Source organism: Lysinibacillus sp. FSL K6-1151, assembly GCF_038630755.1.
Taxonomy (GTDB): Bacteria; Bacillota; Bacilli; order Bacillales_A; family Planococcaceae; genus Lysinibacillus; species Lysinibacillus fusiformis_D.
Window position 1 is genome coordinate 2,542,203 of sequence record NZ_CP152040.1, and the last position, 230,686, is coordinate 2,772,888.

Sequence of the window (230,686 nt, forward strand, 5' to 3'; positions counted from 1 at the left end):
GATTCGCTAGGTACGGACCTTGATAAAATCTACCGCCGTTTTTCCAGGCAAATTGTAGCTGGTACACCGTTTCGATATCTTCAAATAAAAGATTGGCACCAATTTTATAGGCAAGGCTACCAATAGCGGAAATCATGTCCGATTGAGCTGACCAAGAATCATAATTTAAATCACGTGTATTAACCTTTAAAATATGAGGTGCCAATAAAGCAATATGCTCTAAATGACTTTCTGCTCCAACTTCCTGCACAGCGGTTTTCACCCCAAAAGTCGTAAAATAACGCAGGGCGTGGTGTAATTTATTTATATCTCCTAAAAAACGGTGCTCTGATACAACCAGTACGATACGGCGTAAATCCTCTTCAGCTATATATTGTTGGATAATATTAAAATGACTTTCACCAAAATCTTGCATTAGTAAATTTGGATTACTTGGAATGTAAATATCTATATCAGATGCAATCTCATCAATTTTGGCTAATGCCGCATGTAAAATTTTATGCTCCATATCAATTCGATATTCTTCTGGAATATCTTCATTATTGACGAAATCCTTTAAATTAATTTGTTGCCCTTCAATTTGGAGATGTCCGGAAATTTCGTAGGCAATCACCGTATGCGCGTCTGCGCTAAATATCGGTTGATAATACCCATGTATTTGATCTAAATTTGTTAACACTTCAATTGCGTCCATCATCGAAACCTCCATTATGAATAACTTTTTATTGTTATTCAAAAATAACATTATATAGTGCATTAATAGCTTAAAAAATGCTCTCTGACTGTATAATAAGTGGTTTAAAGTAAAATCGCAACTTCACTTATCATAATTAATGGAAAATCTAACCTAAATTTTTGCCTTTTCTTCGCTTTAACCAGTGTTTGATTTTCACCATTTCTAACGACTTTCAGACAGAATAGGTTGCTTTCTCTACTATCTGATCATTTTTAAACCAGTAAAACATTTTTTCAAGGCTGTACTCTCACTATAACGTATGCAGCATACCGCGGAAACAGCCATGACAATACATGATAATAACCCTATCTATACTAAATAAATCAGTCATTTACCCAGCAATTCAGGACAATTTTATGTTATTTCAACCTTCAATACTTATTGTAAAAAAATCTATGTCCAATAGCCCATCTGCTCGAAAAATCTAAACAGTCTGTCGCCCAGAAGTCAGGGATGAAAAAAAGCAGCATTCCAAATTGGAGTGCTGCTCATCATTATTCAGACAGGAAGAAATACCAAATGATTGCTAGTACCATTAACGATAACAGAACAGCTATGGTTACGCGAAGTGGTGAAATTGGCGCATTGCCGCCTACTCGCCCCGTTTGTCCGTTCACCATAAAGCGATAAATCTTTTCCTTATAGCGGAAGGAAGATAGCCAAATCGGTAACATTAAATATTTGTATGTAATATCATCATGATTTGTGGAAAAGCGTAAATTTGATACTACATCCGCACGATTTTCCCAACGAATTTTGGACGTAATTTGTGCATGGAGATGATCATGGATTTCATTTTTTGCTTGGCTCCATCCATCCTGCAAGCCGATACTGTAACGCTCTGATAAAAATCCAGCTACATATTCTGGTTTATAGGCTTTATTATTTAAAAGATTAAAAGGTTCAATCTTGCGCATCATGTCGCGATCATATCGGGTCGTTGCACTGACTAAGTGATCATCGATAAACTCCTGATAAAAGCCACTTGTTGAATACCAATCGGTTTCCGTGTGCGTTTTCCCATCTTTATCAGTAACCGTTCGATGACGTCCATATCTAGCAGAATATCTAGAGCTTGTTTTGGAGTCAAATGTCCAATATGGAAGATATACTCCTTTAAAAGCATCGGGTCTTGCACTAGTTTTAGCAGCTTTCGGTGTAAACCATCTGCCTTTAATCCATTTTTGAAAATGTTCTCCTGCTTGCTTATCTGTTACTTCAAAAGCACATACCCCATTCGGTGCAAGTGTATTTTCAGCGCTAGCCTCCATAACCTGATTGGAACCACAGTAAGGGCAACTATCTGCAACCTGCAGAGCATCATATATCGTTTCAGCAGCACAGGCTTTACAAATGACCGTTTTTTTCTCCACGCCCCAATTGAAATTCCCACGTTCTTCTGCGTTGAAGAAGTCCATTTCCTGGGCAACTTTTTGTTCCTCCTGATCAGGCGTTGCTATTCCAGTCTCAAAGCCACAATACGGACAAGTCAGTTTACCCGTGGAAGGATTAAATTCAATTGATGCGCTACATGACGGACATTCCGCATCAAAGTCAAGCTGCACTTGTTTGACATTTTCAACATCTTGCGTTGACATCAGTCTTCATCTCCTTACTTGACGTCATTCTCATCAAAAACATCGCCACATTCTGGACAGAATTTAGGCGGATTCACTGGGTCCTCTGGTGTCCATCCACATTTATCACATACATAAAGTAAAGCGCCAGCTGGTTTTTTTGCCCCACACTCACTACAGAATTTACCTTTATTGACCGCACCACAAGTACATGCCCAGCCCTCTTCCAATGGTTTTGCCGCACCACACTCTGAACAGAATTTCCCCGTGTTTTCATGACCACATGCACAAGTCCATGTATCAGTTGCTTTCGTTGCTTGATTTTGCATCGCAGCTTGCTTATTTTGCTCATTTATTTGATAAAGCTGACTAGCATTGACGCCACCAGCTTGTGCGGCCATATTCATGCCCATAAATCCTGCCATCGCACCGCCCTCATTGTTAGCAGCTGCTATCATAGCCTCTGCCTGCGCACCCGTTAAATGGGCAGCTGCCATGCCTGGATCACGCATAACGGCACTACGTTGTAGCTGTTTAATCATGGCTTCATCTTCATCAGAAGCCTTGAGCGTACTGATACCAAATGACACAACAGCCAAGCCACGTGTTGCAAGCCATTTTTCTGATAATACCTTATTGAGTGCATCTGCTAAAGCAACTGTATGAGCAGGTATTTCACTATAACGAACGCCACTTGCTGAAATTTGCGCGAAAGCAGGCTGTAATGCTGTCATTAATTCCGATTTTAACTGGCTATCAATTGCTACTCTTGTGAATTCATGCTCTACATTGCCACAAACATTTGTATAGAATAATAATGGATCAATAATTTTATATGAATATTCCCCGTGACAGCGAATTGCAATGTCAATATCTAAACCAATATTGCGATCGATGACACGGAATGGAATGGGTGCAGGTGTTCCATATTTGTTCCCTACAATTTCCTTCTTATTAAAATAGTAAACTCGCTGATCTTTCGCAGGCTCTCCTCCAAAAGTGAAACGCTTGCCTATTTGCTTAAACGTTTCCAGAATACCTTGCGACAAATCTGAATCAAACATTATCGATGGTTCTGTTGACGTATCATAAACATATTCTCCAGCCTCTGAAGAAAATTCAACAACTTTCCCCTGCTCAACAATCATCATACATTGCCCTTCATTGATGGCAATAATCGAGCCATTGCTAATGATATTGTCATTGCCTTTATTTGAACCTCGTTTAGAAGTACGTTTCACACCCTTTGTTACAAGAACATCTGCAGATAATGCCTCACAATAGAAATACTCACGCCATTGATCCTCTAAGACGCCTGTTAATGCCCCAACTCCTGCTTTTAATAAACCCATAATTTTTCCCACCTTCATATTAATGTTTAGCTTATTTTATCATCTATCAATACTATGTAATACGCAAAATCAGACAAATTGTTTCATTTTCTTCGTATAATTAAAAAAACGAGCAGCCTCTATGAAATGAATCATAAGAGCTGTCTCGTTACATTTTCTTTATTAGGATAAGGCAGCTATTATAACAAGCACCCATGCGACGATAAATAACATTCCGCCAATTGGTGTAATCGCCCCTAGCTTTTTCACACCTGTCACGGCAAGCACATATAAGCTACCAGAAAAGAAAACAATCCCTGTAAACATCAAATATCCTGCCCAAGAAAGCAGACTAGAGCTTCCTAAAAGTGCCTCATTAGAGAGAATACCTAGCCCCATAATCCCTAAAGCATGATACATCTGATATTGCACAGCCGTTTCCCAAATCGCTGCATAATGCGGTGAAGCAAACTTATCCTTCAGTGCATGTGCCCCGAAAGCACCTAAAATAACACCAAGACCTGCCAAAATCGCACCTAACACTAAAAACATTTCCATCTGTTGCTCTCCTATTTTGCCTCAACAGCAATTTCTTTATATTTGGCATCCCAAGCAGGATCAATTTTACTTAAAGAGACCGGGCGCAATGTATCCTTATGCGCAAGAATATGTACGGATTGAGCTGTGGCTGCCACCGTGCCATCCTCATGTAAAATTTCATAGCCATAGGTTGTTCGTAAACGATCATGCTTCTCCAACCAAGTACGCACTGTCGCTACTTGTCCATAATGCATGGCGGCCTTATACGAAATCGATAAATCCATTACTGGCGAAACATAGCCATCTTTTTCTAAAGCAGCATACTCAAAACCTACATCATTTACCAGCTGCGAACGCCCAATCTCCATCCAAATGATATAGTTTGCATGGTACACCACGCCCATTTGGTCGGTCTCCGCATATCGAATCTCAATCTGTTTTTCACTCACAAACATTTTCTTCACCTCGTCCTACATTATAGCGTAAAAGTGTTGGTTTGGCGGGGTTTTTGCTCAATGGAAATTGGAACGTTGAAAAATAGAGGGAAGCATTTCTTAAATATCTAAAATAAATATAGATTTTTCTAATATGAAATATAATTCATATAAACACTGCGGTACCTCTTTATGATTTATAAATAAACATGCACGAGCAGGTACACTAATCTGTATTTACACACAGTGTGTCACTCATTTCATTCAAATAAGTGACCTATTTATTATTTATAACGTACTGACAACACCAAACAGGGTTGATATAGTTTTCTTATATTACCAACATTCTATATGGAAGGACGAAGTTAATTTGAATATACAAGAACAAATAAGAGTTTATTTATAGCCAGCTGGTAAACAGGTTATTTCGTTTGTTGAAGAAGATATAAATATTTTGTCAACTCTTATTGAGCATGATGAACAGATAATATCTGCGACAACCGGTTCAAAAAAGTTAACTTATTTTTTATTCTTGTTAACTACTAAAAGATTGCTTACATTGGAAAAAGATAAAAAAGGAAAATTATTTGTTTCTTACGATGTAATTGCTATTAGTAACTAAATCGTCAACAGAAAAATATTAGCTGTAGAAGTTGATTTCACCTATTTAAAGAATGAGATTAAACTCAAACTAACTAATGATAATGCAACCAAACCTTTCGCGAATGAATTTGAAAATATCTTCGGCATTCCAGAAAAAACAATACCTCAAAAGAAAGAAAAAGCACCTAAAGCAATCAAACTAAACATGACCATCCTGAATGGAAAAGAACAGATAAAAGAAAGTTGTTTTAATACAAACCAAACAAGGCTATGTAAATATTGCTGTCGACTACAAAGAACCAGAAACCTTCAAGTTAATTAAATGGGAACGTGTAGAAAATGTCCAAAAGAGTACTTCAAGTATAGTTGGCTGGACAGTAATCGGAAGTAAATTCGGTAATGCGGGAGCTATAGCTGGAGCAATGGGAGCTAATATCGGGAAAGATAAATCGGTAGCTACCCTATTTTTAAAACGAGAAAACGGAGAGAAAGTGCCTTTAGAGATGGTGATGGATTAGCTTGTGATAAATAACAAAAGAAAGTCACTCATTATTTTAAATGGGTGACTTCTTATCTTGTTTATATAAAACTGTTCTGTTCTTGGCTACTTTAGTTTCAGTTCCATGATACTTTTAAACTCTTATCCCCTGTTTGTGAAACAGTTAAATTAAAATCAGTATTTCCTTTATTAATTGCCATAAATAATTTCCTCCTTGTGTTGTTTAATTGGTACATCTTAATAATAGACTTCCCACAATGTTCAAAATTATGTAAAATATACATAATTATTCTAGTTAATATCTATCAAAACTCTATATAAACAAATAAAAAACCAGGTACTCTGTTGAGCACCTGGCTATTTCTTTGAGTGATTTACTAAGCTTGAACCATATTCTAGTATAATAAGTTTACATAACATGGTAATATTGATATAATTTAATAGTACTAACAACATATACAAAGGAGACTATTTTACATGAAAAAACCTTTCTACAAAAAATGGTGGTTTATTTTAATTGTTGCCATCATTGTAATCGGCGCCATTGGTAATATGGCAGGAGGCAATGATACAACAAAGGAGAAGGATTCTAAAGATAAAGTTGAGACTTCTGCAAAAGCGCCAGAAAATAAAGATTCATCAAAAGATGATGAAAAAGCTAAAGAAAAAGAAGAGATTGCCGTAATTGATACTCCTTTAGAAGTTGGAGATGCAGTGTTTACTCTAAATGGAGTTAGTTTAACAGATCAAGTAGGGCCTTCTGTATTACCTACAAAAGCAAGTGGTACATATGTTGTGTTAGATGTTACTTACAAAAACAATGGAAATAAAGCTGTAACAATTGATGCTAGTTTCTTCAAATTAAAACGTGGTGAAAAAACATATGAATCCGATAGTGTTGCTAGCATGTCAGCAAACCAAGGTGAAGATGGTAACATTCAAAATAGCTTCTTCTTACAAGAAGTAAATCCTGACATGGAGATTAAAGGTAAAGTTGTATTTGACCTTGCTCCAGAAGTAGCAGAAGCAACTGATTTACAACTGCAAGTACAAACGGGTATTTTCGGTACTGAAACAGGTATGATTAATCTAAGACATTATTAAAGTCACTCAAATGAGTGACTTTTTTTAGTTCATATTTAGCTTTTATCTACAATTCTTCCACTAGCAGTCCATTCGTACTCACCTTCACCAGACATTATATGTCGTAATTTTAATAATTGTTCAATTACTATATCTAAACTCTCAACTTTATTAAAACCAAGTATAACAGGAGCATCATTTAAATTTAATATTTTAGTAGCTTCTAATTTCGTTCAAACAGGTTCTAGGTCAATTTTAGTAAACTGAATAGCTCCAGAATCTCTCTCCTTAACCCTCAAACAAGAGTGCTTTTCTATAAAAATTATAGAATATCTTTTGATATTATTACGCGATTACCTTACAATATTTTTTGTTTACTTCTGAAATTCAGTTAACATTAAATAGTCCATTAATTATATCTGTAATACTATAAAAATAATTGCAGACATAGTTAAAGAGCAGAGCATAACATATTGGATATTGGTGGGTTCATAAGTTGATAAAAAATACCTGCTACCAATCATTGATTATTGGCTAACCACACATCGGCGTATTGTTCTAGCTCTTGTATGTTGTTTAATGCCATCTTTCCTCATCCTTTCGAATACATAATCAGAACCACCAGTATAACTGGTGGTTTGCTCTGCGCGTGAAACGCTGGGGTACTGGCCCATGTCTAAAGACATTCCGAATGGTCTGCCAACCGCACTCCGTTTTCACACAAACCGCTAAAGCGGCTTACTTATTTTTTCTTTCTCTTGATTTCTTCTCCTGTGAATGGATCAATGAATTCTTTCATCGTCATTTGATCTTGCAGGATATCTTCTTGTAATTGATTTTTTATATACTCTTGTATCTTTTTCTTATTTCGGCCGACTGTGTCCACATAGTATCCTCGACACCAGAATTGACGATTACCGTATTTATACTTTAAATTCGCATGTCGGTCGAAAATCATTAGACTACTCTTCCCTTTTAAATAACCCATGAACGCAGATACACTCAATTTCGGTGGAATACTTACCAACATATGAATGTGGTCAGGACAGGCTGTTGCCTCTATGATTTCTACATCTTTTCTTTCACATAATTGGCGCAATATTCTTCCAACATCTGCTTTAATTTGACCATAAATAATCTGCCTTCTATACTTTGGCGCAAAGACGATATGATACTTACAATTCCACGTTGTATGTGCTAAACTTTTATTATCCATTTATGGTGGCTCCTTTCGTACGAAGTCGGTTGACTAGACCTGACTTTATTGTACGTTTGGAGTTTTTTTATTGTCCATAGCTAAAAGCTTTCCGGAACCCCCTGCATAGCAGGGGGTTTTCAAAGCACACAATAAAAAGCCTCCATCCTAAGATGAAAGCTTTGACATTGTGATAACCCTATTGTCGGGAGCTCATTTGCGACTCGTGGTAGAACACACCACATTATTTTGTAGCAAATTGTATTTGGTGCTTTTCCGGGCATTTTGTTGCTGTAGTAAGTTTAACTGAAATAAATGGAAAGTGGAGGAAGTTCATTTATAAACCATTCCTTTATTTATCTCCATATGAAACTTTGAATTGATGCATATGTTGAAAAGAAAAATACTCCTATTAGAAACAAACCATAAGCTTTTCTCTTACTTTGAAATTCTCTAATTCCTAAGGTTAACATAGATAAACCCAAAAAGAATATCATTAGGAAATTCAGCTGGTAATCACGTGTAATAAGTCCATAAGTAGAAAGAGATATTGCTATGATAGCAAAGGCAATTGGTAAAATTTTCAGCATAACCTTCTACACCTCTTTAAATTTCATATTTATTTATCATACTACAAAAAAGAGTAAATGCAAATAAATGTAAATTAATTACCTTTTATATTAATTAATAAACCTAATCTCTTAAAAATATAGATCGACCGTGTATGTCATGCCCCGACAAGTTTGCTCAGCGCTGATCGGTCCTCTATCTGTTTTTCCCTAATATTTAGGTTTTGATAAATACCAAGGGAGGAAAACCTTACCTCACTGACCTACCTCCGATTGTACATTATTATTTTCAACTCCCCTAATATCGAGGAGATTTATGGAAATAAAAAAAGACTAGGTACTCATGTGAGCGCCTGAACTTGATTAATAACTTGCTGTTGATAATTATGTTGGTTATTTGATGGGTATTAATTCAAATCATTTTAAGAGATTAGAATATAATACTAAACAAACTATAAAGGAGGAATCTAGAAATGTTTAGTAGGCATACACAAACGAGCTGTTGTCAAAGTGAAGCGAACTACTTCCCTAAAATTGTTGCTACTCCTGGCCCCGTTGCACCTGTCACTCCTGGCGTATTAGGTTATGGGTCCCTGCGAGGAGACACATTAGATTTTTTATCGCCTGTATCGACACCCGTTACATTTGAGCAAGTGGGCCCTTTATCTAATGTAACTGTCAGCCCATCTGGAAATGAATTAGTAGTGCAAAACAATGGCGTATATCAAATTACTATTTCAATAAATGCGCAAGCAACAGCATTACCTGATCCAGATCAACCGTATTTCACTGTCAGCATTACCGTAAATGGACTACCTATTTTTTTAGAAGGAATAGCTATTTTTAATGTACTAAATAGAAGTAGTTCAAGCTACATTGTCCAAGCTACTTTATCTGCCGGAGACTTAGTAGGAGTAAGTGCCTCGTCGGATTCTCTAGTCGCTGGTTACGCCAGTCGTTCGTTAACCGTTATTCAAATAGGTGGTTAAAAAGCATTAAGGTAATTGACCTTTGCTGTTAAACACTACGATGTGCAATGATAATTCCCTTCAAAATCACTGCTGGTAAGTGTACCAACATCGAATTTATCTAGATGTGATTTATCAATGGGCTTTATATCTACTGCTTGTTTGAGATAATCACATACTGCGATTTTAGTTGGCTTGTTTGTGAATTTCATTAATGACATCATCCTTTTCTGTTGGTATTTCAGATTTCTGCTGGCTTCATCGATGCCTTAATTCATTTCAAAAAACGATTCCAACGATCTTCATTTAAAATTCATTGCGGACAATACGTGCCGTTCCAACCCTGGTGCTTCTTCACTTACTTAATACCCCAACCGAATTGTTTTAAATGCTTCGCAATGTGTTGAACAGCGTTTTCCTCTGCAACTCGATAACGTAATCCACTACTTTTGCTGTGACAAATTTTGATATCAATAGAAAGCCAGTTTCCTTTCTTTATCGCATTAGGATCAGTACTACCCCCACAATGCCAAACATTTCGATTAAAAGGTATAGCCTGAATGCTTTCTTTATCATCCACAGTAACATGATAAGACACCTGATTGTTGTTGCTAATCCTATATGAAATCTCATTAGCTGTGTGGCCTTGTTGCGTATAGTGATAAATTGAGGCGCCATTGTGTATGGTGCCTTGATTGGATATTTGTTTATTGGTAGCAAGGACTGCTTAAAGCATATGTCATTTCGCTTTTTTCTTCTTTGTATTGAATATCTCTAATGCTCTCTTAACTGGTACATACATATTCACACCGAGTTTTGCTGAAATTTCGCCTAAGCTAACTAGTTCGTTTAAGATAAACGTTACTACAACAGCATCTGGAATAATCTGTCCAATTGTAAATCCTTGATCTTGCAGTACTAAATAGATGAGATTAGCTACGATTCAAACCAACTTCATGCTTTTTTTGATGATGCCTTGATACCGACGCTTACTGTTAATCGTTCCCCAGTTAGCTGCCATTCCAGATAAAATCGATTGCATTTAAAATAAAATGTACTGTCATAAACCTCAGCCGCCTACTGTGCTAAGTAAACTTAAATGTTTGTTCCATTTATCTACAATCTTTGCCCTTTTTGAAAGTAAAAAGCCTTGAGGCAAATCGAGAATATTGTGTACCGTTGCCCATCTCCATTAATAATCATAGCGCATAATAAAAGCCCTCCATGTTTGTGGAAGGCTAAAGAATATCCATACCGCCTGTTACTAATCAATATGTACAAAAGAACATCACTTCTTTTTCAAAAATATTTAAAGGTTAATCTTCTTCCATTTACGAATTTTGGTTCTAAAGTTTGTAAATGGAGCAACTGAATTAATGTGAACCCATTTCCAAACAGGCCAATTAGCTTGTGTTTTTGCCCATCGCCTTTGATCAACTTCAAATAATTCCTTCTCAGATAGAATATTTAACCACTCACATAAATTAGTGACCGCTTCATCAAGCATTGATTGTTGTTCTTTCAAAGAGTACGCTCCATATTGTTCATAAAAAGAATTGTACAATCCACCTAGATTATTCCACTTATAGCCTTCTGCTGGCGTGTGTACTTCTTCTCCCTGTTGTTCTTTTTGCTCCCAGTGAAGCAAAAGATTTATCCATCCAAGTTGATAAGAAAGGTTTTCAGATGGAGTTTTATCCACTTCCTCAATCCGTTTGTTTTTCAAGACTTCTGGTATATCATTAAATTCTGCAATATATTTTTTATACTTGTCGTTAATCGTACTAATCAATTCTTCCTTGTTTGCATACTGCCTCACTTTACTCCCCTCTCTTCCATTTATTAGTTCAGCAAAATTGAATGATTTCCTTCTAAAAAATGAAATTTAAAATAATGCTTACCTATCTGTTTGAGTGGCAGATAATGACAGTACACTCAATTATGTTGTGTTTATTCAATGATAGCCCCACTATATTCACAAAATTAGTGATCATTGGTCTACAATCTATAATTGCTAATTCGCTCTTTAAAGACTTGTAAATCTTCTTTCGTTATTGGAGAGATTGTAATAATTTGAATTAAATAAATTTGCATTAGGTTCATTCGTGACTTCCATAGATATATATTTTATTTCACCATTCTTTTCATAAGCAAAAATTAAATACCTCTCTATGATTGTGCTCGTTTTTTCCTTTGCCTCTCCACCAATTATAGCACCTAATGAACCAAAAAGATTATTCCCTGCTATAGCTTTACCAGCATCACTTACCCAACTTTTTTGAATTTCAACATCTGTTTTTATTAGAATATCAATCACTTTATTTATATTTAATTCAATTGTGGCTTGACTTCTTTCAAACACGATTTTATCTTTGCATCTGTAAACAAATATCTCAGCACCTTCGGCAACTGGTAATCCAGCCATATGTTTTACTTTAATACATAGATCTGCATTGAATAGCTGTTGTCGAGATTTAGAACCAAGTACTTTACTCTCTGCCTCGAACTGTTGTTTCTTTTTCGCAGCTTCTCTTTGTTTACGTGCTTCTATAGCTTCAGCGCTATAGGCTCGTTTATAAAGTTTAATTAGAAATCCCTCAAATAAAACAATAAGTACCAATAAAATGATAGAAACTAGATAGTCAGCACCTTCATATCCTTTGCTATTTAAAAACATGTTAGTTAAGCCGTACAAGAAATAAAATCCAACTAATGTAATAGCTATTAGATGAAGAACTTTTTTCACCAATATCCCTCCTCCTATATAAATATACATATATAATGAATGGGATTCTATTACAATTTTTAAATTGCTACTTTTATCGACTCATGCACCGTATTATCATGGCTAAAGCTTTTCAGTGCCAATAGCTTTTGACTATAAACTTGTGGTATGTGGTGGTGTGAGAATCATAGATATTTTAATAAAGAAACTCATCTTAGGTTCAAACTATTTAATACTAGAATGCTTAGGCCAACCTGGCTAGGCTCTTAGATTTCTTATTAACTTCTAAAATATTTTTTCGATGCAGTCATGTTGCCCATGTTGAATGCCAAAAACTTTAAGAAAGCTTAGTTTATTGATTTGACCCTCCCCTTACAGGATGCTTTATATTTAAAGTAATTTATAAGGAGGTGATTGTTATGCTGACCATTGGTGAATTTTCGAAAATATCTCATCTTACACTGAAAACGCTTCGCTACTACGATGAAATCGGACTTTTAAAGCCTGCTTTTGTTGATGCTAGAAATAACTATCGTTATTACAATGTTCCTCAATTAGAAACTGCTTTATCCATCTCGCGATTGAAAAACTATTTATTTTCTTTAGAAGAAATCAAATTTATTTTAACTAATTGGGATGATACCGAACTTCTTAGTTCTAAATTGAAAACAAAACAAGAAATTCTTACACAACAACTTACATTTTATGCTTCATTGTTAAATGAATTAAAACTTGATATTCATGAGCTTGATAAAAAGGGAAGTATCATGGGCTATTTAAATGAGATTGAGATTAAACTTGTGGATCACTTACCATATGATATCTTATCTCAGCGAAAGACAATAAATACCGATGATTTTCTAAAACACTTTAATGAGTTGTTTAGTAAAATTATGTTCAATAATTTATTACCTAGTGCAAAACCACTTGCTATTTTCCATAGTGCCGAATATGAACCTGATAATTATGATGTAGAAATGGCCATACCACTTACAACCGCCACGAATGAAACAAGATTATTTAATCCTGGTCTTTGTGCAATGGCTACGCTTATTGGTTCTTATGATAAACTACCTTCCATCCATACAAAACTACATGTTTGGATAACCGAACATAACTATAAACTAAATGGTGCACCGTTCGAAGTTTATCAAACAGATCCCTATAGTACACAAGAGGATAATAATATCACAGACGTATTTTTTCCTATTAAATATAAATAACAAAGGAGTGTCTTACTTTGTACGGTATAAATAATTCTACGATAAAAGAAAAAATCTTCATTTTAGTTGCTGAGATTATCTATTTAGTTATTGCATATTATTTACTTTTCAATACATATGGAAAATCTGCCATTTCTCTAGGGCTTTATATTGCTTTAATTATCACAGCTTTGCGATTAACAGCTATGATGTTTATTTGGTTACCTAGAGGTATTGCAATGCAGGAAGCTATCATGAACAGTATAGCCTTTGGGATTTATTATTTGGGCTTTCCCATTTTAATGATTACGAGCAAACAGGATCCAAACATAACAATGCTAATTGTAGGCTGGCTATTATTTTTAGGAGGAAGTATATTAAACACAGTTTCAGAATTACTTAGAAAACCTTTCAAAGACAATCCTGAAAACAAAGGTAAGCTCTATACGGGAGGTTTATTTAAATATGCGATTCATATTAATTACCTCGGAGACTGCCTTTGGGTACTAGGCTTAGCACTAATCTCTAACAATATTTATAGTTTGCTTATCCCTCTTAGTTTATTCTTCGTATTTGTTTTTGGCTATATCCCAAAATCAGATAATTACTTACAAAATAAGTACGGAGAACAATTTACAATATATAAACAAAAAACTAAAAAGCTAATCCCTTTCATTTGGTAAATAAAAAACATCAGGTTCACCTATTATAGGGTGATCTCAGACTGTCGACTTAAGGAATCGAAAAGTTCACCCTCGATTCCTTTTATCTTCTTTCATTATGTTTAAATATGATAATATACCACCCAATAAAACAGACTCTTCAAGCAAAAGAACTCTTTTAAACAACTTGCCTAGCCAATTTCTTTAAATTCATGGCAGCAAAAATAAGCATCGCCTACCTGGACAATTTATTAAGACCTCTTAAGCTTGTCCATCATATTCCACACTTTTCCTTTGCATCCACAAAGACACGCTCAATACTTTCTTTATTGGATGTCATAGGAAAAGGGCGTACATTTCGAACATGTGGTTGAGCGATAAAATAAATGGCTTGATCACAAACTTAGCATTAACTTCTCGTGCTATAAATTTGTAATAAACCTTAATATGAGAACAATAAAGAGCGTGTTTTGAAAATAAAAACTGTCCAAAACACGCTCTTACTATATGTAGAAGTTTGAAGCCCTTGTTGTACTAAAGCACCTATTAGTTGAGCAAGTAATCTATCTATAATCTTTAATGCCATCTTCAAAAGCCTGTCTATCTCCATTCTCAATTCCGTGCAATGCCTCTTGTAAAGCAAATGTACTTTTATAAAATTTAACCCGTTCAAATATTTCATCACCGTTAGGATATAGGTTAATACACATATCCAAAAAATCCTCGCCATAGCTAGAGAGTATTCCAGCAAAGTCATACGCTGGATCTCCTAAACCCGAACCACCAAAGTCTATTATCCCTGAAATCATACTTGTTTCTGGATTCCATAATATGTTAGATGCTCCGAAATCTCCGTGTATAAGTGTTATATCTAAATTAGAGAATGCCTTCTCTTTTAGAAACGTTTCAAAAGATTGTGAAATTTCCTTTTGAGCGTCGCTTCTGATAAAAGGAAATACATTATTTTGAATCTTATCATACAGGCTATACATCTCTTCACGTGGGTTACGAACCTTTAGTTTCAAATCTCGACTTGCTTTTTCCCCTGAAATAGAGTGGAGTTCTACAAGAAAAGAAACAAGTTGTTTGGCCAACCCCTTAACCAATTCAACACTATTAACACCTGTTAAGCTCTCCTTCCACAAAGGAACACCATCTATTAGGTTATAGCCGGTGAAGACTTTACTTGGTTTTAACTCTTCAAAAGACTGATAAATTGGATTCGGAATAGGGGTTGAGATGATACCTTTAATGTATTTTAAAATTTCCGTCTCTTTTCTTAATTGATTGATTCCATTTTTATATTTTGGAAATCTAAAAACCAAAGATTTGTTTACAATGAACACATCATTATTCTGTCCAATTTCATTAGGATAAAAGTCTTCAATGGAAAGGTCAGAATAAAGCGACTGAATGGTTTCAATAAAGTTATTATTCATTTAGTAATCCCCCTTTCGATCACTTTCTATTGTGTTGATCCCCAAATGCTTGTTGAACTAATTACCCGTTTGTTTAAGTACATGAAGCGTTCCTAAATGTAATTACCAATACTCATTGTTTTTATGATTTTTTAAATAAACATATTCTTCATTTTTACTTATCAATCACACAATTCCCACCTATCAATCGATTTTTCATCATAATTTATATGGTTTATTTTACCATGTTTTTAATTTTTACACAAAGCCAATTTAGCATACATACTCAACAACAAGATCACCTCTAAGAAAAACTAACGAGATGATTTTATCAGCTTTATTTCGAAAGCCTTAATTAATTTTTTATATAATACTTATAATTCCTATCAGCATTAATATAATTATATAGAATCACTACCATAGACACAGGATGCTACAAATAACCTATTCTCTAATTTACGATTTAGGAAAAAATACTTTTTAATCCAATCTTTACAAAACAATATATAGAAATATTATAAATGAATGGATATAATTTTTTTAGTAATCCTTTTACTATAAAGAATTACTAAAATTCATTTATTAGACGAGCTAAAATGTCTAATATTAACCACTCTATAAATAGTAGAGATTAATAAAGAGGTGTAGCAATTGGAAAATTACTCAATGAGAATAATACCAAGAATTTTTCTTCGCTATTATGAATTAATAGAAGATGAAATGATTTCTCAAGATGAAAAACAGCTAATTAAATTGGCTTTTACTTTATTAAATAAAAGAATAGAAAAAAATATTAGCCAAGATGAAATGGCTGAGAGAACTGGTCTATCCAAAAGTGTTATTTCGAGAATGGAAACCTTTAGCTCTATTCCATCCTCTTTAACCTTAACTAAATATGCAAGTGAATTAGGTATGGAATTAGTCCTTGTTGATAGAGAGCTTTATAAAATGTGGAATACAAAAAATAAATCGATAATGGAAAAGTGAGTTAATGTTAACCTTTTAAATAGTGAGCACTCCGCAAGTCCCTTACAGAAAGGTTGCAATTTTACTGATTACCATTATTCCTTATAAAATCAATACATCATTAAACATGCCCAGGTACTCATTTAAACTATCCTCAATTGCTAGACACTACCTAAACAATTACGGTACGTTAACTGAATATCTGGGCTTTATAATTTATTCTGATGAACTTAATAAAATTGTGAGCACAGTACCCCACAAGAAAATCACACCATAATAAAGTCTTTGTAATAGACCTGCTGGCAATGGAAAGAAAAACAAAAGAATGATAAAGAAAAGAAGAGTTATAAGAACAATTACATTTAAATAGGTCCACCTCTTACCTTTAGTCAATGATTTTGCATAAATCCACAGTCCAAACAAAACAGTAAACATACCTATTTGTGATAATATGGAATGCCAAAATAAATGAACATCTGCAGGTATAAAACCAGATACAATATTTCCTATAGCAAATATAAGAATAAATACTGTTCCTAATTTATTTATTCCATTTCTTTCTAGATACTGAGAAAGATACAACACTCCAACCGAAAATGTTAAACCGTTTACTATAAACAATACATTCATCCAAAAATGATAAGGTGAACAAATTTCATGAGGTGCAATTGAATATGTATACTTCCCACATGATGTTACTCCTAGATCACTCATAGCTTGTTGCATAAAATTATAGGGTACAAGTGCAGTCATAATAAAAATAGGCTCTATCACAAAATATAAAATGGTCACAACCCAACTTACTATTCCTATTTTTTTAGATATATGTAACAATATTTTTCCTCCTTTCTCTATTTATATATTTGATTTCAAAATAAATTACTTCTTTAAACGATAATGAGTTTTAATCCTGCAAAATCTCCATGTATCATTATTCCAAAAGCAAATCTTTCTATTCATTTCTCATATTTAGCTCCTGCATTTGCTGCTCAATGTTACTGGGTAGATAAAGCATAGACATGTGATTGCTTAATAATAAAATTATATTTTGCTTTATCTCCCTACGCCAATATACTAATTGCTTTGCAAAATAAAAGGACATCCCTCTGTGTAAGGAATGTCTAAGTATTTATCTATACAAATCCAACAGATTTAACAGATATCTTTCTAATTCATTGATTGCAAACAATACTTCCTTATGAAGTCTATCTTCAACTACGCTATTATCAGTAAAAACCTCTAAATATTTATTTACTTCTACAAAGAATTTTTCATATTTCTCTAAAAACTCATCAATTGTTTGATCACCAGGTGTTACAGATAAGTAAATAGTTTTGAATAAATTAAAGTCACTATATGCATTACTTAAAAAATAGATTGCCAGTGTTCTATCGCTATTAATATACAATTTTACAAAAGATAGGTTTTGTTTTATTTTATTCAATGCATTGATAAGATTTGTCGTCTGTTTAAGCATATTTGCCGTATTACTATACATTTCATACTCACCTCCATCATAAGCAGCAAATCGGTACATTTCAATATTTTTCCATAATCCCAGAAACACAGCAACTCTGGGTCGGCCATGTTGTCATTTCTTCGCTGAAAGTTTACCTATGTAGACAATCGTCTGTCTTTCCCTACTATTAAAGTCATGAAAAATATCAAAGGAGGGAAATCTTTTCGCAAACTTTAAAAAATTTAATCCTCAAATATAAAATCAGCTCTAGTGACGATTTTATTTGTGATCTAACTTTATTTTATTAATTGTCTCATGATGATTTCTTCGCCGATTCGTCCTATTAGTCTCTCATTTGTATCTTCAAATCCTACTTTAAAATATAGTTTTTGTGCTGGTATATTATCTTTGTCTACAACTAAAACAATTTCATCGCAATTAGGGAATTCTGCTTTCACAAACTCAACAAGTAAGGTCATTCCTTGTTTTGCGTAACCTTTTCCTTGCTCTGTATGGTTAATTGATAATGCAGTTAATAACATAGCATTCAAATTAGTAGAGTATTTCTTTACTCTTTCATTTGCATTGAGAAGGAAGAAACCCACTGGTGTATTATCACTTAAAATGACAATACGATACTGTCCTTCATTAATTTCTCCAAATTTGCTTGGAAGAGCAGAAAATTGTTTTTGTTCTTCTGTAAGTACAAAAGAGTTCAATTCTTTCATATATTCACTTGAAAAATGCTTTAATTCAACCCTTTTCCATTTTTCCATAAGATCATTCTCCATTCATTTTTCTATACTTTACCACTTAATTAGGTTTTGGTCATTCATTTATTTGAAATTTCCGAAATATAATAACGACGTAAAAATTTTCTTATTTAACAGTGGATTGTTTCGCCTGCTGGATTCTGTGATGGGACACGTCTCAGAATATGATATTGCTTAATTTAGAGAAGGTTCAGTACTGGAGAAATGCGAGTATTGTAACATGTTTAAAGAAAACGGCATTGTACGAGATATGAGTACTAATTCAAGACATCGATTCAACCTGAAAAAAAGACGATTTTCCATTTTTATTTCATTAATTATTTATTTTATTCTTTTGTTAATTGTCCTGAATTCATAAACTTTTAAGAATTTGTGTGTTTCAACTTTAGAAGAAATAGCGAAATTACATAAAAAGGAATTTTTGATTGAAGAGGTGTATTTAGCAGAGGTAAGATAGTTGATAAAAGATAGCTGCTTCACGATTTTAGTTTCGTTTATAAAAAAGACTGCTGACAAACATCAAATTTGAGTTTGTCAGCAGTCTGATACTACTCAATTAAGAGTGGTATGTTTCATTAAAAATTAAAGTTTTACGATGTTAGCAGCTTGTGGTCCGCGTTGACCTTCTTCTACTGTGAATTCAACTTTTTGACCTTCTTCAAGTGATTTGAAACCTTCACCTTGAATAGCTGAGAAGTGAGCGAATACGTCTTGTCCGCCTTCAACTTCGATGAAACCAAAACCTTTTTCTGCGTTAAACCATTTTACTGTACCTTGTGTCATGTAAATGACCTCCATTAATCAAATTAAATAAAATCACATTCATAAAAAAACACATATCACAAAAAGCATCTATCAAAACACGATTACTTTTTGTAATATGTGAATTCATTGCATCTTTTTTTTCGGATGATTCTATTGAATACAATATACCATGTAAAATCACCTTTGTCTAGTCCTAAACTGTTTAAATTTTGGAATATCCATTTTTTCTTGAGGTTAGGCATGAAAAGCAATGTTTTTTCCCCTTATCGGAACTTCACAGTATTATTGCGTTTTATAAACGAAAATCATCAGAAACATTTATTATCCAGCTGCTATCAGTGGAAGCCAGAAACGTTACTGCATCGGCAATATCCTCTATTCGCCCTATTCGATTGCAAATAGAAGATTAACTCCCGCTACAATGCTTTCTGAGCAACAGGCGATCATCAAGCATTCAAATCCGTTATTGCAGGAATAGTAATTTCCTTTACACATGAAACAGGTGATAAATGGATGACACATTGCACAATTGATACAATATCTTGTACAGGAATACGAGTCCCTTCATATAAATGAATTGCTTTCTCTGCCCCTTCTTCATAAGGTACTTCTGCTGCTAGCTCCCCTGGGTTAATACATGTGACAGAAATTTTATCCTTTCTTAAATGTTCACGAAGGGCATTGGTAATGCCACGTAAGCCGAATTTAGATGTAACAAATGAAACTTGTGCATTGTTCGTGTGATCTAAGCCCGCTGTTGAGCCAATTAAAATCACTTTTCCATTTTCCGCTTGTCTTAAATTTGGTAAAAGCGCTTGGATATATGTAATTGTAGAAGTTAAATTTATATTGATTATGTTTGAAATATCTACGACCTCATCCAAATCAAATGTATAGTCATCCTCGAATCCACGCTTTTCCCATACGCCAACATTGTAAATTAATACATCGAAAGGAATGTCTTTTACCTTCTCTTTTAAAGTTGGAATTGATTGCTGATTGGACAAATCAATAGCGAGCCAATGACGATTGACACCATCGTTGAGATTTAAGCTTTTAGGTCGAGAACGTGACACGATCCATACAGAGTCTCCCATGACGGGTAAACCTTTGACAAATGCATCACCCAGTCCTTGACTCGCTCCAAATATAATGAAATTCTTACTCATTCCACCATCTCCTTACCAGTTATTGCTATTCATTATAATAATTACAGAGTTATACAGCAATGAAAGTGGTTTATTGCTATGACAAACGTAATTTGACTTCTGCCTTTTTTGCTCTTATATTAACGACGCCACACTAGGGGATTAAAATCAGCACCCTAAGCCTGTATAGCTGATGCAAAATCTTAAGAAATCTTCATAAATATTCTCAATAATTATTAATAATTTCCATTTACAATAAGGAAAGTCGACAATATTACATCAAGAAAAGCTAAATCATCAGTTAGGAGCGTTTTAAATTGGGCGTAACAGAAATTATCAATAACATTCAATCTTTAATGCTGCCAGTAATGATTATTATTGGTGTTGAGTTTTTACTCATTGCATTCTATTATTTCTTTTATAATAAAAAGGAACCATCCGTTCGGAAACGAAACCACGTAAAAAAACTTATGCTTGGAGCACTCTTCATCGGCTATATTGTTTTTGTTTGTGAGTTAACAATTATTGGCCGAGGCTCTTCTCATTTTCTGCAGATGAATCTCCAACCATTTAGTGGTTATATCGATGCATGGAAAAAATATTCGTTACGAGATCTTCAAAATTGTATTTTTAATATTTTAATGTTTGTACCATTAGGCGTTTTCTTGCCCCTGCTTTTCCCTAAATTTAAACTATTCAAGTGGCTTTTTCTCGTAGTCGTCAGTGCTACATTATCCATTGAAACATATCAAACACTTACAGGAGCGGGAATTTTCGAGCTTGATGACTTAATCAACAACTCAATTGGTGGGATTATCGGATACCAGTTATATAGACTTGTGGCTTCCATTGTTCAGCATAAAAAAGTAAAAATAAAAAGTCTAATTGGCAATCTGGCCATCCCACTCATAATGGGTTTGATTTTTGTTGGGATGATGATTGTCTACAACCAACAAGAGTTTGGTCATCTTGCAATAAATGCCTATACAAAATCGAATATGTCAGGTGTTGATGTCTCCACTTCATTGGACTTAAGTACAGCACCCACAGTTGCCCCCGTGTATAAGAAAATAATGAAGAATGACGAAGTTGAAACCTTGCTGCAAAAAAAACTAGGTTTATCCGTAACGAGTACAACGGAAAATAGAGGGGATCGCGAAATTTTATTGGCAGACAACACAGGTAATCCTTATACATTATTTATCAGTTCACAGGGCAATTGGTCATTAACAGAGAATCTGTATACACCTGACCAAACTACAGCAGCAGGACAAGATTCTGTTAACAAGGCGAAGGCAATAATGGACGAACTTGCTCTCCTCCCTCAAGAGGCAGAGTTTACTGTATGGGAGAATGGTGAATTAGAATGGACACTTCCAGATCGCGCTAATATCAACAAAGATTATTGGCTTGGGGAAGTAAGTCTTGGGCTGAAACCAGATGGCGATGTATATTCCTTATCATCTAATCTACGTAACCATCAATTTATAACGGAAGTAAACATTTTGTCCCCTACAGAAGTGTATGAACGTATTAAGAATGGCGAATTTCCGCAAATAAAATATAATGCACTCGTAACAGACGAAGAACTTACAATAAAAAAAGGCGATCAACTGTCTATAGAATTAATAGAGCTTACGCATATGTATGATACAAAAGGTTTCTATCAGCCTGTTTACAATGTTTCCGGAACATTGAATGGCAAAAGCTGGTTCACCTTGATTCAGGCAAGAAAATAGCTTTTTATATTCTCCAAACATGAGAAAAGCCCAGGCTCGAATATGAGTAACTGGGCTTTAGGTGTTCGTCCAATTACTGAATTAAGTGTCGAATATACTACCTTTAGTAAATAAAAAGGAGGGTAGTTAATGTCTTATAAACATATAAATATGGGCTGTTGTCAAAAAGAAACAAACTCTTTCCCCAAAATTATTGCTATTCCTGGTCCTGTTCCCACACCCAATATTGGTGTCTTAAGTTATGGATCCATAAGAGGTGACACCTTAGAAATTATATCCCCTATTGCGGCACCTATTCCATTTCAGCAAGTGGGCCCTTTATCTAATGTAACAGTAAGTCCATCTGGAAATGAATTAGTAGTGCAAAGCAATGGCGTCTATCAAATTGCGATATCGATAAATGCTCAAACGACAGTAGAACCTGATCCATTACAATCCTATTTTACAGTTAGTATTACCGTCAACGGACAACCCATTTTTCTAGATGGTCTCGCTATTTTTAATGTGTTAAATAGAAGCAGTTCTACCTATGTTGTTCAAGCTTCATTATCCGCAGGCGATCTAGTAGGAGTAAGTGCCTCATCGGCCAATCCAATCGCTAACTACGCGAATCGTTCCTTGTCCATTATTCAATTGAGTTAATTGGAGCGTTCATAATATCTATTGAATTTTTCAAATAGCCATAACTTAACTGGGTTACAACAGCTGCGATACCATAGGAATTTAGCTCTCATATCTACCTTTTTAGAGATGGGAGCTATTTTTAGGGAGGCTTAACTTTTTATACTTTGAGTTTTATGTATACTATGTTTGTAGTGTATAAAAAATTTGTACTAGCTGAGAATCTTTCTGAAAAATGCTGCAAAAAGTTCAGGAAAAACGAATGTTCCTCTGTGATAATGTGTCGTGAAGTTACCGAAAATATCATCTTACACTGTCCATGCATTCCACTGCTTACTTCAGACAGTATTAATAATCAGTTTCATGGAAGAACCAGAGGACATACTAATATATTCTTGCAATGTAAGATAAACTAATGGAGACCCATGTTTTTAATCATATTAATAGAGAATAAATAAGTAAACGATGTGTGTTAATGCGACTTACATTAACACATTCTCTTATATTGTACCACGCTATAAGTTATTTACTCCGTTCGTGAGTATTTCACTCCTCTCCGCGAGTATTTCACCCCTCTTCGCGAGTATTTCACCCCTCTTCGCGAGTATTTCACCCCTCTCCGCGAGTATTTCACTCCTCTTCGCGAGTATTTCACTCCTCTCCGCGAGTATTTCACTCCTCTTCACGAGTATTTCACCCCTCTTCGCGAGTATTTCACTCCTCTTCGCGAGTATTTCACTCCTCTCCGCGAGTATTTCACTTCTCTTCGCGAATATTCATATCCTTCATAGCCTATTCTCTATTCAACATTCATACTTATAAATCTTTATATTTTTGTCAAAACTATTTGATAACTAACCAAATATAAAAGTAGGGACATGATGACAAAAAAACATATCGTATTTCTCCTATTCATTTTAACGTCTGCCTTTTTTATGACCGGTTGTTGGGATGTGACGGAGCCTCAAAGAATGTATTATGTCAATGCCGTTGGGGTAGATTATGAGGATAATCAGTACAAGGTTTATTTACAAATTATTAATTTTGCTGATGTAGCGAAATCCGATCAGCCTAGTGGCAATGTTGCACCTGCTGAAGTAGGCTTTGCTGAAGGTAAAACCGTGGAAGAAGCAATTTATAAATTGTATCGTTCCTCTGACCAGGAGATCTTTTGGGGGCATATGAGGTATTTGCTCTTTACAGAACGAGCCATGGAAAATGAACGAAGTATCCCTGTGATTGATACGTTCATTCGTTTTCGAGAGACTCGTTATCATATTTGGGTCTACAGTACAACGGACCCCATTAAAGATGTCATGCTTATCACACCGATTTTAAGAAATTCTCTGACTTCTTCAAAATTAAGTAATCCTGTCAATACAACGCAACAAGAATCCTTTATTGAGCCTCAAAACTTAAGAAATTTAATTATTGGTTTAAATGAACCGAGCCATGAGGTCAGTATCCCCTACGTGTCCATCATGAAAGATTGGGAAACGATGGATGAAGAAGTTGAAGAAACAACGTTCTCAGGTGTAGGAATTCTCTCAAAGGATGGCTTTAAAGGCTTTATTAAGAATTCTGCAGCAAAAGGCAATCAATGGATGCATAATGAAACTAGTCGCGGAGAGGTCACCTTTAAATTAGAAGGTGGCGAAAGAGATTATCTAACCGCTGATTTAGATAAATTAGATGTCAAAGTGAAGCCTGTCATTAAGAATAACCAAGTGACATTTGATATTACGATTCATTTGCGTGCTACCTTGAATGGATTTAAGGGAAAAATAAACTCTGATGAGGTGAGAGCCAATATTATAAAAGAAGTAAAAAAACAAATATTGACAACCTATGAGGAAGGTTTAAAGTTGGACGTTGATATTTATCGTTTTTCAGAGTATCTCTATCGCTCCAACGTCAAGACGTGGAAAAAGTTAGAGAAAGATGGAAAAATCCCTTTAACAAAGGATTCCATTGGGGACATAACGATCCAAGTAACAAAAATAAACCCGGGTCGTAAAACGTATGAAGAGACCATTGAAGAATAAGACCCCTATAGCTGCCAGCATGATGGAAAGCTGTATAGCCTGCTTTAGAATGATCGGAGGCATCATATTTTCTGACGGATTGATTTGTTGTCTGTATGCTACTACAAATTAAAAATATCAGCTAATATGAATAGTTGACCGCTAAAACAAAAAACCAGGTGCTCATCTTTGAGGAGCATCTGGTTTTATTGTGAAAGTGAATCTTACTAATTTGCTTAGTTTTGATTCGTTATAATACTACGATAAGTTGGAGCACTGAACAAGTTAAAATATTTTCCAATAAACTTTTAAGGGGATTTAATGGTTTTTCGAGAAAATAAATTGCCCTTTCAAATTTTATAGTGTTTATTCTATAAAATACTTTGCAGAGCAAGTAAACAAAAGGACCAGTCACTCTCCATGAGCGCTGGTCCTCTCATATTGTTGAAAAAGATGCTATTTTACTAAAATTCTATTGCTTGTTTTGTTTTTCAACACTATGAAAATCTTCTTGATCACTATACAAATATACAAAAAGGACTAGATCCCTACATCCTCATGTGGGTCCTAGCCTTTTTAGTGAAAGTGAATCTTACTAATTTTGCTTAGCTTTTGATTCAATTAAGAATACGTCTAAATTCCATAAAGGTTTCATTTTTTCGTTAAAAATCGATAATGCTACACAAAAAGACCAGGAAAACACGAAAAATGTGCTCCTGGTCCCTTTGTGAAAAGTGAATGTTACTAGTTTGCTTTAGTTTTTGTATTCTACTAATGAGTTAGACGAGTGATGTTTTAAAAAAGTTACATCTATTTTAAAAAGTTTTTATTCCACCAATTTTACAACAAAATCAAACATGCCCTCCGCACCATCTATCGTAATAATGGACATAGAATACATTCCTTCTGGCATAGTATAGCTTCCTTTTTCCAGTATTGCCGTATGTGCTTTTCCAGCTGCTAATGTCCCTTGAGCCCATAGCTTGCCATCTGAGTCAATCATTTTCCAACTAAATTGTTGTGTGCCTTTATTTTTCACACTGTATTGAATGCCTAGCTTGTCTGGTGAATGGTTACTATAAAAGGTGTCATGAAACTCACCATTTCCAGTTGTTCCATCACATAATTTATAGAAAGCCTATGGTACACTGCTACTTCCTTTTTTTGGGGTTGAACAGCATTTTTCATAATTCTCAATTTTCTCTCTATTTCCCAGGCAATTAACTACTTCAATATAGAGAATCAGTATACTATAGTAGTGTAAAGCTAATTAGCCTTACACCTCCAAGACTTGTTACTAGGGTCACTGTTCATGCAGTGACCCGCTTATGATTGATAAACCCCTAAAGGATTTCCATCTTTTGTTTTTCCCTCCCCTCCTAGAGCATTGACTTTCACATCATGATCCACTAAAAATTGATAGGTCTCTTCAATATTGCGCGACATGTAATTAAAATTACCAACCCAAAATATTTCTCTGGAAAACATCATGGCTGATGTTCCTTTGCTTTTACTAAGCAAGTGACGGTTGGACATTGTTTAGCGATTATCATGACAGCTGCCCCGTCCTATATAGAAGCTTAAAAGCAATATGTCCTCATACCATTTTGCCGATAATTTGGGTTCGAGATAAAAATAGCTTCTACACCTATTACTATTTCCTTCATTGCCATTTCCTCCATTTCCTCGCTTTTATACATACAGGTTCCCTTTCCATACTTTACTTTCCTCCAAAAAGAATCTCGTCGATATCGATTATTTTGCATGGCTTTTGCTTATCCTTAATAGTATCGGAAATGACTTAGCCCTTTTCCTAGAGGAGGTGCCCATCATCAAACACACACTATTTTTCATCCTACTGCTTAGCGTGATTCTCTTGCTAGGTGGCTGTTGGAATAAACGAGAGTTAAACGAATTAGCCATTGTTACGGCTGTTGGGGTCGATAAATCAGACGAGCTTGTTGAAATCTCCGTTCAAATCGTTAACCCTAGTCAAGTAGCCTCGAACAAAGCAACCAGCTTTCAAGTTCCTGTTTTCACCTATCACGCAAAGGGAAAATCCTTATTTGATGCCATTCGAAAATTAACAACGCTAACGCCAAGGAAGCCTTATTATGCACATGCTCAGATCATTATTATTGGAGAGGAAATGGCTAAAGAAGGAATGAATAGCATTTTGGATTTATTTCAAAGAGATGCTGAGGGTCGGAGCGAATTTAACATTATCGTTACCCAAGAATCGACTGCACAAGAAATTTTAAGTGTTTTAACACCGCTAGAGGATGTTCCTGCCAGTAAAATGTTTAAATCCTTAAAGGTTTCAGAAGCTGCATGGGGAACGACAGAATCTGTAATTTTAGATGATTTAGTCCAATCTTTAGGTGGTATTGATCATAGTGCCGTATTACCTTCTATTCAAATACTCGGAGATGCGGATATTGGAAAATCTATTAGCAATATAGAAAAAATTGAGAGCCCTGTACAATTACAATATGGTGGAATGGCCGTTTTTAAAAATTATAAGCTAATTGGCTTTTTAACCGAACAAGAAAGCAGAGATTATAATTTTTTAAACAATCATATAAAAAGCACGTTTGAAAATATTGCCTGCCCTGAGCAAGGAAAAATATCGACAGAAATTATCAATTCTTCAACAAAAGTGACGGGCCATTTTCAAAATGACAGCCCTTCCATTACGATTCAACTTGATATTGACCAAAACATAGCTGAGGTAGGTTGTCATCTGGATTTAACGAAACCTGAAACTATCGATGCATTAAATAAAGAGACGAGTAGACAAATTAAAGAGAGCTTAGAACGCACGCTTCATACGATCCAACAAACCTATCAAGCCGACATTTTAAAATTTAGTGAAGTGCTACACCGAGAGGACTACCATGCATGGAATCGAATAAAAAAAGACTGGCCAACCCTTTATCCCGAGCTAATCGTTCGTATTAAGGTCGATGTTCATACAAAAGGAATCGGGACTGCTACAAAATTAAAACTAAATTAAGCAACCAAAAATGACCAGACTCTTTTTCAGAGTGCTGGTCATTTCCATTAACAGCCGCTTCAAATGTAATGAGTGACGTTTCTTGATTAGGTTGTTTTAAGATACGTGTAATTCGCTGAACATATTATGCCAAAGAAAAATGGGAACATAGAGCTAACTATCATTATCTTGTAAATTTGAATTGAACGTTTAATTCAATATTTCTATTGATTTCATGTTGATGACCATTTAATGTACAAATTAGCACAAATTATCAAAAAATACTTTCGCTGAAACAGTACTATTAAGTCGAGAAAGGATGATGGTATGGATTATTTTGAAAGAATACAAAACGCCATAGAGTTTATTGAGGACAATCTACAGGAAAAGTTAACGATCACAGCTATTTCTTCCCAATCTTACTTTTCTGCATTTCATTTCCAACGACTTTTTCAAGCTATTACAGGATTTTCGGTACAGCAGTATATTCGCAACAGAAGGCTTTCTGAAGCGGCCTCTCTATTAGTAACTACTCCCAAGAACATACTGGAAATTGCGATCAACTTTCAATATGGTTCTCAAGAGGCGTTTACACGAGCATTCGTTCAATATTTTGGCGTCACACCTGCTAAGTACCGAAAAGGAGCCAACTCCATACCACTTCTAACCAAAATGAACTTTTTGGATTATAAACTGGAAGGAGAACTCCCTATGCAGCGACCAGAAATACTTCAATTACCTAAAAAATGTATCACTGGCTATGAATACAAAACGTCCTTACAAAACGATCAGTATTATGCAGACATCCCAAGCTTTTATTTAGATTTTGGCCAACAGCAGTATTATGAGCGAATCTCACATAAGGTAGCCCCTAATATGGCATATGGCATTTCTACAGGTTTTCAAGAGGATGGTCAATTTTCCTTTATTGTAGGAGAGGAAGTTCATTGCTTTGAGGAGCAATTAGAGAAAGGCTTCGTTCACCTTGAAATTCCTGCTGGTAAATATGCGGAATTCACATTGAATAGCACTGCGGAAGGAATTCAAAATACAAGACGTTACATTTACGGAGTATGGCTACCAAACTCTAATTATGAGCGAGATGCAGGCCCTGATTTTGAAATAACCGATGTCATGCAATCTATCTATCCACATGATATGAAGATGACAATATACATTCCCATTAAAGAATAAAAAGGAGCAACATCAATGATTATTGAAAAAGTATTTAAACAATTCCCAATCTTACATTCAACAACTTTGGAATTAAAAAAAATAGAAGAATCCCATTTACAAGAATTATTTGCCATTTATGATAATGACAAAGTATTTGAGTACTGCGGAATCATCCCAAAACACAACTTACAAACTGTTCAAAAAATGATTGCTCATTTTGAACGAGATTATTCGAAGAAAAGCAGAATTAAATGGGGTATTTTCGAAAAATCACAAAGTGAAAAACTAGTAGGTATTATCGAAGCAATGGACTTTAATCAAAAAGTAGATATGGTAACAATTGGTTACTATTTAGCTGAGACATCTTGGGGCAAAGGCATCGCTACAGAGGCAGTCGAAATCATTGTGAAATTTTTATTAGAGGATGTAAATGTTAATCGAATTCAAGCTGAGGTCATGCCGTTAAATGAGCCTTCGAAAAAAGTCCTGCTAAAAAATGGCTTTTTAAAAGAGGGTCTATTGAGACAAGCTTCATTATGGTCTGGTAAAGGAGTTGTCGATTTAGAAATATATAGTTTATTGCAAGGCGATTGCAAACATGATCTGCAAAGCTAGACTCTACTTGTGAGTCTAGTCTTTTCTTTTATTCTACAAACAATTGGACATTTTACCATCTCCCAAATGCTCTTTGACATAGATTAGAAATAGGTGCCTCGTGCTAGCAAGACATTCAAACCATAAAGGAGCGTTTAAGGAATGGATGAAAACAGATCTTTAAAACGAATGAATTGGGAGTTTAATAATTATCATAAGTTTGCTAAATGCTATTGTGCCTCAAAGAATTTTTGCTCAGGTTACTATTCTGACATCGATCATCATGTGGATGAGGAAGAGTCATATACAATCAAATACTATAATAGCCCCCAATATGAAAAAACATATAAGAAGAAGGAGCAAGCCAAAAAGCAGTGTGACAGTTGTATTTGCCATCATTTAGAATATTTTAAACCTGGAACTTTAGTCGATGTATACCTCTCGAACGGCTGTCAATTTTTAAGTATTTACTTTATCTATCTTGATTCGCAAAGTTGCTGTGGGTATTTCCTTCAAATAGATGATCAAGCCGTTCCTGTGATGATTGACTGTCGACAAATTGATGCGATACGCAAAGCTTGTTCTGCAAGCTAATACTTTGGCTCTTCCCTTTTGGGAGTAGCCTTTTTTATGGTTAAAGAAAGGAAAAAGGCTGGTTATTTGCTATAAAAGCATCACCAGCCAAAAATAACTATCCTTCGTTTATCCATGCAATTAATTGTTCATCAAAATATTCAGGTTCTTCCAGCATAGGATTATGACCACTTTTTTCAAAAATAACTTTCTTTACATGAGGAGTACACTCCATTGCATCCCATAATGATACAGGCGCAACTAAATAATCATACCTACCTAGACCGACAAAAATCGGCATGTTTAAGTGATGTATTTGCTGTAAAAGGTTCTGCTCAGCAAAAGCTACACCCCAAAGATAATCAATGATTTCCATATTCGGATACACGCCATCCCATGTAGAGGTAGCGTTGAATGTGTAATCATAAAAGCTATGTGCACCCATCCGAATACACATATGAACAAAACGTCGTTCAGGTTCTCTCTTTAGATCCTGTTCCAATAAAGCAATATCCTGCTGAAATTGATGTTTACGCTTCGCACTTGCATATGCCTCAAAATAAGACAAACTTTGTTGCTGTCTCTTTTGGCTGTTCGTTGTTGCTGTATTTAATAGGATCATTTTTTGAACATGCTGAGGGTAGGCTTTGGCATACGCCACCGCCATAAATGCATGCCCCGAATGCCCTGCAATAATTAAGTCATCTAGCTTTAGGATTTGTCTTGCATGCTCTATATCCTCCACTATTTTATCCAATGTATAATCAGCTTGTTTAAATGCACGAGTTGGCTTGCCAAATCCTCGATGATCTAAAAAAATAAGCTGAAAATGTTGGGAAAAGTTTTCAGAGAACAAACGCGGATAATAAACACTGCTACCCACCACCAAAATCGGCTGACCTTGCCCTTTTATACAATAATTTAATTCAAATCCATCACAAATTATTTTTTGATAAGTCATCATCTTAATCCTCTTTTCTTGTTTTGTTTAATCACTTCCTTTCCTCTTGATGTTCCCGTGTTTTTTCCATTGAACGCTCTAGCATTCTATCACCTCATGAATGTTACTATGACATAAACAATACCATTCCTACAGGTTTCTAGCAATTCGAGATCATGTATAATAAACAAAAGGATCAGCATTCCTTAGTAGGCACTCCAGCTAGCCAAGAAGATCAGCAGCAACCTCATGTACAATTTCATGCTGATTATGTAACATTCATTGAAATATTTGGGGGTGCCTATGCTGGAATAGCAGTTCATGCTTTTTCTAATGGCTCTAGTATTGGAAACGAAACCGTTGTCGATTTAACTAACCCTGGATTTTCGTCACCAATACAAAGATGTTCTATCTCCAAACATTCTAGACACTAGCTATGTCTTTTCAATGGATGGTGAGGGCAATCCCATTTTTATCGATTCATCAGGTAAGGTTTTCATTTGTTATCATGATTCGGGAGAAATGAGGCTATTAGTAGATTCATTCGAATTGTTGATTGAAGATTATTTTCGCGAATGGTAATTTATTATAAAATATAACGAGAGGGTTAATAATATGGATAAACAAATAGCACATCTTATCACATTGAGAAAAAACGGACAGCTTGAGGAAGCAAATCAATTGATGGTGGGACTAGTCAAGGAACATCCTGAAAATGCTTACTATCAATTTCAATGTGCCTGGACCTTTGATTCTTTAGGAAAAGAAAAGGAGGCAGTCCCCCATTATGAAAAAGCGATTAAATTAGGACTGGAACCAGATGTTTTAATAGATGCTTATCTTGGTTTAGGTAGCACTTATCGGACATTAGGGCAATATGAGCAAGCCGAACAAATCTTTATACAAGCCATTCACGAATTCCCTGAAGCCGAGCATGTCAAGGTCTTCTATGCCATGACACTTTACAATCTTGGCAACCATGTAAAATCGATGGAGACATTACTTCAGACATTATTACGTACAACCAATCATCAGGGCATTCAAGATTATAAAAAAGCTATTCACTATTACAGCGATAAACTTGATCAAATATGGTCGTAAAAAAACAGGCTCCTATTTAGGGCCTGTTTTAGCATTATTTTGCGACATTCATATTTTTTATTTTTGAAAAAAGGGCCATAAATAAGAATGTCAGTATGCCACTAAAGAAAAATAGATAGCTTAATGGAATGAAAAAGAAATTCTTCTCCACGATCGTTCCATCCGCTAATATTTCATCACCAATAATCCCCTTTATAAATAAACATAAAACCCCAAGTACCATTGGAATTGTAGCTAGTAAATATTTTTTCATTGTTGCTTCCTCCATCTATTTGTTTAAATTTGTATTTGATCAATTATCAAACACCTATTCACTATTGTTATAATAGCTTTATACACATTCTAAGTCAACAATTATTTATCGATAAACAATAAAATATTGTTGTTTTATATAAAATCCTTTTTTTCGCAAAAAGAAGGCATATGTGATAAAATAAGAACATACATTCCATCTCTCTTAATTTTTTTACGTGTGTTGTTTTGGCTATTAAGAAGGGTTGGTGCGAGTAGCTATAAATAATTATATTTTATAATGTCGGATAATCTGTTATTGAGAGCAATAAAAAAACAGTTACTTAGTAAAAAGTAACCGTTTTTTAGAATTTATATCGATTTAGAAGCCTGTTGTATGAGTGCAGCGACCATTTTATCCAACTGAGCAAAGCGGTCGTCCTGTGTTTGCCCCTTAGCATAACGATAATAAATTTGCTGACAAATAACGGCTAATTTGAAATAAGCAAATGTACAGTAATAATGAATAGTCGAAACATCTCGCCCACTTTTCTCCGCATATCGTTCAATAAACTGTTGTCGCGTATAAAAGCCTGGTAAAATGGTTACTGGTGGTTCTCCCAGTGCATATAACAACATTTTCGGGTCATCCGCATGCATCCAGTAGCTCATTGCTACACCGACATCGGCTAATGGGTCCCCTACCGTCGTCATTTCCCAATCAAAAAGGCCAATCATTTCGGCATAGTCCTCAGAAAACATCGCATTATTTAATTTATAGTCATAATGAATAATGGTTGCCTCATTATTGGAAGGAATATGATTTTTTAACCACTCTGTCAAAATAGCTACTTCCGCATGCTCTGCTGTTTTGGCCTTTTCATAGCGCTCTATCCAGCCATGAACTTGTCGTTCCATAAATCCATCAGGCTTCACCATATCCTTTAACGCTGTGTCTTGGTAGGGAATGGCATGAAGCGCCACTAAAGAGTCTACCATCATTTCGGACAACTGACGGGCTAGCTCCTCTGTTGGCTCTGTCCCATTTGGAAAATGCGTATCGAGAACAATACCTTTTTTGCGCTCCATTAAAAAGAAGTCGCTACCAATAACATCTCGATCCTCTACATAGACATATGGCTTTGGAACCGCTGTTAAAAACGGATGCAATGCTGATAAAATTGTAAATTCACGCTTCATATCATGTGCTTTCTTGGCTACTGGTCCAAGCGGTGGACGACGAAGAACGACTTCGAAATCAGCTATTTTTAAACAATACGTTAAATTGGAATGCCCTGCACTAAATTGCGAAATTTCAAGTTCACCCTGTGGTAGCTCAGGAAAATAGCTTGCCAAAAAGGCATGTAATTTGTCCACATCTAAACGCTCACTTGCCCTTACTTGCATCGTATCCATTTTATTCCCTCCCTAAATGATAGAGCTCATGCCCCCATCTACAACAATGACATCACCTGTTACATAGTCTGAAGCTGGTGCTGCTAAAAATAACGCCACACCTTTCAAATCATTTTCTGAGCCTAAACGTTTTAACGGTGTAACGTCCATCAAATAGTCCTGTCCTCGTTCAATTAAAACATTGGACATTTTCGTTGGGAAAAATCCAGGTGCTATCGCATTGACATTGACACCGTGTGGTCCCCATTTAACAGCTAAATCCTTCGTTAAGGTTATAACGGCCCCTTTACTCGCATTATAGGCAATGGTATCCATAAAGGCGGGAAGTGTGCCCCCAAGTCCTGCGATGGAAGCAATATTAATAATTTTGCCGCTTTTCTGCTCCAGCATAATTTTGCCCACTGCTTGGCTCATCAAAAAGGTCCCGTTGACATTGACATCAAATACTTTTTGCCAGGCTTCGTAGGGCATATCAATGGCAGGTGTCCCCCATGAAGCACCACTATTATTGACTAAAATATCTATTTTACCGAATGTAGTAATCGTTTTAGCCACCACATTAGCAATATCCTCTGGTTTTGTGACATCACAGGCTAGTGCTAATGTTTGAACACCTAGCTTTTCAAGTGCTATGGCAATCTCCTCACACGCTTCCACTTTTCTTGAGCATAAGACGACATTGGCCCCAGCCTCTGCAAATCCTTGAGCAATTTGCGCTCCGAGTCCCCGTCCCCCACCTGTCACTATCGCTGTTTTACCTTTTAAGCTAAATAACTCTAGGACCGTCATTTCATCAGCTCCTCTTGTTTTTTCGCATGCTTTTTCAATTCTAATTTAGCAATGGTATTACGATGTACTTCATCAGGACCATCTGCTAAACGTAATGTTCGTGAGTTTGCCCATTGTGCAGCAAGCGTCGTATCTGGCCCAACACCAGCCGCACCAAATGCTTGGATGGCTCGGTCAATAACCCTTAGTGCCATATTTGGTGCCACTACCTTAATCATAGCAATTTCAGCTTTAGCCTCTTTATTGCCTACTGTGTCCATCATATAGGCCGCTTTCAATGTTAAAAGTCTTGCTTGCTCAATATCCATACGAGATTCAGCAATACGCTCACGCATTACTCCTTGATCTGCCAACGGTCGATGAAACGCCTGTCGCTCCTGAACACGCACACACATTTCCTCCAATGCGCGCTCCGCAGCACCGATGAGACGCATACAGTGATGAATTCTTCCCGGTCCTAGTCGACCTTGAGCAATGGCAAACCCTTTTCCTTCTCCCCATAAAATATTGTCCACTGGTACACGTACATTGGTAAAGGTAACTTCACCATGACCCTCTGGTGCATGATCGTAGCCAAAAGCAGTCAGCATACGCTCTACTTTTACCCCTGGTGTATCCATCGGTACGAGAATCATAGACTGTTGCTCATGGATAGGGGCATTTGTATCCTTATGTTTACCCATAAAAATGGCCACTTTACAGCGAGGATCCCCAGCACCTGTCGTCCACCATTTATGGCCATTTAAAATGTATTCATCGCCATCTCGCTCAATGCTCGCCTCTATATTGGTAGCATCACTAGATGCAACAGCGGGCTCCGTCATCGCAAAGCATGACCGTATTTCTCCTCGTAACAATGGTTCAAGCCATTGCTTTTTTTGTTGTGCTGAGCCATAACGTACAAGCACTTCCATATTTCCAGTATCTGGTGCATTACAATTAAACACTTCTGGTGCCAGTAGTGAACGTCCCATAATTTCACATAAAGGGGCGTATTCTAAATTGCTTAATCCTGCTCCATATTCACTATCTGGCAAAAATAAATTCCACAATCCCGCCTGTTGTGCCTTCTGTTTCAATTCCTCCATAATGGGTGGAATCGCTCCCCAACGATCCTTCATAGCCTCTACCTGCGCTGCATAAACAGCCTCATTTGGATAAATGTATTGCTCCATAAAATTCGTTAGCTTGTCCTGTAACTTCACAACTTTTTCACTATAAGAAAAATTCATTGGAAGATACCCCCTTTGCTTGAACTTTAAAAATGAATGAAAATTCATTTTCATCGTGTTGAAAAACAAAACCATCCATAGCATTTTTGTGAAAGGTGAAAATGGATTTCCGTTGCAGGCTACTTGCTTTCCTGTCGGCGAGCGCCGAGCCGCTTCCGCTCCGTTTAGAGGCTCGCCTGTCTCACTATCCCCCTTCCACTCCAATTCATATAAATGTTTCTTTTTAGCAAGGTTTTCAACTAAAGTGAAGTTATTCACTACCCTTTATGGAGATGTGTTGTCACTTACCACTTCTTCACATTGAAAATAAAGGGCTATTTTGTTCACTACGGCTCGTATGAAAGAGAAGGAAAAGACACTTTTACCACATGGTTGATTGGAGTGGAGTGGAGCTAGCGTCACTAACGTCACAGGTGAGACCCTAGAGAGAACGCAGTGAGTGAAGCGGCTCATCGGACGCCCCCCTGGAAAGGACGCTGGCGGAACGGAAATCACCCCCTCGCCTTGCCAAAAAGTCTTTTTCTGCTATTGCCATGATCTTATTTCAACAACATAAAATGAATGAATATTCATTTTCATTCTTACATTAAATGTTACCGCTATTTTTCTAGTAAAGCAATGTTCTATTATGAATTTTCTAATAAAACAGAAAAAACATGACTTAAGGATTGCTTGCAAGTTATAGCATCTTATTTTCAAAAGAATGCAAAATATCTTTCAATAATTGTCGGATAGCCAATGGTAAATGACGATTTTTTAAAGATACTAAATAAACATTGCGACTTAAATTTGCACCTTCAATCTCTTTTTTTACAATGGTTTTGGCTGTTGGTCCTTGCAAATAGTTTTCAGGTAATATCGTTATCCCTAACTGTTCACGCACTAGTGAGACAGCCGTTTCAAAACGTTCGATTTCAAATTGTATGTTGATGTTTTTCCCAGCCTTTTCAAACATCGTTAAAATATCGTGTCTTGTTTGAAAGCCCTCGGTACTAATAATAAATGGCTCTTCACTAATATCCGAGATGGTTAAAGTCTCTTTCCTGGCTAACGGATGGTGTAAGGGTAACACTGCAACCAACCTCTCTTCATATAAGGTTTGGACTTCCAACTCTGGATCATCCATTAACTGATTCGTTATGATTAAATGGGTTTTATAGCTTTTTAACGATTTCTTCACACGTTTACTGCCTAAAATATCGACTAAATGAATCTTCATTTGTGGATAATCCTTTTTATAGTTAGCGATTACTTTAGGCAACCAATGCTTGATGGATTCCATAACACCAATGGTGATGTCCCTCGTGCCATGAACAATGACTTCATCCATTTCAATTTTCAATACTTCCATATTTTTCACAATAACTTTTGCCCGTTCAAAAAGTAGCTCTCCAGCTTCTGTTAATTGCAGATTTCTAGTATTTCTCTCCAATAAGGGGGAACCAATCTCTTGTTCTAATTTTTTGATAGCATTACTTAAGGAAGGCTGCGAAATATGCAGTCTTTCTGCGGCTTTCGAGAAATTCCTTTGTTCTGAAACAGCAATAAAATAGTGTAGTTGTTTAATATCCACTTATATAATCCTCCTTCATTTATAGTTAAAAGCTATAAGTTAATATTAATTATATATTAGTAATTATAATTATGTGAATATATAATGAATTACAACAATACTTTTTCTACAATAATTTTAGCAATGGGGTGAATAGGATTATGTACACACTAACAGATCAAAAACAATGGAAAGGCCGTATAGATTCAACGACAAATACAAGCAGTTTTCGTTTACATCAACAAGTAAAAAGATTGGCGATTAATGATGTAAGCGCTTCAGATAAGAAAAGGGCTGCACTCGTTGGTTTTATTTGCGATGAAGGGGTACGTCGAAATCAGGGTCGTTTAGGAGCAGCCAATGGACCGAACGCACTACGGGAAGGACTAGCTAGTTTACCGTGGACATTTGAGGATGATCAACAAATCATTGATGTTGGCAACATCGTTTGTCTTAATCATGATTTAGAGGAAGCGCAGCGTGAGCTTGGTGAAATTGTCGGAACAGTATTGCAAAAAAAATGTCAATGTATTGTGCTTGGGGGCGGTCATGAAACACTTTATGGCCATTATTTAGGTGTTCGTTCGGCATTATCAAAGGATGCTAAAATCGGCATTATTAATATAGATGCTCATTTTGATTTACGACCATACGATGAACAACCTTCTTCTGGTACTATGTTCCGTCAAATTTTAGAACAGGATCCATATGCTGATTATTTTGTTGTCGGTATTCAACGCTATGGCAATACAAGAGAACTGTTCGAAAAAGCGGATGAATTACAGGTAAAGTATGTGTTTGAAGATCACATGACAGTAGCCAACCAACAGCAATTATTGGATGAGCTACAACACTATATGGATCAACATGATTATGTTCTTTTAACCTTATGTATGGATGTCTTGAATGCAGCGTTTGCTCCAGGTGTAAGTGCACCTTCACCGTTTGGACTTGACCCATCAACTGTACGCACGATCCTACAAAAAGTCACTGCACATCCTCATACACATTCATTTGATGTTTGTGAGGTCAATCCGTTATTAGATGAAAATGGACGAACGGTTAAATTAGGTGCTTATTTTGTGTATGAAGCACTGAACAACTTACTTAGGGGGCAAGGCTCATGATCGAAATTAATCAAATAACAACGGTGTTTTTAGCCGTCGCACTCTTTGCATTGGGAAGCTTTCTTATTAATAAAATTGGATTTTTAAAGCGATTTTGTATTCCAGCTCCAGTGGTAGGTGGTTTATTGTTCGCTGCTCTCGCTACCATCTTAAAAACAACTGGTGTTCTAGAAATATCGCTCGATACGTCCTTGCAAAGCTTATTTATGATTACGTTCTTCACAACGATAGGCTTAGGGGCAAGCTTTAAATTAGTGAGACTCGGAGGAAAATTATTAGTTATTTATTGGCTAGCCTGTGGCTTCCTTGCTTTAATGCAAAATGTCATTGGGGTATCACTTGCCTCCCTCATGGGGATTCATCCTTTAATCGGAATGATGGCTGGTGCTGTTTCCATGGAAGGTGGTCATGGGGCTGCTGCCGCATTTGGACAAACATTAGAAGATTTGGGCATTTCCTCAGCCATGACGATTGGGGCTGCTGCCGCAACTTGTGGTCTAGTTGCTGGTGGATTAATTGGTGGTCCGATTGTCAAATATTTAGTCGGTAAATACAATTTAACACCTGATGAACAAGAAGCTGAAGCAGTCGAATATGAAAATAAACACGAACAAATTACATCTGACTCGTTCTTTACACAAGTCTTATTGATTACGTTCAGCATGGCTGTCGGCACATATGTTGGGACATTATTCTCAGAAGCAACAGGCTTCGTCCTACCAGGCTATGTAGGCGCAATGTTTGTGGCTGTATTAGTACGTAATATTATGGATAAAGTTAAACCTCAAGCAATTAATATGAAAAGCATTTCATTAATTGGGGATGTAACATTAGGCGTGTTCCTTTCAATGGCATTAATGAGTATCAAATTATGGGAAATTGCTGATTTAGCGCTACCATTATTCATCATCGTTTTTGTGCAAGTATTCTTTATTGTCGTATTTAGTATCTTCGTTTTGTTTAAGCTACTCGGCAAAAACTACGATGCAGCTGTGATGGTAGCTGGTTTTGCAGGACATGGTTTAGGGGCAACGCCAAATGCTATGGCAAATATGTCAGCTGTTGTGCAACGCTTCGGACCTTCTCAAAAAGCCTTTCTTGTTGTACCAATTGTCGGCGCCTTTTTAATCGACGTGTTTGGGATTCCTATTATTATTACAACCATTAATTTATTTAAATAAAAGGAGCTGTGCAGTGGTCTCTAGAAGACAATTGCACAGCTTTTCTATTATTTATTGTAATATCTCACTCACTGTAACAAATTCATAGCCTTGTTTCTGTAAATAAAGAATGACATTTTCTAAACCATTCGCTGTCGTTTGATGAATATCATGCATTAAAATGATACTGCCATCTTTTACAGAGGCTTTCACATACGCTAAAATTTTATCCGCATTATGATGTTTCCAATCTAGTGTATCAATCGACCATAAAATCGAAGGGATCGTCATGAACGAGCGCACTTGATCATTTGTCGCCCCATACGGTGGACGGAAAACGGTTGGGTATTGGCCAATGGCTGTATAAATCGCATTACTTGTGCCATTGACTTCTTGTTTAACCTCCGCTATGGATAAAGCCGTTAATTTTTTGTGATTCAAGGTATGGTTGCCAATTTCATGCCCAGCCTCATAGACTTGCTTGACGATAGCAGCATTTCTTGACACATTTTTCCCTACCATAAAGAATGTAGCCTTCGCATCGTATTTATTTAAAGTCGCCAATATTTGCGGTGTTACCTTGGCGTTAGGCCCATCATCAAATGTTAAAGCTACACGTTTTTTAGCACCCTTCACTACTGGCACACCTTTATTATACACTTTATTATCGGTTAGCTGAATATTGGCTAGCTCAGAAGCTTTGACATACCCTTTTTGGTCGCCCGCTTCTACATAGGCCCAGCCTGCAAGCGTTATGTAATACTGGACAGCTGTATTATTGGCAAGTGTACCAAGAACTTCTCCATGTGGGCTAGCAGTTAAACGTAATTCAGCACCAGCCACAGCGTTGATTCGTTTCTTCGTTGGAACAGGTTTTTTTAAAGCATTTGTTGCCACATATCCTATATCCTGCCCATATTGGACGAAAGACCAGCCTCCAGGTGCTGTGCCATACACATAAATCATGCGTCCTTCATAAAGCGATCCTGCCTGCTGTGCATTTTGGCTTGGCGCAGTAAATAGCGTCGCACCACCCTTTTGAATGACTAAATAGCCGACAGACTTCAACTTGACTAAAACATCAGATGGCACAAAGCCTGCCTGCTCTGGCGTTTGAATATGTGTCCACCCTTTGCTTGCTTGCGTCACTGTGACAAAATGTCCCTTCGCCAATTCCCCCATCTCATTGCTAGTTTTGGAAGGCTTTTCATAAATGACCGTATCCTTCATCACTTTTTGAATTACCACTGGCCCTTCAGCACTTGCTGACAATTGCCCAGCAAATAAACACATCATCAATGTCAACACGATTGCATAGGGTAAAAATTTTGTCATTGTTCTTCACCGTCCTTAGATGTCTTCCCATGTCGTTTGCTAAAAAAATGCTAAGAATTAACTATCATTATAGAGTAACCATTCAGACCAGAAAATAGTAGTAATCGACTAGATTCCATCTTCCAAGAGCCTTCACATCTGTATAATATTAACCTTACTACATTTCTCCTTCCCTTTTTTCTATAAAACTATGCGTAGATTATGATAATGACATGTTGAGCCCTCCTTTTTGTGGAGTGATTGAGTGGCTCGCTCCTATTTTGGAGCGAATTCCCCAGAGCTTCCCCAACCATGAGGGCATCTTCCCCGCATCAATAAGCAAAGGGCTACAAAAAGTAATCGTTTTGCTTGATCCAGGAGAGACTTCCCTCAAAAATGGATTATCTAGCACCATCGCAAAACAAGAAATGTCTTCCTTTCAAATAAGACGTTGGAAACGATGAAAAAGTTGAGATGTTTTCATCTTTTTTCCACTTACAGGGCATCATAGGCAGTTAAAGCATCTTCGATATGAGGGGGTGGCGTCCAAACATAGGTCGGGGCATTGGTTGTAATGAAAAGAAATGATTTTCCTTCTTTTTCGATAATGGACGCCAGACAGAGCCCTGCTTCTGGTGTATATCCTGTTTTCCCTCCTAGTATGGGGCCATCTACACTAGGCACTTTTGTAAACAACGAGTTTGTGATAATTAATTCATTAGGCACATGGGTTGTATAGCTTTTCGAGGTAAATATTTGATAAAAGATAGGGTTTTCTAACGCATAGCGTAGAAGCTTACTGATATCCCGCACGCTAGATACATGTGCCTCATCATGTAGGCCACTGGTATTAACAAAATATGTATCATGCATGCCTAATTCCTGCGCCTTGTTATTCATCAAAGTGACGAATTTGTCCTCACTGCCTGCGATAGCATCTGCAAGAGTTCCTGTTGCATCGGCACCTGAGGCAAGGAGTGTGCCATATAATAAATCCTCCATTGTAACAAAGTCTCCTGCTTGAAAGCCTGCCATCGAAGCATTTTGGGCCGTATAGTTGGCAATCGTTTGAGGTTCTACAATTGTTTGTCTTTGTAAATCCTCTGTCATCTCTATGGCAACGATGGCTGTCATAATCTTGGTTAAGGAAGCTGGATAAATAATAGCATCTGCATTTTTTTCGTATAATACTTCGCCTTGTTCATTGAGCAATAAAGCATTATGACTATGTAATGATGGCAGTTCTAGCTGAGCGCGTTCATATATTTTGTTTGTATAATAAAATAAGAAAACCACGATACAAATACAACAACATAACATCCATTTTTTCATAAAAAAACGCCTCCTACACATTATAATAGGTGGCATTTCTGAATATTCCTTGAGAACAATGTGATGAACTCAAATATCTTTATATGTACTAATCATCTTCGATATTAGAACAAATTCTTGAGATTTCTTTATTGGTTGACTTGAATAATACATCTTGAGTGCCTTTTTTTATTAAGTCCTGCATAGACACCCTGTAAAATTCGCCCAGTCAGACCATGCGAGACAATAATCACTTTTGGGAATTGTTGAATCCCGTCAAGCCAAGATGTTAGTCTGCGCACAACAGTCTCATAACTTTCTCCATCCGGTGCACGAAAATACCAATTAAAGGCATCCGTGTTCGTTAACGATAGCGTATATTTTGTATTATATTACCATATCAAGCATAACTCATTAACTTTTATTGTTTTTATGGACATTTATATGATTATTTACTGTAACATGAATCGTTATTATCCGTGGTAAAATACAAGCACACACTAAAATAATGGCAAACCATTTTTTCATTCGTCTACTCCTTATCTTAAAAAGTGTTATCAAAAAGCTTTTCTGATAGGCCCTGTAAAATATCTTGCTCCTCAAAAGTCATCAATTCTTCTTTCGAGATTGTTGCCTGTTGAATCAATCGGTTTGATTGGATCGTCACCAATTTTTCAAACAGGTTTCGAATATAGCGACCATTCGAGAAATTAGGAATTGTTTCAATTGGCATTTGGCGTAGCTGCACTTTCATATGTTGGGCAAATGCTTCTCCGAATTGATAATCATTCGTTTGACAAAGCATAGCAAAAATAGCAAAGAGTTCATCGGTGCTAAAATTATCGAACTGGACAAAATGATTAAAGCGAGATTTAAAGCCTGGATTAGCTTGTAAAAACTCCTCCATAAGCTCTGTATACCCAGCAACGATAATTACTAAGTCATCACGTAGATCCTCCATTGCTTTTAATAAACTGTCAATCGCTTCCTTACCAAATGCATCCTGTTTATCATGAATTAATGAGTAGGCTTCATCAATAAAGAGAACCCCCCCTTTGCTTTGTTAACAACTTCCTGAACCTTGAGTGCTGTTTGCCCTACATATCCAGCGACCAATCCTGCGCGATCTGTTTCAACAAAATGTCCGCTTGATAACACGCCAAGATGCTTGTAGATTTGGCCAATAATGCGTGCCACTGTTGTTTTACCTGTCCCTGGATTGCCTGAGAAAACAAGATGATACGTAATTGGAAAGCTTGTTAATCCATGATCGACACGCAGGCTTTGGATTTTAATGAAGTTTATTAAATTATGTAATTCTTTTTTTGCGTTCGGCAATCCTACAAGACTGTCCAATTGCTTTTGTAGTTTAGTAATCTCCTGTTCGATTTCAGGTGTAATGCGCAATCGTTCATCATTGATAAATTCACCACTGTAAATAATTTTGCCATCTTCATTAAAATAATCGCCTCGTCCATGCTTTTTGCCATGAACCAATTCCCCTCTATAGGAAGCCTGTCCATTGGCATAATAAAGCGTTCCATGCCCTGTCATCTTATCTTCTTTAAACTGTCCTTCCGCTTCCAGCATACCCTGCCTAGAAAAAACTTTCCCTTTGCCATGTTTCAGATCTTCAAAGAAATGACCCTCATAGTGGCATGTTGTGACACCACGGGCAAGCTCTTCAGCCGTTGGTGATTCTGTCGGATAATAGAGCTTACCAGCCCCTTGCATATGATGCCAAATAAAATCACCCTCATATTGTAAAAACCCATTTGGATAATACTGCTTGCCTTTTCCTTTTTTCATGCCATGTACAAAATCACCCTCATACTGTGGCTGATTTAAATGAGGATATTGTGCCCGCAATGCTTGATAAGGAGCCGTCACATCCTCTTCATAATATAAGATGCCATAGCCATCCATTAAATCATTGCGAAAATGACCCTCATAATGCTTTTGACCATCCTTATATAAAATGCCATGACCCTGTTTTTTATTTTGAATGAATTCTCCCTGATAAATAAGTTGCCCTTTTAAATACATGATGCCATTGCCTTGCTTCATATGATTGACGAATTCCCCCTCGAATAAGAGCTCGCCATCTTGATCAAAAAGCATGCCTTTCCCATCATAGATATCATGGCCAAAATCATTTTTTTTGACGCCGCCTCGATACATAATAGTTCTATCTGGATAAAATAGTTCTTTTTCTGCATAATTATATGTCATTTTATTGCCTTCCTTTATCATTTCAGTATATGCTCAATTATAGCGTGGAAAAGAATACATATGTGCGAATTTTTAGAATTTAAGGAGACGAGTATGAAAAAAAGATACAAACTACTTCTAGGCATTTTACTACCATTACTTATTCTGTATATCTCAACAATGCTACTAACAAGGGACACCGATTTTACAACAGAGGTAACAGAGCGTCTCGATTTGAAGGAAATTCATGAAATTGAAGTCATTCGTTCTTCGGATGAAAAAACGATCATGCTTACAAATAAAGCAGAAATCGACCAAATAATGCAGCCATTAAAAGACCTGCCATTAAAAAAAGTATGGTTTGCTAAATCCGATTTTAAAGAAGCTTATTGGCTGACGTTATCGATCAATGATGACAGGGAAATCGGCTTACGTATAGATGATAATCACCATTTATTCGTTTATTTATATGAAGAAAATTATATGAAAGATTACAAGCTCAATCATGATGTCGATTTGACATTCATTGAACAACTTTTTCAGTAATAGTAAAACCCGTGCTTAAAATTGCGCGGGTTTTTAAATACAATGATAATTTTGCTGCATTGCCTGTATAGTTTCTATCATCTCTTCTCTCAGCTCGATTGGCTCCAATATCTCTAGATCTGCTCCCTGACTTAAAAACCACCTATTGATGTCGTTTCCAAACACATTTGCTTCAAATAAGTAGGCATGATCATTTTGCGATACGAGCTTGGCTGTCGGAAATCGATTGAAAACAGTTTGGGGGTACTTTCCTCTATAGAGAAATCGTATAGGCTCACTAACATCAATCAATGGCTGATCCTTGTGGAGCTCACCTATTTGAAATGTTTTATCCTGTTCACGAAGATGCTGAATACGATCCATTCGGTAAACAGTTGGACTATCTTGATTATCTGCTAGAACATAAAAATAGGGTGCTGAAAAGATCACAGCTAGAGGCTTTACCATCTTTTCGGTGGAGATACATTCTCCCTCAGCTACATAATCAATTGTCATGACCTTGTTCTTTTGAATGGCTGCTGAAATGCTCCAAATGAATGGTACTAAGGATTGGTTATGTTGTACATCTACCTCTACCGATTTTTCCTTTAATAGTATTTGAGCATCCTGATCTGCTGCCACAATAGAAATAAGCTTCTCCAACAGTTCATTCATCTCAGTCTTACTAAATGCTCTTGATTGAATTAGTATTTTAATAATAACTAATACTTGTTCTTTAGATAAACGATTATGATCTGTTTGTATTAGTTTATATACTTTTTCTGTACGAACATATTGTAAGCGGCAATTAAGTTTAGCCTTTCTCAGATATGTACGAATTTCGTCGATATCCCGTTGTATGGTTTTTTCACCAACCTGATGTGTCAATGCTTCCTGCTTCTTGTTGATTCCTTGGCCATCCATCAATCGATCAAATATCGAAAGAACACGATAGCCTTTGCTTTGTTGTGAATCTACCATATATCCCACTCTTTCTTCTATCATGCCCAACAGATTCTAAGTTGGGCATCATTAACCTTTACTACCATAACCATTATACCTTATCTGCATAATAGGTATTATACGCATCTTATGATAAAACATCATTAAAGCAGCACAATAGACTGTATTTTTAACATAATTAACTAAAATTTTACAATAAATTCGATAAACGCAGCATTTTCGCAATAAAATAAAGTAAAGCCGTTGATTTCCGCTACAGGCGCAGTCAAGCTATTTCCCTCCGCTTCGCTTTCACACAGAAAACGTCCTCTCAGTCCAGAATCTCAACTTCCGCTTCTCCCGCAGGAGTCAGCGCTCTTCATTCCATCAGCTTCTACATAAAGAACTCCAACTACATATGTTGATGAAAAGCAAGCGTTTGAGGTGACCAAGCCTACCAAAATGTACAGAAAGTAAGAACTCATTCAACTTCCTATTTGGGGATTCTATGTGAAGGAAGCTGAACATTTACGATAGTTCAATAACATCAAACAAATCAAAGAAACCATTAAGCATGGTTTTACGGATGCGATGGGTAACTTTAAGAAGTCTAAAAAAATGTCCATGCAAGCGCTCTTTTGGTAATAGTTTACCAAATGTTGAATATGAAAGAGAGAAAAAAATGACAAAAGCCATCGAGAGCATATCAAACTTCTCGATGGCTTCTATCCCCCAGTCTGAAACTGTTATTTAAATCTCACAGCCGTTCCATATACCAACACTTCTGATGTGCCATCCATTACAGATGAAGTCGCATAACGGACACCTACAATGGCATCTGCTCCCATTTGTTGGGCTTCCTCTATCATTGCCTGTGTGGCGATTTCGCGAGAACGCACAAGCATCTCAGCATACTCTTTCATCTCGCCACCCACAATATTACGAAGACCAGCTATCATGTCTCGACCGATGTTTCTTGATTGAACAGAATTTCCTCGCACTAGTCCTAAAGTGTCGATAATGTCTTTTCCTGCTATCACGTCTGATGTAGCTAACAGCATGATTATGCCTCCTCGTTGTTCAATTTTTGTACGGCTTCCACAGCCTCTTCAATGGAAGACGTTATAACGCCATTACGTTTAATTAACCCCACAACAAATAGATTACGGTAAACGAACTGATTCTCTAGCCCATCTCGGATTAGCGCCTCTATTTTTTGCATATTGTCTCGTCCTTGCTGACGAACATCTGTCAGTACACCAATAATAGGACGATTCAGCATAGAGAACGCACCAATTTCAGCGGCCACACCTGAATCAATTTCAACCCCATCCAATACAGCTATCAATACATCACTATTTTGCAGCATTTCTAAATCTGCTTGAGCAATGGCTAAGCTATCTGCATAGGCTGATTTATCATTGATAGCATCGTTTTCCTGTGGTACGTATAAAGCGATGTCTGGCACGGCCTCCCGAATAGCTGCTGCCAATTGCTCATTGACGAAGCGATCTCCTAAAGAAAATAATCCGTTTGCTAAATATGCTTTCATGTTTAAAACTCCTTAATCGAATGTTTTTTCAAATATAATTTTATGTCTTCCTTTTTCATCAAGAAATGTTGAAACGATATCAAAGCCATGTTTGAGATTGGTAATGAGCATGGCTTTGCGTGTATTTCTACCATATGTACGAACTTTTTGAAATCCTACTTCCTGAATAGCCGCATGCTGCGCCTTCATTAATTGACTAGCAATACCTCGCCCCCGCATTGTCACATGAACACCACCCAACCAACTATAAAAAACACCATCTGGATGTGGATAGCCCAGTTTAAAGCCGAATAGCGCCTCATCTTCAACTGCCAATAAACAAAGAAGACCTTCTTTCTTTTCTAGCTTTTCGACTGGCAGTTTGGCACCGTCAAAGACGTGAGCATGAATTTCCTGTAATGGCTCAAGCCAAGCATAGGGTATGCCTTCAATCGTCAAAATATGCATGTTCATCACCTCTGTCTGTCATTATAACAGTTCTATAGCCTGATGAAAAAGGCGGCCTTCTGCTCCGAAAGCAATCGTTGCTATCACATAAAAGCAACTATTTTAACCATTTTTCACCCATCCTATTTTCGTCATCCGTCAAATTCAGTATACTTGACCCACATAACAAACATACGTAAGGAGGAAGTCTTATTGACATTATTTACTAGTTGGCTAACAAATTCACTACGCCCTTATTTCGGTCTACATATGCTAGAAAATCATTGGGACACACATCAAATTCGAGAAGATTACTTTATTTGCTTCGAGGGGGATGTGATTAAAAAAAGAATTTTCGTTAATGAGCATAGCTACCAGGAAGCTGATGTGGACATTTTAACACGTAATCGTGAAATGATTGTCCCACAAACCGCACGTGGAAAGGAAAAGAAATTAAATTACACAACGATTTCTGCCGTGAAAGCAACAGGTGTTATTTTTTCTGCTGGTCTAGGCAATGAACACCAGCCATCAAGCTATATTACAGCTCGCAATGCAAAAACATATTATCAGCTTCCGCTTACAGGTTTTGAGCATTTAACGACTAAGTCGGCGATCATGGATTGGCTACTGCAATTTCCGACTCAGCTTCCTACAGATTACGCAGACAAGCTAAAAAAGCTGACAAAGATGAAAAGTTTACGTTATAAGGCTATACCAGGCGATATTTTTCGTGTAGAGATTGATCTATTCGTCAACGGCTATGTGCTGGTTATTGGCGATTTACGGCAAATGCAAAAAGATCAGTTATTTGCAGAAGATAGTATTTGGCATAATGTGATGACTATGCCTTTATTTATTCGTCCTTATCTGTTGACCACGACAGAGCGTTTGCCTTCTCTTGAGGAAATTACCGCTGCTCCATTAGCTTCCCAAACACAAATCGTCATGGACGACTATTTTATGAGGGGCTGCTATGAAAAGCTTGGTCATAAAACGTTAACAGAAGACGATATTTTATTCCCTCTAGGTTACGGACAGACTCTCCACTATGGGAAGGAGCCTCGTTACCGTCTTTCATGGGGCACAGGAACGATTAGCAAGCCAGCATCTATCACTACATTTCAAACAGGCAATCGTTTTACAAACCACGGTGTCTCTGCAGGCGTTGCAACTGATTGGTTGAAATCAGAGGAAGAAAATGCATCTAGATCACTGGCTCATCCGTACTATCATAAAGAACATCAACAGGCATTCGCTGAATTTGGCTTACCAGCAGATATTACTTATGATGAATTTAATCGTCAAACTGGCGGATTAACGCGTCATGAATATCTTCATTATCTCCATAAATCCGAAAATCGCTCACACAAAAAATAGAGGGAGTATCGTCAGGCTCCCTCTTGTCATTTTGTCGATGGTTGATTTCGCCCAATTATGACTTATAATATAAAGATATCATCAACCACTCCATCACTAGAGGTGCATTTTGTATGTATTTTGGCATTATTCCACTCATTCTTTTTGTCATTTTTCTCATTTCTTATTTAAAAGACCCAAGAAAAATGATCAATGGACTATTATTTAATCTATTTATTTGTTCTTTTCTGTTATTCTGCGTCATCGCATCTTTAGCATCTGACCATTACTTTTTAAGGCTCATTGTTATTATCCCTTTTATTGCCCTATTTATCTTGATTCCTTTTGGCATTCTTGCCTTAATGTTTGGTTTATTTTTAAATGCGAGAGTATTGATAAAGCGAGAAGGTCGACGTTTGGCCAATTCTTTAACATTACTGGTCGCCATAGGCATATTGCTATTTATCCTCTTACCGATTATCTATCCAGCGAGTGTGTTTTCAATCCACCTCCAACCGATCTTTGGTGGGATCTCGCTGATCACGTTTTATTTCTTTATCCATTTATCTAATTTTTTGTCCGCCTATTTTCTTTATCAATTCAATCGACCAAAGCTGAATCAAGATTTTATCATCGTGCTAGGAAGTGGCTTGATCAATGACAAAGTACCGCCGCTGTTAGCTAGTAGAATTCAAAAAGCAATGGACTTCTACCATAAGCAAGCGGCTGTTACTACGCCACCAACCATTATTTTCTCTGGTGGACAAGGTCCTGACGAGAATCTACCTGAAGCTGAAGCAATGCAACGATATGCGATTGAAAAAGGCATTCCAATTGAGCATACTTTACAGGAGAACCGCTCTGTCAATACCTATCAAAATATGTTATTTTCTAAACAACTGATGGATGATCGGAAACAAGGTAAGGACTATAGCAGTATTTTTACGACGAATAACTTCCACCTATTTCGCGCTGGTATTTATGCAAGACTTGCGGGCTTGAATAGTCAAGGCATAGGATCAAAGACAGCCTTTTATTATTGGCCAAATGCCATGATTCGTGAGTATGTGGCGATTGTTGTGATGGGACGAAAACGACATATGAAAATGATTGGACCTATTGTTGGCATTTCCATCATCTTATCTTTATTTAGTTTTTTCTTTGTATAATGTCTTTCATATGGATTCGCGCACTTTCTATAGGAAGTGTCACGAATCCTTTTATGATTGGTCACACCATATAGTTCTTCATTTTTTGCTCAAATACCGTCTCGTAGTAGTATTTACGAGGATAGCTTTGTTCCTGCAGTACCTGATAGAGAATAGATTGACCTTCCTCGTAGCGAATGCCCTCATCACAATTGTCAAATAGTTTCCGAGATAACTGTCTTACTAGACAAACATCCTTCGCTGCCACCCTCCAGCCAAATCGAATTAAATCCTGCTGATCTAGTGGATCACGATAAGTATCAAGTACAATACAGGCATGCGGCAGATGCTTATTAGCAAATACTAAAACATGCCCTGTATGAATGGACTGATCAAAAAAACGTTCGTAAATTTCTTTTATTGGCACTTGGATATTAAGCACATCCATAATGGCTTGCAATGTTGGCTGAGGAATATAATGATCATTTTCCTCATCTGGATAGTCAAGCAATTCCATGATGGAAGCCATTATCCAAAAATCATAGGTCACTTCCAATGACCTCCCTTTTTTATTGCTGCAAACAGCTGATTTCTTGTTCAATCCTTTGTATAAGATAGGCTAGATTCGACTGCCATTCTAGCCAACTCTCGGACTCTCTCCATAGTTCTGTCATTTCTCTCCCTCCATGCTGATCAGGCTTTTCATCTTGAATGTCCTTTAGATACTGTAAAATAAATGTCAAAGAGTCTTCATTTGCTGTCCAGTGCACTTGTACATTCTTACTTTCGTAACCATAGATTTGACCTGTATCAAGATATTGGCAATAAAGCTCTGCCAGTGCCATAGCGCTAATATCGTAGAAAAAATCGATATCCTCAAAGTTGTCTCCAAAAAAGCCTTTATTTTTCATCATCTGGACAATGCTCCACAAGGTAATCTGACTCGATTCTTTGTGATGCTTCATAAAATCTTGTAAAAAGCCCACTACATCTAAACCTTCGTCACTTTCCAATGCTTTGTATCCCCATGCACCCATTTCCCTACACTTCTCCCTTCATCTATCTAATTAAAGCTTTTCGCAACCATTTGTATTTAAAATTAGCACACCATCAGCGCACATTACTAGGGGGCGTCTCCCAATGAACATGTCAACAGCAAACGATCAAATTAGAAGCATGCTAGAGCTCATTCCATATGGTTGCGCTATCAGGATTGTCTAACAGAATATTGTCTTATGAGTTGGCGTAGCTAGTCCAAATTTACAGATAGGAGCCAAAGTAAAACTGCATCTTATCTTGCGAATAGCCATCTTGTCCTCTCCAGGTAGCCATTGACATAAAATCCGTTCCACGTCCACGCTCCTTGCGATAATCATCCTGTGATACTAGTAAACCAGCATAGCCCCAGATTTCCATCACAGCATCTCGTTCATATTGATTGGACTTAAAAACATCCTTCCAGCGCTTCTCCAGCTGTCTAGCTGCATCCGTCTCATTACAGGATTCTATTGCCGCGATCATCTGTTTTACTATCATTATATCTTCCTCACACACCGTAAACGTCTCTTGTTCTTTCACTAAACATTCTAAATCTAGCAAACAATATAAGAGCCAATTGAGACGAACACCTCCCCACTTCATTCGTTCAAAATTAAGCACATTTAAATCTTCATTTACATATTCTTCATTTGACATGATTTTCTGCTCATTACAGTACCCACAGCCACTATAGGATACTAATGTAACAGGTCGCTCATGATACGTGTGGATTAGTAGGTCATGGGTAAGAGCCCAGCTGGATAAGGCACTGCGCAAATATACTTTACGCGTCGATAAGCTATGCAAAAATGCTGTCACCACAAGCTCCTTTGTTACACCTTCTTCATGAAGATGTCGTAACCTCTGTACACATTCATCATGAGTAATGGTTAATCGGTCAAACATCAAGCCCTTACTTTTGGCATACTGAAAATCTTCTTCTGTATAAGTATATCCGCCTGACCGCCATCTACCTGATTGCCAATAGGTTTGCATTAAAATTTTTTTTGCTTTCTGATCCATTGCACATTCCTCACTATCTATCACAGAATTTCAACTTTTCCTGTAGTATTTCTGCCATCTCTTTCCATGGTCGTTTCCAATAGGAGCTCGCTAGTTCTTCTTCTGTTTGTTCTAGCCAATACTCGCCTTCCATCAGTTCAAACATGTCCATCATGGTTATAGGTGCACATACTGGATTGGCTAACGCTGCAAGCATGGGCTCTGGTCCATCATCCCAATTATAGCCATTCACAATGGCATGCAAAATGACAGCTGATGACACCTTACTTATTTCATGGCACATTGTATTAAGGGATTCCTCATATAAAATGGACTCCACTTGCAGCTGTTCTGCTGCCTGCAAGGTCAGTCGAATGGCTCCAGGCGTATCCAGCAATAAATCCGCAATCCCTCTATGGTCTCTTGCTGCATACCAAGCTGTAGCGGTAATCCCCTCAGGCGCCTGTAAATCTACACCTTCAGCAAGTAGTAATGAAAGTACCTCTGCTTGCTTAAATTTTACAGCCTTTTTAAGCGCCGTATCACCTAGCTTATCTCGTACCTCTAAATCAATATTTTGTGCCAATAGCAGCTTGATTGCTTCAAGTGGCATTCGATTTGTTAGGAAAAGCATTAACGGCGTTCTCCCACGTACATCCCGCTCATTGACATCCAGCTTGCTTACCGCCTCTCGCACGCGCTCAATATCCTTAGTTTTACACACCTTCGCCCATTCCATTTAACTGCCCTCCTTTCATAAATCCATCCATTGCAATAATTTCTGCAGCTCATTTTTCATCGGTGCTTCTTCTTGCTTTAGACGTTGTGCGATCTTCTTGGAACTACCAAATATTCGATATAAAATAAATGCACGCTGGTAGTCTTCTTTTTTCTCCAGTTCTTGCACAAGTGCCGTAAGTAAGTCTAACCCCTTGATGTCCATGCCCTTTAATGGCTTAGCCGATTCACTCCCACCTAATAGAATAGCTACGAACACAGGCATCACCTCCACTGCTAGGCCATGTACCTCCTGAAAAGCCTCGGCATAAGCATCCTGCACAGATTGATGCTCTGTATCCACTAGTGCCATATAATGTTCAACGAGCGGGAAATAAGCCTTACTATAGAGACCTAAACCAAAGACCGCATAGGTGCCAGGCATCGCTGATTTTTCGCTCGGCTCGACATCTTGATACCATGCAAATTCCTCCATAGCAATCTGTGCATAATTCGCTACTAACGGAAAAAGGCTAGGATATTCAAGGCAATTGGCAAAAAACTGATGGAGCTTTGACTTGGCTAACTTTTTAACAGGAAGGTAATTTTTCACTTTACTCTTGAAGGTTAGCTTATAGCCCTTTGGAAAACCTTCCTGCAACAGTTGAATGATATAATGAAGCGCTTCACGATAAGCCGCTTCCTCTTCAACTATTACTCGTATATCAATTGTCTGTAAAACATCATTTGCTTGCCCTTGGAACATCTCACGCTTCCGCATGCTTTCAAAACGACCGCTTCCTTTTTGCAAATAATCAACAGCTTGCTGTGAGCCCAACTGTTTGGCAAGCTCGAGATACTCTAAACGGGTAGCTGGCTCTTTTTGACCAATTTTCAATGCTACATAAAGAAAGAAATTTAGCTTTTCCTGCTCCAGTTGCTGTGCCATATCCTCAGTTTTCAGCACCCACTCTTGGATGTAATCCCCTGTTTGTTCAAAATAGTACGGTAAAAAATATTTCTCTGCCCAGTGCTTAAACGCCATTGTATAATAATAAACCCATTGGTCTAGACGCTCTTTATTGGCACAATGTTTTACTTCTAGTTGACAAATAAGTGGTTCGATTTCACTGGCTGACTGATGAAAAAAATGCGGATTGACTAAATACTGTGCAAAGAAAAATTCATCATGATCACTTGGTCGTATAGGTAGCTCAGCCATTACCTTTGTTTCAATAAATGTGGCCAGCTGCTCTTTCACTAACGCTAGCTTATGATCATGGAGAAGCTTTTTCTGATAGCTAAGCATCGTCCCGTCATGCTCAAATTCAAGGACTACTTGAAAATGGTAATCAAAAAATCGGAAACCATATTGCTCGGATTGAAACAACGTCTCCATTTTTGTACAGAGAGCCGAAAAAAGCTCCTCTATCTGATTTACTTTGGTAAACTCCTGTATGTATGGACCTGCTTCTACCCTATAGGCACTATCACTCCAACTAAATGGCTCATAGACATCAATAAAGATATTGCCATTAGGACTTTTCCCTTTTTTCCAGGCAACTTTTAAATAATGAAAGACACCTGCTTGTAATTTACTTTGTTCTTTTAAGTCCATTATCCGTTTACTTTCTTGTTGATAAACAGCTGTGAGTTGTTCCCACACAGCTGCTAGAAAATGTTCTACACACTGTTGCAATGTCTCACCCTCCCTTTCTACTTTTAGAGAAAAATCTCCCGCTAAAAAGCCTTAGCGAGAGATCAATCTTATCCGATTGTTTTCACAACCGCTCCTTCTTGATTTTTAATATGTGTTTTCAAAATTTGAAAGCTTACACCTGCTAAAGAAGACACAGTGAATTGGCTTTCTTGTGGCACTAGCTTTTGACTTAATTCTTCTACCGCTGCCCTGTTCAATGAAATGGTAATTTCCTGTCCATCCTCACGATAGCCAACTTGGGAATCCGCTTTAAATTGGATTGTTATTTGTTGTCCGACTAAGCTTAGGTTTTTATCTTTTAAAATACGCCCACGTAGTAATTTACTAATGACCTCTGCCTGTTTCGCCCCGAGTTGAATAACATTGGAGTGTTTGTTAAACCAACCTTTTTTCCCAATCTCCCAAGCGAGCTGGTCTACAAAAAGAAAACCCGTATTGGAGCCATCTTCCTCCATTCCGTGCTCAACTGCTGCGACAACTTCTTGATTTTGCAGGAGAGAATTACGTGTTAAATCCGTAATATAGCTTGGTATTTGCTCAATACCAGCCTCTAGCACCCCAAGTGTATTCCACGTCTGCATCGCTTCTAGCTCGTCCTCTGAAATACCAACCATTTGAATAAACTCCATTTTTCCATTTGGTGTATTTATTTCAGCAAGCTGTGGATCATATGTGAAGGCGAGTGCGGTTAATTGCGTGTCAGCATCAAGACAGATGGGTCCATTTGCATCTAAATAATCCCCTGCTCTAAAAACATTGCCACTATTAAAGACATATCTGCCCATATTTTGCAGTAAATTTAAAGCCCAAGCAGGTGGCTCCTCTTCATTCTCGTTGCGTACTAAGCGAAATGTCAGCTCAAATCCATACCCACTATATTCTTGATTGTCAAATTCTTTTTCATATAATTCCGAGAAACCATATGTAACAAAATGCCAATGCGGAATCGGGGTTTCACTTTTATAGGCACTTATCCCATCTAAAGGATCTTGTCCTCCTAGCGAGTAGGGAATCATGGTTCCGTAATGCATTGGCTCCTGCTCACTATACACCTGTCTTAATGCCTGATCAATCGCATCCCAACCAACTGCTGTTAGTTCTTCACTCATCTATATATCCTCCTTGCTGATGATTCAATCGTTACACATACGTACCTAGTATTTATGATAGCAATTTTATGGTAGTACTTTAACAGGAATAGGACTTATTTTCAGCTTTCCAGCAATTAGGTGTATGGTCATCCTATATGAGGTAAATATTACTAATAAAAAATCAGCAGGCAATCTTCTATTTTACGAAAAAATAAAATGGAAGATTGCCTACCTGATTCAATATATTGATATTAATACGTAATGAAAGGCATTTATAGATTGGAGTATGTCTTCGTTAGCCATACAGCATAACTGGCTCACGAGTAGCTTGTAAATAGTCTGCTAGTTTTCCAGCAAACACTTTTTCTAAATATGGTAATTGTGCTAGGCAATGAGGCGTCATTAATGCTGGATTTTGATAGATTTTTAGACCACCCACTTTTAATAGCGTCGCTACAAATTGGGAACAAAAATAAGCACGCTCACGTCTCACTTCCTTTTGCATCACTACACCAAAAAGACCGATAAAATTATATTTATAGCGATCCCTATTCCAATACATATAGCGCACAATTTTCATCATCTCTAAATATTGATAATGGGATATCCGACAACGATAAATGACACAATCGGCAGACTCAAATAGGCCTCTTTCTGCATCCTCTCGTAAAAAGCCCCCACTTAACGGATTGTTTAATTGCCTTCGACCAAAGCTATACATCTCAGAAAGCCCCTCATCAAAGGCTATGGATGCATGATTCATCTCTTTGCCCGTATACATGCCTATCGCTTTCGATAGTAATGTCCCTGTTTTAGTTAATACTATGTAAATCGCATGTGCCATATCTTCACCTACTCCAATATTCTCTCTCCTACTACCAATACGTTTTAAATCTTCAAATGGTTTCGTGAATTTCCTTTTTTTAATAAGTATACACAACGAATCTTAAATATTTCCTTAGTAGAACCTGAAGTTTTTCTTAAGATTTAGTTTTATGGGGGTGTATTTAGAATTGAATAGGTACGTTGAAATCAAGATTTCTATGATTTTTTTACTACCTTTATTTATATGAATTTAATTGTATTCTTATGTGGGGTATATTTGGAATCCGGAGACTTAATGCGGTTGCGATTTCCTCTAAGTTGAGTTCATCTCCCTTACATAGAATGTTCGTTCGCACATACATTAGAATAAGTATTAGCAAGATAAAATTTATGGAATTAATTAAACCAGGTACTCAATTTAACGAGAACCTGGTTTTTTAATATTTTCATATTTAAATTTAAAATACATATGTAGAATAACAGAAATTATTAATCCTGCTCCGCAAACTATGTAATTGAATGTAGATGATAATGAAAAGATTTTTGAAACTATAAAAAAAACTACAAAATATAGTAATATAAAAATTGAAGCTATTTGCCTACCAGTACTCATAAAAATCCCTTCCTAAAATTAATATCGTTCAAATTTCTAAATTAAAATTGAAATTTTTTTTCGTAAAATGACTATTCTTATCTTTTCCATAGTTAATTTTATAGATTTTGTATAAAACGGCTTTTGAATCTATTATTTTATTTTGATGAATCAGTTGAAAGGTCCAGGTACCTTCTAATAAATTAGGCGTAATTTTTAATCCTGCATAATAAATTCGTTCACCATTTTTTTATTCCTCATTAAGCACTCACAGTCCACAAAATGCAATTTTCCTTCTGGGTTAATTATTTGAAAAATAACCGCAGAGTCCTCGGTTATATTTTTTAAGTTTGCCGTATAACAAATTGCTGAATCTAAGTTTGAAAATACTTTTGTTTTATTTACTACTTCAAAAGTATTATTATTCAAATCTTTTCCTGTACTTGAATTGTTTACAACCACCACTTTATTTATTTGCTGGGTTAATAAGTCTTCAATATACGAAAAATTCATCTCATCAATAACATGAATACGATAGCAGTTAGGATCACAAACCCAAAATTGATCATTAATAATAAAAGAAAAGTATTCAACCTTACTTAATATTGAATTTTGATATGTAGGAATTAACCAAAGTAGACCATTTTCACTAACTAATTCTATTTTATTTCTACCCATATCCTTATCCAAATAAACTAATAACACAGAATCCAATTTAGTTAGACTATTATAAATGATATTATACATTTTTATCCTCATTAACAATAAAATTATAAAAGTAGAAGCTGGGACAAAAGTGTTTAATCTAACAAAAATACCGAACTATTATTGAAACGCTAATGAAGTGTTTCAATAATAGTTCGGTTTTTCTAATTATCGTGTTAGTTAATTTAGAGATTATTCGGCTTTATGAAGGAATCATTTAGTTATGTCCTATCCTCTACCTCTCTAGAACTATTTAGAACCACGAATTACATCATTATAAATATTATTTACAGATCTAACTCCAAATTCTAAAAGCATACCAGTTCCGCCGCCTTTTCAGGCACCTTTAGCACCTGCTTTTGCAGCATTATTAATAGCTTTACCTGCTTTTGTATTATTTAATGCTTCTCCCATACTTCTACCAGTATTATAAGCATCTGAACGAACTGTTGCCATTTAAAAATCATCCTTTATTTTTAATTTAATACTATTAACTAACTATTTTTTTAAAACAAAATTATCAACAAATATTTATATTAGTAAAACATTACAGAACAGGTACATACTAATATGACATAAATAATTTTTTTCTAGCTATAGCTAAACTTAACTCGAGTAAACATTATCCTATCATCACCAACAACACCATTTAAAGGATGAATTGACGCCAAATTTCTGGCGTTCATAGTCTCATTTTATGGCGTGCATATACATTACACGCCAATTAAAGGAGGTGAAATTGGCGTGAATTGGCGTTTGTTTATTCCTTCATATGACAAAAGAAACAATTTTACTTAACCACAAGTAAACACTTGATTTTTTTACTTTTATAATTCTCATTTTAAAATGATATTTTCACAAAACTGTAATACTTTATTTCAGGATAGCTACTTCGCTGTTTTATAATAATTTTCAACCTTTCAAAGTCACCACCTGCCATAATGCCATTATCGAATTTATCCAACTGCTTCTTTAGTTATTGAATTTGTAAATTTTATAATGTCATCATTCTTTTTAATTAGTTCATTACGGTTACTCATAGTCATAGCATGGCTAATGCTTTGCAAGAAACTATTCCAACGATCTGCACTTAAAATTCGGGGAGCACAGTATTTACCGTTCCAGTTCTGATGCTTTTTCACTCGCTCAATACCCTATTGGAGTACTTAGTGTACAAAAAACTGGACTGGACAACTAGAAAATAATAGCTATTAAAAGTCACTCAGATACAGTGAACCATAAAGTTGAACTATAACTACAATGAATTTCTTCATTTTATTTTAGTTGACTGCACTACATCCAAGTTTCACTAGGCATAGCTACGGTCAAATCGCTAATATCACCCTTATTATTAACTGATTAACTATTAAATCACCTCGTTAAATATACCTGTTGACATAAATAAAAATAAAATATAAAATTTAAATCGTTAACCAGTTAACTAAAATAAAATAAGGCTAGGTGACACAAATGGAGAAAAAAAATGATGTTATAGAAGCTTTGCAACGATTAATTACAGAAAGAGAATCGGCTGACAGAAGAAGAAAAGGAATGAAAGTCAGTCAGGAGGAAGCAATTGTTTCAGATTGGACATTGACACAATTACACATTGTTGCAGCAATTAAAGAGAAAGGAAAGGCGAATAACATCACACTCTCAGAAACTTTAAATGTTTCGAAACCAGCGATTACAAAAGCAGTAAAAAAGCTATTAGAGCATAATATCCTTGAAAAAATGCAGCAAGAAGATAATAAAAAGGAAGTATATTATATGCTAACAAAATCAGGGGAGATGCTTGCGCTTATCCACCATCAATTACATGAGCAGGCAAAAAATCGTTACTTAAGTATCCTTAATGATTTTAACACTTCGGAATTAGAGACAATTATTCGATTTTTAAACGCTATTACCAAAAACATGAAGTCACATTAAAGCTGTAAAAGGAGAATGTATATGTCTCGACTAGCTCAAACGAAAATACTTGCATTGTATTTGTTAAGTATAAGCAGTTTCTTCGCTTCTTTAAATCAAAATATTTATACGCCTGTCATTCCACTCATTCGGGATTCATTTAGCGTATCTATTAATTGGGTGAATTTCACTGTCAGTAGCTTTATTTTTATCATAGCCATGGTTCAAATTTTTTTAGGTGCAGTAATAGATACCCAAAATCAAAAACGCTTGTTGATCTTTAGTTTCTTGTTAATTAGTATCTCGACCATCGTCTGTGCATTTACAACCAACTTTTTAGTATTTATGACCTTTAGGATTGTTCAAGCCATTGGAGCTGGTGTTATTCCCTTGGTTACGATAAATATGATTTCACACTTATTTGATGGTGAAGCAAGGGGGAGCGCAATGGGGACGTATCAAATACTACTTTCCCTGGCCCCAGCAGTTTCTCCAATAGTAGGTGGAATATTAGGCGAATATTATGGCTACCAAGGTATTTTTTTATGTCTATTTCTTATTGCAACCCTATTACTTGTGTTTACTATGCTGGCATTTCCTAACAACGGAAAAAGAAATAACGGTCAAGAAAATGCTAGTAACTTTACACAAATCTATCGAGCCATTTTTTTGAATCGTGTCGGTTTAATGACGATGACGGTAAGCTTTTTTGTCTTCTTTATTTACTTTGTCATTCTAGTATTTTTACCGATCTTGCTCCACGATCATTATCATATATCGTTACAAAACATTGGATTATTATACTTACCTTTAACTGTTAGTATGATTTTGGGGAGTGTTATCTTTAAAAAAATACAGAAGAAAGTGACGTTGAAAAAGCTATTTATCACTGTTTTATTTTTCCTCCCGTTGTTAATTATAGCTTTTGGTTTCCTACATACTCAATCAATTATCGTATTAAGTACCCTGTTATTTGTGTATGGCTTAGCAATTGGATTTGCCCCTCCACTATTTTCAACGATTATAAGTAATGAATATAGCGAATATAGAGGAGCTGCCTTAGGACTGTTTAATTTTATTCGCTATTCAGGTATGGCAATCGGTGGTATGTTTTCTGGATTAAGTCTTGTTCTGCCAAGTACCCTCCTCTTTGTTTTTTTGGGTGTTTTATTTTTTCTTATTTCGCTATTCCAGTATTCTAGTTTAAAGCATTGTACTATGTAATAAATATGGTTGCTAGTAGGTTGAGCTATCTTCAAAAATTGGCCGCTTCCCCCCATAATTATTATGGTATAATAAACCAATAAGGAGGTTTTCATACAATTATGGAATTATTACTCGGCATTATCCCTGTTTTTCTGCTATTATTTTTTTATCTTGTCCCAGTTGTTTTCATTGTTTGGTTCTTACTTAAATTTATTAACTTACAAAAGGAACAAACTGAAATATTAAGAAATATTTCCGATAAGCTAAATAATTAAAAAAATAATAGACAAAGTCCGAATTTCGACTTTGTCTATTATTTTTTTGTGCTGATTCAAATTGTTAGGATGAGCTATTTTTTTATATCAATTTACTTTCTTTTAGTAAATCATAAATGATTGTATCCTTTGTTTTATGAATACCTAATTTACCGATTTGTTTTAAGATAAATGGCGCATCTATATCTGTCAATTTTTTACCATCTAGTAAGCGAGCCGTTGACGCTAATAACGTACGAATATCAAAGGCAGAAGCAAATACTTCAGGAACCCCTCGGTCAATTGCTAATAATTGATAAACCGCCTCCATTGCTGTTCTTACTGAATATTCTGTTGTGAATACGGTATCTCTTTCAGTTTCACTAAAATTCCCTATAAAGGCTAAGTTTACAGATCCTTTTGGGACAACTAACGGACGATCGCCTATTGCTCTCGGCATAAAGTAAGATGTGATATATGGCATATAGCATGGGATTGTCTGACAAGAATTTTGCGCTAAATCTGGAATATCCTCAACAGGTACACCCATATGGTACAACCACTCTTGTGCTATCTCACTGCCACTACATTCCGTAATACTTTTTTTAATAAAATCCCCTGGTTTATTAGATAGTAAACCATAAATCCAAACAACTAATTGATCTTTTGGTTGATTTTTAAAATGAGGTTGTCGATTCAATGTATAGCTTAGCATCCAATTCGAATCTTTTGCTGTTACAATCCCACCCGTAACGACTTTCCCCGCATATGGATCTCTTTTACTAATCTTTTCAATATAAGGTGCTACTCGATCATCTAATGTAGTGAGTGTTGCTGAAACAAACCAACTTTCTTTCGGCAAATTATCACAGAATTTTTCTGGTCTTCCAAACGCAGCATCTTGGGCAGCGATGTTTTTCCAAAGAGACCAGCTTCCTCCTAAGTCAGTTGTTTCAGGGGCTGGTGTGTTATTGTCTCCATACGTTGTACTTTCCGTAATACTACCATTTGTCACAAAAACCAATTCATTTTCGGTTAGCTCTATATTTTTTTTCTCACCATTTTGCTTTAACACTAATGTATGAGCTACCTTTTTATCTCCAACATTGTCAATTAGAACATTTTCGACAACCGTATTATATTGGAAATCAACATTATGTTTTTCTAAATAGTTGATCATCGGAAGTACTAGGGATTCATACTGGTTATACTTTGTAAATTTCAGTGCAGATAAATCTGGTAATCCACCAATATGATGGATAAAGCGCATAATGTAACGACGCATTTCCATAGCAGAATGCCATTTTTCAAAGGCAAACATCGTGGACCAATACAGCCAAAAATTCGATTCAAAAAATTCATCAGAGAAAATATCTGTAATTTTTTTATCCTCTAGCTTCTCTTCAGGCGTAAAGAATAATTTAATCATTTCTTCAGACGATTGATCGGATAATGTGAACTTTCCGTCATCCTCTAATCTTTGTCCTCGATTCTCCATTAATCTACATTTTGAATAATTAGGATCTTCTTTATTTAACCAATAAAATTCATCTAAAACCGAAGCATTTTCTATTTCTAATGATGGAATGGAACGGAATAAATCCCATAAGCATTCAAAGTGATCTTCCATTTCTCGACCACCACGAATAATAAACCCTCTTGTCGGATTTAAAATTCCGTCAAGACTACCGCCTGAAATATCTAACTCTTCAAGAATATGAATATTCTCACCTTTCATTTGGCCATCACGAATTAAAAAACATGCGGCTGAAAGTGAGGCAAGCCCCGAACCAATCAGATAGGCTGATTTTTCATCGACACCCTCGGTTTTTTTCGGACGTGCGAAAGCTTCATAATTACCATTACTGTAATACATAATATCGCCTCCATAATTATTATTCCAATATAGAATAACACTCATTGGCACCTAAATGGGAAAAAGAAAGATAAATTAACAAAAAATTCAAATTCGATAGCATGTCTCCTAAATGGATGCTCGTATCATTTGACATCACATCTTCTTGTATTTTTATAAATCATTTCAAAAAACCCTTTTTTAAAAAGGAATTATACAGTATCTACAAATTACATAGCTCCATCTCGATAAAGCATTTATACACTGTTCCATGCTCATTCATTATGCTATACCAGTGGGATAATTATACAATTTTCCGGTTGTTAAATTTGCATAATTATTATATTAAAAAATCTTTTTATAACTAAAAACACCTATTCACTGATCATTCTTTTTTCGGATCTCTCATTATCTCGTTTAAAATGACCTGTAATAGCTAATAATAATGGGACTTCTTTGATTTTAGCCTGCTACTTTCACTGACGCTACAATTTACATACATTACAAATAGAGGTGTTTAAATTGACTACATTCGGAAAATCTATATATATCACATTCATTATCGTTGTATTTTTATTATCAACAGGATGGGATTATTTTAAAAATGGGCATTGGGCGTTGCTTGAAAATCTTTTCTATTCGTTATGGGTGGCAAGCTTCTTATTCCTGACATCATTTATACTTAGAAATAAAAAAAATGACACAAAAAACCAAAGCTGATGGCGTTATTTAATAGGTTACCTATTAAAAATCACTCATGATATTGGCATGAGTGATTTTTTGATAAATCTATCTAGATGGATAACTCCAAGAAGCACATTGAATAAATGATAAATCTTGAAAACGTTTTTCTAAATTTGTTTGGAGGACGATGTTCAAAAACAAGTGTATATTGTTAATATCCACATTAAGTACTTCTAATCTGCCCCTTTAGCACAGGAAGCGAGTGTACTAAATTGAACAATTGCTACCCGTTAGTTTAAGCAAATTTTATATTTCTCTTGAAAAGAATTTTCCACCAAAGCATAAAGTATGCCTGCAATACCAATAATAATAATAGAACTAATCATGCTAAAATTATATTCTTTTATAAAACGGGCATATAACGTGCACTATTAGTTTAAAAGAAAAAAGAGCTGCCGATGCAACTCAATGTTCTTCAATACTTATACTTATTTAATATTTCTTTTGGAATATGACAATAATCATTTGGACATCTAGCTAACCTATCTTGATGTTCTTCTGCACTTCTTACATAGTTTGTAAGAGGTAATACTTCAACAACTATAAGATCGTAATCATTTCTCTCATCAAGAAACGCCTTCGCCTCTTGTAAGTGTTCAGGCTTTTCACTATATACTCCCGTTCTGTATTTCTCGCCAATATCCTGTCCTTGTTGATTCAAACTGTATGGATCAATGATTTCAAAAAAATACCCCATTAATTCCCTGATTGTGACAATGGTCGGATCAAATTCCGTTTTTACACATTCGGCGTACCCATCATAATCGCCCTCCAGTGTATGACCTGTGCCATTAGCTCTTCCTGCTTCTGTAAACGTAATTCCAGGTAAAGTTTTTATAAAAGCTTGTACTCCCCATAAACATCCACCTGCAAAATATACTATCTCCATACTGACTCTCCTTTTTATTTAAAAAAATTCATTTCAAGTAATATAGGAAGAACAAATGTAATTACTAAGTCTATTACACATTAAAATAATGACAAATTTTATTATGTCACATTATGGTCCGATTGTTGAACACAAGTCAAGCAACGCTCTTTAACTAACTGCGTCGTTAGTAAAAAAGCATCTCTGTGTATGGTGGGAGATTATTAGACCTGCTATGGTAGGAGGCTGGTCGCGATTAGCCTTTTTTACTTACAGTAATCATCAAAAGACATCATTACTTTAAAGAAAATTTTTCGTTTTTTCTAATTTACACACAGTGGTAATGTTTATAACCGTTTACACATACATTAATGGCGGGATAGCACCTTTAACATCGCCCCCAAGATGTTTTTGTACAATGCTATCCCTTTTGTATGCAATAAAGAATAGATCAACATATCACTACATTCTTCAGTAACACGGTTGCATTCATATTGTCTTAAATGGCCTTCTTCTTATAAAGTTGAATTTTATCAGTAACTTCCTTGCTGCTTTGTTTTCTTCTGTGAATAGTTTTTATCTTTACTTAAAAGAACCCCCTCTTGCTTTTTTATGTAAATCAATATTCCCACTGAAAATCAGAAACCCAATTATAACTCCTATTCCTTTAAGATAATGGCAATTTAACAAATAACAGAGGCTACGTTTTAATGTAAGTCACTTTATTGGCAAGCACCTCTAGCCACCACATTCATATATTATAATGAAAGGAGTGGCTATTGTGCCTTGGCAACATAAAATTGCTTACTTAATCGGTCAGCCTGTCGGTGTTTCTTTGACAAATGGTCAAGGTACTTCAGGTGTCCTCTGTGGTGTTTCAGATGGGAAACTACTTGTCCTTGAATATTTGTATCAAAGTCAATTCGCCTTAAAGCAATATGATTTTCATATGATTCAAGATGTCAACAGCTTTCCCCCTTGTCAGCAGCCGTTATACTAAAAAACATCCGTCTAGGATGTTTTTTAGCTTCTATTCCTTTATAGAAGGCTAAGGAAACAACTCCCGCAGCCTTCTCTTAGGTTTTTCTAGCTTTTTTATATGGACTTATAATTAAAAGCTAGTGTCTGAGATAGATAACTATCTTCAACAACTAGCTCAGGCATACTAATAGTAATGTAAAGTTCTTTCAACTTTACGTTATACTCCTTTATGGTACTTGAGGTCACTTTCGTCCAAGTGACCTCCTTTTACACCTACCCTTTTGTTTGTTTCATCCTTTTACCCTATCAAACGGAATCATTGGCACATCGATACGACAAATTCGTTTTTGTAGGAAGGAGGGAAACAATGGGAATTAATTTAAACTTTTGGTCATTTATTTTTTCTTTAGGTTGTACCCTACTATTTTTTCTATCAGGCACATTGAAAAACTTTTTTGACACCTACCTTCATGTTCATCCATTGACATTGACACTACTTTTGTCCATTGTCTGTTTCTATCTTAGCCTTATGGGCATGAAAGATGTAAGAAATTTAACGACCTTGCTTCGGGGAATATTGACAATGGTTATCACACTTATTTTAATTATTAGTATTTCTTTCATTTTATTTTTCGGTCACTTATTAAGTTAAAAAGCCCAAACTTGCGTTATTTTTATACAAGCCTCCTTGACGAACATTTGTTCTGTAGTTAAAATAATAAAAAAGGAGGCTTTTTTATGCAAACAACAACGAGCATTGAATTAGTACATTTCTCTGAAGACTATGTGGAGCAATTAAACAGCTTTGAACTACCTGAAGAACAACACCAGTTTACAGCCCTTCCAAAAGAAATTACGATTGAAAAGGTTGGACAATATCCTATTGTCATTTTAAGTAATCATGTGCCAGTTGGTTTTTTTGTTCTTCATGCAACGGATAGAGTAAAAGAATATTCCAGTAATCCCCAAGCAATGTTACTAACCGCTTTGTCTATCGATCATCAACAGCAAGGTAAAGGTTATGCTAAAAAGGCTATGTTTGCACTAGCTGATTTTGTCAAACAGGAATTTAAAGAATGTAACGAAGTGGTGTTAGTTGTCAATCATAAAAACACGGCTGCCCAGCATCTATATGCCAAAGTTGGCTTTGTGGACCACGGAGAAAGAAAAATAGGCCCTATTGGTGAGCAAATCGTTATGAACTTGCCGCTTTGAAGTAAACGTCACTCATTTGCATTGTTCAAATGAGTGACGTTGCTATTTTTATGGTCCTTTCCTTATAGAACTAACACTTCATCACAAATAATGTCTATAAAAGCCTAATCATGTGTAATGATAAAAACAAATTTATTTTGATTTGCCATGTGCTACACCCATTTTTGCCCTATCTAACCCGCTAGTAGGCTCATCCCGTGGTACAATTTGTGCATCAGCTACAGAATACTGCTGATAGTGATGCAGGGTGTCTGTCCTTTAGTGGGACAAGCAAAAAATTTTCCAGTGCTTCGTTCGCCTTGTTGCTTAGAGTCTCTGTTACTTGTCGGCCTAACATGATTTCATTCCCAACACTTGCCACATAAAGTGGATAATCTGGGTCCTGCATGACAAAATAGGTTAGCTTACTTCGCTTTGATGGTGATAACACTTTATCCTTTAAAAGAATTTGTCCTTTTTGCTGTCTGTATAGCCTCACTAATACCTTACAAAGCGTGGTTTTCCCTGCTCCATTTGAATGGTGCCTCCCCATTGTCCATAATTAGCCTGCTTCCGTATAGTTAACATAATATCGTTATGTTGTACGAATGCATGTGTGATGGTTTGTTGTAATTTTTCAAGCTCCCATTCAGCGCATTGCGACTATAAGGGAGGCCCAAGCTAACAGTCCACCCTACTCTGTTGGATGTCGCATCACGTCCCCACATATTTCTAACAGCACAACCGCAATGTATTTTTATGTGTGATAATCCTTCATCAGCATCTGGTCCTTCCCAAGGCTTAGCCCGCATTGCTCACTAATGGCTCACCCAATGTAGAAAACAATGCCTTATGCATGATAATAGTATTAATTCCCCAAAGCGCTTTGCTAATTCCGTTCCATCTGCATGGGCTACCCCCAACTGTTTGGATGCACATTGTATTTAAATTGTCTTCCATATGTTTGTAATTTAGTTAAATAACAGAGATTTTCCATATGGTATAATCAGGGAATATACAGTGTTTTTTATCATAATGACAATCTTGACAATGTCTAATGGGATTAAAGATAAAAGGAGGAGTAAAAGATTATGGAACAAAGGATACTTGAATCACTTAACAAAATTTATCCAGTTAATATTATGGCAGTCGAATCAGTGACTAATGAAATGTTTCGATGTATTACAGAACATGGGGACTATTTTGCAAGAATAACAAACTATAAAACATATGATGAACAGTTAGAAGAAATTAAATATACTAATTTTTTGTATAGCGAAGGATTTGGAGTATCCCCCATAATACAATCATTAAACGGAAAATTAATTGAAAAAATGACATTAAAAAGTGAAGTTCTAACTGTTCTATATAAGGGTGCTTCAGGTGCACACTTGCATAGAAGTCAATGGAATGCAATGGTTTTAAAAGAATTAGGTCGACAAATTGGTCGTTTACATCGCCTATCAAAAACATTTGAAAATATAGAGACCGTTAAATACATTAACGATTGGTATGAGAATGAAGAATATGCTTTTCTGAAATATATCCCTAAAGAAGAAAATATAATTAGAGAAATTGCAGATGAGGTTTTATCCTCAATAAAGGATATTCCGAAAAAACAGTCAGATTATGGTTTGATACACGGTGATTTATGGTTAGAAAACATATTGGTAGATAGTCATAATAATTTTACGATGATTGATTTTCAAGATTGCGAAAAAAACTTCTATATATTTGATTTAGCTGTTCCAATCTATAGTGCGATGGAATATTCATTTGTAGGAAACAGTAATATTGTTGACTATGGTCGTTCTATATCTAACGCAATAATTGAAGGGTATCAGGAAGAAAATTCTATATCATCAGAGATGTTAGAAAAACTCCCTCTATTTATAAAATTAAAGGAAATTTTTGAATACAGTTTAATGCATATGTATTGGGACATAGAAAAATTAACTGAAGAACAAATACGAATAATGAACCATTTCAGGATAAGAATTGAGCATAAACACTCCCTTCTGAAAATTTAGGTGAATTTTGTCTATTCAACTAACAGAGCTTTAGTTGAATAAGGCTCATTTAATTAATCAAATAAAAATCTCATACTTAACTCCATTTTGATCAATATTTTTTCAAAATGGAGTGTTTTTACGTTTGCTGATAAATGAAGGAAAAATTTTCTTTAATCAATCTTTATTTTAAAGCTACATGTATATGATGCATCAACAATTTTTCCACCTGTGATTTCAGAGCTTGATTTGCATAACGAAGTACTACATCATTACCTGCAGTGGCAACTTGTACGTCACTAAAGTATTCATCTACTAGTTGCCAGCCTACTACTCGTATACGTTTTTGTGCAAGTTCTCCTTTGAGGTGAAAATATTCCTGTCTTAGATCCTTTAGCAATGAATCCATCATTGGAAGAAATACCGTTTTCATTTTAAACTGCTCCAATCTACAGTAGTCAACCTGTAATGATTTAACTGCTAGCTCTAACAAAAGATATTTATGCAGTAACTGTCTTTCGTTGGCTTTAATCATAATAATCAGCATCCAGTTGAGCTGATTGAATACTTTGAATTGGAATACGTTTCGTTATAAGTAGTGTTTCAAGTATGAGTTCATTAGTATTAATCGATTTAATTATTCCAGTCCATTGTGTGATTTTGTAGTCCTCCCACACTTCTAATTTTATGTGCAATTGCTGATTAAAAGCTTGATCAATTGCTTTTTGTAGTTCTTCCAGTTCCCACTCAGTCAATTCTCTTGGCTGTTCTGGATGCTCTTGTTTATACTCTCTAAGAAGCTCTAAATGCTCCGGCAACATCATCGACGCCCATTTAATATGACCTCTGTCTTGTATCATTAATAAATCACTCCTATGCCAAATGACCACCAACTAAGCGATCGCGCTTAATAGCCGTCCCAGCTTTTGTGAAAGAAACTGCTCTTAATATTGAAGTAGCTCCAAACCTGTTGCGTATTGCATCCATTGTAGGACCGATTATTTGACGCTGTGGCTTACGATCATCGAATAAATCTAATTGGATACTATGCTCTCTTTCCAGGTTGGAGATTCGGACAGCTATTTGCCGAGTTGGTTCACCTGTAAAATATTTATCCAGTAATTCAATACAAGTTTTATACATCACAAGTGTTTCGCTTGTCGGTACTGCAATTGTTTTAGATCGATGGAATCCTTTGGTCAGAGCGTTTCGACTATAAGAAAGACCAATACTAATTGTACGACCAACATAACCTGCATCCCGCGTTCGCTTCATTACGTCCTCACACATTTCAAGAAGTACTACAGAGATTTCTTTACGTGTATGGTAATCCCTCATCAGCATTTGGCCCTTCCCAAAACTTAACGCTCCGTTTGTTATTAACGGCTCCCCTAATTTGGATAGATCTATTCCCCATGCATGGTAATAGAGTTGATTGCCCATTACACCAAAGCGCTTTTCTAATTCTTTTAAATCTGTATTAGCCAAACCACCGACTGTTTGTATCCCCATAGCATTTAGATTTGCTTCCATCTGTTTACCGATCCCCCACATTTCAGAAAGGGGTTGAACTGGCCATAATTTTTTTGGAATATCTTCATATGTCCATTTAGCGAAACCTGTTTTCTTTGCTTCAAGGTCTAAAGCTAATTTGGCTATTAACATATTTGGTCCCATACCTACTGCACTAGGTATATTAAATTGGTCAAGAATAGCTCTTTGTATTTCCTTAGCCGTTTCCTCAGGTGAACCCCAAAGCTTTTCAGTGCCAGTTAAATCAACAAAACTTTCGTCCACACTATACACATGTATCGCATCAACTGGTACATAATTAGAGATTAATTTAGTAATCGTCATCGACATTTGAATAAAGAAACTCATTTTAGGCTCAAACAATCTAATGTCAGGATGTTTTGGTATCTCATAACGTCTACTTCCAGTTTTGATTTTAAATTTCTCTTTCATCAATGGTGATGCCGCAAGCACTACGCTACCTGGTTGGTCAAAATTTGCTACTACGGCAACTGGCGTTTTTAAAACATCTAGCCCATGTAACATCGCCACGATACTGGCATAAAAGCATCTCATATCGATACACATAATTGGTCTATTGGGCATACCCTCATAATTCATATAACTTCACGTCCCTTACTAACAAAAGGAATAACAGCTAGAACATTCCTAATCAAAAAAGTACGTTTTGCATGTCTTGTAAAACAAAACGCCTGGAATGAATCACCAACAATTTTAATGACTTTTACACGCCTTTTTGTTATGGAGCCATCTTTTGCTAGATACATCATATTCACTAATTGTTTATGCTGCATAGCTTTAATCAGTTGTTCTCTCATCTTAGTTTCCTCCCATTGCCTCTCGTAATTTTTTGAAATGATTGTTATTTATTATTAGCACAATGATTTTCCCTTTTACCTATATTACGTAAGAACATTTGTTTGTATACATAATAGAACGAATGTTCTCATCTTGGCAATGTTCAATTTTTGGAAAAAGACCAAGTACTCAAATTTATCCCTGTCAAGTAGAAAGTTGTAAAAAACTAAGCAGCCATCTAGCATTGATATTCTATCAGTGCCAGTGAGCCCTTTTTGGAAATGTTGTATCATCTGTGATTAGGGAATAGGTAAAAAAATCTTGATCAAGAAGTGAACTATGAATGGGAGAAATAAAGAGGAACTGATTTATATCAAATATGGCAAGAAAATTCGAAAGAATATGTCACAGTTAGTTTAGTAGGAGATAATTTTTTAAAAGGGACTTCTTTATAAATAATAGTAAAAAGAGAAATTGCGAGGTGCAATTTCTCTTTTTACTTGAACTGAAATTAACTATAAATCATCCACGGTGACTTTATTATTATTTGATTACCGTTTCCATTTCCGTTTCCATTTCCATTTCCGTTTCCGTTTCCATTTCCGTTTCCGTTTCCATTTCCGTTTCCGTTTCCATTTCCGTTTCCGTTTCCGTTTCCATTACCGTTTCCGTTTCCGTTTCCGTTTCCATTTCCGTTTCCATTTCCGTTTCCATTACCGTTTCCGTTTCCGTTTCCGTTTCCGTTTCCATTACCGTTTCCGTTTCATTTCCGTTTCCGTTTCCATTTCCGTTTCCATTTCCGTTTCCGTTTCCATTTCCGTTTCCGTTTCCATTACCGTTTCCGTTTCCATTACCGTTTCCGTTCCATTTCCGTTTCCGTTTCCATTTCCGTTTCCGTTTCCATTACCGTTTCCGTTTCCATTACCGTTTCCGTTTCCATTTCCGTTTCCATTACCGTTTCCGTTTCCATTACCGTTTCCATTACCGTTTCCGTTTCCATTACCGTTTCCATTACCGTTTCCGTTTCCATTACCGTTTCCATTACCGTTTCCGTTTCCATTACCGTTTCCATTACCGTTTCCGTTTCCATTACCGTTTCCATTACCGTTTCCGTTTCCATTACCGTTTCCATTACCGTTTCCGTTTCCATTACCGTTTCCATTACCGTTTCCGTTTCCATTACCGTTTCCATTACCGTTTCCATTACCGTTTCCATTACCGTTTCCGTTGTCATCACCTTGCTTTACAAACACACCAAATGTTAGTGTGTGCTCACCATACGTTACCGTAATCGTCGTATTACCTTGACCTTTTCCTTTTACCACCCCTGCTTTTACAGTAGCTATTTTATCATTCGCTACTTCGTAGGTTGCAAGCTTTGTAACATCTTTTTCTGTTGTTTTCCCATCAAAAGTGGTTACTTCAGTAATCTTCACGGCAACTTCCTTACCTATACTAGTTTCAACCTGAGATTGGTCAATTTCTAGTGTTACTACTTCTACAACAGGTGCTTTAACTGTAACATTTACAGTAACTTTATTATCACCATATGAAATAGTAATAGTAGTCGTGCCCTCACCTACTGCAGTGACTAATCCATTTGCTACTGTTGCAATGTTTTCATCTCCAACCACATAAGTAGCTTTTGTAGTTACGTCTTCCTCTGTTGCATCACCTTTTGCAGGCGTTGACGTTTCTGTTACCGTCAGTTGTGCAGTTTCTCCAGCTTTTAGGTCTAGCTCAGTTGGATTTACAGAAAGTGCTGTTACTACTTCATTTTCATATATCTTTGCTTCACCAACATTTCCGGCAGCGTCAGTAATTTTTACTGATACAGCATTAGTTTCTGCTGTTACTGGGAATGTAAAGCTACCGTCTTGATTTAATTCAAAAGGAACTGGTGCTTGTACTTCACCATTTATCGTCGAAATATAGGAAGCTTTTAATTTATCATTTAAATTATAATTTAAATCATATAAATCTAACTCTTCATTGTAGTCGATATACTTATCTGTTACCTGTCCTGTAGCGACACCATTAGCTACTGAACCTGTAATTTCTGGTTTAGTTGTTTTCACAACAATTGGCCCAACATAATCGGAAACTGCTCCTGATGCTGCAAGACCAGTGAAGTCAATTGTATACAGGCCATCTGGAATCGTTGTGGCAGGTTCTGATCCCCATGGTTTGTACTGCCCACCAACATTTAGCGTATAAGAGCCTTTTCCTAGCGCAGTACCTGCATGTAGATAACCAATGTAGCCGTCTTCGTATTCTCCACCTTCAGGATTCATAATATCCCAAAGCTCGATATAGTTAGTTGTTACGTCTCCAGTTAATGTGAATGAAAGTACAGCTGAATCTTTCACTCCATCGCCGTTAAAGGATAGGTCTGTTTCTGTAATCTTATAATCTTTAATTTCCGTTACTGCCTCGCCACCTAAGTCAGCTGCAAATGGTAATGAAATTTCTGTAGATCCTCCATTGATATAAATATACCCTAATATTTCAGAGCCATTTGGTGCCGTAGCTTGTGAAGCAGTTAATGTAATATTTAACACTTGCTCACCAACTAGATTAAATGTCGGCTGATCTACTGTAACAGTTGCATCACCAAATGTTTTTGTCACATCAATCGATACGTTATAATTGCCGCCGTTCCCTTTAATATCTTTTACTAAAACTTGTTTCGTTACAGAAATATCCTGATCTTTCAATGATTGTGGACCGAAAGTAACTGTCCCTTTCAAGTTTTCTGTAACTGCACCCGTACCATCCAAAATTGCGCTATCAAGTGCATAGGCAAGAATTTCTGGATGAGCTGCTGCATAAGCATTTACACGCCCTGCACCCTGAGAAAACACATCGTATTTTGTTGTATCTAAAACCTGTGCTGTATTAGAAAGCGCCACTTTTACATCGAACGCGTTCCAACTAGGATTTGCTTGTTTAACTAATGCAACAATACCTGCAATATGCGGTGTTGCCATAGATGTTCCTGTTTTACGACCATAAGCTTCCCCATAATCTGCATCAGGGAAATCTTTTTTATACATTGGAATCGTTGACATAATATTTGTTCCAGGTGCACTTACATCTGGTTTAATATCAAAGTTTGGTGTAGATGGTCCGCGCGAACTGGAAGAGTTTACCTCATCCCCAAGTGTCTTTGTGGAAGCGAATTTACTAAAACTTACTTTTCCAGTTCCGCCTGCTAATGCAGCGCGAATTGCATTACCATCCGTTTGAGACATGTCGAATGTTGGCAGAAATTCAAATGAATCACCAAGGAATGTGCCTGAAATGTCCGGTGCATTTGTTCCGCCAGCAAAGTTATGAATTATTGTTGCGACAGCTCCATTTGCCTTTGCATTCGCAATTTTATCAACAAATGCGATACCGCCACGGGAAATCAATGCCACTTTCCCTTCTACATCAATTCCTTCAAAGTCTTTTACTTCTCCGTTTCCAGGAACAGCAACTAGGTCAAATTCTCCTTGAAGCTGTTTTGCTACATCTTTCCCAAAAGTCGTTCCCATTAATGGAAGCTGTTTTGTTAAGTTGTAATTGCCAACTGTAACATTCACTTCCCCGTTATACATTGTTTCAGGATTTGTTGTGTTACCAACAGCAATGCCTAAACGAGCTGTTGCAGGAGTACCCATTGTTCCGCGATTTGGACCAGAGTTTCCTGTTGCAACTACTCCGATTGTTCCAGCCATCATTGCATTATTAATAGCAAAAGAACCAGCATCCGTTTCAGAATTGGCTCCCCCGCCAAGTGAAAGGTTGATAACGTCCATTTTTTCTTTTACAGCAGTTTCAATTGCTTTAACAATACCAGATGTAGCTCCACTTCCGTATGCTCCAAGAACACGGTAAGCATAAAGGTCTACTTTTGGCGCAATTCCTTTAATACCAAATTCGTTAGCGCCGATTGCTGCAATTGTTCCAGCAACATGTGTACCATGAGAAGTATAGAACGAGCTTCCTTTTTCATTAAATTCAGGTGTCCCGACTGGACGCTCTGAAGGTAATGTTTCCGATGCATCGTTATCTGCTCGAGGCTTCGTGTAAGTAGAAGAATTTGGAATAAAGTTTTTTCCGCCTTTATAAATTCCAGCGAATTCAGGGTGATCTGCATCAATACCAGTATCTAATACTGCTACTTTTATTCCTTGTCCTTCAATTCCTTCCTTCCAAAGCTGTTCGATACCAAGGAAAGAATTACTTGTATTCATTTGAGCTTCTACTGAATCTTTCTTCATAAGTTCCGATGATTTCATCGTATTATCTTCTGATGCGTAAACAATTGCATCAGGTTCAATTAATGTAATTCCATCAACTGTAAGCAGTTTTGGGAGATCCTTTGCCTTCACAGTTGCTGCAAAACCGTTTAAAACAGTATCAAATGTGTAACCTTGAGTCATCTCCACATTTTTAATAGCTAACTCTTTTTTAACTTCTGCTTGTTGTACTTTTACATTGGAACGAACTTCTTTTGCTTGGGCATTAGAGAATTTTCGGCCTTTGACTTCACTTATTCCTTGCTCTAATGCAACAGGCTTTTCGGATAAATGAACGATGACTGCAACCTTTTGATTGCCTGATACATTTTCTAAGCTTTCATGGAGGGTTGGACCATCTTTAGACAAGCTTAGCTGTTCAGCAATAGCCGCCTTTAGTTGAATTATACTTTCACTTTGACTATCTTGCTTGAATGGTTTCGATTCTTCAGCACTAGCACTCGACAATGGAACTAATAGAGAAAGCACCATAACGAAAACTAGAATACTACTTAAAAACTTCATAAACTTAAAATTTTTCAAATCTCATTTCCTCCTCTTCCTTTAATTGTCACACTTTTCAGTTTAGTGTGATATTTCCAATTTATCACAATGGAACTAATTCGAGAATCGGAATATTTAAATATTCTGAAATATTGATAATTTGTATCAATTTATGAAAAATAGATTAAATCTATTTTCCTAGTAATTGTATAAAAAAACAGAACTTTCAAACCATAAATAACTCACAGTAATTCATAATATTTCCAATTAACCCCATCAAGGCATCAGTGGCAGATACAGTCAGTGATGTAGTTGCTTATAGAAAATTAGGAGGGCTGTAAAAGGAGGGATTGGAAGGGTCGGTTTATATGTAATCTAGGAAATTAAAATAGCCAGCGACTGTTTTAAAAAGGCCGCCTGCTAATAGATTGTGGATCAAGTGCATCAGTTTTACAGTAATAAGAACGGTATTTTGTTTATCTAGATTCCTTCTATGCCCTATAAGAGCAGTGTAAATTTCATGATTGGATAGGTGAATCATAGAAGAGGTGTATAGGTAAAAAAAGAGCAGTTATAATATCCATAGAATACTATAACTACTCCATATAAAAACATTCCACATCAATATAAAAAATATCTTTTATGACCTTAGACTCTCGCTGTAAAATGGGCAGCATGGCTAAAATATTGTTTATAGGAAACGTACACCCCTCTTGCCTTGTAAAGTAAAAGATTCACCTGTTATGTTGATGATTTTTACACACCTTTTTGTAATGGCACCTGATTTCTCTATCTACATCATATGGACGATTTGGTGACGCTACCGATTCTTTCCTGTTGAACGCCCCTTTACAGCTCTGCATATGCCTTTTACACATTTACAATACTTTATATAAAAAGAACAAATATCTACTTTTCTTTACACGTACATACATTCTTAATTAGAGGTGGTAATTTTAGCTAATTTTTAAAAAGATACGTTCCGTAGCTGGTCTCTAGGCATCTGTGTAAGCCTATATGCTGTTGAAACATAATCTATGATGATGAATATCCCACTTTCATGAGAAAGGATGTAAGTATTAGCTCAAATATCGACTATACCTCTCCCTCTACAGAATTCACTTTTGATGTTAATAAAAGTACGCTTTTTAAAAAGGATTCACAAAATTACATTAATATTCTTAGTGTGGAACAATTAAATACAGTAGAAAATACATCTTTACTCGATATTTTTTTGAGTAAAGAAAATATCGTTGAGCCACACTACCATCAAAATGCCGCTGAGCTCGTCTATTGTATCGCTGGGGCAGCGACGGTTTCCATCTTGAATCCCTTTACAAAGAAAATACAAAACTATCCCATTAGACCTGGGCAAGTTGCCAATATACCGCAAGGCTGGTGGCATTATGAAATAGCAACAGCAGATAATACTCATTTACTTGCGATTTTTGATGCACCAACGCCAGAGGTCATTTTAGGTTCCGATATATTGAAATTTACACCAGCAAATATTATGGCGCATACGTATTGTTTAGATGAAGAACAATGGAAGAAAACAATTGCACCGATTGTTCCATCCACTTATATCGGACCACCAAAAGGCTGTCATCGTGTCCAGTCAGCAACCGATCAAACTCCGTCAAAACAAACAATGCCGCAGCACTACATGAAGCCATGTCCATACCCTTATCCATATCGCTACCCTAATCCTCACATGTCTCCTTATGGCACCTATTATTAAAGGCTCGTTAGTAAACTTTTATTGTAAAAGATGAATAGAATGTCATTTCCTGTCCATCCTAATCTTAGATAAACTAAGAGTTAGGAAGTGCCATAATGATAAAGGACAATCTAGCATCGTTACAATTTAAGGAAATTTTCAAGCTTTGGTCACAGCTTGGTGTCAATCAAAGCTATATTGCTTCAAGCCATGCCTTTTTTAAGCATACACGTGATAAACATTTAAAAATCATGATCTTGGAGTTTATTCAATGTTTAAAAGAGGAAAATAAGCAGTTGACATTATTATTAAAGGAAAATGGCATGTTGGCACCCACTACAGCAATCGAGTACAGTAAGATGAAACTAACGGATCTTCGTGGAAAATCGGCTATTAATGATGGCGAAATTAGTGCTATTTTATCCATGAATATTGCCTCATCTTTAATTGCTGTAAGCCAAGCACTGGATTTGTCAGTAAAAAAGCTCCACTTAACTAAATATGGTGAACTTCATATGCGTTATGCACTATTAGGGGCAAAATTGATTGACCTCAGTAAGCGTAAAGGTTGGATAGTAGCACCTCAAAGCTAAAAAGAAGCATCCGTTTTATCTAACGGAAGCTTCTTTTTTGACCTACTATCGATTTCTCACGAACAGTAGCTTATACCATTGGTTCACTAGGAATGGTAATACCGATAAGCTATAAATAAAGCCTAGCTGAGCTGTCGTTAATGGAGCTACCTCAAAAACTGTTGTGAGCATTGGCATAAACAAGACAATGTGTAAGCTAAATACACCGATGATAAAGGCAAGCCAAGTATATTTATTCGAAAATACGCCAATAGCAAAGATTGATTGTTTGGATCTGGAGTTAAAGCCATGCACTAATCTTGATAGGCATAATGTGGTAAAGGCCATTGTGCTGGCTGTTAACGTATCACCTGTCGATAAACCGATTTGAAACGCAATAATGGTGGAAATGGCGATTAATATACCTTCAAGCACTACTTGTGTTGTAAAGGCTTTATTTAATAAAGGAGTATGGATATTTCTAGGCTTGTCCTTCATTGTTTTCTTATTATTTGGCTCTAAACCGATTGCGATTGCTGGTAGACTATCTGTCAATAGGTTAATGAATAATAGATGCACAGGTGCAAAAGGAACAGGTAAGCCTAAAACAGTGGCATATAACACGACAAAAATAGCACCCGCATTTCCTGATAATAAAAACAGAATCGCATTTTTAATATTCGTATAGATGCTACGACCATTGGCAATTGCCTTGACAATCGTCGAAAAATTATCATCAGTTAAAATCATGGACGAGGCATCTTTCGCAACCTCTGTGCCTGTCACGCCCATTGCTACACCAATATCGGCTTGTTTCAGGGCTGGCCCATCATTGACACCATCCCCTGTCATGGCGACAACATGCCCTTTATCCTGCCAGGCTTTGACAATTCGAATTTTTTGTGCTGGTGTAACACGAGCATACACAGAATAATCATGTATTTTTTCTTGTAGCTCTTGATCGGTTAAACCTTCGAGTGCATGTCCTTCTATAGCTTCTGCTGGATTTTGTAAAATACCAATTTGTTGAGCGATAGCTGTTGCTGTAATTTTATGGTCCCCTGTAATCATGACGGGCTTAATACCTGCTTTTATACAGCTTTCCACAGCCTCTTTCGACTCTTTTCTTGGAGGGTCCATCATCGCTACTAAGCCAACAAAGATTAAATCTCGTTCAGCTCTTGTATCGACTTTTTGTAGAGGCAATACCTCCTTATAAGCAATAGCTAACACCCTTAAACCATTCATAGAAAAATCACGATTCACTGCTTCAATTTTCTGGCGATGCTGCGCAGTCATCTCAAAAATACCAGTTGTTGTTTTGATTCGTGTCACTTTTGGTAAAAGTACATCTAAAGCCCCTTTAGTAATCATGATAGGTTGCTTGTCCATCTGATTAACAGTACTCATGAGCTTTCTCGCTGAATCAAATGGAATTTCAGCCAGTCGAGGATATTGCTCGCGAACTGTCAATTCATCTAAACCATATTGTTTCCCTAATTTCACGAGGGCAATTTCTGTAGGGTCACCAATTTCTTTTTGCTCACGCTCGACAGCGTCACTACATAGAAGCGCTTTTACCATCAGCTCTTTTTCCACTGGGTTCGTTGGATTCAGCCAATCGTGTGGAATCTTTTTCTGGTCGACGAAAACTTCCTGTACGACCATTTTATTTTCGGTTAAGGTACCCGTTTTATCAGAGCAAATAACCGATACACTTCCTAAGCTTTCAACAGCATAAAGCTTGCGGATGATCGCATTTTCCTTCGCCATTTTCTGGGTGCCAAAAGCTAATACAATGGTCACAATGGAGCTCAATGCCTCTGGGATCGCTGCAACAGCAAGGGATACAGCAAACATAAAGGATTCCACTAAGGCCCTTCCTCGAATAAGGTCAATCGTAAAAATAGCTAAACAAATTAGGGTAATGCCTAGTGCTAATTTTTCACCGAATTGATCAAGACTAATTTGTAATGGTGTTTTCTTCTCCTTGGCCGTATCGAGTAAATTCGCAATTTTTCCGATTTCGGTCTGCATTCCGATCGCAGTAACCATCACGATGCCACGTCCATTAGTCACAAAGCTTCCTGAATACACCATATTTTTCTTATCCGCAATCGTTACATTATTTTTCCGAATAGGGTCCGTACTTTTTGCTACAGCAATCGATTCGCCTGTGAGCGAGCTTTCATTGATGTGTAAATTATGGCTTTCCAGTAGCCTGCCATCCGCATTGATGTAGTCGCCTGCCTCCAACATCAGAAGATCGCCTACCACAATTTCTTCAGAAGAAATCTCCACTAGTTGATGATTACGCATGACTTTGGCAATCGGAGAGGTCAATGCTTTCAGATTATCTAGTGACTGCTCTGCCTTCACATGCTGCACCGTGCCTAAAATAGCATTTAAAATGACCACGATCATAATCACAATGGTGCTTCCCACTTCTCCTAGTAGAAAGGAAACGAAGGCCGCAACGAGTAAAATAATGACCAATAAATCTTTAAATTGACCCATGAAAACAGCCCATGTACTTGTTCTTTTCCCTTCCTCTAATACATTATAGCCATAGATTTGTTGTCTTTTTTTGACGTCATCATCGGTCAAGCCTTGTGTGGTGACGTTCAATATTTTCATGACTTCAGCAGATGATTGTTGATGATATTCAGTCATTGGGTTCTCCTTCCATTTACAAGATTTGAAGGTTTCCTTTAAAAAGTAGTATTTACACTTAAATCTCAAACTCCTCAAGTCTGTAAATTCATTAACTACAACAATCTATTCCATAGAGAATTGGAGTATGCTAAGAAACCATAGAGAATTTAATTTTTGAAACGATTCGAAAATAGATTCAAAAAAAGGTATTGGGATGGCTTTCCCAATACCTTACAGGCAGTTGTTCTATTACGAGTTATGATGTGCTGATGAATAATCTACGTGCTGCTCCTGACCAAGAGGTGCTCTTTTGATAGAGAAGATGGCACAAGCTAATGCACAGAGAACTAGAATCGTACCAAAGCTTGCTAAGTGCATAACGGACCCTGTCCAAGCAAACATAGCGCCTCCTACTGCTGATCCGATGGAGATCCCGATTTGCAGGGCAGCTGTATTTAAGCTTTGCTGAATATCAGATGATTGAGGATCTGCCTGAATTAAATAATTTTGTAATGGTGGTGTCAAAGCCCAGCTCAACGCCCCCCATAAAACCGTAAATACTAAAAACAGTGGCAGGGCAATAACTGTATAAGGAATAGTAAATAACACAATGGCAAAGGCAGAGACGATTAAAATAATAGCCTTGCTTGTGCCAATTTTATCACTCACCCAGCCTCCTATAGCGTTCCCGCTAACAGAGGCAATACCGAAAATTAAGTAGCAAATACTAATCCATGAGGCACTCAGATCAAATGCTTCTACTAAAAATGGTGTTAAATAAGCGTAGAGCATGTAATGACCCGCTAACATAAACAGCGTAGTTAACTGTGCTGTTAGGATTTTCAAATTCGCCAATGATTTGATTTGTGCCTTCAGTGGCACTACTTCTCCGATTGGCATTTTTTCAAGCAATAAGGCAATTAAAACCATTGAAATCGTTGACAGGATACTAATACCTAAAAATACAGCACGCCAGCCAAACGCTTCTGTAATAAAAATACCCATTGGCACACCGATTACAAGCGCGGAACTTACGCCCATAAAAACAAGCCCTAATGCTTTGGCACGGTGGCGAGGCTCTACGATTTTAGTAGTAATCGTTAATGATAATACGATGACTAACGCTGTACTCATCGCTGTGAAAATACGAGCAATTAGCACAATGATGAACGTTGTACTAAAGAAGGTCATTAGATTCCCTAACGTGAAAATAAATAAAGAAATAAGGAATAAGCGCTTCCGTTCCACCTTGGCTGTCAAGGATAGTAAGACTGGCGCAGAAATCGCATAAACCAGTGCAAAAATTGTGATTAATTGTCCTGCTGTTGCTAATGATACATGTAAATCCTCTGCAATATTTGGCAGGATTCCACCAACAATTAATTCAACTAACCCTACTGCGAAGGTTGTCACTGCAAGAATATAAACTCTCCAATTCATCGTAATCTCCCTTTCATTACACTTCCATTTTTATAGGAGATTCTTTTAAAACATAATAAAAAAATCCTGACTACAAAAATGAAGCAAAGTTTTGTAGTCAGGATTTTATGGTTCCTGGTAGAGACCCTCAATCCATATTATTGAGGTTATACAGATCAAATATTTACTTTAGCTATAGTAGCACATCAAAATTTCATTGACAATAGATTTTTTTCATAGAATGAACGCCATCATAAAACCGTGGAATCGAGAGAAAATTTTGAATTTCTGCTTATATTTCGACGAATTTGACCATACATATTAACATACAATAACTATTTTAAGAGGTGATTGTTTGCGCATAGTAGGATTTGTTTGCTATTTTTTAATACTATTTTATGGCGTAGAATTAGTAGTAGAAGAGTTCACGATTGAAGAACCAGCAATCCATTCTCCAGCAAAAAGTAGGCCGTCGCCCATTAAAGAAACCGTTGAAAACTCAAGAATTTGTGTCTATTATCCCACGTATAAAAGCTGTACAGATTTACCCCAAAATTAAAAAGAGGCTACTCAAGGGAGTGACCTCTTTTTCATCATTTTGAACCAATATGAAAATGGCTAAATGGATATAGTATTAATTTTGATTCACCGTAAACTGCATCCTCGGAAATTAAACCATAATGGCGACTATCACTACTTTTTAGGCGATTGTCACCAAGCACAAAAAACATTCCCTTTGGCACTTCTTGTTCATTCACTAATTGTTCCAACGTAAAGTTTTCCGTAATGCGTAATTGATTAGGATCCTCTGTTTGGCGATTGACATAATCTTCTTTGTACGCTTTGCCATTGACATACAATACATCATCTTTCATTTCGACTTTATCTCCTGGAAGACCAATTACACGTTTAATATATAACTCATCCTCTACAGGTGATTGGAAAACAATTTGATCGAAACGTTCGATTTTACTTGTTTTACTTACAATAATAATATCCTTATCATGATACGTCGGATACATCGATGCTCCCTGCACTTTGATCGGCGCAAATAAAAATTGCTTACAGCCAAAAACGACAACTGCTGTAATGACAATAATTTTAATGTAGGATAGTATTTCTTTTTTAAAATTAGATGTTTTTTCCTCTTGCATGCTCATTCCCCGATACTGTTTTTTTATATAGTATAACATTTTCTCTATACTATTGACGAATGAATCACATAAATAGTTACCAATTTATCGACTAAGCTTTCGTATAATTGCGTCCAGATTTTTTCATGCTGACGAGTAAAAATGAACCTGTGATACCTGCTGAAATAACATAAAAAATAGACAAGGCTACAAGGTAGCATTGTCTAAAAATGAACGTTTTAGTTGTTTGGTCATTATGAATGGTTAGATAGTGTAGTAGAGTGACGCTGCTCGTTTAATAAATCTGCTGCTAATACGATACCCACTGGTAATGCAAATGCTAATAAAATTGTGCCTATAATCATCACAATCACTCCTTTAACCATTTCTAATGTCAGTATACACTTAATTTTCTGATATTTCAAGAAATATTGGAAAATGATTGATGAAGCCATAAAAAAATCATTCAACTAGGCATGCGCCCTACCTGAATGATTTTTTATCTCTTACATAAACAATTTTAAACACAATACTTGTAGGCCTCTTATCGCTGATTGGACTGGATTTTTTCGCACTTTACGTTTAGGTACATAGCTTTGCATGCAATGATTCAGTGCTGTATACCTAAGCACCTGGGTCCTCCCATTCATTCATCTCCCTCCCTTCATGGCCCAAAGTTGTAGCTAACTTACTTACTTTTTTGTAAATGATTTTTTAAATCTATTTGTATTTCTTCAAGCTCTGTCTCATTCGGAATGTAGTACCAAATATGGTTAATCCTTTGACCATCCCCCTCGTCAAATGACAACTGTTCAATATCTGCATCCATCTTTTTATAAAGACCTTGCAGCTGAATAAGATCCTTGACAGAAAAGTTCATACGCACATTATCACCTAGAACATTCAGCATATCTGTTGCTTTTAATAACGTAGATGGTGTAGAAGCTTTTTTCATTACAGCTTCAATAATTTGGCGCTGACGAATTTGGCGACCAAAATCACCGCGCGGATCTTCGTAACGAATACGTGAAAAAATCAGTGCCTCATTACCGTCTAACGTAATTTCTCCCTCTGGGAAATGATATTCATCAAAAGTTAAATCCATATCATTATTGATGGTTACGCCCCCAAGCGTGTCAATAATTTGTAGAAAACCCTCCATATTAATAAACACATAATAATCAATAGGTATATTTAGAAAATTTTCCACTGTATCTACAGCCATCGGAACGCCACCAAAGGCATAGGCATGATTAATTTTATCAACGGTATCATGACCAATAATTTCTGTACGTGTATCACGGGGAATACTAAGCATTTTCATTGTCTGTTTTTCAGGATTCACAGTAATCACAATCATAGTATCGGAACGGCCGCTATCATCTTTTCGTTCATCGACCCCAAGCATGAGAACCGAGAATGGTTCTTTTTTGATCACTGTTTTTTCTTCGAGTTGTGCAGCATCAGTTGTTTGAATAAGTGGTGTATTTATTTTATTCATAGTTTTTTGGATGGTAAAGTAAGCAGCACCTATAAAAATTAAAAATATTGCTAGTAGGCTACCGACTATCCACAGCCATAATTTTTTCTTGCTCTTTTTCTCTTTTGAGCGTTTCATATTTTTTTCCATACATTAGTCCTTTCTTGCTTAACAATTTTGCCCCTCTTTTTGACGTATTAAGTTGGAAAAAAGTTTATCTAGTCTACTTATATGCATAATGGACGAAAAAAAGACGTACACTAGTATTTACTAAATTAACAGCATACTATTCCCTCATTTGTAAATTCCCTTCCTATTAGAGCCACCTATTAGGCTGACATCCACTTTATTTATTGAAAATTCATTATTATTAATATATAATCTTAAGATACACTGTATCTATAATAGAAACAATTAATATAACTTATTTTAGGAGGAATGACCCTATGTTTCAAAATAGAAGAGAGAAACTAGTTTCCTATATGCAGCAACAGCAAATTGATGTGGCGATTCTTGTACCTGGGTCGAATATGTCTTATTTTACAGGTCTCCAGTTAAAGCAAAGTGAGCGCTTAACGTTAGTGGCTATCACGGCTAACAATCAATTATATTTTCTAGTACCACAAGTAGAACTAACAAAAGTTGATACGGAGTGTGCGAATGCTATCGTATCTTATTCAGATGAAGAGGGACCGACACAGGCCATCTGGCAATTAAAAAAAGAGCTGGGAGCGTCGCAAACACTTGGTGTGGAATTTGACACGATGCACGTAAAGGAACAAAAAGCAATCGAACACCTTACATATAACAATTTATGTGACATCGGTGAATCCATTCGTGAACTCCGTATGAAAAAAGAGCATCATGAAATAGCCTTGATGCGACAGGCTGTACAAATTGCAGAAGAAAGTCTTGAAGCAACTTTGCCAACGATACGAGCTGGTGTTTCAGAAATGGAAGTCGCTGCACAATTAGAATATGAAATGAGACGACGTGGTTCAGAGGGAACACCTTTTGGAACCATTGTGGCATCAGGCTACCGAGGAGCGCTTCCCCACGGCAGAGCAAGCATGAAAAAAATAGAGACAGGCGAATTGATCGTCATAGACTTTGGGGCCATTTATAAGGGCTATGTGGCAGATATGACTAGAACGGTAGCTTTAGGGGAGATTTCTCCAACTTTAAAAACGATTTACAGCATTGTTAAACAAGCCAATGAAACGGCAATAGAAGCGATCAAACCAGGCATGACAGCACATGACATTGATGCTATAGCAAGAGGCATTATTCACGCCGCAGGCTATGGTGACAATTTCACACACCGACTTGGCCATGGTATTGGTTTAAGTGCACATGAGGAACCTTATATCATGCAGCGTAATCAGCTAGTATTAAAACCTGGTATGGCATTTACAGTGGAGCCAGGTATCTACGTTCAGGATGTCGGCGGTGTTCGTATCGAGGATAATTTAATTGTTACAGAAAATGGTTATAAGAATTTAATGACCTATCCGAAAGAATTAATCATTTTATAAGGCTGGTGCGCACAATGTTAAATATGATGAAAATACAAAAAGATATGCCGCTACTAGAGCACTATATTTATTTAAACACGGCTGCTGCTTCTGCCATGCCCCAGCCAGTAGTGGATGTAATGACTAGCTATCTTCAAAAACAAGCGAGTATTGGTCCCTACTTACCCTCTTTTCGTCAAGAAATATATGCACAGGTAGAGCGTATACGAGAGAAAAGCGCATTATTTATCGGCGCCAAAAAAGAAGAAATTGCCTTTGTGCCAAACGGTTCAATGGCTATTAATTATATAGCAGGGGGCTTGCAATGGGAACAAGGTGATGAGGTCATTGTGCTCGATACAGAAATGTTAAGTAACTATGTGCCTTGGCTTGCCCTTCAGCAACAAGGTGTTCAGTTAAAAGTTTTGAAAACTAATGCGGAGTATCTAGTAGATTTACAAGAGCTGGAGCAACTCATCACGCCACACACAAGATTGATTGCCTTTGCCCATATGTCCAATGCTGCTGGTGCACTCCAGCCCGCCAAGGAAATTTGTCAGCTGGCACAGCAACACCATGTATTAACATTGATTAATGCCAATCAAACTGTTGGTTTAACACCGATACATGTTGCAGAGCTTGGCTGTGACTTTTTAGTTGCCTGTGGCCGAAAATGGTTGCGCGGCCCTGAGGGTTCAGGTATTTTATATGTGCGCCAAGCGCTTATTTCAGCACTCACACCTATTATGATTGGCTGGGGTAGTACCCAGTGGGATTATCAAAACGATGAGTATTCTTTTTTAGAAACAGCGAAACGTTTTGAGCCAGGCTGTCCAATCATCCCAAGTATTTTGGGATTGGGAGCAGCGATTGACTATGCCAACGCTATTGGTATTCACTCTATTTATGAAAGAGTACAACAATTAACAAACTATTTAGTAGAACAGCTCTCAACCATCCCAGGTATTGTGTTATATGGTCCACAAAATAGTGCACATCGATTATCCATTACGCCGTTTAATATAGAAGGGATTTCTCCAGATGAGCTAACGAATGAATTAGCAGAACGTGGGGTCATTATTGAGGCTGGCACATTTATGGCCAATACCATTATGGAACGTAATAAGATTAGTCAAATGGCTCGTTTTTCCCCACATTATTTTAATACGTTTGAAGAAATAGACACGGCTGTATCGTTCATGAAGGAAATCAGAGCAAAGGCCCAAGATAGATATTAACTATCTTGAGCCTTGTTTCAAGCTTATTCATGATACAGCTTAAAGCTATACTGATCGAAATAACGTTGAATATTCATCGCTCCATATTGAAGAATATTCACCATTTCAGGTAACTTTTCCTCTGTTGGTTTACGATAAATAGGTCCTGCAATCGTTAAAGAAGCAATTACTTCTTTTTTGCTGTTAAAAAGAGGTACACCAAGCCCAAAAACAGAATGAGCATATTCCCCCGTCGAGAAGCACCAGCCTTGTTGTTGAATTTTTTCTAAATCGGCTATCATTTCTTCGGGGTCAGTAATCGTTTCTGGGGTTAATCTTTTCATACCATGCTCCATAATCTCCTTCTTCCGATCCTCAGGTAGATAGGCCATGATGACTTTACAAGAAGCCCCAATATGTAGTGGTGTTCGTGTGCCCATTGACACCGAAAACTTAATTGTTTGAGAGCCTTCAGCTATTTCCACGGTGACGCCATCTTTGCCATCTAGCCATGTTAGAAATACCGACTCTTTAATGGTTTCTGCAAGATTTTTCATAATTGGCAAAACAAAATCAGAAAGATTTAATTTATCTTTCACCATCTGACCATACTCTAAAAAACGAAGCCCTAATTCATATTTTTTTGTCTCAGGATTTTGAATCAGAAATCCATGACTCTCGAATGTAACTAAAATTCGATAAATAATAGAATGACTAATATTCATCTCCTTTGCTAATTCACGCACACCCCATGTAGGATTTTCTTTATTAAAATATTTTAAAACCTCCAATGAGTTATCCAATGTTTTTAATGTCATTTCACACCTCGATTGTCTCTATAATAGAACCGTATCTTGATTATAAAATGAAGCTGGACAATTTTCAATAAATTCAACTATTTTACAATTAGATTTTAAACAAAATATTGAGTTCGGGGGCCCTATCTGTTTAGAGTGATTCTATTCGAGCAAAAGGTGCGCTCTATCCACTAGTTTTCCCGTTTTATCCTTCACATATTGAGTTCTATCCTTCAGTTTGAGTATCCTATCCGTTCAAAGCCATTCTATCAGGCAAAAGGTGCGCTCTATCCACCAGTTTTCCTGTTCTATCCTTCACATATTGAATTCTATCCTTCAGTTTGAGTATTCTATCCGTTTAAAGCCATTCTATCGAGCAAAAGGTGCGCTCTATCCACTAGTTTTCCCGTTCTATCCTTCACATATTGAGTTCTATCCTTCACTTTGAGTAATTCTATCCGTTCAAAGCCATTCTATCGGGCAAAAGGTGCGCTCTATCCACTAGTTTTCCCGTTTTATCCTTCACATATTGAGTTCTATCCTTCAGTTTGAGTATCCTATCCGTTCAAAGCCATAGACTTCCACCACCTATGACATTAATATAAATATCCAGCAAAAAATCAACTCACCTCTATAAAATTTCTTAGAGGCGAGTTGATAATTAGCTAGTCATTTTTCTGTTGAATTCCCTGTACTAATTTCTCTTGAATCAGCAAATATTGGGCAATTTCCTTGTCATCTAATACTTCAAAAAGCTGTACAAAGACCTCTTTCCCGATGGATTGAGCCTTCGCCAAAGCTACTTTCCCCTCTTCCGTAATTTGCAAGCGAATGGTGCGACGGTCAGATGGATCATAAAGTCTTTCCGCTAATCCAAGCTTAACCAATTTTTCTGCAATGCTTGTCATAGCACCTTTCGTATAGCCAATGGTTTCAGCTAATTCTGCTTGTTTTTGAGGGCCTTTAACATGTAGTTCGTTTAACACTAAAATCGGTGAAATTCCTAAAGGATATGGAAACGCTTTTGTAAAGCGTATAATATTGGCATTATTCACCTGTTCAATCATATGAATGAGTTTAAAAATATTTGTCTGTTTCAAAAAAATCCTCCTCGAACGCCGCGAACTAATGAAGCATTAGTGAACCTCCATCCACCATAATCGTTTGACCCGTGATGTATTGGGAATCGTCAGAAGCTAAGAAAACAGCTACTCGACCGATATCTTGCTCAATATCACCAAAACGACCAAGTGGAATTTTACTTCTAACCGCTTCATAATATTCTGGTTGTGCTTTTGCCCATGCCTGTACACCTGGTGAATCCGCAAGTGGACTAATGATATTGACATTGATACCAAAACGTCCCCATTCATTTGCGGCAACACGAGAAATACCGCGGATTGCTTCCTTAGCTGCAGCATAAGCTGCCTGTGTCTCATGGCCTTGAATACCTGCCCCAGATGCAAAGTTAATAATATTGCCCTTCGTTTCTTTTAAATGTGGGAGTGCTGCTTGCATTAAATAGAAGGTTGGATAAAAACCTGTCCCAAACGATAAATCAAGATCTGCCTGTGTTGTTTCTTCTATTGTAACTTGTTTCGCAGCATGAGCGTTATTAACTAGCACATCTAGTTTACCGTATTTTTCTACGACTGTATCAATAATTTTTGGTAATTGATCGCGTTCCATTAAATTCGCCTGCAAAAACATAGATTTTGGTGAGATTTCTTGCAATTCTTTTGCCATTACCTCACCCGCCTCTGCATTTAAATCAACAATTGTAACGACAGCCCCTTCCTTTGCCATTGCTTTTGCCATCCCACTACCGATACCGCCTGCTCCCCCAGTAATGATAACCACTTTGTCTTGTAGTTTACCCATCGCTAACACATCTCCTTTTCTTTCACTCTAATTTAGATTAACATTAAACTATTTAATTTTAAACTAAATTACTTTACCTTTATTAATCCGTCACTACTATCGCTTAATAATCATTCAACTAGCTATTATTTTTTGTTAATCGAATAAAAAGAAAAGCCTATTTTGGAGAAAGGTTAATCCAAAATAGGCTTTTCTAAAATTGATCTTTCCTGCAAGATAGTGCCGATTACTCTTTTCAAAACTTCTATTTCTGATTTGATATTACACCAAATATAGACCCTTTAATGTATGCTTGTCCTTGTAATGACTCTAATTGCTCTGGTGTGCCCGTAACTACTGCCCCTATCATTTTCACATCACTTTTATCAATGGTTCCTTTTTCCCCTATTAAAGCTTGATAAACCTGGTTTGTTTCCCATTCGAAGTTCTTGCTTTTACGAAGAAGCTCAATGTTTCGAATAAAGGTGTCAACCTCGTCACTTGAAGAACGTCGAGCTTTTGGTTTTGATTGCTCTGATTGAAACCCATAAATGTACGGATAATTGGCTGCAATCGTATTCTGTCCTTGCTTCAAAAAATTTATGGTATCCTCTGTAAAGGTATCCACCCACCACCAATCTACTTGTACATCAATAGGTAACTTGCTTTTAATCTCATCAAAACTATATGCATTGTCAAAAGAAATTGCTAGTTCTATTGAGGTATTTTTTTCCAATTGATTCAGTTGGCTGATACTATCTTGATAATTATCGTATGAAATCTTTGGATGATAAAAAAACATTTCTCGATCACCAGTGTAGTCATTAAACCGTTCGAATTGATTTGTTTCTGCTAGTGATTCTGAACTTTCTATTTGGATGGAGCTAGAGCCGTAACTTCGTGTAAGCGTTCCAAATAGATTATAATCACTTTCGATAGGCTTCCAAATATATGGTCTATGCTGATCTCCAAGTACCTTATATGTTGTTGTTTTTATTTTGCCTCCAAACAAATTATAGTCATATATCTGATTACTAATTTGAATATTTGGAGCACTTATTTCGTTAAATAAATGAATGTCATCCATTACTTTTTGAGCACTATTTAACGATAAATGCCTAAGACCATACCACAATACTATTAGAACAATGGGTGTAACGATGAGTGTTATGCTAATAATTTTTATTGTGGACCAAAACTTCGCCTTTCTCATTATTTTTTTCGTCTGTTTTTCATCAAACAAAAAATCATTTTGTTCTTTATTCATAATGGATATCCCCCTTAAATCGTTTAGTAAATTCTTCTTTAGCACGTCTGACATGCGTTTTTAGTGTGTTTTCATTTTTATTCATTAAGGCAGAAATTTCTTTGTACGATAATCCTAACTCATATTTCAGGATTAATAATTCCTGATGCAAGATGGATAGCGTTTCAAGTGTGTCTCGTATATCCTTTAATTTCTCCCTTTTTAGAACCTGAATATCAGGAATATGAATCAATGAAGTCAATTGAACTTCATCAAATTCTGTTGTTGGATGACGCTTTTCTTTTCTTTTGAGATCATAAAATTGATTGGTTGCCACACGATATAACCAACTCATTACTTTGTCTGACTGAATCCCATTTTTATGTAATAAAAATTTATAACATGTATCTTGGACGATATCTTCTGCATCCTCATGGGCTAATCCACGTTTTCTCAAATAACGGTAGAGCAGAGATCCTACTTGCTGCAGAAACTCATTCATTGATTGATTTACCATGTCTACCTCCCTTCTGCCTATACAACGCAGAGCTCAATGAAAAGTTTACATATTAAAAAAATTTCTACTAAATATTTCAGTTTACCGAAAAAATACAACAAAAAGGGAGCTGTGCATAATGGATGCTATACGGGGAGAGATTTCAGTAATATATTTATTGGTTTAGCTTTCGGCTTGTTTATGCACGATACCGTTCAGCTTCAATGGAAAACGACACGTATCGGTGTGGTAAGTTGGAAGACTACTAGATTTATTGGTTCAATTTATTCGACTAATAAAGATGCCGCGAAGACAAATCTCGCCAAAGCACAGTTCTGGTTTTGCAATGTTGGTTTACTATTGCTTTTTCTTGGCATGATAATGTAACCTACTGGTTATTTGAGCTTTTCATAGCAGGGGGTGGCGTTGCTGTAGTGCTGTCCGTTCTGTTGTTTTTTGTCAATATCTTTCCGTATGTAAGTTAAATAGGAAAGAGGCTGGGACAAAAAGAAAAAATACTAGACCACGATACATTTGGTCTAGTATTTTTTTGATTTAGGAAGGAGTATTTAACTCAGTGAGGAAGAAAAATTAATATCCATTTTCGCTATTTTTCAAAATAATCGAGTTCTGTCCCAGCCTCTTTCCATAGATTTTATTGTAAGGAATTCGCTTGCATTTGATACATTTTGTTATAAATACCGCCAAGTGCTAGCAGTTCATCATGCGTGCCATTCTCTATAATTTGTCCTCGATCAAGTACAAGGATACGATCGGCATTTTTAATCGTAGACAGTCGATGGGCAATAATAAATGTTGTTCGTCCTTTTTTCAGGACATCCATTGCATGCTGAATAATTTCTTCCGTTTCCGTATCAATATTCGATGTCGCTTCATCTAAAATTAAAATCGCTGGATCAAAGGCAAGTGCCCGCGCAAACGAAATCAGCTGACGTTGCCCTGAGGATAACGTACTACCCTTCTCAATCACTGGCTCATCATAACCATTAGGTAAGTTCGATAAAACCCGTTCGCCTCCTACAGCATTTAAAGAAGCTTCTATTTTTTCGGATGATATATTAGGGTTGTTTAAGCCGACATTTGAAGCAATCGTACCTGTAAATAAGTAAGGATCCTGTAGCACTATTCCCATATGTTCACGCATCGTTTGACGAGGAACAGAGGTGATATCAATGCCATCAATGGTAATTTTGCCTTTTGATGGGTCATAGAAGCGGAATAACAAGTTCATAATGGAACTTTTTCCAGAGCCCGTATGACCAACTAAGGCAATCGTTTCACCTTGATGTGCCTCAAATGATAGGTTTTTCAGCACGTATTCATTGTCTTTATAAGCAAAGGAAACATCCTCGAAAACGACATTGCCTTTATATCGTTGGAGGCTTTTTTCAGAGACAGGCTCACCGTCTGTATCTAGCACCTCGAAAACACGTTTCCCAGCAATTAGAGAACGCTCAAGCTGAGAAAATTGGTTCACGATGTTCGTAATTGGATTAAATAGCTTTGTTAAATAATCGACAAACGCATACAAAGTACCCGCTGAAACCACTTGGGTTGCTGTAAATGATTGCGTACCAAAATAGAAAATAAAGACCGTAAACATAATTAGTCTTAACGTATTCACAAGGTTAAAGGATGTGGCTGAATCGAGCACTAATAGCTTACGTTCGTATGCATAATGCTCATTATTCATGTCATCAAATTCCTTCGTCATTTGCTGCTCACGACGGAATGCCTGAATAATGGTCATGCCTTGAATGGATTCATTAATCATGGCATTAATGTCAGCGATTTTTGTACGAATGACATCATTATACTTTGAGGCAAATTTTCGATACAAAATCATCCATACGTAAACAATAGGAATCATCGTTAAAGCTAGCATTGCCATTTTCCAGTTTAAAATAAAGAGTGCGATATATACACCAATGATGGAAATAAAGCTCGTAACAAAATTGGATAGCACCTGTACATATAAATTACGCACCGCTTCTGTATCATTTGTTACACGCGCAACAATTTTACCTGCTGGTAAATTATCGAAATACTGAATTGGTAAAGTTTGAATATGCTCAAAAACATCCTTACGTAATTTTTGAATGACGCGGTTTGCACCAATTTGTAAATAGATATACATAAAATAGCGTAATATAGCCGTTGCAATGGCTAACAGTAAATAAACGAGTAGTAGCCATGTAATCGGTTTGATTTCAATATGACCAATTGTCATGTAATTATCAATAATATGCTTAGCAATAAATGGCCCAACAAGCTCCGTAAATACGGCGATTGTAAGGAAGAATAAGCCTAGTAATATCGGCTTTTTAAAATGCATCGCATAGCGTGTTAAACGTTGACTCGTACTCATGAGGCACCCCCTTCTAGCTGCTGACGGTCAAATTGCTCTTTATACCATCCTTGTTGCGAAAGAAGTTCCTCATGTGTTCCCTGCTCTACGATTTGTCCATCATCCAACACGATGATAACATCCGCATGCTGAATACCAGATAGGCGATGCGTAGTAATAATCGTCGTTTTCCCATGACGTTCACGCTGAATATTTTCAATAATTCTTGCCTCTGTCTTGGCATCGACAGCCGAAAGCGAATCATCAAGCATTAAAATTTCAGGATCTTTAATCAGTGCACGAGCAATAGATACACGTTGTTTTTGACCGCCTGAAAGAGATACACCTTTTTCCCCAACAAGTGTTTCAAGGCCCATTGGTAAATTTTCTAAATCTTTTTCAAAATATGCGGCACGAATCGCCTGCTGTAATTCAGCTTGTGTCGCATCTTCTTTCCCAAATAATATATTTTCACGAATAGTACGTGAGAATAGCACATGATCTTGCGGCACATAGCCTATCCAATCAAGAATCTGCTCCTTGGTTTGAGAGGTGATGTCGATACCGTCAATGGAAAGCTGCCCCTGTCCGATTGGATACTCTCGCAATAATTGGCGAAGGAAGGTTGTTTTTCCCGCACCCGTCTTGCCGACAATGCCCAGCGTTTGACCTTTTTTCAGGGCAAGTGAAATTTGCTGTAAGTTTTTCACCTGACTCATTGGATATTGGAATGTTAAAGCATCAAAACCAATTGCATTAGGTGTCGCAATCATTTGTGGATTCGGAATATTTTGAACATCTGCATCATAGTTCAATGTTTCCTGCACACGATCCAGTGAGGCATTCCCTTGCTGCATAACATTGATGAGCTCTCCAATCGCAAAGATTGGCCAAACCGCTAATCCTAAATACACATTAAATGTGACCAGTTGCCCAACCGTCATTGCCTCTATCGCCACTAAATGAGCCCCGTAACCGAGTGCTACAACATAGCTAATACCTGTTCCGACTTTCGTAATCGGGCCGAATAATGCATTAATTTTAGCTGTATGAATATTTTTGGCATACACAATCTCACTCATATCCGCAAAATTAGCCTCATCCTTTTTTTCCTGCACATAGGCGCGCACCACTCGAACTCCAGCAACAGATTCCAGTACACTATCGTTCAGCTCACCAAAAGCGTCTTGAGCCTTCATATAGCGTTCATGAACAATTTTACCTAAATATTGTATGAGGATGGCCATAATAGGAACTGGTAACATCGCAAAAAATGTGAGCTTCCATGAAATCATATAGCCCATCGCAAAAATGATAAAGCCCATATAAATCGTTGAATCAATCAACGTCATAATGCCAAAACCAGCTGTCATGGATACGGCATTTAAGTCATTTGTTGCTCGTGCCATTAAATCCCCTGTACGGTTTTTCTCATAAAACGTTGGGGTCATGCGTAAAAAATGCTGCATTAAATTTCGACGTAATATTTTCTCAAGGTTTATAGCTCCTTCAAATAGTCGGAATTGCCACACAAAATTTAATAGATAGCCCCCAATAATAATCCCAATAAAAATGAATACATATTTTGTTAAAATAGCTGGTGTCATTTCTCCTGCAGTCAATAAATCGATAATGGAGCCTAATAAATATGGAGGAATGACCTCTAATCCACTGGCAATCATGAGTACCACAATGGCAACCGTATATTGCTTCCAGTATTTTTTAAAGAACCAGCCTAATTTACTTAACACATCAAACATACATTATAACCTTCTTTCTTCCATGCTGTTGTGGATGACTACCCACTTTCTAGAAATTCCTTTTTGAAAATCATTCGTTGTACTGTGTTTCTCATATACATACACTCCTTTTTAGTATTCACTACAACCTTTTTGGCATGAAAAAAGACACATACCCTAAAAAGAGCATGTGTCTCTTATAAAAGGCAGGATTGAACCCATACCTTTTTATGCAATCTTAAATAAGCGTTAGGCATGGACAATGTATGTAACTGTAATTGAATTTGATACTAATAAAATTAACATTGTCATGCCCTCCCTTGGTTTATTTGTTATAGTGTTCTTGAAGATTATCACACTATAGAAATATTTGTCAACTATCACCCTGTTATTTTTTTATCATTTTCAGGAAATAGTTAGTGCTTTAAAGCGTTGAATTATTGAAAAGAACCAAAAGGAAAGCATAGGCATAAGTGGTTGATTGACTTTAACATTACAGTAAATGTTAGGTCGCTTATATTGACCAAAAGGATGAAATGAACAAAAAGGGTAAAGAGAAAGAAAGTTCCTTCACAAGATTCAAGCACTCAAGGCTCGTTTCTTTTACAAAGCTATTGGTCATAACAAAATGATTATTACACGAAATCATTTTATAGGAAGGCTAACAGAAGAAATATTTCTAAAATTTTCATCTCATGATACACTTTCAATATAGTCATTTTTAGTAAGGGGTCTTTACGTTGAAGACATTTTTAGCAGTTAGCATCGGCGGATTTTTTGGCGCAATCAGTCGATATGGTCTTAATCTGATTTGGCCAAGCACAAACGGTTTCCCTTATACAACACTTTGTATAAATATAGTTGGATGCTTTTGCTTAGCATGGCTTTTCACCACTCTTATAAAACGCACACCGATTGTAGTAGGACTTGGGATTGGCTTTTGTGGTGCTTTTACTACTTTTTCGACATTTTCCTTAGAGACACTGCTCCTCCTTGAAAATAATGAGTGGCTACAGGCTGTACTTTATGTTGCCGTAAGTGTTTTAGGAGGACTAACAGGTGCATGGCTGGGGATACGACTTGCAAGGGGGCGCATGGTATGATTTTGGTCGGGATTGGGGGAATTTTTGGCGCTTTGTCAAGATTCTATTTAGGAAAATTACTTGTACATCCATATCCATGGGCAACTTTTATTATTAATTGTACAGGCTCCTTTGCACTTGGTTTTTTATTCGCCCTGCATGTCGGTGACTGGTTGTGGCAATTGATAGGCATAGGCTTTTTAGGAGCCTACACGACATTCTCTACGTTTGGGTTTGAAACACTACAGCTTATAGAGCAACAAAAATGGAGACAAGCCATTAGCTATATTGCCAGTACCTTGCTAGTTGGAATTCTATTTGCTGCTATCGGTTATCTTGTTGTGTAAAGAGGTGATATGTATTGACACAGCCATCAAATGAGCAACTCCAAGAACTTGAAGCTGAAATAGAACAAACACTCTATTCACTTATTGAGCTAGAATTAGAAGAAAATTATGCCGCAATGAATACACAATTTGCCTATTTACTAGCAAAGATTCAGGCAGCACGGCTAATTGATTACAAGCTGGATGTTCTCGTAGAACCTCAAGCTTATACAACGGAAACTTGTATTCTGCTACAAAGCTTAATTGAGGCCAAGACGAGGACAAATAAAAGGCATAGATTATTAACACACCGTATGATTTTAAAAATATGGTTACGTAAAAATCAACGATTCATGAGGGAATTTTTACCTCAAATGTTTTAGGCGCCTTCTAGTTTTATAAGGGCGCCTCTTTTAAATGTATACGTTCTTTTCCAAATAAAGTTGTCTGTTGTAAAATATCTAAATTAATATAGATGTTTTTCCTTCTATCATCATGGGCAGTTTTGGTTGACGGGATATACCTTAAGGCTCGCCCCATCGCATGCTGTTGCCCTTAACCTACTGAAAATAGGAAGTCCCTACTACTTTCAGCAGAAAAGGAAAAAGTTCGATTTGGAAAACGAATCGTTCTCCAATCGAACTTTTAAGGGCTTTAAGAACAACCTTTTTTTATGTTGAGGTTCTATAATTTAAAGTCGTTATTAACTGCTATTTTTTTATAGCTTCATACGTAAATACCTCTGAACCATTTGTTGGATATTTATTATACTCATAATCCGCAGAAATCGTAACATCTTTAAATCCAATATCTTGTAAAATTGCTCGAAACTCTTCTACTCCATACCACTTTAATGGGAAAACTTCTAACTCAGTGTCAATTAGTTTCGTATTTTGCCATTTCTGATATTTATTGTGAGTAATAGTAAATTGATTAATGTAGTCCACATCTACCAATACTTCTTCCAACGTTATAGAGTCACCGTCTTGATTCTTTAATATTCTAGTTGAAACATAACCCTTCTCAAACGACTCAGGAAGAAAAGTATCTACTATAAAGCGGCCTCCATCCTCTAGGTGATCATAAAAACACTTTAAGGCTTTTAAAGAATCTTCTCTTTGATGCAATAATAGGAACGAGCCAGTCGGAATAATAATCGCCTCATATTTTTGTTCCAAAGAAAAATTGCACATATTTAATGAATATAGATTTGGTGAAAGCTCTCTTTCTGCACAATTTTTTTTGCATAATCGTAACATGTCATCAGAAAGGTCAAAACCTTCAATATTTAGCCCTTTATGCAATAGAGGTATTAAGATACGTCCATTACCAACGGCAGGCTCTAATATCTTTCCCTTAACGCCTTCTAACCTTTCTGAATAATACTCTACATCGCCAAATGTTTTACCAATATATTTATCTATATCATATAATTCTGTAGATAAACTACCATAAAAACTTACCATCTCTAGTCTCCTATCTAGCATTTATTTATTTTCTGTGCTTGTACTATTTTCTTTTGTTTTAAAAGATCTCTATTTTCTCTTTTATCCTTTAATGTCTCTGCCCCCTCTTCTTTATATCTTTCTCTTAATTTATATCGCGGAAGATTTGCAGGTACTAAGCTTTTCGAAGGTTCAGCCTCTAAAAGCTTTGAAACGCCTGTTGATTCGTATGATTTTAAATCATACACTTCAGAGAAGTAACTATCGGCTGTATCTGATTCATAGTGCTTTATCTCTGGATAAGAAGAAATAACCCCTTCATAATTTCTTAAAACGACTTTCTCAGGACTGTGAGAAATTATATAATTTGGCTGTAAAGCTATCTTCCCACCTCCGTTTGGTGCGTCTACTACGAATGTTGGTACAGCATAACCAGAAGTATGTCCTCTTAAAGATTCAATTATTTCCAATCCTTTAGAAATAGGCGCTCTAAAATGGCTAATCCCTTCAGACAGATCACACTGATAAATATAGTATGGTCTAACCCGGATTTTAACTAAATCATGTACTAATTTTTTCATTATTGGCACGCTATCATTTATGCCTGTCAGAATAACAGATTGATTCCCAACTGGAACCCCCGCATTGACCAATTTCTCACAGGCTTCTTTCGCTTCATCGGTTAATTCTATCGATGTATTGAAGTGTGTATTTAGCCATACAGGATGATATTTCTTTAAAATCGTACACAAATCATCCGTTATTCTTTGAGGAAATACTACTGGTGCTCTAGTACCAATTCGAATGATTTCAACATGCGGTATGTCTCTTAAACTGCTTAAAATATATTCGAGAATTTTGTCATTAATTAATAAGGCATCTCCGCCCGATAATAAAACATCTCTGACTTCTTTATTATTCCTAATATAATCAATAGCTCTATCAAGCTGCTTTTTAGGTACTGCCATCCCCACCTGTCCAGAAAACCTTCTTCTTGTACAATATCTACAATACATGGAGCATTGATTGGTTACCAAGAACAATACTCTATCAGGATACCTATGAGTTATACCTGGTACAGGAGAATCTTCATCTTCATCCAACGGATCTTCTAGATCATAGTGACTCTTCATAATTTCAGCAGATAATGGAACAGATTGCATGCGTATTGGACATCGTACATCATCTGGATTCATTAAAGATGCATAATAAGGAGTTATATTCAAAGGTATTGTTTGTAGAGAAATTTTCACTCCTTCTTCTTCTTCAGCAGTTAAGTTTACAACTTTCTTTAAATCATCTAACGTTTTAATAGTGTTCGTTAATTGCCAATGCCAGTCATCCCATTGCTCTTGGGTAATATCTTTCCAAAGTTCAATTTCCCTATAATGTCTTCTTTCACCTGGTTTAAGTTTAGTCTGCATGAATCACCTCTCCTTTGATGTTGGTATAAATAGTCATGAGTTCCTTTGTCAATTCTTTCGCAGGCTCCTCATTCTCACTTAAGTAAAAATGACCACCATTAAAATACTTACACTTATAGTCATTGAGCGTCATTTTCTCCCATAGCTTCACTTCCTCATCAGGAACTGCTGAATCTTGTGCACCTAGCCAAAGTTCCATTGGATAGTTGATAAATGCTTTGTCATCGAATTTAAATGTATCAAGTAAATGAAAATCTCTGCCTGTAACATCAACGATTGAATTAAACAGCTTCGAGTCAGACTCAAGCTCATTTGGCACTCCACCTAGCCTTCTAATATCTGCTATGACACTTTCCCTCGTTCGCCTCGTAAACGGAGCTTCAGGATGCGTCGCATTATTAGATACAGTTATAGGGGACCTAGCAGCTGAAATGATTAATTTTTGAATATATTGACTTTTATCATCCAGTAAACTTGATAAAGCATAGACAAATAGTCCACCTAAACTATGACCAAATAAAACGGCTGGGCGATCAATATAATGAAATACTGTTTTAAAAAGATATTCTTTTGCCTCACAAAATGTTGATAGAAACGGTAAATCATTAGTCATTCCTCTACCAGGTAATTCGAACAAACATACTTCTATATCTTCAGATAAATCTCTCACTAAAGGAACCATCGAAAGTGCCGAACCTCCAGCATGATGAAAACATAGCAATTTTAATTTTGCATGTGGATTTGGGTTATATACTAGATATCCTTTTTCTTGTTTCATCTTCACAATCTATGACCACCTATTATTTTCATAGCTTCCTCCACTGAAAGCTCGCCTTGTTTCACTTTTTCAAGTACTTCAATTTTGCTGTAAGATGGAACAGTACTTTCTTGGATAGGCACAGCTTCTTTTCTAGCCGTAATTTCTTCTACAAACCGATTAATCGTTGGATATCTGAAAAGATCACCAACTACAAACTCATACGAAGGCAACACTTTTCTAAGTAAGTTATATAATTTCAGTACAATTAAAGAATGGCCACCTTGATCGAATAGGCTACGATTCAACTGTACCTTTTTTCCTAAAACTACTTCCCATGTCTCTCTTACAATATCAACCATATCTCCTGACATTGAGATAGTCGATGTATCGGTTAACTGATTAAGTAATTCTTCAGCTTGTTTCCTTAGCAAAACTCTATCAATCTTGCCATTCGTATTGCGGGGTAGCCTTTCTAAAGGAACAATAATATTCGGAATAGCGAAATCCGGAAGTATCTTAGAGATACTACTATTAATGGTCTCAATACTTTGGTCTGTTCCACTTATAAAGGCAATTAAAGTATTTTCACCGTTATTACTTGGAAGACAGATAACAAAACATTCCATACCTGGTTGAAGGGATAATAACGCGTTCTCTACTTCTCCTAATTCTAATCGATAGCCTCGAATTTTTACTTGCTGATCACTGCGCCCATAAAATTCAATCACTCCATTAGCGTTCAACCTAACTAAATCACCAGTCCGGAAGTAGTTAACATCATTCAGAGTATAACTATTTGAGGTAACTAAACCCTCCTCGGTTACATAGCCTTTTGTTACTTGTTTCCCTCCAATGTGTAGTTCACCTATCATGCCAGGGGCTACCGAATTACCTGATTTATCAACAATTCTCACCATTGTTCCTGGTAATGGTTTACCTATTGGACAAAGTCCGGATTTAGAACTGTCATGATTGTTATTACACGTATAAACTAGAGACTCAATTGTACATTCACTTAGACCATAACCATTGTAAAAATTGACGCCGTCCCAAAGCATGTCACATATTTCATTCTTTTCTTCAAGTCTGAACGTATCAGCACCTACCACTATCGTTTTTAAATCTTTTAAGATAATATTTACCTCATTTAAATAGTGAATAAATTCCCTTACTAAAACAGGTGTTGACTCCAAAAACGAAATTTTATATTTAGCTGCCATTTCTGCTAAATATGCCATATCAATTCTTTTATCTTCCTCGCAAACGAACAAGCAGCCATTCGTTGACCATGCCTTCAGCAAATCACCTAAAAAAACATCGGATGTCCAACTCCCTAGTTGAAGAACATGTTGTTCACTAGAAAGGTCATAAAATTGTTTCCAGCTTTGGATTAGTTGTGACAACCCTTCTGTTTTTAATGAAACGATTTTAGGTTCCCCTGTACTACCAGAAGTAGAAATATAATATGCCACATCTTCCGATTTAAATCTGTAAGCCTCGCTTATCATTTCTTTTTCATCCATACTACGTTCAATAATGGTTGGAATGTTATCTAGGAATAATGATGTTTTTGGCTGCAATATGTCTAATGTACGTTTAGTTCTTGCTTCAGGTATACTCGTATCAATAGCACACCATGCCGCACCTATTGTCCAAGCAGCAAAAATACCGATTGCTGTTTCAATACTTTTCTTTCCTACCAGTGCAACTGTATCCCCGCTCTGTACTCCTTCTTCGAGCAGTTGATTTGCCACAATATTGCTATATCTTTTCACATCACGATAACTTAAATTTCTTTGACCATCTGAAATGGCTAAGGAATCATCCCTATGGTCTCCTAAAATGGATTGAATTGAAAAATTTTCAGACGTAGTAGAAAATTCTGTCGTCAAAACATTTTTTAAATATAGCTCTTCGCCTTGTGTTAAGTTAATATTTTGGACCAACATATTATTATAGTTATCTATATTTTCAAATATATACTCAAGTGAATCTAGAAGTCTTAGAAGCTCCGTTTTCTCATAACGTTGTTGATCCCAACCTAATCGTAAGCATATGGAGTCTTGCGTAATATCAAATGTTACCGATAATGGATCAGAGCTTGTTCCATATTGGTGAACCAACTCACCATTCTTTTTATTATTTAAAGTTCCCTTGAAATTTTGGAAAATAACAGAGGTTTTAAAGATTTCTGTATCTCCAGACACCCCACCAAACTGTAATAATTTAGAATACGGAACTCCGCTGTTTTCAGAAACATCTTGCAGATGATCCATTGTCTGTAGACATACTTCTTTTAATGTTAGTTCATCTTCTATATCTATTTTGACGGGTAATGTGTTTATAAGCATTCCATTCATATCACTCGACTCTATTAATTGATATGGTCTTAATGCAAAAGTAGATCCTACGTATAGCTTATTCGTATGTTGATATCGATTGATTAACACGCCCCATATTGTTAAAGCAATACTTGAAGTTGTAACTCTATTCTTTATGCTATAGGCATGAAGATTTTCTGCCGCTCTCTTGCTTAACTCTTTATCGATATACATGAATAATGGCTTTTGAGTAATATGTTGTGACTTTTCTATAGCTAATGTTTCGGCTTCAGCTAAATCACTTAATACATTTCCCCAATATTTTTCCAGTCCTTTTTGATACATTGGATCACTAATATAATGTAAATAAGGTTCTATATCTGGACGAATGGCTAATGAAGTGACATCCTTATTTAACAGCTTAAAGAAATCTTCAAGTGTTTGAGCAATTGACCAACCATCCATAATGATATGATGATGCACCCATACTAATAAGTTTTTAGATGGTTTCCAATTTTGAATAAGATAAAATTGTTGCGTCTTATTCAGCATCGTTTGCTGTAGCCTACCAATCTCACTTTTAAACCAATTCTCTATATTCATAAATTCATCTTGAATCCTTAAATAATTAACCTCGACTACATTGATGTCTTCTACATTGTTTTGAATAATTTGGATTGGTTCTATCTCTTGCTGCCACTCAAATTTTGTTCTTAATGCTGGGTTGGCTTTGGCAGTATTTAACCAAGCATCTTGAATCTCTTCGAATGTAAATGAATTAGGAATTTCATAAGATAAAATTTGCCAATATGCATCTGATGTTGGGTCCTTTAACGTTTCCATTAACATAACTAGCTGCAATGGTGTTAACGCGAGTTTCTTATCATTTTGTAGCATTCTATACTAACCTCCTTCCATATTATTTAAGTATGAGAGACATTTCTGATACCGTCGGGTGCTTCAAAAAGTCTTTCGGAGTAATGTCAATACCATTGGTACGCAATTTAGATACTATTTGAAGAGATTTAATGGAATCTCCACCGATTTCAAAAAAGTTATCATCAATACCTATTTCATTAACCTTTAGTACTTCAGCCCATATTTCTACAATTGATTTTTCCAGTTCAGTTGTTGGCTCCCTGAAATTATTTTGAGCACCATCGGAAAGGTATTGTGAAGCTTCTAAGCTAAGTAGTTTTCTGTCTCTTTTTCCGCTAGATGTTAATGGTAATCTATCTAACTCAACGAACATTGATGGGATATACGTTGCCGGTAAATCTTTAGAGACAGCTTTTTTCAAGTCATTTCTACTTAGACTATCTTTTAAATTTAAAGTGTAGAAGCAAACTAAACATGGTTTGTTATTTTGATCATTCCCTAATACTACCGCTGCATCATTAACTTGTGGTTGCTGTATTACACATGCTTCAATTTCTTCTATCTCAATCCTTACACCGTTTACCTTAACTTGTGAATCCTTTCTTCCTAGAAAATCTAAACTGCCATTCGCTGAAATTTTTACCAAATCACCAGATTTGTAAAAGGTTTTACCATTTCGCTCTACAAAAGCTTTGCTCGTTTCTATTTCATCCTTGAAATAACCTTTTGCTAAAGAAGGCCCTCCAATCATTAATTCACCTGGAAAACCTTTTGGAACTGGTAGCCCAGCTTCATCGACAACTTCTATTTCTACATAAGGTAATGGAAAACCAATATTATAGTGATCTTTTGTTACCTGTTGAACAGTAACTTCAATCCCTGCCTCAGTTGGACCATATAAATTGAATGCTTCGACTTGTGGTAACAACTCATTTATTTTTTTAGCTAATGGAGCTGGCAGAGCTTCCCCACTTAAATGAAGATATTTTAATGGTAAATTGTAATCTTTTTGAGAGTCCATTTCATTGAGCATTAATTGCAACACAGAAGGGACAAAATGACACAAGTCAATTGGCTTATCACTAATAAAATTCAATAAACCTAAAGGATCCCGATGCAAGTCTTTAGGAGCAACAACTAACGTAGCACCTGTACAAAGGGTATAAAATATTTCCCAAACAGATACATCAAATGTATATGGCGTTTTAAACAATGTTTTATTACCAGGTTTAATCTTATTTTGGTTTTTTTGCCATTCAATGCGTAAAGAAGCCCCTAAATGTGGACATACTACACCTTTCGGCTCACCCGTCGATCCAGAAGTAAACATAAGATATGCTGGATCATGGACAGAGACACTCCTCATTGCTTTTACATTATTTTTAAAGCTATTTTTTTCTAAAGTATTTACAATTTCCCATTCTCCATATGGTATTTCATCTATTGTATTTACCATTAAAACTTTTGGATTTAATCTCGCTAATAATTTCTGTGTTCTTGCTATAGGATGCTCCGTATCTAAAGGAACGTATACTGCGCCTGCCTTCAGAACACCTAGTATTACTGCGATGACATCAATTCCCCTGTCCATATAAATAGGCACATAATCGCCTTTTGCAATACCCATTGATAGCAGTAATGAAGCATATTTTTCTGCTTCTTCATTGAGTTGTTCATATGTTAAAGCTCTATCCAGCTCTTGAATGGCAATATAATCCTTATATTTTCTCGCTGCCTCTTCAAATTGACAGTGTAGTGGCTTAGCCTTTTGTATTAGTCCTCCATTATCGTTAGCGGATATAATGGAACCTTTTGTAAATGCAGAACTCCACAAATTATCTGGTTCATTAATTAATGAAGCAAGTAATCTAAAATAATTCTTCGCCAACAATTGAATCTCTACTTCTGTGAAATGAGCAAATGAATATTCTATATGTCCTTTTACTTCTCCGTTCTCCACATTGAAGAAACAACTTAAAGGAAATCTTGATCCACCAGTATCTTGCTCGATAAAACTTGTGTTGATATTCTTTAAATCCATTTCAAGATTCACTTTAAGACTGAATGTATTATTTACTACATCAAAATACTCTCTTTTATCAATGTTAGCCGCAATATCAACAATAGAGAAATCTCCATGAGCAATATTTTCATGTACAGTGTTACTGATTTCATGCAGGAGCTCTTTAAAGGAGGCATTTTTATTTAATGAAAGCGTTAAAGGAACTAAATTAACAAACATGCCAACATCATTTAAATTTTCATTTGTCCTACCATGATAAGGAACTCCTATCGTTATTGTGTCCTGCATACAATATTTTGCTAAATTTAGTGCCCAAGCAGTTAGTAATATTGTAAACTGACTCAATTTCATCTCCTGCGAAAATTGATCAATTTTTTTACCTAGCCCTCTATTGCTTTCAATCTCAAAAATCTTTCCAATTCTTATATATTCTTCGGATTTCTCTCGAATAGGCAGTTGAGCGAGTTTAAATGTCTTAGATTGCTCAACCCAAAAATCCTTTAAATTTTGATCCTTTGATTTATTAACCAATTTATTTATATTATTATATAAATTTTCAGAACTACTTGATTTGATGTCATCTCTAGTAATTTCCTCATTATAAACTTTAGCTATATTTTGAAGTATATTTTTTAAAGATAAGCCATCACATACAATATGATGAGAGACAAGTACAAAAACGGCTCCAGCATTCTCTGTATGAATGACTGCCCCTCTAAACAATACATCGCTCTCTAACTGGAAAGGTTGATTATAAATTGTCTTTGCAAGTGAGCGTGCCTCCTCCATATTTTTCACCTGTAAGATTTGAATGTGATGATCCACGTGCTCTGCTATCTCATCTATATTTCTAATTTTTTGTTCAATTCCATAGGAGGCATTTTCTCTAAAATTCACAAAAAAGGCAGCATTTTTCTTAATGTTATGCACAAAGGCACTATAAAACTTACGTTCATCGAAAAGACCGTTAATATGAAAAGTAGCACCTACATTATAAAATGGATTTCCTTCATTTGTTTTCCATAAATACCAAAGCCCTTTCTGCATACTCGTTGCAGGGAACCACTCGTTTTTATTATATACAGTAGGTTCATTGTTTGTTGATAGGGCTGGTAAAGTAGAAAGAATATCCAATAAATTACATGGTTTTCTCTGTTGCTGTACTTGCCATGGTAAACAATCAACATGAAACGCTTTTGACACTTTCACAGCAATTTCTGCCGCATCTAAGGAATTTCCTCCAACTTCAAACAAATCTGTTTGTGATGAGCATTTTAAGTCTAAGGTAGAAGAAAAAATATCAATAATCTTCTGCAAAGACTCACTTATATTCGTTGAGGATTCACTTAATTGTTTTCTGTTGAAATAGTCAATATGCTGTTTGTTCAACAATTCTCGATCTATTTTCCCGTTTCTAGTCAACGGTAAATGTTTATGAAAAATAAGTTGAACTGGTATCATATTGTTAGGAAGCTTGTCTTTTAAATAGTTAAATAATTCAAGTTCTGAAATAGAGGATTCCTCTTCTAATACAATGGATGCTGTCAATAGCGTATTTGAAGCTATATGTATTGGTAATGCTATAGCTTGACTTACTCTATTATGTTTTTGAAGAGTACTCTCTATATCCCCTAATTCAATTCTCACTCCATTAATGCTTAATTGGAAATCTTCCCTACCATGGAAATGGAACTTCCCTTGAAGATCTCTGCTGACGACATCCCCAGTGTTGTAGGCTCTTACATTTTCACCGTCAATGTCTAACTGTTTAAATTTTTCATTTGTCTCATGCGGCAAATTAATATATTCTCTTGCTAATCCCTCACCAGATATCCATAATGTTCCTTTTCTATCAACTTCATGAATGATTTGTAAATTTCGATCTAAAATAAAACACTTTACATAAGGTAAAGCAGAGCCTATATGAGGTAGCTTTTTCGCCTTACCATCCGCTCTCTCCACAATTCCAGAAGTACTTACAACAGTCCCTTCACTTGGTCCATAATTGTTTACTACATGAAAAGGTAAATCTTTTGAAGGGTACTTTGTTAGTTTATCTCCCCCTACCAAAAGATATTTTAAAGCTACATGACTATGATCCCAGCCGAGTTCCATTAGTCGCTCTGCAATTGGCGTAGATACAAATGAATGCGTTACTTGATGCTTTATCCAAGTATTTTTTAATAGCTCTGGGTTCAGTCTTTCATCTTTTGTCGTCATATAAATAGATGCTCTTGAAGCTATTGCTCCCCAAATCTCCCATATGGAAGCGTCGAATCCAGGTGAAGAGGTTAAAGATACTATTGAATCTTTTGTCACATCAAACGTTTTTGTATGCCAATCGATTAATTGATTTAAAGATTGCCACTCAACGACTACACCCTTCGGTTTGCCTGTAGTACCTGATGTAAAGACAATATAAGCAGCTGATTTTACAGAAAAATGAATATTTATGTTAATTTCTTTATGATCCAAGTTAAAATGTTGAAGAGCATCATCAAGCTTAAAAGTGATCTGATCTTGAAAAGCATTTGCCTTATAAATATCCTGATGCGTAATTATTATGCTAGGTTTGATATCGTCAATGATGTTGTCGATTCTGTCCTTTGGTGTCTCTGGATCGATACAAACAATAACCCCACCAGCAATAAATGTGGATAAATGTGCAACAAGAAGAGCTGGTGACCTTCTAAGAACAATCAAAACATTTTGTTCAGCACCCGGTTTAATCCCCTTCTCTTGCATTGCGGTTGCTAATTTAAACGCTTTATTAGCCAGTTGTTTTAAACTGTATTTATTTTGATTGAACCATAAGCTTTGTTCGTCATAGTAATTGATTTCTTCACTAAAAAAACTTTCATAGAAATTTGACATTCTATTACCCCAATCTAACAAATTATTTAGAAGCATTAATTTTTAGATATTTAGAATATAAATTTGGATTTGCGATTGATAATTTTAGAAATTCCAGTGTTTCATTTTTAGGAAACCCTTTATGCATTAAAATGGAAAAAAATTGTTGAGATAAACTTGCAACTCTGTGAGATTCCACTGTCATGTGTTTGCTCTCTTTCATCTCTTTTAATTCCTGTTTAATGATCTGATAGGGAGAATGGATTTCTTTCTCAAAGTCCTGCTTATCGATTTTCTCTTTAAAAGGAGTCCCAATAATAACTCTTAAACACGCTTGTAAAAAGTGGATAGTTTCTTCTATTTTGAATGTATTTTCATTAAGATTATTTAAAATAGAATGGATGCCATTTTTCTCGTTAACCGGTATCGCCCGATAGTCAGGATATTCCATCTTCATAATATCCGTTAGAATCGTTTTAGGACCCATCTCAATAAATGTGCCAACGTCTTTATTAATGAGCACGTCCATAACTTTTGGCCATCTCACACTTTCCGTAAGTTGTCTACTTAATTGATCTGCTATTTCGTCAGCCCTACTATATAGTTGACCTGAAGCACAGGAAAATATAGGATATCGACAATCATTCATCTGTGTTTGTTGCAGAGCTGCTTGAAATCTTTTTTCTGCTGGCTTCATGAGTCTACTATGAGCAGGAACACTAACAGGTAATATCTTTGTAACCGCTCCCTTTTTCTGTAACTCAATGGAGGCCTGCTCCAATGCATTTTTATGACCACTTAGTACGATTTGATTTGTCGAATTAAAGTTGGCAACAGTTACATGATTATTGTCAGTATCTATTCTTTGACATACTGCCTCTACTTCTTCTCCAATAAGTCCAAAACAAACAACCATACCACCATCTTGAGTACATTCACTCATAGCAGTTGCACGAAGCTTTACTAATTCAACTGCCTTGGCAAAAGGGATTCCGTCGGCAGCAACTACTGCCGACAGTTCACCTAGACTATGTCCAGTTAAATAGAGTTGTTTTACATCATTATTTTTTTTAAATATCTCCCAGCAGGCAATGCTATAAACTAGAATTGCAGGCTGAACTATTACCGTATTACGAAGTTCTCCATTGTTATTTTCACATGCTTTCAATAAATCATAGCCTAATATATCGCTAGCCTCATTATACAGATCACGAGCTATTTGATAATTTTTGTATAATTCTTGTCCCATAGAATCGTATTGTGAACCTTGACCCGGAAATACAATTGCAGTGTTCAAACGATATCCCTCCCAATGTTAATAGTCATTTTCCTTTCAACTCAATGCTTATTCAATAGTAGAGATAGTGCCTCTTCTGATGAAATGTCATCACTTTCAAATGCCTCAAGAATATCGCTTAATTCATCTTTGGCATTATAAAAATGATCGCAGTATACAATTTGGTCTTGGAATGTAGGATTACTATATAAATCAGAGATTTCAAATTTTAAATCAATGAATTTATTTTTAAATAAATGAACAAATCTTAAAGCACTTAAAGAACTTCCTCCTAAACTAAAGAAATTATCAATTTCTTTAATCGTTGAAATACCTAAAACTGTTTTCCAAATTTCACGTATACTCGCTTCAATCTCAGATAGTGTAAACTCACTTTTCACTACTACTTCTTCCGTTGAAATACTTTCGTTTTGATTGTTTTTTGACTGATTAAAGCGCTCTACTTCGTTCCAAAAACGCTCGCCAAATGGAATTTTAATAACTGGTTTAAGATAATGGACTTGCTCTAAATCAAAACGTGAAATCAGACTCCATTCATAGCCTTTAGTGAAAAATAAGTTCAATGAATTTTGGAAATCTACAAAATCAATTGGAGGTATGGCCGTATCACTCCCAAAATCTTTTTTATCGTCTAGTATTAACGTAAAGTTCATCGTTTTACCGTTGATTCCTTTTTGATTCAAATACCCAGCCATTGAGTCTAAATATTGATTCACAGCGCAGCATTCACTTGCAGATTTTGTACCCATTAAAGAAGAGATTGAAGAAAATAGGATAAAGAAATCTAATGGCTCTGGATTTAATTCCTTTTCCACTAAATAAGTGCCGATTACTCGGTTATGAATACCTTTTTTGAATTGACTAAGCGTTAATTCTTTTATCCATAGATGGTAAAGTTGTTTGACTAACATGAACGCTCCATTGATTTCACCAAAATCTTGTCTAATTTTCGCAAATGTTTCTTTAACAGCGTGTTCATCTGTCACATCACACTGCAAGATTGTAACTGTAGAACCTCGACTTTCAATCTCCATAATTGACGTCAGTTTATAAATCAACATTTCATCTTCTGGTTGATTATTCTCAATAATCTTTGCCCATTCCATTCGGTCTGGTAATAAATTTCTAGCTAATAAAATTATATTGACATTTTGCTTTTCACTTAAAAACTTCCCTAATTGAACACCTAAATATCCTGTACCACCTGCAATAACATAGTTTCCATTCGCTCTTACTATAATTTCATTGCCATTAAAGTCATCGCTTTGTCTTTCAATAACTTTTGTATATCTTTTTGATTTTCTAAATGCCACTAATTCTGGGCGAAGCTCTTTATCTTGTTGTAACTCTTTTAATAATTGTGTAGCAATGTCTTGAGAACTTCCGTCTAAATCATGGTCGATCGAGTAGGATGAAATAGTCGGCTGTTCCTGTGAGATAACTTTCGCTAAGCCAAAAGTTGTTACCCTAGCAGGAATTATTTTTTCATTGTCCTGAACTTGCTCTGTTAATGACGACATGACATTTAATTGAATTGGATGTGTAACTTCAAACTCTAATAACATCTTTGTTATATTGAATAGTGAGAAAATACCTTCTTCTTGGGATTTCTCCATATTTTCTTTTGATTCCATTGTTTCATCTAAGTGCTTGAATGTGTAAGAATGGATAATCCCTTTTAAATTCCTTAATTCATCCACACCTATATTTTCAAACAGCTTATACATATCTTTTTCGGAATTTATGTCAATACCATATTGTTCCGTTGTATATTTTACAAATTTGTCTGATTCAAGTACTTCAATTATTTTTATACCTAAAGCAGCCATTCTATTTTTTAGCTCAACTATATTTTCATCATCTTTATTCACAAAGAAAAGCCAAGTTGATCCTGCTTTTAATGCTACATCAGTAGTCGTATTATCATAAGGATAATATAACCATTTCTTTTCGAAAAATAGCTCTTTCGTCTGATTTTGGAATGCCTCTTTACTAGATGGCCATATTCTTCTTGTATTAAAAATACTGACTGGCAACGGAAGTAATTGCCCATCTTTAAATAATTCGCGACATTCCTCTGTAACATTGTTACCTTCTAAGTATCGCTGCATTAGCGCTTTATCTGCTGATGATGAAGCGGTAAATTCATCTAGATTTTTAATACTATCAACTTGTGTTTCATGTTCATCAGCTAAAAATATGCCTTGTGTATAAAAATTCTTCGGGACCTTTTCAAATGTTCTTACATTTAATAATCTTTCGACTTTTCGAAGTAGTTCATGACAATCGCTTGCAAAAATACATACTCTAGACTGTTCATGGCTTCTTCTATTATTTAATGTATAGGCTAAATCTTGAATACTGTAATTTTCATTATTTTTAAGATGACTAGCTAAGGTTTTTATTTGATCCCAAAGCGCTCTACGAGTTTTACTTGAAATAAACAACGGTGTCAGTTTTTCAGTTACTTGCTCCTGTTTATGATGTCGATACTCCTCTAGTACCACATGAACATTCGTGCCACTTATGCCTATTGAATTAACACCTGCTCTTAAAATTTTATGCTCATCAAACGTTTTATTTTCTGAGCTGACTTTGAACGGTGTTTCTTTGAAGCTTATTTTAGGATTTTCTGCTACAAAATGATTAAGACCTGGAACTGTTCTTTTTTCGATGGATAGTACAGCTTTTATTAATCCTGCAATACCTGCAGCATCACCCATATGGCCAAAATTCGACTTAATTGAACCTAATTGACATTCAACAGTCTTATTTGATTTTTGTAGATAGGCCTTTTTAAGTCCCTCTACTTCGAGTAAATCACCTACTTGAGTACCTGCGCCATGCGCCTCAACAAAATCAATATCATTAAATGATAACTTTGCATCGTCCAGAGCATCCATGATTGCTTTAGATTGAGCGTCAGGATTCGGAACTTGCATCCCATTTGATGCACCATCGCTACTTATACTTGAACCCTTTAAGACAGCATGAATGTGATTGTTGTCGTTTATGGCATCAGATAATCTCTTTAGAACAATAGCAGCAACCCCTTCACCTCCGATAATTCCATCTGCACTTTCATCAAATGGTGAACATCTATATTTTGTGCTTCTTACAACATAATCAGGCGCTTCCTCTTCCCAATAAGGGAATAAATTCAAATTCACTCCAGCGACTACCGCTAAGTTACAATCCCCCTGCTTAAGCGCATTTTTAGCAACATGAACAGCGGCTAAAGAAGAGGAACAACTCGTATTAATTGTCATAACTGGACCTTTAAGATCGAATGCATATGATAAATGGTAGCCCAGATTAGCAGGTATATTTGAAATAAAAGCCCGCTCATCTTTTTCTTCAAATAAATTTAAATAATCAAATGCAGGATGAGGAGTATGCGCTATAAATACGCCAGTATTTGAATCCTTTAGATGATTTTCCTTGTATCCTGCCATGTACAAGGACTCTAATGCAACCTGTAAAAACAAACGCTCCGCTGGCCCCATAAATTGAGCTTCATGTTCATTCAATCCGAATTGTTCAGGGTCAAACTGTTCAATGTTCGTTAGCCATGAGCCATACGATCTTGGATCATTCGTTAAATTATTTTTCAAATGGTTATACATGTCATGCAATTTAGGGTTAGAATTAACAATTAAATCAAAACGCTCTTTTGAAAATTCAGTCACAAAATCCTTTTTATTTATGAGACCTGTCCATAGATCATCCAGGTTTGAGACATTAGGAAATCTTAAAGACATACCAACAATTGCGAGTGGTTCACTTGTTTCTTTTTCCATTTCATCTAGTAAATTTAATGCTAAATTTGTATCCAACTTATTTTCTTCTACTAAACTTAATATTTTTTTAGACATTGTGCTGTACATCATTTTCTTCTCTCCTATCAAAGTCTTTAATGTATTTTAGTTGAGCGAAAATTGCCACAGTTAATATAATTAAGCCTCCAGCTAGTAAGAGTAGTGTCCCATACACTCCTCGTTCTCCACTACCTAAATAAGGGATAATATTTACGTTTGAGGCAACTAATTTATCAGCAAGTATTCCTCCTAAAATGTAAGCGACGGGTAATGAAATCCAAGCGAATGTTCTAGCAATTGAAAAAACTCTTCCTAATAAATTGGGCTCCGTATGAAGTTGAATTAAAGTTAGTGTACCTGTATTAACCACTGGCAGTAATAACCCTAAACCACCCCAAAAAACGGCAATTAATAGCATATTATTGAATAACCCTGTTAACGTTATAAAAACACCAATACCAAAATTCGAAATTAGTACTAACCATATGATGTGTTTCTTCAATTTGATGAATGACATTAGTATTCCGCCTAATACCATCCCTCCTCCATATATAGAGCTTAGTAAACCAAATTGTTCAACAGTTCCAAAGCTCAATATATACGGCTGTCCAACTACTTGATTGAACCCTAGTGCAAAATTTAAAACCGTAAATAGTAACACTAACGTAAGAAGTGATTTATGCTTGATTAAATAATTGAAACCATCTTTTAGATCACCTAAAATGGAGTTATTTTCATTGCTATCTTCATTGTCACTGTTCTCTTTCACACTTAATTTTGTCCAAAGTATTAAGAGAATAGGAATGGCAATACAATAAGTAACTAGCTCTGCCCCAATGATATAGATAATACTTCCAAATCCCATTATTACACCACCAATAACAGGACCCAGAACATCACTAGTCGACGATGCCATGGAAAATACACCATTAGCTCTAGATAACTTTTCCTTTGGCACTAGGTTAGGTGCTAATGTTTGTAATGCTGGTGTTTGCATAGAGCTAACTATAGAAAGAGATATAGCACCAGCAATTACATGAACCATACTTATATTCCCTAGTAAAAGGGAGGAGAAAATTATTGAAGAAATAATTAGTCCAATAATATCTCCTAGTAATATTAATAATCGTGGACCTTTCCTATCTATCCAAATTCCTATAAAAGGCGATAACACAATTGCTGGTAGAAATCCTGCAACTAAAACGACCGCAAAACTAGATACTTGACCTGTACTTTGGTAAGCCCAGACACCAAGCCCAAACCTTGCAACAGAAGAACCTAATAAAGATATAAAATGAGTAGCTACAACCATTAAAAAGATTGTAAATCCTCTGTTTGTTGGTTTGCTAAAATAAGTTATCATGTACTTTGGGGCTCCTTTGCATTTCCACTACATTCAACCAAAGCTTCTTCAAACTTAGATAAGAGATGTTGAGCTTTTTCATTACTAATCACTTGTGTATCTACCTCTAAGCTTAGATTAAGTTTTCCATCCAAAATAAAGATGTTTATTTCCAAAATATTAGAAAGTTCATTATCAGGATGAATAGCAGGGGCCTGAGGAAGATTTGAGGAGTACTGTAGCACTCCGTTCCCTCCATTTTTACTATTTGTGGAAGTACTAATATCGTTATCAAAATCCCCTAAATAATTGACCAATATTGATGGTTGAATATGCGTAATGTTGTTATTTTCTTTGATCCACCTTGCTATCATAAAGTCCAGTCCACTGCCAATTTCGCTCAATGCTTGTCCAACTGTGTAAAGCATTTCTTCGACAGTATTTATTGTCACCTGTAGCGGATACATCGTAGTAAACCAACCTATTGTTCTACTAAGATCTAATGCTGATTGGCGACTATCTCGTCCATGCCCTTCAAAGTTAAATAACACATCTTTTTGACCAAATATTTGACTAAACGCTTGAGCAAATGTTACGGCAATAAGAACATCAGGTTTATAAATTTCTGAATGTTTTCTAGCATTTAAAAATTGCTTTGTACTTTCCTCACTTAGCGTTTTCGTTACATGATATCGATCCTTAAATAAATAATCTTTTCTGACAGGCTGAATGCATAATGGATGTACATTTTCCACATCTATATTTTCCCAATAAGAATAATTCGTGTGTAATTCTTTTTTATACAATTCTCCTATCCAATCCGAAAATTGCGTCATAGGGAAGCTGATCTTATCTTCACCATTTACAATAGCTACATAATTATTTTCTAATTCCTCTAATAGAACCCTCCATGAAACTCCGTCAACGACTAGATGGTGAATAAAGAATGTTAAAATAGGCTTCTTAGATGTTAGGAACACTACTGCTCCTATTGGTAATACCTTTCCAAAATTAAAGTTATTTTGTAATTGGAATTGAATCTTTTCAATTTCTTCTTTTAACATACTTGGAGGTGTTAATTTTAGATCTTTCACAATTAGCTTAAATTTGTTGACTAAGCTTGGTTCAACAAAAGCCTTTGGTTTGCTCTCGTTCACATCAAACCATGTCAGCAAGCTCTCATTAACTGAAATAATTGATTGGAAAGACTTTTCTAAAGCAGCCACATCCACTTTCTCAGGCAATTCTACTGACATTAATAAGTTCCAATAGTGGGCATGTTTAAATGTTTGTTGGAAGAACCATCTTTGCATTGGAGCAAGTGGAATCTCCTTAGAACTTAATTCCTGCCATTCTTTTTGAATGTCCATTTCTTTAGTAGTGTTCATAGCGATTTTTCGAATACTTCTACAATTAAAGATATGGTCAATTTTCAAATTAATATTTTTTTCCTTTGCCTTTGAGATAAACTTTAATGCCTTGATGGAGTCTCCTCCAATTTTAAAGAAATCAGAATCAATGTTAAATTGACGGTCACTTAAAATCCCTTTTAGTATAGACAGCAACTCTCTTTCAACCTCTGTCAAACTACTAATATCATCTGTCTGAACTATTCTGTCGTCGTATAATTCAGGGCTTGGCAGTGAAAGTCTATCTACTTTTCCACTATTAGCCATTGGAATTTTTTCTATTTTTTGATAATACGTAGGAATTAAAGATTCTGGTAAATATCGTAAAAGGTACTTTTCAATATCTCTTTGATTAATCTCTTGTTGACTGATTAAGTAAGCACACAGCTGTTCACCAGATTCATTTTTATATAATTTAACCACAGCATCTTTAATACTTGGGATTTCTCGCAAATATCTTTCGATTTCTTCTAGCTCCACTCTATGGCCACGAATTTTAACCATATTATCTTTACGTCCATAACAAACGATTTTACCGTTAGGCAATACTTGCCCCAAATCCCCTGTCTTATATAAATAGCCTGAGTGTAAATGATTAATATGATTAGCTATAAACTTAGTTCTAGTTAAATTAGGCTCTCCCAAATAGCCTAGGGCAACACTCTCACCACTTAATACGATTTCACCAACACCATATGAAGGGACTAGCTGATTCTGATTGTTCAAAATGTAAACAGAAGTGTTATGAATCGGTAATCCGATTGGCGCATGGATATAATCTGAATGTAAATCTTCTTCTGTTACTTCATGATAAATCGTTCCAACAGTAGCTTCAGTTGGCCCATATTCATTAATGATACGAGCATAAGGGAATTGATCTCTCAACGTTTTACATAATGATATATCTAAAGCTTCTCCCCCTAGGATGAAGCACTCTACATTTGGTGCAAATCTCTCATCCTCAATTAAATACTGGATCTGTTTAGGTGTGCCTTTTATCGTTATTGTTTCTTTTATTTTGGCTACACTTTCAAAAGCCTGATCGATTTCTCCTTCACAGCATATTATTTTTCCACCCGTTATTAACGGAATAAACATGGAAGTAATCGTTAAATCGACAGATATTGAAGTGAAAAATGGCATATTTAACGATCTTCCAGTAGGTGAATAGTATGCAGTAGCCCAGTTCAAATAATTATTAAGGTTTTTACCTGAAACAACTACACCTTTTGGTTTTCCAGTACTACCGGATGTAAAGAGAATATATGCAGGAGAAGTTTTAGCAAAAGAATTTAACTCAATCTCTACATGCTCGTCTAGATGAATTGCTTCACTTAGCATATTTTTAGAGCTGCTTTGTTTATATTTTGCGCTCTTCTCTTTAACAATGATGACAGCATCAAATCTATATTGATTTAGCTCATTACTTACAGTGTATGTCTTCTCAGAACATTCAATTTGTATATCAGCACCGATGTCACTGAGAAGCTCTTTTAAAATTTCTTCATTAATAAATAAATCTGTATCCCAATCTAATTTAGTATTCTTATCCATATTTTCTTCTTTAAATGCTTGTAAAGAAGAGACAAATTCATCTTTTTTATCGATATTTAATAAATCTCCCAAGAAGATGATTCCGCCCTCTTTTAAAGAGTCAATAGCTTTTTGAAGTACCACCTTTAAATAGCCATAGCTCGGGAAACAATGAATAACACTATTAATGACAACCGCATCTAATGCTGTTTCAAACTTCTTAAAGGCATGAGCCTTGGAAATGTCAAATTGAATATTGTTAAAGTTAGATTTTTGAGCAATCTGTTTATTCCTCTCGATAATGGAGGAAGATAAATCCATAGCTGTATATGTTTTCGTATATGGAGCAAGAGCAAAAGTTGTCAAACCTGAGCCACATCCAAGCTCTAATACATTTGAATCTTGAGGTAAATACTTTCTTATTTTGTTTACTGCATTTTCCGCATACTCTTGCATTTCTAAGGAACTGAAAGCTTCACCTGTATAACTACTATTCCAACCACTAGCCTCTATTTCTGTTTTTTGCCCTTCTGCAAAATAGTTCCACAAAGATTCGTTCATTAATTCACTTGAATCAACAACAGCACACTGATCTAAATCTGTTTCTCCTAACACCATAACCGTTTGAATATTGTCATTTTCAAATAACAGCCTATTACACAATGAATAGAATTTCTTTTCTGAAATAATAACGTTAGCTTGACTTTGTTTGATAATAGATTCAATTCTTGCTTTTGGATTTTTAGGTGATACAGGTATAAATGTGACATTACTCATTAAACAAGATAAAATACCTAAAATGGCTGTTCTATTATTGTCAGAAATAATGACAATATTTTTGATTTCACTGTTGCTGTTCAATAATTTTCTTGCTATTGATTTACTTCTATCTACCAACTCTTGATATGTTAATGAACCTTCGTTATCTTCTAATGCTGTTTTTTGTGGGTTCTTTTCTGCCATCATTAAAATGGTATTTAAAAAGTTTCTGCCGTCTTCGACAAATTGACCATTTATAACACTTTTACTATTTTCTACATCGGTGTTATTTAATTCATGCTCATGTAAAACCATTTCTAGTATTTGTAAATACGTTTCAATTAATGAATCAATAAATTTAGATGAATATACACCGTCATAATACTCAAGGTTGCAGAATAACTCTCCACTTGGTAATTCAACGAATTCGAATTCAAGATCCCATTTACTAGTTTTGTGTTCAGAAACAATAGGTGTTAATTCTGCATCGTCAAAAGCTGATGTCGTATTTTTAAATTTAAAATTTTGAAGTGCCACGTTTATATTAAATAAAGGTGAACGACTAGTATCTCGAGGTAAATCTAATTTCTCCACTAATAAATCGAAAGGATATTCTTGATGCTTAAAGCTATCCAATAACATGGTCTTGACATTTCTTAATAATGTAAGGAAATCATCCTGTTCTTCATAATTAATCCTTAATGGGATAGTATTTGTGAATAAACCAATAATTTTCTCTAATTCTTCATTCAATCTTCCAGATACTGGTGTCCCGATCACCATATCCGTATCTCCAGTCATCTGATTAATAAGTTTAAATACACTTGAAACTAAAACCATGTATAATGTACTTTCATTTGTATTAGCAAAAGTTCTTAATTGATCTGCTAATGTAGCACTAATATCAAACCTTTTTAGCTTTCCTGTATAGCGGAAAGTACTTGGTCTTAATTTATCGCCTGTGATTTCGGTAATCGGAAGACTTCCGCTTAATGTATGAAGCCAGTAATCTTCATGTTGTTTAAATCTACCACTTTCTATATTTTCACGTTGCCATGCAGCAAAATCTACATACGTATTTTCTATTTGTGGCAATGTTTCATGTATATTATTACTACTATTGTACAAAGTGAAAAGTTCATCCGATAATAGCGATAATGACCAGCCATCTACTATAATATGGTGCATCATTAAAGCAAACAGACTTTTATCTTTTCCTGTTTTATACACAAATACTCTTAAAAGGGGTCCCGTTTCCAAATCATACGGAGTTTCTTTCCAACGATTTATTTGATCCATAGCTTTTGCTTCAGCATTATCTTCTAAATGAAAATCTTTGTATTCAAATAAATAGTTTGGTTTTTGCAGTATTTTCTGTTTATTTCCATTCTCATGCTTTACAAAAACTGTTCTTAACGATTCATGTCTCTGTGAAAGTAAATCGAATGTTTGGCGTAATCTCTCAATGTCAACTAACCCGTTAACTTTAAAAATAAACGGAGTATTGTAAACCATTTTTTGATCTGTTAATTGTTCTATAATGCTTAATCTGTTTTGACCGTATGATAATGGATATTCATGATTTTCAACACTAATTTGAGGTATTTCCTCTGTTGATTTTGAATGATCATTGTTTAATTGTTTACTTAGTTGTTCAAATGTAAGGAATACATCATCTAATACAAAGTCTCTCTTAAATTGTTTTTTCAAACGAGTAATAAATTGTAGCCCTGAAAGAGAATTTCCACCTACTGATATAAAATTATCCGTCTGCTTAATATTCTCTGTTTCTAGGATTATTTCTGCTAAACGAATGATTTCTTCAAGATTTGTTTTTCCTTTTACCTCTATAGCCTTTACGCCAGCCTCACTCTGTAACCAATAAGATTTCTCATCAAAGTAGTATGTAGGTAAAGAAATTTTATAATTCTTCTCATCCTGGAATTGTTTATGCCAACTACATTTTTCACCTGTAATAAAATCTTCTGCCAATTTTTTGATATTGTGATCGTCATGGGTTGTCATATCAATAATTTTTTCCCAATTAGCCATATCAAGATTGATTAAATTTTTACATGCGGCTATTAGATCGTCTATTGTCTCAGCAATAATGGCTACTCTTATTTCATGATGCTCCCTACCTGTACACATCGTATATGCTAAATTACTTATATTAATCATATCCCCAGTTAAATTGGAGAAATGTTCAATAGTCCCTCGCAAAGATAATTCAGATTTAGCAGAAAAAGGAATAACATATGCTTTTTTATTATGATCTTTCTTATGGATTTCAGTCTTCGTTGGAGCTTCCTCTAATAGTAAATGTACATTTGTACCATTAAAGCCAAAACAACTTACACCAGCTACAATAGGTTCATTTTCTTTTTTATTTTTTTTAATATTAAATGGTAATGTCGGAATAAAAACTGGAGAATTGACAAAATCAATATGTGTATTTGGTTCAACTAAATTTATTGTAGGTGGAACTATTCCTTTTTTTATTACATGTAGTGCTTTGATTACACCCGATAAACCTGCAGCTCCATCAAGTAAGTGGCCAATATTTCCCTTCACAGAACCAATTGGCAAAAATTGTTTATCATTATTACTTCGTTCAACTGCTTCTTGAAGGCCTCGTATTTCAATAGGGTCACCTAAATGAGTACCTGTCCCATGCGCTTCAATATAGTCAATTTGCTCAGGCTTAATGCCAGCTAAATCCCAAGTTTCGGCTAATAAATCTGCATGTGCTTTAGGATTTGGTGCGGTAATACCTGCTGAAGTACCATCATTATTTACTTTAGAGGCAATTATAACAGCGTGGATATTATCATTATCTTCTATTGCTTGATCTAAAGGTTTTAATAACAGCGCTACTGCCCCTTCTCCTCTTCCTATCCCACTTGCTGAGTCGTCAAATGGCTTACACTTTTGTTGCTCAGACATAATACCCGCAGCATTCATAAAAAGTTTTTCACTATTTATTGGATAAGGAAAAATATTAACACCACCGACTAATGCCGTTTCACAATCATTATTCATTAAACCCACACAGGCTTCGTGAATTGCCAACATTGAAGAGGCACAGGTAGCATTCACAACATAAGACGGTCCTTTTAAATTAAAAATATAAGAAATTCTTGAGGCCGTAAAAGCAGGAATATTACCTGGAACACTTAATGGTGTGAATTCAGCCAATCCTTCAGAGTAATTGGTCATAGCTGCTGAAATGTAAACACCTGTATTTGAATTTTTTATACGACTCCCTGCATAACCAGCATCTTCAAAACATTGGTATGCAATTTGAAGGAATCTACGCTGTTGTGGATCCATCACTTTTGCTTCAGCAGCTGAAATATTAAAAAATCCAGCATCAAATTTATCAATTTCATCTAGCCATGCTGCATCCCAAAACGGCTTCTCCTTTGAAATTTTAAGTTTTTCCATATTATTAACAAGGAATCCCTCACACAACGCTTTCCTACTATCACTTAATTCTGTTATTTTGTCCTGTTCATTGCTTAAAACATTCCAAAATTCATCAAAATTTTTAGCACCAGGTAATTCCGCAGAAATTCCGATAATTGCGATCTTTTTATCTACTTTCGGTTTAGACTCACTTTTAATTTCATTCACCGATTCAATGATTTGTTTCGCTGCATTTTTTGTTAGTTCTTTATTTTTAAGAAGATTTAAAACTTGAGGTATTAATTTACTCATAATATTTATCCTCCTCTAATATCAGATTATTCAAAAAATATTTTTCTAAGGCCGAAAACTCTTTTATCTTTAGTTGTTGCTCTGATGGAAATTCATTCATTTTACTGCATACGGAAATTTTATAACCATTAATCAAGTTATATTGCTTGAAATAATAAGGATAAGGACTAATATTTTGTTCAATTGAAATTTCATTATTACTAGTCTCTATGGAGAAAGAATCTAAAGGAATGCTTAAACCTAATCCAATATTTTTCACAAAAGCTTCCTTCAAAGTCCATAAATCATAAAAATGTTCTTTTTTCCTTTCAGTTGGCGTTTGATTGTACGAAGCGTATTCTATACGTGAAAAATAATTTTTAATTATTTCATCATCGTAATTAGCTTTCATCTCTTCAATATCAATTCCTACATCACAATTGCCAATGACACATATGACCCATTCACCTGAATGAGAAATGTTAAATTCATAATCTCCATTGATACAGTATGGCTTCCCATATGTATTCGTTTGGATATTTATTTCAGAAGGATGACATTTTAAATGCTTCATCAATAAATATTTCATCAACAATTCAGCTATTAAGGATCTATATGCATCTATTTTATTTAAGTAAGCTTCTATTCTTCTTGCTTTTTTTGTACATACAAAATTCATTAGTTCAGAATAATTTGAAATATGTACAGGTACTTTAATTAAACAAATTTCTATCACATATCACGCCCCCAAAATGTTCTCCACAACCCCAGAGTAAAAATTCCTTAAAATTACATTAAAGGATATTTACTTATAAAAACAAATCTATTTTCCAATTACAATATTAAACACCCTGGAATAAATAGTCAATAAATAACCTGCCTTATTTTATAAAAAATACCAATTATGTTATATTTACCATTCGTTGTTCTTAGTCTATGAGTATTTACATAGAGTCTTGTTAGAACTACTAAAAATCACAAAAAAAAAGGATTCTTCCCTATAGAAGTCCTTTTAAAACAAAATTATACTATGTTGATATGTATGTTTATTAGGAAGTTTTCTATACCCAACACATTCAATCACTCAGATTAATTTCCAATACAAATCAGCAGAAGAATATTCTTCATAAAGAAACACAACATACTAAATTGAACAGCTTAAAACATTCCTTCAATCACCTACTTTCAGTGTCCTGCTAAAAAACTTGGACAAGTCCAACAATTTTTAAGGAAGCTTCAATTTATTATTCACAGATAACATACGGATAATCACAATCAAAATAACAATGACTGACAATTGAAGTGGGCTGCTCCACCCTGCCCAGATGCAAAGCCCACACAAAAATGTTAAGACAGCATGGATTTCTTCTCTTAGTGCGAGCGGCGTTCTCCCCGCTAACAAATCTCGGATCATGCCACCGCCAACACCAGTAAACATAGAAGCTAGAATAATAATACCTAGATCATGATGGAGGCTTTGCGCTAACAATCCTCCTTGTATTGCAAAGGAAGCAAGGCCAATCGAATCAAAGAAATAGCCCCAGCGGTTCCAGTGATGAATCCAATTCCTTTTGACAAATAAAATAGTCGTCAGCGTGACTAAAACAACTAATAAGGATTGCCGCTCCCATATATCTGATACTGGTATATCCAGTACGACGTTGCGAATAATGGAACCTCCATAAGATGTAGTAAGTCCAAGCACAAATATACCAATAAAAGAATATTTGGCCTGTAACGCAACAAATGCGCCACTTATCGCATAAGCAATAATACCAATGACATGTAATACTGACCAGGTCACATGATTCAACTCCTCTTTTTTATACCTATATACATAAAAAAGCCCATCATAAAATAGTTGCGTGGTTACTACGCAAGCTATTTTATGATGGGCTAATATTCTAGCAGTTTTACCTACTAATTTATCCATCTCACCATATATACGTTCAAAATTCCATAGAAGCTATGCAATATTACTATGACATAACGTCCATAAAATTTCCCAATAAAATTATAATCGATTTCGTTGTTAAACTCAATATAAAATTTTGATTACAGTGTTTCATACATAATTTGGCCCATTTGGGAAATGTCATAATCACCTAATGCAGCCACTTCAGCTTGGAAATCTGGTGCGTTTAAAATTTCCTTCACCGCCTCAATTAGTTGTTGATTTTCAGGCGTTTTTAATAACACAATGTCGTAACGCTCTCTGACAGCGGGTATAAAATCGACAGGGATGAGCTTGGCGATTTTTTCAATCCCAATTCCAACGTCTGCATATCCATTTGCTACAGCAGAGGCAACGTCGAGGTGGCTCATTTCTTCATGGGTATACCCTTTAATCATGGATGGTGCGATTTCATGAATACGCAATTGCTCGTCTAGTAAAGTGCGAGCACCTGAGCCTTTCTCACGATTAATAAATGTAAATGACTTTGTTTTAAAATCTTCAAATGTGTGGATTTGCAATGGATTCCCTTTTTGAACATAAAAACCTGCTCTACGTGATACAACATTGATGAGGACAAAGGCATGACTCACAAAGATTTTTTTTACATAAGGCGTATTATAATCTCCTGTATCTCCATCAAACATATGTAAACTCGCAATATTACAGTCGCCATGATACATCGCCATGACACCATTAAAACTACCTTCATGTGAACGTAATACTTTCATTGTTTGTCTTTTCTCAAGATATTTTGCTACTATATCCAACACTAAATCTTGCCCACTAATAATAATTTTCGACTGATTTTTAGGTGAAGTAGCTACAGGGGACATAGCTGGAGTGGTACCTGTTTTACGTTTTTGTATATAGGCTTGCAAGTCCGCACGATCTACTCGCATTTGCCGCCCCACACGGAAAACTGGCAAATCTCCCTTTTTCACCAAATCATAAATGGTTAATTTCGAAACCTTTAATAATTGTGCAACCTCTTCAATCGTATAGGATTGATCTTGTGACATATAAACATTCTCCTCCTATAAACCTCTCTTTACATGGTAACGCATTTATAGCTTGATGAACATCTTGAAATTTTCTTCCAATACTATCTTTCTTTTTTACTTATAACTGATTATAATTAGTTATGTCTTGTTATAACGAGTTATAAAAGGAGTACAATCATAGTGAAAAAATTTTATAGTTTATTTGCGACACTATTATTACTAGTTGGTCTATTAGTAGGCTGTGGTAACCAAGAAAAAGAGGTGGCAGCAAACAAACCCGTTGAATTAACAATTTCTGCGGCAGCAAGTTTACAGGATGCCTTAGAAGAGCTTAAAACAACTTATGAAAAAGAGCATGATACGATTAAAATCCTCTATAACTTTGGTGGTTCAGGTGCATTGCAACAGCAAATTTTACAGGGTGCTCCTGCAGATCTTTTCTTTTCTGCAGCGGAAGATAAATTCGATGCACTTGTAGAGAAAGAAATGATTGATCAAAAGCAAGGAATGGATCTTTTAGCGAATGAATTAGTCTTAATCGTTCCAAAAGACAATGAAAAACAAATCCAATCCTTCGAAGATTTACAACAAGCAGGGAAAATCGCGCTCGGTACACCTGAAACGGTTCCTGCTGGACAGTATGGTGTGGACACATTAAAGCATATGCAACTTTGGGATTCACTTGAATCTAAAGTGGTGTATACAAAAGACGTACGTCAAGTACTTACGTACACAGAAACAGAAAATGTGGATGCAGGAATCGTCTATAAAACGGATGCCCTAGTATCTGATAAAGTCGATGTCATTGCAACTGCAGATGATGCTACACACGCACCAATTATTTATCCTGTAGGTGTGCTAAAAGCGAGTAAGCATGCGCAAGAAGCAGAAGATTTTTATCACTTTTTACAAAGTGATGAGGCTATGAATGTCTTTAAAAAGTATGGGTTTAAAGGAGCTCAATAAAAAATGAGTACCGATTTCTGGTCTCCACTTAGACTTTCCATTGAGATTGCCTTCGTCGCAGGCATTATCGCGATCATAGCAGGTATTTTCATGGGCAAATGGATGGCAACCCACCATTTTAAAGGCAAGCTAGTACTAGAAACCGTATTATTGTTACCCTTAGTATTACCTCCTACTGTAGTAGGCTTCCTGCTCATCGTCATTTTCGGGAAAAATAGTCTATTAGGAAATTTTATTATTTGGCTATTCGATCAGCCCGTCATGTTCACATGGTGGGCGGCGGTTATCGCTTCTACCATTGTTGCCTTTCCATTAATGTATCAATCGGCTAAAACAGGCTTTGCCTCTGTTGATCGCGATATTGAACATGCGGCACGTGTGGATGGGGCTAATGAACGGCAGGTCTTTCTTTTTGTATCAATTCCTCTTGCATTAAAGGCACTCGTGTCTGGCGGGATTTTAAGCTTCACTCGAGCTTTAGGTGAATTTGGGGCTACCTTAATGTTTGCGGGGAATATTCCAGGGAAAACACAAACAACACCGCTCGCTATTTATATGGCGCTTGATGCGGGTAACATGACCCTTGCCTGGACATGGGTTTTGTGCATGATGGCTATTTCCTTCCTTTTGCTACTTAGCATTCATCTTCTAAAAGTATAAAAGAGGTAGTTGGATTGAACCAACTACCTCTTTTTCTCATCCCCCACTGATAGGTGGAATAAAAGCGATTGTGTCACCAGACTTAATGATCGTTGTATCCGTTGCAAATTCCTCATTAATCGCTGTCATCATTTGCTGTAATGATAGCTGTGGATAGTGCTGTTCCATCCACTCTTTCAATTCAGCCACTGTCACATCTGACAGCTCTACAGTTAGCTTAGGCGCACCAACTGCTTCCTGCAAGTGAGCAAATAATAAGATATTAATCACGATTTTCCTCCTTCTGAATGCCTGGTTCCCCTTGCGGATAGGGGACATTTTCTAATTGATCGCCAATCCATTCCGTACCGTCCTCCCAATGCTCTTTTTTCCATATTGGCACAATTTGCTTAATACGGTCAATCGCATACTCATTCGCCATGTAAGCGACTTTACGATGTGGTGATGATACGGCAATGACTACAGCAATATCAGCAATATCTAAATGACCTACACGATGGGTAATGGCTACTTTCGCTTCTGGCCACTGCTCTTGTATTTCCTGCGCAATTTGTTCAAACATTTTAATGGCCATCGCAGGATAAGCTTGATATTCCAAGTGCAATGTTTTTTTACCATTTGTGATTTCACGCACGGTGCCAATGAACAGTGTAATGGCTCCAGCATTTCGACTCAGAACCTTTTGTCTAACTTCCTCTACATCAATGGGTTTATTGATAATTTCAAATAACGCTGTCGTCATGATTCTCTCCTCATTTCCTTCCATAAAAACTCCATATATTGCGCTTCTTCATGTATCGAAAAGGCTGGGACAGTGGGTGAGGAATCCAGTGGATAACTTGGCCAATAGAGCACACAAATGATCTGAGATACTTGCTGTAATAAAGCTTGATCCTGTGCAGTTCGTACAAGCACAACCTTCGGATAATGTTCATTTTTATACCCTTCAACCAGAATGATATCCATTGGAAGGGACGCATAAAGCGCAAGTATTTGAGACAGTTGCCAGCTATTTTGCTGAATACTCATACGTAAAGTACCCTCCCCCTCCACTGCTGTGACACTCGCACCTGCCAGCTCATGTCGACTACTATCCTTCGAAGCTTCTATCATCGGCACACCACCGTGACCATGATGCTTGATGGTTCCTACTCTTAACCCTTCCGTTGTCGCTCTCTTAATCAATTGCTCCATCAATGTCGTCTTACCACTATTTTGATAGCCAACTATCTGTAAGATTTTTCGATGTTGTCCCAAGGCCACTCACTTCCTTGCAAATCTTCTAACAATAAGACCGTTACTGACATGCCTTTTTCATAGCCACGCGAGCCACCTGGTAAGACGATGAACGCATTAGCTGATGCTAAAGAGGAAACTGCACTCGACTTATCAAAACCAGATGGCACAGCCACTAACTGACCTTTTTCATAATAAGCATGTGCTCTTACAAAGCGTGTAAATGGATTAGCCTTTGTGAAATCCTTACCTAAAATAGCTTGCTCTCTACGTAAATGGGGCTGTGAATTACTGTAGGCAGTGCGAATAATCGGACGTACAAACAGCTCAAAGCCAACATAGCAAGCTGAAGGATTTCCAGAAAGTCCAAATAATAATTGTCCCTCTCGAGCAGCTACTGTAGTCACACTACCTGGGCGCATTGCCACTTTGTTAAACAATACCTTTGCATTTATCGCTTCATAAATGGCTGGTAAGTAATCGTAATCCCCAACGGAAACGCCACCCGTTGTAATTAACATATCAACTTCCTGTAAAGCTTTTTCAACATTCTCAATACATAATTCAAGATCATCGCTAAACTTGCCAAAATATTTAACTTCTGCTCCAGCGCGCTCAATTTGAGCCATCATCATATACGCATTACTATTGCGAATTTTGCCTGGCTGTAAAGGTTCACCGGGATCTAGTAATTCGCTACCAGTGGCCATCACACCAATGACTGTTTTACGAAAAACAGGTACTTGTTCATAACCAAAAGTAGCGAGTAAGGCCATCACCCCTGGATTAATATATTGACCTTTTTCAATGAGAACAGCGCCTTGCTGCACATCTTCCCCTTTATACGAAATGTTGGTCCCCGCTTCAAAATTCCGTTTAATCGACATACACATTTGTTGATTTTCTTCGAAAGTATGGGTTAATTCTAGCATGACTACTGCATCACACCCTTGTGGGATTGGCGCACCTGTCATAATGCGGACAGCTTGTCTATGACCAACTACTTCGTCATAGACATAGCCTGCGCCAATTTCCCCCACAACCTGAAAGCGGACTGGATGTTCTGCGGAGGCTTCTTTACTATCAATGGAGCGAATAGCGTAACCATCATAAGGAGAACGATCAAATGCGGGCACATCATGATCAGCTCGAACAGCTTCTGCTATAAAACGTCCATGGGCCTGTGTTAATGGTACAAGCTCTTTTTTTGCTGGGAAGGCATAGTCCATTACACGATGAACCGCTTCTGCCACAGGGATTGGTTGTCTTTTTTCTATCATTTGGCACACTCCTTTATCCTAATAAACGATAATAAATGCTTTTCGCTTTTTCTATATTTTGTATACCATGTATCACTACGCGCCCATCCTGGAAAATCACAATTCGGTAATCATCAGCTTGGCAGGAAAGCAAATAAGGATTTACCTGAATTTCACCATAGGGACGAAGCTGATTTGCCAACTGCTCGAACGAATAGTGAATTGGCTTCGGAGGGCGTATTTGTACTGCGTCTCGTCCACAAAGTATCTGTAATTTAGTTTGATTTTCATAGGATAAATAAGGGTATGTTGGTTGATTGCCACAAGATGGACAATCAGCTTGCCGTATTTTTTCCACATTGATTTCATAGTGTTGATTTTGCCAAACATCAAACGTTAAATAGCTTTTTCGCAAGGCTTTCTCATCACCAACGAGCAATTTTAAAACCTCTGCCACTTGATAAGCTGCAACGATTTGAACTGTTGGGCTAATAATACCTACCGTATCACAAGTCATTCCTGTATGTGGCATGACATGTAACAAGCAATGCAAACATGGTGTTTTGCCTGGTACAATCGTATAGGTCGCACCATAACTACCAACGCAAGAACCATATACCCAGGGAATACGAGACTTTTGTGCAAGGTCATTCATGAGAAAACGGACATCAAAATTATCGGTTGCATCGACCATCACATCGACATCTTCTAATAATGGCAGCAAGGACTCTGTACAAGCGTCCATAATAGCAGTATTGATTTCTATCTCTGAGTTGATGCTGTGAAGTCTTGTTTTAGCTGCGATGACTTTTGGCATTTTTTCTTGTGCATCTAGCTCTGTATATAGTTGCTGTCTTTGTAAATTACTCCACTCTACGTAATCACGATCAATGAGAGTCAGCTTGCCAATACCAGCGCGCACAAGTGCTTCTGCGCTAGCACTCCCTAATGCACCTACACCAATGATTAGGACGTGTTTTTGTTGAATGGACTGCTGCCCTGTTTGTCCGATGGGATGAAATAATTGTTGTCTAGAATATCTATTTTGCATAAGTATGAGGCCTTTCTTTCTTTGAATTTTCGTTTGACCTTTTCATTTATAGCATTATAATAAAAGCAATGTTTTTCAGCAAAATACGTTTGAAGGAGGTCTTTTACTGTGCATCCCACACATCAACAGCAACTAATCCAAGTAGCTGTTTTAACGGTCAGTGATACACGCACTAAAGCAGATGATCATGCTGGTCAGCGCATTCAATCCTTACTTCAAGAAGCTACATTTGAAGTAGTCGACTACCAGCTAACAAAGGATGAACCACTGGATATTGCCAATCATATCAAGAAATGGTGCAGTGATCACACAATCAATACCATTATCGTCACGGGTGGAACAGGATTTACACCAAGAGACCAAACCTACGACACCATTCTGCCTCTTTTTGAAAAAGAAATGATGGGGTTTGGTGAATTATTTCGAACTCTCAGCTATGAAGAAATTGGCCCAAAAGCAATGTTTAGTCGAGCCACTGCTGGAAGCCGTCAGCAAACCGCTATTTATGTTTTACCAGGTTCTACAAATGCGGTGACATTGGCTATGATGAAGCTCATTCTTCCTACTGTCCAACATTTTGTCGGTGAGTTGAATCGCCTATGAAAATTGCTGGAGTTGTATTAGCTGGTGGTCAATCCTCTCGCTATGGTCAGCCTAAAATGTTTGAGCTGTTTGCTGGGCAGCCTTTATATAAACATAGTCTCACAGCCTTGCAAAAAAATCGGCTAGATCCTATCATTATTGCTACGAACGCGCACTTACAACATCAATTTGGGCAGGAAAACGTCCAATGGATCATCGAAAAGCAGCCACATCAAGGCCCACTTTTTGCTTTGCATTCTATCATGACAGCCTACCCTGATGTGGAATGGTTTTTTGTCGTAGCGAGCGATATGCCTTATATGAATGCCAATTTTATCAAAAAAATAGTAGGGCTGATTGATGACGCCTATGATGCTATTGTTCCTACGCAAGCGCTACGGGATCAACCATTGGCGGCATTATATCGACGTACAGCTTTACCAAGGGCAAAGCAATTAACGGAACAAAACAAGCGAAGTATGAAAGTGCTGTTAGAGCAAATTCGTGTTTGCTACGTTCCTTTTGATGACAATAGCCCAACATTTGTCAATATCAACGCACAACAAGATTGGTCACAAACGACTAAAAAGGAGTTTAACGATGAATAATTTTACACATTGGAACGAAGAAGGTCGTCCTAAAATGGTCGATATATCTGCAAAAGAAATCACGACACGTACAGCTATTGCTCGCAGTACGATTATTTTATCGGATGCAGTCTATGAAGCCATCCAACAAGGTGGCATTAAAAAAGGTGATCCGACGCAAGTTGCTCAAATTGCAGGGATTATGGGTGCTAAAAAAACGGCCGATATCATTCCTATGTGCCACCCTATCATGCTACAGGGCACAGATTTCCAGTTTGACTATGAAAAGGCGGAGAATGGCTATGAGCTCCATATTCAAGCCACTGTCAAATGTAGTGGGAAAACTGGTGTTGAAATGGAAGCCCTTACTGCTGTGTCGATTGCTGCCTTAACTTTTTATGATATGTGCAAAGCCGTTGATAAAACAATGGTCATTAAAGAAACCTATCTTGTTGAAAAAACAGGTGGAAAAAGTGGCACCTTTGTGCATAAATAAACAGAAAAATTCGGCATCGTTTTGCCGATTTTTTCTGTTTTTTTACACACTACCCCCCAATGTGAGACATTTCAATTTTTGAATTTTTCCTTTTTGCCATTGTTTGTTCATTGCGTTCATCTGAATAACGATCATTTCTTGTTTCCCAAACGTTCGTAATACATTTGATGATGGCTGCATCATCTTGCCCTGATCGTAACAGCTCTCTTAAATCAGTGCCTTCAGTTGCAAATAAACAAGTGTATAATGATCCTTCTGCTGAGAGACGAGCACGGGAGCAATTGGAGCAGAAAGAATCTGTCACAGACGAAATCACACCAACCTCACCTTGTGCATCTTGATATTGAAAGCGCGTTGCCACTTCCCCCCTGTAATTTGGAGCCACTGGCTGTAATGGAGAAAACTGATGGATATGCTCAATGATATCTTTTTTGGACACCACATCATCTAAACGCCAACCGTTCGAATTCCCTACATCCATATATTCAATAAAGCGTAAAATATGCTGTTTTTCTTTAAAAAATTGAGCCATTGTAACAATGTCTTGGTCATTCTTGCCTTTTTGAACAACCATATTAATTTTTACTTGTAAACCCGCTTCTGCTGCCTTTTCAATTCCCTCTAACACCGGCAATACCTTGCCCCGATGACCATTCATCTCGAAAAAACGTTCTTCATCAAGTGAATCTAGACTAACTGAGACTCGAGATAAGCCTGCTTGTGCCAATGGCTGTGCATATTTTTTTAATAAAGAGCCATTGGTTGTTAAAGCAATATCTTCTACACCCTCTATATGGTGAATACGGGCAATTAATTCGGGCAAATCACGACGTAGCAATGGCTCGCCGCCCGTAATTCGCACCTTTTTCACGCCTAATGAAACAAAGATTTTTACTAATCGTTCTATCTCATCAAAATTTAATATTTTATCAGACGGTAAAAATGCATAATCTGGACCAAATACCTCAGCTGGCATACAATAGCGGCAACGAAAATTACAGCGATCTGTTACGGATATTCTTAAATCTCTTAACGGTCTGTGTAATTGGTCTTGTAGATTCGTCATTTAATCTCCTTCTTTCAGTACATTCTGAGCTGGTAATAGGATGCGGTGTGGATGTGTATAAATATTCAATGAATGCTGTCGGATAAAGCCTACCGTCGTAATGCCAAGCTGCTCAGCCAATTGCAAGGCTAATTCAGTTGGAGCTGATTTAGACAGCACAATGGCACAGCCTATTTTGGAGACTTTGAGTAAAATCTCCGACGATATTCGTCCGCTAAAAACAATTATTTTATCTTGCATACGGATGTTATTGCGTAAGCAATAGCCGTAAATTTTATCTAAAGCATTGTGGCGTCCAATATCCATACGACTTAACACAATGCCATTGACATCACATAGTGCAGCATTATGCACACCACCCGTTTTCTTAAAAATGTCGGCACCATCCTGCATCGCATGCATTAAACGGAAGCAATCCTCAGTCGACATTTGCACCTGAATGTCTTCCATTTTTTTTGCTGCTAATGCATCATTCGTAAAAACAAATCCTTGTCGACTCATCCCACAGCAAGAGGTAATATAGCGTTTGTTTTGCGTCTGCTGATAATAAGGATTGACATGCTTTGTTTTAATATGCACAAAGCCTTCTTTTTCTTGGTGCCAAATTTCCTCAATATCCTCAAAGCTACGAATCACTCGTTCAGAAGCTAAATAGCCGATGACCATATCTTCTACATACTCTGGTGTACATACCATCGTGACAAATTCTTGCTGATTAATTTTTACGGTCACCGCGTATTCTGAGACGATTAAATCATCCATTTCTTTCACTTGCTGTCCTTCAACTCGCACAATTTTCCTTGTTATTGCTCGCTCCATAAGGCATCCCCTTTATTCACTGATATTCTTTTCAAAAACAAAGACGGAAATCGCAAAATCCTCTTCAATTTTAATATCTGAAAATAGGTGGAGTAGTTTGCTGCCCATCAATTCTTCCATACCCTCTGGTGGTGATTGCGTATATAAATCCTGAATCATACTCGTCCTTGCAGCATGCACCATTTTTAACCCTTCTGGTGTACTGGCAATAAATTTTTCTGTCGGTGTGATATTACCGTATAAAGTAGATACAGCCATATTCTCGACAAAAACGGTATGAATACGTTCAGGTCCTTTACCAAATACTTCCTTGCGTAACTTTCGAATCATGTCATTAAATTCGTGTATTTTTTTAGACATAGCAACGATTCTCCCATCGTAATTAAACTTTTTTAGGTAAATGGTTATGAGGGTCACCCTTACAGTTTGTTAATGATATAGCAACTTTTAAAAAAATAAAAGAGAAAATACTTTTTGATAATAATTCTCATTTAATAAATTTTATGATAAATATTGTTCATTTTGAAGGAAAGAGCTATAATATTCATATCACAAATGGAATTGATTTATTTTGATCCCTATGTCACGATGTTGCATAGTGTTTTTAATATTTAAATTCTATTGTTATTAAAAAATAAAAGTAGATTGAGTTTTTAGCAAGGCCTGCTAAGAATTTTATCCACCATGAATCATTAGCATGTCTTGGACATGTTATTTCATGGTGGATTTTTTATTTTTTTTAAAAACCGAGACATGGATAACTTGTTATGATCTAGCAATTTGCCTATTTTGAGGTAGCTTCAAGAACAATTGGGAATTACAATGATAACAAGACAATCTTTTCAAAAATAACCAACTCGATTTGTTATTCCCTTTTTGTCTTAAGCTGCAACATGTTGTCCGATTAGTCTCAAAGTGCAAAAGGAGGAAGTTATCTTGACTCAAATTAATATTAATGGCGTATCGTATGATGTAAAAGAAGGAGCTACAATCCTTGATACCATTAATCAGCATGACATTCCACATCCACAGATCTGTCATGTGCCTGCTGTTGATCCAATCGAAACATGTGATACATGTATCGTGGAGGTGAACGGTCAATTAGTTCGTTCCTGCTCCACAAAGGCAGTAGACGGCATGAATGTTTTATTAACTTCTGACAAAGCAAAAGCAGCACAAACAGAAGCGATGGATCGTCTACTCGAAAATCATTTACTGTACTGTACAGTTTGTGATAATAACAATGGAAATTGTGCATTACACAACACGGCTGAAATGATGGAAATCGAGCATCAAAAATATCCTTACCAACCGAAAGTGGAACCTCATGAAGTGGACATGTCACACCCGTTTTATCGATATGACCCTAACCAATGTATCGCTTGTGGTCAATGTGTAGAGGTTTGTCAAAATTTACAGGTGAATGAAACATTATCCCTCGATTGGGAAGCCGAAAGACCACGCGTCATATGGGATACTGGCGTAGCAATTAATGATTCTTCCTGTGTAAGTTGCGGTCAATGTGTAACCGTTTGTCCATGTAATGCCTTAATGGAAAAATCCATGCTTGGAGAGGCTGGATTTATGACTGGTCTGAAACAGGATATGTTAGATCCAATGATCAGTTTAATTAAGGAAGTTGAACCGGGCTATAGCGGTATTTTTGCCGTTTCTGAAGTGGAAGCAGCTATGCGTAGTAAACGTACTAGAAAAACAAAAACAGTATGTACTTTCTGTGGTGTAGGTTGTTCATTCGAAGTTTGGACAAAAGACCGTAAAATTTTAAAAGTACAACCTTCCGAAGGTCCCGTTAACGCAATTTCTACTTGTGTCAAAGGGAAATTTGGTTGGGACTTCGTTAATTCTGAGGAACGAATTACTAAACCTCTTATTCGTAAAAATAATGAATTTGTTGAATCATCATGGGATGAGGCACTCGATTTAATTGCCACAAAGCTTGGTGGTATTCAGCAGCAATTTGGTCCTGGTTCTGTCGGCTTTATCTCATCTTCTAAAATTACAAATGAAGAGAATTACTTAATTCAAAAAATGGCACGTCAGTTATTTGGAACAAATGATGTCGATAATTGTTCCCGTTATTGTCAATCCCCTGCTACTGACGGTTTATTACGTACAGTAGGTTTAGGTGGTGACGCGGGTACTATCAAAGATATTGCCAAGGCTGGTCTTGTCATCATTGTTGGGGCTAACCCGGCTGAAGGACACCCTGTTTTAGCAACACGTGTGAAACGTGCACATAAATTACATGGTCAGAAATTAATTGTTGCGGATATTCGTAAACATGAAATGGCTGAGCGTTCTGACATCTTTATGCGTCCGAAGCAAGGTACTGACCAAGTTTGGTTAATGGCCGTTACCAAATATATCATTGACCAAGGTTGGCACGATGAAGCCTTTATTCAAGAAAACGTCCTTCATTATGATGATTTTAAACAAGTACTTGAAACATATACACTTGATTATGCGCAAGAAATGACGGGTATTAGTAAAGAAACATTGATCGAAGTGGCTGAAATGATTCGTGATGCAGATGGTACATGTGTGCTTTGGGGCATGGGTGTAACACAAAATACTGGTGGCTCTTATACATCCGCAGCGATTTCAAATTTACTTTTAGCAACTGGGAACTATCGTCGTCCAGGTGCGGGTGCCTACCCTCTTCGTGGTCATAACAATGTGCAAGGTGCCTGTGATATGGGTACACTACCAACTCTCTTGCCAGGTTATCAAAAGGTAACAGATGAGGCAGCGCGTGCAAAATTCGAAAAAGCTTACGGTGTCCCAATTCAGTCGCAACCAGGTCGAACTAATATGCAAATGTTAGATGCGATTATGGAAGGTAAAATGAAAGCCATGTATTTAGTGGGCGAAGATATGGCGCTTGTTGATTGTAATGCCAACCATGTAGATGAGGTGCTTTCACAACTAGACTTTTTTGTTGTCCAAGATTGTTTCCTATCACGTACAGCACAATATGCAGATGTTATTTTACCTGCTGCGCCTTCCCTTGAAAAAGAAGGTACATTCACGAATACAGAACGTCGTGTTCAACGCCTCTATCAAGTATTACCAACACTTGGTGAATCGAAAGCAGATTGGGAAATCTTGCAAGCGGTTGCTCGTCGTTTAGGAGCAGATTGGCATTATGATCATCCAAGTGACATCTTTGATGAAATGGCTAGCCTGTCCCCCCTCTTCTCACAAGCCAACTATGATGTCTTAGAAGGCTGGGGTAGCTTCTGCTGGGGTAGCCATGATGGTAAAGATACACCTTTACTATATGAAGATGGTTTCAATTTCCCTGATAAAAAAGCTCGTTTTGCTTTAAATGATTGGGTGCAACCTGTGGAATATGAGGCACAGTACGATTGTCTTATTAATAATGGTCGTATGCTTGAACACTTCCATGAGGGAAATCTAACAAATAAATCGAAAGGTATTCAATCGAAAGTACCTGATATTTTCGTTGAAGTATCACCGGAACTGGCGAAGGAACGAGGTATTGCAGATGGAGCCTTACTTCGTTTAGTATCTCCTTATGGTGCATTAAAGCTAAATGCTCTTGTCACAGATCGCGTGCAAGGAAACGAATTATTTTTACCGATGAACTCCGTTAATAAAGATTCAGCTATCAACTTCTTAACGGGCCCTGCAGCAGATGTGAATACATCAACACCAGCTTATAAACAAACAAAAGTACGAGTTGAAGTGCTAAAAGCAAAAGGAAAATCACCACTTCCTCGTACGAACCCACGCTATAAAAAACGTCATCCTCAAAATGGTGTTGAGGTTCATCGGAAATGGAATCGTCCTGGCTACGTTCACTTAACAACTATTAACGAAAGAGAGTGAGAGCATGGCTGTACCTATTACAAGCATTAAAAAACAACAATTGACGGAAGAACAACTAAAGGAACAAAAATTAGACAATCTAAAAGAACTGCTTTCTGATAATGAAGAAGCCGTTAATCAAGTGTTTAGTATTATGGCTGAATTGAATGATATAGGTGCACTAGAAGCAGCAATGAAGCTACTAGAAGCGAAAGAGAATGTGGCCCATATTGCACTTGGACAATTAACTCGTAAGCCTGTAACCAATATTATTAATAATTTAATGGGCGTTGCAGGAGCATTGACGGAGCTCAATCCAGAAACAACGACTAAGCTAATTGACGGCTTAAATTCAGGTGTAGATGAAGCGAGCAAAGCACTTGAATCCAATGAAAAAGTAAGTGCCTTTAAGCTTATGAAAATGTTAAATGATCCAGATGTCAATCGTGCGCTCAATTTTGGAGTCCATTTCTTAAAGGGACTTGGCAAAGGCTTAAAAGAATAAGGTGGTTCCGACATGTTAGTAAAAGAAGATGTTATCAACGCATTACAACAAGTAGAAGATCCAGAGCTTCATCAGAGTATCGTCAAATTGAATATGGTGCGTAATATTCAAATAAACGGCACCCATCTATCGCTGGATATTATTTTAACCATTCCAGGTTGTCCTTTAAAAGCGAAGATCCAGCATGATGTGGAAAAAGCATTACAAGCGATTGGTGCCTCCAGTGTTGCCATTACCTTTGGGGCTATGACAGATCAGGAACGTCGCACATTAACTGCGTCTCTACAAGCGAAAAATGTGACAGAGCAAGGAATGCCGAATATGCTACTGCTTAATTCTGGTGTGCAATTCATTGCCATCACAAGTGGTAAGGGCGGTGTTGGGAAATCGACTGTGACCATTAATTTAGCAGTCGCCCTTGCCCGTCTCGGCAAACGGGTAGGAATACTTGATGCGGATATCTATGGCTTTAGTATTCCTGCTATGATGAATATTGACCAAAAACCTACTATGCTTGACCAAACAGCTATTCCAGTAGAAAGTCATGGGGTTAAATTAATGTCGATGGGCTTTTTTACCAATGACAACCAGCCTGTTATGTGGCGTGGCCCCATGCTCAACAAATGGATTCGCAATTTCCTTGTCAACACATTATGGGGAGACTTGGACTATCTTCTGATAGATTTACCACCAGGGACAGGCGATGTGGCCATTGATATGGCAGCCATGATTCCTCAGGCACAGGAAATCATTGTAACAACACCACATCTTGCTGCTTCTCACGTCGCATCCCGTGCAGGCTTGATGGCTCAACATACGAAACATACTATTCTTGGTGTTGTTGAAAACATGGCTTATTTTGAAGGAGCAGATGGTCAAAAAAACTATCTGTTTGGACAAGGTGGAGCCGATCAGTTAGCAGATTTACTGCAAACACAAGTAATCGCCCATGTTCCTTTTGCTCAACCTGAAGAAAATACAGGCTCATCAGTATATGAGGAAGAAACGATTATCGGTGAGATATTTACTAACCTAGCAGAAGATTTGCTTTACCAATAAAACAAAAATCCCTTGATTTGCTTTTACACAAATCAAGGGATTTTTCTGTCACAAATAGCCTGCCTTTTTTAACACTTGCATGAAATAAAAACGGTACGTATTTTGAACAAAGGTATCTAAAGGTAGTCCAACATTGACCTGATATTTCGTAAAAATAAAATAAAACCGTTTATCCCATTTTAAATGCAGGAGCTCCCCTGCCTCTTCACCATATTTCATAGTAAATTCCTCAATCAAAGGCTCAATCATCTCATAACAATAGTCTTTTAAATGGGCGAGTGCTTCAATATCTTTATCCCTTTGAAAGCGTATAATCCAATCCACTAATTGCTCATTCATGTTTGTACGTCATCCTTTTACATAGAGTTTCTTCCTATTAAATTATACTCCTTTTTTACAGAATCGAAAAATGAACAGTTTTTTCAAATAGATGGTTTTAACTTGTTGTCAAAAGGATAAACATTGGCATTCGCCACTAATCAATAGGTCGATTCCACCGCAGATGATATTGAACATTCCTATTTTTCGTTTCTTTATCCAATACTAATAATCTGTCACCTGCTTGAATAACATAGGTCTCCTCTAATGTACGTATACCAGGTTGTTGTTGGTCAGGATTGATAACACCTATATTTTCTTCCCACAATACTTGATGATTATTCATATCATAAAACAAAACCATATGGTCAGCACTTTCCCGCTGTGTTTGACGATAAGACACGAGAGCTGTTTTTTTTGCGATATCCACATCAATCACTTTAGGTTCTAAATTTTGGTAGGCTTGAATGGCAGGCTCTGTTAGAACAGCCTGACTAAAATCTTGAATTACCTGATAGTCCTCTACAGACTGTGGGTGTGTGGCAAAATATCCAGGCAACCCTGTCTCAATGAAGAAACGAGCTGTTAGGAAATCTTGAGCTTTTGGGTTCTCACTTAAAGTTTCACCATCAAAGTGATAGAATTTGCCATCGACACCCTCCAAATATAAATTATTTTGTAAAATAACCATCTGATGTGCACCATTACTTAATTTATCTATTAATGGCTGATATTGCTGACGAAATTCTTGCTCAGAAAGTATTTCCTTTCCTGTTGCTATATCTAACAGTGACAATTGACCAAACTCATCATCACGATGATGAACAAGAAGACCACCCATAAAATTCCCAATCAATGTATCTTTATGGGAAGCTGATTTTGTCCATTGCTTTTCACCTGTCTCTAAATTCACAGCCACAATGAGATAATGAGCAATCAAATGCGTAATGCCGTTCGATGTTCCATTATTTTCAGAGCCCTGCACCATTTGGACAGCAATGTGTTGTGAATCATCTGTATAAATGGGCGAATCAGATTTTATAGGAAAGCTTCTCCCCGCTAAGCCAAAAACAATCATGACTAGATTGCTAACCACTATAAATACAACTAGTAAAATGCTAGAAATAACAAGGCTTTTACGTTTAATGACGATAAACAATAACAGTAAAAATCCTAATCCTAACACGATACATAAAAAAATATCATGCATCAGCCAGCCATTCAAACGCCATGAATACGTATATCGTTGAAGAAATTGTTCCACCTCTCTACCTCCTCTAACAGCGATTAACTAAAATCTGAATAGAGCACATAACGGTCACATTCCAAGCACTGAAATAAATAGCCTTGATGATGACCATTGTTCATTAACGATGCTGAAAGCTCCTCTTTCGGAAAGCCTGTATAATTATCAAATTGATCCTCGATACCTAGCTCCACTATATCACTCCAGCCAACATAGCCGATAAACGCACAATAGTCCGAACAATGAGCTACCCAATTATTGCCCTGCCAGCTTACGTAGCCGGGCGTTCGATAGAGAATTTCTTGTACAAAGGCAGGGTTAGTAACCTGTTCATCATCCATTAAATCTTGCTGGAAAGAGCCATCATATTTTTGGGCAGCCTCTCCACTGTGGATGCAAGAAGGACAAAGATAATCTACATCCTCAATAGCGTAAATACCTCCTGTGTAATAGACATCCACTTGCTGTTGACAGCAGTCACAGACAACGATTTCACCTGTTTCAAAAATTTTCGCCTCTAGCGGTTTAGGAACATATTTAAAGGTTGGAATGATTGTTTGAGTTGGCTGTTGGTCCCTTATTTTTCGTGGTAGCAGAGAATTCACCAAATTTGGTTGATTTATGTAGGTTTGCAGAACACCATATTTTTTTCGATCTTTTTTATCAGCTTTATTCATAATGGTCGTAAAAAGCCGATAAGCCTCTAGGTACATCCTAAGCAAGCAATAGACTTCTACTAGTAGCCTTAACGTTTCTTCCGTTTGCTGCTCCTGCTTTAATCGCTCTTTGAAAACATGCATCTGATTAATCGTTATCGGATCTGAAGGATGAAATTTTTGTCTTAGCTCATGCCATTCCTCAGCAATTGTCATAAAAAATAGACCTCCTTCTCACTCGTCATTTTATTTCACAAAAGAGTAATCTTTTATCATTTGGCAAATTTCCACCTTATAGTTCGCGTACCATTTATCTTGTCCCAATTGCTGTGCGGTTAAATGTTTGGCATTATCTTTCCATGCTTGAATAGCCTCTAGCGATTCCCAATAGGACACCGTAATGCCTTTTCCTTCCTCGTTCCTGACACTTTCAACACGCAGAAAACCAGGCTGTTGCTGTGCTAGGGCATCGATGAGGTCAGCCATTTTGCCATAGCCCTCCCCATCCTGTTTAGTTCTTTGAGATGTAAAAATCACTGCATAATAGGTTTCCATTTATTTCTCCTCCTCTATTACTTTTATTGTAAACGATAATGAAATTAACTAAAATCAAAATATAGAAAACTGAAAGGATTGTGACATATGGGAATTAATCCAAACATGGCGGAGGTAGCGGCACTTCTTGGCGAAAGGTCAAGAGCAACCATTCTTGCTAGCATGATGGACGGGCGTTTTCATACAGCTAGTGAACTGGCGTATATGGCTGCCATTAAACCACAAACTGCTAGCTTTCATCTTGCTAAATTAGTAGAAGGAAAGCTGATTAAAGTTGAAAAACAAGGGCGGCACCGTTATTTTCAATTAGCTGGTGAGGACATTGCTCAATTTCTTGAGTCTTTTCTCGTCATCTCACCGCCACCTGAAGTACGTTCTTTAAAACAATCTAGCCAAATGAAATTATTGCAGGATGCTAGAACTTGCTATGACCATCTAGCTGGTAAATTAGGTGTCCAATTAACAGAGTCAATGGTGGATGCAGGCTATCTAAAATTAGAGGACAAACAATTTATCCTGACAGATGAAGGCACTTTATTTTTTACTACATTCGGGATGGATCTAGCTGCTTTAAAAAGAAAACGACGCTCCTTTTCACCTGCTTGTTTAGATTGGAGTGAACGACGTTACCATTTAGCAGGTGCACTAGGCAATGGTCTATTAAACCAATTATTAAACCTCGGCTGGCTTACACGTGTACCATCTATTCGCGCCATTAAAGTGACTGAGAAAGGTAAAAGAGGTTTTAAAGAGGTATTTCATTTAGACAGCTAGAAGAATAGAGGGCTTTTGGATTGCCCCACTAGCCCTTTATTCTACTAAAAGTACGATTTACTAAATAAATCCCACTAATGATAAATAACCCACCAACCACTAACGATTCATGTAACGTTTCGTCTAATACTACCCATCCTGTTAGCACCCCAAAAAAAGGTGCTAAAAATAAATAGGCACTTGTTTTTCCTGGATCACTATTTTGAAGAAGATAGTACCAGCCTGCAAATTGAATGATGGAAGAAAAAATACTAAGCCATAACAAAATCAATAATGACTGTGGATTGACAATAAAGTATGGTTGCTCTAACACGACACTTCCTAGCAAAAGGAGTAAGCCCCCAAACAGCATTTGATAGGCTGATAAAACCCATGTATCAAAGAACATTCCCCATGTTTTCACTAAAAGTGTTGCAATCGCCCAAAATACAGCGGATAAAAGTCCAAATAGAAGACCTATTTTCAATTCAACTTGTGCCCCCATTGTAATGATCACTCCGATTAAGCCAAGCACAACCCCGATCCACTGATAGAAACGATAGCGTACTTTGGTAAAAATGGTGGCAAATATGACAACGAGTAAAGGGTTTGTAAATGTTAAAATAGATGATTCACTTGCTGTAATGGTGCGTAGACTTAAAAAAATACACCCCATTACACCAGCCGTTTGAAATGCTCCGATGATGCATAGCTTGAGCCATTCTCTCTTTGAGGTCGGATGAGGTCTTTTGAAAATCATGACAACAATGACCATTAGAATCCCTGCCAGCATAAATCGAAGGGCAGCCAATAATAATGGTGATGAATACGGTAATCCTAATTTTACGATAGCAAACGATGAACCCATTAAAAAGGTTGTTACTACTAGTAAAGCAATAAATTGATAGTTTTTCATACAAGATACTCCTAACCTGTTTCATTAATCACTACTATCTGATTATAAACAGGAAGCTATTCAACGCTTATCGAAGTATGGATTACATCCATGTAAAAGAATGGGACAATTAGATTGCTACTTAAAGCGACTTCATTGGGGGAGGTATTTTATTTTCATGAATTTCAATAAAAAATCTTACCTCTAACAACAAAGAGGTAAGATGCTATAACTATCAGTTATCCATAAATTCTTTTAGGTTTTCAACAATTTCTTGTGATCTTGTATGGTGTAAGTAATGGTCACCGTCCAATGTGATTACTTTTCCATGAACTGAATTTTTGACTTGCTCTTCATGCAATGGTATCCAATTTTTTTCAATGCCTTCACTTTTCGCCTGAACAAATAACAAAAGAGGTAAATCTTTAGGAAAAGTTACGTTTTTGGCTGCTGTAAAATTCATTTCTATATTTGTTAATTCATTGGAAGTGCTCGTATTATAAAAGTTTTTGTTTGTAATCATCCGTATTTGTTCTTTTGTGTCATCATCATACGATAGGCCAGCATATGGATCATCTGAAAATTTTATAAGAACTCTAGCGATCCCGGTTTTTTTGAGAAGTTGTAACGACTTAATTGGGAATTTCGTATCCATACCGTCTTGAGTAGGCACACTGCTATCAATCCCGACAAATGCAGTCACCTCATTCGGATATTGATTGACATAATCGAGTCCATAAATACCTGCTATAGAGTGTCCCATGAGCATATAGCGGTCAATTTTCAACGCCTGTAAAGCTTCATGAATCTCACTCACTATGTTGTCGGTGCTTCGTTCTTTATCGGTATCATCACTTAAACCATAGCCAAAAGGCTCTATTGAAACGACTCTGTAATGAGGAGTCAGTTCTTCGATAAGTGGCTTAAAATCAAGTGTTGGTGCTGCTGTTCCGAAGCCTGGTAGTAGGACGATTGTTTCTGCCCCCTTCCCTTGGATGGTAACATTCATTTTTCCCTCATTCACAGTAATGAGCTGACCATAGTGTTCTATTTTCCCTTGCTCTATTTTGTTGCAAATAATGTTTACAATAAACACAATAGCAAGTAGCAGCACTATCGTTAAACCGATAACAGCTATTGTTTTAAGTAAGATTCGAAAAAATTTTTTCATTTTTATGCACGAGGTTCATCTTTGCTCGTGCTTTCCTCCCTTACAACCGTTATTCCAGCTAGCTTACTTAGCTGTTATTGATCAGTGTAAAGGACGAAGATGTCTACTATATGACGGTAATATGAACGCAATATGAACAACAAAAAAATTTCGCTATCTCACGCATTTACTGTGTGATAAGAGGTAATTGGATAATAATGGTCGTTCCTTGTCCAAGCTTACTCTCTACTTGAATGTCTCCTTGATGCAATGATACGATTTGCTTAACGATTGCGAGACCCATTCCACTCCCATCATATTTACGACTATGTGAACGATCCGCCTTAAAAAACCGCTCAAAAATACGCTTCTGATCCTCTAAAGAAATCCCAATGCCCGAATCACTTACTCGTACTATCACATGATGAGCGTCCTGCTTCATACTGACCTCAATCATACTACCTTCATTGGAAAATTTAATACTATTAGTAAGAAGATTGGTCCATACCTGATTTAATTGGTCATAATCAGCCATTATATGAACAGCCTGTAAATGAAGATTAAACTGGATGTTGCGAGCAGACCATTGCGGCTGAATGGCAATAATTACTCGCCTAATTTGCTCATCCAGACTAAACGTCGCACATTGCATTTGCTGTGTCTTCGACTCGAGCAAACTTAGCTTTAACAGGCTATCACTCATCTTAGACATTCGCTTTGCTTCCGACATGATAATATCAAGATAGCGACTTTTCTCCTCGTCTGTAATATCTACTTGCTTCAATGCTGCTGCATAGCCTGATATGGAAGTAAGTGGTGACTGAACCTCGTGTGAGACGTTCGATACAAACTCTCTCCGCATTTGCTCCAATTGCTGTAACCCCTCCGCCATGTCCTCAAAACTTTTGGCCAAGGTACCTAGCTCCCCTGATTGTTTAATATTTAACTCGACATTGAAATCTCCACCTGCAATATGCTTTGTTGCTGTTGTCAATTTTTTTATTGGCTTGACGAGAAACCTAGCAGCCACTATAAACACGACACTGCCAATAACAAGAGCATAAGTAGCAAAATTCAATATCAATTTTATAGCAAAGGAAGTAGAAGGGAGGGAGATGGGTTCGATAAACATCGCCTTAGTCCCCATTGCAGTTTGTAGTGGCATTCCTACAAAAATAGACGAAACACCACCCGGATTAACTTGAATGACTTCCCCATCCAGTACACTTTGAACTTGTGTCATTGTTACATTGGCCAGTGGAACACCCTTTTGCTCTCCGTAGGATTTGAACTGCCCCTTTTCTTCATAAATGCGGATATAGTAGGATTCAAGCTGATGCATTTCACGAATAAATTGTTCTGCTTCATTAAATGGCAATGTCTCAAATATATGGACAATGTCCTGACCAAAATTCACTAGGGGGATTTGTAAGTTTTCATTCAATTTATCTTCAAATACCCATGTTGCCATAAAAAAGGATATAGTTGTGCCACCAATTACGGCAACTAGAAATGTTAAAACGACACGCGTATATAATGATTGAATCATTCGTTAACCTCAAGTCGGTAGCCAAGACCTCGTACTGTCTCAATCTGAAATTCAGTTGTTGCAGTGAAGCGCTCGCGCAGACGCTTAATATGTACATCGATCGTTCGATTATCGCCAGCATAATCCATTCCCCAAATTTGATCGATCAGCTGCTCTCGTGTGTAGACCTGCCCAGGTGTTTCCGCAAGCTTATATAATAATTCAAACTCCTTTAGCGGCAGCGAAATAGACTCTGTTCCATTTTTAATTTTATAGGTCTGACGATCCAGCATGATTTGACCAAGTTGAATGATCTGCGAGTAGCCAATCCTGTAGCGCTTTAGAAGAGCCCTTACTCGTACCGTCAACTCTAGTGGGTCAAAAGGCTTTGTCAAATAATCATCTGTTCCGAGCTCAAAGCCCTTCACTTTTTCCCATGTTTCCCCCCTTGCTGTTAGCATTAGTAAGGGAAGCTCAGCATTTACTTTGCGCAGCTCCTTACATAACGTCCAGCCATCCATCGTCGGCATCATAATATCCAGCACAACAAGATCGACAGGCATTGAGTGATAGATGGCTAGAGCTTCTTTGCCATTCTCGGCCTCCATTGTTGTGAACCCGTCTTTGCGCAGAAAAAGGCAAACAAGTTCACGAATATTCGCATCATCATCCGCAACAAGTATAGTCGGCATACGTTCGTTCCCCTTTTCCAATGTATTATTCACATACATTATACTATATATCTGCTTCACTTCCCTTTTACCACACACTGTTATCAATAGCTGACGTCCCAAAAATAAAAAACCCCCTTCCTCTATACGAAAAAACGATAAAGGAAGAGGATTCTATTCAAGCAATCAGCTGTGCAAACCACGCTACATAATGGGCGCCAGGAATCAATAATAGCTGTGCCACAATCGTTCCTAAAAATCTAGAGAACATCATCATAACGGAAGCTTTTTTTAATTCAAGATAACTTCCTCTCTTATTGATAACATCATCGGCCAGTATGGATATTTTAGGATCAATAAATAGAATCAAAAGTATCGTCGCTATGCCATTGATTAATCCAGATGCCATAACCGCAGTAGTCTTTAGTTCTGGTACTAACAAAGTGGCATACAAAGCAGATAAAACGCCAATGGTATAAATCGCTGTTATGACAATATTGATAACAAATAATTTCATTGGTATATCCCGTAAGCTAATACCTTTTAAATAAGTAAAATGAGGTTTATGAATGTGCTTCATACCTCGTCTTACATATTCAAACGTAAAGCCCTTTTTCAATAAAGCGGGGATTGAGCCTCTTTCCTCTGCCAAATGGACGATAGCCCTTGAAAAAATAGCTATGAAGGTTGGAATTAGTAAGATCCCTAGTAATGTTCCAAGTGATGCCGCTCCAATAATCAGTCGAAATTGGTTTTCTACATGTATCAAAGCCTGATCGGCTGGTGCTGTATCAACAAGACTTCCTGTAAATGGTTGCTGCATCATATTCGCCAGCCTCGACACCATGACCATCACATTAAAAAGAGATAAAGCCGATGCTAGTAATTTAACACGTGCCCCTGATAAACGTACGGCATAAGCAAGTGTTTCAATAGCATGAATGATTAAAATGAATAAAGCAATCATGATTAATTTATCTGTGATTAACTCCACTTCTATACCTACTCTTCGCTTTCCTACAATTTAACATTGTGACGCTTCTCCCACAAAATAGTTCCGATTGAAAAGATCTTACCCTAAAAAGATATGGGTAAGATCTAAAAAGCGCTTCTATACAATTGTGCTACGCTGCACTTCTAAACCAAATCACAGCTGGAACATTTATCTTTGTTCAAAGATGACGCCACTTAATTTTCTAGGTGGAGAAATCACCTTATAAGGGATAATGAACTTGTCCTTTTTGTCATGCACAGCGTGACATCCACGCTAGTAAGAGTGGCAGGTCTAAGATTATACGCTTATAAATACTGTTCGTATGATAATCTTAACGAATTAGTTTCCACGTATAGGCTGACATTTTGTCATTGAAGTTATAAGACGTTAAATTGAATAATTGTGCTGAACCAGTTGTGTTTGCTATCGTTACACTATTCCCTGTAAAATTACTATGCTCATAGATAGTTATTTCTGTATAAGGTTTTAATAAAATGGATGACACTTGATCATTCCATTGAGAATGTGGAAGATAAGTCAAATCTATTCCCTCTCCATCTATATGCTCAAATAAGTGTGGCTCATCAGTTGGTAGATTGCGAAAATTAGAACGTATTATCTCTTCATGTAATTTCGGATTCCATCTATCACCTATATAGTCCATAATGATCCATCCAGCTTTTGTTTCAAGATTCTTTAGATGCTCTAATCTCACTTTAGCCGCAGTAATGCTATTCAAGTAGGAAGCATAGTAATACGGACTACTCCAAGCCGTACCACCAGAAGACAAACTCGTGAAATTGATATGAATGTGATTTGGGTTATCTTTATTTAATGCTGTCTCTTTTAGCATACTATCAATTGCTGCTTTCTTTTCCTCATAGTTCACATTATATTTATCTTGTACCGTTATTTTCACATTACCATTTGTCATAGAAGTAAATGTTGCGTTATCTTTCCACGCAAAATTTTTATATCCACCAGTCATCGTACTACCAGAATATCTTCTTAAGAGTACGATTTTTCCACGAGAATCCCCTAAAGTTATATTCCCTTCTGTCTTCAAGAAAATAGAATCTCCAAAATACTTATTTTCAAAGGTGCTAGCAAATGACTCTTTTGCTCCTGGCATGGATTCATACTCTTCTTTTAGAGACATTATAATGGTTTCACTTGGATGACTTTTTAAAAATTCTTTGGCTTCATTAATAAATTGCTGGAGTGTTACATAAAGATAAACAGGTCCATGATGTAGAACAATTGTATTATCATCCGTTACACGTCCTCTGATGTCAAAAAATCTGACACCTTGATCCATTTGAGAGCGAAAGTCATTTTCTTGCGTTTTTGCCCATACGGATTTTATAGGATCCTCCAGTTTGAATGTACCACTATCATGGGTTCCTGGAATAGAAATTTCTGCTAATGCACGAGAGTTAGGTATTTCTCTCATCCACTCTGATAAATTTAGATTATTTTGTTCGGAAGCTGCCAGAGAAGTTAAGTGGACACCACCTAAAGAAAAAAGCATTGTAAAGAAAAAACATATACTTGCGATTATTTTCTTACTTTTTAATATCACCATAAATACTATCTCCTTCTCTTTCACTCACTAAAAACTACCATTTATCCAATTTTAGTTGAGGTGAGTATGTCAGATCTAACAAAAGCATTCTATTATACTCCAATATCCAATGTTTTTTGAAAATGGATAGACAAGCTATAAAGAGTAGCTTCAAAAAACGTTTTTCCCAATCTACTTCTTTTAAAATACAAGTCTTATTAGATGAAATTAACAGGTGCATTGCATCGTTTTTTTTATCATAAAAAACGATGCAATAGAAATTCATACCAATTATCAATAGCAAAAAGTAAAGTAATCTACTTTGAAGATTCTAGATTTAATTCTTTTATTCCCTCTTTTAATGTGACTGCATCTATTTTTAATGTTTTCCAGCTGTCTTTAGCTGCATTCAAGTTAGGAAGTAAAAATTTAAATTTATTTTGTTCGGCCTTGTCAGCTGCATTCTCAATATGTCTGAGTACTCCTGTATATTGAGAATCTAAGTCATTCCATTGTGCAGACATAAAAGTAAGAGCATTAATCGCATCATCAAGTGCATTATACATCTCACTAATACTATTATGCGCAACTCCAACTACACGATTTAATGTTAATTTATAATCAACTGTCTGTTGTAATTGTTTTAATAACGGTTCTAATTGACTTAAATTCTCTTTTGCAATCCCCAACATAATACCGCCAGCAATTAGTGTAGGAATAGTAGGCACCGCTATTGTTATTATTCCATCAGATTCTAATTTTTTATAATAGTTTACTGATTCTAAAACTTCATTTAAACGTTTTTGATCATCCTCAACTGCTGCCCCTTGGTTTTTTAAAATTGACTGTAAGAGCTCTTTGTTACTTCCAAATGCTCTGACATCTTTTCCAATATTGTCTCTTAATTCCGTTAACGCTTCTATTAATTGTTGTGCACATTTTTGATTTTCTTGAATTTCTTCTCGTAAATCTGTAATTCCTTCTATTAATGTTTCTCCATCATTTGCATTTATTGCATATACAATGACGTCATAATAATTTTCAAATTTAGTATCGTATTCAATAATCCCCGTCAATGTATCAATCAGCTGTTTTTTTACTTTCGTATCCCATGTAAGGGCGTGTGCTCTTGCATCCTTTTGGTCTTGTACAATTTTACCTGGTAAATCCTTGTATCCATTAATATTTATTCCTTCAAAGTTCACATCTGGATTTTTGATCAACATATACGAATAAGCATTCATAGATTTTGCGAAAAGCCCAGCCTTTTGCAAGGTTTCTCTCATTTTGGCTTCATTTGCTGAAAGAGACGTATCATCATAGTTCGTTTGCTCCATTTTGCTTGTAGTTGCATAGGCGGTTACTGGTGATACTATAGAAGTGGATGTCAGGGTTAAAGCGGCTGATACAGCAAGTAGATTGTAAAGAAACTTATTATTCATTTTATATTCCTCCCTATATACTTTTTAAGTTTTTGTGCATTAGTCTTGTGTAAAAGCAATGTCTTTTGCAATAAATTCCGCATCTTTATGAATATCATTCCAACTTTGTTTAGCTGCTTTTAAATCATCAGGTATTAAAGAGAGCTTATGATCTTGCATTTGATCGATATTATCATATAAGTCTTTATAATTTGCCCCCATTGTATTCCATTGCTTTTGGATGTTTGTTAGAGACATGATTGCTTGATCCACTGTTTGATACAAATATGTTAACGTGTCTTTTGTGTTATTAAGTGCAATAACGGCTTGGTTAGCAAGATCAGCTTTCGTGCTTAATTCCCCTATTTTATGGGAAATTTCGTTATAGGCATTCATATGATTAGATGCCATAATACCGGATGCTGTCCCTAAACCAATACCAGCTGCACCGAGTGCTGTAAGGCCACCAACAACAACCGGCGTTGCTGTTCCACCAGTCACAACAATTACTACCCCTCCTGCAATCGTCCCAATAACTAAAATAGCTGCTCCCAATCCTCCTCCAATTGACCATGCTAAAACATTGTTAAAATGGTCTTTCTGAGTGGAAGATAGCTGCTGAATTTCAGCATGAAGTTGTGGAATCAATGCTTCTTTTCCAGCTAATATGGCTGTTAATCCACCCTTCCCATCTGGACCACCGACATTATTTTTAAAATCAATTGAATTTGTATAGAGTTTCGTTTTGAAATTTTCTAATATGTTAATTACTTCTGTCACTTCTTTTGAATTTGTATGAATTGAACTGATTAGATCACCAATGCCTTCTTTTAGCCCCTCCCTATCTTTTTTTTGGACAATGTCTATTAATGTGTCGTAATAATTATTAAATTGTTCATCGTAATTCACGATATTACGTGCTGTCTTTTGAATTTTTGGCTTCGCTGTATCTAACCAATAATTTGCATTGATTCGAGACAGATCCTGATTAAGGTGAATATTTTTGATTAATTCTCCCCCTTCTGACCCTAGATCAATATTGGAGAGATTTACATTCGGTTGCTTAATCATTGTTTTTGCGTACAAATCCATTACAAGAATATGAGATCCCGTTTCCGCTAACGCCTTCTTCAGTCCCTCAGGTCCTAATTCATAATTATCCTGTTTTTGAACGACCTCTTTTTGAGCGCTCCATTCTTGTGCAAACGCATGAATAGATGTACTATTATTAGCAGTTAAAAGCGTTGTCAATGCAGCCAAGGTTAACACCTTATACGAAAATTTCTTCATATTTTTTCCTCCCTACTTTTCGATAGGTTTTTACAAATTCTAAGCATCAAAATTTATTAACCTGTTCCTCAAATTGATTGATTATATTTTTTAATCTTCTTAATGTATCTTGTTGAGACAGTTGATTCGCCGCATCAGCATCAGTTGATAATTTTGTTATATTATTTTTTATTAGGTTCAAATCTGCTTTATAGCGTTTCAATAGGTCAATTTCTACATCTACTTGACTAGCAAATGTATGCAAATCATGCTGCATAAGAAGAAGCATGGATTGTTGTAAATCTGCTATTGTTAGTTTCTTTGTTAAATCATATAGTTTTTGATTTTGGATCTCTAAATCATCTAAATATGCTCTTTGTTCAGCCATTAGTTTGTTAACTTCAGCGAAGGTATTATATGTTTTTTTGATTTTTTCTGGGTCAATTGTTTTCATAAGGTCATACTCTTTTGATTTTGTAGCAGCGGCTGCAGCAATTTCAGCTTGTTTATCTTTCTCAATTTTTTCACGAGCCTCTTTTTTAGCTGCTTCAATCTCTAGAATAGATTTCCCCTGTTCTTTTGCTTCTTGCTCTGCTTTTTTCTCTGCTTCTAGAATAGCGTGGTTAATTTCCTTTCCTTTGTTATAGGCTGCCACCGCTATTTGAGCTGCTGGTTCAATGATATCTTTTGAAAGACTATAAATCTCTTGGAAAATATTGAGTCCCTGTTCATTTAAAGCTCCTGGTATCAATGCGATTTGCTGTAAATCATTGTGAATTGATTTTTTTGTATTTAGTAATTCAGCCTTTAGCTTGTCTATTTTCCCTGTTCCCTCTGCGCTTAGTACCTCCTGCGCTTTTATCACATCAGTATCGAGATTTTTTAGTTTTTTATCAAGCTGTAATTTAAGATCTGTTAGCTCATTCATTTGATATTGAACACTTTCTTCGTTTGTCAGAACCATTTCTTGAAGAACTTCCAATCTATCCAAAAAGCCTTCCTTATTTTCCTTAGTGTCTACAAATTCTTTTAATGTAGGATAATAGGCCTGAAATTTTGTTACAAAGCCTTTACTTTTTGAATTGAGTAAAATTAACTTTGGATAAAGCTCCACTGCCCACTCCTTCATATCTTGTTTTATTAGAAATTGCTCTGTATTTAAAGCTGGTACTTCCTCTAACTGTACATTAGGGTTCATCAAAGCTTTGTCTATATACATTTGAATCAATTTTGATTGTGCACCTAATTTTCTTAATGATGAGGACAGAGCTACGTTCTCCTCTTGCATTTCTACTTGCACTATAGGCGTTGCAAAAGAATGGATAGGACTCACTCCAGTAGCAACAATCGATGTTATTATCAACCCTGTAATTATTTTCTTTTTCATTGTTTGTACCTCCCTACATAGATTGCCACACTATTTTTATTACAATTTGTTCTACATTTGTACACCTCTAATCTACTATTGATATTAGGAAAGTTCTTAATAAGAATAGACATCCCTAATAACATAAATTTTAGAGAAAGACACATATTTTGGCAAAAAACAACATAAATAGGCTATTTAATGATGAAAATAGATTTTTATGTCGTTTATTTTTTTGAAAAAACACTAAAACAAACTAAATAAGTCTATATTTGTTACATTTTCCTAATAATGAGTGGATTTAGGGATCAATATTGACATATTTTTTACTAAAAAACTATATTTTGTATGAATAGATAAACTTAGAAATTCTAATTTTCCCGCTTATTTTATAGAGTTCACGCTATTCACATTTCAACTTCTTCCATTTTCACACTGGATAAAAACTTTTGTCCCCATAGAAAAACACCTTCACGTTGATTTGATAAGTTTATCAACGAAAGGTGTTTTTATTTGTCTTGTTAGATTTTTACTTTGAAAAATGAGAGGTACAGCTTTCGTCTGCTTTTTCACCATTAGCAGCCATTTTTTCTTATTAAAATACTATTTATCGAGAAAGAAAATAACTATAGGAAAAGGTTCACTTTTCTTTGAAGCAACTCTTTAAACTTTGAAACTATCCCCAAACAAGATTGTTTCGTAACCAATGTAGTATATACTATGCTCAAGCTCTTTTAGACCAAATCACTACGGGAATGAGCAGTAAAGACAATAGCCCTCCTGCTAAGGACAATGCCGCATAACTAGCATTCGCTACGACCATTCCTGATAGAGCACCACCAGATGCCCCCGCTAGTGCAACTAAAACATCCATTTTCCCTTGTGTTTTTGCACGTGTAGACGGCTCGGTCGCATCAACAATTTGTGCGGTACCACTAATTAAACCGAAGTTCCAGCCTAACCCCAGTAAAGAAAGTGCTACTATTAATAAAACCATCGAATCGCTTGGAGCGAATGCCGCTAATAAACCCGCTAGTAGCAAGGTAACACCGGCGGCGATACTCATGGCTGTTCGTCCAACTTTATCAACAAGAATACCTGTTACAAGCGATGGCAGATACATAGCCCCTACATGAAATCCAATAACAATGCCTACTTCCGATATTCCATGTCCATGATGTTTCATATGTACTGGTGTCATCGTCATGATTGCGACCATGACAATCTGTGTCAGAACCATCACCGTTGCCCCTACTGCTAGCCCTCTTTTATTGCCAGCTGTATGCAAGGATGGTGCTTTATTATCTTTGTTCATTTTTTGCTGATGTGCCTCAATGGCCTTAGCTATTTCTAAAGGATCAGGACGCAACATAATAAATAACACAAGCCCTGCGACAATAAAGGCAACCGCAGATAATAGAAAAGGACCTGCAAGAGCTGGAACACCAATGGATAGCGCCACTCTCCCCATCATTTCTACTAAATTCGGACCTAAAACAGCACCGAACGTTGTCATCAGCATAGTCGTACTAATCGCCGTGGCACGTTGCTTATCATTGGCTAAATCCGTCCCAGCATAGCGAGCCTGTAAATTCGCCGCAGTGCCAGCACCATAGATTAATAGAGAAGCGAACAAAACGATCACACTATTCATTATAGCGGCCAAAACGACACCTACGGCCCCTATTCCACCGACTATAAAACCTGTTGCTAAGCCTGTGCGACGACCATATCGCTGCGACAGTTTCCCTACAATGAAAGCTGCTCCTGCAGAGCCTAACGTAAATAATGCAGACGGTACACCTGCATAAGCATCTGTTCCTAGCATTTGTTGGGCTAACAGAGCACCTACTGTAATACCTGCTGCAAGCCCAGCCCCACCAAAAATTTGAGATAGACTGACAACGACCAACACACGCCTATATAAGTTTTTTAGTTTCTCTGGGGACGCTATATAGGATTCTATTGAACCTTGATCTTTTACAACCATTTTTCAACCTTCCTTCTCTAAATATAATGTATTATCTATGTAAATATCCCTTTTAAAGTGCCATCATCTTCAAGGTATTCTATGCATACCAATCAAGATTAATTGAATCTATAAAATAAAGAAGGAACCGTCCTCATTTCATAGACAGTTCCTTTCATCTGCCACCACCCTTATATCGCTATAGGTATTGGTGTAGAGCATGGGTTACATTGAATTAATACGCATGCATAACCACTTTCTTCTTTTTAGAATAGAGTAAGAAAGTAGTTGTTAAACCTAAGCTAATAATCCCGAAAATAAGCCCCATGCCACTTAAACCGATTAAATCTAGCATCATCCCTGTAGATAAGAGCACGACTTGGAAGACGACCGAATCAATCATATTACGGAATGAGAAAAAACGTCCGTGGAACTGTTTCGGTACTTGTTTCTGGAAAATAACCATCGTTGTCGGAAAAAAACAGCCGACTGAAAAGCCAAAGACCCCAAATGCCACTAAAGCAAAAAAAGGAATTTCCGCCAGTAATAATAATAGCTCCATTGAGCCGATAATAAAGGCTAATGAAAAGAGCAGTGTGCCCATGTGTACACGTTCAGCAATTATTTTTAAGCCTGCAGCACCTAGCATAAAGCCAATGCCTTCGACTGTATATAACAATCCTGAGATGGTTGTTGATTGATGGATTTCAGAAATTTTCATAATGACTAAATTGAAAGAGCCTAAAAATAATGTGGGAATTAACATTAAGACGAGTGTCATCAGGACGACCGGATGCTCCTTCACCATAGGCCATACTTCTTTAAAGTTTCCTTTATCTTTGTGTGTCAGTGTTGCATTTGTCGTTTCATCTAATTGCAGTAAGCTTGTAATAACAAACATGATCACATAGACAATAAATGAAATAATATATAGCCATTTTAAGTCAAAGAAGCTTAACATAAACCCTGCTGCGGCTGTGCCAACAATTCTTGAAATGGTTCTGGCATTCATTTGCCAAGCATTAAGCGTAATTAAATCTTGTTCCTTCGCAATCATTGGAATAATCGATTGCAAGGCAGGCATATAAAATGCGGCTGCTATTTGCAACGTAATTAAAAAAAGAATCATCCAAATAACCGAATTGGTATAAAGTGCGATAAACATAAATAAAACACTAATGATTCGTCCGATACTTGCCATTTGGACAACCGTTTTTTTCTTCGATTGGTCAATGATGCGTCCTGCCATTGGACCGACGACCAAGCCTGCTAAAATACCACAGGAAATAATTAATGATTTGTGAAAGTCTGAAGGTACTACCTCTTGCATAAAGGCTAGATTTCCAATAATGCCTGCCCATAGGCCAAGTCCGACGACAAATTCACCTAATAAAATAATCCATACGTTTCGATTTCTCCACATGCTGTTCTCCTTGTTGTTTCTTCAATAAAATTTATCGTAACAAACTATTAAATATTCGTACATAAAAATATAGAAAAATTTGTTAGAATCTAAGCCTTCTCTTTCTAGCATTTCTTAATGAGTATACTATTTTTCCTAACTGAAATACTCATCCAAAAGTTTGAACTTCCATCTATAAAGAAAAAACACCGTTTGATGAGCGCATCAAACGGTGTTTTTCGTTAAGACATTTCTAGCTTATGGACAAGTGCTTTTTTTCTACGTTCGATTATTTTTTGGCTGATGAACGTCACAATAAATATTAACCCTACCGTTGTCGCCATCATACCAGCTATAGAAGTATCCCAAAACTTCGCTAAATAATAGCCGATAACAGAAGCAGCAGCACCAAAGAGCATACTATAGACAAACATTTGCTTAATCGTCTTACTAATTAAATAGGAAGTGGCGGCTGGTCCAATCAACATGGCCACTACTAAAATGGCCCCTACACTATCAAATGCCGCAACAGTTGTGAACGAAATGGATGTCATAAAGCCATAATGAAGAAATACAACAGGAATCCCAATAGTAGCCGCATACACAGGATCAAAAGTGGCAAGCTTCATTTCTTTAAAGAATAATAGCAAGAAGGCAATATTAATTACTAGGACGAGTAACAACATCCACACGGCCTTAGGCATCGCTAGCCCAAGCAGTGTCCATTTATCCCAAGGTACAAAAGCAATTTCCCCCATTAGAACATGTTCAACGTCTAAATGGACATTGCCGGCATATAAGGTGATCAGAAGGACACCTGCCGCAAACAAGGAGGTAAAGACCACCCCTATTGCGGCATCTTCTTGAATGCCAGAAGAATGCAATAATTGCACAAGGTAGGCTGTTAAAATTCCTGCAAACGCAGCGCCTACAAGCATCCAAAAGCCATTTAATGTCTGGGTAACAAGATAGGCCATCACAATACCAAAGAGCACCGTATGACTGATGGCATCTGCGATCATGGACATTCTACGCAAGATGAGGAAGACACCTGCAATCCCACATGTCACACCAACTAATAATCCTGTGAATACAACCCAAAATTCGATCATCCTACATCACCCTGCTTTCGAAATTGCATTTTTCTACGATATTTACTAATTTGACCTGCAGGACTAATAAAATACGATATAAAGAATATTCCTGCTGCTACTAAGACGATAATCGGACCAGTCGATAACCCTGTTCGAATCGCACTAATAAAAGTTCCTGTTATGCCAGCAATTCCGCCAATCGCGGCACTCAAAATAAGCATCGTGCTTAATTTTTGTGTCCATAGCTTGGCACTTGCAGCAGGAATAATTAATAAAGCAGACATTAATATGACGCCGACAGCTTGTATACCTGTGACAATTGTCATCACAATTAAAACTGTTAAGGTTGCCTTTAAAGCCTCAATCGGTAAGCCAATCCCTTTTGCATATACAGGATCAAAGATGAGTAGCTTCCATTCCTTATAGAGTAAGAGGCTAACCATTATAATAATGGTTGCACTAATAAACAGCCACATTAAATCCGCTTTGGTCATCGTCGCTGCCTTGCCAAAAATAAAATTATTCAGACCGCTTTGATTACCAAGTGGACTACGGTTGACAACTGTTAAAAATACTACACCAACACCAAAAAATACAGTGAGGACTAAACCAATGGCAGCGTCAGCCTTCATTTTTGAAAACGATACAATCCATTGTATACAATACACAGATAATGCAGAGGTGATGCCCGCTCCTAGCATTAAAACCGGCAATTCCTTTTGACCTGTTAGCAGGAATGCGAGCGCAATACCTGGTAATGCTGCATGTGCCGCAGCGTCACCAACTAAGCTTTGTTTTTGCAAGAAGGAGAAGGTGCCTGTTATACCAGCTGCAATGCCCAATAGCATTGTTCCACTAAGTACCCACAATAAATTACCACTTAACATTGTGTCCCTCCTTACGCATGCTGCATCATGAATAGTTTACCACCATACGTTTTTTGTAATTGTTCTGGTGTAAAAACATCTTCTGTTGCACCTGATGCTAAAATCGTTTTGTTTAATAGAATCGTATAATCAAAGTATTCTTTGACGGTTTGAAGATCATGATGGACGACAAAAATACTTTTTCCCTGTGCCTTTAAATCTTTTAAAATATCAATAATGGTTTTTTCAGTCGCAGCATCTACACCTGCAAATGGTTCATCTAAAAAATAAATATCTGCATTTTGAGCAAGTGCTCTAGCTAGGAATACACGCTGCTGCTGACCTCCTGACAATTGTCCGATGGAGCGCTCTGCAAAGTCCAGCATCCCAACGCTTGCTAACGCTTGTCGCGCAACAATTTTATCTTGCTTGGATGGTCTTTTAAATAAACCCGTATGGCCATAACGTCCCATGAGCACTACATCCAGCGCATTTGTAGGAAAATCCCAATCCACAGCATTACGCTGAGGGACATAGCCAACAACTAAACTTTTCGGCTCAAACACCTTCCCTAAAATTTCAACCTTTCCTACTTTATTAGGAAGTTGATTTAAAATGGCCTTTAAAAAGGTTGATTTCCCTGCACCATTCGGACCAATAATGGCCGCTAGATGACCTTTAGGTACCGTCACACAGGCATTCTCTAATACTGTTTTTTTATCATATGCTACTGATAGATTTTCTACTGTTAATGCATCCATACCATTCACCTACTTTAATGCATCGACGATTGTGTCGATGTTATGTTGATACATACCAATATATGTACCTTCCGTTGTTCCTTCAGCACCCATGGCATCTGAGAATAATTCCCCACCAATGACAATGTCGTGACCTTTTTCTTTAGCCCCTTCAATAACAGCCTTCATCGCTTTATCGGATACACTCGATTCTATAAAGAGAGCTTTAATCTTATTTTCTACTAAAAAATCAACCATTTCCTGAACATCCTTAACACCATACTCTGAATCTGTACTAAGCCCTTGTAAACCACGTACTTCAAACCCTTGGCTTCTACCAAAATAATTGAACGCATCATGAGCAGTTACTAAGATTCGTTGCTGTTGTGGTATTTCGTTCACACGGTTTTGAGCATAGCTTTGTAAATCATCCAGCTTCTTTAGATAAGATGCTTCATTTGTTTGAAAATCATCTTTAAATTCAGGGTATTCTTCCTGAAGTTGTGTACTGATTGCTTTGACAACGCCTTTCCATAGCTCAATATCAAACCATATATGCGGATCATGTAGCATCGAATCATCGTCACTTGCAAGGAGCTGCTTTTCATCTAATGTCTCGCCTACTGCTAAAACCGTTTTGTCCTTCGCCATTTGTTCAAAAATATCGAGCATTTGGCCTTCTAAATGTAAGCCATTGTAAAAAATGACCTCAGCTTTATCCAATTTCGATAAATCACTTTGTGTCGCCTTGTATAAATGGGGATCTACCCCTGGGCCCATCAATGCTGATACTTGTAAATGATCGCCACTAATTTCTTTGATTGCATCCGCTATTTGTCCAGTTGTTGCGACAACAATGCCTTCTTTCTTTCCCTCTGTTTCAGTTGAACAACCGAATAATAGAAGGGAGAGTGATAGTACCATTACACCTAACCATTGTTTCATTTTTTTACCTCATCTTTCTCTTTTTTAGTGATTGCTTGAAAAATAGCTAATATGTACGAAGTAGCGAGTTAGCGGACAAGCCATACCTTTCCTGTCATGCCCGCCTCTTAGCAACTGCTGTCGTTCACATCACCGATTTTTCTCATACAATCGCTTAATTTATATTCATTTTCCTAATAAGCTGGCGCCAGCTCATCCAGAAAAGTATTAACACTATGCCTGCCCCTACAGAATCTGTGAGTTTCCATAGTATTGCCAGAAGGATTAAAATGACCATTGGAAAAATTGTCAATTTGATATCACCTAAATCTTTCATACACGCACTCTTCTTTCTCTGTAGATATTTTGTTTCCCTTAGGAAAAATATATGCTTAAAACAAAAATAATTCAACCTTTTTATGAAAATTTCTTTTGAAAAAATTTTTTCATTAAGAAAATATAATTTCGCCCAAACAAAAAAATCCCTAATTATTTCATTAGAGATTTTTTATAAAAATGCAAAATATATTATACAAACCTTTCACTCTTCTTTTTCCAGTGGCTTCCCTATAAATTCAAATGCATAAATATGAGTTTTAGTTAGTTCGATAATATCCTTAATTAAAGCGTCTTCCGATTTTTCATAACCACTTGCAATCCATTGCATCATCAATCCATAAAAACCGTATGAAGTATAATGCTTGAACATGTCCATATTGACTGGCTGCTGATTGATCGTTTCAAATTTAAATTGCTCTTGATATATTTTTGTAATGGTTAGGGGCATACGTGTATGCAATCCAGGAATTGTATCTTCAACATTCAGCAGCTCGAAAAATAGTCGATGCTTGTAAATATAATGAATAATATTAAAGGACGGTGCTTTCAATTTCGTCGTATACACCTTTTCCCCATATAAATAAGGTTCACCTACTGCGACTTCCAGACCATTCAACATCTGTTCGAGCAAATTTTCCGCTAATTCAAATTTATCTTGAAAATGCACATAAAAAGTACTACGGTTATAGCCAGCTCGTTCCACAATATCCTTCACTGTCAAGGCTTGAAACCCATGCTTTTTAATTAATTCGACAAACGCCTCATAAAAATGACGACGGGTTCTTTCCTGTCTTTGTGTCCATTTTGGCAATTTTACTTCCTCCCTTTTAGACATTTCGGGCAAATATGTCTACTAATTAGACACTTGCTACGACATTAATGATTGTTTCCAATTTCAAGCGTTTTACAATAAAAGTACACCGTCATTTACGCAGTGTGCAAGAAAAAATTATAATTTAAGGGAGTGTCATATATGGGGAAATTACAAGATAAAGTCGCAATCATTACAGGTGGTGCTTCTGGTATTGGTGCCGCAACCGCTCAATTATTTGTAGCAGAAGGCGCAAAAGTAGTACTTGTGGACTTAAACGAGGAAAAAGGCCAAGCCTTTGCTGCCGAATTACAGGCAGCTGGTGCAAAGGCTATATTTATCAAAGCAAATGTAACAGATGAAAATGAAGTAGCAGCTATTTATCAAACAACAATTGAGACATTTGGCAAAATCGATGTCCTTTTTAATAATGCTGGAATTGGTCGTGTCACACCAACTGAGGAGCTTCCTTATGCGGAATGGCGTCAAACTGTCAATGTAGATTTAGATGGTGTATTTTTAATGGCGCAGGCTGCCATTAAAGAAATGCTGAAAGTGAATAGCGGTACAATCGTTAATACGGCTTCGATGTATGGTTGGGTTGGCTCACCAGGATCAGCCGCCTATAATGCAGCAAAAGGGGGCGTTATTAATTTAACGCGTTCATTAGCATTGGAGTTTGCTACTCGTGGTATTCGTGTCAATGCCCTATGCCCGGGTTTTATTGATACACCGATTATTCCAGAAGAAAGCAAGGAGCCACTACGTCAAGTAACACCTATGCAACGCTTAGGACAACCAGAAGAAATGGCAAAAGCTGTTTTATTCATGGCTTGTGATGATTCAACCTTTATGACAGGTAACACATTAACTGTAGATGGTGGCTACACAGCCCAATAATTACATCGTAAATAATCGCTTCCCCACAAGGGACAGCGATTATTTTTTGTGCTAGAAAAATTTGCAGTTTTTATCCATTTCCTGCAAACTATTACTAAAGCGAGCAAGAAAGGATGAAAACGACGAATGAAAAAATTAGTATGTACCTTATTATTTTCCATTCTGATTGTAGCCAGTGCAGGCAATGTACAAGCTTCTGGCTTTCGAGATGTATCAGAGGATCATTATGCCTATGAAGCGATTGTATGGGCAGAAGAGTATGATATTGTCAACGGCTTTACAGATGGTACATTTAAACCAAATGCCACGATTACTGAACAGCAGTTGGCCAAATTGCTAGCTAATTTTTATGAGCTTGAATCACCCATCGATGAGTTAAAGAAACAGACCCCTACGGCAAACTGGTCGGATGAATTTTATAACCAACTCGCTAGCTATGGTGTACCTTTAAATGGTTATTTTGATAACCGAATTCGAGCGGCTACTGTGAAGCGCGGTGTCGTGGCACAAGCAATTGCTCATTTAGCTAGCGGGAAGAAAGGGTTAGATCAATCTATTCAATTTTTACTTGATACCTATATTTCTTCAGGGCAAAATCCACAGTATGAAGATCGAAATTTACAGAAGTTTTATGGCGTAATGAACAATATGACACGTGCACAAGTTGTCACGATGCTCTATCGTATGGATGAACGAAATTTTTATGAAATTTCAGCGGACGCACAGTCCATTCATGATAATGCCAACAATGTATCTTTAAGTACAAGAGCGAAAAATGCTCAAAACCAGCTCGATAAATCATTACAGCAAAATACCCCTAGTAAGAGTGCCTGGGAAGGCGTTTATACGTATTATTATAAATGGGGAAAAGGAACAAATGATTTTAACCGCCGCGATGCCATCATTTCCAATGCCACAAACAACAGCTTTTCTCTTGCTTTAACAGCGAATGATGGCACTGCTTCAGGTAGTGTCAATGGTACCGCCACGATCACAAGCAGTACGAAAGCCATCATGAATAAATCCTCTAATGGCAATCGTTGTGTCGTCGAGGTAGAGCGTTTATCTAATAACGCCCTGAAAGTGTCCGAGATTGATTGCCGTGCAGAGCGTAATGAAAGCACTAATTTCTCTGGTACATTAAAGAAGCAATAGCTTGCAACAGAGTCTGATTCATTCAGGCTCTTTTTTCATTGCCAAATGCTTCATAGCTAAGCTTGGCTATAGCAATAAAATCCTGTAAATAGGCATGCATATGCTTATCTTTATGCCATGCAATATCTGTATAAATGGGCGCTAGGTCGATTGAGGACGGTAGCTCCACTAAATTTCCACTTTCCAACTCTTTTTCTACAACCATTTTAGGCAAAAACGTGATACCTAAGCCTGCCATCACACATTGCTTTATCGCCTCAATACTGGCAAACTCAATCATTTGTGAAGGCAAGACACCTTCTTGCTGTAGCTGTGCTTCTAAATGGTTCCGATAAGAGCAACCCGTTTCTGTTAACAGCATAGTTTCAATTGATAGTTGTTGAGCAGATAAAGGCTGCCTGATTTCTTTAGAGGCACTGACAAAAACAAGCTGTTCTTGAATCAATCGTTCTCGCTGTAGCATGGCGGTTTCCTGATATGTATCTGTTATAAATGCAACGTCGAGTTTGCCTTCTTGTAATAATTCCTTCGCAATGTCTGTCGTATGCACTGGCTTAAAAATGATTTTCACATGCGGGTGCGCCTGTTGAAATTGTTGTAAAATAGTTGGCAGTCGATAGACACATTGGCTCTCCTGTGCCCCCACTTTTAAGACAACTTGCGCCTGTTCATTGGACATCGCTTTTTTCATATCATGATCTAGCTCTAGCATTTTTTTTGCATACTGTTGGAGATGTTTCCCCTCCTCTGTCAGGACAATGCGTTTTCCTAGCCGCTCAAAAAGAATAACACCCAATTCTTGTTCTAATGTTTTAATTTGGGCTGTAATACTGGACTGGGCATAGTCGAGACGCTGTGCTGTCTGGGTAAAGCTTAATGTTTCAGATGCCGTTAAAAACGTTTGGAGCTGCTTCATATCCATTCACTTAATCCCCTTCATTCGGATTTTCCGATAGATTTTACCGAAACATTCGTAAAAATCGATAGTAAAATCCAGTTTACACTAGTTAGTAGTTGAAAGAAAGAAGTTGCGTCTCATGATTCATCGTAAATTCTGGACAACAAAGCAATGTCGAATAATGAACAGATATCATGTTAGCAGGTGTACCACACGACAATTTATATAGCCAAGGATTCAACATTGAACCTATCTACGATTTACGTCACGACGTTATGACTTTCTGATGCTCGAGAGAATTTAAAAAAACATGGTAATCGATTTTGCCAAACCGAGCGACAACAAAAGAACCTTTAATCAAATAAAAAGAAACGGATTTGGAAGCTACATATCGTCCAAATCCGTTTTTAAATCGCGGGAGAAAATTTTGTTCTATTCTTTATATGTCTTTAACATAAGAGCATAAATGATCTTTTTTAGTAGCTAACATACATCAGAAACAAAATGCTATTGTAATTCTTTTCGAAGACATTCAGCTGCAGACAACGCTGTTAAATCTTGAAGGATATCTCCTGGTTTGTTTCCTTCTCCTAAAATATACCCTTCAAAGGTTGTGCCAATAAAGTCAAAGATATGTTGAAACTGCTGAATCATTGGTAAACCTTTCATATAAGGTTGATCTCCACCAACTGCAATTACATAGGCTTTTTTAGAAGACATCATTGCTTTGAAATTAGGATAATTTGGGTCTCTTAAAGTTTGTGACCACCGATCAATAAAGTTTTTCATCGCCCCTGTCATGCTATACCAATAAATAGGGGTCGAAAAAACAAGAATATCATGCGGGAGTATACGATCTATGATGGCGTTATAATCATCGTTTACTTCGGAAAATCCCCCCTCTTCATGTCGCTTATCTATTATTGGTTGAATGACATAATCCTTTAGATAAACTTCTTCAACATTTAAGCCTTGCGTGATTAATTTTGTCAGTGTCTCTACATTCCCATTCGGACGATTTCCACCGTAAATAACTGCTATTGACATATTGATTATCCCCTCTTCCTTAAAATTCCCTACTATTGTTTCCGAATGCTTATATCTTATTATGATTTTACAAATCGATAAAGATGATTATTTCGATAAAATAGATCGAAAAAATTGATTATAAAGAGGTTGCTAAATGGAAAAGAAACAAGTATTACTTTCAAGCACGCTAAAAGGAGAGCTTTCACCCTCCCCTTTTAAAGTCAAATCATATTATGAAGCCTTTGTTTTGGCTATTTTTTAATGTGAGTCGTTCTCTAACATTATTTATTGAACCTTACAATGTGATCAATTGAAAGACGTGAAGAGCCATAAGCTGGTGCAGCTGCTTCACCAATTGCTAATAATAGTATAGGTACTTCATTCGCAGGTAATTCCATGTACTCAGCAAATTTAGCTTTATCAAACCCACCCATTGGAACTGTATCATAACCCATTTCTTTCGCCAATAGCATTATTTGCATAGAAACTAAGCCAGCATCAAAGTGTACGATATTTTCTAATGTTTTTGCCGAAGCTGAGCCATACATTGTTAATGCGTCTTGAGCAAGCTTATTGGCAATTTCTTCTGGCATATAGCCTAATTCCACATTTTTTGCATAGATTTCCTTTGCATTTAAATACATTTCAGTATCACCAATGACAGCAATAATGGCAGAGGCTGTTTCGATTTGCTCTTGATTAAACGAAAAGAAATTAATATTCTTTTGAATTTCCCTATCATCAATGACAATAAATCGCCATGGTTGCATGTTACTTGAAGAAGGCGCTGAAGTAGCATCTTGCAACAGCTGCACTATTGTTTCACGAGAAATTTTAGTATTAGCATTGTATTTACGAACTGATTTTCGCTCCTGCATAATTTGTTTTAATGGTGTAGTTGATAACATGTCATTTCCCTCTTTTTCAAAAAAATTTAAACTGCTTTAATTATTACATTGATATTTCCCATTGTTGCCTTTGAATATGGGCACACTGTATGTGTTAACTCTAATAATTCCTGTGCTTCTTCCAATGCTAATCCTTCAATATGTCCTTCGATGTCAACAGCAAGCACATAGTCAAAAGTAGCTTGTTCCATTAATTTGACTGTTACTTTAATTGTTGATGCGTTGTTTAGTTTTTTTTGGCGTTTAATTAAATCTAATGCACTATTAAAGCAGGCACTATAACCTGCCGCAAATAATTGCTCTGGATTTGTCACATTAGCTAATTTTGAGCCTGGTGGTGCAATTTTTAAAGAGAGTGATTGATCCTTTGCATATGATGTGCCATTACGCCCACCATCATTAATCATTGTAGTTGAGTATAATTCTTTCATAACCGAAAACCCCATATCTATATTAGTATTTTAAATTGTACACAATTTAATTTTTACAAATCGAATTGTACACAATTTAATTGCGTTTGACAAGTAGGAACTTTATTTTTAATATAAATGTAATGAGAAGAACTTTAAGAGGGGATTTTTATGCCTAATCATTTAGATAATCAACTGTGCTTTCTTTTGTACGCCACATCAAAGGAAATCATTCGACAATACACATTATTATTAAAGCCATATGATCTAACTTATACAGGTTATATCACTTTATTAGCCTTGGAGGAAAACGAACAAATAACAGTGAAAGAATTGGGACAACGTTTATTTTTAGATTCAGGTACATTAACACCGTTGCTCAAAAAGTTAGAGGCGAAGGGCTATATTTGTCGTGAGCGTTCCAAGGATGACGAACGACAAATGCAAATTTATTTATCAAAAGAAGGCAGTAATGTCCGTTGTATGCTACCAGAAGTGTCACGACAAGTAATGCAACAATCAAATATCTCAGAGCAGCAATTTATACAACTGAAAAATGTTCTTCAAGATATTATGCACAACGACTGGACAATGAAAGATAAAAAATAAAGTAATGAATATTGTAACCCTAAAACTTTTGATTCATGCTATAGCGGCGGTATCACGTAACAATAATTTTATATAATCAACATAAAGAACCGTATTTGGAATTTGCTTATCTTCCAAATACGGCTCTAGGCATTTTATCAGATGCCATTAACAATTTATAAAATCACTGCTTAACTACCATTTCCCGCAATTCCCCTTTTTTAAGAATTTATCTCTGTGCCAATTACACAAACAAATCCAATAAAAATCCTATTAGAATACCTTCCAGAGCTACATTACTCCCTATCACCATAAAATCAAAAACTAAGTACACCTAATCTAATTGGTGTTGAAGCAATCATATATTTCGTCATTACCTTGTTCCTTCATTTAACTATTTTTAGTGTGCAAAATTCAGATCCTGCCACCTACAATCAGAAGCTTAAAATATATTCTAAGACAATTATTTTTTATCGAAAAACAATATTTTTTTATCCTTTATCAACTATTTTATTATTGACATTTTAAATTTCAAATTATAAAATGACCAAAACCTTATATATAAATATGGAAGGGTGATTTGATGAACTATGAGGATTTGATACAGCAAAAAGGTTTTGTTTTTTTAGATAATATAGTAGAGCCTGGTACGAATTCATTGAGAATTTCTATTAAAAGAGCTTCTATCAGTTCTAAAAGCGAGGATGTAAATGTTGGTGAATATACATTATATGATGTCAACCCAATTGAAATTGATAAGACATTACCAGTGATACATATAGAATTTGATTCGTATGTAGCCTATTCTGTTTTCGATGAGTCATTTCATTTTGTAAATTCAGAAGATAAATTTATTGGTCATTCAGTACGTTTATTCTCAAAGTCTACCTATTTAGATTTTGTAAGTAATGGAACAATTGCTCAGGAAATATACTCCTACAAAGACCTAATTCATTACCAAATTGTTTGTCTTGACCATATAATAGATATTGTTTCTTTCGATAAACCTAGTGTTTTAAAAGAATAATAGATCCTAAAACAGTCAATGAAATATGTTGTCTGTTTTTTATTTTTATCAAAAAGATTACTAAATATATAATTATCGGAAGTATAAAAGATGTCTCAGAGCTACTTAGATCAACACGAAATACAAAAACGACCTAAAGCTTTAAGCTATTAGGTCGTTTTCGTCTATGCTTCTACAGAGATGTGCTGGAAGGTTGTCACATCAAATAATCCTGTATCTGTTAGTTTTAGTGCAGGAATGACTGGTAATGCCACAAAAGAAAACGTCAGTAGAAAATGGAAATCTAATGTTGGGTTGAGCGTCTTTAATGCACTATGCAAGCCTGCTAGCTGTTCCTTTGCTTGCTGAGCAGGGGCATCTGTCATCAAGCCGCCAATGGTTAATGGCATCTCCGCTAGAATTTTGCCATCTGCTACAATCACAAAGCCCCCTTGGATTTCTTGAATGCGTGCAAGCGCAAGTATCATATCCTCATCGTTTGTCCCTACGACAAGGGCATTATGTGAATCATGTGCTACGGTTGTGGCTACTGCCCCTTTTTGTAAACCAAAGCCTTTGACAATGCCTAGACCTGTCGTGTGTAAATGATGGTGTCGTTCAATTACGGCCAATTTCAGTAAATCTTGTTCTACAGATGGTTCAAAAACGCCTTCTTTCACAGGTACATCCATTACTACATGATTGGTAATGAGCTGATTTGGAACAATCTCCATAACATTAGCCTTCGTACCCTTTGTGAAAGCTAGTTGTAGCCTATCCTTTGTAATGGCTGGTAAATGCACTGATTGGTGGATATGAGCAGGAACAATTAGCTCTTGACGACTTGTCAGCATTTCTCCATTTTCAGCAACCTTTCGACCATTTTTCCATACAGCCTTTGCCTGCATCGTCGACAAATCCTCGACTAACACAAAATCTGCCTTATAGCCTGGGGCAAGTACCCCTCGATCAAATAAACGATAGCATTCTGCTGTGTTCACAGTTGCTAACTGGATTGCCTGTAATGGTGTCATCCCTTCGGCTATTGCCATAGCTATATCATAATTGATGCTACCTTCATCGATTAACTCATCCACATATTTATCGTCTGTACAAAAACCAAAGCGACGAGCATTATGTGGCTGAACAGCCGGTAATAAATCACGTAAATTTTTAGCTGCTGAGCCTTCTCGAATCAGTACATACATCCCTTGCTCTACACGATCAATGGCTTCTTCGGCTGTCACACATTCATGATCTGTCAGTATGCCTGCAGCGCGATAGCCTGTAATTTGTTCGCTCTGTAAGCCAGCACAATGCCCATCGATTACTAGGTTTGCTTGCTGTGATAATAAAATTTTCTGAAGCATGCCCTCTTCCCCATTTAATACGGCTGGAAAATCCATGACTTCTGCCAAGCCACGAACTTGTTCATGTTTTAGAAATGACGCCAAATCCTGAGCTGTTAGTGTTGCACCTGCATTTTCAAACTGTGTACCAGGTACGCTTGATGGCAGCATCACAAAAATATCCATATCCGCTTTTTGTGCATCATCGAGCATAAATTGGATGCCTTCCGCTCCTGCGACATTGGCGATTTCATGTGGATCTGTGATGACTGTGGTAATACCATGAGGTAGTAAAACTCGACTAAATTCCCCCGGCGTTAGCATGGAAGATTCTATATGTATATGACCATCAATTAATCCAGGAATGACGTAGCTTCCTGCTGCATCCTGTTCCTCTTTTGCCTGAAATTTGTGGTTGTGATCCAGTGCCACAATCGTACCATTGTTCACAACAATGTCTGCCTTTTTCCACGTTAACGTATAAACATCGGCCACTTGAGCATTTCTCAGTATGAAATCTGCCTCTAATTTCCCTTGAGATGATAAGATATTTTGCGTTAACTTCTGTAATTTTGTTGTCATAGCCTATACTCCTTTTTCTTTTAAGAACTATCATGCCTGAAAAATACCGATCATTGCAAGTATTTATAGTAGTACAGTAAAAAACGACCATCCATCAATGGTCGTTCGAAAATTCTAGCTCTTTTGGTGGGTGTCCCTTTTTATTCATCAAGCGCATGCGAATAGGTTCAATTTTCAAGGTCACCATTTCGTCCTGATTACCAACGAAGATACTCGTAAAAAATTCAGCTAGTTTATTTTTTAACCCCTCTTCATGGACTTCCGTAAGCTGGCCCTCTATTTCAACATACGTATCCCCAAAGCCTTCATTTTCATAGCCATATAAAATATGGGTATAGGGATTTTTACGAAGTTCTTCCATTTTCTCTGAATGTTTATTCGTTACCGTATATAATACAAAGTCCTCATGTTGAAACGTCATATAACGAGAGTACGGTTTTCCATTTTCTACAGTCGCCATTGTTCCAATCTTTTCTCGATTTAAAACTTCTAAAATTTCATCACGTACAGAAGTCATTTCATCCCATCCTTTCATCTACATATCTATTTTGCCCTCTCCTCAAAAAGCTAAACCGCCTTTTTTTGAAAAATGTGAAATGACAATTTTCGGCCATATTGAAAATTTATTTGTTATACTAATTGGATGGATAATAGGAATTTTCGGATAAATGAGGGTTAAAAAATGAAACAAGCTTTCTTTACGCGCTGTTTGTTTTTCATAACAGGCATTATCGTGCTATCTTTTGGCATCACATTAACAATTAAAGGGCAGCTTTTTGGCGTTGGCTCTTGGGATGTACTACATATTGGCTTAACAAAAACAGTGGGTTTAACAATCGGCACTTGGTCCATTATATTGGGACTTGCCATTTTAGCATTTGATATGCTGATCACAAAAAAATTCCCATTACCAGGGACCTTTATTGATATGTTTTTAGCAGGCATTTTTATTGATATATTTAATTATTGGTTGCCAGATATCGATGGATTTTGGATGCAACTTGTCTCCTATCTTACAGGGTTAGTTTTATTAGGCTGGGGTTGCGGTATGTATATGGTAGCCAATTTGGGAATCGGTCCACGTGATACGTTAATGTTAATGATGGTCCATAAGCTTGGCTGGAGTGTTACACGTTCTCGTACAACAATGGAAGTGACTGTCGCTGTTATTGGCCTTTTACTAGGTGGCCCTATTGGAATTGGTACAGTCATTATGGCATTTGGGCTTGGACCCATTGTACAATTTGCCTTAACCTATAATGAAAAATTATTTATGAGATGGACTGGCGTGAAAAGCGCTGTCGTATAAGCTTACAAGACAATGCAAAAATGCATTGTCTTTTTTTATACAGTTGCAATATACAGTCTAACTATATATAATCAAACTATATAGTTAAACTGTATAGTTGAGGTGACCTAATGAAAAAACATAAATTACTGCCTTTATCAGAAACCATGCATTATATTTTACTTGCTCTACGTGAACCGTTACATGGCTATGCAATGATGCAAAAAATCGAGGAAATGAGCGCTGGCAGTGTGAGAATTGCTGCTGGCACCATGTATGGGGCAATAGAAAATTTGTTGAAATATCATTGGATTACTCCTGTTGCAACCGAGGATTCTAGACGCAAGGTGTATCAAACAACCGCTGAAGGGCTAAATATATTAGCTATCGAGCAACAGCGATTGCAACGAATTTTATCTTTATATGAGGGAGCTGATGAACATGATAAAGTTTAAAATCTTTTTTGATATTGAAAAGGAAGAACAATGGTTAAATCAAATGTTATCCCAAGGCTTAGTTTGCACAAACATAAATTCAGCAGGTTTTTATACATTTAAACATACTACAGATCTTGAACAAGTTATCCGAATTGATTATCAGCAAGATCTTCGAAAAAAAGAGCAACCAAACTATAAGCAATTACATGAGGATTTTGGGTGGCGCCCTTTAAAAGAAAAGTCGTATGATGGAACCTACTATTGGTTAAAAAGAAAAGATGGCAACGATGAATTATTTTCGGATAATGATTCGTATATTGCTAAATATAAACGTTTAATGCAGCATGCAAGCCATTGGGCGTTACTCTCTTTTCTTTTGTTAATGATTTTGTATGCCAATGATGACTTCGATTCCTTTTTCAGTATAAAAGCTGCCTATTATACACCTGGCTTATGGGAGAAAGAAGGTTTAGCATTCCTTTTGGCTTTTTTATTTGAAACACCCTTTGCCCTTATGCGCTTTATTCCACCTTGGCTATTTTTAGCAACATGTGGGATGTATGTAGTCGTTTATTATCGTTATCGGAAATCTATACAGCAGCTGTTATAGAAAATACCAAGGAGCCACTTACGTAGCGTAAAATGGCTCCTCTTTCCTCTATGCTTCTGGTTCAGCACCGTTTTGTCCTGTTGCTTCTATCACTTCTGGTGTACCATCCACAGTATCTTCTTCTTGTACATTTTCAGCAGGTGGTGGTGTAATTGTTGCTAATGTGAAGTCATCCTCTTGTAAAATTTCAAACGAAAACTGCTGACGAATATCTCCTACATAAAGAGACGTGCCAATCGCTACATTCGTAACATCAATTTCTATAGTTTCTGGAATCTCGGTTGGCTTCACTTTGATGCGTACCTCACGATTTGGCTGTAGCAGGAAACCGCCATCCGCAACACCGACAGCATGACCAGTCACTGTTACTGGAATGTCCACTTCTAGCTCCTCTGACATATTGATGGACTTAAAATCAACGTGTTTAACATTGCCCTTTAATGCACAACGTTGTACTTCTGTTAATACAGCATTAATTCGTTTTCCTTCTACATCTAGTTGAAAAACACTTTTCGTACCATGTGCTGCTAACAGTTTTGCAAAGGTTCTAGCATCTAATGTAATAGCTGTTGATTCCATTTGAAAGCCGTAGACAACACCAGGAATGTCCCCATTTTGTCGAAGCTGTGTTAATGAAGATTGTCGTCCTTTTTGACGTTTACTGGCAGTTAAAACCATATTCATCGAATATTTCCCCTTTCATGGAAACTAGTCTCATAAAAGGTTTTGCCTTTTCTGTTGTATTTTATACCTACATTGTTTGATGAAAAAACGGATGATAAACTAAAAAACACCTCCTTTGTCCAGATAGCAAAGGAAGTGCCGTATTTCTTAATACAGAGCTATTTTTTTATTTAATAACCCATGTAATTCATGCAATTTTTTAATTTCATAATGCGGTTCAATGTCGCTCGTGTTTTCAACATTATGGATGTTAAACCAGCATGTATCGATCCCTGATAGTAAACCACCTTTTATGTCTGACGTCAAAGAATCACCGATAATAAGCGTTTTAGCTTTATCAAAATGATCAATCCGTTCAAATACATAATCAAAAAAGGCTGGCATCGGCTTTTGATAGCCCGTTTGCTCCGAAATAAAGATACCCTTAAAATATTGTGCTAAATTGGCATCCACTAATCGTTTATTTTGTGTCATCGTGATGCCATTTGACACAACATATAAATGATGACTTTCGGCTAATTGAGCAATGACTTCATAAGCCCCATCCACATAATGATGTGCCTCCTGTAAATATTTTTGGAACAGCGATTCAAAGTAGACGCCATCAACCTCTATCCCAAATTCTTTTAAAGCAATTGCAAATCGTGTATTATGTAGTGTATTTTTTGTTACTTCCCCACGCTCAAAAGCTCGCCACATCGTCTCATTTATCTCCTTGTAACGGGCAATCATCTCTGGCGTAGTAGCTATGTTTTCCTCTTTAAACATGCGGTCCAGCGCCGCATTTTCAGCTAAATCAAAATCTAGTAACGTATCATCCACGTCAAACAATAGTGTCTCATATTTCGTCATATCTGTTCCCACTTTCTTCGATGCATTGTGACTATTTACTCTCTACCATGATAACGTTTTTTATAAGAAATAACAGTAAAATGTCCTATAACAGAATATTAGGACATCAATGCGCTTTAACTCTTCAATTGCTAGCCATATGGAACGGTGAACATTTTCCTATATTGGGTAAAAAAATGTTCGTCTAGTCCTAAAATAGTCCGTTCGGTAATTTCATATTTGAAATTTTCGATGAATATGAGACAATAGAATGCTAGAAAGGAAGATGTACGAAAGATGACGACCTTACAAAAAATAACACCTGTCTTTGATCCATGGGAAGCGTATTTAGATGTGGAACAGCATGGACAAATGACACTATCAAATATTGAATTTACAACTACTAATCTTTGCAACATGCGCTGCGCTCACTGTGCAGTAGGCTATACATTACAAAATAAAGACCCTGAGGCACTACCTATAAACTTAATTTTACAGCGCTTAGACGAGATACCTCATTTAAAAACACTCAGCATTACAGGTGGAGAACCGATGATGAGTAAAAAGTCTGTTCAAAACTATGTATTGCCGCTTTTAAAATACGCACACGAACGAGGCGTACGGACACAAATTAACTCCAACTTAACATTAGAGCCAGCTCGTTATGTATTGATTGCCCCTTATCTAGATGTCCTTCATATTTCTCATAACTGGGGAACGATTGATGAATTTGTAGAAACCGGCTTTGCCATGATGGAGCGCAAACCAACTTATGACCAACGTGCAGCTTTATTCCAACGCATGATTGATAATGCTAAAATGCTAGCTGAGCATGGTGTTATGGTATCTGCTGAAACGATGTTAAATAAAAAAACATTGCCTTATTTAGAGCATATCCATCATCAAATCATTGAGGAAATGAAGTGTGCGAGACATGAGGTACACCCAATGTACCCATCAGACTTCGCAAGTGCACTTAGTTCTTTATCATTAGAAGAAACGCGTGAAGCCATTCACCATCTACTTGATATTCGTGATGAAAATACATGGATGCTATTTGGCACACTCCCATTCTACCCTTGCAGTAGGAATGAAGAGGATCAAAAGTTGCTGCACCGTCTGCGCACAGCGAAGAATGTCACAATGCGAAATGACCCAGACGGTCGTTCTCGATTAAACATCAATATTTTCACAGGCGATGTGATCGTTACAGATTTTGGTGATACACCAGCACTTGGCAATATTGTGCATGACGAGCTACCAGCCATTTTTGATAAATGGATGACAACTGACTTAGCAAAATCACTCAACTGCCACTGTCCAGCAGTCAAATGCTTAGGGCCCAATGTTCTTGTGAAAAATATGTATTATCAAGATGCCGCATTTGTGAGTGGCTCTGCTCGCATATAAATGTTTTCCAGTAAGTACAATTAAATATAAATAGATAACCTCCATATTGACCAAAGTTTGATCCAAGAAGAGTTTCACTAAATTGCTTATTTACTTAATTTATATTTTTTATAATTTGTTCAACAAGGTATAAAAAATAATGAATGGTCTATACTATTAAAGATTTCACTTCAAATCCAATGACTGGGAGGGTTAACCCGATGAGTGCGATTGATCGATAACTCAGAAGGACCATCAAAGCTGAGTAAAGTACAGTTTTCTTAGGAATATCTTAAGATCCTATACGGAAGCGAGGCAGTGTGTCATGGAGAAAAAAATGTAGTGGTAATCAGACCCGGAAATTTATTTCCGGGTTTTTCTATGTTGTGTGCAAGCCTATGGTCAATAAAAAATCACCTCGACGACTACATACACGAGGTGATTTTATCAAGCTTTATTCGTTCTATATTAATTCCTTTGCCAGGAATTTGTAGGTATTCAAACGACTTTCTAGTTCATATTGATTACAATTCAGCATGACTTCATCGAAACCATACTTCTCTTGCTCAGCGATTAAAAATGCAGCAATGTCTTTTGGTGTCCCAACAAGATTCGCCTTACGGTTATTGTCAATTGTCATTTTATCCATTTCCGACAACGGATAATCCTTTGCTTCTTCTGGTGACATCGTTTGAATGATTTGCCCCTTCATCAGTTGAAGACGAGAGATATCAATTGGTTTTGCCAAATATTCCGCTTCTTCTAAAGTTGGTGCAACCGTTGCTGCATATGTCACAATAATTTGTGGCTTTTCCATATAATAAGAAGGCGTAAAATAGGATTTATAGGCATCAAAAATATCCTTCGACATATTGCCAGTGAAGAATTGTGCATATGAATAGCCTACTCCAAGCTGTCCAGCCTGCATAGCACTTTGTCCACTCGATCCTAGTAACCAAGCCTCTGGTAATGAAATATGAGCAGGGGCTGCGATGACTTGATCATAGACATGCTCACCTGTTTTTTGATTATTCATAAGCTTTAAAACGATTTCGAGCTTATCATACTGTTCCGTGAAGCGTTGACGTCTTCCCTCTGCTAATGCATAAATAGCGGCATGGTCGCCACCTGGCGCTCTACCCACACCAAAATCAATCCGATTCGGTGCTAAACCAGATAATGTCTTAAATACCTCTGCTAGCTTATAAGGCGAATAATGCATCATCATAACGCCACCTGTGCCAATGCGAAGACGTTTTGTTTTCGCGGCTAAAAAAGCGGCAGTCACTTCAGGAGCTGAACTTGCTAGTGACTGACTATTGTGATGTTCAGCTAGCCACATACGATGATAGCCAAGTTCTTCACCTAGTAGTGCCAGTTGTTCTGTACGTTGGAAGGCTTCCTCTGCAGAATGACCTTTTGGAATGGGCATTTGATCTAACATACTTAATCTCATTTAAAACATCCTCTCTGTCTCTAAGCTCCCCCTTTTACTGTAATACAGTTTGGATGATTTACAAAATAAAAAACCTTACTCATAAGCTAGTTGTTTCTTTTCCCATGTTTGATAGACCATGCCGACTAGCTTTTGTTGTTGCTGCTGGTTCAATACTACATCTTTAAATTTCATCGCCTGAAGTGAGAATTGCTGCGTTTGTTCGTTGACAACAAATTGTAAGATAGCATGTCCTTTTTCACCTTGAAACGTAATATCACCCGATAATTCAACAACCTGCTCCCCTGTTTTTGCTTGATAATAACGCCAGTACGGTTCAAAAAAAGCATAATTAAACGCATTTCGAACTGTGACATCTGAAAAATTCTCCAAATAGCCTTCTTTTACGGTATCAATATAATCATGGTCTGTTATATCTTTTTTTGCATTAAAGACATATCCTACAAGCACTCCCATAAAAACCACACAGAGAAATACGCGTAGATGATTTCCTAAACTCATGTCATCACGTCCCCTTTACGTAAAAACACCATCATTTACATAATACATCAAAATAATGACTTCAAGTAGAAATTATTTGAATAATGTAGCAATTACATTCATTTTCTATAAAACCTCTCCATGTACTTAAGCCCAAAAATAATCGATAGTATATTTACAGCTTATCTTCAGTTCGCTACTATCAGATTATTATGATAGAAAAGAGATGACCTGTTGTGCCTTTTGAATTAGATGTAAATATTTTAATGATCTTACTTCTTTTTGGTTTTTTAGCAGCATTTATTGATTCAGTGGTGGGAGGCGGTGGCCTTATTTCTTTACCCGCCCTTATGTTTGTTGGTCTTCCACCCTCTGCTGCAGTAGCAACAAATAAATTAGCAGGTACGATGGGATCACTGACTAGCACAGTGACATTTTATCGCTCTGGCAAGCTAGATATTAAAGCCGTCTATAAGTTATTCCCCTTTGTCTTTTTCGGCTCTATGTTAGGTGCTTGGATTGTCCACTTAATGGACCCCAGTGTTCTCAAGCCACTAATGCTGATAATGCTTGCAGCAGTGGCTATCTACACCATTTTCAAAAAAGACTGGGGAAGTATATCGAGCTATAAAACATTAACACCAAAACGTTATCTCATTTTTGTTATGGTGATCACACTAGTTGGATTTTATGATGGCTTTTTAGGTCCTGGAACAGGCTCATTTTTACTTTTTGCTTTTCTTATGGTTGGTTTTGACTTTTTACAATCAGCAGGAAATGCAAAATTTTTAAATTTTGGCAGTAATATAGCTGCCCTTCTTATGTTTATATACTTAGGACAAATAAATTATGCTTATGGTCTACCGATGGGACTTGCACAAATTGCAGGTGCTATTGTTGGCTCTAAATTTGCGATTAAACGCGGCAGTGGCTATGTACGTAAATTATTTATCGTTGTGACCATTCTATTACTCTTGAAAAATACATATGACTATTTTTCATAATCAGCATTATGCTTATGTATGCCGATACTATTGAAGGATAAAACTTATCTCAATCGAGGTAAGTTTTTTTCATGGATTAAACTTTTTCCCTCTACTCGCACGTCTAGATAGTGTATACAATTTGACAATGTTAAAAAAGGAGCTTCTTTGGACATGAAAACAAGAAATGCATTTCAACATGAAGAGGTGTTTGTCCAATTCATTCGTGAACAAAAAGAGCGTTTTTATATGCTCGCGTATAGCTATACAAAAAATGAACAGGACGCACTAGATGTTGTACAGGACAGTATCCAAAAAGCCATGCTCTCATTAGATCGACTTGAAAATGTGACCTATATGAAAAGCTGGTTTTACAAAATAGTTGTCCGTACGGCCATTGATTTTTTGCGTAAGCATAAACGCTTACAAGTAACAGATGATGATACATTACAATATTTAACGCCAGCTCAAGAGGATGTTTATGAGAATGTAGACTTGGAGCATGCGTTGGATGAGCTCCCACAAATGTATCGTGAGGTTGTCATTCTCCATTATTTTGAGGATTTAAAGCTCGCTGACGTAGCGAACATCCTTGATATTAAGTTGAGTACAGCCAAATCGCGTCTTTATAAAGCGTTAAAACTATTGAAAATACAATTGGAAGATGTGAAGGGAGAAACTGCACATGGATAAAAAATTACAAAAATTAGAAAAACAATATATGGAGGTTCCTATTCCAAAGGAGCTAGACTTTGTGGTTGAAAGTGCACTAAAACAAGGTCGAAAAAAGAAAAAAAATCGCACACCACAATGGCTACTTGGATCAGCGGCTGCGGCTATGCTGTTTACAGCTAGTTTAAATGTTAGCCCTGCAATGGCACGAACACTTTCTGAAATCCCTGTTGTTGGTAGTGTGGTGAAAGTATTAACTTGGACTGAATATGAGGTGGCAGAAGATAATTATGATGCCAACATTCAAGTTCCTTCCATTGAAAATTTAGAGAATCAAGAGCTTGCCAATGCTTTAAATGAAAAATATCGTGCAGAGGGGAAAGCCCTTTATGATAATTTTATTGCTGAGGTTGGAGATTTAAAAGCTAGTGGTGGTGGACATTTAGGTGTTGATAGCGGCTTTGAAATCAAAACAGATAATGACCAAATTTTATCGATTGGCCGTTATGTGGTAAATACGGTTGCTTCCTCTTCAACGGTCATGCAATACGATACAATCGACAAGCAAAATGAAATTTTAATTACACTACCAATGCTCTTTAAAGATCAACAATATGTTGAGACAATTAGTGAAAATATTAAGGAACAAATGCGTACACAAATTGCAGAATCTAATCAAGAAAAAATTTACTGGGTGAAAGGCGCAGGCCTTCCCGATGAAGAATTAATGGAAGCATTTACAACCATTAAACCAGATCAACCATTCTATATTTCAGATCAAGGGAAACTAGTGATTTCCTTCGATAAATACGAAGTAGCACCAGGCTATATGGGAGTTGTAGAATTTGAAATCCCAACAGATGTGCTAAAAGGAGATCTAGTTAGCACGAAATATATTCACTAATTGAGCTTACTATTCATAGGACGAGGTATTTGACGATTGAATCATCAAATACCTCGTTTTTTCATGAGGTCATGCCATTTTTTGCTTATAAAAATGACTTTTTTTGTCTAAGCTAGTATGTATCAATCAATGTTAGAGGGTTTTCATCATGAAAGGTGTAGGATCAATCAGTATTTTACATGTCATCTTCCTATCTATGACTGTTATTGGCTTAAAAAATCATGTAACGATTATTCCCCCGCTGTTAGATGTAGCCAAAAGAGATGGTTGGCTATCGGTTTTACTTGCTGGAGGAGTCATTTTCTTTTGGCTATTTCTATTAGTATATATTCAATCGAAGTCTAAACAGGAACCCATTCGAGACTGGTTAAACGAAAAAATCGGAAACATTGGCTCTTCTATTGTCATTTATACAATTGTCATTTTTATAATGATTATTACAGCTTTTACGATGGTTGAAACCTTGCAATGGGTTAACACAACATTTTTACCGCAAACGCCCGTTATCATCCTATTATTTATCTATACCATTTTGTGTATTCTTCTGGTGACGACGAGCTTGCAGACAATTGTGATTTTAAATGTCTTTGTGTTATTCGGAGTTGTGGTGTTTGGCTTTTTTGTTGCCTTTACCAACCTACAAGTAAAAGACTATGATTTATTACGACCGTTTTTTGAACATGGTTTCCAGCCCGTTTTTCGAGGCATGATTTTCCCAGCATCAGGGTTCATAGAGCTTTTAATGCTACTATTTTTACAACATCAATTTAAAGAACGAATTCGGTGGTATCACTTTGTCATTATGCTATCGATCTTAGTGGGACTCACATTAGGGCCATTAATTGGAGCCATTACCGAATTTGGACCAAGTGAAGCGGCTAAACAACGCTATCCTGCCTATGAAGAATGGGGTTTAGTGACAATCGGGCGCTATATTGAACATCTAGACTTTTTCTCTATTTACCAATGGCTAACAGGGACCTTTATTCGCGTTAGCTTCCTTTTGTATATCGTGGCAGATTTATTAAAAATGACCGGCAATCCGAAGCGAATATGGCAAATGCTTGCTCCTCCCTTCTTTATACTTTGCTTGCCACTCATTATGTTAAATGAAAATTTATTTTTAAAGGTAAAAGGAAATTATATCCTAACTTCTACGTTTATCTTTTTCTTTGCCCTGTCAATTTTTTTCGTAATCGTAGCTTTCTTGTCGGATAAATCTTCTAAAAAGGGGAAAACTGAAAAACAAGACATGAAAAGTGGTGAATCGTAATGCCTCAGCACGAGCAGGCGCTAGATCTTAGTACGCTCAGAAAATTATTTCAAAAATCGGCAGATATTCAATTTCAAGAATACACCTTTAATCAGCAAAAAGTACACTTCATTACATGTGATGCGATGATTGATCAACAAATGCTCAATGAAGTGATTATTGAACGTATTCAATATTTATTTGACCATTTGGATGAGGTCCCCCTTGAAGAGAATATTGCTAGGCATCTTCATATTCCGAGTATTCAAAAAATAGAAGACAAGGAACAGCTAATTACATTTGTTTATAGTGGTTTCCTGTTGCTGTATTTTGATGAAGATAATCTTTTATATGCTAGTAATATTGCGCATAAACCTAATCGTCAACCTGAAGAAACGCGCATGGAGGTTCTTGTTAAAGGACCGAGGGATAATTTCATTGAAGATATTCGCGTCAATATCGCACTGTTACGAAAACGATTGCCAACCAATTCCTTTTGTGTAGAAAAAATGGAGCTTGGGAAACGTTCAAAAACAACGGTTGCTATACTTTATTTTGATGATATTGTGGATATGGATATTTTACATGGGATTAAAAAGCAGCTAGCAGCCGTAGATACAGATATTGTATTTAGTGGTGATTTATTGATGGAACGGGTCAATAAAAATTCTAAGCTTTTTCCAAAGTTTGATTACACAGGGCGACCTGATTATGCCGTTCAAGCCTTAGCAAGAGGTCGATTTATAATTTTTGTTGATGGTGTTGCCTATGCTGTCGTAACACCAGTCAATCTGTTTTTATTACTTAAATCGGCTGAGGATAATGAATATCCTATTATCTTCAGTTCCCTCGAACGATTATTAAGGATATCAGGTATTTTAATCGGCTTACTACTGCCTGCATTTTGGCTAGCTTTAACGACCTATCATCAAAATCAATTACCGTTACAGCTACTCGCAACCGTTGTGCAGGCTAAATCGGGCTTACCGCTCCCCTCTTCGCTTGAAATGCTCTTGATGTTGCTAATGTTTGAATTGTTTCGTGAGGCAGGCTTACGTCTACCCTCTGTTATTGGTGGGACCATCAGTGTGGTAGGCGGATTAATTATCGGAGATGCTGCCATTCGAGCAGGGGTAACAAGTCCTGAAATGATTGTTGTGATTGCTATTTCTACTATTGCCTCTTTTACATTGGTCAATCAATCGCTTGTTACATCCGTTAGTATTTTAAGGATTGCCTTTATTTTTGCCAGTGCCTTTTTTGGACTGTTTGGCTTCTTTGTTTCATTATATTTAACACTCCTTTACCTATGTAATATTCGCATTTATGGCTACTCCTACATGAATCTGGCAACAGATTTAAATTGGGCTACCATTAAAAAATCCATCTTTCGTTTATCACCTAAGGGCTATACAGAGCGTAACAAAGCACTTGCTCCTCAGGATTATACACGAACATCAAAAGGTCACGAAAACAAAGAGTCCTAAAAACAAAGCAAATAGCATCCCTTCAAAAATGGTAGGGATGCTATTCTTTGTACACTCAAATAGTTTGTGCCCTTTCTTTGATACTGTCTAGCACGCTTTCCCAATGACGTTTCATTTCTTCTCGTACAGTTTGATCAGAAAGATGCTCTTGATGAAAGCTAATCGTCGTTTTATGTCGTTCTTTAGGTAGAATACGGATTTGTACAGTGGATGGTCTTGACCACGCTTCTTTTTGCCACGTGAGTCGAAGCTGCTCTAATGGTTTAACAATCCTGATTTCCCCTGTCCCTGTCCTTGAATGGTATTTATGCCCAGCTTCAAAAATAATCGTAGTACCTTCTCCTAACCAGGAATGTACTCCTTCTGCCGTCGTAATAAGCGCCCATGCTTGCTCCTGTGAAATTGGAAATGTCCTTCTAACCCCTACTTGAAAGCCTACACTTTTTGTTTGACCAATGATTTGTTGGTTATCCATTACTTCACCTCATCTATTTCATCATTTTTACTAGTGATTGTTCTATTCGATTTTTTTGCGTATTATTCCTTTCACCATTCAAAAATTTTGCTAACCTATCTAATCCCGCTTCAACATTACTAATTATTTCTATACTAAGTGTGCTTTTAATCAACGAGCTGAGGCCTTTTCATGATCAATAAAAAAAACCCAAGCTCAAAATCATTTGAGTACTTGAGCTATGCTTATTAAAACAAGAATTAGTCGTAATCATTCTCTTCTTCTATTTTTCGAATGACACCTGTCTTTGCATTTACTTCAACTTCATACATCTTATTTTGAGCAGTCAAAATAAATATTTCATAGACCAAAGTCCCGTTTTCCATATCCATGCCATAATGTATGATTTGACCTGGTACTCTTTGTACAGCAATTTGCATGGCTTGTTGAAGAGATATCCTTTGATTATTTGATGGCATAACCATTCAATCATCCTCCCCTTGCTACATAAACCTATACTATGCATGTATGTGTTTTTATGACAATGCTTGAGAATATGTGTCAAATAGAAAAGGGAGATTGTTTTAAAACAATCTCCCCATTTCTCTACGTTAGTTCAACAAAATCTTGTTGTCTGTTTTGTTCCGATTGTCCCTTACGAAATTGAATATGATGAAGCTTCGCAAAAAGTCCATTTTGAGCCACTAGCTCATCATATGTACCATCTTCTTCAATACCGTTCGATGTCACAACTAGCACGCGGTCTGCATTACGAATAGTTGCCAATCGGTGAGCAATAACTAATGTTGTGCGATTTTCAGCTAGCTCTGTTAACGATTGCTGGATAATCATTTCTGTTTCTGTATCTAATGCAGAAGTTGCCTCGTCTAAAATTAAGATCGGTGGGTTTTTCAGGAACATACGAGCAATTGCTAATCGTTGCTTTTGACCCCCTGATAATTTCAAGCCACGTTCACCAATTTGCGTGTCGTAGCCATCTGGCAGCTCTGCGATAAATGATTGTAAATGGGCCTTTTTCGCTGCCTCTCGAATTTCTGCTTCACTTGCGTCTAATTTTCCGTAGGCAATGTTGTCACGAATCGTCCCTGTAAATAAAAAGACGTCCTGCTGTACGATACCAATTTGAGCACGTAATGAAGCCTGCGTCATATTGCGAATATCAATACCATCTATCGTAATAGCACCTTCTGTCACCTCGTAAAATCGAGGAATTAACGAACAAATCGTTGTTTTACCCGCACCTGATTGTCCAACAAAGGCAATGGTTTGTCCAGCTTTTACATCAAATGATAGATCACGTAAAACCTGTTTCGATGCATCATAATTAAAATGAACATTGTTGAATGCGATATCACCTGCTAAGTGCTTGATGACCTTGGCATCCTCACGATCTTGAATTTCTGGCTCCTGCTCAATTAATTCACGGAAGCGCTTAAAGCCAGCCATCCCTTTAGGATAAAGCTCTAATAATGCACTAATTTTATCAATTGGTTTAATCAAAACATTCGTATATAAGACAAAGCTTACTAGTTCACCGTAAGAAAGCTTTCCATTAAAGCTTAACCAAGCACCGACAACAAGTACCACTAATGTTAAAAGGCGTGTCATCATGTAGATACTGGAGTGTGTTCCTGCCATTATTTTATAGGCATATAATTTTGCCGCACGGAAAAATCCATTCTGTTCTTTAAATCGGCTAATTTCAAAAGCTTCATTAGTAAAGGATTTTACGACGCGCACACCGGATACACTGTCCTCCACACGTCCATTGACATCAGCAATTTTTCCGTACATCGTTTTCCATGCATTATTCATTTTGACATTACTAAAGGTCACTAGCCATGTTAAAAACGGCACCATAATCACTGCAATCAAAGCGAGCGTTGGGTTCACATTAAACATAATAGCAAAGGCCCCAATAAAGGTCATAATCGCTATAAATAAATCCTCTGGCCCGTGATGAGCAAACTCCCCTATATCAAATAAATCGTTAGTAATACGACTCATAATATGACCTGTTTTTGTATTATCAAAGAAACGGAATGATTGTCTTTGTACATGTGTAAATAATTCCTGTCGCATATCTGTTTCAATATTAATGCCAAGTTTATGGCCTAAATAGTTGACGATAAAGTTCAAAAAAGTACTAATGGCATATACAAGCAGCAATAACACACTCACTTTTACAATCATGCCCCAATCGCCTGATGGCAACAGTTCATCGATAAACCACTGTACAGCTAACGGAAAGGCAAGCTCTAAAATGGCTACAATAATAGCACTCGAAAAATCGATGACAAACAATCGTTTATGTGGCTTGTAATAGGAAAAAAATTTTCTATACATGTTTGTCTCCTTTCTAAGTTGTAAAAATTTCGCCTATCTTTTAATAGTACCATTTGTGCAATGGTAACGGAAAAGTATTTTTTCCCCATAGCAGTATATTTTTATTTACTTTCATTTTGTCACATGCTATTATAAAAGTAAGAATTGAATAGCTTTTGACTTTATTGTCAAAGGGGAGTAGCTAGCAGATGCGATCGATGCATCTGATTTCACATTCGTCATTACATGGTATCTTACCATCGGGTGTGTTGGCATTTTTTGTCACACAGAATTTATTCTGTGGAATGAACAGTTAATTGCTTAGCAAGACCTTTGCCTGTTTTTTAGGCAGAGGTCTTTTTCTTTTGCTTAAAATAGGGAAAGAATAAGTTAGCAAGCCATTCATTTCTGTTCAACAATTAAAGGAGGAAATACATTTGGAGGCAATTATTTTAGAATACGCATGGGTACTTGTCGTATTAATCGTACTAGAAGGTTTGTTAGCTGCTGACAATGCTGTCGTAATGGCTGTTATGGTTAAGCATTTACCAAAAGCTCAACAACAAAAAGCTTTATTATATGGATTAGTTGGGGCATTTATTTTCCGCTTTGCCGCACTATTCCTTATTACAACACTCGTTAATTTCTGGCAAATTCAGGCAATTGGTGCTGCTTATTTATTGTTTATGTCAATAAAGCATATTTATGATTCCCGGAAAGCCTCGCAAAACTCCGAGGAAGTACAAGAGCCAAAAAAGAAATCTGGCTTCTGGATGACGGTTGTAAAAGTAGAGCTTGCTGATATTGCATTCGCAGTAGACTCTATTTTAGCAGCGGTAGCGATTGCTGTCACACTACCACATATCGGTGATTTTGATATCGGTGGCATTAATGCAGGTCAGTTTGCTGTTATGTTCTTAGGTGGTATTATTGGTGTGATCATGATGCGTTTCGCAGCTCGTTGGTTTGTGAAAGTTCTTGATAAATTCCCATCGCTTGAAACAGCTGCCTTTCTAATTGTTGGTTGGGTTGGTGTGAAACTAGCTGTGTTAACACTGGCACATGAGAAATTAGGCGTGATTCCACATGAATTCCCGCACTCGACTATTTGGAAAGCAATTTTCTGGATTGTTTTAGTTGCTATCGCACTTGGTGGCTACTTAATCGGTGTCAAAAACCAAAAGAAACAAGAACAATAAGACAAAAAACATCGCTTCGATTCATGTCGAGGCGATGTTTTCGTATTTCCTTCAAAGGAAAACGTACAAATTTTCTAATTGAGAACTAATATCAATTAACTTTTGCACAATTTGCCTCGAAAATTAAATTTTTTGTATGTAACCCCCTTTACACTGTATACTAGTAAAGAAGTCATTTACTGCAAAAGGAGGAAAACTTTTATGTTATCTGAAAAATTACACACAGCTCTTAACGAACAAATGAATTTTGAATTTTACTCTGCCCATGCTTATATGGCAATGGCAGCCTATTGCACAGACCAAGATTATGATGGCTTCGCTAACTTCTTTTTAGTCCAAGCCGAAGAAGAACGCTTCCATGCCATGAAATTTTATAATTTCTTAAGTGATATGGGCTATCGTGCAACAATACAAGGCTTTGAAAGCCCAGGTAATCATTTTGATTCGATTTTAGACGCCTTTAAAACAGCTCTATCGCACGAAAAAGAAGTAACACGACGCATTTACAATTTATCAGACATTGCTTTAGATGAACGTGAGCATGCGACTATGGCATTCTTAAAATGGTTTATCGATGAGCAGGTAGAGGAAGAATCAACATTCGATACATTAATCCGCAAAATTGAGCGTATTGAAAATGACTCCAATGCTATCTTTATGCTAGATGCAGAATTAGCTTCGCGTACATTTACACCTGATGCTGAAGCATAAAACATAGTTTTTTTTAAAATCATGAATCATTAGCTAAGAAATGACAAAAGCTACGAAGTTTCATCATAGAAGCTTCGTAGCTTAATTTTTGTACTACAGCTAATTCTGTAGGTGATCGTAATAAAAATCATAATCTGCATAAAAAAGAAACGTCAAAAATCAACGTTTCTCTTTTCTTAATTATGATTGTTTAGGCTCTCGAACTTCTCCATCAAATGCAGCTCGATAAATAGCATAGATATCTTCTCGTTCTAGTGGCATCGGGCTTCGTGCTAAAATTCTTGTTTGTTTCGTTGCATCATCCGTTAATTGTTCTAAGGCTTGTTCTGGTATATTAAATCCTTTTAATGTGGAAGGAATATTAACATCTTGAACGAGTTTTTGTAGTGCGTCGACGCATTTATAGGAAGCCTCTTCTTGCGATAAATAGGCAGATGCTATACCCATTGCATCTAAAATATCTTTCAGACGTTTTTCACAGCTTTGACGAATATAGCCCATAACATATGGCAATAGCACTGCATTGGAATCACCATGTGCAATATGGAATTGGCCGCCAAGTGGATAGGCTAACGCATGGACACCAGCTACACCAGCATTGAAGAATGCCAAGCCTGCTAAATAGCTGCCATAGCTCATATCTGTTCGAGCCTGCTTATCTTGCCCCTCATGGACAGCCGTTCGAATCGAATGACTAATTAATCGAATAGCTTGCAGGGCAAGGGCATCTGTTACCTCGTTCGCATTCACTGATACATAAGCTTCAATGGCATGTGTGAGGGCATCCACACCTGTAGCAGCCGTTACCTTTGGTGGTAAAGAAATCGTTAAAGCTGGATCTACAATTGCTACATCTGCTAATAAATAATCATGTGTTACGACATCCTTCGTTGTGTCGAGTGATAGCACAGAGATATTCGTTACCTCTGAGCCTGTCCCAGAAGTAGTTGGAATTAAGATTTTGGGCAGCCCTTTATTGTCCAATGTTTTTGTCCCTGTTAGGTTTAAATAATCTGCGACTTGTCCCTCATGTGTTGCTAATACAGCAGCGAGCTTTGCTAAGTCTAATGCACTTCCCCCACCTACACCAATGACTAAATCGAACTGATGATTTCGAGTAAAATCTACAAGTTTTTCGCCAATGGCAAGCGGTGGCTCTGGTGCAATCTCCGTATAAATAGTGGTTGTATACCCCTTTTCAATTAAAGGTTTTTCAACATGATTTGTTAACCCTATTTCTTTTAATAATGGATCTGTCACAATCAAAATATTGCGCGCGTTCAATTTCTCTACCTCTATCAGGAGCTGACTTAAGCTTCCCCAGCCGGTATAGCTTGTAGGTGTAAAGGTTAATTTATGCATGGCTTCTCTACTCCTATCTATTCATAATAACCTTCTGTTGATTTTCTAAATGATTTAAATTGGACAGGATCATGGCCAAACCATACTTGTGAATTCGTTTCATTTGCTAATCTTCGAATCCGTTCAACCGTCCCATTATAGCCTACAGAGTCATAGATAATGCCTGGTGGCTTAACGGGAGGACCAAAGCTTTCAGCCGTATAAATAGCATCCGAGGCTAAAATGATGCCTCCTGTATCGGGCATCTGTATATGCAAACCGAGCATACCCCAAGCATGCCCACTACCAAAATTCAATACTTGGATTCCTTCTGCTAGCTTCACTTGATCCTCGCCACGCTTAATTAGGCGCCATTGTAGATTGTTTTTAATCCACATATCAATGTCACCCCAAACATACGCACCGTCTTTGACGTTTCGTGCATAGGTTTGTAATGTACCGTTAAATTCGTCTTCTTGCACAATAATTGTTGCATTTGTGAACAATTCTAAGCAGCCTGCATGGTCGAGATGCAAATGGGATGCGACAACATATTTGATGTCCTCTGGACGAACGTTTAATTCTTCTAAGCGATGATGCAAATAGCATTCTTCTGGCATATTAATAGGAAATGCCTTTTGCGTAAATTCACCCCAACGGCCTTCTGGCCCCATAGAATTTGGATTACACGCTGTATCAAAGAGAATTTTACCCTCTGGATGGTCAATCAGCACTGTATAAACAGGGAATTCCACAAATTCATTTGGTTGGTTTGGATGATCGATCGTTGCTGGATTATGCATGGCAATCATATAGTTTTTATCCATTCGCATCGTACCATTGTCCATTACATACAATTTTGGGTGTTGTTTGATCATTTTCATGTTTCCCATCTCCATTCGTGATTATTGGTTATTCCAAATTACTAGCTTCATTTCCGTCATTTCCTCTATTGCATATTTAATGCCCTCACGACCTGTGCCACTTTCCTTCACACCACCGTATGGCATATGATCTACACGATACGTCGGAACATCATTAATAATGACACCGCCAACCTGTAATGATTTCGTGGCTTGGAAAGCAATCTCAATAGAAGGTGTAAAAATCCCTGCCTGTAAGCCATAATGGGAATCATTGATAGCTACTATCGCATCCTCTATCGATGAGACTGTATTCACCGTAACGACAGGTGCAAAGATTTCCTCACAGGACACACGGCTTTGTGGTTGAGCATTATATAAAACAGTAGGTAATAAAATGTGATTCTCAATGCGACCACCAGTTATAATCTGTGCCCCTTCCGCAACTGCCTCTTCAATCCATTGATAGGCTCGCTGTTGTTCAGCTCGTGAAATCATCGTCGCTAAATCCGTCTTGCTGTCCAGTGGATCACCCATTATTAGCTGTTCTATTTTTACTTTCAGCAGCGATAAAAATTCGTGAATCATACTCTCCATAACATAAATACGCTGCAATGAAATACACACTTGACCTTGATTTGAAAAAGCTCCCATCACAATGCGATCCATTATACGGTCGAGTTGGACTCCTTCATCAATAATAACGCCTGCATTCGAGCCTAATTCTAATGTTACTTTTTTCAAACCAGCTCGATTACGTAAGGAAATGCCTACTGCAGGGCTTCCCGTAAACGTTATCATTTTAACGTGTGGATGTGCTAAAAACATATCCCCTACTAATTTGCCTTGTCCAGTTACAAGATTAAATGCTCCTGCTGGTAAATTGGTTTGGGCTAATAACTTGGCTAAAAAATGAGCAGATAATGCTGTTTGTGTGGCAGGCTTCAACACAATGGTATTGCCTGCCGCTAACGCTGGCCCTACTTTATGGGCTACTAGATTTTGCGGAAAGTTAAATGGCGTAATCGCTGCCACTACACCTATTGGTTCCCGTAATGTATAGGCAAAACGCCCCTCTCCATTTTTCGAGGCATCCATCGGAATCATCTCACCCGTAAGTCGCTTCGCTTCTTCAGCCGCAAATTTATAGGTTTCAATGGTGCGATCAATTTCTGCATAGGCATACTTTAACGGCTTCGCTGATTCCAATGAAATAATGTTCGCTGCTTCTTCCCGATGTTCCGCAAACAGCGTGGCTAAATGTTCCAATATCTCTGCGCGTTGAAAAGCGGTTAAAGCAGCCATTTGAGGAGCTGTAGCCTGCGCACTTTCAATGGCCTCCTGTACATCCTGTTCAGTAGCCATCGCAAATTGTGCAATCACTTCCTGTGAGTAAGGAGCTTGCACCTCCATCCAGTCAGCGGTCATCTTCCATTCCCCGTTGATCCATAAGCCCTTTTTCAAAACTTGTGTCACTCCTTTCTTTATGGTTACGTATTCATTTCAGAAAATAAAGAAATGAATACGTAACCATTTTAGTGTAAAAAACAAACTGACATTACATCAGTTCATTTTTACACGTTGTATTTCTTGGGAAAAGTTTAACAGACTCTGTTTGCTGGATGCAAGTACTTTTTTTTTCCATGATCTCAAATAATTTTTCGATGGCCATAAAACCAAGGTTTTCCTCTGTGGTTAAACCAACTGTTGTTAAAGCAATAGAATGATGTTTACTCAGCTCGACATTATCAATACCTATGACATTAAAATCCTTCGGAACCTGAAAGCCTCTTTCCAAACAAAGATTTAATATTTCAATAGCGATAGCATCTGTAGCTGCGCAAATAGCTGTTGGTCTACTAGCGAGTTGTAAAAGTTCCTCAAAGGCACGTTCAATATCCTTTTTATTAGTATTCGTTAAAAAAGTAGGCACGGCTTTGGCCTCTATCCCATGTTCCTTTAAGGCACGTTCAAATCCCTGATAGCGCCCATAAAAAGTACTCATTTGATGGGGCCCACCTATCCAGCATAAGGATTGATGCCCTAACGATAAAACATGATTGGCTGCAAGATAACCAGCATGCACATTATCAATCTCTACAAAATGTCTATTTTCTTGATGCTTACGATTAAACATAATAAACGGGATGCCTAGTTTTTCTAGTTTAAAAAACAAATCATCTTGGTACAGCATAGAAGATAAAATGATCGCGTCTGCTTTTGTTTCCAAAACCGCATTATAAATTGAATGTAAATTATCCTCTGTTCCAAAATAGACATTGACTTTATAACCACGTGCATTAACATAATTCACGATTGCTGTTGTTGTATCAACAAAAAAAGGGTTGTGTAACGGCCCCGAAATCAATGTTATAATGCCTGTTTTTTTCTGAACAAGCGATCTTGCTATATCATTTGGCACATAGTTTAGTTCCTCAATCGCCTTCATTACTTTTTCAATTGTTTTTGGCTTTACCAGCTCTGGCGTATTCAACACCCTAGACACGGTTGTTTGTGAGACACCAGCATGCTTTGCCACATCTTTTGAAGATACCAAAAAAACCACCCATTTCATCATTGTAAAGCTATATTATACCATTTATAGCATAATGGTAATAGGGAAGACCAATTATTGGTTTAGCCCTTTCGTTCATAGGGCTTAGCTGCTTCACTCGCTTTAAAATTGTAGACGGGTTGAATAACTTTTACAATATCCACTGTTTCCCCAATAGCAGCTGTAATTTCTGCCATTGGCTTATAGGCCATTGGTGCCTCATCCAATGTTTCTTCGTTAACAGATGTTGTCCAAACCCCTTTCATCGTGTCTTTAAAATCTTCCATATTCAACGCTTTTTTAGCCGCTCGACGTGAGAACATGCGCCCTGCTCCATGCGGTGCTGAATAATTCCATTCTGCATTGCCCTTCCCAATACAAATAAGAGAACCGTCTCGCATATTCATAGGGATGACAAGCTTTTCTCCTTTATTAGCACGAACAGCCCCCTTACGAAGGGTCATTGTTTCTGTCTCAATATAGTTATGGATCGTATCAAAGGTATCTACAAAATGCCAATCCATCTGTTTAGCAATCGTTTCTGCAATCGTCCAACGATTCATACGTGCAAACTGCTGTGCAATCTTCATATCGTGAATATAGTCATGGAAAGCTTCACCTTCTAAATAGGCTAAATCTTTCGGAACTGGCGGGTGTTGTTCCTTATAGGCTTGAATCATCGTTTGAATCTCCTGTTCCCGTCCTTGCTGCTTAAGCTCTACTATCTTTTCAGTCAAATCTTGTCTACGTAAATTTTCATAAGCTCTCTTTTGATGCCAATTGGCAACCTTTGCCCCTACATAGCGTGAACCTGTATGGATTAATAAATAGTAGTGATTGTCTTCATCCTTTGCCAATTCAATGAAATGATTGCCTCCACCAAGTGTCCCTAATGATAGATTGGTATAGTCATCTTTCAAGCCGCTTGCTCGAAATTGTTTACCTTCAAACTCTAAAAAATGTCGATTGGGTGATACTTCTTGATGAATGTCCTGCCCACTTGGTATATGTGTTCGAATAATGGTATCGAGCTTTTCATAATCCACTGTCGATACATTTAATTGAGCGACTAATACACCACAGCCTACATCTACACCGACAAGATTTGGTACAACACGACCCTGTAATTGAATAGTTGTGCCAATAACACAACCTTTCCCCGCATGGTAATCTGGCATAATTCGTACCTTAGTACCTGCCATGAAAGCCTGATCTGTCAGCTCTTGAATTTGCTCGATGGCAGTTTGCAATGCTGTTTGTGCATAAATTTTGGCCTCTGTGTAACGACCTTTAATGTCAATCATGTCTATCCCTCCTTCCTATTTATACGTAAAAATGGAATGAAATGTTTCATAGTGTTGAAAAACAAAACCATCCATAGCGTTTTGGTGAAAGGTGAAAATGGGTTTCCGTTACAGGCTACTTGCTTTCCACTCCATAAAAATGTTTCTTTTTAGCAAAGGTTTTCAAATAAAGTGAAGGGTATTCACTACTCTTTATGGAGGGGTGTTGTCATTCATCATTTTTCCATATTGAAAATAAGAGACTATCCTTTCTCTAATCATACAAATAATGGGCTATTTTGTTTACTAGGGCTTGGATAAAAGATAAGAAACAGATACTTTTACACATGGTGAGTGAAGCGGCTCATCGAACGCTTCCTGAAAAGGACGCAAGCAGAACGGACATCAATCCCTCGCCTTTCAAAATGGCTGCTGCTGCCATTGACATCACCTGTTCTCAACAACATGAAACGTTCTAAAAGATTATACTTTTAGAACGTTTTGCGAAGGCTTATTCTTCATACTGAACAGCTAATTTCTTTGGTATTTCTGGTATATCGTTTGATTTTACATCTTCTTCTTTTAACGTAAGCCTTTGTAGTGCGTACTTTTCTTGCACATCAAAAGGTATTGCAATACTTTCCATTTTATTATGCATTTGACTTCGTGCAAGTAAGCCTTTGTTGGATAAATCAATAGCTAGAATAGCCTGAACAGTTTCCTCTAGCATTTCAAGATCCTTCGTTTTCAGCGGCATTTGCTCGTTCATTAAAAATGGTAGAAGCTGCTCTTTAATATAACCCTGCGCTTCAATTAAGCAAGAAAATTCGTTTAACTTTTCAGCATAACGCTTTAATTGGCGCTTCTCTTTTGCACGTTGTTGATTTAATTCTTGTACTTTTTGTTCAATACGATGCATGCGCTCTTTCACTAAATCCACTAAATAGGCTTGTATACCTTGCATCATTTGTAATACAGTGGCTTCCGCTTGCTGTACTTTGTCATATTGAGCGACACAATCCAATTGCTGCTCATTTAATTTTTGAACTCGCTCTTTGAAAAATTCATTTTGTGTATGCTGACCAAAAATAGCTTTCATAAGCCCTTTGCCATGAATTTTTTTATGCTGCGCATCCAAGCGCTCATATTCACGGGAATATTCACTATGCATGTTGCGATATTCCCGTAACATTTGTTGGTAATACACAGCCATTTCAGTAAACTCTTCCACCTTATCATCCTGTAAATAATCATGTAGCGAGATCGTTTGTAACAGCTGATATAATGTTTGAACTTGTTTAAATGTATTCGCTACCTGCTCGTATTCTTGCTCATATTCTTTAACAATTGCTAAATCCCGTTGATAGCGAGAAAATTCATATTGGGTATCGCCTGCATATTTCTCAATATTCTCTACAGCAGATTGAAAAGGATCACGTTGTGGAATTACAGTTAATTCGAAGCGGAATCGTTCAAGCCATTGCAAGAAGCGGATTAAGATGGCGTAGGTTTTTTTATCACTATTTTCAGCCACACGATGGATGTGGGCAATTAAATGATCGTACTGGCTTTTTTGCCAAAGCTCCTGGTTGTCCGTTTGTTTGGCTTCTAGTGCATTGGTTGCTGAAACCGCTACAAAATCACTCATTAAATGACCAATACGTTGTTGTTCTGAGCTCATAAATGCTGTAGCACGCTCATCGATATCAATGCCATTGATGACACATAAAGGTTCTACCCCTTTATTTTTTAATGCATCGATCAATAATAGTTCGGCATCAATCGCCATAGAACCCGCACGCAGCACCCAGAAAATTTCATCGACACGGTTCATAAGCGCTTCTGAGAAATAAGCCATTTCGCCTCCACCTGCTTCTAATGAGACAGAATCGATAATAGTTACCGATTTTAATAAATCATTTTTCAAATAGACTTCAAGATAATCTAAATGTTCCCGTAAAATCTGAGAGGCAAACGTATCACCAGTTGTCAGTAGCTCTAGTTTACTCATATCAAATATAGCTACAACGCCATCTAAAAAATAGGCTTTAATCTCTTCTTGTTCACCATAGCGTATAAATGTATTTACACCTGTTGGATGCTGATCATCAACTGATAATATTTCACGTCCAAGAAGCCCATTGACAAGTGTCGTTTTGCCCACTCGCTCTTTTCCGACTACTAAGATCATCGTTTGGTTATTGGCATCTTGAATAATCCGATTTAAATGTTTCGCTGTATCTTTCACATATGTATTTTGCACAATGATGCCATACAAATGTCGCAGGTGATCAACAAATTGTGGCAAAATATTATTCGCTGAGGTTGTATATTCGATTGGCGTGTTGTCAATGTTCGTCATCCTCAAAACCTCTTTTCGTATGTATCTATAAAACTATTATAAAGGAAACCATGGCTTTTCTAATACATGGATTGATGAAAAGAGGACAATGTACTTATGTGATTATATAGTAAATAGGAATTCATCCTTATACTTATTCGATGTCTGCTCCATATATGAGCGGTTACTCGGACTAAAGGGAACAGCGTACCCCTCTGAATTCTACTAATTTTAATAGAAGTATGAGGTATTATCATTTTTATTTACCTCTGTTTTTCTATTGCAATGACCTTTCTCCTAAATGAAGTCTATTCCTCTACTCCAGCCATCCGAGCGTAAACAGCGCCAAGTGTTGGCATGCCGCCTTGTGCACCAAATTTTTCTACAGACAAGGAAGCAGCAATATTGGCGAAGTATACGGCCTCATCCAACGATTGTCCCTCTACTAAAGCATAGGCTAATGCCCCATTAAACGTATCTCCTGCTCCAGTTGTATCCACAGCTGTCGTCATATAGCCTGGTACATGGATTGGATAGGAGCCATCGAAATAACATGCACCATCACTACCTCGTGTCAAAATTATTTTATTAGGATACTTTTTTAAAAGCTGCTCGAACGGCTCATTAAAAATTTCAGCACATTCTGTTTCATTTGGCGTTAAATAGCTAATATCCTCCATCCATTGCATATCAAAATTGGCTGCTGGTGCAGGATTTAATAGGACAGAAACACCTGCTTCTTTACATAATTGAATGGCGTAGGCTGTCGTCTCCTTTGGGATTTCAAGCTGTATGATTACCATTTGACTTTTTTGTATCAATTCCTTAGAAGCTTCAAGGTGAGATGGGGATAACGCATAGTTTGCTCCAGGTACAACAACGATTCGATTATCGTCATTGTAAAGAAGAATATTGGCAATACCTGTAGGAGAAGAAGTACTAGTTACAATCGCATCTGTCTGAATCTGCTGCTGCTGTAAAGTGGCTTGTAATGCCTTACCAAAATAATCCTCACCTACACAACCAATCATTGCCACTTCACTGCCAAGACGAGCTGCCGCAACTGCTTGATTAGCCCCTTTTCCTCCAGGGACCGTTTGAAATGCATTGCCCAGAATGGTTTCCCCTTGTTTTGGAAAAGTATCCATGTGTACAACTAAATCCATATTTAAACTTCCGATCACTGTAATCATCAATTTCACTACCTTTCTTCTTTTTGATTAGCAGAAAAAGCTGAAATGAACACAATATTGTATTCATTTCAGTAGCTAATTTTATAGTAATATATTTGCAAAAACCGAAAAATCATCTAGATACTTTTCTAATATATCCAATGAAATCACTTGATAAGCAGAAACAGCAGTCATTTGAAATCCTGCATGTTCATTAAGTTTTCTATTGGAGCACCCTGGAAAAATTGAAAAGCCTCTCTACTTGTTACTCAACACTTAAATTTGGTATCAATGACTTGTTTTCAATAGGTGATGATAAGGAAATCAATGTAGTGGAATCGCCATACTTCATACTATCATTTTCAAATAATTCAAGTTCCTTTGTTGATTCAACTACTACTTTAATCAAATAATTGTATTCTCCGCTAATTCGGTGACACTCTACTACTTGTGAGGCCTGCTTACAATAATCAACGAAATTATTGCACTTTGTAGTCCGGAAAAGGACAAACGCAACAGTGGATTTCCCAACTTTTTCATTCGAAACTATAGCTCTGTAGCTCTTAATCACTTCTTGTTCTTCTAGTCTTTTTACCCTCTCTGTTATTGCTGGTTGAGATAATCCTATTAGTTTTCCAAGGGAAGTCATTGACAACCGAGCATCTGATTGTAAACGCATTAGTATATCTGCATCAATACTATCCATTTAAGCACCCCTTCATTTATACGATACTGACATTTCACAATTAATAGCTAATTTAACTAATCCTATTGGAAGGTGTCTATGCCTCCTACATTATTATATTATACTTCAAATGCAATATCATCAAAATACATTAATTTTATAGCTAAATACACAATAATACCTTTATTATCAAATGTAAAATCAAAAATGACATTAGTATAATTAATTCTATCAACTAATCAGGAGGTCTTTTATAAATGAATAATAATGATTTAACTAAACAAAATGAAAAATCTGTTGCAATACCTTCAGAACGTCTCCCTTGGGCCGGTTTAATTGCACTAGCTATGGCAGGGTTCATATGTATCCTTACCGAAACTATACCAGCTGGTTTATTAATACAGATAAGTGAAGGACTCGCTGTGTCCGAATCTCTTGCAGGTCAACTTATTACAGCTTATGCTCTTGGCTCACTAATTGCAGCTATTCCTATAACCACTGCAACACAAGGGTGGCATAGGAAACCCTTGCTGCTTTTATGTATTATTGGGTTCCTTGTATTTAATACTATTACAGCCCTTTCTTCTAGTTTTACCTTAACTATAATAGCTCGATTCTTTGCGGGTGTAACGGCAGGCGTCCTGTGGGGAATGAGCGCGGGATATGCACGACTTATGGCGCCAGAGTTACTTAAGGGAAGGGCAATGGCAGTGGCCATGATTGGTACTCCTCTTGCATTAGCTTTTGGTGTTCCTGCTGGGGCATTTCTCGGTTCCCTTGTTGGCTGGAGATCTGTTTTCGGAATAATGTCACTCTTAGCAGTATTATTGATTTTATGGATTATCTGGAAAATCCCTGACTTTCCTGGGCAAACATCTGAAAAGCGAATGACCCTGCTCAAGGTTTTCATTACCCCTGGGGTTCGTCCGATTTTATTTGTTGTATTAGTTTGGATACTTTCTCATAACATACTTTATACTTATATCGGACCATACCTCTCCGAAGCAGGTCTTGCGCAACGAGTTGATTTGGTTTTACTCGTTTTCGGTATTGCATCTTTAGTTGGAATTTGGGCTATTGGTATATTCATTGAGCGTATACTACGTACTTTAGTGTTAATGAGTCTAGCCGGATTTGGATTGGCATCATTATTATTAGGTATCGGAATTAGTCACCCTACTATCATTTACATTGCTGTAGCTTTATGGGGTTTAACTTTTGGAGGAGCAGCAACACTTACGCAAACAGCAATAGCAGATAATGCTAAAAAAGGTGCAGCTATTGCCCAATCAATGCTAGTTACTGTTTGGAACCTCGCTATCGGTGGAGGGAGTGCAATTGGAGCAATCCTGATGGAATCATTTGATGTAGTATCTTTTCCATGGGTAATGTTTATCCTCATTCTTCTTGGATTTCTAGTAGCGTTTCGCGCAAATGTTTCTGGGTTTCCTCAAACAAAACAATGATTAAATCAGGATATTCCTTGAAACACATAGCCATTTCGTTGCGGCTTTATTTCAAACATCTTATCTTTTTTTGTAAACACTGCAACTTTATTTCAAAGCTATATTGTATTGCTATTTAATCAGAGCGGCTGGGACAAAAGAAAAAATGTTAGACCATTTACAAGTTTGGTCTAACATTTTTTTGCGTTATTAGAACACATAAACTTTAATAAATCACAAAAATAACATTCTTTTTTTGCTTTTTCTCAATAAAATGAGTTATGTCCCAGCCTCTTGCTCTGCGCGTGAAACGCTGGGGTACTGGCCCATGTCTAAAGACATTCTGAATGGTCTGCCAACCGCACTCCGTTTTCAAGCTACCACTAAAGTGGTCTTATTATTTTCGTTTGTTTGCTTTTATTTCTTCTCCTGTAAAAGGATCGATGAATTCTTTCATGGTCATTTGATCCTCAAGAATATCCTCTTGTAATTGATTTTTTATATATTCCTGAATGATTTTTCTGTTTCTTCCCACTATATCTACATAATATCCTCAACACCAAAACTTTCTATTTCCATATTTGTATTTCAGGTTCGTATGTCGATCGAATATCATTAAACTACTTTTCCCTTTCAAATATCCCACAAACGATGAAACACTTAGTTTGGGTGAAATACTCACCAACATATGAATATGATCAGGGCAGGCTGTTGCTTCTATAATTTCTACTCCTTTTTTTCACATAACTGGCGTAAAATTTTACCTATGTCTGCTTTGATTTGTCCATAAATAATCTGCCTTCTATATTTTGGCGCAAAGACAATGTGATACTTACAATTCCATGTTGCGTGTGCTAAACTTTTATTATCCATTTGGATCTCCTTTCGTACGAAGTCGGTTGACCAGACCTGAATTCATTGTACGATTGGGGTTTTTTTCTTGTCCATAGCTAGAAGCTCTTTAGAACCCCTCGCATAGCAAGGGGTTTTCAAAAGATACAATAAAACAGCTTCGATTTCTCGGAGACTGTTCAGACTGTCGACAAAAGGAAGCGAGAAGTTCATACTCGCTTCCTTTTGTCATTTTTCATTATGTTTAAAAATGGTCATTCACTACATAATAAACATACTCTTTAAGCATAAAAATTCTTTTAAGCTGCCTGCCATGTTTAACATAAACCATCTCACCTGTAGTAGCGTTCCTTCATTTGTCCATATGTTAAATTTTCAAGAGATAGTTGATATAAGAGGGTTTGCGGTAAGCCTTTTTCAAATACGAAAATGAACAGCTAACAAAACCTAGAAAATAAGGAAGTTCACCAACTAAGGTAATATTTTTAAAACAATGAAAATGAAAAAGCTATAGTAATACCCTTGTTCTAAATCATATTGATTAACTACAACTAAAGTACTATAATTAATTTTAAAATAGAGATAATAAAAAGAAGGTGGTAAGTGTCTATGGGTCAACAGCAGAAAAATGGTAGAGTCAGAAAAGGAAGCTTAAAAAATCGTATTATTGGAATATCACTTTTACTGTTTATTTCGATTATCAGCATCAGTTCCTATTTAAATATTAAGACAGTTAAAGAAAATGTTTCAGATGCTTTATTAGAAAAGAGTATACAGCAGGTCGATGAAATTGCACGTCAAGTGGAGAATATTCTAGTTTCTAACTCTAATCCTACAGTGGAACTGCAAAATTTCGTTGAAAACAAAGTACAACAAAATGGAATTGCTTATGCAGTTGTCATTGATAAAAATGTTACGGCAATTGCCCATAGTGATAAGGAGAAAATAGGTAAAAACTATGAAGATGATTCCTACTCTGTAGATGGAGCGAAAAATGGGAAAACGATGACTAGTAGATTTTATGCGGATGTTCAGAAAAGTTGGACGTTCGATATAATGGTACCGATTTATATAAATAATACGCTTTACGGATCTATGGATGTAGGTATTTTCGAGGGTGACATCACAAAAGTTACGAATGCCATTTTACTAAAGGAAATTATTACAGTTGCTGTTGGCTGTATTTTATTCATTATTTTAATGATTTTTATTTTAAATAAAATGTTCAAACCTTTACTGTTAGCAGTTGATAAATGCAATGACATGGGAAAAGGAGAATTCACTGAGTTAATCCCCCCAAAATATACAACTAGAAACGATGAAGTAGGTAAGCTTACATATGCTTTAAATGAGATGCAAAATCACTTTGTTGATTTACTTAATGAAATCAGTCTAACTTCGAATAAGGTTACTGCATCATCTGAAGAACTGCGAGATGCAACCAGTACTTCTTTAGAGTCTTCAAAGGATTTATCATCTGCTGTTGAAGACATTGCTAAGGGAGCTGTGGAACAAGCAAAAGATACCGAATACGGGACTGCAAGTATTGGAGAGCTAGGAGAATTAATTGAAAGTAATCAGGATCATTTAGAAAATCTGAATCTATTTGTCGATGAAGTAAGCCATATTAAAGATGAAAGCTTACTCATATTAAAAGAGCTTGTTGCTAAAACAGAAGAAAATAATAAGGCAGCAAAAGAAATTTATGACATCATTCTCACGACAAACGAAAGCTCTGGGAAAATTCAAAATGCAAGCCAGATGATAAGAACCATTTCGGAACAAACGAATTTATTAGCTTTAAATGCGGCTATTGAAGCATCTAGAGCTGGCGAAGCTGGAAAAGGGTTTGCAGTTGTTGCGGACAAAATACGAAAATTGGCGGAGCAATCAAATCAATTCACTAAGGAAATTGCCACTGTTATAGGAGACTTAACAGCAAAAACTGGACAAGCTGTTCAGACTATCCAAGAAGTGAATCATATTGTCAATTCTCAAGCTACAAGTGTTAATACTACGAATGGCAAGTTTGAAGATGTTGCAAACTCTATTGAAAAAATAAAAACGGTCATTGAGGAATTATATAACTTAGGCAATAATATGGGTGAAAAGAAGGACGAAGTAATAGATATTCTACAAAACTTATCTGCCATATCGGAAGAAAATGCAGCTGGTACGGAAGAAGCAGCCGCATATTTACAAAATCAAACAAACTCCATTTATGAAATTGCCAATTCCAGTGAAGAATTAGCAAAGTTAGCTAATAAAATGCAGGAAAATGTCTCAAAATTTACGATTCAAACAAACTCAACTCGATTGTAAGAACAAAGCCCAATTTCTCTATTTAATTACAGAGAAATTGGGCTTTTTAAACTAGGAATGTCTTACGTACACTATTTAGTTTTCAATGCTACTCGTCACACTAAAAACAAGAATTTTCGTTTATCTTAAAAAATAGTATTAGTGTACATTAACAGTATATGTTCCATTTTCATTATCAAATTTATAAATATATAAATAATATTTTCCTGGTTTTGCATTTAATTTTCCTTTTATAATACTTCCATCTTCCTGTCCATAGGAAGTGTAATTTTGCATATCAGACTCATGATAAAGTACCCATGTCATGCCAATTTGATTTTCATTTACGACAGAAATATCTATTTCTTTTGGAGATGTAACATCGAATTGATATATATCCGTATTATCATCATCAAGCAAGCTACCTTTTATTGGCATATTAAATGGCATTATAGTCGCTTCTTCGGGATGATTATTTGGTTCTATCTCTGTTTGCGCTCCATTCCGTACATTTACTGTATATGTCCCGTTTTCATTATCAAATTTATAAATATATAAATAATATTTTCCTGGTTTTGCATTCAATTTTCCTTTTATAATATTTCCATCTTCCTGCCCATAGGAAGTGTAATTTTGCATATCAGACTCATGATAAAGCACCCATGTCATGCCAATTTGATTTTCATTTACAACAGAAATATCTATTTCTTCTGGAGATGTAATATCGAATTGATATACATTCGTATCCTTATCAATCAAACTACCTTTTAGAGGCATATTAAATGGAATGATAGTCGCTTCTTCTGGATGATTATTCTCTGTTTGCTCCCCTTTCTGTACAGTTACAATTGTTTTAGCTTTACTTGCTATTCCCTTATCATTTTGCACTGTTAATATCACATTATATGTTCCTTCAGCTTCATATACATGAATAGGGTTTGCCTCTTCACTTGTTTTTCCATCACCAAAATCCCAAAGATAAGAAACGATATCTCCATTGTGATCTTTTGAACCATCGCTTTTGAACTGGATTTTTTCATTTTTGATTCCAGTATATGGACCATTTATATTTACAAAAGGCGCTTGATTTTCTCCCTCATCCGTTGCAATGCCATGGAAAACAACATCATATACAAACTGGTTTGCTGCATTCACACGGTAGTTTACAAAATACGCTGTCGTTGTTTTATAGCCGCTCCATTCTTTTTGCGACAGTTGCTCCAATACTTGGTTCACTTGCTTACTCATCGTTTTCCAATCTTGAGATTCACCTTGTGTTTCACTACCTATATACGTGCCTTCGAGTGTAAATGTATTAAAAAATTGAGATTTATGTTTTGTCATATTTCCATTTTTCATGTTAGCAATATCGACAATTTCTTGCTCCACTTCGTCTAACGCTTTTGGTTGATGTTGCACTAAATAATCTTCTGATACTTGTGGTACCTCGTATTTTTCTTGATTATCAATCAATTGCTGCATATAGGCTTGGTATTCCGCATTTAGTTGTGGATCTTTACTTAAAGTGTCACGATACGCATCATAATTTTTCACATCGTTCGCTCGAATTAAATCTTGAATCCTATCAAATGTATCAAATTGGTGATTATACATATAAGACTGCAATGCAAATGAATAGTTATAAAAATCCCATGATCCATATTTTGCAAACATTGTTTGTTCAGCTGTATAGCGTTGTGATGGATCCTCTGATAAGCCACTAATAATACTCTTACGTGGAACAATGTCATTTGTACGCGTTGATCCTGCGAAAAATTCTGCATTTCCTTCCTGGAACCATGTTAGTCGCTCGTTTTGGTACATATCACCTGTTCCGAATAAACCTGGAACCTCATACCTACCCTGTAAATAATGTGTATATTCATGACGGAACAACTCTTCTAAACTATAAATACTTTGCTCTGGCGTCCGTTCATATGTAAAGAACGTTCCATTCTCTTCAATATAAATACCACCATTATTTGTTTCATATCCATACAATTGACGGTTTAATCGATATTGATCTGGAGAGTTATAAATAACTACTGTTAAGACATCGTCAGCATTACCTGGTTCTAATGCTTTATCATTCCCAATTACACGATGATATTGTGCTTTTACTTCTTTTGCAGCCCAGTATAATCTTTGAATTTTGTCTTCTGTTACTTGATCTCCCGTTTTAAATACAATGGATCCATCATCAAATGTATATGTTTTCGGTAGATACTGCTCCTTTCCTTCTTCACGTACTTGCTGTAAATCTACTGTCTTTCCACTATAGTCTTTTCCACCATAATTTGTAGTAATTTGCTCTACTGCTACAAAATAAGCTTCACTCAAATATGGATACATTTGCATCGCTTGTGTAACAACTTCTAAACCTTTATTCGGATTACTATGGAAGCCTCCTAAACGCCCTGCATAATAAATGCCATTATTGATTAACCAACTATTGTTATCTGTCACATTATGTATAAGAGCAATTTTATTAACTTCATTTATGAAGCTATCAATTTTGCCATACCACATCGTCGTATCAGCTTCTTTACGAGTATCATATAAATACGACTGTAAGTCATAATCAATGCCATGTATTACATCGTATATAGCTTGTCCTTTTGACGACTCGTCTTCAAATGTAGAGAGATTTTCGTTATACTGCTTTAAAATCTTCGTAGCAAGTTGAACTGTTTCCGCATCACTAGAAGCATTACCTATTAATTTCCCATAGGCAGATACTACTTTATCTTGTTCAGCTGTACCTAGTTTAAAGTTCGGATTCTTAGCTATTTCTTTTAATGCTGGTAAACACTTATCTTGGAAACTTCTCTCGTTTAAATAACCTAGTTCGTTATTATAAAATGCTACATAAAAAGCCGAACGCAATAGCTCAACAAATGTTTCAATCCCCTTTGAATCATCTTTCGCAAAAGAACTTCCTCTTTTCCCCAATTCATTAATAATCACTTGCATGCGTTCTTCATTTTGATAGAAAGCTTTTGTTTCCTCACTGAATTGGAACAAGTCTGTTATTTGATACCACCGAATATTTCCTAGCGTATCAATTAGCTCACGATCGTTCATTTTATTAAGCTCTGCCATCGAGTACTTTTCCTGCAATTGCTTCGTATCAGCCTGTTCTATAATTGGAGCTGGAAGTTGCGAAAAATCTCCAATTTCCAAACGTTCATCAAATGATAATGTTTCATCAGCCTTTGTAGAGTGTACAATTTCATCTTTCGACGTTTCTATGCCAATTGGTTTCATTTGTAATACATTATAGGGCGTTTTTTCTGCTGCTGATGCTTCTGCTTGTAACCCTCCTAACGACAGTGCCATTGTGCTAATCCCAATTAACACTTGATTGAATTTAAATTTTTTCTTCATAATAAGTCCTCCTATAGTACTACATTACTTATTTGGTAATATATTTATTATTTGGTACTATATTACCTATTTTAAAATAACATATTATGTAAAAATATCAATAGATAATGTTATATTTAGGAATTTTTTCTTTTATAATTTGAACACTAAGACACAATTAGACCATAGAACTTAGTACCTTCCATTTATATATGAGTATGGGGAAGCTAAACATTTCTTTAATAGACAAATCACCAGAAACTCATTCAACATCATATTTGGGAATCGTCTGTGGAGGAAGCCGAACATTTACGACATGAGAATGAAGGGATTAATACTTGGATGTTAGGCTGAAGAGAGGTTTTCTACTAGATAAATAAACGAAATCAATAGCAGTCTCTAGTTTTCATACTAAATGATCTTTGGGTGCTAATTGATCCATCAGTAGTGGAAATCAACAGCTTTACTTTATTTCACTGTAAAAGAAAAAACTGAAGACAACATAAAGTTGTCTTCAGTCTATCAAGTTAATAGGCTATCCGCTTTGCTTCATAGGCAGCAATATGGTCTTCGTATTTAAAGGTTAAGGCGATTTCATCCCAGCCATTGAGTAACGTTTCCTTATAATACGGATCAATCGAGAATTGATACACTGTACCATCTTCACCCGTTACAGTTTGCTCTGCCAGATTTACTTCCATTGTGTACGGCTTTGCCAAACCTTTAGCCAGAATATTATCGCATTCGGCTTCTGTTAGCTTAATAGGTAAAATTCCATTTTTAAAGCAATTATTATGGAAGATATCTGCAAAGGAAGGTGCTATTACTACATTAAAACCATAATCTAAAATGGCCCATGGTGCATGCTCACGAGATGAGCCACAGCCGAAATTATCTTGTGCTACTAGAATTTTTGATGCTTTAAATTCAGGTTTATTTAATACGAAGTCTGTTACTTCATTGCCTTGCGCATCATAGCGCCAGTGATAAAATAAATACTGCCCAAAACCTGTGCGCTCAATGCGTTTTAGAAATTCCTTTGAAATAATTTGATCTGTATCGACATTTTTACGATCAAGTGGTGTGATGACACTATTGACGATATTAATTGGTTCCATTTTTACTCATCCCTTCCGTGTAAAGCAAGATTTACACAGTTTCCTTGACAAATTCACGCACATCAACAAAATGACCTGCAATCGCAGCGGCTGCTGCCATTGGTGGTGATACTAAATGTGTACGAGAACCCGCGCCCTGACGTCCTTCAAAGTTGCGGTTAGATGTAGAAGCACAGCGTTCACCAGCTGGTACGACATCATCATTCATGGCTAAACACATGGAGCAACCTGACTCCCGCCATTCAAAGCCAGCTTCCATAAAGATTTTATCCAAACCTTCTGCCTCCGCTTGCTTTTTCGTAGTATGTGACCCTGGCACAACGATCGCTGTGACCTTATCGTGCACCTTGCGTCCTTTGATGATATTAGCTGCCGCACGTAAATCACTAATTCGTGAATTTGTACAGGAGCCAATAAAGACATGCTGGATGTCAATGGATGTTAAGGATTGCCCTTCCTCTAAGCCCATATAAGCAAGCGCTTTTTGAAGTGCCGCCTTATCAGAGTCATCCTCGTAATCTGCCTGTGTAGGCACATATCCTGAAACACCCGTACCCATCGAGGGATTGGTACCCCATGTAATGATAGGTTCAATTTCTTCTGCTTGTATGATACGAACTGTATCGTACGTAGCATCCTCGTCTGAGGCAAGGCTTAGCCAATAAGCAGCTGCTTCCTCTAATTTTTCACCTTGGGGTGCATATTTGCGACCACGAATATAATCGACGGTTGTTTGGTCAGGTGAGATGAGCCCTGCTTTTGCTCCTGCCTCAATCGACATATTACAAATCGTCATACGTTCTTCCATTGATAATTTGTGGATTGCCTCTCCAGTGAACTCCACAATATGTCCTGTACCAACGCCAATGCCGAACTTCGCAATAATGGCTAAAATAATATCTTTAGCTGCTACGCCAACTTGTAGCTCCCCTTCAACACGAATTTCCATCGTCTTCGGCTTATTTTGCCATAATGTTTGCGTCGATAATACATGCTCTACCTCTGATGTACCAATCCCAAAAGCAATTGCCCCAAAGGCACCGTGAGTGGATGTATGTGAGTCACCGCAGACAATTGTTTTACCTGGCTGTGTTAGCCCTAGCTCAGGCCCGATAACATGTACAATGCCTTGGTCAGGGTGACCCATCCCTGCTAGCTCAACGCCAAATTCTTCAGCATTTTTAGCCAATGTTTCGATTTGATTGCGTGCAATGGGATCATGGATAGTCTGTAAATTTTTCGTTGGTACATTATGATCCATTGTCGCAAAGCTTAAATCAGGACGACGCACTTTACGTCCATTCAAACGTAGCCCTTCAAAAGCTTGCGGAGATGTTACTTCATGAATTAAATGAAGATCAATATATAACAGGTCCGGTTTGCCCTCTTCCTGATAAACTACATGTTTATCCCAAATCTTTTCAATTATATTTTTACCCATTGTCTTCACCTATTTCTTTAAATATATGTTGTCATAATGCTTTGTGAAACAAAGCTAGTATCAATTTCATTAATTACTTTATCTGTCCATTCATTTGTCGAAAGAATACGATTGCCATCACGGGCTAGATCTGCTGTAAAGTAACCATCATCAAATACCGCACTAACAGCACGCTCAATTTCTGCTGCCTCTTCTGTTAAACCAAATGAATATTGCAGCATCATAGCGACAGAAAGAATGGTTGCTGCAGGGTTTGCGACTCCTTGCCCTGCAATTTCTGGTGCTGACCCATGTACTGGTTCATATAAGCCAAAATTATCGCCACGGATAGATGCTGATGGTAATACACCTAAAGAGCCAGTAATGACAGAAGCTTCATCGCTTAAAATATCACCGAACATATTTTCAGTGACTACAACATCATAGTGTCCTGGGTTTGTAATAAGTTTCATCGCCACAGAGTCTACTAGATTATGTTCCACGATCACATCTGGATAATCTTTTTTCTTAGCTTCTACGACTTCTCGCCATAAGCGACTTGTTTCAAGCACATTCGCCTTATCAACAGAGCATAATTTGCCGCCACGTAAACGTGCTAGCTCAAAGGCATTTTCAACAATACGTTCCACTTCTGCTTTTGAGTAGACCGTTGTATCAATTGCGCCATTTTCAGTACGCATACGTGGTTCCCCGAAGTATACGCCGCCTGTTAGTTCACGGACAATCATTAAATCAACGTTTTCAGCTACTTCACGTTTCAGTGGTGAAGCATCTAGTAAACTCGGGAACGCCTTTACTGGACGTAGATTTGCAAAAAGATCGAAGTGTTTGCGAATTCGCAATAACCCTTTTTCCGGGCGTAATTCAGGTGGATTCTGATCCCACTTTGGACCACCTACAGCACCTAATAAAATCGCATCACTATTTTCACACATCTCGATTGTTTCTTCTGGTAGTGGATTATTATGCTGGTCGATAGCAGCACCTCCAATTGTTGCATACCCTAAATGAAAAGTATGATTAAATCGTTTACCAATCACTTGTAATACACGTACAGCAGAAGCAACAACCTCAGGGCCAATCCCATCACCAGGAAGTACTGTAATTTTTCTCTCCATCATCAAAACACCTTTCTTTGTATAGCGCATTCGCTAATTTAGTAAAGACGCCCACCTACCATTGAATTAGGTGGGCGCATTCATTACGTCTACGCGTAATTTTTTGTGAATGGATACAATACGCCATATCATCATTGCATCCGACTTGTGAATGGTATGTCATACGATTCACTACCTTTAAAACCTATACAGGATGTGCTCCCGAAGGCCTGTTATTAAATGACGGTTAATGGCATTTAATAGCAGCTTCTAAACATCTTGAGAGGAGTTACGGCCGGTAGTCGATATATCCTCATAGTAAATTTTCAGCTGCGGTTAAGTAGATCTCAGCCAATTGTTCACCATTGTGAAGCGCAGTATCGAAAATATTAATTTTTCGCACTTGCCGCTACTTCTCGCACAACTTTTTCTTTCCCTTCGTTGATGAATGGCATCATAGCACGTAATTTCGCGCCAACTTCTTCGATTTGGTGGTTCGCACCAGCTTCCTTGAATTTTGTATATTCTGGACGACCATTTTCATTTTCTTGAATCCAACGACGTGCAAATGTGCCATCTTGGATATCTGTTAACACGTCTTTCATACGAGCCTTTACAGTTTCATCAATAATGCGTGGTCCTGCCACATAATCTCCCCACTCTGCTGTATCAGATACCGAGTAGCGCATTGTAGCCATACCACCTTCAAACATTAGGTCTACAATTAATTTAAGTTCATGTAGCGTTTCAAAGTAAGCTAGTTCTGGTTGGTAGCCAGCTTCTACTAACGTTTCGAAACCTGCTCTTACTAGCTGTGTTGCACCACCACAAAGTACCGCTTGTTCACCGAATAAATCTGTCTCTGTTTCTTCTTTGAATGTTGTTTCAAGTAAACCACCTCGCGCAGCACCAATTCCTTTCCCATAAGCAAGTGCTAAATCTTTTGCTTGCCCAGTAGCATCTTGATGGATAGCGAATAGACCTGGTACACCAGCACCTTCTTGGAATTGACGACGAACTAAATGTCCTGGTCCTTTTGGTGCTACTAAAAATACGTCAACATCTGCTGGTGGTGTAATTTGACCAAAATGGATATTGAATCCATGCGCAAACATCAGTGCTTTACCAGCTTGTAAATATGGTGCAATTTCTGCTTCATAAACGGCTTTTTGACGCTCATCTGGTAATAAAATTTGAATCACATCTGCTTCTTGTGCAGCCTCAGCCACAGTTTTCACGTCAATACCATCAGCTTTCGCAGCATCGAATGATCCACCTGGGCGAACCCCAACTACTACGTCAAAGCCTGATTCTTTAAGGTTTAGTGCATGTGCATGACCTTGTGAGCCGTAACCGATAATAGCGATTTTTTTTCCTTTTAATACGTCCTCGTTGATGTTTTGTTCATAGTACATTGTAGCCATAGTTTATTTCCTCCTAGAATTTGGTTTGGTTTTCATAGCTTTAGCAACTTGCTGTTTCAATAAAGCTATCAATTTTATATGCAAACTATTTTAAAATAGAGAGCTGTGGGTTTGAGATTTTTTGCGTTTCACGCACAGAGGCAGTGGCTCCTGTACGTGTCAGTTCTTTAATGCCATATGGTCGAATGAGTTCGATAAAGGCATCAATCTTTTCTGGGTGCCCTACTACTTGATACGTCACAACATTTTTGGCTGTGTCAATAATTTGTGCACGAAATGGTTCAACAATCGAATTCATTTCCAAGCGTAGATTTGGTGGTGAAATAACCTTTACTAGCGCCAGCTCTCGCAGAACAATTGATTTGTCGGTAATATCATTGACTTTTAACACATCAATTTGCTTGGATAATTGTTTTACTAGCTGCTCGATTTTGCGTTCATCCTCAACATTGACAACAAAGGTCATCTTAGAAAAATTTGGTTGTTCAGTATGCCCTACTGTAATCGATTCAATATTGAACTGTCGCTTCATCAACAAACCTGTCAATCGGTTTAATACACCACTTTGGTTAATCACAGTTACAGTAATTACTCGTTTCAATTCTTTTTCACCCCAATCATTTCATGTAAGCCTTTGCCTGGTGCTACCATTGGGTAAACACATTCAAGCTGTTTCACTCGACAATCAATTAATACTGGCTCATCAGAAAGTAGTGCCTCACGGAAAATATTCTCCGCCTCATCGATTGTGTTAATACGATAGCCTTTAATATTATAGGCATCCGCTAATTTAACAAAATCTGGTTGGATTGGCATCAGCGACGATGAATAACGTTCTTCATAGAATGTTTGTTGCCATTGGCGCACCATTCCAAGACAACTATTATTCAAAATCACTATTTTTACTGGTAAGTTAAATTCCTGTAGAATAGATAGCTCCTGTGCCGTCATTTGGAATCCAGCATCTCCTACAATCGAAATAACTTTTTTGTCTGGCTTCGCAAACTGAGCCCCAATTGCGGCCGGGAAGCCGAAGCCCATCGTACCAAGTCCACCAGACGTTACCCATGCATGATCATTATTTAAATGGTAGTATTGTGCTGCCCACATTTGATGCTGCCCTACATCTGTCGTTACAATGGCATCACCCTCTGTAATCTTGTGCACTAATTGCAATGCCTCTTGTGGTAAGATTTCTTGCGTATTGGCATCTTTGCAATACCACAATGGGTATTCATTCGCATGATTATTTAAAAAGGCTAGCCAGTCTGCTGTATCAGGACCTTCGAAATCCTTTTTCAACAATGCCTTTAACGCCTCTTTTGCATCCGCAACAATCGGAATATCTGTCGGTACGTTTTTACCAATTTCAGCAGGGTCAATATCGATATGGATAATCGTTGCATTTGGTGCAAATGTGGCTAAATTTCCTGTTAAACGATCATCAAAACGTGCACCGATATTGAGTAGTAAATCTGTTTTTGTGATGGCTGTATTTGCTGTAACCGTACCGTGCATTCCTGCCATTCCAAGGAATAAATCATGTTCCCCATGAATGGAGCCTAGCCCTAGCAATGTATTCGTTACGGGGATACGGTATTTTTCAGCAAAGGCCGTTAATTCCTCACGTGCGTCAGCAAAAAGAACACCTGCACCAGCTAAAATAACTGGATTTTTTGCCAAAGAAATTGCTTGGATCGCCTTTTGAATTTGTAAATAGTTTGGTTTATAGGTTGGTTGATAGCCTGGTAAATAAATTTCATCTGGTGCTTGTGGTGGATTCTCTACATCAAACAACATTTGTGAAACGTTTTTTGGAAAGTCCACAACCACTGGTCCCTTACGTCCAGTGCTTGCAATATGGAATGCTTCCTTCACAATACGTGGAATGTCATTGACATCCTGCACTTGGTAATTGTGCTTTGTGATTGGTGTCGTAATCCCCATGATATCAGCTTCTTGGAAAGCATCTGTTCCAATGACAGATGTAGCAACCTGACCTGTGAAGACAACTAATGGGATGGAATCAATCATGGCATCCGCAATACCTGTTACGAGGTTTGTTGCACCAGGTCCACTTGTGGCAATGACAACGCCTGTTTTACCTGAGACACGTGCATAGCCTTCAGCCGCATGAATAGCCCCCTGTTCATGTCTTGTTAAAATATGGCGAATCGGATTTTTATACATCGCATCATAGATTTGTAATACGGCTCCACCTGGATAGCCAAAGATGATTTCAACACCTTGATCATGCAAAGCCTGCACTAAAACATCTGCACCGTCCTTCGCTTGATAGGTTTGTTCAGCCGTTGCTGTTGTTGCTAATTGTTCTTGTTCATTGATTGAAACATTCGCACTCATCAATTTATGCCTCCTTCATTTCTTTCAAAGTCATACATCAGTGTTCTAGATTAGTAAAGTACCACTAGCTGGTAAGTCTACCTCTCTTCCTTTTCATTGAGAGTTTGCTCATTACGTCGTGAAAATAATAAAAAAGCCCTTTTCTCCACACGCAAAGAACTACCTTACGTAGGGATGAAAAAGACTTTCCATGGTACCACCCTTTTTTATAGCAAATAATTGCTACCTCGCGAATAAATGACTGCATTTATACACCTATGCAAAAAATTTCACATCCAATAGGGTGTCATAAAACATTTATTCATTAATAACGAGCACTTTCGACTATGCCCGGAGCTATCTAATGGTGTAAACACGTTTAATAGCCCACTCCGAGGGGATGTCGGATCTAGTTGTATCGCCGGCTTCCAGCACGACCGGCTCTCTGGTAGATACAAGGCTCTAGAACCTTTAACCTCATCAACGTTTTCATTTATCTAGTTGTTAAATTTTCATTACGCCACCAGTGGAAGCGTTCGTCACTAATTTTGAATATCTTGCTAACCAACCACGTTTGATTTTTGGCTCAAAGACTGGTAATTTTGCACGACGTTCAGCTAAAACTTCATCTGAAACTTGTACATTAATCGTACGATTTGGTAGATCAATTTCAATAATATCTCCGTTTTCTACTAAGGCGATTGGACCGCCTTCAGCAGCTTCTGGTGAAATATGACCAATTGAAATACCTCGAGATGCACCTGAGAAACGACCATCTGTAATTAATGCAACCTTTGTACCAAGACCACGACCTTGTATCGCAGATGTTGGTGCAAGCATTTCAGGCATCCCTGGGCCACCCTTAGGTCCTTCATAGCGAATGACGACTACATGGCCCTCTTTCACTATTCCATTATCAATGTTTTCCTGCGCTGCTTCTTGGGAATCAAAGACGATTGCCTCTCCCTTGAATACTTTGATGGAAGGATCAACTGCACCTACTTTAATAACGGAGCCATCAGGTGCAATGTTACCAAATAACACCGATAACCCACCTACAGCACTATAGGGATTGTCTTTTGTTCGAATGACTTGATCATTCGTGATGTGATAATCTTTGACAAGCTCACCCATCGTTACACCTGCAACGGTTGGGCGATCTGGATGAATAGCTCCCGGAATGGATGTTAATTCATTAATAATGGCACTAACACCACCCGCTTTATTGATATCATCCATTGAAATATCGGATGCAGGCATAATTTTTGCTAAATAGGGTACTCGCTCTGCTACTTTATTAATATCTTCAATGTTGTAATCTATTTCTGCTTCATTGGCAATGGCTAATGTATGAAGAACAGTGTTTGTGGAGCCTCCCATTGCCATATCAAGAGCAAAAGCATCATCAATTGACTCTTTTGTAATAATGTCGCGTGGCTTAATGTCTTCCTTGACCATACGAATTAATTGTTTGGCTGCTTCTTTAATCAGCTTGTGACGCTCTTCAGAAGTGGCAACGATTGTACCATTCCCTGGTAGAGCAACACCGAGCATTTCCATTAAACAGTTCATCGAGTTGGCTGTAAACATCCCTGAGCATGAGCCACATGTTGGACATGCATTATTTTCAATATCTAACAACTCTTCAGATGACATCTTTCCTGATTTATGGGCTCCTACGCCTTCAAAAACAGAGGTTAAAGAAAGCTGCTTGCCTGAAGCAGAAGTACCAGCCTCCATTGGACCACCAGAAACAAAGATAGATGGTACGTTTGTGCGAACTGCTGCCATCAGCATCCCTGGTGTAATTTTGTCACAGTTTGGAATATAAAATACACCATCAAACCAATGTGCATTAATAACTGTCTCTGCTGAGTCTGCTATAATTTCACGACTTGGTAATGAATAACGCATACCAATATGCCCCATTGCAATACCATCATCGACACCAATTGTATTAAATTCGAATGGAATACCACCCGCTTCAATAATGGCTTCTTTCACTACATCAGCGAACGTACGTAAATGAACGTGACCTGGTATTATGTCGATATATGAGTTACAAACCCCAATAAATGGTTTGCCTAAATCTTTTGCTTTTACTTTGCCTGTTGCATATAAAAGACTTCGATGTGGCGCTCGATCTACGCCTACTTTAATCATGTCACTTCTCATTTTAAACGCCCCTCATTGCTATCCATACTATGTTCGTTGCTATAGACAAAATGTTCTGTCTTTTTAATTTTTGTTTATAGAGTAGCAGCCTACTAGATGGCTACTGCTGTAACGAACGTGTTAAATTGTTGTTATCATAGTACGAAAAAAAGGTCTCGTCAACAGTATTTTTTGAATTGTTCAAACAATTAAAAAAATCTGTCAAAATTGAAATCGTTTACATGCTGATTAAGCATCAGTTTTATCTCGCTTTGATAAAAATTTTGACATTTCGTTCAAATTTTTATTTTTCAATAATAACCAACAATGTAAGAGGCCATTGATTCCCATATTTTCGGACAAGTTGAATCATCTTATCTATAGAGATAACGCTTACAATAGAAACAATTTTTTTAAGTAGCCTGTAAAAAATACTTGATCGGGATCATATTGGTGTCGTATTTTTAAAAACTTTTCGATCTCTGGATACAGTTCGTAGACGGTTTGTGCTGTTAAATGGTGTTGTTTGCCCCAGTGAGGTCGGCCATCATATTTTTGCATCAAAGTATGAACCCATTTAAAATAAGGCTCTTCTGACATCCCTTTATACATATGAAAGGCTATAAAAGCAGACTCGCGCCCCTGTGTTGGACTTAAAAAGCCTGTTTCCCCCGCAGTTGTTCGACACTCTAATGGAAAATGAACATTAAAAATCCCTTTTTTAAAGGTTGTATGAATTTCCTCCACGCATGCTTCAAATTGAGCGAGTGGAATGGCATATTCACTTTCTTGGAACTTCACACTACGAGGAGAAGGATAAATTTCATAGCTTATACCCACTTTTTCACTTTCCACGACATTTGCGGCTGCTATTTTACTCATAGCACCACTTAACGCTGGTTTCCACTTACAAAGTTCTGACATTGCAAAGAAAGCACCATTTTCTACAATTTGGAGCTTTAACGTTTCTATTTTTTTATTCCATTCACTTTGATAGATGGGTGCTACAGCATTCATCCGTTTTACTTGAATCGTCTCACTGCCAGGGAAATAAAACCATTCCACATGGCGATGTTGGCGAATATCCTCTGCGAATAGTGTGAGACCATTGCTCAAAGTTTCTCTTGCCCCAACATAATGCAAGCTATAAAGTGGCATGACTTTGATCGTTACTTTGACAAGGACACCAAGCATACCGAGCGATACATGTAGTGCTTCAGATAAATCGTCCATTCCCCTCCTATGCTCCTGATATGTGCCAGTGCCATCTACAAACCCCCATGTCATGACAGCAGACGACAGAGAACCAAGTGTAATCCCTGTACCATGTGTACCCGTTGATACTGCTCCTGCAATCGTTTGCTCCTGAATATCCCCCATATTGATTAAAGCAAAGCCGTGCTTCTCCAGCATTGGTCCAATTTCATATAGGTAGGTACCAGCCCATAATGTTGCCTCCTGCTTTTCCTCATTCACAGCGATTAATCCACGCATATTATGTAAGGAAATAGCGATATGCTCAGGCATAGCCACAGCGCTAAAAGAGTGAGCTGCCCCTGTAACCCGAATCGTTTTTCTCGTCTCACGTGCATGCTTGACAATGGTTGAAACTTCTTCAACCGATTGTGGTAAGTACATTTCACTCGGATAGGAAATAACATTCCCCGCCCAATTCGTCCACTTTTCACCATTACGCCATTTTTCTATAGAAAACATTGTCCATCCCCCCTATATGTTGTGTAAGGCCCCATATACTTGTCCTCTCGAATCCCATGGAGTACTTGAAAACGCTCACAAAGCTCCCCTGCTTTTGCATGTCTAAAATAGATCGTATCACCAATATTAATATGTTTTCCTTTGACCTTTATAGGCGTTTGTACTTCTCCTGCTCCTTCTAAGCTAAGGTATGCAAAATTGCTAGGTTCATAGAATACAGGTAAGCGATCCAATCCAATTGCTCCAGAAGCCGTATAACCACCACCATGACAAACAACAATATTTTTTTCAGGCTTTCTCGTTACACTCAAAGCAAATCCAGCTGCCTTTTCTAGCTGTAAATGTGTAAATTGATCGAACAATGCAGGTGCATAAAAAGCGGAGCCTACTGTAATTTCAGTCACTTCTTTCTGCTGATTGGTATATAACATGCTCCCTGAGCCTCCACCATTGACGAAGCGTAAGTTTGGAAAATACGCCTTGATATGGGCTATCGCTAAGCGACGAAATTGGGTTACTTGTTTTTTAGCTTGTACTTGCATTGCCTCAATCACTTTGCCTTTTAATGCATTCGCAGGACGATTGCCAACGCCTGCTATTTGAGCCTCATAGCCCATTGCACCTACAACCTCAATCGCTGACGTTTTTTGAATCTCTTGCAAAAAAGGTGTCAGCGTCTCAAGAGAATACAACGATGAACGTTTAGTCCCGAAATACAGTACTTTAAAATCATTCGAAACATTAATATCAATGCAAACCTGTACACGTACACCTATTTCTAGTCCCAGCTTCGCTAATAGTTGGATATGTTCTGGCCGATCCACCATAAAAGTAACGCTTTTCCCGTCTTTGACGAAATGTAGCAAGCGACGAATAGCTGCTTCCTCCATTACTGGATAGCCCAGTAATAAATCATCAAATTGCTGCTGTAGTAAAAAAATGGTCTCTGCCGCTGTGAATGTCATAAAGCCTACAACATTAGCAAGGTTTTTCTGAACATAACGAAGCACTTCAACAGAACGAATCGATTTTGTCGCAATACGAATTTGCTTGCCACCACAAGCCTCTTGCACAGTTCGTATATTTTTATCCAGCGCATCTAAGTCCAACCAAGCAAATGGTCTTTCCAAATCACTAAACGCTCGATCCAATCTTGTCGTCATTTAATCCCTCCTGTATATACTATGTATTTGACAATTTACAGAATAATTTTGTTATTCATGAGTCAAAATAAAAACAACCGTGCGCTTTTTATTCAATAAGTCGACACAGTTGTTTTAGAATGGGACAAACATTTCATTCACCTTTCTATTCAATTGGTTACGATGCGTATAAGAAATCGGCTGCAAGATTTAGCAGCACTAACAAATGCAGACCAGCAATCAGAAAACCTTGACGATTTAAACGTTTCATAACAGCCATATTCATATGCAACACGCTCCTTTTTTCTACATTATAATCCTTTTAAACAGAATTTTCAAACTATTAAAAGGTGAAAATTTAACCATTTTCCATTCATATAAATAAAAAATGAACAACCGTATAATTGATTGAAATTCTGCTTCAACAAAAAATGCATTTTTTCATGGATAAAAAGGTGGTTTTTGCAAATATTTAGTCAAACGGCTGATTTTGGAGCGTTCCATCTATTTTTGGTACGAATTGAATGCGTGAACATACTATAGAAGTAAGCGAAAATCGGTCTATGTACAATATAGAAGTAATTGTAGTTAATGTGGACATTTTCACAATCATTTATGCAGTTGGAGTTACGTTAGTGTGGGCATGATGAAAGAGCTGCATTCATTTGTCTACAGCCATTATGACAGCATGTAATAATTACTAAACAAAATCGCAGTGTTTAATCTACTCCATTCAGGGTATAACTAAGTAATCGCCATTATATCTTAATTTTAAGGAGATGAAAATAATGATTAGTTTCATTTGGTATTTAATCATCGGAGGAATTCTTGGATGGTTAGCTGGCGTAATTTTAGGTAAAGATGTACCTGGTGGCATCATCGGGAATATTATTGCAGGGATTGTTGGTTCTTGGATCGGTAGTATGGTTTTAGGGAACTGGGGTTGGAGAGTAAGTGATTTCTACGTGTTCCCAGCACTGATCGGTGCCGTTGTGTTGATCTTTATCGTCAGCCTTATTTTAAAAGGTATGCGTAAAGCAACTTAAATATGTAATAAAGAGCCATTCATGGTGATGGCTCTTTATTTTGCTTCATTTAGTAAAACGGTTGCTCGGAGTTCATCGTGATAATCATTATACAATTGGTAGTAATACAATACATTTTCTACATATTCTTCACTATGATTGTATTGATACACAGCTTTCTTAATATTACCTTTGGCAGCGCCGTATTTAGCTAAATAATTAGCTGCACTAAATACCGCATCCTCAATATCATAGGGATCGGCTATACCATCCCCATTCGCGTCTACGCCATATCCTCCATATTTAGCAATTGTCTCTGGATTCATTAATTCAGCCTTCGTGATGTTTCCTTTTCCTAGTCCTGAACAAGTAGGATGCTGCCAGCCAACGAACGTGCACGGCATAAATTGCATATGCCCTTCTGCCCCGGCAGATGAAACCATTGATTTCACTGTAGAAAATCTCGTTTCAATTCGATGATGTGCAGCAAGCAATGTCCATGGCACACCATATTTCTCCTCCGCTGCTACATATACCGGAATGTATTTCTCTGGAATGTCCATATCGAAATGTTGTTGAATCTCCTCAATTGCCTTTTGCTGTGCAAGCTTTTCGAAAATCGGTAATGTTTGAAGTTCCTTCCACGCAAAAAATGTCAGGACATACACCGTTATCGCAACGGGAATCAATAATGCTATCATACCCAATTTTGTAGCGGGTGATAACATGGCTTTGTTGTTCTTTTTCTTTGTCATACGTCACACCTAATCTAGTATTCTTTTTCTATATTACCAAATTTTTCGTTATATGTAGTAGATCTTTTAATTTTTGTAAGATAGAAACTTCCAGTTGTAGGATGCTATTCATTTTCACTATAAAAGCAGTTGAAAGGTTTGCTAAAAATATAGTAAAATACAGATTGATTCATTATATTGGATAATAATAGGGAGGCATTTATTTTGTGGAAAGACTTTAAAGAATTTGCAATGAAAGGCAATATTGTCGATCTAGCAGTAGCAGTAGTCATCGGTGGTGCTTTCGGTAAAATTGTTACCTCCTTAGTTGAAAATATCATTATGCCATTAGTTGGTATTTTAACAGGTGGTGTTGATTTAACAAAGAGCTTTGTTTTTGGCTCTGGTGAAGCCCAAGTCAATTTAGGTGTATTTCTACAATCAATTATTGATTTTTTAATTATTGCATTTGCCATTTTTATGGCCCTCCGAATTATGACGAAGCTTACACGTAAAAAAGAAGAAGCAGTCGTTGAAGAGCCAGCTCCTGAATTAGATGCAAAAGAAGAGCTCCTCAAAGAAATTCGTGATTTACTCAAAAAAGAACAAGCCTAACATATGACACCAAAGGATCTGCCTTATTCGAAAGAGGCAGATCCTTTGGTTTTGTATCCTTCTCTTTGGCTGTTCTATCCGCTGCTTTATGCGTCTCCTCCACTTTCTCTGCTCTATCCATCTCTTTCCGCGTTTTATCCGCTACTTTCCTTATTCTATCCACCAACTTTATGCGTATCCTTCTCTTTCTCTGCTCTAACCATCTCTTTCCGCGTTTTAACCACTACTTTTCTTATTCTATCCATCAACTTTATCCGTATCCTTCTCTTTCTCTGCTCTATCCATCTCTTTCCGCGTTTTATCCACTACTTTCCTTACTCTATCTACCAGTTTTATGCGTATCCTTCTCTTTCTCTGCTCTATCCATCTCTTTCCGCGTTCTATCCGCTGCTTTTCTTATTCTATCCACCAACTTTATGCGTATCCTTCTCTTTTTCTGCTCTATCCATCTCTTTCCGCGTTCTATCCGCTGCTTTTCTTATTCTATCCACCAACTTTATGCGTATCCTCCACTTTCTCTGCTCTATCCTGTTAACTTAACTAGAAGCTCCCACACATTGTTGCTCATAATTTAATAATCAATCTCCTACTATTCCTACGTGATTAACTATAAATAATCTAGCTAATTTTCAGAAAACACCCTTGTTCTTCTTTAGTATCCATGTTAAATTGGTAACAATTATTGAGAATACTAATAAATTGAAAGCGAAAATTGTCGCTTTTAATAATATTGGAGAAAAGAGTGACGTCATGACATTAAACAGAAGTATTGAAACAAAACTTGTACAACTAGGAAATTTAAGTGACCCCATAACAGGTGCTGTGAGCCCGCCGATCCATTTATCGACTGCTTATAAACATGCTGGAATTGGGGAATCTACTGGCTTTGACTATACACGTACAAAAAATCCTACACGTGCTCTTTTAGAAGAAGGGATTGCTGATTTAGAGGGGGGCGATATGGGCTTTGCCTGTAGTTCAGGGATGGCTGCTATTCAATTGGTGTTATCCTTATTTAAACCAGGCGATGAGTTAGTCGTGCCTGATGATTTATATGGCGGTACCTATAGACTATTTAACTTCTTCCAAGAAACCTATAATATCAAGCCTGTTTATTCAAAGTTTGAATCGGTTGAACAGGTGGAAGCATTAATAACTGAAAATACTCGTGCGTTATTCATTGAAACCCCAACAAATCCACTTATGCAGGAATTCGATTTACAAGTGTATGCAGAGTTAGCCCATAAGCATGGAGCCTGGTTAATTGTAGATAATACCTTCTATACACCATACTTCCAACGCCCTATCGAACTAGGAGCTGACATTGTCCTTCACTCTGCTACAAAATATATCGGTGGTCATAATGATGTTTTAGCTGGTTTAGTTGTGGCTAAAGGTAAGGAATTAGCTGAACGCATTGGCTTTATTCATAATGGTAGTGGTATGGTACTAGGCGCTATGGATTCGTGGTTACTTATTCGCGGTTTAAAAACTTTACATCTTCGATTAAAACAGCATGATGCGAATGCAAAAGCCATTGCCGCTTATTTAGAGGAAGAAGCATTAGTGACTGATGTACTTTATACAGGAAAAGGTGGCATGCTGTCATTCCGCTTGCAAAAGCCTGAGTGGATTGACCCATTCCTTCGTCACTTAAAGTTAATTACTTTTGCTGAAAGTCTTGGCGGTGTGGAAAGCTTTATTACATATCCTGCCACACAAACACATGCAGATATGCCATATGAAGAGCGTGTTGAACGTGGCGTTTGTGATCGTTTACTTCGATTCTCTGTCGGTATTGAGGAAGCAGAAGATTTAATTGCAGACTTACAACAAGTATTCGATATCCTAAGAAAGGAGGCATAATTTATGAAGCAACGTATTGAAACGAGCCTCATTCATGCAGGTGTTCGTGATGGCTATGGTAATAAAAAAGGGGCTGTCAATGTTCCCATGTATCTGTCCTCTACCTTCCATCAAGAAAGTATGGATGAGTTTGGAGAATATGATTATGCTCGCTCAGGCAACCCTACGAGAGACGCATTAGAAAAAGCTGTGGCAGAACTTGAAGGTGGTGTTCGCGCTCATGCCTTTTCTTCGGGCATTGCAGCGGTATCAGCAGCGTTAATGCTGTTATCCCAAGGGGACCATATCGTCATGACCGAGGATGTTTATGGTGGAACCTATCGTTTTGTGACAAAGGTGTTACCACGCTTTGGGATTTCCCATACATTTGTAGACTTCACGGATCTAGCAGCAGTAGAAGCAGCAATAACGCCAGCTACGAAGCTGCTTTATATGGAAACACCATCAAATCCGACATTAGGCATCACAGATATTCGTGGCGTGGTGGCACTAGCGAAACAACACCAATGTCTTACATTTTTAGATAATACCTTTATGACACCGTTACACCAACGTCCACTAGAACTTGGAGTTGATGTCGTCATTCATAGTGCAACTAAGTTCTTATCTGGTCATTCTGATATTATTGCTGGCTTAACAGTTACAGCAGATGACAAGCTAGGACAAGAGCTATACTTTATCCAAAATTCTTTTGGCAATATTTTAGGTGTACAAGATTCTTTCACACTGCTACAAAATATCAAAACAACAGATGTGCGCTTTAGTCGCTCTGCTGAATCTGCACAAAAAATTGCAACATTTTTAACTACAAATCCACTGGTTGAGCAAGTCTACTATCCTGGACTTGCCTCACATCCAGGGTATGACATTCATCAACGTCAAAGTACAAGTGGTGGGGCTGTATTGTCTTTCCGTTTACCGAATTATGCAGCCGCAAAAACATTAGTCGAAGCAATGACAATTCCTGTTTTTGCGGTCTCTCTTGGGGGTGTGGAATCAATTCTTTCTTACCCAGCAAAGATGAGTCATGCTGCTATGGAGCCTGAGGAGCGTGCAAAACGCGGCATCACAGATGGACTTTTACGATTTTCAGTGGGACTTGAGCATGTGGATGATTTAATTGCTGATTTTGCACAAGCCTTAGAGATTGCGGCCAAGGCTTGATTGAACCAACCTGAAAGAGACCGTTAAAAAACCCTAACTATTTTACGAAACACTCATTGCGTGTTTTATCATAGTTAGGGTTTTCTATTTGTTAATAGCTAAAGTAGTCATGCCACCGCATCTTTATAATCCTACGTTCAATTTTTCACCTTTCCTAACACACGGTATAAATAATCACCATGCCCCTTTGCTAGTAGCGCTTCTTGCTCAGCAGAAATCCAATAAAATGAAAAAATTAAATCCGCTTCATTTAAGCCCGTTGGATGATGTTGCCATGAATCTTGTGTTTCATCGGATGTTAAATGATAAAAATAACGTTTCTGTAAAATACCTGACGGATGATTAAAATAGTCCTGTGCAATTAACCTCTGAACGACAAGTGTTGTTAGACCAGTCTCCTCCAACATTTCACGCTTCACAGCTTCTAAAGGTGTTTCGCCCTCTTCTACTGTACCTTTGGGCACTTGAATACCTGCACCAACTGAATTCTGTTCAAATACGAGCACTTGTAATTGTTCTTCATGCTCTCTCGTAATATAGCCAAATGCTTTTTCCACTACTTGCATGAAAGTGACCCCCCATTTCGACTGATTGAATGTTACAATAAAGATAAAAATTGGAATTGCAGGTGAAAAGTGTTGACATTTATTATACGACAGATGCTAGAAAATGACATTACATTTGTACAAGAAATTGCTAGAACAAGCTGGCACCATACATATGAAGGAATCATCCCTCGTGATATTCAAGATCGCTTTTTACAAATGGCGTATAGCAGTAACCGTTTAACACAGCGCTTCACTACTAGCCTATTTTTAGTCGCAATCGTCGATGAATCGCTAGTAGGCTTTGCTAATTTCTCAAATGTTACACATGGTGAGGCAGAGCTGCTTGCCATTTACTTGCATCCTGATAGCCAGGGGAGTGGTATCGGTTCAGCTCTTTTACAAAGAGGGCTAAACATGCTTCCCAGCCTATCGTCATTATTTGTTTGTGTAGCAAAAGAAAATACAATTGGTATGCATTTTTATCAGGCAAAGGGGTTCGAAAAGCTAGTAGAATTCGATGAGTGTTTCGATGGTTATCCGCTTAAAACAGTGAAAATGGTGAAACAACATGAAAAAGGATAACGGTTGCTTTGACAACCGTTATCCCCATGTTGTTGAAAAAAGATCATGTCAAAGGCAGAAAAAGCAAATTTGCAAGGTGAGGGGTTGATTTCCGTTCCGCCAACGTCCTTTCCAGGGGGCGTCCGATGAGCCGCTTCACTCACTTACGCTCGCTCCAGGGTCTCATCTGTGACGCTAAATCCCCTAGGAGTGACGCTGGCTCCACTCCAATCAACCATTCTGCAAAGTGTCTTTACTTTTTTTCATAGTAGTATAGCGATCAAATAGCCCATTATCTGTATTCTTAGAGAGGATAGGCTCTTATTTTCAATATGGAGAAGTGATGAATGACAATCATCCTCCATAAAATAAGTAGCAAACACCTTCACTTTATTTGAAAACCTTTGCTAAAAAGGTACCATTTTTGTGGGTTGGAGTGGAAGGCTACTTGACTCCCATGGGATAGCGAGACAGGCGAGCCTCTAAACGGAGCGATAGCGGAGGAAGTGGCTCGGTGCGCTCGCCCACAGGAAAGCAAGTAGCCTGCAACGGAAATCCATTTCTCCCTTTCAATTGACTGTTTTGTTTTTCAACACTAAAAGGATAACGGTTGCTTTGACAACCGTTATCCCCCTTTGTTTTTAAAAGCATTGTAAGACAACCCATGTCTGATCAAAGCGGATCTTTTGGCAATCATCCTCACGAATCCAAAAATACAATCTACCGCTATCTTCCCACATATATCCAAGCTCTTCTTCTGAATCAAGTTGAAGCAATAATCGCCAGTCTGTTGCCCCAGCCTCTAATTCCCTTCGAAGGGGATCATTATAGCCAGTTGAATCGCCACAATATAAGCCATTGGAGACAAGCTGACATTGTAAGTACATATCCCCTTGAATAGCATCTGGAAAACCGTCTATGCGATGAACGGCTCCATTTGCATCAGCTTCTTCCATCGATTCATATGCAAGGTCTCTCAAATTATCTGCTTCCTCTTCCGTTAGAGTTTCTTCTAAATCATCCCAAAATGGAGATTCCCAGGGCGGGAGTGTCCATTCATTTTTAAACTGCAGACTTGCACTGGCAATGTCGCCATGTTTGAGTAAGATAGCAGGTATTTTTATTCTTGTAAGGCTACTAACTGGTTCTGTGAAATAGAAAACATTGAAGCCATCATAGTCTTTCGGATCGTATCCCCATGGTTGCTCGGCTGCATCATAGAAAAAGGACAATAATCCATCTGTAGGTAATAAATTGTTGGTATCGTAAGGTTTGATATCCTTTACATGTAGTTGGCAAAGGAAATACAACGGTCTCTTATCGTTCGTATATGGCCACACAAAATCTGTGGGAACATCCGGACAGCCACCTATTTTTGAATGGCCAATCGGAATTTCTTCATCAGCATTTTGCTTAGCTACCATACGTATAGAGCTTCTAGTATAAGCTGCTATTTGCTCAGCCTTATGTGCTAACCCATAGTCTTTCAACCATTTGTTCCATTTTTCTGTGTTGCTCAATGCCTTCCCCTCCTACCGTTACACACGTTTTTTATGTAAGATGTATATGCTCAGCTTGGATCACAAGTGCTGTCAAGCCTGTCGTACTACCAGATTCATGCGCCTGCCCTTGATGCCAAAGTACACCCTGTCCAGATTTTATGGTGATTTTTTCATCATCTTCACCACGAACCCAGCCTTCGCCATGCATCACGATAAAAAGCTGAGGAACAGGGGCTTCATGCATACCAACTACCCCATTTGGCTCAATATAGATGAAACCGATATTCACTGGCTCTTCTGTTTTCATAATGTTCCGATAAAATGCATTGTTTGATTGATATTGATGAATTTGCTTCGCTAAATCTTGTGTATATGAGATGAATTGCATTTTTCTATGTTCCTTTCATGCTAGGCTAATTCTTCCTGTGCAAATGCTAGCAGTGTACCATCTTCTGATTTGCCATAAAAAGCAAAGGCATCATAGCCAATACTTTTTATCGTCTCCCAATCTGCTGTTTCTCCGTTGAGTAGCTGTACATTGCCATGTTCATCTACCTCATAGTCTTCTGCTTCTTCGTCATAGTCAATATTATAGAAAAATGATAGGACAACTTCCGTTGTGGGCAAAAGATATTTCCGTAGTGGACGATGGATACGCTGCTCCTCCGTAAATTCATCACAAAATAGCGCATTATAGCCATGTAGGGTTGCATCAAATAGCAAAATTTCCTCCGCCGTTAAAGGGTCTTTTGCAACGATTCTAGCGGTTGCTCCAGTAATGAAAGGCAATGCCTCACCTTCGATTGTTAGTAAATCTCCATAGTACCAAATTTCAAACTGTTTATTCCCTGTGCTGGAACAAAGCTGTAACTGTGATTCAACTGCCTCTAGCTGTTCAACATTTTCTGCATATGACTGTAAATAAGTTGGAATAGTAATATTCATAGCCTTCCTCCCCTTTTCTTCCTTATAACGTATTATAATACATTCCGCCTTCTATTTTTATCCATAAAAAAACCCAGAATTTTTTCTGGGCTTGATGACACTTACTTTTCTAACATGATTAAAACTGACGGGCCTTTGCTTCACTTCGCAAGAGGCGATTATGGAGAGTTATCTCCGTTTCACCATTTACTTGCGATTTGGATCGCTTAATCCTTGACCAGTTGCGGTGGATTTTTTGAGATTTTGGATCTAATTGTTCGAACCTACTCATTTTTCATCCTCCTCATCATTATAGATTTCATAAGTGAAATCTTCTTTATTATGACCAGCTAGGATGAATTTATACAAACGGCCATTCATCAGAAAATAGCTCTACTTTATTGCAAAATGAATGCAGGTTTTACTTGCTTTTTATTTTTTTCTCCAATAAAACTTTGACAATTTTCTCAAGTTGTAGGTCTAAAGAGTAAGGATCTTCCATGACAAACTCATCATCGAACTCACCATACATATAAACATTGCCATTTTTAACAGCAGGTGCTCCCTGCCAAATCGGACTATTCAAAATTTCTTCTGCATCTTCTTGCGAATTGACATAGACAAATACATGATCGCCTAAATACTGTGGCAATACCTCTAATGAGATATTTTCAAAGCCCTCTTTCATGTTTAAAGCTTGCTCTGTTGGAGGTAATTTCAACATCTGATAAATGGTGTTACTACCATAATTCCCTCCCTCAGCAGCTAACACAAATAAACCTGTAGGGCTTAATTGCACGACTGATACCGTTTCACCTTCTTTAATGATGCCATCGATTTGTTTTCGAGCATCTTCTACCCTCTGTTCATATTCTTCTATCCATAACTCAGCTTCCTGCTCTTTTCCAAATACTTCAGCAATTCTTCTAAATTTTTCTAATGGTCCAGCCGTCGAAAGCTCTTCCCAGTAAGGAATAAAAACAGTAGAGCCGATTTTTTCATATTGTTCAATATTTTTCTCAATCGACCCAATGATTAAATCGGGCTCTAGCATAATGAGTTTTTCAGGATTCATTGGGAAGCCACCTAAATTCTCGATTTTAGCGAGCGTTTCTTGAGGAATCCCCGCTTTCTCAATCCAACCTTCCGTTAACATGCCTTCGCGGACACCAACTGGAATAATTCCTAACTTTAAAAGCTGCCCCATATATTGATCAGCCGCTACACGCTGTGGCTGAGCTGGAATTTCTACATCACCTCTAGGCGTCGAAACAATTCTTGTCTTTCCTTCTTGTACAGCCTCTTGTCCACTATTCGCTTGTGATTCCACTTGATTTGTCGATGATGAGGCTCCATTTGTATTTGAGCATGCTGCTAGCAACAATGATAGGCACATAAACAACGTCATAGCCTTTACTTTCATATTTTTGTACTTCGACATTTCATTTACTCCCTTTCGTTGATAATGATTTTCAATTTCATCATCAATATAACACTCGAATTGTTTTGGGAGAATAGCATATCTTCTTTTCCAAAGTGGCAATTCTTCATCTTCCAGTTGCCGCTTTTGCCTCCATGCCACTTTAAATTGTGCTGGAGATACACCCTTGTATCGTTTAAAGCTTCGGCTCAAGGAATGACCGTCAGGATAACCGACATGCTCCGCAATTTCCTGCAACGTAGCATCTGTTTGCACGAGTAATGCCGCTGCTTTATTGACACGCATTTCACCTAAATAATGAAT

201 protein-coding genes, 4 pseudogenes and 1 riboswitch (2 of these 206 only partly in view) are annotated in these 230,686 nt (G+C 37.0%); of the genes and pseudogenes, 62 read left to right on the top strand and 143 right to left on the bottom strand.

Features of this window, described 5'->3' with window-relative positions; genetic code table 11:
- From MHI04_RS12330 to MHI04_RS12350, 5 genes are all read right to left on the bottom strand, one after another.
- Positions 1–694 carry the 5' portion of an EAL-associated domain-containing protein gene (locus tag MHI04_RS12330; RefSeq protein ID WP_036117053.1) on the bottom strand. 512 nt of this gene lie to the left of the window's left edge, so 694 of the gene's 1,206 nt are visible here — the first part of the coding sequence; it begins with the start codon at positions 692–694; its stop codon lies beyond the left edge, outside the window.
- A 536-nt stretch (positions 695–1,230) separates the two neighbouring features.
- Positions 1,231–2,334, bottom strand: coding sequence for a hypothetical protein (locus tag MHI04_RS12335; RefSeq protein WP_342534874.1), 1,104 nt, complete (start codon positions 2,332–2,334; stop codon positions 1,231–1,233).
- Between the two features lie 14 nt (positions 2,335–2,348).
- A complete protein-coding gene (locus MHI04_RS12340; protein ID WP_340811311.1) occupies positions 2,349–3,665 on the bottom strand; it encodes an SPFH domain-containing protein in 1,317 nt (438 codons plus the stop codon).
- A 162-nt stretch (positions 3,666–3,827) separates the two neighbouring features.
- Positions 3,828–4,202: a DUF423 domain-containing protein gene (locus tag MHI04_RS12345; RefSeq protein ID WP_342534875.1), complete on the bottom strand. Its 375-nt coding sequence runs from the start codon at positions 4,200–4,202 to the stop codon at positions 3,828–3,830.
- 11 nt (positions 4,203–4,213) lie between these two features.
- Complete coding sequence (locus MHI04_RS12350) at positions 4,214–4,639, bottom strand: thioesterase family protein (RefSeq protein ID WP_340811313.1); 426 nt, start codon at positions 4,637–4,639, stop codon at positions 4,214–4,216.
- 1,558 nt (positions 4,640–6,197) lie between these two features.
- Here MHI04_RS12350 and MHI04_RS12355 point away from each other — a divergent pair.
- The gene (locus tag MHI04_RS12355; RefSeq protein ID WP_036117064.1) at positions 6,198–6,824 is read left to right on the top strand and encodes a DUF4352 domain-containing protein; all 627 of its coding nucleotides are present in this window, start codon (positions 6,198–6,200) and stop codon (positions 6,822–6,824) included.
- A 721-nt stretch (positions 6,825–7,545) separates the two neighbouring features.
- Here the strand turns inward: MHI04_RS12355 and tnpA (MHI04_RS12360) are convergent.
- Positions 7,546–8,019: an IS200/IS605 family transposase gene (tnpA, locus tag MHI04_RS12360; RefSeq protein WP_036129052.1), complete on the bottom strand. Its 474-nt coding sequence runs from the start codon at positions 8,017–8,019 to the stop codon at positions 7,546–7,548.
- 335 nt (positions 8,020–8,354) lie between these two features.
- Entirely contained in the window at positions 8,355–8,588 is a 234-nt protein-coding gene (locus MHI04_RS12365; protein WP_036117066.1) for a DUF3953 domain-containing protein, read from the bottom strand.
- Between the two features lie 452 nt (positions 8,589–9,040).
- Between MHI04_RS12365 and MHI04_RS12370 the strand changes: the two genes are divergently transcribed.
- Positions 9,041–9,556, top strand: coding sequence for a hypothetical protein (locus MHI04_RS12370; protein ID WP_036117068.1), 516 nt, complete (start codon positions 9,041–9,043; stop codon positions 9,554–9,556).
- Positions 9,557–9,893: 337 nt separating this feature from the next.
- Here the strand turns inward: MHI04_RS12370 and MHI04_RS12375 are convergent, their stop codons facing one another.
- The 3 genes from MHI04_RS12375 to MHI04_RS12385 all read right to left on the bottom strand — a co-directional run bounded on the left by MHI04_RS12375 (position 9,894) and on the right by MHI04_RS12385 (position 12,281).
- The gene (locus MHI04_RS12375) at positions 9,894–10,238 is read right to left on the bottom strand and encodes an N-acetylmuramoyl-L-alanine amidase (protein ID WP_308302777.1); all 345 of its coding nucleotides are present in this window, start codon (positions 10,236–10,238) and stop codon (positions 9,894–9,896) included.
- A gap of 606 nt (positions 10,239–10,844) precedes the next feature.
- The gene (locus tag MHI04_RS12380) at positions 10,845–11,354 is read right to left on the bottom strand and encodes a ClbS/DfsB family four-helix bundle protein (protein WP_036117070.1); all 510 of its coding nucleotides are present in this window, start codon (positions 11,352–11,354) and stop codon (positions 10,845–10,847) included.
- 207 nt (positions 11,355–11,561) lie between these two features.
- Positions 11,562–12,281 (bottom strand): hypothetical protein, encoded by a 720-nt coding sequence (locus MHI04_RS12385; RefSeq protein WP_342534877.1) that lies wholly within the window; start codon positions 12,279–12,281, stop codon positions 11,562–11,564.
- A 398-nt stretch (positions 12,282–12,679) separates the two neighbouring features.
- Between MHI04_RS12385 and MHI04_RS12390 the strand changes: the two genes are divergently transcribed.
- Both MHI04_RS12390 and MHI04_RS12395 read left to right on the top strand, forming a co-directional pair.
- Positions 12,680–13,483: a MerR family transcriptional regulator gene (locus MHI04_RS12390; protein WP_036117073.1), complete on the top strand. Its 804-nt coding sequence runs from the start codon at positions 12,680–12,682 to the stop codon at positions 13,481–13,483.
- A gap of 17 nt (positions 13,484–13,500) precedes the next feature.
- Complete coding sequence (locus tag MHI04_RS12395) at positions 13,501–14,145, top strand: DUF1295 domain-containing protein (RefSeq protein WP_058843659.1); 645 nt, start codon at positions 13,501–13,503, stop codon at positions 14,143–14,145.
- Between the two features lie 542 nt (positions 14,146–14,687).
- Here the strand turns inward: MHI04_RS12395 and MHI04_RS12400 are convergent.
- Positions 14,688–15,563 (bottom strand): aminoglycoside phosphotransferase family protein, encoded by an 876-nt coding sequence (locus MHI04_RS12400; protein WP_342534878.1) that lies wholly within the window; start codon positions 15,561–15,563, stop codon positions 14,688–14,690.
- Between the two features lie 630 nt (positions 15,564–16,193).
- Between MHI04_RS12400 and MHI04_RS12405 the strand changes: the two genes are divergently transcribed.
- The gene (locus MHI04_RS12405; RefSeq protein ID WP_036117079.1) at positions 16,194–16,529 is read left to right on the top strand and encodes a helix-turn-helix transcriptional regulator; all 336 of its coding nucleotides are present in this window, start codon (positions 16,194–16,196) and stop codon (positions 16,527–16,529) included.
- Positions 16,530–16,724: 195 nt separating this feature from the next.
- Here MHI04_RS12405 and MHI04_RS12410 read toward each other — a convergent pair whose 3' ends face one another.
- The 6 genes and pseudogenes from MHI04_RS12410 to MHI04_RS12435 form a co-directional block, all read right to left on the bottom strand.
- On the bottom strand, positions 16,725–17,345 hold the full coding sequence (locus MHI04_RS12410; protein WP_058843657.1) for a DUF998 domain-containing protein: 621 nt from the start codon (positions 17,343–17,345) through the stop codon (positions 16,725–16,727).
- 292 nt (positions 17,346–17,637) lie between these two features.
- Positions 17,638–18,006: a hypothetical protein gene (locus tag MHI04_RS12415; RefSeq protein WP_036117082.1), complete on the bottom strand. Its 369-nt coding sequence runs from the start codon at positions 18,004–18,006 to the stop codon at positions 17,638–17,640.
- A gap of 257 nt (positions 18,007–18,263) precedes the next feature.
- Positions 18,264–18,743 (bottom strand): GNAT family N-acetyltransferase, encoded by a 480-nt coding sequence (locus MHI04_RS12420; RefSeq protein ID WP_101966722.1) that lies wholly within the window; start codon positions 18,741–18,743, stop codon positions 18,264–18,266.
- A gap of 579 nt (positions 18,744–19,322) precedes the next feature.
- Positions 19,323–19,523 (bottom strand): cold-shock protein, encoded by a 201-nt coding sequence (locus MHI04_RS12425; RefSeq protein WP_004225195.1) that lies wholly within the window; start codon positions 19,521–19,523, stop codon positions 19,323–19,325.
- A 274-nt stretch (positions 19,524–19,797) separates the two neighbouring features.
- Positions 19,798–19,911: pseudogene (locus tag MHI04_RS12430) on the bottom strand (short-chain dehydrogenase); the annotation flags it as partial.
- A gap of 40 nt (positions 19,912–19,951) precedes the next feature.
- Positions 19,952–20,674 (bottom strand): SDR family NAD(P)-dependent oxidoreductase, encoded by a 723-nt coding sequence (locus MHI04_RS12435; protein WP_101966723.1) that lies wholly within the window; start codon positions 20,672–20,674, stop codon positions 19,952–19,954.
- Positions 20,675–20,970: 296 nt separating this feature from the next.
- Here MHI04_RS12435 and MHI04_RS12440 point away from each other — a divergent pair, with 296 nt between their 5' ends.
- Together MHI04_RS12440 and MHI04_RS12445 are read left to right on the top strand one after the other, a co-directional pair.
- The gene (locus MHI04_RS12440) at positions 20,971–22,392 is read left to right on the top strand and encodes a VanZ family protein (protein ID WP_101966724.1); all 1,422 of its coding nucleotides are present in this window, start codon (positions 20,971–20,973) and stop codon (positions 22,390–22,392) included.
- 129 nt (positions 22,393–22,521) lie between these two features.
- On the top strand, positions 22,522–23,034 hold the full coding sequence (locus tag MHI04_RS12445) for a hypothetical protein (RefSeq protein WP_101966725.1): 513 nt from the start codon (positions 22,522–22,524) through the stop codon (positions 23,032–23,034).
- Positions 23,035–23,528: 494 nt separating this feature from the next.
- Here the strand turns inward: MHI04_RS12445 and MHI04_RS12450 are convergent, their stop codons facing one another.
- Positions 23,529–23,699 carry a hypothetical protein gene (locus tag MHI04_RS12450; RefSeq protein WP_342534879.1) on the bottom strand — a complete coding sequence of 57 codons (171 nt, stop codon included), beginning with the start codon at positions 23,697–23,699 and terminating at the stop codon, positions 23,529–23,531.
- A gap of 195 nt (positions 23,700–23,894) precedes the next feature.
- On the opposite strand from MHI04_RS12450, the gene MHI04_RS12455 reads away from it, so the two are divergent.
- Positions 23,895–25,058: a Ger(x)C family spore germination protein gene (locus MHI04_RS12455; RefSeq protein WP_036117094.1), complete on the top strand. Its 1,164-nt coding sequence runs from the start codon at positions 23,895–23,897 to the stop codon at positions 25,056–25,058.
- Between the two features lie 805 nt (positions 25,059–25,863).
- On the opposite strand, the gene MHI04_RS12460 is transcribed toward MHI04_RS12455, so the two are convergent.
- Together MHI04_RS12460 and MHI04_RS12465 are read right to left on the bottom strand one after the other, a co-directional pair.
- Positions 25,864–26,076: a hypothetical protein gene (locus tag MHI04_RS12460; RefSeq protein ID WP_089932695.1), complete on the bottom strand. Its 213-nt coding sequence runs from the start codon at positions 26,074–26,076 to the stop codon at positions 25,864–25,866.
- Between the two features lie 287 nt (positions 26,077–26,363).
- Positions 26,364–26,528, bottom strand: a complete 165-nt coding sequence (locus tag MHI04_RS12465) for a hypothetical protein (protein WP_244504829.1) — start codon at positions 26,526–26,528, stop codon at positions 26,364–26,366.
- Positions 26,529–26,859: 331 nt separating this feature from the next.
- Here MHI04_RS12465 and MHI04_RS12470 point away from each other — a divergent pair, with 331 nt between their 5' ends.
- From MHI04_RS12470 to MHI04_RS12485, 4 genes are all read left to right on the top strand, one after another.
- Positions 26,860–28,053: a Ger(x)C family spore germination protein gene (locus MHI04_RS12470; protein WP_089932925.1), complete on the top strand. Its 1,194-nt coding sequence runs from the start codon at positions 26,860–26,862 to the stop codon at positions 28,051–28,053.
- Between the two features lie 306 nt (positions 28,054–28,359).
- On the top strand, positions 28,360–29,226 hold the full coding sequence (locus tag MHI04_RS12475) for an AraC family transcriptional regulator (RefSeq protein ID WP_089932693.1): 867 nt from the start codon (positions 28,360–28,362) through the stop codon (positions 29,224–29,226).
- A gap of 15 nt (positions 29,227–29,241) precedes the next feature.
- Positions 29,242–29,823 (top strand): GNAT family protein, encoded by a 582-nt coding sequence (locus MHI04_RS12480; protein ID WP_036117099.1) that lies wholly within the window; start codon positions 29,242–29,244, stop codon positions 29,821–29,823.
- Positions 29,824–29,964: 141 nt separating this feature from the next.
- Entirely contained in the window at positions 29,965–30,396 is a 432-nt protein-coding gene (locus MHI04_RS12485; RefSeq protein WP_340834420.1) for a hypothetical protein, read from the top strand.
- A 97-nt stretch (positions 30,397–30,493) separates the two neighbouring features.
- Here the strand turns inward: MHI04_RS12485 and MHI04_RS12490 are convergent, their stop codons facing one another.
- Positions 30,494–31,339: an alpha/beta hydrolase gene (locus tag MHI04_RS12490; protein WP_036117103.1), complete on the bottom strand. Its 846-nt coding sequence runs from the start codon at positions 31,337–31,339 to the stop codon at positions 30,494–30,496.
- 591 nt (positions 31,340–31,930) lie between these two features.
- On the opposite strand from MHI04_RS12490, the gene MHI04_RS12495 reads away from it, so the two are divergent.
- A complete protein-coding gene (locus tag MHI04_RS12495) occupies positions 31,931–32,416 on the top strand; it encodes a tetratricopeptide repeat protein (protein WP_058843653.1) in 486 nt (161 codons plus the stop codon).
- A gap of 34 nt (positions 32,417–32,450) precedes the next feature.
- Here the strand turns inward: MHI04_RS12495 and MHI04_RS12500 are convergent, their stop codons facing one another.
- From MHI04_RS12500 to MHI04_RS12520, 5 genes are all read right to left on the bottom strand, one after another.
- Positions 32,451–32,669 (bottom strand): DUF3955 domain-containing protein, encoded by a 219-nt coding sequence (locus MHI04_RS12500; RefSeq protein WP_036117114.1) that lies wholly within the window; start codon positions 32,667–32,669, stop codon positions 32,451–32,453.
- Between the two features lie 350 nt (positions 32,670–33,019).
- Positions 33,020–34,063: a phosphotransferase family protein gene (locus MHI04_RS12505; protein WP_330493274.1), complete on the bottom strand. Its 1,044-nt coding sequence runs from the start codon at positions 34,061–34,063 to the stop codon at positions 33,020–33,022.
- 12 nt (positions 34,064–34,075) lie between these two features.
- Positions 34,076–34,852, bottom strand: a complete 777-nt coding sequence (locus MHI04_RS12510; RefSeq protein ID WP_036117118.1) for an SDR family oxidoreductase — start codon at positions 34,850–34,852, stop codon at positions 34,076–34,078.
- Positions 34,849–36,084 carry an acyl-CoA dehydrogenase family protein gene (locus MHI04_RS12515; RefSeq protein ID WP_342534880.1) on the bottom strand — a complete coding sequence of 412 codons (1,236 nt, stop codon included), beginning with the start codon at positions 36,082–36,084 and terminating at the stop codon, positions 34,849–34,851. The genes MHI04_RS12510 and MHI04_RS12515 overlap by 4 nt, the downstream gene beginning before the upstream one ends.
- A 679-nt stretch (positions 36,085–36,763) precedes the next feature.
- Positions 36,764–37,657, bottom strand: coding sequence for a LysR family transcriptional regulator (locus MHI04_RS12520; RefSeq protein ID WP_101966727.1), 894 nt, complete (start codon positions 37,655–37,657; stop codon positions 36,764–36,766).
- 140 nt (positions 37,658–37,797) lie between these two features.
- Here MHI04_RS12520 and hutG point away from each other — a divergent pair, with 140 nt between their 5' ends.
- Positions 37,798–38,763: a formimidoylglutamase gene (gene hutG, locus MHI04_RS12525; RefSeq protein WP_271910087.1), complete on the top strand. Its 966-nt coding sequence runs from the start codon at positions 37,798–37,800 to the stop codon at positions 38,761–38,763.
- Positions 38,760–39,944, top strand: a complete 1,185-nt coding sequence (gene gltS, locus MHI04_RS12530; protein WP_058843652.1) for a sodium/glutamate symporter — start codon at positions 38,760–38,762, stop codon at positions 39,942–39,944. The genes hutG and gltS overlap by 4 nt, the downstream gene beginning before the upstream one ends.
- A gap of 51 nt (positions 39,945–39,995) precedes the next feature.
- Here gltS and MHI04_RS12535 read toward each other — a convergent pair whose 3' ends face one another.
- From MHI04_RS12535 to MHI04_RS12555, 5 genes and pseudogenes are all read right to left on the bottom strand, one after another.
- Positions 39,996–41,258 carry a polysaccharide deacetylase family protein gene (locus tag MHI04_RS12535; RefSeq protein ID WP_101966729.1) on the bottom strand — a complete coding sequence of 421 codons (1,263 nt, stop codon included), beginning with the start codon at positions 41,256–41,258 and terminating at the stop codon, positions 39,996–39,998.
- A 474-nt stretch (positions 41,259–41,732) separates the two neighbouring features.
- A complete protein-coding gene (locus MHI04_RS12540; protein ID WP_036117134.1) occupies positions 41,733–42,569 on the bottom strand; it encodes a serine hydrolase in 837 nt (278 codons plus the stop codon).
- 128 nt (positions 42,570–42,697) lie between these two features.
- Positions 42,698–42,859, bottom strand: a pseudogene (locus tag MHI04_RS12545) (histidine phosphatase family protein); the annotation flags it as partial.
- Positions 42,860–43,092: 233 nt separating this feature from the next.
- Positions 43,093–43,587, bottom strand: a complete 495-nt coding sequence (locus tag MHI04_RS12550) for a hypothetical protein (RefSeq protein ID WP_342535774.1) — start codon at positions 43,585–43,587, stop codon at positions 43,093–43,095.
- Positions 43,566–44,780, bottom strand: coding sequence for an AAA family ATPase (locus MHI04_RS12555; RefSeq protein WP_342534881.1), 1,215 nt, complete (start codon positions 44,778–44,780; stop codon positions 43,566–43,568). The genes MHI04_RS12550 and MHI04_RS12555 overlap by 22 nt, the downstream gene beginning before the upstream one ends.
- Before the next feature lie 93 nt (positions 44,781–44,873).
- Here MHI04_RS12555 and MHI04_RS12560 point away from each other — a divergent pair, with 93 nt between their 5' ends.
- Positions 44,874–45,305 (top strand): hypothetical protein, encoded by a 432-nt coding sequence (locus tag MHI04_RS12560; protein WP_036117138.1) that lies wholly within the window; start codon positions 44,874–44,876, stop codon positions 45,303–45,305.
- A 33-nt stretch (positions 45,306–45,338) separates the two neighbouring features.
- Here MHI04_RS12560 and MHI04_RS12565 read toward each other — a convergent pair whose 3' ends face one another.
- The 4 genes from MHI04_RS12565 to MHI04_RS12580 form a co-directional block, all read right to left on the bottom strand.
- On the bottom strand, positions 45,339–46,265 hold the full coding sequence (locus MHI04_RS12565; RefSeq protein ID WP_342534882.1) for a WYL domain-containing protein: 927 nt from the start codon (positions 46,263–46,265) through the stop codon (positions 45,339–45,341).
- 707 nt (positions 46,266–46,972) lie between these two features.
- A complete protein-coding gene (locus MHI04_RS12570) occupies positions 46,973–47,287 on the bottom strand; it encodes a YbjQ family protein (protein ID WP_036117142.1) in 315 nt (104 codons plus the stop codon).
- Between the two features lie 2 nt (positions 47,288–47,289).
- Positions 47,290–47,778, bottom strand: coding sequence for a nucleoside 2-deoxyribosyltransferase (locus tag MHI04_RS12575; RefSeq protein WP_058843648.1), 489 nt, complete (start codon positions 47,776–47,778; stop codon positions 47,290–47,292).
- 12 nt (positions 47,779–47,790) lie between these two features.
- Positions 47,791–48,225 carry a GNAT family N-acetyltransferase gene (locus tag MHI04_RS12580; RefSeq protein WP_058843647.1) on the bottom strand — a complete coding sequence of 145 codons (435 nt, stop codon included), beginning with the start codon at positions 48,223–48,225 and terminating at the stop codon, positions 47,791–47,793.
- A gap of 192 nt (positions 48,226–48,417) precedes the next feature.
- On the opposite strand from MHI04_RS12580, the gene MHI04_RS12585 reads away from it, so the two are divergent.
- Entirely contained in the window at positions 48,418–49,584 is a 1,167-nt protein-coding gene (locus MHI04_RS12585; RefSeq protein ID WP_342534883.1) for an immunity 26/phosphotriesterase HocA family protein, read from the top strand.
- Between the two features lie 113 nt (positions 49,585–49,697).
- Positions 49,698–50,732: a YdcF family protein gene (locus tag MHI04_RS12590; RefSeq protein ID WP_342534884.1), complete on the top strand. Its 1,035-nt coding sequence runs from the start codon at positions 49,698–49,700 to the stop codon at positions 50,730–50,732.
- 61 nt (positions 50,733–50,793) lie between these two features.
- Here the strand turns inward: MHI04_RS12590 and MHI04_RS12595 are convergent, their stop codons facing one another.
- The 8 genes from MHI04_RS12595 to MHI04_RS12630 all read right to left on the bottom strand — a co-directional run bounded on the left by MHI04_RS12595 (position 50,794) and on the right by MHI04_RS12630 (position 58,443).
- Positions 50,794–51,261, bottom strand: a complete 468-nt coding sequence (locus MHI04_RS12595; protein WP_036116918.1) for a hypothetical protein — start codon at positions 51,259–51,261, stop codon at positions 50,794–50,796.
- Positions 51,262–51,280: 19 nt separating this feature from the next.
- Positions 51,281–51,748 (bottom strand): DUF4259 domain-containing protein, encoded by a 468-nt coding sequence (locus MHI04_RS12600; protein ID WP_036116920.1) that lies wholly within the window; start codon positions 51,746–51,748, stop codon positions 51,281–51,283.
- Between the two features lie 223 nt (positions 51,749–51,971).
- Positions 51,972–52,772, bottom strand: coding sequence for a hypothetical protein (locus tag MHI04_RS12605; RefSeq protein ID WP_036116923.1), 801 nt, complete (start codon positions 52,770–52,772; stop codon positions 51,972–51,974).
- 13 nt (positions 52,773–52,785) lie between these two features.
- Entirely contained in the window at positions 52,786–53,490 is a 705-nt protein-coding gene (locus MHI04_RS12610; protein ID WP_340809125.1) for a DUF4274 domain-containing protein, read from the bottom strand.
- Positions 53,491–53,505: 15 nt separating this feature from the next.
- A complete protein-coding gene (locus tag MHI04_RS12615; protein ID WP_342534885.1) occupies positions 53,506–55,167 on the bottom strand; it encodes a DUF6138 family protein in 1,662 nt (553 codons plus the stop codon).
- 68 nt (positions 55,168–55,235) lie between these two features.
- Positions 55,236–56,297: a suppressor of fused domain protein gene (locus MHI04_RS12620; protein WP_340809127.1), complete on the bottom strand. Its 1,062-nt coding sequence runs from the start codon at positions 56,295–56,297 to the stop codon at positions 55,236–55,238.
- Positions 56,298–56,574: 277 nt separating this feature from the next.
- A complete protein-coding gene (locus tag MHI04_RS12625; protein ID WP_342534886.1) occupies positions 56,575–57,123 on the bottom strand; it encodes a hypothetical protein in 549 nt (182 codons plus the stop codon).
- A gap of 789 nt (positions 57,124–57,912) precedes the next feature.
- A complete protein-coding gene (locus tag MHI04_RS12630) occupies positions 57,913–58,443 on the bottom strand; it encodes a hypothetical protein (RefSeq protein WP_036116934.1) in 531 nt (176 codons plus the stop codon).
- 1,428 nt (positions 58,444–59,871) lie between these two features.
- On the opposite strand from MHI04_RS12630, the gene MHI04_RS12635 reads away from it, so the two are divergent.
- Positions 59,872–60,333, top strand: a complete 462-nt coding sequence (locus tag MHI04_RS12635) for a MarR family transcriptional regulator (protein WP_340809130.1) — start codon at positions 59,872–59,874, stop codon at positions 60,331–60,333.
- A 21-nt stretch (positions 60,334–60,354) separates the two neighbouring features.
- Positions 60,355–61,536, top strand: a complete 1,182-nt coding sequence (locus MHI04_RS12640) for an MFS transporter (protein WP_342534887.1) — start codon at positions 60,355–60,357, stop codon at positions 61,534–61,536.
- Positions 61,537–61,875: 339 nt separating this feature from the next.
- Here MHI04_RS12640 and MHI04_RS12645 read toward each other — a convergent pair whose 3' ends face one another.
- Together MHI04_RS12645 and MHI04_RS12650 are read right to left on the bottom strand one after the other, a co-directional pair.
- On the bottom strand, positions 61,876–63,648 hold the full coding sequence (locus MHI04_RS12645; RefSeq protein ID WP_342534888.1) for an oleate hydratase: 1,773 nt from the start codon (positions 63,646–63,648) through the stop codon (positions 61,876–61,878).
- A gap of 1,138 nt (positions 63,649–64,786) precedes the next feature.
- On the bottom strand, positions 64,787–65,260 hold the full coding sequence (locus MHI04_RS12650) for a peptide-methionine (S)-S-oxide reductase (RefSeq protein WP_340811353.1): 474 nt from the start codon (positions 65,258–65,260) through the stop codon (positions 64,787–64,789).
- A 760-nt stretch (positions 65,261–66,020) separates the two neighbouring features.
- On the opposite strand from MHI04_RS12650, the gene MHI04_RS12655 reads away from it, so the two are divergent.
- Together MHI04_RS12655 and MHI04_RS12660 are read left to right on the top strand one after the other, a co-directional pair.
- Positions 66,021–66,239 (top strand): hypothetical protein, encoded by a 219-nt coding sequence (locus MHI04_RS12655; RefSeq protein WP_342534889.1) that lies wholly within the window; start codon positions 66,021–66,023, stop codon positions 66,237–66,239.
- Positions 66,240–66,958: 719 nt separating this feature from the next.
- Entirely contained in the window at positions 66,959–67,435 is a 477-nt protein-coding gene (locus tag MHI04_RS12660) for a GNAT family N-acetyltransferase (RefSeq protein WP_141903762.1), read from the top strand.
- Between the two features lie 214 nt (positions 67,436–67,649).
- Here the strand turns inward: MHI04_RS12660 and MHI04_RS12665 are convergent, their stop codons facing one another.
- Positions 67,650–67,913, bottom strand: a complete 264-nt coding sequence (locus MHI04_RS12665; RefSeq protein WP_342534890.1) for a hypothetical protein — start codon at positions 67,911–67,913, stop codon at positions 67,650–67,652.
- A 592-nt stretch (positions 67,914–68,505) separates the two neighbouring features.
- On the opposite strand from MHI04_RS12665, the gene MHI04_RS12670 reads away from it, so the two are divergent.
- Positions 68,506–69,444, top strand: a complete 939-nt coding sequence (locus tag MHI04_RS12670; RefSeq protein ID WP_342534891.1) for a phosphotransferase — start codon at positions 68,506–68,508, stop codon at positions 69,442–69,444.
- Between the two features lie 163 nt (positions 69,445–69,607).
- On the opposite strand, the gene MHI04_RS12675 is transcribed toward MHI04_RS12670, so the two are convergent.
- The 6 genes from MHI04_RS12675 to MHI04_RS12700 form a co-directional block, all read right to left on the bottom strand.
- Complete coding sequence (locus MHI04_RS12675) at positions 69,608–69,958, bottom strand: hypothetical protein (RefSeq protein ID WP_036116956.1); 351 nt, start codon at positions 69,956–69,958, stop codon at positions 69,608–69,610.
- Positions 69,951–70,283: a YolD-like family protein gene (locus MHI04_RS12680; RefSeq protein WP_058843639.1), complete on the bottom strand. Its 333-nt coding sequence runs from the start codon at positions 70,281–70,283 to the stop codon at positions 69,951–69,953. Before MHI04_RS12680 ends, MHI04_RS12675 begins: the two co-directional genes overlap by 8 nt.
- A gap of 13 nt (positions 70,284–70,296) precedes the next feature.
- Positions 70,297–71,556: a UV damage repair protein UvrX gene (locus MHI04_RS12685; protein WP_340809134.1), complete on the bottom strand. Its 1,260-nt coding sequence runs from the start codon at positions 71,554–71,556 to the stop codon at positions 70,297–70,299.
- Positions 71,553–71,774 carry a transcriptional regulator gene (locus tag MHI04_RS12690; RefSeq protein WP_342503710.1) on the bottom strand — a complete coding sequence of 74 codons (222 nt, stop codon included), beginning with the start codon at positions 71,772–71,774 and terminating at the stop codon, positions 71,553–71,555. The genes MHI04_RS12685 and MHI04_RS12690 overlap by 4 nt, the downstream gene beginning before the upstream one ends.
- 523 nt (positions 71,775–72,297) lie before the next feature.
- Entirely contained in the window at positions 72,298–72,504 is a 207-nt protein-coding gene (locus tag MHI04_RS12695; protein WP_342534892.1) for a hypothetical protein, read from the bottom strand.
- Complete coding sequence (locus tag MHI04_RS12700) at positions 72,504–76,583, bottom strand: S8 family serine peptidase (protein ID WP_342534893.1); 4,080 nt, start codon at positions 76,581–76,583, stop codon at positions 72,504–72,506. The genes MHI04_RS12695 and MHI04_RS12700 overlap by 1 nt, the downstream gene beginning before the upstream one ends.
- A 1,021-nt stretch (positions 76,584–77,604) precedes the next feature.
- On the opposite strand from MHI04_RS12700, the gene MHI04_RS12705 reads away from it, so the two are divergent.
- Together MHI04_RS12705 and MHI04_RS12710 are read left to right on the top strand one after the other, a co-directional pair.
- Entirely contained in the window at positions 77,605–78,285 is a 681-nt protein-coding gene (locus tag MHI04_RS12705) for a cupin domain-containing protein (RefSeq protein ID WP_036129120.1), read from the top strand.
- 95 nt (positions 78,286–78,380) lie between these two features.
- Positions 78,381–78,857 (top strand): DUF3231 family protein, encoded by a 477-nt coding sequence (locus MHI04_RS12710; protein ID WP_058844181.1) that lies wholly within the window; start codon positions 78,381–78,383, stop codon positions 78,855–78,857.
- 45 nt (positions 78,858–78,902) lie between these two features.
- Here the strand turns inward: MHI04_RS12710 and MHI04_RS12715 are convergent, their stop codons facing one another.
- On the bottom strand, positions 78,903–81,509 hold the full coding sequence (locus tag MHI04_RS12715) for a cation-translocating P-type ATPase (RefSeq protein ID WP_058844180.1): 2,607 nt from the start codon (positions 81,507–81,509) through the stop codon (positions 78,903–78,905).
- 231 nt (positions 81,510–81,740) lie between these two features.
- A complete protein-coding gene (locus tag MHI04_RS12720) occupies positions 81,741–82,931 on the bottom strand; it encodes an MFS transporter (RefSeq protein WP_036129111.1) in 1,191 nt (396 codons plus the stop codon).
- Between the two features lie 74 nt (positions 82,932–83,005).
- A riboswitch (purine riboswitch) is annotated at positions 83,006–83,105 on the bottom strand.
- A gap of 160 nt (positions 83,106–83,265) precedes the next feature.
- Between MHI04_RS12720 and MHI04_RS12725 the strand changes: the two genes are divergently transcribed.
- Positions 83,266–83,469 (top strand): hypothetical protein, encoded by a 204-nt coding sequence (locus tag MHI04_RS12725; protein ID WP_036129108.1) that lies wholly within the window; start codon positions 83,266–83,268, stop codon positions 83,467–83,469.
- Between the two features lie 34 nt (positions 83,470–83,503).
- Here MHI04_RS12725 and lepB read toward each other — a convergent pair whose 3' ends face one another.
- From lepB to MHI04_RS12740, 3 genes are all read right to left on the bottom strand, one after another.
- Positions 83,504–84,064, bottom strand: a complete 561-nt coding sequence (lepB, locus tag MHI04_RS12730) for a signal peptidase I (protein ID WP_036129105.1) — start codon at positions 84,062–84,064, stop codon at positions 83,504–83,506.
- A 233-nt stretch (positions 84,065–84,297) separates the two neighbouring features.
- Entirely contained in the window at positions 84,298–84,408 is a 111-nt protein-coding gene (locus MHI04_RS12735) for a hypothetical protein (protein WP_036129103.1), read from the bottom strand.
- 323 nt (positions 84,409–84,731) lie between these two features.
- A complete protein-coding gene (locus MHI04_RS12740) occupies positions 84,732–85,673 on the bottom strand; it encodes an LCP family protein (RefSeq protein ID WP_340811365.1) in 942 nt (313 codons plus the stop codon).
- A gap of 296 nt (positions 85,674–85,969) precedes the next feature.
- Between MHI04_RS12740 and MHI04_RS12745 the strand changes: the two genes are divergently transcribed.
- Entirely contained in the window at positions 85,970–87,058 is a 1,089-nt protein-coding gene (locus MHI04_RS12745; RefSeq protein ID WP_342534894.1) for an aminopeptidase P family protein, read from the top strand.
- 14 nt (positions 87,059–87,072) lie between these two features.
- Positions 87,073–88,275 carry an aminotransferase class V-fold PLP-dependent enzyme gene (locus MHI04_RS12750; protein ID WP_342534895.1) on the top strand — a complete coding sequence of 401 codons (1,203 nt, stop codon included), beginning with the start codon at positions 87,073–87,075 and terminating at the stop codon, positions 88,273–88,275.
- Between the two features lie 23 nt (positions 88,276–88,298).
- On the opposite strand, the gene MHI04_RS12755 is transcribed toward MHI04_RS12750, so the two are convergent.
- The 7 genes from MHI04_RS12755 to MHI04_RS12785 all read right to left on the bottom strand — a co-directional run bounded on the left by MHI04_RS12755 (position 88,299) and on the right by MHI04_RS12785 (position 96,781).
- Positions 88,299–89,072 carry an IclR family transcriptional regulator gene (locus tag MHI04_RS12755; protein WP_036129090.1) on the bottom strand — a complete coding sequence of 258 codons (774 nt, stop codon included), beginning with the start codon at positions 89,070–89,072 and terminating at the stop codon, positions 88,299–88,301.
- Positions 89,073–89,716: 644 nt separating this feature from the next.
- A complete protein-coding gene (locus MHI04_RS12760; protein WP_036120548.1) occupies positions 89,717–90,151 on the bottom strand; it encodes a MarR family transcriptional regulator in 435 nt (144 codons plus the stop codon).
- 25 nt (positions 90,152–90,176) lie between these two features.
- Entirely contained in the window at positions 90,177–90,932 is a 756-nt protein-coding gene (locus MHI04_RS12765; RefSeq protein WP_036120550.1) for an SDR family oxidoreductase, read from the bottom strand.
- 244 nt (positions 90,933–91,176) lie between these two features.
- Positions 91,177–92,178 carry an anti sigma factor C-terminal domain-containing protein gene (locus MHI04_RS12770; protein WP_340809140.1) on the bottom strand — a complete coding sequence of 334 codons (1,002 nt, stop codon included), beginning with the start codon at positions 92,176–92,178 and terminating at the stop codon, positions 91,177–91,179.
- Positions 92,171–92,674 (bottom strand): RNA polymerase sigma factor, encoded by a 504-nt coding sequence (locus MHI04_RS12775; RefSeq protein WP_089932625.1) that lies wholly within the window; start codon positions 92,672–92,674, stop codon positions 92,171–92,173. Before MHI04_RS12775 ends, MHI04_RS12770 begins: the two co-directional genes overlap by 8 nt.
- Positions 92,675–93,308: 634 nt before the next feature.
- Complete coding sequence (locus MHI04_RS12780; RefSeq protein WP_036120553.1) at positions 93,309–95,042, bottom strand: ABC transporter ATP-binding protein; 1,734 nt, start codon at positions 95,040–95,042, stop codon at positions 93,309–93,311.
- Entirely contained in the window at positions 95,039–96,781 is a 1,743-nt protein-coding gene (locus MHI04_RS12785; RefSeq protein WP_036120555.1) for an ABC transporter ATP-binding protein, read from the bottom strand. The genes MHI04_RS12780 and MHI04_RS12785 overlap by 4 nt, the downstream gene beginning before the upstream one ends.
- Positions 96,782–97,500: 719 nt before the next feature.
- Here MHI04_RS12785 and crcB (MHI04_RS12790) point away from each other — a divergent pair.
- Genes crcB (MHI04_RS12790) through MHI04_RS12800 form a run of 3 tightly spaced genes read left to right on the top strand, consistent with a single transcriptional unit; the run spans position 97,501 to position 98,551 of the window.
- Positions 97,501–97,863 (top strand): fluoride efflux transporter CrcB, encoded by a 363-nt coding sequence (gene crcB / locus MHI04_RS12790; protein ID WP_342534896.1) that lies wholly within the window; start codon positions 97,501–97,503, stop codon positions 97,861–97,863.
- Positions 97,860–98,189: a fluoride efflux transporter CrcB gene (gene crcB, locus MHI04_RS12795; protein ID WP_036120561.1), complete on the top strand. Its 330-nt coding sequence runs from the start codon at positions 97,860–97,862 to the stop codon at positions 98,187–98,189. The genes crcB (MHI04_RS12790) and crcB (MHI04_RS12795) overlap by 4 nt, the downstream gene beginning before the upstream one ends.
- A 14-nt stretch (positions 98,190–98,203) precedes the next feature.
- A complete protein-coding gene (locus MHI04_RS12800) occupies positions 98,204–98,551 on the top strand; it encodes a hypothetical protein (RefSeq protein ID WP_036120563.1) in 348 nt (115 codons plus the stop codon).
- Positions 98,552–98,878: 327 nt separating this feature from the next.
- Here the strand turns inward: MHI04_RS12800 and MHI04_RS12805 are convergent, their stop codons facing one another.
- The 12 genes from MHI04_RS12805 to MHI04_RS12860 form a co-directional block, all read right to left on the bottom strand.
- Positions 98,879–99,634 carry a class I SAM-dependent methyltransferase gene (locus tag MHI04_RS12805; RefSeq protein WP_342534897.1) on the bottom strand — a complete coding sequence of 252 codons (756 nt, stop codon included), beginning with the start codon at positions 99,632–99,634 and terminating at the stop codon, positions 98,879–98,881.
- Between the two features lie 14 nt (positions 99,635–99,648).
- On the bottom strand, positions 99,649–101,037 hold the full coding sequence (gene ablA, locus MHI04_RS12810) for a lysine 2,3-aminomutase (RefSeq protein ID WP_089932623.1): 1,389 nt from the start codon (positions 101,035–101,037) through the stop codon (positions 99,649–99,651).
- Entirely contained in the window at positions 101,027–101,815 is a 789-nt protein-coding gene (locus MHI04_RS12815) for an alpha/beta fold hydrolase (RefSeq protein WP_058844597.1), read from the bottom strand. Before MHI04_RS12815 ends, ablA begins: the two co-directional genes overlap by 11 nt.
- Positions 101,816–101,817: 2 nt before the next feature.
- Positions 101,818–105,015 (bottom strand): AMP-binding protein, encoded by a 3,198-nt coding sequence (locus tag MHI04_RS12820; RefSeq protein ID WP_058844583.1) that lies wholly within the window; start codon positions 105,013–105,015, stop codon positions 101,818–101,820.
- Between the two features lie 22 nt (positions 105,016–105,037).
- The gene (locus MHI04_RS12825; protein ID WP_342534898.1) at positions 105,038–109,894 is read right to left on the bottom strand and encodes an amino acid adenylation domain-containing protein; all 4,857 of its coding nucleotides are present in this window, start codon (positions 109,892–109,894) and stop codon (positions 105,038–105,040) included.
- Between the two features lie 22 nt (positions 109,895–109,916).
- Positions 109,917–111,170, bottom strand: a complete 1,254-nt coding sequence (gene fabD, locus MHI04_RS12830; protein ID WP_342534899.1) for an ACP S-malonyltransferase — start codon at positions 111,168–111,170, stop codon at positions 109,917–109,919.
- Positions 111,171–111,211: 41 nt separating this feature from the next.
- Positions 111,212–115,060: a beta-ketoacyl synthase N-terminal-like domain-containing protein gene (locus tag MHI04_RS12835; protein WP_342534900.1), complete on the bottom strand. Its 3,849-nt coding sequence runs from the start codon at positions 115,058–115,060 to the stop codon at positions 111,212–111,214.
- Positions 115,038–116,351, bottom strand: a complete 1,314-nt coding sequence (locus MHI04_RS12840; protein ID WP_058844580.1) for an MFS transporter — start codon at positions 116,349–116,351, stop codon at positions 115,038–115,040. Before MHI04_RS12840 ends, MHI04_RS12835 begins: the two co-directional genes overlap by 23 nt.
- Positions 116,348–123,751 (bottom strand): condensation domain-containing protein, encoded by a 7,404-nt coding sequence (locus MHI04_RS12845; protein WP_342534901.1) that lies wholly within the window; start codon positions 123,749–123,751, stop codon positions 116,348–116,350. Before MHI04_RS12845 ends, MHI04_RS12840 begins: the two co-directional genes overlap by 4 nt.
- Positions 123,744–124,466 carry a 4'-phosphopantetheinyl transferase superfamily protein gene (locus tag MHI04_RS12850; RefSeq protein ID WP_340809148.1) on the bottom strand — a complete coding sequence of 241 codons (723 nt, stop codon included), beginning with the start codon at positions 124,464–124,466 and terminating at the stop codon, positions 123,744–123,746. The genes MHI04_RS12845 and MHI04_RS12850 overlap by 8 nt, the downstream gene beginning before the upstream one ends.
- A gap of 489 nt (positions 124,467–124,955) precedes the next feature.
- Positions 124,956–125,534, bottom strand: a complete 579-nt coding sequence (locus MHI04_RS12855; protein ID WP_036120593.1) for a TRIC cation channel family protein — start codon at positions 125,532–125,534, stop codon at positions 124,956–124,958.
- A 251-nt stretch (positions 125,535–125,785) separates the two neighbouring features.
- Positions 125,786–126,706, bottom strand: coding sequence for a helix-turn-helix transcriptional regulator (locus MHI04_RS12860; RefSeq protein WP_036120596.1), 921 nt, complete (start codon positions 126,704–126,706; stop codon positions 125,786–125,788).
- Positions 126,707–126,868: 162 nt separating this feature from the next.
- On the opposite strand from MHI04_RS12860, the gene modA reads away from it, so the two are divergent.
- Positions 126,869–127,654, top strand: a complete 786-nt coding sequence (modA, locus tag MHI04_RS12865; protein WP_271910125.1) for a molybdate ABC transporter substrate-binding protein — start codon at positions 126,869–126,871, stop codon at positions 127,652–127,654.
- Between the two features lie 3 nt (positions 127,655–127,657).
- Positions 127,658–128,314 carry a molybdate ABC transporter permease subunit gene (gene modB / locus MHI04_RS12870; RefSeq protein WP_342534902.1) on the top strand — a complete coding sequence of 219 codons (657 nt, stop codon included), beginning with the start codon at positions 127,658–127,660 and terminating at the stop codon, positions 128,312–128,314.
- Positions 128,315–128,350: 36 nt separating this feature from the next.
- On the opposite strand, the gene moaD is transcribed toward modB, so the two are convergent.
- Genes moaD through MHI04_RS12895 form a run of 5 tightly spaced genes read right to left on the bottom strand, consistent with a single transcriptional unit; the run spans position 128,351 to position 131,860 of the window.
- Entirely contained in the window at positions 128,351–128,584 is a 234-nt protein-coding gene (moaD, locus tag MHI04_RS12875) for a molybdopterin converting factor subunit 1 (RefSeq protein WP_141903735.1), read from the bottom strand.
- On the bottom strand, positions 128,577–129,056 hold the full coding sequence (locus MHI04_RS12880; RefSeq protein ID WP_058844577.1) for a molybdenum cofactor biosynthesis protein MoaE: 480 nt from the start codon (positions 129,054–129,056) through the stop codon (positions 128,577–128,579). Before MHI04_RS12880 ends, moaD begins: the two co-directional genes overlap by 8 nt.
- A complete protein-coding gene (gene mobB, locus MHI04_RS12885; protein ID WP_230593784.1) occupies positions 129,053–129,577 on the bottom strand; it encodes a molybdopterin-guanine dinucleotide biosynthesis protein B in 525 nt (174 codons plus the stop codon). Before mobB ends, MHI04_RS12880 begins: the two co-directional genes overlap by 4 nt.
- Positions 129,541–130,827 (bottom strand): gephyrin-like molybdotransferase Glp, encoded by a 1,287-nt coding sequence (glp, locus tag MHI04_RS12890; protein WP_304438528.1) that lies wholly within the window; start codon positions 130,825–130,827, stop codon positions 129,541–129,543. The genes mobB and glp overlap by 37 nt, the downstream gene beginning before the upstream one ends.
- Before the next feature lie 16 nt (positions 130,828–130,843).
- Positions 130,844–131,860, bottom strand: a complete 1,017-nt coding sequence (locus MHI04_RS12895) for a thiazole biosynthesis adenylyltransferase ThiF (RefSeq protein WP_036120630.1) — start codon at positions 131,858–131,860, stop codon at positions 130,844–130,846.
- A gap of 108 nt (positions 131,861–131,968) precedes the next feature.
- Between MHI04_RS12895 and MHI04_RS12900 the strand changes: the two genes are divergently transcribed.
- Genes MHI04_RS12900 through moaC form a run of 3 tightly spaced genes read left to right on the top strand, consistent with a single transcriptional unit; the run spans position 131,969 to position 133,525 of the window.
- Entirely contained in the window at positions 131,969–132,463 is a 495-nt protein-coding gene (locus MHI04_RS12900; protein WP_036120634.1) for a MogA/MoaB family molybdenum cofactor biosynthesis protein, read from the top strand.
- A complete protein-coding gene (locus tag MHI04_RS12905) occupies positions 132,460–133,050 on the top strand; it encodes a molybdenum cofactor guanylyltransferase (RefSeq protein WP_036120637.1) in 591 nt (196 codons plus the stop codon). Before MHI04_RS12900 ends, MHI04_RS12905 begins: the two co-directional genes overlap by 4 nt.
- On the top strand, positions 133,043–133,525 hold the full coding sequence (moaC, locus tag MHI04_RS12910) for a cyclic pyranopterin monophosphate synthase MoaC (RefSeq protein ID WP_036120641.1): 483 nt from the start codon (positions 133,043–133,045) through the stop codon (positions 133,523–133,525). Before MHI04_RS12905 ends, moaC begins: the two co-directional genes overlap by 8 nt.
- Before the next feature lie 49 nt (positions 133,526–133,574).
- On the opposite strand, the gene moaA is transcribed toward moaC, so the two are convergent.
- From moaA to MHI04_RS12925, 3 genes are read right to left on the bottom strand one after another with little or no spacing between them, the layout of a single operon-like run.
- Positions 133,575–134,591, bottom strand: a complete 1,017-nt coding sequence (gene moaA, locus MHI04_RS12915; RefSeq protein ID WP_036120644.1) for a GTP 3',8-cyclase MoaA — start codon at positions 134,589–134,591, stop codon at positions 133,575–133,577.
- A complete protein-coding gene (fdhD, locus tag MHI04_RS12920; RefSeq protein WP_342534903.1) occupies positions 134,592–135,410 on the bottom strand; it encodes a formate dehydrogenase accessory sulfurtransferase FdhD in 819 nt (272 codons plus the stop codon).
- 12 nt (positions 135,411–135,422) lie between these two features.
- Positions 135,423–135,770: a DUF2294 domain-containing protein gene (locus MHI04_RS12925; RefSeq protein WP_036120650.1), complete on the bottom strand. Its 348-nt coding sequence runs from the start codon at positions 135,768–135,770 to the stop codon at positions 135,423–135,425.
- A 576-nt stretch (positions 135,771–136,346) separates the two neighbouring features.
- Between MHI04_RS12925 and fdhF the strand changes: the two genes are divergently transcribed.
- The 3 genes from fdhF to MHI04_RS12940 are packed head-to-tail and all read left to right on the top strand — an operon-like array spanning position 136,347 to position 140,826.
- Positions 136,347–139,283 (top strand): formate dehydrogenase subunit alpha, encoded by a 2,937-nt coding sequence (gene fdhF / locus MHI04_RS12930; RefSeq protein ID WP_089932618.1) that lies wholly within the window; start codon positions 136,347–136,349, stop codon positions 139,281–139,283.
- Between the two features lie 4 nt (positions 139,284–139,287).
- Positions 139,288–139,767: a DUF1641 domain-containing protein gene (locus MHI04_RS12935; protein WP_036120656.1), complete on the top strand. Its 480-nt coding sequence runs from the start codon at positions 139,288–139,290 to the stop codon at positions 139,765–139,767.
- A 12-nt stretch (positions 139,768–139,779) separates the two neighbouring features.
- Entirely contained in the window at positions 139,780–140,826 is a 1,047-nt protein-coding gene (locus MHI04_RS12940; RefSeq protein WP_058844572.1) for an Mrp/NBP35 family ATP-binding protein, read from the top strand.
- A gap of 48 nt (positions 140,827–140,874) precedes the next feature.
- Here MHI04_RS12940 and MHI04_RS12945 read toward each other — a convergent pair whose 3' ends face one another.
- The 4 genes from MHI04_RS12945 to MHI04_RS12960 form a co-directional block, all read right to left on the bottom strand.
- Positions 140,875–141,165: a hypothetical protein gene (locus MHI04_RS12945; RefSeq protein WP_036126901.1), complete on the bottom strand. Its 291-nt coding sequence runs from the start codon at positions 141,163–141,165 to the stop codon at positions 140,875–140,877.
- Between the two features lie 136 nt (positions 141,166–141,301).
- Positions 141,302–142,408, bottom strand: coding sequence for a PA2928 family protein (locus tag MHI04_RS12950; RefSeq protein ID WP_101966747.1), 1,107 nt, complete (start codon positions 142,406–142,408; stop codon positions 141,302–141,304).
- Between the two features lie 23 nt (positions 142,409–142,431).
- A complete protein-coding gene (locus MHI04_RS12955; RefSeq protein ID WP_342534904.1) occupies positions 142,432–143,262 on the bottom strand; it encodes a CbrC family protein in 831 nt (276 codons plus the stop codon).
- Positions 143,263–143,292: 30 nt separating this feature from the next.
- Entirely contained in the window at positions 143,293–143,601 is a 309-nt protein-coding gene (locus tag MHI04_RS12960) for an antibiotic biosynthesis monooxygenase (RefSeq protein ID WP_089932612.1), read from the bottom strand.
- A gap of 87 nt (positions 143,602–143,688) precedes the next feature.
- On the opposite strand from MHI04_RS12960, the gene MHI04_RS12965 reads away from it, so the two are divergent.
- Positions 143,689–144,375 (top strand): winged helix-turn-helix domain-containing protein, encoded by a 687-nt coding sequence (locus tag MHI04_RS12965; RefSeq protein ID WP_089932610.1) that lies wholly within the window; start codon positions 143,689–143,691, stop codon positions 144,373–144,375.
- A gap of 28 nt (positions 144,376–144,403) precedes the next feature.
- On the opposite strand, the gene MHI04_RS12970 is transcribed toward MHI04_RS12965, so the two are convergent.
- The 16 genes and pseudogenes from MHI04_RS12970 to MHI04_RS13045 form a co-directional block, all read right to left on the bottom strand.
- A complete protein-coding gene (locus tag MHI04_RS12970) occupies positions 144,404–145,270 on the bottom strand; it encodes a DMT family transporter (protein ID WP_101966748.1) in 867 nt (288 codons plus the stop codon).
- A gap of 214 nt (positions 145,271–145,484) precedes the next feature.
- Entirely contained in the window at positions 145,485–146,420 is a 936-nt protein-coding gene (locus MHI04_RS12975; protein WP_058844568.1) for an alpha/beta hydrolase, read from the bottom strand.
- A gap of 166 nt (positions 146,421–146,586) precedes the next feature.
- Positions 146,587–147,948, bottom strand: a complete 1,362-nt coding sequence (locus tag MHI04_RS12980) for a HAMP domain-containing sensor histidine kinase (protein WP_058844567.1) — start codon at positions 147,946–147,948, stop codon at positions 146,587–146,589.
- Positions 147,945–148,619, bottom strand: a complete 675-nt coding sequence (locus MHI04_RS12985; protein WP_342534905.1) for a response regulator transcription factor — start codon at positions 148,617–148,619, stop codon at positions 147,945–147,947. Before MHI04_RS12985 ends, MHI04_RS12980 begins: the two co-directional genes overlap by 4 nt.
- Before the next feature lie 157 nt (positions 148,620–148,776).
- Entirely contained in the window at positions 148,777–149,565 is a 789-nt protein-coding gene (locus tag MHI04_RS12990) for a lipid II flippase Amj family protein (RefSeq protein ID WP_036126929.1), read from the bottom strand.
- Between the two features lie 610 nt (positions 149,566–150,175).
- A pseudogene (locus MHI04_RS12995) lies at positions 150,176–151,123 on the bottom strand (phosphatidylinositol-specific phospholipase C domain-containing protein); the annotation flags it as partial.
- Positions 151,124–151,473: 350 nt separating this feature from the next.
- The gene (locus MHI04_RS13000; protein WP_342534906.1) at positions 151,474–152,598 is read right to left on the bottom strand and encodes an HBL/NHE enterotoxin family protein; all 1,125 of its coding nucleotides are present in this window, start codon (positions 152,596–152,598) and stop codon (positions 151,474–151,476) included.
- Between the two features lie 39 nt (positions 152,599–152,637).
- Entirely contained in the window at positions 152,638–153,867 is a 1,230-nt protein-coding gene (locus MHI04_RS13005) for an HBL/NHE enterotoxin family protein (RefSeq protein ID WP_340811405.1), read from the bottom strand.
- 46 nt (positions 153,868–153,913) lie between these two features.
- Positions 153,914–155,233 carry an HBL/NHE enterotoxin family protein gene (locus MHI04_RS13010; RefSeq protein WP_342534907.1) on the bottom strand — a complete coding sequence of 440 codons (1,320 nt, stop codon included), beginning with the start codon at positions 155,231–155,233 and terminating at the stop codon, positions 153,914–153,916.
- Between the two features lie 703 nt (positions 155,234–155,936).
- Positions 155,937–157,202: an MFS transporter gene (locus MHI04_RS13015; RefSeq protein WP_089932601.1), complete on the bottom strand. Its 1,266-nt coding sequence runs from the start codon at positions 157,200–157,202 to the stop codon at positions 155,937–155,939.
- A 214-nt stretch (positions 157,203–157,416) separates the two neighbouring features.
- The gene (locus MHI04_RS13020; protein ID WP_036126945.1) at positions 157,417–158,604 is read right to left on the bottom strand and encodes an MFS transporter; all 1,188 of its coding nucleotides are present in this window, start codon (positions 158,602–158,604) and stop codon (positions 157,417–157,419) included.
- 221 nt (positions 158,605–158,825) lie between these two features.
- Positions 158,826–159,695, bottom strand: a complete 870-nt coding sequence (locus tag MHI04_RS13025; RefSeq protein WP_089932599.1) for a metal ABC transporter permease — start codon at positions 159,693–159,695, stop codon at positions 158,826–158,828.
- Entirely contained in the window at positions 159,692–160,564 is an 873-nt protein-coding gene (locus MHI04_RS13030; RefSeq protein WP_036126949.1) for a metal ABC transporter permease, read from the bottom strand. The genes MHI04_RS13025 and MHI04_RS13030 overlap by 4 nt, the downstream gene beginning before the upstream one ends.
- Positions 160,565–160,575: 11 nt before the next feature.
- The gene (locus MHI04_RS13035; RefSeq protein WP_036126951.1) at positions 160,576–161,304 is read right to left on the bottom strand and encodes a metal ABC transporter ATP-binding protein; all 729 of its coding nucleotides are present in this window, start codon (positions 161,302–161,304) and stop codon (positions 160,576–160,578) included.
- 9 nt (positions 161,305–161,313) lie between these two features.
- Positions 161,314–162,228, bottom strand: coding sequence for a zinc ABC transporter substrate-binding protein (locus MHI04_RS13040; protein WP_036126954.1), 915 nt, complete (start codon positions 162,226–162,228; stop codon positions 161,314–161,316).
- A 520-nt stretch (positions 162,229–162,748) separates the two neighbouring features.
- A complete protein-coding gene (locus MHI04_RS13045) occupies positions 162,749–163,357 on the bottom strand; it encodes a TetR/AcrR family transcriptional regulator (RefSeq protein ID WP_089932598.1) in 609 nt (202 codons plus the stop codon).
- Positions 163,358–163,519: 162 nt separating this feature from the next.
- On the opposite strand from MHI04_RS13045, the gene MHI04_RS13050 reads away from it, so the two are divergent.
- Positions 163,520–164,257 carry an SDR family NAD(P)-dependent oxidoreductase gene (locus MHI04_RS13050; protein ID WP_089932596.1) on the top strand — a complete coding sequence of 246 codons (738 nt, stop codon included), beginning with the start codon at positions 163,520–163,522 and terminating at the stop codon, positions 164,255–164,257.
- Positions 164,258–164,383: 126 nt separating this feature from the next.
- The gene (locus tag MHI04_RS13055; protein WP_036126958.1) at positions 164,384–165,412 is read left to right on the top strand and encodes an S-layer homology domain-containing protein; all 1,029 of its coding nucleotides are present in this window, start codon (positions 164,384–164,386) and stop codon (positions 165,410–165,412) included.
- Between the two features lie 22 nt (positions 165,413–165,434).
- Here the strand turns inward: MHI04_RS13055 and MHI04_RS13060 are convergent, their stop codons facing one another.
- The 4 genes from MHI04_RS13060 to MHI04_RS13075 form a co-directional block, all read right to left on the bottom strand.
- Positions 165,435–166,334 (bottom strand): LysR family transcriptional regulator, encoded by a 900-nt coding sequence (locus MHI04_RS13060; RefSeq protein ID WP_036126960.1) that lies wholly within the window; start codon positions 166,332–166,334, stop codon positions 165,435–165,437.
- 483 nt (positions 166,335–166,817) lie between these two features.
- A complete protein-coding gene (locus MHI04_RS13065) occupies positions 166,818–167,357 on the bottom strand; it encodes a flavodoxin family protein (protein WP_089932594.1) in 540 nt (179 codons plus the stop codon).
- A 263-nt stretch (positions 167,358–167,620) separates the two neighbouring features.
- Complete coding sequence (locus MHI04_RS13070) at positions 167,621–168,247, bottom strand: nitroreductase family protein (RefSeq protein WP_340809157.1); 627 nt, start codon at positions 168,245–168,247, stop codon at positions 167,621–167,623.
- A gap of 26 nt (positions 168,248–168,273) precedes the next feature.
- Positions 168,274–168,678 (bottom strand): Ohr family peroxiredoxin, encoded by a 405-nt coding sequence (locus MHI04_RS13075; protein ID WP_101966753.1) that lies wholly within the window; start codon positions 168,676–168,678, stop codon positions 168,274–168,276.
- A gap of 150 nt (positions 168,679–168,828) precedes the next feature.
- On the opposite strand from MHI04_RS13075, the gene MHI04_RS13080 reads away from it, so the two are divergent.
- On the top strand, positions 168,829–169,266 hold the full coding sequence (locus MHI04_RS13080) for a MarR family transcriptional regulator (RefSeq protein WP_058844559.1): 438 nt from the start codon (positions 168,829–168,831) through the stop codon (positions 169,264–169,266).
- A 562-nt stretch (positions 169,267–169,828) separates the two neighbouring features.
- Complete coding sequence (locus MHI04_RS13085; RefSeq protein WP_340809158.1) at positions 169,829–170,272, top strand: hypothetical protein; 444 nt, start codon at positions 169,829–169,831, stop codon at positions 170,270–170,272.
- Between the two features lie 164 nt (positions 170,273–170,436).
- Here the strand turns inward: MHI04_RS13085 and ade are convergent, their stop codons facing one another.
- Both ade and MHI04_RS13095 read right to left on the bottom strand, forming a co-directional pair.
- Complete coding sequence (ade, locus tag MHI04_RS13090; RefSeq protein WP_058844558.1) at positions 170,437–172,182, bottom strand: adenine deaminase; 1,746 nt, start codon at positions 172,180–172,182, stop codon at positions 170,437–170,439.
- A 94-nt stretch (positions 172,183–172,276) separates the two neighbouring features.
- Entirely contained in the window at positions 172,277–172,699 is a 423-nt protein-coding gene (locus MHI04_RS13095) for a pyridoxamine 5'-phosphate oxidase family protein (protein WP_089932906.1), read from the bottom strand.
- A 165-nt stretch (positions 172,700–172,864) separates the two neighbouring features.
- On the opposite strand from MHI04_RS13095, the gene MHI04_RS13100 reads away from it, so the two are divergent.
- The 3 genes from MHI04_RS13100 to MHI04_RS13110 all read left to right on the top strand — a co-directional run bounded on the left by MHI04_RS13100 (position 172,865) and on the right by MHI04_RS13110 (position 174,517).
- Complete coding sequence (locus MHI04_RS13100) at positions 172,865–173,491, top strand: hypothetical protein (protein ID WP_058844557.1); 627 nt, start codon at positions 172,865–172,867, stop codon at positions 173,489–173,491.
- Positions 173,492–173,601: 110 nt separating this feature from the next.
- Positions 173,602–173,925, top strand: coding sequence for a PadR family transcriptional regulator (locus MHI04_RS13105; protein ID WP_036123567.1), 324 nt, complete (start codon positions 173,602–173,604; stop codon positions 173,923–173,925).
- Complete coding sequence (locus MHI04_RS13110) at positions 173,912–174,517, top strand: DUF2812 domain-containing protein (RefSeq protein ID WP_101966756.1); 606 nt, start codon at positions 173,912–173,914, stop codon at positions 174,515–174,517. The genes MHI04_RS13105 and MHI04_RS13110 overlap by 14 nt, the downstream gene beginning before the upstream one ends.
- Positions 174,518–174,565: 48 nt before the next feature.
- Here MHI04_RS13110 and MHI04_RS13115 read toward each other — a convergent pair whose 3' ends face one another.
- Positions 174,566–175,201: a 50S ribosomal protein L25/general stress protein Ctc gene (locus MHI04_RS13115; protein ID WP_058844554.1), complete on the bottom strand. Its 636-nt coding sequence runs from the start codon at positions 175,199–175,201 to the stop codon at positions 174,566–174,568.
- Between the two features lie 147 nt (positions 175,202–175,348).
- Positions 175,349–176,053 carry a YjjG family noncanonical pyrimidine nucleotidase gene (locus tag MHI04_RS13120; protein ID WP_271910151.1) on the bottom strand — a complete coding sequence of 235 codons (705 nt, stop codon included), beginning with the start codon at positions 176,051–176,053 and terminating at the stop codon, positions 175,349–175,351.
- Between the two features lie 276 nt (positions 176,054–176,329).
- On the opposite strand from MHI04_RS13120, the gene yfkAB reads away from it, so the two are divergent.
- Positions 176,330–177,442, top strand: a complete 1,113-nt coding sequence (gene yfkAB / locus MHI04_RS13125) for a radical SAM/CxCxxxxC motif protein YfkAB (protein WP_141903697.1) — start codon at positions 176,330–176,332, stop codon at positions 177,440–177,442.
- A gap of 442 nt (positions 177,443–177,884) precedes the next feature.
- Here the strand turns inward: yfkAB and MHI04_RS13130 are convergent, their stop codons facing one another.
- Both MHI04_RS13130 and MHI04_RS13135 read right to left on the bottom strand, forming a co-directional pair.
- Complete coding sequence (locus MHI04_RS13130) at positions 177,885–178,877, bottom strand: LLM class flavin-dependent oxidoreductase (protein WP_036123551.1); 993 nt, start codon at positions 178,875–178,877, stop codon at positions 177,885–177,887.
- 75 nt (positions 178,878–178,952) lie between these two features.
- A complete protein-coding gene (locus tag MHI04_RS13135) occupies positions 178,953–179,378 on the bottom strand; it encodes a hypothetical protein (RefSeq protein WP_101966759.1) in 426 nt (141 codons plus the stop codon).
- Between the two features lie 215 nt (positions 179,379–179,593).
- On the opposite strand from MHI04_RS13135, the gene MHI04_RS13140 reads away from it, so the two are divergent.
- The 5 genes from MHI04_RS13140 to MHI04_RS13160 all read left to right on the top strand — a co-directional run bounded on the left by MHI04_RS13140 (position 179,594) and on the right by MHI04_RS13160 (position 184,655).
- Positions 179,594–180,361, top strand: coding sequence for a TSUP family transporter (locus MHI04_RS13140; protein ID WP_101966760.1), 768 nt, complete (start codon positions 179,594–179,596; stop codon positions 180,359–180,361).
- A 153-nt stretch (positions 180,362–180,514) separates the two neighbouring features.
- The gene (locus MHI04_RS13145) at positions 180,515–181,033 is read left to right on the top strand and encodes a sigma-70 family RNA polymerase sigma factor (RefSeq protein WP_036123541.1); all 519 of its coding nucleotides are present in this window, start codon (positions 180,515–180,517) and stop codon (positions 181,031–181,033) included.
- Positions 181,026–181,916, top strand: coding sequence for an RsiV family protein (locus MHI04_RS13150; RefSeq protein ID WP_036123538.1), 891 nt, complete (start codon positions 181,026–181,028; stop codon positions 181,914–181,916). Before MHI04_RS13145 ends, MHI04_RS13150 begins: the two co-directional genes overlap by 8 nt.
- Before the next feature lie 148 nt (positions 181,917–182,064).
- Positions 182,065–183,189: an endospore germination permease gene (locus MHI04_RS13155; RefSeq protein ID WP_036123536.1), complete on the top strand. Its 1,125-nt coding sequence runs from the start codon at positions 182,065–182,067 to the stop codon at positions 183,187–183,189.
- Positions 183,189–184,655: a spore germination protein gene (locus tag MHI04_RS13160; protein WP_036123533.1), complete on the top strand. Its 1,467-nt coding sequence runs from the start codon at positions 183,189–183,191 to the stop codon at positions 184,653–184,655. The genes MHI04_RS13155 and MHI04_RS13160 overlap by 1 nt, the downstream gene beginning before the upstream one ends.
- A gap of 55 nt (positions 184,656–184,710) precedes the next feature.
- Here MHI04_RS13160 and MHI04_RS13165 read toward each other — a convergent pair whose 3' ends face one another.
- The 3 genes from MHI04_RS13165 to MHI04_RS13175 all read right to left on the bottom strand — a co-directional run bounded on the left by MHI04_RS13165 (position 184,711) and on the right by MHI04_RS13175 (position 187,476).
- A complete protein-coding gene (locus tag MHI04_RS13165) occupies positions 184,711–185,130 on the bottom strand; it encodes an SRPBCC domain-containing protein (RefSeq protein ID WP_036123529.1) in 420 nt (139 codons plus the stop codon).
- A gap of 239 nt (positions 185,131–185,369) precedes the next feature.
- Positions 185,370–185,594, bottom strand: a complete 225-nt coding sequence (locus MHI04_RS13170) for a PepSY domain-containing protein (protein ID WP_089932590.1) — start codon at positions 185,592–185,594, stop codon at positions 185,370–185,372.
- A 121-nt stretch (positions 185,595–185,715) separates the two neighbouring features.
- On the bottom strand, positions 185,716–187,476 hold the full coding sequence (locus MHI04_RS13175) for an ABC transporter ATP-binding protein (RefSeq protein ID WP_342534909.1): 1,761 nt from the start codon (positions 187,474–187,476) through the stop codon (positions 185,716–185,718).
- 416 nt (positions 187,477–187,892) lie between these two features.
- Between MHI04_RS13175 and MHI04_RS13180 the strand changes: the two genes are divergently transcribed.
- Both MHI04_RS13180 and MHI04_RS13185 read left to right on the top strand, forming a co-directional pair.
- Positions 187,893–188,654 carry a TerC family protein gene (locus MHI04_RS13180; protein ID WP_036123522.1) on the top strand — a complete coding sequence of 254 codons (762 nt, stop codon included), beginning with the start codon at positions 187,893–187,895 and terminating at the stop codon, positions 188,652–188,654.
- Between the two features lie 201 nt (positions 188,655–188,855).
- Positions 188,856–189,365, top strand: coding sequence for a ferritin (locus tag MHI04_RS13185; protein ID WP_036123519.1), 510 nt, complete (start codon positions 188,856–188,858; stop codon positions 189,363–189,365).
- A 180-nt stretch (positions 189,366–189,545) separates the two neighbouring features.
- Here MHI04_RS13185 and MHI04_RS13190 read toward each other — a convergent pair whose 3' ends face one another.
- The 8 genes from MHI04_RS13190 to MHI04_RS13225 all read right to left on the bottom strand — a co-directional run bounded on the left by MHI04_RS13190 (position 189,546) and on the right by MHI04_RS13225 (position 199,625).
- The gene (locus MHI04_RS13190) at positions 189,546–190,727 is read right to left on the bottom strand and encodes an iron-containing alcohol dehydrogenase (RefSeq protein ID WP_342534910.1); all 1,182 of its coding nucleotides are present in this window, start codon (positions 190,725–190,727) and stop codon (positions 189,546–189,548) included.
- Between the two features lie 17 nt (positions 190,728–190,744).
- The gene (locus tag MHI04_RS13195) at positions 190,745–191,599 is read right to left on the bottom strand and encodes an N-acyl homoserine lactonase family protein (RefSeq protein WP_342534911.1); all 855 of its coding nucleotides are present in this window, start codon (positions 191,597–191,599) and stop codon (positions 190,745–190,747) included.
- A 12-nt stretch (positions 191,600–191,611) separates the two neighbouring features.
- Positions 191,612–193,033 carry an aldehyde dehydrogenase family protein gene (locus tag MHI04_RS13200; RefSeq protein ID WP_342534912.1) on the bottom strand — a complete coding sequence of 474 codons (1,422 nt, stop codon included), beginning with the start codon at positions 193,031–193,033 and terminating at the stop codon, positions 191,612–191,614.
- 94 nt (positions 193,034–193,127) lie between these two features.
- Positions 193,128–194,135, bottom strand: a complete 1,008-nt coding sequence (locus MHI04_RS13205; protein WP_231745076.1) for a LacI family DNA-binding transcriptional regulator — start codon at positions 194,133–194,135, stop codon at positions 193,128–193,130.
- 71 nt (positions 194,136–194,206) lie between these two features.
- Positions 194,207–195,427 carry an RNA-splicing ligase RtcB gene (locus MHI04_RS13210; protein ID WP_036128319.1) on the bottom strand — a complete coding sequence of 407 codons (1,221 nt, stop codon included), beginning with the start codon at positions 195,425–195,427 and terminating at the stop codon, positions 194,207–194,209.
- A 490-nt stretch (positions 195,428–195,917) separates the two neighbouring features.
- The gene (locus MHI04_RS13215) at positions 195,918–197,768 is read right to left on the bottom strand and encodes a dynamin family protein (RefSeq protein ID WP_342534914.1); all 1,851 of its coding nucleotides are present in this window, start codon (positions 197,766–197,768) and stop codon (positions 195,918–195,920) included.
- A gap of 287 nt (positions 197,769–198,055) precedes the next feature.
- On the bottom strand, positions 198,056–198,940 hold the full coding sequence (rbsK, locus tag MHI04_RS13220) for a ribokinase (protein ID WP_342503688.1): 885 nt from the start codon (positions 198,938–198,940) through the stop codon (positions 198,056–198,058).
- Positions 198,941–199,184: 244 nt separating this feature from the next.
- Positions 199,185–199,625 carry an Lrp/AsnC family transcriptional regulator gene (locus MHI04_RS13225; RefSeq protein ID WP_036128330.1) on the bottom strand — a complete coding sequence of 147 codons (441 nt, stop codon included), beginning with the start codon at positions 199,623–199,625 and terminating at the stop codon, positions 199,185–199,187.
- 236 nt (positions 199,626–199,861) lie between these two features.
- Here MHI04_RS13225 and MHI04_RS13230 point away from each other — a divergent pair, with 236 nt between their 5' ends.
- Positions 199,862–201,070 (top strand): MFS transporter, encoded by a 1,209-nt coding sequence (locus MHI04_RS13230; protein ID WP_342534915.1) that lies wholly within the window; start codon positions 199,862–199,864, stop codon positions 201,068–201,070.
- Between the two features lie 376 nt (positions 201,071–201,446).
- On the opposite strand, the pseudogene tnpA (MHI04_RS13235) reads toward MHI04_RS13230, so the two are convergent.
- A pseudogene (gene tnpA / locus MHI04_RS13235) lies at positions 201,447–201,922 on the bottom strand (IS200/IS605 family transposase).
- Positions 201,923–202,510: 588 nt separating this feature from the next.
- On the opposite strand from tnpA (MHI04_RS13235), the gene MHI04_RS13240 reads away from it, so the two are divergent.
- Entirely contained in the window at positions 202,511–204,223 is a 1,713-nt protein-coding gene (locus MHI04_RS13240; RefSeq protein ID WP_342534916.1) for a methyl-accepting chemotaxis protein, read from the top strand.
- A 138-nt stretch (positions 204,224–204,361) separates the two neighbouring features.
- Here MHI04_RS13240 and MHI04_RS13245 read toward each other — a convergent pair whose 3' ends face one another.
- From MHI04_RS13245 to MHI04_RS13290, 10 genes are all read right to left on the bottom strand, one after another.
- Complete coding sequence (locus MHI04_RS13245) at positions 204,362–207,589, bottom strand: collagenase (protein WP_342534917.1); 3,228 nt, start codon at positions 207,587–207,589, stop codon at positions 204,362–204,364.
- A 506-nt stretch (positions 207,590–208,095) separates the two neighbouring features.
- The gene (gene leuD, locus MHI04_RS13250) at positions 208,096–208,686 is read right to left on the bottom strand and encodes a 3-isopropylmalate dehydratase small subunit (protein WP_058844543.1); all 591 of its coding nucleotides are present in this window, start codon (positions 208,684–208,686) and stop codon (positions 208,096–208,098) included.
- Positions 208,687–208,717: 31 nt separating this feature from the next.
- On the bottom strand, positions 208,718–210,127 hold the full coding sequence (gene leuC, locus MHI04_RS13255; RefSeq protein ID WP_058844542.1) for a 3-isopropylmalate dehydratase large subunit: 1,410 nt from the start codon (positions 210,125–210,127) through the stop codon (positions 208,718–208,720).
- Between the two features lie 17 nt (positions 210,128–210,144).
- Positions 210,145–211,245 (bottom strand): 3-isopropylmalate dehydrogenase, encoded by a 1,101-nt coding sequence (gene leuB, locus MHI04_RS13260; RefSeq protein WP_036123302.1) that lies wholly within the window; start codon positions 211,243–211,245, stop codon positions 210,145–210,147.
- A gap of 368 nt (positions 211,246–211,613) precedes the next feature.
- Entirely contained in the window at positions 211,614–212,648 is a 1,035-nt protein-coding gene (ilvC, locus tag MHI04_RS13265) for a ketol-acid reductoisomerase (RefSeq protein ID WP_036123296.1), read from the bottom strand.
- Positions 212,649–212,733: 85 nt separating this feature from the next.
- Positions 212,734–213,249, bottom strand: coding sequence for an acetolactate synthase small subunit (gene ilvN, locus MHI04_RS13270; protein ID WP_036123293.1), 516 nt, complete (start codon positions 213,247–213,249; stop codon positions 212,734–212,736).
- Positions 213,246–215,012 (bottom strand): biosynthetic-type acetolactate synthase large subunit, encoded by a 1,767-nt coding sequence (gene ilvB / locus MHI04_RS13275; RefSeq protein ID WP_058844541.1) that lies wholly within the window; start codon positions 215,010–215,012, stop codon positions 213,246–213,248. The genes ilvN and ilvB overlap by 4 nt, the downstream gene beginning before the upstream one ends.
- Positions 215,013–215,495: 483 nt before the next feature.
- Positions 215,496–217,166, bottom strand: coding sequence for a dihydroxy-acid dehydratase (gene ilvD / locus MHI04_RS13280; RefSeq protein WP_036123280.1), 1,671 nt, complete (start codon positions 217,164–217,166; stop codon positions 215,496–215,498).
- 372 nt (positions 217,167–217,538) lie between these two features.
- Complete coding sequence (locus tag MHI04_RS13285; protein WP_342534918.1) at positions 217,539–218,861, bottom strand: D-arabinono-1,4-lactone oxidase; 1,323 nt, start codon at positions 218,859–218,861, stop codon at positions 217,539–217,541.
- A complete protein-coding gene (locus tag MHI04_RS13290; protein ID WP_036123274.1) occupies positions 218,849–220,024 on the bottom strand; it encodes an amino acid deaminase/aldolase in 1,176 nt (391 codons plus the stop codon). Before MHI04_RS13290 ends, MHI04_RS13285 begins: the two co-directional genes overlap by 13 nt.
- 767 nt (positions 220,025–220,791) lie before the next feature.
- Between MHI04_RS13290 and MHI04_RS13295 the strand changes: the two genes are divergently transcribed.
- Entirely contained in the window at positions 220,792–221,049 is a 258-nt protein-coding gene (locus tag MHI04_RS13295; protein WP_036123271.1) for a GlsB/YeaQ/YmgE family stress response membrane protein, read from the top strand.
- A 35-nt stretch (positions 221,050–221,084) separates the two neighbouring features.
- Here the strand turns inward: MHI04_RS13295 and MHI04_RS13300 are convergent, their stop codons facing one another.
- The gene (locus MHI04_RS13300; RefSeq protein ID WP_036123269.1) at positions 221,085–221,783 is read right to left on the bottom strand and encodes a lytic transglycosylase domain-containing protein; all 699 of its coding nucleotides are present in this window, start codon (positions 221,781–221,783) and stop codon (positions 221,085–221,087) included.
- A gap of 204 nt (positions 221,784–221,987) precedes the next feature.
- Here MHI04_RS13300 and mscL point away from each other — a divergent pair, with 204 nt between their 5' ends.
- The 3 genes from mscL to MHI04_RS13315 all read left to right on the top strand — a co-directional run bounded on the left by mscL (position 221,988) and on the right by MHI04_RS13315 (position 225,407).
- Positions 221,988–222,377: a large conductance mechanosensitive channel protein MscL gene (gene mscL / locus MHI04_RS13305; protein ID WP_036123266.1), complete on the top strand. Its 390-nt coding sequence runs from the start codon at positions 221,988–221,990 to the stop codon at positions 222,375–222,377.
- Between the two features lie 750 nt (positions 222,378–223,127).
- Positions 223,128–224,243: a methionine biosynthesis PLP-dependent protein gene (locus tag MHI04_RS13310; RefSeq protein ID WP_036123256.1), complete on the top strand. Its 1,116-nt coding sequence runs from the start codon at positions 223,128–223,130 to the stop codon at positions 224,241–224,243.
- A gap of 3 nt (positions 224,244–224,246) precedes the next feature.
- Positions 224,247–225,407: an aminotransferase class I/II-fold pyridoxal phosphate-dependent enzyme gene (locus MHI04_RS13315; protein WP_342534919.1), complete on the top strand. Its 1,161-nt coding sequence runs from the start codon at positions 224,247–224,249 to the stop codon at positions 225,405–225,407.
- 137 nt (positions 225,408–225,544) lie between these two features.
- Here the strand turns inward: MHI04_RS13315 and MHI04_RS13320 are convergent, their stop codons facing one another.
- Entirely contained in the window at positions 225,545–225,973 is a 429-nt protein-coding gene (locus MHI04_RS13320; RefSeq protein ID WP_036123251.1) for an NUDIX domain-containing protein, read from the bottom strand.
- 72 nt (positions 225,974–226,045) lie between these two features.
- On the opposite strand from MHI04_RS13320, the gene MHI04_RS13325 reads away from it, so the two are divergent.
- Complete coding sequence (locus tag MHI04_RS13325; RefSeq protein ID WP_170829817.1) at positions 226,046–226,537, top strand: GNAT family N-acetyltransferase; 492 nt, start codon at positions 226,046–226,048, stop codon at positions 226,535–226,537.
- Positions 226,538–227,157: 620 nt separating this feature from the next.
- Here the strand turns inward: MHI04_RS13325 and MHI04_RS13330 are convergent.
- The 5 genes from MHI04_RS13330 to MHI04_RS13350 all read right to left on the bottom strand — a co-directional run.
- Positions 227,158–228,036 (bottom strand): YwqG family protein, encoded by an 879-nt coding sequence (locus tag MHI04_RS13330; RefSeq protein ID WP_342534920.1) that lies wholly within the window; start codon positions 228,034–228,036, stop codon positions 227,158–227,160.
- A gap of 31 nt (positions 228,037–228,067) precedes the next feature.
- Positions 228,068–228,406 (bottom strand): cupin, encoded by a 339-nt coding sequence (locus MHI04_RS13335; RefSeq protein WP_036123245.1) that lies wholly within the window; start codon positions 228,404–228,406, stop codon positions 228,068–228,070.
- A gap of 20 nt (positions 228,407–228,426) precedes the next feature.
- The gene (locus MHI04_RS13340) at positions 228,427–228,963 is read right to left on the bottom strand and encodes a hypothetical protein (protein ID WP_058844535.1); all 537 of its coding nucleotides are present in this window, start codon (positions 228,961–228,963) and stop codon (positions 228,427–228,429) included.
- Between the two features lie 118 nt (positions 228,964–229,081).
- Positions 229,082–229,234, bottom strand: coding sequence for a YpzG family protein (locus tag MHI04_RS13345; RefSeq protein ID WP_004231380.1), 153 nt, complete (start codon positions 229,232–229,234; stop codon positions 229,082–229,084).
- A gap of 129 nt (positions 229,235–229,363) precedes the next feature.
- Positions 229,364–230,686, bottom strand: partial view of an AraC family transcriptional regulator gene (locus MHI04_RS13350; RefSeq protein ID WP_271910190.1) — the 3' portion only. The gene runs 660 nt beyond the window's last position; only the last 1,323 of its 1,983 coding nucleotides appear in the window; the start codon falls outside the window, past its right edge; it ends in the stop codon at positions 229,364–229,366.

Bases quoted from the DNA above. Each gene is read 5' to 3' on its own strand.
- MHI04_RS13000 (WP_342534906.1), bottom strand. From the start codon at position 152,598: ATGAATAATAAGTTTCTTTACAATCTACTTGCTGTATCAGCCGCTTTA.
- MHI04_RS12610 (WP_340809125.1), bottom strand. From the start codon at position 53,490: ATGGAATGGGCGAAGGTGTGTAAAACTAAGGATATTGAGCGCGTGCGA.
- MHI04_RS12990 (WP_036126929.1), bottom strand. From the start codon at position 149,565: ATGATTGCTTTATTCATTTTAATCATTCATGCTATTGAAACACTTGCT.
- MHI04_RS12840 (WP_058844580.1), bottom strand. From the start codon at position 116,351: ATGATAACTTATTTTAGCAAACCAACAAACAGAGGATTTACAATCTTT.
- MHI04_RS13010 (WP_342534907.1), bottom strand. From the start codon at position 155,233: ATGAAAAAGAAAATAATTACAGGGTTGATAATAACATCGATTGTTGCT.
- fdhD (WP_342534903.1), bottom strand. From the start codon at position 135,410: ATGGAGCGAGCAATAACAAGGAAAATTGTGCGAGTTGAAGGACAGCAA.
- MHI04_RS13240 (WP_342534916.1), top strand. From the start codon at position 202,511: ATGGGTCAACAGCAGAAAAATGGTAGAGTCAGAAAAGGAAGCTTAAAA.
- MHI04_RS12660 (WP_141903762.1), top strand. From the start codon at position 66,959: ATGCAAACAACAACGAGCATTGAATTAGTACATTTCTCTGAAGACTAT.
- MHI04_RS12425 (WP_004225195.1), bottom strand. From the start codon at position 19,523: ATGACACAAGGTACAGTAAAATGGTTTAACGCAGAAAAAGGTTTTGGT.
- MHI04_RS12555 (WP_342534881.1), bottom strand. From the start codon at position 44,780: ATGACATATAATTATGCAGAAAAAGAACTATTTTATCCAGATAGAACT.
- MHI04_RS13230 (WP_342534915.1), top strand. From the start codon at position 199,862: ATGAATAATAATGATTTAACTAAACAAAATGAAAAATCTGTTGCAATA.
- ilvD (WP_036123280.1), bottom strand. From the start codon at position 217,166: ATGAGAAGTGACATGATTAAAGTAGGCGTAGATCGAGCGCCACATCGA.
- MHI04_RS13285 (WP_342534918.1), bottom strand. From the start codon at position 218,861: ATGTTTTCTATAGAAAAATGGCGTAATGGTGAAAAGTGGACGAATTGG.
- MHI04_RS13210 (WP_036128319.1), bottom strand. From the start codon at position 195,427: ATGATTGACATTAAAGGTCGTTACACAGAGGCCAAAATTTATGCACAA.
- MHI04_RS12590 (WP_342534884.1), top strand. From the start codon at position 49,698: ATGTATTTTGGCATTATTCCACTCATTCTTTTTGTCATTTTTCTCATT.
- MHI04_RS12510 (WP_036117118.1), bottom strand. From the start codon at position 34,852: ATGACGGTCCTAGAGTTATTTAGCTTAAAAGGTAAAACAGCGATAGTG.
- crcB (WP_036120561.1), top strand. From the start codon at position 97,860: ATGATTTTGGTCGGGATTGGGGGAATTTTTGGCGCTTTGTCAAGATTC.
- MHI04_RS13030 (WP_036126949.1), bottom strand. From the start codon at position 160,564: ATGTTAAGTGGTAATTTATTGTGGGTACTTAGTGGAACAATGCTATTG.
- MHI04_RS12680 (WP_058843639.1), bottom strand. From the start codon at position 70,283: ATGATACAAGACAGAGGTCATATTAAATGGGCGTCGATGATGTTGCCG.
- MHI04_RS12645 (WP_342534888.1), bottom strand. From the start codon at position 63,648: ATGTATTACAGTAATGGTAATTATGAAGCTTTCGCACGTCCGAAAAAA.
- rbsK (WP_342503688.1), bottom strand. From the start codon at position 198,940: ATGATTACAGTGATCGGAAGTTTAAATATGGATTTAGTTGTACACATG.
- MHI04_RS13110 (WP_101966756.1), top strand. From the start codon at position 173,912: ATGATAAAGTTTAAAATCTTTTTTGATATTGAAAAGGAAGAACAATGG.
- MHI04_RS12445 (WP_101966725.1), top strand. From the start codon at position 22,522: ATGTCTTATAAACATATAAATATGGGCTGTTGTCAAAAAGAAACAAAC.
- MHI04_RS13050 (WP_089932596.1), top strand. From the start codon at position 163,520: ATGGGGAAATTACAAGATAAAGTCGCAATCATTACAGGTGGTGCTTCT.
- MHI04_RS13155 (WP_036123536.1), top strand. From the start codon at position 182,065: ATGAAAGGTGTAGGATCAATCAGTATTTTACATGTCATCTTCCTATCT.
- lepB (WP_036129105.1), bottom strand. From the start codon at position 84,064: ATGCAAGAGGAAAAAACATCTAATTTTAAAAAAGAAATACTATCCTAC.
- MHI04_RS12845 (WP_342534901.1), bottom strand. From the start codon at position 123,751: ATGAGTAAATTAATACCTCAAGTTTTAAATCTTCTTAAAAATAAAGAA.
- MHI04_RS12370 (WP_036117068.1), top strand. From the start codon at position 9,041: ATGTTTAGTAGGCATACACAAACGAGCTGTTGTCAAAGTGAAGCGAAC.
- moaA (WP_036120644.1), bottom strand. From the start codon at position 134,591: ATGACGAATCTACAAGACCAATTACACAGACCGTTAAGAGATTTAAGA.
- MHI04_RS12775 (WP_089932625.1), bottom strand. From the start codon at position 92,674: ATGGTAAATCAATCAATGAATGAGTTTCTGCAGCAAGTAGGATCTCTG.
- MHI04_RS12605 (WP_036116923.1), bottom strand. From the start codon at position 52,772: ATGGATCAGAAAGCAAAAAAAATTTTAATGCAAACCTATTGGCAATCA.
- MHI04_RS13135 (WP_101966759.1), bottom strand. From the start codon at position 179,378: ATGAGTTTAGGAAATCATCTACGCGTATTTCTCTGTGTGGTTTTTATG.
- MHI04_RS12765 (WP_036120550.1), bottom strand. From the start codon at position 90,932: ATGGGTAAACTACAAGACAAAGTGGTTATCATTACTGGGGGAGCAGGC.
- MHI04_RS12565 (WP_342534882.1), bottom strand. From the start codon at position 46,265: ATGGTAGATTCACAACAAAGCAAAGGCTATCGTGTTCTTTCGATATTT.
- MHI04_RS12630 (WP_036116934.1), bottom strand. From the start codon at position 58,443: ATGTATAATATCATTTATAATAGTCTAACTAAATTGGATTCTGTGTTA.
- MHI04_RS13120 (WP_271910151.1), bottom strand. From the start codon at position 176,053: ATGACGAAATATGAGACACTATTGTTTGACGTGGATGATACGTTACTA.
- MHI04_RS12945 (WP_036126901.1), bottom strand. From the start codon at position 141,165: ATGAATGAGCAATTAGTGGATTGGATTATACGCTTTCAAAGGGATAAA.
- MHI04_RS12785 (WP_036120555.1), bottom strand. From the start codon at position 96,781: ATGTTTGATGTGTTAAGTAAATTAGGCTGGTTCTTTAAAAAATACTGG.
- MHI04_RS12365 (WP_036117066.1), bottom strand. From the start codon at position 8,588: ATGCTGAAAATTTTACCAATTGCCTTTGCTATCATAGCAATATCTCTT.
- MHI04_RS12895 (WP_036120630.1), bottom strand. From the start codon at position 131,860: ATGCAAAATAGATATTCTAGACAACAATTATTTCATCCCATCGGACAA.
- MHI04_RS12980 (WP_058844567.1), bottom strand. From the start codon at position 147,948: ATGATTCAATCATTATATACGCGTGTCGTTTTAACATTTCTAGTTGCC.
- MHI04_RS13165 (WP_036123529.1), bottom strand. From the start codon at position 185,130: ATGGATAACCAACAAATCATTGGTCAAACAAAAAGTGTAGGCTTTCAA.
- MHI04_RS12625 (WP_342534886.1), bottom strand. From the start codon at position 57,123: ATGGCACATGCGATTTACATAGTATTAACTAAAACAGGGACATTACTA.
- ilvC (WP_036123296.1), bottom strand. From the start codon at position 212,648: ATGGCTACAATGTACTATGAACAAAACATCAACGAGGACGTATTAAAA.
- gltS (WP_058843652.1), top strand. From the start codon at position 38,760: ATGATCGAAATTAATCAAATAACAACGGTGTTTTTAGCCGTCGCACTC.
- MHI04_RS12340 (WP_340811311.1), bottom strand. From the start codon at position 3,665: ATGGGTTTATTAAAAGCAGGAGTTGGGGCATTAACAGGCGTCTTAGAG.
- MHI04_RS13055 (WP_036126958.1), top strand. From the start codon at position 164,384: ATGAAAAAATTAGTATGTACCTTATTATTTTCCATTCTGATTGTAGCC.
- MHI04_RS12975 (WP_058844568.1), bottom strand. From the start codon at position 146,420: ATGAAAAAATTTTTTCGAATCTTACTTAAAACAATAGCTGTTATCGGT.
- MHI04_RS12505 (WP_330493274.1), bottom strand. From the start codon at position 34,063: ATGGATACGATGCAAGTAAGGGCAAGTGAGCGTTTAGATGTGGACAAA.
- MHI04_RS13015 (WP_089932601.1), bottom strand. From the start codon at position 157,202: ATGGTTGTAAAAGATCAAGGTTCAATAGAATCCTATATAGCGTCCCCA.
- MHI04_RS12480 (WP_036117099.1), top strand. From the start codon at position 29,242: ATGATTATTGAAAAAGTATTTAAACAATTCCCAATCTTACATTCAACA.
- MHI04_RS12420 (WP_101966722.1), bottom strand. From the start codon at position 18,743: ATGGAAAAATGGAAAAGGGTTGAATTAAAGCATTTTTCAAGTGAATAT.
- MHI04_RS12570 (WP_036117142.1), bottom strand. From the start codon at position 47,287: ATGCTGTTAGCTACATCAGACGTGATAGCAGGAAAAGACATTATCGAC.
- MHI04_RS12335 (WP_342534874.1), bottom strand. From the start codon at position 2,334: ATGTCAACGCAAGATGTTGAAAATGTCAAACAAGTGCAGCTTGACTTT.
- MHI04_RS13065 (WP_089932594.1), bottom strand. From the start codon at position 167,357: ATGTCAATAGCAGTTATTTACGGTGGAAATCGTCCGAATGGGAATGTA.
- MHI04_RS12985 (WP_342534905.1), bottom strand. From the start codon at position 148,619: ATGCCGACTATACTTGTTGCGGATGATGATGCGAATATTCGTGAACTT.
- MHI04_RS12905 (WP_036120637.1), top strand. From the start codon at position 132,460: ATGAAAATTGCTGGAGTTGTATTAGCTGGTGGTCAATCCTCTCGCTAT.
- MHI04_RS13335 (WP_036123245.1), bottom strand. From the start codon at position 228,406: ATGCAATTCATCTCATATACACAAGATTTAGCGAAGCAAATTCATCAA.
- MHI04_RS12575 (WP_058843648.1), bottom strand. From the start codon at position 47,778: ATGAAAGCATATTTAGCAAACGGATTATTTTCTTTAGGAGATCGCTTC.
- moaC (WP_036120641.1), top strand. From the start codon at position 133,043: ATGAATAATTTTACACATTGGAACGAAGAAGGTCGTCCTAAAATGGTC.
- MHI04_RS12485 (WP_340834420.1), top strand. From the start codon at position 29,965: ATGGATGAAAACAGATCTTTAAAACGAATGAATTGGGAGTTTAATAAT.
- MHI04_RS12820 (WP_058844583.1), bottom strand. From the start codon at position 105,015: ATGCTACAAAATGATAAGAAACTCGCGTTAACACCATTGCAGCTAGTT.
- MHI04_RS13130 (WP_036123551.1), bottom strand. From the start codon at position 178,877: ATGAGATTAAGTATGTTAGATCAAATGCCCATTCCAAAAGGTCATTCT.
- MHI04_RS12580 (WP_058843647.1), bottom strand. From the start codon at position 48,225: ATGCATATTTTGACGATTGAAGGCATACCCTATGCTTGGCTTGAGCCA.
- MHI04_RS12560 (WP_036117138.1), top strand. From the start codon at position 44,874: ATGAAAAAAAGATACAAACTACTTCTAGGCATTTTACTACCATTACTT.
- yfkAB (WP_141903697.1), top strand. From the start codon at position 176,330: ATGACGACCTTACAAAAAATAACACCTGTCTTTGATCCATGGGAAGCG.
- MHI04_RS12695 (WP_342534892.1), bottom strand. From the start codon at position 72,504: ATGGAAACGGAAACGGAAACGGAAACGGAAACGGTAATGGAAACGGAA.
- MHI04_RS12955 (WP_342534904.1), bottom strand. From the start codon at position 143,262: ATGACAATTGCTGAGGAATGGCATGAGCTAAGACAAAAATTTCATCCT.
- MHI04_RS12640 (WP_342534887.1), top strand. From the start codon at position 60,355: ATGTCTCGACTAGCTCAAACGAAAATACTTGCATTGTATTTGTTAAGT.
- MHI04_RS12755 (WP_036129090.1), bottom strand. From the start codon at position 89,072: ATGACATTAAAAACATTGGATAACTCATTGGAGGTTTTAAAATATTTT.
- tnpA (WP_036129052.1), bottom strand. From the start codon at position 8,019: ATGGATAATAAAAGTTTAGCACATACAACGTGGAATTGTAAGTATCAT.
- MHI04_RS13020 (WP_036126945.1), bottom strand. From the start codon at position 158,604: ATGTGGAGAAATCGAAACGTATGGATTATTTTATTAGGTGAATTTGTC.
- MHI04_RS12735 (WP_036129103.1), bottom strand. From the start codon at position 84,408: ATGATTATAGGCACAATTTTATTAGCATTTGCATTACCAGTGGGTATC.
- MHI04_RS13315 (WP_342534919.1), top strand. From the start codon at position 224,247: ATGAAGCAACGTATTGAAACGAGCCTCATTCATGCAGGTGTTCGTGAT.
- MHI04_RS13215 (WP_342534914.1), bottom strand. From the start codon at position 197,768: ATGACGAACATTGACAACACGCCAATCGAATATACAACCTCAGCGAAT.
- MHI04_RS13320 (WP_036123251.1), bottom strand. From the start codon at position 225,973: ATGCAAGTAGTGGAAAAAGCATTTGGCTATATTACGAGAGAGCATGAA.
- MHI04_RS12600 (WP_036116920.1), bottom strand. From the start codon at position 51,748: ATGGGTGCATGGGGATACAAAGCATTGGAAAGTGACGAAGGTTTAGAT.
- MHI04_RS12345 (WP_342534875.1), bottom strand. From the start codon at position 4,202: ATGGAAATGTTTTTAGTGTTAGGTGCGATTTTGGCAGGTCTTGGTGTT.
- MHI04_RS13115 (WP_058844554.1), bottom strand. From the start codon at position 175,201: ATGAATATGGTTTTAACTGCCAGTAAACGTCAAAAAGGACGACAATCT.
- MHI04_RS12835 (WP_342534900.1), bottom strand. From the start codon at position 115,060: ATGATGTACAGCACAATGTCTAAAAAAATATTAAGTTTAGTAGAAGAA.
- MHI04_RS13245 (WP_342534917.1), bottom strand. From the start codon at position 207,589: ATGAAGAAAAAATTTAAATTCAATCAAGTGTTAATTGGGATTAGCACA.
- MHI04_RS12475 (WP_089932693.1), top strand. From the start codon at position 28,360: ATGGATTATTTTGAAAGAATACAAAACGCCATAGAGTTTATTGAGGAC.
- MHI04_RS13300 (WP_036123269.1), bottom strand. From the start codon at position 221,783: ATGACAAAGAAAAAGAACAACAAAGCCATGTTATCACCCGCTACAAAA.
- MHI04_RS13100 (WP_058844557.1), top strand. From the start codon at position 172,865: ATGAAACAAGCTTTCTTTACGCGCTGTTTGTTTTTCATAACAGGCATT.
- MHI04_RS12825 (WP_342534898.1), bottom strand. From the start codon at position 109,894: ATGTCAAATTTCTATGAAAGTTTTTTTAGTGAAGAAATCAATTACTAT.
- MHI04_RS12355 (WP_036117064.1), top strand. From the start codon at position 6,198: ATGAAAAAACCTTTCTACAAAAAATGGTGGTTTATTTTAATTGTTGCC.
- MHI04_RS12925 (WP_036120650.1), bottom strand. From the start codon at position 135,770: ATGTCTAAAAAAATACACGAATTTAATGACATGATTCGAAAGTTACGC.
- MHI04_RS13105 (WP_036123567.1), top strand. From the start codon at position 173,602: ATGAAAAAACATAAATTACTGCCTTTATCAGAAACCATGCATTATATT.
- MHI04_RS12495 (WP_058843653.1), top strand. From the start codon at position 31,931: ATGGATAAACAAATAGCACATCTTATCACATTGAGAAAAAACGGACAG.
- MHI04_RS12390 (WP_036117073.1), top strand. From the start codon at position 12,680: ATGCTGACCATTGGTGAATTTTCGAAAATATCTCATCTTACACTGAAA.
- MHI04_RS13145 (WP_036123541.1), top strand. From the start codon at position 180,515: ATGAAAACAAGAAATGCATTTCAACATGAAGAGGTGTTTGTCCAATTC.
- MHI04_RS13095 (WP_089932906.1), bottom strand. From the start codon at position 172,699: ATGACTTCTGTACGTGATGAAATTTTAGAAGTTTTAAATCGAGAAAAG.
- MHI04_RS12500 (WP_036117114.1), bottom strand. From the start codon at position 32,669: ATGAAAAAATATTTACTAGCTACAATTCCAATGGTACTTGGGGTTTTA.
- ilvB (WP_058844541.1), bottom strand. From the start codon at position 215,012: ATGAGTGCGAATGTTTCAATCAATGAACAAGAACAATTAGCAACAACA.
- MHI04_RS12540 (WP_036117134.1), bottom strand. From the start codon at position 42,569: ATGAAAAAATGGATGTTATGTTGTTGTATTTGTATCGTGGTTTTCTTA.
- MHI04_RS12635 (WP_340809130.1), top strand. From the start codon at position 59,872: ATGGAGAAAAAAAATGATGTTATAGAAGCTTTGCAACGATTAATTACA.
- MHI04_RS12690 (WP_342503710.1), bottom strand. From the start codon at position 71,774: ATGAGAGAACAACTGATTAAAGCTATGCAGCATAAACAATTAGTGAAT.
- MHI04_RS12400 (WP_342534878.1), bottom strand. From the start codon at position 15,563: ATGAATAATAACTTTATTGAAACCATTCAGTCGCTTTATTCTGACCTT.
- MHI04_RS12670 (WP_342534891.1), top strand. From the start codon at position 68,506: ATGGAACAAAGGATACTTGAATCACTTAACAAAATTTATCCAGTTAAT.
- MHI04_RS13225 (WP_036128330.1), bottom strand. From the start codon at position 199,625: ATGGATAGTATTGATGCAGATATACTAATGCGTTTACAATCAGATGCT.
- MHI04_RS12455 (WP_036117094.1), top strand. From the start codon at position 23,895: ATGACAAAAAAACATATCGTATTTCTCCTATTCATTTTAACGTCTGCC.
- MHI04_RS13195 (WP_342534911.1), bottom strand. From the start codon at position 191,599: ATGGGAAACATGAAAATGATCAAACAACACCCAAAATTGTATGTAATG.
- MHI04_RS12740 (WP_340811365.1), bottom strand. From the start codon at position 85,673: ATGGAAAAAAATATGAAACGCTCAAAAGAGAAAAAGAGCAAGAAAAAA.
- MHI04_RS13070 (WP_340809157.1), bottom strand. From the start codon at position 168,247: ATGTTATCAACTACACCATTAAAACAAATTATGCAGGAGCGAAAATCA.
- MHI04_RS12535 (WP_101966729.1), bottom strand. From the start codon at position 41,258: ATGACAAAATTTTTACCCTATGCAATCGTGTTGACATTGATGATGTGT.
- MHI04_RS13060 (WP_036126960.1), bottom strand. From the start codon at position 166,334: ATGGATATGAAGCAGCTCCAAACGTTTTTAACGGCATCTGAAACATTA.
- hutG (WP_271910087.1), top strand. From the start codon at position 37,798: ATGTACACACTAACAGATCAAAAACAATGGAAAGGCCGTATAGATTCA.
- MHI04_RS12965 (WP_089932610.1), top strand. From the start codon at position 143,689: ATGGGAATTAATCCAAACATGGCGGAGGTAGCGGCACTTCTTGGCGAA.
- MHI04_RS13345 (WP_004231380.1), bottom strand. From the start codon at position 229,234: ATGAGTAGGTTCGAACAATTAGATCCAAAATCTCAAAAAATCCACCGC.
- MHI04_RS13170 (WP_089932590.1), bottom strand. From the start codon at position 185,594: ATGGTTATGCCATCAAATAATCAAAGGATATCTCTTCAACAAGCCATG.
- ade (WP_058844558.1), bottom strand. From the start codon at position 172,182: ATGACAACAAAATTACAGAAGTTAACGCAAAATATCTTATCATCTCAA.
- MHI04_RS12710 (WP_058844181.1), top strand. From the start codon at position 78,381: ATGATAAAGGACAATCTAGCATCGTTACAATTTAAGGAAATTTTCAAG.
- MHI04_RS12675 (WP_036116956.1), bottom strand. From the start codon at position 69,958: ATGATTAAAGCCAACGAAAGACAGTTACTGCATAAATATCTTTTGTTA.
- MHI04_RS12935 (WP_036120656.1), top strand. From the start codon at position 139,288: ATGGCTGTACCTATTACAAGCATTAAAAAACAACAATTGACGGAAGAA.
- MHI04_RS13160 (WP_036123533.1), top strand. From the start codon at position 183,189: ATGCCTCAGCACGAGCAGGCGCTAGATCTTAGTACGCTCAGAAAATTA.
- MHI04_RS13340 (WP_058844535.1), bottom strand. From the start codon at position 228,963: ATGAATATTACTATTCCAACTTATTTACAGTCATATGCAGAAAATGTT.
- MHI04_RS12780 (WP_036120553.1), bottom strand. From the start codon at position 95,042: ATGAGTACGAGTCAACGTTTAACACGCTATGCGATGCATTTTAAAAAG.
- MHI04_RS13295 (WP_036123271.1), top strand. From the start codon at position 220,792: ATGATTAGTTTCATTTGGTATTTAATCATCGGAGGAATTCTTGGATGG.
- MHI04_RS13085 (WP_340809158.1), top strand. From the start codon at position 169,829: ATGAACTATGAGGATTTGATACAGCAAAAAGGTTTTGTTTTTTTAGAT.
- MHI04_RS13290 (WP_036123274.1), bottom strand. From the start codon at position 220,024: ATGACGACAAGATTGGATCGAGCGTTTAGTGATTTGGAAAGACCATTT.
- MHI04_RS13190 (WP_342534910.1), bottom strand. From the start codon at position 190,727: ATGCATAAATTAACCTTTACACCTACAAGCTATACCGGCTGGGGAAGC.
- leuD (WP_058844543.1), bottom strand. From the start codon at position 208,686: ATGGAACCAATTAATATCGTCAATAGTGTCATCACACCACTTGATCGT.
- MHI04_RS12515 (WP_342534880.1), bottom strand. From the start codon at position 36,084: ATGAATTTTTCTTATAGTGAAAAAGTTGTGAAGTTACAGGACAAGCTA.
- MHI04_RS12350 (WP_340811313.1), bottom strand. From the start codon at position 4,639: ATGTTTGTGAGTGAAAAACAGATTGAGATTCGATATGCGGAGACCGAC.
- MHI04_RS12970 (WP_101966748.1), bottom strand. From the start codon at position 145,270: ATGAAAAACTATCAATTTATTGCTTTACTAGTAGTAACAACCTTTTTA.
- MHI04_RS12960 (WP_089932612.1), bottom strand. From the start codon at position 143,601: ATGGAAACCTATTATGCAGTGATTTTTACATCTCAAAGAACTAAACAG.
- MHI04_RS13175 (WP_342534909.1), bottom strand. From the start codon at position 187,476: ATGTATAGAAAATTTTTTTCCTATTACAAGCCACATAAACGATTGTTT.
- MHI04_RS13080 (WP_058844559.1), top strand. From the start codon at position 168,829: ATGCCTAATCATTTAGATAATCAACTGTGCTTTCTTTTGTACGCCACA.
- MHI04_RS12745 (WP_342534894.1), top strand. From the start codon at position 85,970: ATGTTTCAAAATAGAAGAGAGAAACTAGTTTCCTATATGCAGCAACAG.
- MHI04_RS12715 (WP_058844180.1), bottom strand. From the start codon at position 81,509: ATGACTGAATATCATCAACAATCATCTGCTGAAGTCATGAAAATATTG.
- leuC (WP_058844542.1), bottom strand. From the start codon at position 210,127: ATGGGTAAAAATATAATTGAAAAGATTTGGGATAAACATGTAGTTTAT.
- MHI04_RS12860 (WP_036120596.1), bottom strand. From the start codon at position 126,706: ATGTCACAAGATCAATCCTATACGATTGAAGAGGTTGCACAATTATTA.
- MHI04_RS12415 (WP_036117082.1), bottom strand. From the start codon at position 18,006: ATGTATAGTAATACGGCAAATATGCTTAAACAGACGACAAATCTTATC.
- MHI04_RS12940 (WP_058844572.1), top strand. From the start codon at position 139,780: ATGTTAGTAAAAGAAGATGTTATCAACGCATTACAACAAGTAGAAGAT.
- ablA (WP_089932623.1), bottom strand. From the start codon at position 101,037: ATGCAGACTAAACTTAAACCAGGTGAAAGAAGACATTATAGGGAAATT.
- MHI04_RS13005 (WP_340811405.1), bottom strand. From the start codon at position 153,867: ATGAAGAAATTTTCGTATAAGGTGTTAACCTTGGCTGCATTGACAACG.
- MHI04_RS12650 (WP_340811353.1), bottom strand. From the start codon at position 65,260: ATGGAGATAGTATATTTTGCAGGTGGATGTTTATGGGGAGTACAAGCT.
- MHI04_RS13150 (WP_036123538.1), top strand. From the start codon at position 181,026: ATGGATAAAAAATTACAAAAATTAGAAAAACAATATATGGAGGTTCCT.
- MHI04_RS13075 (WP_101966753.1), bottom strand. From the start codon at position 168,678: ATGAAAGAATTATACTCAACTACAATGATTAATGATGGTGGGCGTAAT.
- MHI04_RS12805 (WP_342534897.1), bottom strand. From the start codon at position 99,634: ATGGTAAGTTTTTATGGTAGTTTATCTACAGAATTATATGATATAGAT.
- modB (WP_342534902.1), top strand. From the start codon at position 127,658: ATGAGTACCGATTTCTGGTCTCCACTTAGACTTTCCATTGAGATTGCC.
- MHI04_RS13185 (WP_036123519.1), top strand. From the start codon at position 188,856: ATGTTATCTGAAAAATTACACACAGCTCTTAACGAACAAATGAATTTT.
- MHI04_RS12770 (WP_340809140.1), bottom strand. From the start codon at position 92,178: ATGAATAAAGAACAAAATGATTTTTTGTTTGATGAAAAACAGACGAAA.
- MHI04_RS12435 (WP_101966723.1), bottom strand. From the start codon at position 20,674: ATGAGTAAGAATTTCATTATATTTGGAGCGAGTCAAGGACTGGGTGAT.
- MHI04_RS13035 (WP_036126951.1), bottom strand. From the start codon at position 161,304: ATGGATGCATTAACAGTAGAAAATCTATCAGTAGCATATGATAAAAAA.
- MHI04_RS12720 (WP_036129111.1), bottom strand. From the start codon at position 82,931: ATGAATTGGAGAGTTTATATTCTTGCAGTGACAACCTTCGCAGTAGGG.
- MHI04_RS12465 (WP_244504829.1), bottom strand. From the start codon at position 26,528: ATGATGTTTTCCAGAGAAATATTTTGGGTTGGTAATTTTAATTACATG.
- MHI04_RS12705 (WP_036129120.1), top strand. From the start codon at position 77,605: ATGAGAAAGGATGTAAGTATTAGCTCAAATATCGACTATACCTCTCCC.
- leuB (WP_036123302.1), bottom strand. From the start codon at position 211,245: ATGGAGAGAAAAATTACAGTACTTCCTGGTGATGGGATTGGCCCTGAG.
- MHI04_RS12815 (WP_058844597.1), bottom strand. From the start codon at position 101,815: ATGAAACAAGAAAAAGGATATCTAGTATATAACCCAAATCCACATGCA.
- MHI04_RS12490 (WP_036117103.1), bottom strand. From the start codon at position 31,339: ATGATGACTTATCAAAAAATAATTTGTGATGGATTTGAATTAAATTAT.
- MHI04_RS12880 (WP_058844577.1), bottom strand. From the start codon at position 129,056: ATGACGACAGCGTTATTTGAAATTATCAATAAACCCATTGATGTAGAG.
- MHI04_RS12750 (WP_342534895.1), top strand. From the start codon at position 87,073: ATGTTAAATATGATGAAAATACAAAAAGATATGCCGCTACTAGAGCAC.
- MHI04_RS12685 (WP_340809134.1), bottom strand. From the start codon at position 71,556: ATGAATTATGAGGGTATGCCCAATAGACCAATTATGTGTATCGATATG.
- MHI04_RS13310 (WP_036123256.1), top strand. From the start codon at position 223,128: ATGACATTAAACAGAAGTATTGAAACAAAACTTGTACAACTAGGAAAT.
- MHI04_RS12620 (WP_340809127.1), bottom strand. From the start codon at position 56,297: ATGAGTGAAGAACTAACAGCAGTTGGTTGGGATGCGATTGATCAGGCA.
- MHI04_RS13025 (WP_089932599.1), bottom strand. From the start codon at position 159,695: ATGATCGAATTTTGGGTTGTATTCACAGGATTATTAGTTGGTGTGACA.
- MHI04_RS13040 (WP_036126954.1), bottom strand. From the start codon at position 162,228: ATGAAACAATGGTTAGGTGTAATGGTACTATCACTCTCCCTTCTATTA.